The organism is Enterobacter cloacae complex sp. SHL022, from assembly GCF_049237785.1.
Classification (GTDB): Bacteria; Pseudomonadota; Gammaproteobacteria; order Enterobacterales; family Enterobacteriaceae; genus Enterobacter; species Enterobacter hormaechei_C.
This window is the reverse complement of sequence record NZ_JBMKJH010000007.1, coordinates 1-227815: the sequence shown is the minus strand read 5'-3', so window position 1 is coordinate 227815 and position 227815 is coordinate 1. Positions and strand designations below refer to the sequence as shown.

217 protein-coding genes, 10 tRNA genes and 2 pseudogenes (1 of these 229 cut by a window edge) are annotated in these 227815 nt (G+C 55.5%); 130 read left to right on the top strand and 99 right to left on the bottom strand.

Annotation, left to right across the window (positions count from 1 at the left end; all coding sequences use genetic code 11):
- Together dsdA and dsdX are read right to left on the bottom strand one after the other, a co-directional pair.
- Nucleotides 1–968, bottom strand: the 5' portion of a protein-coding gene (gene dsdA, locus ACOTZD_RS16110) for a D-serine ammonia-lyase (protein WP_022650093.1). Its footprint begins 319 nt before the window's first position; the window shows 968 of its 1287 coding nt (coding positions 1–968); the start codon lies at nucleotides 966–968; the stop codon falls past the left edge of the window.
- A gap of 17 nt (nucleotides 969–985) precedes the next feature.
- Entirely contained in the window at nucleotides 986–2323 is a 1338-nt protein-coding gene (dsdX, locus tag ACOTZD_RS16105) for a D-serine transporter DsdX (RefSeq protein WP_174402161.1), read from the bottom strand.
- A 204-nt stretch (nucleotides 2324–2527) separates the two neighbouring features.
- Here dsdX and dsdC point away from each other — a divergent pair, with 204 nt between their 5' ends.
- Together dsdC and ACOTZD_RS16095 are read left to right on the top strand one after the other, a co-directional pair.
- Complete coding sequence (dsdC, locus tag ACOTZD_RS16100; protein WP_003861073.1) at nucleotides 2528–3454, top strand: DNA-binding transcriptional regulator DsdC; 927 nt, start codon at nucleotides 2528–2530, stop codon at nucleotides 3452–3454.
- Nucleotides 3455–3538: 84 nt separating this feature from the next.
- Nucleotides 3539–4624 (top strand): annotated as a pseudogene (locus ACOTZD_RS16095) (cellulase family glycosylhydrolase); the annotation flags it as partial.
- Here the strand turns inward: ACOTZD_RS16095 and emrD are convergent.
- The 4 genes from emrD to tisB all read right to left on the bottom strand — a co-directional run bounded on the left by emrD (nucleotide 4530) and on the right by tisB (nucleotide 7386).
- Complete coding sequence (emrD, locus tag ACOTZD_RS16090) at nucleotides 4530–5714, bottom strand: multidrug efflux MFS transporter EmrD (RefSeq protein WP_063159111.1); 1185 nt, start codon at nucleotides 5712–5714, stop codon at nucleotides 4530–4532. The pseudogene ACOTZD_RS16095 and the gene emrD overlap by 95 nt on opposite strands.
- A 175-nt stretch (nucleotides 5715–5889) precedes the next feature.
- Nucleotides 5890–6723 (bottom strand): DMT family transporter, encoded by an 834-nt coding sequence (locus tag ACOTZD_RS16085; RefSeq protein WP_023323922.1) that lies wholly within the window; start codon nucleotides 6721–6723, stop codon nucleotides 5890–5892.
- A 62-nt stretch (nucleotides 6724–6785) separates the two neighbouring features.
- Nucleotides 6786–7232 carry a GNAT family N-acetyltransferase gene (locus ACOTZD_RS16080; RefSeq protein ID WP_003861064.1) on the bottom strand — a complete coding sequence of 149 codons (447 nt, stop codon included), beginning with the start codon at nucleotides 7230–7232 and terminating at the stop codon, nucleotides 6786–6788.
- 64 nt (nucleotides 7233–7296) lie between these two features.
- Complete coding sequence (tisB, locus tag ACOTZD_RS16075; protein ID WP_022646551.1) at nucleotides 7297–7386, bottom strand: type I toxin-antitoxin system toxin TisB; 90 nt, start codon at nucleotides 7384–7386, stop codon at nucleotides 7297–7299.
- A gap of 485 nt (nucleotides 7387–7871) precedes the next feature.
- Between tisB and ACOTZD_RS16070 the strand changes: the two genes are divergently transcribed.
- The 10 genes from ACOTZD_RS16070 to ACOTZD_RS16025 all read left to right on the top strand — a co-directional run bounded on the left by ACOTZD_RS16070 (nucleotide 7872) and on the right by ACOTZD_RS16025 (nucleotide 17227).
- Complete coding sequence (locus ACOTZD_RS16070; RefSeq protein WP_023302825.1) at nucleotides 7872–8186, top strand: type II toxin-antitoxin system HigB family toxin; 315 nt, start codon at nucleotides 7872–7874, stop codon at nucleotides 8184–8186.
- Nucleotides 8183–8602, top strand: coding sequence for a helix-turn-helix domain-containing protein (locus ACOTZD_RS16065; RefSeq protein WP_023323924.1), 420 nt, complete (start codon nucleotides 8183–8185; stop codon nucleotides 8600–8602). Before ACOTZD_RS16070 ends, ACOTZD_RS16065 begins: the two co-directional genes overlap by 4 nt.
- A 146-nt stretch (nucleotides 8603–8748) precedes the next feature.
- A complete protein-coding gene (ivbL, locus tag ACOTZD_RS16060; RefSeq protein WP_057979964.1) occupies nucleotides 8749–8847 on the top strand; it encodes an ilvB operon leader peptide IvbL in 99 nt (32 codons plus the stop codon).
- 229 nt (nucleotides 8848–9076) lie between these two features.
- Nucleotides 9077–10765 (top strand): acetolactate synthase large subunit, encoded by a 1689-nt coding sequence (ilvB, locus tag ACOTZD_RS16055; protein ID WP_003861056.1) that lies wholly within the window; start codon nucleotides 9077–9079, stop codon nucleotides 10763–10765.
- 3 nt (nucleotides 10766–10768) lie between these two features.
- Nucleotides 10769–11056, top strand: a complete 288-nt coding sequence (gene ilvN / locus ACOTZD_RS16050; protein ID WP_003861055.1) for an acetolactate synthase small subunit — start codon at nucleotides 10769–10771, stop codon at nucleotides 11054–11056.
- An 82-nt stretch (nucleotides 11057–11138) separates the two neighbouring features.
- Entirely contained in the window at nucleotides 11139–11732 is a 594-nt protein-coding gene (gene uhpA, locus ACOTZD_RS16045; protein ID WP_003861054.1) for a transcriptional regulator UhpA, read from the top strand.
- Nucleotides 11729–13234 (top strand): signal transduction histidine-protein kinase/phosphatase UhpB, encoded by a 1506-nt coding sequence (gene uhpB, locus ACOTZD_RS16040; RefSeq protein ID WP_174402160.1) that lies wholly within the window; start codon nucleotides 11729–11731, stop codon nucleotides 13232–13234. Before uhpA ends, uhpB begins: the two co-directional genes overlap by 4 nt.
- A complete protein-coding gene (locus ACOTZD_RS16035) occupies nucleotides 13227–14537 on the top strand; it encodes an MFS transporter (RefSeq protein WP_003861050.1) in 1311 nt (436 codons plus the stop codon). The genes uhpB and ACOTZD_RS16035 overlap by 8 nt, the downstream gene beginning before the upstream one ends.
- 132 nt (nucleotides 14538–14669) lie before the next feature.
- Complete coding sequence (gene uhpT / locus ACOTZD_RS16030; protein ID WP_023315092.1) at nucleotides 14670–16061, top strand: hexose-6-phosphate:phosphate antiporter; 1392 nt, start codon at nucleotides 14670–14672, stop codon at nucleotides 16059–16061.
- Nucleotides 16062–16222: 161 nt separating this feature from the next.
- Nucleotides 16223–17227 (top strand): alpha/beta fold hydrolase, encoded by a 1005-nt coding sequence (locus ACOTZD_RS16025; RefSeq protein ID WP_023315093.1) that lies wholly within the window; start codon nucleotides 16223–16225, stop codon nucleotides 17225–17227.
- Here ACOTZD_RS16025 and ACOTZD_RS16020 read toward each other — a convergent pair.
- Nucleotides 17215–18117, bottom strand: a complete 903-nt coding sequence (locus ACOTZD_RS16020; protein WP_023323928.1) for a LysR family transcriptional regulator — start codon at nucleotides 18115–18117, stop codon at nucleotides 17215–17217. The two genes, ACOTZD_RS16025 and ACOTZD_RS16020, sit on opposite strands and share 13 nt — an antisense overlap.
- Before the next feature lie 99 nt (nucleotides 18118–18216).
- Here ACOTZD_RS16020 and ACOTZD_RS16015 point away from each other — a divergent pair, with 99 nt between their 5' ends.
- The 3 genes from ACOTZD_RS16015 (at nucleotide 18217) to nepI (ending at nucleotide 20550) form a co-directional block, all read left to right on the top strand.
- The gene (locus ACOTZD_RS16015; RefSeq protein ID WP_003861042.1) at nucleotides 18217–18669 is read left to right on the top strand and encodes a DUF1198 domain-containing protein; all 453 of its coding nucleotides are present in this window, start codon (nucleotides 18217–18219) and stop codon (nucleotides 18667–18669) included.
- 97 nt (nucleotides 18670–18766) lie between these two features.
- Nucleotides 18767–19294 (top strand): SRPBCC domain-containing protein, encoded by a 528-nt coding sequence (locus ACOTZD_RS16010; protein WP_003861040.1) that lies wholly within the window; start codon nucleotides 18767–18769, stop codon nucleotides 19292–19294.
- Nucleotides 19295–19359: 65 nt separating this feature from the next.
- On the top strand, nucleotides 19360–20550 hold the full coding sequence (gene nepI / locus ACOTZD_RS16005) for a purine ribonucleoside efflux pump NepI (RefSeq protein ID WP_032665654.1): 1191 nt from the start codon (nucleotides 19360–19362) through the stop codon (nucleotides 20548–20550).
- Nucleotides 20551–20598: 48 nt separating this feature from the next.
- Here the strand turns inward: nepI and ACOTZD_RS16000 are convergent, their stop codons facing one another.
- The 6 genes from ACOTZD_RS16000 to ACOTZD_RS15975 all read right to left on the bottom strand — a co-directional run bounded on the left by ACOTZD_RS16000 (nucleotide 20599) and on the right by ACOTZD_RS15975 (nucleotide 26523).
- Nucleotides 20599–21504, bottom strand: a complete 906-nt coding sequence (locus ACOTZD_RS16000) for an EamA family transporter (RefSeq protein ID WP_023315096.1) — start codon at nucleotides 21502–21504, stop codon at nucleotides 20599–20601.
- Between the two features lie 144 nt (nucleotides 21505–21648).
- Nucleotides 21649–23028: a carbohydrate porin gene (locus ACOTZD_RS15995; protein WP_022650103.1), complete on the bottom strand. Its 1380-nt coding sequence runs from the start codon at nucleotides 23026–23028 to the stop codon at nucleotides 21649–21651.
- A gap of 138 nt (nucleotides 23029–23166) precedes the next feature.
- On the bottom strand, nucleotides 23167–23469 hold the full coding sequence (locus ACOTZD_RS15990; RefSeq protein ID WP_014168006.1) for a PTS lactose/cellobiose transporter subunit IIA: 303 nt from the start codon (nucleotides 23467–23469) through the stop codon (nucleotides 23167–23169).
- 5 nt (nucleotides 23470–23474) lie between these two features.
- Nucleotides 23475–24851: a glycoside hydrolase family 1 protein gene (locus ACOTZD_RS15985; protein WP_171853998.1), complete on the bottom strand. Its 1377-nt coding sequence runs from the start codon at nucleotides 24849–24851 to the stop codon at nucleotides 23475–23477.
- Nucleotides 24852–24868: 17 nt separating this feature from the next.
- Nucleotides 24869–26197, bottom strand: coding sequence for a PTS sugar transporter subunit IIC (locus tag ACOTZD_RS15980; protein ID WP_023293713.1), 1329 nt, complete (start codon nucleotides 26195–26197; stop codon nucleotides 24869–24871).
- Between the two features lie 11 nt (nucleotides 26198–26208).
- Nucleotides 26209–26523, bottom strand: coding sequence for a PTS sugar transporter subunit IIB (locus tag ACOTZD_RS15975; protein WP_008500132.1), 315 nt, complete (start codon nucleotides 26521–26523; stop codon nucleotides 26209–26211).
- A 293-nt stretch (nucleotides 26524–26816) separates the two neighbouring features.
- On the opposite strand from ACOTZD_RS15975, the gene ACOTZD_RS15970 reads away from it, so the two are divergent.
- Nucleotides 26817–27767, top strand: coding sequence for a LacI family DNA-binding transcriptional regulator (locus ACOTZD_RS15970; protein ID WP_003861033.1), 951 nt, complete (start codon nucleotides 26817–26819; stop codon nucleotides 27765–27767).
- A 48-nt stretch (nucleotides 27768–27815) separates the two neighbouring features.
- On the opposite strand, the gene ACOTZD_RS15965 is transcribed toward ACOTZD_RS15970, so the two are convergent.
- The 6 genes from ACOTZD_RS15965 to ACOTZD_RS15940 all read right to left on the bottom strand — a co-directional run bounded on the left by ACOTZD_RS15965 (nucleotide 27816) and on the right by ACOTZD_RS15940 (nucleotide 35714).
- Nucleotides 27816–28112: a YicS family protein gene (locus ACOTZD_RS15965; RefSeq protein WP_003861030.1), complete on the bottom strand. Its 297-nt coding sequence runs from the start codon at nucleotides 28110–28112 to the stop codon at nucleotides 27816–27818.
- Between the two features lie 82 nt (nucleotides 28113–28194).
- Nucleotides 28195–29352 carry a multidrug effflux MFS transporter gene (locus tag ACOTZD_RS15960; protein WP_023315099.1) on the bottom strand — a complete coding sequence of 386 codons (1158 nt, stop codon included), beginning with the start codon at nucleotides 29350–29352 and terminating at the stop codon, nucleotides 28195–28197.
- A 49-nt stretch (nucleotides 29353–29401) separates the two neighbouring features.
- The gene (locus ACOTZD_RS15955; protein ID WP_023323933.1) at nucleotides 29402–30766 is read right to left on the bottom strand and encodes an efflux transporter outer membrane subunit; all 1365 of its coding nucleotides are present in this window, start codon (nucleotides 30764–30766) and stop codon (nucleotides 29402–29404) included.
- Nucleotides 30766–33876, bottom strand: coding sequence for an efflux RND transporter permease subunit (locus tag ACOTZD_RS15950; RefSeq protein ID WP_022650107.1), 3111 nt, complete (start codon nucleotides 33874–33876; stop codon nucleotides 30766–30768). The genes ACOTZD_RS15955 and ACOTZD_RS15950 overlap by 1 nt, the downstream gene beginning before the upstream one ends.
- Nucleotides 33876–34997 (bottom strand): efflux RND transporter periplasmic adaptor subunit, encoded by a 1122-nt coding sequence (locus tag ACOTZD_RS15945; RefSeq protein ID WP_023315101.1) that lies wholly within the window; start codon nucleotides 34995–34997, stop codon nucleotides 33876–33878. Before ACOTZD_RS15945 ends, ACOTZD_RS15950 begins: the two co-directional genes overlap by 1 nt.
- Before the next feature lie 147 nt (nucleotides 34998–35144).
- Nucleotides 35145–35714: a TetR/AcrR family transcriptional regulator gene (locus ACOTZD_RS15940; protein WP_022646570.1), complete on the bottom strand. Its 570-nt coding sequence runs from the start codon at nucleotides 35712–35714 to the stop codon at nucleotides 35145–35147.
- 185 nt (nucleotides 35715–35899) lie between these two features.
- Between ACOTZD_RS15940 and ACOTZD_RS15935 the strand changes: the two genes are divergently transcribed.
- The gene (locus ACOTZD_RS15935; RefSeq protein ID WP_174402159.1) at nucleotides 35900–36319 is read left to right on the top strand and encodes a GNAT family N-acetyltransferase; all 420 of its coding nucleotides are present in this window, start codon (nucleotides 35900–35902) and stop codon (nucleotides 36317–36319) included.
- On the opposite strand, the gene ACOTZD_RS15930 is transcribed toward ACOTZD_RS15935, so the two are convergent.
- The gene (locus ACOTZD_RS15930) at nucleotides 36316–36963 is read right to left on the bottom strand and encodes a TetR/AcrR family transcriptional regulator (RefSeq protein WP_003861018.1); all 648 of its coding nucleotides are present in this window, start codon (nucleotides 36961–36963) and stop codon (nucleotides 36316–36318) included. The genes ACOTZD_RS15935 and ACOTZD_RS15930 overlap by 4 nt on opposite strands.
- A 78-nt stretch (nucleotides 36964–37041) precedes the next feature.
- Between ACOTZD_RS15930 and ACOTZD_RS15925 the strand changes: the two genes are divergently transcribed.
- Together ACOTZD_RS15925 and nlpA are read left to right on the top strand one after the other, a co-directional pair.
- Nucleotides 37042–38541, top strand: a complete 1500-nt coding sequence (locus ACOTZD_RS15925) for an MDR family MFS transporter (RefSeq protein WP_032608159.1) — start codon at nucleotides 37042–37044, stop codon at nucleotides 38539–38541.
- Nucleotides 38542–38770: 229 nt separating this feature from the next.
- A complete protein-coding gene (gene nlpA, locus ACOTZD_RS15920; protein WP_174402158.1) occupies nucleotides 38771–39571 on the top strand; it encodes a lipoprotein NlpA in 801 nt (266 codons plus the stop codon).
- Nucleotides 39572–39604: 33 nt separating this feature from the next.
- Here the strand turns inward: nlpA and ACOTZD_RS15915 are convergent, their stop codons facing one another.
- On the bottom strand, nucleotides 39605–40285 hold the full coding sequence (locus ACOTZD_RS15915; protein WP_045342664.1) for an EAL domain-containing protein: 681 nt from the start codon (nucleotides 40283–40285) through the stop codon (nucleotides 39605–39607).
- 76 nt (nucleotides 40286–40361) lie between these two features.
- Nucleotides 40362–40982, bottom strand: a complete 621-nt coding sequence (locus ACOTZD_RS15910) for a LuxR C-terminal-related transcriptional regulator (RefSeq protein WP_015570093.1) — start codon at nucleotides 40980–40982, stop codon at nucleotides 40362–40364.
- Nucleotides 40983–41552: 570 nt separating this feature from the next.
- On the opposite strand from ACOTZD_RS15910, the gene ACOTZD_RS15905 reads away from it, so the two are divergent.
- The gene (locus ACOTZD_RS15905) at nucleotides 41553–42188 is read left to right on the top strand and encodes a LuxR C-terminal-related transcriptional regulator (protein ID WP_421636339.1); all 636 of its coding nucleotides are present in this window, start codon (nucleotides 41553–41555) and stop codon (nucleotides 42186–42188) included.
- Nucleotides 42189–42194: 6 nt separating this feature from the next.
- Here the strand turns inward: ACOTZD_RS15905 and ACOTZD_RS15900 are convergent, their stop codons facing one another.
- From ACOTZD_RS15900 to ACOTZD_RS15885, 4 genes are read right to left on the bottom strand one after another with little or no spacing between them, the layout of a single operon-like run.
- Nucleotides 42195–43259 (bottom strand): fimbrial protein, encoded by a 1065-nt coding sequence (locus ACOTZD_RS15900; protein ID WP_022650114.1) that lies wholly within the window; start codon nucleotides 43257–43259, stop codon nucleotides 42195–42197.
- A gap of 15 nt (nucleotides 43260–43274) precedes the next feature.
- Complete coding sequence (locus ACOTZD_RS15895; RefSeq protein WP_174402157.1) at nucleotides 43275–45767, bottom strand: fimbria/pilus outer membrane usher protein; 2493 nt, start codon at nucleotides 45765–45767, stop codon at nucleotides 43275–43277.
- A 15-nt stretch (nucleotides 45768–45782) separates the two neighbouring features.
- Nucleotides 45783–46475 (bottom strand): fimbrial biogenesis chaperone, encoded by a 693-nt coding sequence (locus tag ACOTZD_RS15890; protein ID WP_001223973.1) that lies wholly within the window; start codon nucleotides 46473–46475, stop codon nucleotides 45783–45785.
- 52 nt (nucleotides 46476–46527) lie between these two features.
- On the bottom strand, nucleotides 46528–47112 hold the full coding sequence (locus tag ACOTZD_RS15885) for a fimbrial protein (RefSeq protein ID WP_022646579.1): 585 nt from the start codon (nucleotides 47110–47112) through the stop codon (nucleotides 46528–46530).
- Between the two features lie 374 nt (nucleotides 47113–47486).
- Between ACOTZD_RS15885 and ACOTZD_RS15880 the strand changes: the two genes are divergently transcribed.
- The 15 genes from ACOTZD_RS15880 to ACOTZD_RS15810 all read left to right on the top strand — a co-directional run bounded on the left by ACOTZD_RS15880 (nucleotide 47487) and on the right by ACOTZD_RS15810 (nucleotide 62177).
- Nucleotides 47487–48299: a winged helix-turn-helix domain-containing protein gene (locus tag ACOTZD_RS15880; RefSeq protein ID WP_022646580.1), complete on the top strand. Its 813-nt coding sequence runs from the start codon at nucleotides 47487–47489 to the stop codon at nucleotides 48297–48299.
- Nucleotides 48300–48317: 18 nt separating this feature from the next.
- Nucleotides 48318–48788, top strand: coding sequence for a hypothetical protein (locus ACOTZD_RS15875; protein ID WP_003860998.1), 471 nt, complete (start codon nucleotides 48318–48320; stop codon nucleotides 48786–48788).
- Nucleotides 48789–49015: 227 nt separating this feature from the next.
- Entirely contained in the window at nucleotides 49016–49639 is a 624-nt protein-coding gene (locus tag ACOTZD_RS15870; protein ID WP_003860995.1) for a common pilus major fimbrillin subunit EcpA, read from the top strand.
- A 45-nt stretch (nucleotides 49640–49684) separates the two neighbouring features.
- The gene (locus ACOTZD_RS15865; RefSeq protein WP_022650117.1) at nucleotides 49685–50362 is read left to right on the top strand and encodes a hypothetical protein; all 678 of its coding nucleotides are present in this window, start codon (nucleotides 49685–49687) and stop codon (nucleotides 50360–50362) included.
- 6 nt (nucleotides 50363–50368) lie between these two features.
- Nucleotides 50369–52963, top strand: coding sequence for a CS1-pili formation C-terminal domain-containing protein (locus tag ACOTZD_RS15860; RefSeq protein ID WP_045350369.1), 2595 nt, complete (start codon nucleotides 50369–50371; stop codon nucleotides 52961–52963).
- Nucleotides 52941–54539 (top strand): receptor, encoded by a 1599-nt coding sequence (locus tag ACOTZD_RS15855; protein WP_174402156.1) that lies wholly within the window; start codon nucleotides 52941–52943, stop codon nucleotides 54537–54539. The genes ACOTZD_RS15860 and ACOTZD_RS15855 overlap by 23 nt, the downstream gene beginning before the upstream one ends.
- A 6-nt stretch (nucleotides 54540–54545) precedes the next feature.
- Entirely contained in the window at nucleotides 54546–55199 is a 654-nt protein-coding gene (locus tag ACOTZD_RS15850) for a hypothetical protein (RefSeq protein ID WP_006812468.1), read from the top strand.
- Nucleotides 55200–55272: 73 nt separating this feature from the next.
- The gene (locus ACOTZD_RS15845) at nucleotides 55273–55467 is read left to right on the top strand and encodes a hypothetical protein (protein ID WP_022646586.1); all 195 of its coding nucleotides are present in this window, start codon (nucleotides 55273–55275) and stop codon (nucleotides 55465–55467) included.
- Nucleotides 55468–55490: 23 nt separating this feature from the next.
- Complete coding sequence (locus ACOTZD_RS15840) at nucleotides 55491–55676, top strand: hypothetical protein (protein ID WP_001196016.1); 186 nt, start codon at nucleotides 55491–55493, stop codon at nucleotides 55674–55676.
- A gap of 67 nt (nucleotides 55677–55743) precedes the next feature.
- On the top strand, nucleotides 55744–57840 hold the full coding sequence (locus ACOTZD_RS15835) for a peptidase domain-containing ABC transporter (protein WP_032608168.1): 2097 nt from the start codon (nucleotides 55744–55746) through the stop codon (nucleotides 57838–57840).
- Nucleotides 57837–58586, top strand: coding sequence for a hypothetical protein (locus ACOTZD_RS15830; RefSeq protein WP_003860969.1), 750 nt, complete (start codon nucleotides 57837–57839; stop codon nucleotides 58584–58586). The genes ACOTZD_RS15835 and ACOTZD_RS15830 overlap by 4 nt, the downstream gene beginning before the upstream one ends.
- A 6-nt stretch (nucleotides 58587–58592) precedes the next feature.
- Entirely contained in the window at nucleotides 58593–59843 is a 1251-nt protein-coding gene (locus ACOTZD_RS15825; protein WP_022650120.1) for an HlyD family secretion protein, read from the top strand.
- A gap of 89 nt (nucleotides 59844–59932) precedes the next feature.
- Nucleotides 59933–60712 carry an MBL fold metallo-hydrolase gene (locus tag ACOTZD_RS15820; protein WP_022650121.1) on the top strand — a complete coding sequence of 260 codons (780 nt, stop codon included), beginning with the start codon at nucleotides 59933–59935 and terminating at the stop codon, nucleotides 60710–60712.
- Nucleotides 60713–60737: 25 nt separating this feature from the next.
- On the top strand, nucleotides 60738–61724 hold the full coding sequence (locus tag ACOTZD_RS15815; protein WP_022650122.1) for a GlxA family transcriptional regulator: 987 nt from the start codon (nucleotides 60738–60740) through the stop codon (nucleotides 61722–61724).
- Nucleotides 61725–61847: 123 nt separating this feature from the next.
- Nucleotides 61848–62177 (top strand): hypothetical protein, encoded by a 330-nt coding sequence (locus ACOTZD_RS15810; RefSeq protein ID WP_023315117.1) that lies wholly within the window; start codon nucleotides 61848–61850, stop codon nucleotides 62175–62177.
- Here ACOTZD_RS15810 and ACOTZD_RS15805 read toward each other — a convergent pair.
- The 5 genes from ACOTZD_RS15805 to ACOTZD_RS15785 form a co-directional block, all read right to left on the bottom strand.
- The gene (locus tag ACOTZD_RS15805) at nucleotides 62155–62958 is read right to left on the bottom strand and encodes a DUF4225 domain-containing protein (RefSeq protein ID WP_039268673.1); all 804 of its coding nucleotides are present in this window, start codon (nucleotides 62956–62958) and stop codon (nucleotides 62155–62157) included. The genes ACOTZD_RS15810 and ACOTZD_RS15805 overlap by 23 nt on opposite strands.
- A gap of 175 nt (nucleotides 62959–63133) precedes the next feature.
- Entirely contained in the window at nucleotides 63134–64222 is a 1089-nt protein-coding gene (locus ACOTZD_RS15800; protein WP_006812462.1) for an AAA family ATPase, read from the bottom strand.
- Between the two features lie 145 nt (nucleotides 64223–64367).
- A complete protein-coding gene (locus tag ACOTZD_RS15795; RefSeq protein WP_126296878.1) occupies nucleotides 64368–65327 on the bottom strand; it encodes a YbgA family protein in 960 nt (319 codons plus the stop codon).
- 102 nt (nucleotides 65328–65429) lie between these two features.
- Entirely contained in the window at nucleotides 65430–65840 is a 411-nt protein-coding gene (gene uraH, locus ACOTZD_RS15790) for a hydroxyisourate hydrolase (protein ID WP_022650126.1), read from the bottom strand.
- Between the two features lie 99 nt (nucleotides 65841–65939).
- Nucleotides 65940–66665, bottom strand: a complete 726-nt coding sequence (locus ACOTZD_RS15785; protein ID WP_023323942.1) for a MerR family transcriptional regulator — start codon at nucleotides 66663–66665, stop codon at nucleotides 65940–65942.
- Nucleotides 66666–66782: 117 nt separating this feature from the next.
- Between ACOTZD_RS15785 and ACOTZD_RS15780 the strand changes: the two genes are divergently transcribed.
- Nucleotides 66783–67307 carry a lipocalin family protein gene (locus ACOTZD_RS15780; protein WP_003860954.1) on the top strand — a complete coding sequence of 175 codons (525 nt, stop codon included), beginning with the start codon at nucleotides 66783–66785 and terminating at the stop codon, nucleotides 67305–67307.
- Nucleotide 67308: 1 nt separating this feature from the next.
- On the opposite strand, the gene ACOTZD_RS15775 is transcribed toward ACOTZD_RS15780, so the two are convergent.
- The 6 genes from ACOTZD_RS15775 to ACOTZD_RS15750 are packed head-to-tail and all read right to left on the bottom strand — an operon-like array spanning nucleotide 67309 to nucleotide 73344.
- On the bottom strand, nucleotides 67309–68316 hold the full coding sequence (locus ACOTZD_RS15775; RefSeq protein ID WP_023315120.1) for a fimbrial protein: 1008 nt from the start codon (nucleotides 68314–68316) through the stop codon (nucleotides 67309–67311).
- Nucleotides 68316–68834 carry a fimbrial protein gene (locus ACOTZD_RS15770; RefSeq protein ID WP_022650129.1) on the bottom strand — a complete coding sequence of 173 codons (519 nt, stop codon included), beginning with the start codon at nucleotides 68832–68834 and terminating at the stop codon, nucleotides 68316–68318. The genes ACOTZD_RS15775 and ACOTZD_RS15770 overlap by 1 nt, the downstream gene beginning before the upstream one ends.
- The gene (locus tag ACOTZD_RS15765) at nucleotides 68825–71350 is read right to left on the bottom strand and encodes a fimbria/pilus outer membrane usher protein (RefSeq protein ID WP_126296880.1); all 2526 of its coding nucleotides are present in this window, start codon (nucleotides 71348–71350) and stop codon (nucleotides 68825–68827) included. Before ACOTZD_RS15765 ends, ACOTZD_RS15770 begins: the two co-directional genes overlap by 10 nt.
- A gap of 23 nt (nucleotides 71351–71373) precedes the next feature.
- Nucleotides 71374–72051 (bottom strand): fimbrial biogenesis chaperone, encoded by a 678-nt coding sequence (locus ACOTZD_RS15760; RefSeq protein ID WP_061856879.1) that lies wholly within the window; start codon nucleotides 72049–72051, stop codon nucleotides 71374–71376.
- Between the two features lie 53 nt (nucleotides 72052–72104).
- Nucleotides 72105–72689, bottom strand: coding sequence for a fimbrial protein (locus tag ACOTZD_RS15755; RefSeq protein WP_003860947.1), 585 nt, complete (start codon nucleotides 72687–72689; stop codon nucleotides 72105–72107).
- Nucleotides 72690–72741: 52 nt separating this feature from the next.
- Entirely contained in the window at nucleotides 72742–73344 is a 603-nt protein-coding gene (locus tag ACOTZD_RS15750; protein WP_032608176.1) for a helix-turn-helix domain-containing protein, read from the bottom strand.
- Nucleotides 73345–74178: 834 nt separating this feature from the next.
- On the opposite strand from ACOTZD_RS15750, the gene ACOTZD_RS15745 reads away from it, so the two are divergent.
- From ACOTZD_RS15745 to ACOTZD_RS15730, 4 genes are all read left to right on the top strand, one after another.
- Nucleotides 74179–74967, top strand: a complete 789-nt coding sequence (locus ACOTZD_RS15745; RefSeq protein WP_022650133.1) for a winged helix-turn-helix domain-containing protein — start codon at nucleotides 74179–74181, stop codon at nucleotides 74965–74967.
- Nucleotide 74968: 1 nt separating this feature from the next.
- Nucleotides 74969–75448, top strand: a complete 480-nt coding sequence (locus ACOTZD_RS15740) for a hypothetical protein (RefSeq protein ID WP_017693981.1) — start codon at nucleotides 74969–74971, stop codon at nucleotides 75446–75448.
- A gap of 353 nt (nucleotides 75449–75801) precedes the next feature.
- Nucleotides 75802–76572, top strand: coding sequence for a GlxA family transcriptional regulator (locus tag ACOTZD_RS15735; protein ID WP_263740538.1), 771 nt, complete (start codon nucleotides 75802–75804; stop codon nucleotides 76570–76572).
- A 48-nt stretch (nucleotides 76573–76620) separates the two neighbouring features.
- Nucleotides 76621–77064 (top strand): GNAT family N-acetyltransferase, encoded by a 444-nt coding sequence (locus tag ACOTZD_RS15730; protein ID WP_017383639.1) that lies wholly within the window; start codon nucleotides 76621–76623, stop codon nucleotides 77062–77064.
- 32 nt (nucleotides 77065–77096) lie between these two features.
- Here ACOTZD_RS15730 and ACOTZD_RS15725 read toward each other — a convergent pair whose 3' ends face one another.
- The 5 genes and pseudogenes from ACOTZD_RS15725 to ACOTZD_RS15705 form a co-directional block, all read right to left on the bottom strand.
- The gene (locus ACOTZD_RS15725) at nucleotides 77097–77684 is read right to left on the bottom strand and encodes a hypothetical protein (RefSeq protein WP_223831759.1); all 588 of its coding nucleotides are present in this window, start codon (nucleotides 77682–77684) and stop codon (nucleotides 77097–77099) included.
- A complete protein-coding gene (locus tag ACOTZD_RS15720; protein WP_023323947.1) occupies nucleotides 77681–78046 on the bottom strand; it encodes a tlde1 domain-containing protein in 366 nt (121 codons plus the stop codon). The genes ACOTZD_RS15725 and ACOTZD_RS15720 overlap by 4 nt, the downstream gene beginning before the upstream one ends.
- 9 nt (nucleotides 78047–78055) lie before the next feature.
- Nucleotides 78056–78541, bottom strand: a complete 486-nt coding sequence (gene tssD / locus ACOTZD_RS15715) for a type VI secretion system tube protein TssD (RefSeq protein WP_032608181.1) — start codon at nucleotides 78539–78541, stop codon at nucleotides 78056–78058.
- Nucleotides 78542–78841: 300 nt separating this feature from the next.
- Nucleotides 78842–79144: pseudogene (locus ACOTZD_RS15710) on the bottom strand (hydroxyacid dehydrogenase); the annotation flags it as partial.
- A gap of 58 nt (nucleotides 79145–79202) precedes the next feature.
- A complete protein-coding gene (locus tag ACOTZD_RS15705) occupies nucleotides 79203–79544 on the bottom strand; it encodes a SymE family type I addiction module toxin (protein WP_045350361.1) in 342 nt (113 codons plus the stop codon).
- Nucleotides 79545–79680: 136 nt separating this feature from the next.
- On the opposite strand from ACOTZD_RS15705, the gene ACOTZD_RS15700 reads away from it, so the two are divergent.
- Nucleotides 79681–79860 (top strand): toxin-antitoxin system HicB family antitoxin, encoded by a 180-nt coding sequence (locus ACOTZD_RS15700; protein WP_071785192.1) that lies wholly within the window; start codon nucleotides 79681–79683, stop codon nucleotides 79858–79860.
- Here the strand turns inward: ACOTZD_RS15700 and ACOTZD_RS15695 are convergent, their stop codons facing one another.
- Both ACOTZD_RS15695 and ACOTZD_RS15690 read right to left on the bottom strand, forming a co-directional pair.
- Entirely contained in the window at nucleotides 79861–80700 is an 840-nt protein-coding gene (locus tag ACOTZD_RS15695; RefSeq protein ID WP_058659928.1) for a DUF2971 domain-containing protein, read from the bottom strand.
- Nucleotides 80701–80735: 35 nt separating this feature from the next.
- Nucleotides 80736–80830 (bottom strand) — tRNA-Sec (locus ACOTZD_RS15690).
- 288 nt (nucleotides 80831–81118) lie between these two features.
- Between ACOTZD_RS15690 and ACOTZD_RS15685 the strand changes: the two genes are divergently transcribed.
- A complete protein-coding gene (locus ACOTZD_RS15685; RefSeq protein ID WP_174402212.1) occupies nucleotides 81119–82510 on the top strand; it encodes a glycoside-pentoside-hexuronide family transporter in 1392 nt (463 codons plus the stop codon).
- Between the two features lie 12 nt (nucleotides 82511–82522).
- Nucleotides 82523–84841, top strand: coding sequence for an alpha-xylosidase (gene yicI, locus ACOTZD_RS15680; protein ID WP_421636336.1), 2319 nt, complete (start codon nucleotides 82523–82525; stop codon nucleotides 84839–84841).
- Nucleotides 84842–84925: 84 nt separating this feature from the next.
- Here yicI and ACOTZD_RS15675 read toward each other — a convergent pair whose 3' ends face one another.
- Together ACOTZD_RS15675 and xanP are read right to left on the bottom strand one after the other, a co-directional pair.
- Nucleotides 84926–86620 carry an AsmA family protein gene (locus ACOTZD_RS15675; RefSeq protein WP_048210834.1) on the bottom strand — a complete coding sequence of 565 codons (1695 nt, stop codon included), beginning with the start codon at nucleotides 86618–86620 and terminating at the stop codon, nucleotides 84926–84928.
- A 118-nt stretch (nucleotides 86621–86738) separates the two neighbouring features.
- On the bottom strand, nucleotides 86739–88130 hold the full coding sequence (gene xanP, locus ACOTZD_RS15670; protein WP_015570053.1) for a xanthine/proton symporter XanP: 1392 nt from the start codon (nucleotides 88128–88130) through the stop codon (nucleotides 86739–86741).
- A gap of 225 nt (nucleotides 88131–88355) precedes the next feature.
- Here xanP and gltS point away from each other — a divergent pair, with 225 nt between their 5' ends.
- Nucleotides 88356–89558, top strand: coding sequence for a sodium/glutamate symporter (gene gltS, locus ACOTZD_RS15665; protein WP_023315156.1), 1203 nt, complete (start codon nucleotides 88356–88358; stop codon nucleotides 89556–89558).
- Nucleotides 89559–89561: 3 nt separating this feature from the next.
- Here the strand turns inward: gltS and recG are convergent, their stop codons facing one another.
- From recG to gmk, 5 genes are read right to left on the bottom strand one after another with little or no spacing between them, the layout of a single operon-like run.
- Entirely contained in the window at nucleotides 89562–91643 is a 2082-nt protein-coding gene (gene recG, locus ACOTZD_RS15660; RefSeq protein WP_003860923.1) for an ATP-dependent DNA helicase RecG, read from the bottom strand.
- A gap of 3 nt (nucleotides 91644–91646) precedes the next feature.
- Nucleotides 91647–92336 carry a tRNA (guanosine(18)-2'-O)-methyltransferase TrmH gene (gene trmH / locus ACOTZD_RS15655; protein WP_003860922.1) on the bottom strand — a complete coding sequence of 230 codons (690 nt, stop codon included), beginning with the start codon at nucleotides 92334–92336 and terminating at the stop codon, nucleotides 91647–91649.
- A gap of 4 nt (nucleotides 92337–92340) precedes the next feature.
- The gene (spoT, locus tag ACOTZD_RS15650; RefSeq protein ID WP_003860921.1) at nucleotides 92341–94455 is read right to left on the bottom strand and encodes a bifunctional GTP diphosphokinase/guanosine-3',5'-bis pyrophosphate 3'-pyrophosphohydrolase; all 2115 of its coding nucleotides are present in this window, start codon (nucleotides 94453–94455) and stop codon (nucleotides 92341–92343) included.
- Nucleotides 94456–94474: 19 nt separating this feature from the next.
- Entirely contained in the window at nucleotides 94475–94750 is a 276-nt protein-coding gene (gene rpoZ / locus ACOTZD_RS15645) for a DNA-directed RNA polymerase subunit omega (protein ID WP_000135058.1), read from the bottom strand.
- Between the two features lie 54 nt (nucleotides 94751–94804).
- A complete protein-coding gene (gmk, locus tag ACOTZD_RS15640) occupies nucleotides 94805–95428 on the bottom strand; it encodes a guanylate kinase (protein ID WP_006177710.1) in 624 nt (207 codons plus the stop codon).
- Between the two features lie 250 nt (nucleotides 95429–95678).
- On the opposite strand from gmk, the gene ligB reads away from it, so the two are divergent.
- The 8 genes from ligB (at nucleotide 95679) to etk (ending at nucleotide 105749) form a co-directional block, all read left to right on the top strand.
- Nucleotides 95679–97349: an NAD-dependent DNA ligase LigB gene (gene ligB, locus ACOTZD_RS15635; protein WP_058659931.1), complete on the top strand. Its 1671-nt coding sequence runs from the start codon at nucleotides 95679–95681 to the stop codon at nucleotides 97347–97349.
- Nucleotides 97350–98057: 708 nt separating this feature from the next.
- A complete protein-coding gene (locus ACOTZD_RS15630; protein WP_022650140.1) occupies nucleotides 98058–98354 on the top strand; it encodes a hypothetical protein in 297 nt (98 codons plus the stop codon).
- 115 nt (nucleotides 98355–98469) lie between these two features.
- Nucleotides 98470–99114, top strand: a complete 645-nt coding sequence (locus tag ACOTZD_RS15625) for a YjbF family lipoprotein (RefSeq protein WP_045894629.1) — start codon at nucleotides 98470–98472, stop codon at nucleotides 99112–99114.
- Nucleotides 99111–99848: a capsule biosynthesis GfcC family protein gene (locus ACOTZD_RS15620; RefSeq protein ID WP_234903204.1), complete on the top strand. Its 738-nt coding sequence runs from the start codon at nucleotides 99111–99113 to the stop codon at nucleotides 99846–99848. Before ACOTZD_RS15625 ends, ACOTZD_RS15620 begins: the two co-directional genes overlap by 4 nt.
- Entirely contained in the window at nucleotides 99848–101941 is a 2094-nt protein-coding gene (locus tag ACOTZD_RS15615; RefSeq protein WP_058659933.1) for a YjbH domain-containing protein, read from the top strand. The genes ACOTZD_RS15620 and ACOTZD_RS15615 overlap by 1 nt, the downstream gene beginning before the upstream one ends.
- A gap of 43 nt (nucleotides 101942–101984) precedes the next feature.
- Entirely contained in the window at nucleotides 101985–103118 is a 1134-nt protein-coding gene (locus ACOTZD_RS15610) for a polysaccharide export protein (protein ID WP_003860914.1), read from the top strand.
- Nucleotides 103106–103549 (top strand): protein-tyrosine-phosphatase, encoded by a 444-nt coding sequence (locus ACOTZD_RS15605; RefSeq protein ID WP_003860912.1) that lies wholly within the window; start codon nucleotides 103106–103108, stop codon nucleotides 103547–103549. Before ACOTZD_RS15610 ends, ACOTZD_RS15605 begins: the two co-directional genes overlap by 13 nt.
- Nucleotides 103550–103571: 22 nt before the next feature.
- A complete protein-coding gene (etk, locus tag ACOTZD_RS15600; protein WP_045335974.1) occupies nucleotides 103572–105749 on the top strand; it encodes a tyrosine-protein kinase in 2178 nt (725 codons plus the stop codon).
- A gap of 26 nt (nucleotides 105750–105775) precedes the next feature.
- Here etk and ACOTZD_RS15595 read toward each other — a convergent pair whose 3' ends face one another.
- Both ACOTZD_RS15595 and ACOTZD_RS15590 read right to left on the bottom strand, forming a co-directional pair.
- Complete coding sequence (locus ACOTZD_RS15595) at nucleotides 105776–106393, bottom strand: trimeric intracellular cation channel family protein (protein ID WP_015570045.1); 618 nt, start codon at nucleotides 106391–106393, stop codon at nucleotides 105776–105778.
- A gap of 208 nt (nucleotides 106394–106601) precedes the next feature.
- Nucleotides 106602–107465 (bottom strand): YicC/YloC family endoribonuclease, encoded by an 864-nt coding sequence (locus ACOTZD_RS15590; RefSeq protein WP_003860907.1) that lies wholly within the window; start codon nucleotides 107463–107465, stop codon nucleotides 106602–106604.
- Between the two features lie 125 nt (nucleotides 107466–107590).
- On the opposite strand from ACOTZD_RS15590, the gene rph reads away from it, so the two are divergent.
- Together rph and pyrE are read left to right on the top strand one after the other, a co-directional pair.
- On the top strand, nucleotides 107591–108307 hold the full coding sequence (gene rph / locus ACOTZD_RS15585; protein ID WP_023315163.1) for a ribonuclease PH: 717 nt from the start codon (nucleotides 107591–107593) through the stop codon (nucleotides 108305–108307).
- A 66-nt stretch (nucleotides 108308–108373) separates the two neighbouring features.
- Nucleotides 108374–109015: an orotate phosphoribosyltransferase gene (gene pyrE / locus ACOTZD_RS15580; RefSeq protein WP_048243330.1), complete on the top strand. Its 642-nt coding sequence runs from the start codon at nucleotides 108374–108376 to the stop codon at nucleotides 109013–109015.
- Between the two features lie 82 nt (nucleotides 109016–109097).
- Here pyrE and slmA read toward each other — a convergent pair whose 3' ends face one another.
- The 3 genes from slmA to coaBC form a co-directional block, all read right to left on the bottom strand.
- Nucleotides 109098–109694, bottom strand: a complete 597-nt coding sequence (gene slmA / locus ACOTZD_RS15575; RefSeq protein ID WP_003860901.1) for a nucleoid occlusion factor SlmA — start codon at nucleotides 109692–109694, stop codon at nucleotides 109098–109100.
- Nucleotides 109695–109815: 121 nt separating this feature from the next.
- A complete protein-coding gene (gene dut, locus ACOTZD_RS15570; RefSeq protein ID WP_015570042.1) occupies nucleotides 109816–110274 on the bottom strand; it encodes a dUTP diphosphatase in 459 nt (152 codons plus the stop codon).
- A complete protein-coding gene (gene coaBC, locus ACOTZD_RS15565; RefSeq protein ID WP_174402215.1) occupies nucleotides 110252–111463 on the bottom strand; it encodes a bifunctional phosphopantothenoylcysteine decarboxylase/phosphopantothenate--cysteine ligase CoaBC in 1212 nt (403 codons plus the stop codon). The genes dut and coaBC overlap by 23 nt, the downstream gene beginning before the upstream one ends.
- A gap of 173 nt (nucleotides 111464–111636) precedes the next feature.
- On the opposite strand from coaBC, the gene radC reads away from it, so the two are divergent.
- The 4 genes from radC to mutM all read left to right on the top strand — a co-directional run bounded on the left by radC (nucleotide 111637) and on the right by mutM (nucleotide 113828).
- On the top strand, nucleotides 111637–112302 hold the full coding sequence (radC, locus tag ACOTZD_RS15560; RefSeq protein WP_006812419.1) for a RadC family protein: 666 nt from the start codon (nucleotides 111637–111639) through the stop codon (nucleotides 112300–112302).
- Nucleotides 112303–112519: 217 nt separating this feature from the next.
- Nucleotides 112520–112756 carry a 50S ribosomal protein L28 gene (gene rpmB / locus ACOTZD_RS15555; RefSeq protein WP_002436699.1) on the top strand — a complete coding sequence of 79 codons (237 nt, stop codon included), beginning with the start codon at nucleotides 112520–112522 and terminating at the stop codon, nucleotides 112754–112756.
- 22 nt (nucleotides 112757–112778) lie between these two features.
- The gene (gene rpmG, locus ACOTZD_RS15550; RefSeq protein ID WP_003024094.1) at nucleotides 112779–112946 is read left to right on the top strand and encodes a 50S ribosomal protein L33; all 168 of its coding nucleotides are present in this window, start codon (nucleotides 112779–112781) and stop codon (nucleotides 112944–112946) included.
- Between the two features lie 72 nt (nucleotides 112947–113018).
- Nucleotides 113019–113828, top strand: a complete 810-nt coding sequence (mutM, locus tag ACOTZD_RS15545; protein WP_003860879.1) for a bifunctional DNA-formamidopyrimidine glycosylase/DNA-(apurinic or apyrimidinic site) lyase — start codon at nucleotides 113019–113021, stop codon at nucleotides 113826–113828.
- Nucleotides 113829–113830: 2 nt separating this feature from the next.
- On the opposite strand, the gene coaD is transcribed toward mutM, so the two are convergent.
- From coaD to rfaQ, 7 genes are all read right to left on the bottom strand, one after another.
- Nucleotides 113831–114310 carry a pantetheine-phosphate adenylyltransferase gene (gene coaD / locus ACOTZD_RS15540; protein ID WP_015570040.1) on the bottom strand — a complete coding sequence of 160 codons (480 nt, stop codon included), beginning with the start codon at nucleotides 114308–114310 and terminating at the stop codon, nucleotides 113831–113833.
- Nucleotides 114311–114313: 3 nt separating this feature from the next.
- Nucleotides 114314–115084 (bottom strand): glycosyltransferase family 2 protein, encoded by a 771-nt coding sequence (locus ACOTZD_RS15535; RefSeq protein WP_003860875.1) that lies wholly within the window; start codon nucleotides 115082–115084, stop codon nucleotides 114314–114316.
- Complete coding sequence (gene waaA / locus ACOTZD_RS15530) at nucleotides 115084–116358, bottom strand: lipid IV(A) 3-deoxy-D-manno-octulosonic acid transferase (protein WP_003860874.1); 1275 nt, start codon at nucleotides 116356–116358, stop codon at nucleotides 115084–115086. The genes ACOTZD_RS15535 and waaA overlap by 1 nt, the downstream gene beginning before the upstream one ends.
- 65 nt (nucleotides 116359–116423) lie before the next feature.
- Complete coding sequence (locus ACOTZD_RS15525; RefSeq protein WP_045335972.1) at nucleotides 116424–117413, bottom strand: glycosyltransferase; 990 nt, start codon at nucleotides 117411–117413, stop codon at nucleotides 116424–116426.
- Nucleotides 117414–117424: 11 nt separating this feature from the next.
- The gene (locus ACOTZD_RS15520) at nucleotides 117425–118525 is read right to left on the bottom strand and encodes a glycosyltransferase (protein WP_022650148.1); all 1101 of its coding nucleotides are present in this window, start codon (nucleotides 118523–118525) and stop codon (nucleotides 117425–117427) included.
- A 2-nt stretch (nucleotides 118526–118527) separates the two neighbouring features.
- Nucleotides 118528–119655 carry a glycosyltransferase family 4 protein gene (locus ACOTZD_RS15515; RefSeq protein ID WP_023315168.1) on the bottom strand — a complete coding sequence of 376 codons (1128 nt, stop codon included), beginning with the start codon at nucleotides 119653–119655 and terminating at the stop codon, nucleotides 118528–118530.
- Nucleotides 119652–120722 (bottom strand): putative lipopolysaccharide heptosyltransferase III, encoded by a 1071-nt coding sequence (rfaQ, locus tag ACOTZD_RS15510; protein WP_003860870.1) that lies wholly within the window; start codon nucleotides 120720–120722, stop codon nucleotides 119652–119654. Before rfaQ ends, ACOTZD_RS15515 begins: the two co-directional genes overlap by 4 nt.
- Nucleotides 120723–120872: 150 nt before the next feature.
- Between rfaQ and ACOTZD_RS15505 the strand changes: the two genes are divergently transcribed.
- Nucleotides 120873–121826, top strand: coding sequence for a polysaccharide deacetylase family protein (locus ACOTZD_RS15505; RefSeq protein WP_022650150.1), 954 nt, complete (start codon nucleotides 120873–120875; stop codon nucleotides 121824–121826).
- 26 nt (nucleotides 121827–121852) lie between these two features.
- Here ACOTZD_RS15505 and ACOTZD_RS15500 read toward each other — a convergent pair whose 3' ends face one another.
- Genes ACOTZD_RS15500 through rfaD form a run of 6 tightly spaced genes read right to left on the bottom strand, consistent with a single transcriptional unit; the run spans nucleotide 121853 to nucleotide 128038 of the window.
- Entirely contained in the window at nucleotides 121853–123064 is a 1212-nt protein-coding gene (locus tag ACOTZD_RS15500) for an O-antigen ligase family protein (RefSeq protein WP_100154367.1), read from the bottom strand.
- Nucleotides 123052–123951 carry a glycosyltransferase family 2 protein gene (locus ACOTZD_RS15495; RefSeq protein ID WP_174402210.1) on the bottom strand — a complete coding sequence of 300 codons (900 nt, stop codon included), beginning with the start codon at nucleotides 123949–123951 and terminating at the stop codon, nucleotides 123052–123054. The genes ACOTZD_RS15500 and ACOTZD_RS15495 overlap by 13 nt, the downstream gene beginning before the upstream one ends.
- Nucleotides 123952–123956: 5 nt before the next feature.
- Nucleotides 123957–125066: a glycosyltransferase family 9 protein gene (locus tag ACOTZD_RS15490; protein ID WP_022650153.1), complete on the bottom strand. Its 1110-nt coding sequence runs from the start codon at nucleotides 125064–125066 to the stop codon at nucleotides 123957–123959.
- Between the two features lie 3 nt (nucleotides 125067–125069).
- Nucleotides 125070–126053, bottom strand: a complete 984-nt coding sequence (rfaC, locus tag ACOTZD_RS15485) for a lipopolysaccharide heptosyltransferase RfaC (RefSeq protein ID WP_032608202.1) — start codon at nucleotides 126051–126053, stop codon at nucleotides 125070–125072.
- Between the two features lie 3 nt (nucleotides 126054–126056).
- Complete coding sequence (gene rfaF, locus ACOTZD_RS15480) at nucleotides 126057–127103, bottom strand: ADP-heptose--LPS heptosyltransferase RfaF (protein WP_003860863.1); 1047 nt, start codon at nucleotides 127101–127103, stop codon at nucleotides 126057–126059.
- 2 nt (nucleotides 127104–127105) lie between these two features.
- Nucleotides 127106–128038 (bottom strand): ADP-glyceromanno-heptose 6-epimerase, encoded by a 933-nt coding sequence (rfaD, locus tag ACOTZD_RS15475; RefSeq protein WP_045332960.1) that lies wholly within the window; start codon nucleotides 128036–128038, stop codon nucleotides 127106–127108.
- A 213-nt stretch (nucleotides 128039–128251) separates the two neighbouring features.
- Here rfaD and kbl point away from each other — a divergent pair, with 213 nt between their 5' ends.
- Together kbl and tdh are read left to right on the top strand one after the other, a co-directional pair.
- Nucleotides 128252–129448: a glycine C-acetyltransferase gene (gene kbl, locus ACOTZD_RS15470; RefSeq protein WP_022650154.1), complete on the top strand. Its 1197-nt coding sequence runs from the start codon at nucleotides 128252–128254 to the stop codon at nucleotides 129446–129448.
- 9 nt (nucleotides 129449–129457) lie between these two features.
- On the top strand, nucleotides 129458–130486 hold the full coding sequence (gene tdh / locus ACOTZD_RS15465) for an L-threonine 3-dehydrogenase (protein WP_017383610.1): 1029 nt from the start codon (nucleotides 129458–129460) through the stop codon (nucleotides 130484–130486).
- 27 nt (nucleotides 130487–130513) lie between these two features.
- On the opposite strand, the gene ACOTZD_RS15460 is transcribed toward tdh, so the two are convergent.
- Nucleotides 130514–131428: a hypothetical protein gene (locus ACOTZD_RS15460; protein WP_045350347.1), complete on the bottom strand. Its 915-nt coding sequence runs from the start codon at nucleotides 131426–131428 to the stop codon at nucleotides 130514–130516.
- Between the two features lie 15 nt (nucleotides 131429–131443).
- Entirely contained in the window at nucleotides 131444–132649 is a 1206-nt protein-coding gene (locus ACOTZD_RS15455; protein WP_045350346.1) for a glycosyltransferase, read from the bottom strand.
- Nucleotides 132650–132854: 205 nt separating this feature from the next.
- On the opposite strand from ACOTZD_RS15455, the gene ACOTZD_RS15450 reads away from it, so the two are divergent.
- Entirely contained in the window at nucleotides 132855–133655 is an 801-nt protein-coding gene (locus tag ACOTZD_RS15450) for a glycosyltransferase family 2 protein (RefSeq protein ID WP_045894622.1), read from the top strand.
- 11 nt (nucleotides 133656–133666) lie between these two features.
- Here the strand turns inward: ACOTZD_RS15450 and ACOTZD_RS15445 are convergent, their stop codons facing one another.
- Genes ACOTZD_RS15445 through gpmM form a run of 3 tightly spaced genes read right to left on the bottom strand, consistent with a single transcriptional unit; the run spans nucleotide 133667 to nucleotide 137440 of the window.
- A complete protein-coding gene (locus ACOTZD_RS15445) occupies nucleotides 133667–134599 on the bottom strand; it encodes a divergent polysaccharide deacetylase family protein (protein WP_045346012.1) in 933 nt (310 codons plus the stop codon).
- A 3-nt stretch (nucleotides 134600–134602) separates the two neighbouring features.
- The gene (envC, locus tag ACOTZD_RS15440; protein WP_026094345.1) at nucleotides 134603–135862 is read right to left on the bottom strand and encodes a murein hydrolase activator EnvC; all 1260 of its coding nucleotides are present in this window, start codon (nucleotides 135860–135862) and stop codon (nucleotides 134603–134605) included.
- Nucleotides 135863–135895: 33 nt separating this feature from the next.
- Entirely contained in the window at nucleotides 135896–137440 is a 1545-nt protein-coding gene (gene gpmM / locus ACOTZD_RS15435; protein ID WP_023323979.1) for a 2,3-bisphosphoglycerate-independent phosphoglycerate mutase, read from the bottom strand.
- Between the two features lie 247 nt (nucleotides 137441–137687).
- Here gpmM and ACOTZD_RS15430 point away from each other — a divergent pair, with 247 nt between their 5' ends.
- The 5 genes from ACOTZD_RS15430 (at nucleotide 137688) to cysE (ending at nucleotide 140797) form a co-directional block, all read left to right on the top strand.
- Nucleotides 137688–138119, top strand: coding sequence for a rhodanese-like domain-containing protein (locus tag ACOTZD_RS15430; protein WP_003860840.1), 432 nt, complete (start codon nucleotides 137688–137690; stop codon nucleotides 138117–138119).
- A gap of 11 nt (nucleotides 138120–138130) precedes the next feature.
- Nucleotides 138131–138382: a glutaredoxin 3 gene (gene grxC, locus ACOTZD_RS15425; RefSeq protein ID WP_003860837.1), complete on the top strand. Its 252-nt coding sequence runs from the start codon at nucleotides 138131–138133 to the stop codon at nucleotides 138380–138382.
- A 31-nt stretch (nucleotides 138383–138413) separates the two neighbouring features.
- Complete coding sequence (gene secB / locus ACOTZD_RS15420) at nucleotides 138414–138881, top strand: protein-export chaperone SecB (RefSeq protein ID WP_003860835.1); 468 nt, start codon at nucleotides 138414–138416, stop codon at nucleotides 138879–138881.
- Nucleotides 138881–139900 carry an NAD(P)H-dependent glycerol-3-phosphate dehydrogenase gene (gpsA, locus tag ACOTZD_RS15415; RefSeq protein WP_006812398.1) on the top strand — a complete coding sequence of 340 codons (1020 nt, stop codon included), beginning with the start codon at nucleotides 138881–138883 and terminating at the stop codon, nucleotides 139898–139900. The genes secB and gpsA overlap by 1 nt, the downstream gene beginning before the upstream one ends.
- 75 nt (nucleotides 139901–139975) lie before the next feature.
- On the top strand, nucleotides 139976–140797 hold the full coding sequence (cysE, locus tag ACOTZD_RS15410) for a serine O-acetyltransferase (protein WP_022646641.1): 822 nt from the start codon (nucleotides 139976–139978) through the stop codon (nucleotides 140795–140797).
- A gap of 54 nt (nucleotides 140798–140851) precedes the next feature.
- Here the strand turns inward: cysE and ppiC are convergent, their stop codons facing one another.
- Nucleotides 140852–141133 carry a peptidylprolyl isomerase PpiC gene (ppiC, locus tag ACOTZD_RS15405; RefSeq protein ID WP_006812396.1) on the bottom strand — a complete coding sequence of 94 codons (282 nt, stop codon included), beginning with the start codon at nucleotides 141131–141133 and terminating at the stop codon, nucleotides 140852–140854.
- An 85-nt stretch (nucleotides 141134–141218) separates the two neighbouring features.
- On the opposite strand from ppiC, the gene rep reads away from it, so the two are divergent.
- Nucleotides 141219–143243, top strand: coding sequence for a DNA helicase Rep (rep, locus tag ACOTZD_RS15400; RefSeq protein WP_003860830.1), 2025 nt, complete (start codon nucleotides 141219–141221; stop codon nucleotides 143241–143243).
- Nucleotides 143244–143293: 50 nt separating this feature from the next.
- Here the strand turns inward: rep and gppA are convergent, their stop codons facing one another.
- Both gppA and rhlB read right to left on the bottom strand, forming a co-directional pair.
- The gene (gppA, locus tag ACOTZD_RS15395; RefSeq protein ID WP_032661064.1) at nucleotides 143294–144778 is read right to left on the bottom strand and encodes a guanosine-5'-triphosphate,3'-diphosphate diphosphatase; all 1485 of its coding nucleotides are present in this window, start codon (nucleotides 144776–144778) and stop codon (nucleotides 143294–143296) included.
- A gap of 6 nt (nucleotides 144779–144784) precedes the next feature.
- On the bottom strand, nucleotides 144785–146053 hold the full coding sequence (gene rhlB / locus ACOTZD_RS15390; RefSeq protein ID WP_003860827.1) for an ATP-dependent RNA helicase RhlB: 1269 nt from the start codon (nucleotides 146051–146053) through the stop codon (nucleotides 144785–144787).
- 144 nt (nucleotides 146054–146197) lie between these two features.
- On the opposite strand from rhlB, the gene trxA reads away from it, so the two are divergent.
- From trxA to ACOTZD_RS15305, 17 genes are all read left to right on the top strand, one after another.
- Nucleotides 146198–146527, top strand: a complete 330-nt coding sequence (gene trxA / locus ACOTZD_RS15385; RefSeq protein WP_006812392.1) for a thioredoxin TrxA — start codon at nucleotides 146198–146200, stop codon at nucleotides 146525–146527.
- Between the two features lie 341 nt (nucleotides 146528–146868).
- Nucleotides 146869–148128: a transcription termination factor Rho gene (rho, locus tag ACOTZD_RS15380; RefSeq protein WP_001054528.1), complete on the top strand. Its 1260-nt coding sequence runs from the start codon at nucleotides 146869–146871 to the stop codon at nucleotides 148126–148128.
- A 242-nt stretch (nucleotides 148129–148370) separates the two neighbouring features.
- Nucleotides 148371–149474 carry a UDP-N-acetylglucosamine--undecaprenyl-phosphate N-acetylglucosaminephosphotransferase gene (gene wecA / locus ACOTZD_RS15375; protein ID WP_001050933.1) on the top strand — a complete coding sequence of 368 codons (1104 nt, stop codon included), beginning with the start codon at nucleotides 148371–148373 and terminating at the stop codon, nucleotides 149472–149474.
- A gap of 13 nt (nucleotides 149475–149487) precedes the next feature.
- The gene (wzzE, locus tag ACOTZD_RS15370; protein WP_017383601.1) at nucleotides 149488–150534 is read left to right on the top strand and encodes an ECA polysaccharide chain length modulation protein; all 1047 of its coding nucleotides are present in this window, start codon (nucleotides 149488–149490) and stop codon (nucleotides 150532–150534) included.
- A 56-nt stretch (nucleotides 150535–150590) separates the two neighbouring features.
- On the top strand, nucleotides 150591–151721 hold the full coding sequence (gene wecB / locus ACOTZD_RS15365; RefSeq protein WP_174402208.1) for a non-hydrolyzing UDP-N-acetylglucosamine 2-epimerase: 1131 nt from the start codon (nucleotides 150591–150593) through the stop codon (nucleotides 151719–151721).
- Nucleotides 151718–152980 (top strand): UDP-N-acetyl-D-mannosamine dehydrogenase, encoded by a 1263-nt coding sequence (wecC, locus tag ACOTZD_RS15360; RefSeq protein ID WP_023323981.1) that lies wholly within the window; start codon nucleotides 151718–151720, stop codon nucleotides 152978–152980. Before wecB ends, wecC begins: the two co-directional genes overlap by 4 nt.
- Nucleotides 152977–153654, top strand: coding sequence for a dTDP-4-amino-4,6-dideoxy-D-galactose acyltransferase (gene rffC / locus ACOTZD_RS15355; RefSeq protein ID WP_022650165.1), 678 nt, complete (start codon nucleotides 152977–152979; stop codon nucleotides 153652–153654). The genes wecC and rffC overlap by 4 nt, the downstream gene beginning before the upstream one ends.
- Before the next feature lie 4 nt (nucleotides 153655–153658).
- A complete protein-coding gene (gene rffA / locus ACOTZD_RS15350) occupies nucleotides 153659–154789 on the top strand; it encodes a dTDP-4-amino-4,6-dideoxygalactose transaminase (RefSeq protein ID WP_032608214.1) in 1131 nt (376 codons plus the stop codon).
- 1 nt (nucleotide 154790) lies between these two features.
- The gene (gene wzxE / locus ACOTZD_RS15345) at nucleotides 154791–156041 is read left to right on the top strand and encodes a lipid III flippase WzxE (RefSeq protein WP_045341204.1); all 1251 of its coding nucleotides are present in this window, start codon (nucleotides 154791–154793) and stop codon (nucleotides 156039–156041) included.
- Nucleotides 156038–157117: a TDP-N-acetylfucosamine:lipid II N-acetylfucosaminyltransferase gene (locus tag ACOTZD_RS15340; protein ID WP_050871029.1), complete on the top strand. Its 1080-nt coding sequence runs from the start codon at nucleotides 156038–156040 to the stop codon at nucleotides 157115–157117. The genes wzxE and ACOTZD_RS15340 overlap by 4 nt, the downstream gene beginning before the upstream one ends.
- Nucleotides 157114–158466 (top strand): ECA oligosaccharide polymerase, encoded by a 1353-nt coding sequence (wzyE, locus tag ACOTZD_RS15335; protein WP_023323983.1) that lies wholly within the window; start codon nucleotides 157114–157116, stop codon nucleotides 158464–158466. The genes ACOTZD_RS15340 and wzyE overlap by 4 nt, the downstream gene beginning before the upstream one ends.
- Before the next feature lie 12 nt (nucleotides 158467–158478).
- Nucleotides 158479–159219, top strand: coding sequence for a lipopolysaccharide N-acetylmannosaminouronosyltransferase (wecG, locus tag ACOTZD_RS15330; RefSeq protein WP_022646653.1), 741 nt, complete (start codon nucleotides 158479–158481; stop codon nucleotides 159217–159219).
- A gap of 198 nt (nucleotides 159220–159417) precedes the next feature.
- The gene (gene thrP / locus ACOTZD_RS15325; protein ID WP_023315180.1) at nucleotides 159418–160803 is read left to right on the top strand and encodes a bifunctional threonine/serine APC transporter ThrP; all 1386 of its coding nucleotides are present in this window, start codon (nucleotides 159418–159420) and stop codon (nucleotides 160801–160803) included.
- A 102-nt stretch (nucleotides 160804–160905) separates the two neighbouring features.
- Nucleotides 160906–160982: transfer RNA gene (locus ACOTZD_RS15320), tRNA-Arg, on the top strand.
- A 67-nt stretch (nucleotides 160983–161049) separates the two neighbouring features.
- Nucleotides 161050–161125: transfer RNA gene (locus ACOTZD_RS15315), tRNA-His, on the top strand.
- A 21-nt stretch (nucleotides 161126–161146) separates the two neighbouring features.
- Nucleotides 161147–161233 (top strand) — tRNA-Leu (locus tag ACOTZD_RS15310).
- A gap of 44 nt (nucleotides 161234–161277) precedes the next feature.
- Nucleotides 161278–161354, top strand: a tRNA-Pro gene (locus ACOTZD_RS15305).
- 505 nt (nucleotides 161355–161859) lie between these two features.
- On the opposite strand, the gene ACOTZD_RS15300 is transcribed toward ACOTZD_RS15305, so the two are convergent.
- The 5 genes from ACOTZD_RS15300 to hemC form a co-directional block, all read right to left on the bottom strand.
- Nucleotides 161860–163071: a hypothetical protein gene (locus tag ACOTZD_RS15300; protein WP_045332950.1), complete on the bottom strand. Its 1212-nt coding sequence runs from the start codon at nucleotides 163069–163071 to the stop codon at nucleotides 161860–161862.
- 167 nt (nucleotides 163072–163238) lie between these two features.
- Nucleotides 163239–164438 carry a protoheme IX biogenesis protein HemY gene (hemY, locus tag ACOTZD_RS15295; protein ID WP_174402214.1) on the bottom strand — a complete coding sequence of 400 codons (1200 nt, stop codon included), beginning with the start codon at nucleotides 164436–164438 and terminating at the stop codon, nucleotides 163239–163241.
- Between the two features lie 2 nt (nucleotides 164439–164440).
- Nucleotides 164441–165634 (bottom strand): uroporphyrinogen-III C-methyltransferase, encoded by a 1194-nt coding sequence (gene hemX / locus ACOTZD_RS15290; RefSeq protein WP_174402207.1) that lies wholly within the window; start codon nucleotides 165632–165634, stop codon nucleotides 164441–164443.
- Between the two features lie 20 nt (nucleotides 165635–165654).
- Nucleotides 165655–166395 carry a uroporphyrinogen-III synthase gene (gene hemD, locus ACOTZD_RS15285; RefSeq protein ID WP_003860818.1) on the bottom strand — a complete coding sequence of 247 codons (741 nt, stop codon included), beginning with the start codon at nucleotides 166393–166395 and terminating at the stop codon, nucleotides 165655–165657.
- A complete protein-coding gene (gene hemC, locus ACOTZD_RS15280; RefSeq protein ID WP_032634371.1) occupies nucleotides 166392–167333 on the bottom strand; it encodes a hydroxymethylbilane synthase in 942 nt (313 codons plus the stop codon). Before hemC ends, hemD begins: the two co-directional genes overlap by 4 nt.
- A gap of 350 nt (nucleotides 167334–167683) precedes the next feature.
- On the opposite strand from hemC, the gene cyaA reads away from it, so the two are divergent.
- The gene (gene cyaA, locus ACOTZD_RS15275) at nucleotides 167684–170227 is read left to right on the top strand and encodes a class I adenylate cyclase (protein ID WP_045350340.1); all 2544 of its coding nucleotides are present in this window, start codon (nucleotides 167684–167686) and stop codon (nucleotides 170225–170227) included.
- A 91-nt stretch (nucleotides 170228–170318) separates the two neighbouring features.
- On the opposite strand, the gene cyaY is transcribed toward cyaA, so the two are convergent.
- Nucleotides 170319–170639, bottom strand: a complete 321-nt coding sequence (gene cyaY / locus ACOTZD_RS15270) for an iron donor protein CyaY (protein ID WP_003860816.1) — start codon at nucleotides 170637–170639, stop codon at nucleotides 170319–170321.
- Between the two features lie 135 nt (nucleotides 170640–170774).
- Between cyaY and lptM the strand changes: the two genes are divergently transcribed.
- The 8 genes from lptM to corA all read left to right on the top strand — a co-directional run bounded on the left by lptM (nucleotide 170775) and on the right by corA (nucleotide 177706).
- Nucleotides 170775–170978, top strand: coding sequence for an LPS translocon maturation chaperone LptM (gene lptM / locus ACOTZD_RS15265; RefSeq protein ID WP_003860815.1), 204 nt, complete (start codon nucleotides 170775–170777; stop codon nucleotides 170976–170978).
- 35 nt (nucleotides 170979–171013) lie between these two features.
- Complete coding sequence (dapF, locus tag ACOTZD_RS15260; RefSeq protein WP_022646661.1) at nucleotides 171014–171838, top strand: diaminopimelate epimerase; 825 nt, start codon at nucleotides 171014–171016, stop codon at nucleotides 171836–171838.
- The gene (locus tag ACOTZD_RS15255) at nucleotides 171835–172542 is read left to right on the top strand and encodes a DUF484 domain-containing protein (protein ID WP_003860814.1); all 708 of its coding nucleotides are present in this window, start codon (nucleotides 171835–171837) and stop codon (nucleotides 172540–172542) included. The genes dapF and ACOTZD_RS15255 overlap by 4 nt, the downstream gene beginning before the upstream one ends.
- Nucleotides 172539–173441: a tyrosine recombinase XerC gene (gene xerC / locus ACOTZD_RS15250; protein WP_023315186.1), complete on the top strand. Its 903-nt coding sequence runs from the start codon at nucleotides 172539–172541 to the stop codon at nucleotides 173439–173441. The genes ACOTZD_RS15255 and xerC overlap by 4 nt, the downstream gene beginning before the upstream one ends.
- Nucleotides 173441–174157 carry a 5-amino-6-(5-phospho-D-ribitylamino)uracil phosphatase YigB gene (gene yigB / locus ACOTZD_RS15245; protein WP_003860811.1) on the top strand — a complete coding sequence of 239 codons (717 nt, stop codon included), beginning with the start codon at nucleotides 173441–173443 and terminating at the stop codon, nucleotides 174155–174157. Before xerC ends, yigB begins: the two co-directional genes overlap by 1 nt.
- Before the next feature lie 79 nt (nucleotides 174158–174236).
- Nucleotides 174237–176399 carry a DNA helicase II gene (uvrD, locus tag ACOTZD_RS15240; protein ID WP_017383586.1) on the top strand — a complete coding sequence of 721 codons (2163 nt, stop codon included), beginning with the start codon at nucleotides 174237–174239 and terminating at the stop codon, nucleotides 176397–176399.
- A 149-nt stretch (nucleotides 176400–176548) separates the two neighbouring features.
- Nucleotides 176549–176605 carry a YsgD/CorL family protein gene (ysgD, locus tag ACOTZD_RS15235; RefSeq protein ID WP_212743980.1) on the top strand — a complete coding sequence of 19 codons (57 nt, stop codon included), beginning with the start codon at nucleotides 176549–176551 and terminating at the stop codon, nucleotides 176603–176605.
- Nucleotides 176606–176755: 150 nt separating this feature from the next.
- A complete protein-coding gene (gene corA / locus ACOTZD_RS15230; RefSeq protein WP_003860807.1) occupies nucleotides 176756–177706 on the top strand; it encodes a magnesium/cobalt transporter CorA in 951 nt (316 codons plus the stop codon).
- 83 nt (nucleotides 177707–177789) lie between these two features.
- On the opposite strand, the gene rarD is transcribed toward corA, so the two are convergent.
- Together rarD and yigI are read right to left on the bottom strand one after the other, a co-directional pair.
- The gene (rarD, locus tag ACOTZD_RS15225) at nucleotides 177790–178686 is read right to left on the bottom strand and encodes an EamA family transporter RarD (RefSeq protein WP_023315187.1); all 897 of its coding nucleotides are present in this window, start codon (nucleotides 178684–178686) and stop codon (nucleotides 177790–177792) included.
- Between the two features lie 51 nt (nucleotides 178687–178737).
- On the bottom strand, nucleotides 178738–179205 hold the full coding sequence (gene yigI / locus ACOTZD_RS15220) for an acyl-CoA thioesterase YigI (RefSeq protein WP_006812366.1): 468 nt from the start codon (nucleotides 179203–179205) through the stop codon (nucleotides 178738–178740).
- 160 nt (nucleotides 179206–179365) lie between these two features.
- On the opposite strand from yigI, the gene pldA reads away from it, so the two are divergent.
- From pldA to rhtC, 3 genes are all read left to right on the top strand, one after another.
- Nucleotides 179366–180235, top strand: coding sequence for a phospholipase A (gene pldA / locus ACOTZD_RS15215; RefSeq protein WP_058663483.1), 870 nt, complete (start codon nucleotides 179366–179368; stop codon nucleotides 180233–180235).
- Between the two features lie 90 nt (nucleotides 180236–180325).
- Nucleotides 180326–182155: an ATP-dependent DNA helicase RecQ gene (gene recQ, locus ACOTZD_RS15210; RefSeq protein ID WP_003860800.1), complete on the top strand. Its 1830-nt coding sequence runs from the start codon at nucleotides 180326–180328 to the stop codon at nucleotides 182153–182155.
- A 61-nt stretch (nucleotides 182156–182216) separates the two neighbouring features.
- Nucleotides 182217–182837 carry a threonine export protein RhtC gene (gene rhtC / locus ACOTZD_RS15205; protein WP_022650176.1) on the top strand — a complete coding sequence of 207 codons (621 nt, stop codon included), beginning with the start codon at nucleotides 182217–182219 and terminating at the stop codon, nucleotides 182835–182837.
- Here rhtC and rhtB read toward each other — a convergent pair.
- Nucleotides 182834–183454, bottom strand: coding sequence for a homoserine/homoserine lactone efflux protein (gene rhtB, locus ACOTZD_RS15200; protein ID WP_003860798.1), 621 nt, complete (start codon nucleotides 183452–183454; stop codon nucleotides 182834–182836). The genes rhtC and rhtB overlap by 4 nt on opposite strands.
- Before the next feature lie 111 nt (nucleotides 183455–183565).
- Here rhtB and pldB point away from each other — a divergent pair, with 111 nt between their 5' ends.
- The 3 genes from pldB (at nucleotide 183566) to ACOTZD_RS15185 (ending at nucleotide 186372) form a co-directional block, all read left to right on the top strand.
- Nucleotides 183566–184558, top strand: coding sequence for a lysophospholipase L2 (gene pldB / locus ACOTZD_RS15195; RefSeq protein WP_015570002.1), 993 nt, complete (start codon nucleotides 183566–183568; stop codon nucleotides 184556–184558).
- A gap of 31 nt (nucleotides 184559–184589) precedes the next feature.
- Entirely contained in the window at nucleotides 184590–185390 is an 801-nt protein-coding gene (gene yigL, locus ACOTZD_RS15190; RefSeq protein ID WP_023299050.1) for a sugar/pyridoxal phosphate phosphatase YigL, read from the top strand.
- An 82-nt stretch (nucleotides 185391–185472) separates the two neighbouring features.
- Complete coding sequence (locus ACOTZD_RS15185) at nucleotides 185473–186372, top strand: carboxylate/amino acid/amine transporter (protein WP_045342698.1); 900 nt, start codon at nucleotides 185473–185475, stop codon at nucleotides 186370–186372.
- Here ACOTZD_RS15185 and metR read toward each other — a convergent pair.
- Entirely contained in the window at nucleotides 186260–187213 is a 954-nt protein-coding gene (metR, locus tag ACOTZD_RS15180) for an HTH-type transcriptional regulator MetR (RefSeq protein ID WP_015570000.1), read from the bottom strand. The two genes, ACOTZD_RS15185 and metR, sit on opposite strands and share 113 nt — an antisense overlap.
- Before the next feature lie 116 nt (nucleotides 187214–187329).
- Here metR and metE point away from each other — a divergent pair, with 116 nt between their 5' ends.
- Nucleotides 187330–189591 carry a 5-methyltetrahydropteroyltriglutamate--homocysteine S-methyltransferase gene (gene metE, locus ACOTZD_RS15175; RefSeq protein WP_174402206.1) on the top strand — a complete coding sequence of 754 codons (2262 nt, stop codon included), beginning with the start codon at nucleotides 187330–187332 and terminating at the stop codon, nucleotides 189589–189591.
- A gap of 47 nt (nucleotides 189592–189638) precedes the next feature.
- Here the strand turns inward: metE and ACOTZD_RS15170 are convergent, their stop codons facing one another.
- Entirely contained in the window at nucleotides 189639–190445 is an 807-nt protein-coding gene (locus ACOTZD_RS15170) for a dienelactone hydrolase family protein (RefSeq protein WP_003860793.1), read from the bottom strand.
- A 259-nt stretch (nucleotides 190446–190704) separates the two neighbouring features.
- Between ACOTZD_RS15170 and udp the strand changes: the two genes are divergently transcribed.
- The 9 genes from udp (at nucleotide 190705) to tatD (ending at nucleotide 198615) form a co-directional block, all read left to right on the top strand.
- Complete coding sequence (udp, locus tag ACOTZD_RS15165; protein WP_003860792.1) at nucleotides 190705–191466, top strand: uridine phosphorylase; 762 nt, start codon at nucleotides 190705–190707, stop codon at nucleotides 191464–191466.
- Between the two features lie 139 nt (nucleotides 191467–191605).
- Complete coding sequence (rmuC, locus tag ACOTZD_RS15160) at nucleotides 191606–193063, top strand: DNA recombination protein RmuC (protein ID WP_174402205.1); 1458 nt, start codon at nucleotides 191606–191608, stop codon at nucleotides 193061–193063.
- 66 nt (nucleotides 193064–193129) lie between these two features.
- On the top strand, nucleotides 193130–193885 hold the full coding sequence (ubiE, locus tag ACOTZD_RS15155) for a bifunctional demethylmenaquinone methyltransferase/2-methoxy-6-polyprenyl-1,4-benzoquinol methylase UbiE (RefSeq protein WP_003860790.1): 756 nt from the start codon (nucleotides 193130–193132) through the stop codon (nucleotides 193883–193885).
- A 13-nt stretch (nucleotides 193886–193898) separates the two neighbouring features.
- On the top strand, nucleotides 193899–194504 hold the full coding sequence (ubiJ, locus tag ACOTZD_RS15150) for a ubiquinone biosynthesis protein UbiJ (RefSeq protein WP_003860788.1): 606 nt from the start codon (nucleotides 193899–193901) through the stop codon (nucleotides 194502–194504).
- The gene (gene ubiB, locus ACOTZD_RS15145) at nucleotides 194501–196141 is read left to right on the top strand and encodes a ubiquinone biosynthesis regulatory protein kinase UbiB (protein WP_022650180.1); all 1641 of its coding nucleotides are present in this window, start codon (nucleotides 194501–194503) and stop codon (nucleotides 196139–196141) included. Before ubiJ ends, ubiB begins: the two co-directional genes overlap by 4 nt.
- 76 nt (nucleotides 196142–196217) lie before the next feature.
- Nucleotides 196218–196472 carry a Sec-independent protein translocase subunit TatA gene (gene tatA, locus ACOTZD_RS15140; protein ID WP_003860787.1) on the top strand — a complete coding sequence of 85 codons (255 nt, stop codon included), beginning with the start codon at nucleotides 196218–196220 and terminating at the stop codon, nucleotides 196470–196472.
- A 3-nt stretch (nucleotides 196473–196475) separates the two neighbouring features.
- Nucleotides 196476–197018 (top strand): Sec-independent protein translocase protein TatB, encoded by a 543-nt coding sequence (tatB, locus tag ACOTZD_RS15135; RefSeq protein ID WP_003860783.1) that lies wholly within the window; start codon nucleotides 196476–196478, stop codon nucleotides 197016–197018.
- A 2-nt stretch (nucleotides 197019–197020) separates the two neighbouring features.
- Nucleotides 197021–197791 carry a Sec-independent protein translocase subunit TatC gene (tatC, locus tag ACOTZD_RS15130; protein ID WP_023315191.1) on the top strand — a complete coding sequence of 257 codons (771 nt, stop codon included), beginning with the start codon at nucleotides 197021–197023 and terminating at the stop codon, nucleotides 197789–197791.
- Nucleotides 197792–197832: 41 nt separating this feature from the next.
- The gene (gene tatD / locus ACOTZD_RS15125; RefSeq protein WP_174402204.1) at nucleotides 197833–198615 is read left to right on the top strand and encodes a 3'-5' ssDNA/RNA exonuclease TatD; all 783 of its coding nucleotides are present in this window, start codon (nucleotides 197833–197835) and stop codon (nucleotides 198613–198615) included.
- Here the strand turns inward: tatD and rfaH are convergent.
- Nucleotides 198612–199103, bottom strand: a complete 492-nt coding sequence (gene rfaH / locus ACOTZD_RS15120; protein WP_003860779.1) for a transcription/translation regulatory transformer protein RfaH — start codon at nucleotides 199101–199103, stop codon at nucleotides 198612–198614. The two genes, tatD and rfaH, sit on opposite strands and share 4 nt — an antisense overlap.
- A gap of 169 nt (nucleotides 199104–199272) precedes the next feature.
- Between rfaH and ubiD the strand changes: the two genes are divergently transcribed.
- The 3 genes from ubiD to ACOTZD_RS15105 all read left to right on the top strand — a co-directional run bounded on the left by ubiD (nucleotide 199273) and on the right by ACOTZD_RS15105 (nucleotide 203346).
- Entirely contained in the window at nucleotides 199273–200769 is a 1497-nt protein-coding gene (gene ubiD / locus ACOTZD_RS15115; RefSeq protein WP_022650184.1) for a 4-hydroxy-3-polyprenylbenzoate decarboxylase, read from the top strand.
- A gap of 39 nt (nucleotides 200770–200808) precedes the next feature.
- A complete protein-coding gene (fre, locus tag ACOTZD_RS15110) occupies nucleotides 200809–201510 on the top strand; it encodes an NAD(P)H-flavin reductase (protein ID WP_003860778.1) in 702 nt (233 codons plus the stop codon).
- A gap of 216 nt (nucleotides 201511–201726) precedes the next feature.
- Nucleotides 201727–203346: an ABC-F family ATP-binding cassette domain-containing protein gene (locus ACOTZD_RS15105; protein ID WP_061856852.1), complete on the top strand. Its 1620-nt coding sequence runs from the start codon at nucleotides 201727–201729 to the stop codon at nucleotides 203344–203346.
- A gap of 38 nt (nucleotides 203347–203384) precedes the next feature.
- Here the strand turns inward: ACOTZD_RS15105 and ACOTZD_RS15100 are convergent, their stop codons facing one another.
- Nucleotides 203385–203672, bottom strand: coding sequence for an HTH-type transcriptional regulator (locus tag ACOTZD_RS15100; RefSeq protein ID WP_003860776.1), 288 nt, complete (start codon nucleotides 203670–203672; stop codon nucleotides 203385–203387).
- Between the two features lie 330 nt (nucleotides 203673–204002).
- Here ACOTZD_RS15100 and ACOTZD_RS15095 point away from each other — a divergent pair, with 330 nt between their 5' ends.
- Nucleotides 204003–204713 (top strand): DUF3053 domain-containing protein, encoded by a 711-nt coding sequence (locus ACOTZD_RS15095; protein WP_017383576.1) that lies wholly within the window; start codon nucleotides 204003–204005, stop codon nucleotides 204711–204713.
- A gap of 243 nt (nucleotides 204714–204956) precedes the next feature.
- Nucleotides 204957–205169, top strand: a complete 213-nt coding sequence (gene cspE, locus ACOTZD_RS15090) for a transcription antiterminator/RNA stability regulator CspE (RefSeq protein WP_003860775.1) — start codon at nucleotides 204957–204959, stop codon at nucleotides 205167–205169.
- Between the two features lie 58 nt (nucleotides 205170–205227).
- Here cspE and ghrB read toward each other — a convergent pair whose 3' ends face one another.
- The 6 genes from ghrB to ACOTZD_RS15060 all read right to left on the bottom strand — a co-directional run bounded on the left by ghrB (nucleotide 205228) and on the right by ACOTZD_RS15060 (nucleotide 211258).
- Nucleotides 205228–206202 (bottom strand): glyoxylate/hydroxypyruvate reductase GhrB, encoded by a 975-nt coding sequence (ghrB, locus tag ACOTZD_RS15085; protein ID WP_023315194.1) that lies wholly within the window; start codon nucleotides 206200–206202, stop codon nucleotides 205228–205230.
- 27 nt (nucleotides 206203–206229) lie between these two features.
- Nucleotides 206230–207510, bottom strand: a complete 1281-nt coding sequence (locus tag ACOTZD_RS15080) for an MFS transporter (protein ID WP_017694735.1) — start codon at nucleotides 207508–207510, stop codon at nucleotides 206230–206232.
- Between the two features lie 117 nt (nucleotides 207511–207627).
- Nucleotides 207628–208566: a sugar kinase gene (locus tag ACOTZD_RS15075; protein ID WP_022650188.1), complete on the bottom strand. Its 939-nt coding sequence runs from the start codon at nucleotides 208564–208566 to the stop codon at nucleotides 207628–207630.
- A 3-nt stretch (nucleotides 208567–208569) separates the two neighbouring features.
- Nucleotides 208570–209319: a sugar phosphate isomerase/epimerase family protein gene (locus tag ACOTZD_RS15070; RefSeq protein WP_032608229.1), complete on the bottom strand. Its 750-nt coding sequence runs from the start codon at nucleotides 209317–209319 to the stop codon at nucleotides 208570–208572.
- A gap of 102 nt (nucleotides 209320–209421) precedes the next feature.
- A complete protein-coding gene (locus ACOTZD_RS15065; protein WP_015569988.1) occupies nucleotides 209422–210438 on the bottom strand; it encodes a LacI family DNA-binding transcriptional regulator in 1017 nt (338 codons plus the stop codon).
- 157 nt (nucleotides 210439–210595) lie between these two features.
- The gene (locus ACOTZD_RS15060) at nucleotides 210596–211258 is read right to left on the bottom strand and encodes an OmpA family lipoprotein (RefSeq protein ID WP_022650190.1); all 663 of its coding nucleotides are present in this window, start codon (nucleotides 211256–211258) and stop codon (nucleotides 210596–210598) included.
- Nucleotides 211259–211380: 122 nt separating this feature from the next.
- On the opposite strand from ACOTZD_RS15060, the gene ACOTZD_RS15055 reads away from it, so the two are divergent.
- Nucleotides 211381–213750, top strand: coding sequence for a molybdopterin guanine dinucleotide-containing S/N-oxide reductase (locus tag ACOTZD_RS15055; protein ID WP_174402203.1), 2370 nt, complete (start codon nucleotides 211381–211383; stop codon nucleotides 213748–213750).
- Here the strand turns inward: ACOTZD_RS15055 and ACOTZD_RS15050 are convergent.
- Together ACOTZD_RS15050 and tag are read right to left on the bottom strand one after the other, a co-directional pair.
- A complete protein-coding gene (locus ACOTZD_RS15050) occupies nucleotides 213719–214159 on the bottom strand; it encodes an N-acetyltransferase (RefSeq protein WP_022650192.1) in 441 nt (146 codons plus the stop codon). The two genes, ACOTZD_RS15055 and ACOTZD_RS15050, sit on opposite strands and share 32 nt — an antisense overlap.
- Nucleotides 214137–214718 carry a DNA-3-methyladenine glycosylase I gene (gene tag / locus ACOTZD_RS15045; RefSeq protein ID WP_022650193.1) on the bottom strand — a complete coding sequence of 194 codons (582 nt, stop codon included), beginning with the start codon at nucleotides 214716–214718 and terminating at the stop codon, nucleotides 214137–214139. The genes ACOTZD_RS15050 and tag overlap by 23 nt, the downstream gene beginning before the upstream one ends.
- A 160-nt stretch (nucleotides 214719–214878) precedes the next feature.
- Here tag and ACOTZD_RS15040 point away from each other — a divergent pair, with 160 nt between their 5' ends.
- The 9 genes from ACOTZD_RS15040 (at nucleotide 214879) to dppF (ending at nucleotide 225290) form a co-directional block, all read left to right on the top strand.
- Entirely contained in the window at nucleotides 214879–215421 is a 543-nt protein-coding gene (locus tag ACOTZD_RS15040) for a lipase (RefSeq protein WP_022650194.1), read from the top strand.
- A 238-nt stretch (nucleotides 215422–215659) separates the two neighbouring features.
- Nucleotides 215660–216862, top strand: coding sequence for an L-lactate MFS transporter (locus ACOTZD_RS15035; protein WP_174402202.1), 1203 nt, complete (start codon nucleotides 215660–215662; stop codon nucleotides 216860–216862).
- Nucleotides 216863–217101: 239 nt separating this feature from the next.
- Nucleotides 217102–218796 (top strand): kdo(2)-lipid A phosphoethanolamine 7''-transferase, encoded by a 1695-nt coding sequence (gene eptB, locus ACOTZD_RS15030; RefSeq protein ID WP_023323998.1) that lies wholly within the window; start codon nucleotides 217102–217104, stop codon nucleotides 218794–218796.
- Nucleotides 218797–218887: 91 nt separating this feature from the next.
- Nucleotides 218888–218964 (top strand) — tRNA-Pro (locus tag ACOTZD_RS15025).
- A 621-nt stretch (nucleotides 218965–219585) separates the two neighbouring features.
- The gene (gene dppA, locus ACOTZD_RS15020) at nucleotides 219586–221193 is read left to right on the top strand and encodes a dipeptide ABC transporter periplasmic-binding protein DppA (RefSeq protein WP_003860756.1); all 1608 of its coding nucleotides are present in this window, start codon (nucleotides 219586–219588) and stop codon (nucleotides 221191–221193) included.
- Between the two features lie 161 nt (nucleotides 221194–221354).
- Complete coding sequence (gene dppB / locus ACOTZD_RS15015) at nucleotides 221355–222374, top strand: dipeptide ABC transporter permease DppB (RefSeq protein WP_006810536.1); 1020 nt, start codon at nucleotides 221355–221357, stop codon at nucleotides 222372–222374.
- A gap of 9 nt (nucleotides 222375–222383) precedes the next feature.
- Nucleotides 222384–223286, top strand: coding sequence for a dipeptide ABC transporter permease DppC (gene dppC, locus ACOTZD_RS15010; RefSeq protein WP_003862349.1), 903 nt, complete (start codon nucleotides 222384–222386; stop codon nucleotides 223284–223286).
- Nucleotides 223287–223296: 10 nt separating this feature from the next.
- Nucleotides 223297–224280: a dipeptide ABC transporter ATP-binding protein gene (dppD, locus tag ACOTZD_RS15005; RefSeq protein WP_022650197.1), complete on the top strand. Its 984-nt coding sequence runs from the start codon at nucleotides 223297–223299 to the stop codon at nucleotides 224278–224280.
- Nucleotides 224277–225290, top strand: coding sequence for a dipeptide ABC transporter ATP-binding subunit DppF (gene dppF / locus ACOTZD_RS15000; protein WP_022650198.1), 1014 nt, complete (start codon nucleotides 224277–224279; stop codon nucleotides 225288–225290). Before dppD ends, dppF begins: the two co-directional genes overlap by 4 nt.
- Nucleotides 225291–225332: 42 nt before the next feature.
- Here dppF and coaA read toward each other — a convergent pair whose 3' ends face one another.
- Nucleotides 225333–226283, bottom strand: a complete 951-nt coding sequence (coaA, locus tag ACOTZD_RS14995) for a type I pantothenate kinase (protein ID WP_015569977.1) — start codon at nucleotides 226281–226283, stop codon at nucleotides 225333–225335.
- A gap of 317 nt (nucleotides 226284–226600) precedes the next feature.
- Here coaA and ACOTZD_RS14990 point away from each other — a divergent pair.
- From ACOTZD_RS14990 to ACOTZD_RS14970, 5 genes are all read left to right on the top strand, one after another.
- Nucleotides 226601–226676 (top strand) — tRNA-Thr (locus ACOTZD_RS14990).
- An 8-nt stretch (nucleotides 226677–226684) separates the two neighbouring features.
- Nucleotides 226685–226769 (top strand) — tRNA-Tyr (locus ACOTZD_RS14985).
- Between the two features lie 116 nt (nucleotides 226770–226885).
- Nucleotides 226886–226960 (top strand) — tRNA-Gly (locus ACOTZD_RS14980).
- Nucleotides 226961–226966: 6 nt separating this feature from the next.
- Nucleotides 226967–227042 (top strand) — tRNA-Thr (locus ACOTZD_RS14975).
- Nucleotides 227043–227160: 118 nt separating this feature from the next.
- A partial coding sequence (locus ACOTZD_RS14970; protein WP_072078376.1) for a GTP-binding protein occupies nucleotides 227161–227815 on the top strand: 655 nt, incomplete at its 3' end.

Here is a 227815-nt window from a genome sequence, read left to right as displayed (position 1 = left end):
TCATCGTGCAGCCCGGTATAAACGCCCAGCAGCATGCACGGTGAGTGCGTTGGCTCCGCAAAGAAGCAGTGGACGTTATCGCCAAAGGCCAGCTTCAGGCCAAAAGCCACGCCGCCGGGGCCGCCGCCGACGCCGCACGGCAGATAGACGTACAGAGGATGATCGGCATCCACCACGCGGCCCTGTTCGATAAACTGCGCCTTCAGGCGCTCGCCAGCAACCGCATAGCCCAGGAACAGCGTGCGTGAATTCTCATCGTCAATAAAGAAGCAGTTCGGATCGCTTTCCGCCGCTTTGCGTCCCTGCTCCACCGCCACGCCGTAATCCTGCTCATATTCAACGACGATCACGCCGTGGCTGCGCAGTTTGGCTTTCTTCCACTCGCGGGCGTCGGCGGACATATGCACGGTCACCTTAAAGCCAATGCGTGCGCTCATAATGCCGATGGACATCCCCAGGTTGCCGGTTGAGCCCACCGCGATGCTGTACTGGCTGAAGAAGTCCTTAAAGCGCGGCTCCAGCAGAACGCTGTAGTCGTCTTCAACGCTCAGCAACCCGGCTTCCAGCGCCAGTTTCTCCGCATGGGTCAGCACCTCATAGATGCCGCCGCGCGCTTTGATCGAGCCGGAAATCGGCAGATGGCTGTCTTTTTTCAGCAGCAGCGTGCCTGTAACAGGCTTCGCAGATTCTTTCTCCAGCCGCGCCTGCATCGCCGGGATCGCGACCAGGTCGGATTCGATAATCCCGCCTGTTGCCGCCGTTTCCGGGAACGCTTTCGCCAGATACGGCGCGAAGCGTTTCAGGCGCGCGTGCGCGTCGTCTACGTCGGCTTTCGTCAGCCCGACATACGGCAATCCTTCCGCCAGCGTCGTGGTGCGAGGGTTAAGCCAGGTGGTTTCTTTCAGGGCAATCAGATCCTCAACCAGAGGAAACTGTGCGGTTAAAGTAGTGATAGTTGCGTTTTCCATAATACGTCTCTTCGCGCTCAGATAATGAAAGAAAGCAGGAATGTGCCGCCAAGTGCAAGCACCGAGGCGATAAACGTCGCCGTCGTATAGTTTTTGAAGGTCTCATTCAGGGTCGCGCCGCAGTACTGCTTCACCAGCCAGAAGAGAGAGTCGGTCACGATCGTGCAGCCAATAGCGCCGGACCCGATGGCAATGGTGATGATCTCCGGGCTTACGTTCGGGTAGAGCGGCAGCATCGGCGCCACTATCGCCGTGGCACCCATCATCGCTACCGTTGCCGAACCCACGGCGGCGTGCAGCACCAGTGCCACCAGCCAGGCGAGAAGGATAGGGTGCATATGCAGGTTCGAGAGAATATGCGCCAGCGTCTCCGCCAGACCACTGATTTTAAGGATGGCGTTGAACGCCCCGCCCGCACCGATAATCAGCAAAATGTTGGCGATAGAGCCAAAGCCGTGCTCCGTATGGATCAGCATTGCGCCCATGCCCATGTGCTGGCGGATCCCCAGCAGGTAGTAGGCGACAAACACGGCGATAAACATCGCGGTGATGGGGTTGCCGATAAACTCCAGCAGGGTATACAGCGAGCCTTCTTTTGCCATGTTCAGCTCGGCAATGGTTTTCACCAGCATCAGGGCAATCGGCAGCAGCACGGTGAACAGCGTGGCGCCCAGCGACGGCAGAGTGTGCTCTTCCCGCACCTTCAGGTCTGAAAATTCCGCCGGAACCGGCTTATAGGGCAGACGGTTGCCGAGCAGCTTCAGGAACAGCGGGCCACCAACCAGAGACGCCATCAGGCCCACCACCAGACCGTAGACAATCACCGTCCCGACGTCCGCCCCTAATTTGTTGGTGACAAATAGTGCGGCCGGATGCGGAGGCACCACGCAGTGCACTGCCATTAGTGCGGTACAGAGCGGAATGGCCAGCTTGAGCAGCGACGTGTTGGTCTTTTTGGCGATGGAAAACGCCAGCGGGATCAGCAGTACCACGCCCACTTCAACAAACAGCGTAATGCCGCAGATCAGGCCGACCAGGACCATAATCACGTCCGCCGACAGCCAGCGGCAGCGCTGCAACGTAATCCCGATGCGCTCTGCCGCGCCGGAGACTTCCATCATTTTGCCGAGAATAGTGCCAAGACCGATAACCGCCGCCAGGAAGCCCAGCGTACCGCCAATCCCGCTCTCAATGGCGTTAACCATATCCAGCGGGCTCATCCCCATCATCGCGCCAACGAAAAAGCTTGCCAGCAGCAGCGCGAGGAACGGGTGAAACTTCAGTTTTACGATGGTTAAAACAATCAACACGATGCTGACAAGCAGCGTTGCCACAACCCAGACCTGAGATCCCATATCTCACCTCACCCTTATGTCATCTGGGGATATTGGACGAAAAAACGGCTTGGGCTGACAAACGATATAAATTGGCGTTCAGATGAGCCAGATTGGATCAACTGAGTGACTGGACTCTAAAAAGCGCACTTATTTTGCCGTTGGTTCACATAAATTCATTCTTGAGCGGTATGCTGAACGCAGAAATTACGTGTGGGAATTGTGATGACCGATGCGAATGAAGGCAGAAACCGGCTGTTAAACGGCTGGCAGCTGTCGAAAATGTACACCTTTGAAGTGGCTGCCCGGCATGAGTCCTTCGCCCTGGCGGCGGCGGAGCTGTCGCTCAGCCCCAGCGCGGTGAGCCACCGCATTAACCTGCTGGAAGAGGAGCTGGGCATTCAGCTGTTTGTCCGCTCACACCGTAAAGTGGAGCTGACGCAGGAAGGCAAGCGCGTTTACTGGACGCTGAAATCGTCCCTCGACACCCTGAATCAGGAGATCCTGGACATTAAAAACCAGGCGCTGTCAGGTACGCTAACGGTGTACTCCCGGCCCTCGATCGCCCAGTGCTGGCTGGTGCCGATGCTGGGGGATTTTACCCGCCGCTACCCGTCGATTTCACTTACTATTCTGACTGGTAATGATTACGTCAACATGCAGCGAACCGGCATCGATCTGGCGCTCTATTTCGACGATACGCCGCCAAACCACCTTTCTCATCACTTTTTGATGGATGAAGAGATTTTGCCCGTCTGCTCGCCAGCGTATGCCCGGGAGCATGAACTGCTGAAAAACCCCCATAACCTCAGCCACTGCACGTTACTGCACGACCGTCAGGCCTGGAGCAATGATTCCGGTACGGATGAGTGGCTGAGCTGGGCGCAGCATTTCGCGGTGAATATGCCGTTATCATCGGGTATTGGCTTCGATCGTTCTGATTTAGCCATTATCGCGGCCATGAGTAATGTCGGGGTGGCGATGGGGAGAAAGCGGCTGGTGCAAAAACGTCTCGAACGGGGGGAGTTGATCGCACCCTTTGATGGGGAAACCCTCAAGTGCCATCAGCATTATTACGTCTCAACGCTTCCCGGCCGTCAGTGGCCGAAAATTGACGCCTTTATCGGCTGGCTAAGAGAGCTGGCGGGTTGAAGAATTATTACGCTTTCGCTCTACACCAAATGTGAAAAAGCGTGCTAAATACAGGTAATGCTTTTGATTTTTCCAGGGTAAACCGTGTTAAAGCCTTTTATTGCCACTGCGATCTTACTCTCTTCCGGCTGGGCGACTGCCGCTGAGCCGCCGCTGACGGCTGCCCGTTATGCGCAGCAGCTGGGCGTCGGGATGGATGTGGACTGGGCACGCACCGAGCGCGGTATCCGCGAATTCGACCCGCTGGTGGTCCGTGATTTTCAGGCGAAAGGCATACACCATGTCCGTATTCGGGTGGCGGGCGAACCGACGGAAGCGCGGCTGATTCACCTGCGTAAGCTGGTGGAGGCCTGCGAGCAATACGGCGTCATCCCCATCATCGCTTATCAGGCCGATGAATATAAAAACGACCCGAAAGCGGATACCGAAAAAGAGGTGATTAACTGGTGGATTGCCGTGGCGCACTATTTTGGTCAGCGCTCGCCGTTGCTGGGCTTTGACCTGATCTACGAACCGGCGGACAAGCTCAACCACAACGTTGCTTCGCTCAACCGGGTGTATGAGAAAGCGATCAAAGACATTCACGCCATTGATGCCAGCCGCATGATTTTTATCGCCCCTCGTCTGCGCGCCGCGCCGGAGGATTTATCCACCCTGAAGCTGCCCGCGCACAGCCAGAATTACCTGCTGGCGGAGTGGCATATTTTCCCCTGGGGTCCGCTGAAAACGAACGGTAAATACCCGTGGACGTCCGGAACTGCGGCTGAGAAAGCGGCTATCCGTAACCGAATCAACGCCGCGCTGCACTGGCAACAAAAAACCGGGCATGTGAGCTGGGTTGGCGGCTGGGGGGTGGGCGAATCGAAAAGCCTGACGCCAACCGCCTCGCAGATGGCGTTTGCCACGTTTATGGCGTGCGAGCTGCAACATGCCAACATCCCGTATGCGATAAACGCCGATGTTCAGTTTTATGACGGGGAAGAGGGGGCGTGGCGGCCTGCCCCAGAGCGGCTATTGCAGGCGATGATTGCGCCCGTCTGTGAAAAGCCCGGCGAGAAGCCGGGCCATCATGCGGTTAAACCGGCTGTTCGTGATGCGAGACACGCGACGCCAGCGGCAGCCAGCACAGCAAAATCAGCAGCCCCATCAGGGTCATCAGCAAGCCTAAACTCGCCTGCCCGGTCTGCGGCATCATAGCCGAAAGCCAGGCCAGCGCGCCGGAACCGATGTTCTGCAAACCGCCCACCAGCGCGCCTGCCGTGCCTGCGAGGAACGGGAACGGCTCCATCGCGCCGCTGGTGGCGAGGGGAAACAGCATGCCCGCGCCGAAGAAGAACAGCGCTGCCGGGATGAGCAACGTCCAGACCGACATCACGTCAAACAGCCCCGGGATCCACATCATCAGCCCGGCCAGCAGACAGCTGATCACCGACTGCCACATCAGGGTGGAGAAACGCTTGTTCGGACGTCCGGCGAACCATGCGCCGAAGAACGCCGCCGGGATCGGCAGAATAAACAGAATACTCACCACCATACTGCTCAGGCCAAGGCCCGCGCCCAGCAGCACGCCGGAACAGGCTTCAAACACCGCAATGCCCGCCAGGCCGCCGATTAGCATCAACAGATAACAGGTAAAGGACCCATTACCGAACAGCGTTTTGTAGCTGGCGATGAGCTTCGTGCGCGGCGCGTCTTTTGGGCGGGTTTCCGGCATCCAGCGCCCCATGCTGAAGGTGACAATAATGCACAGCACCAGCAGGAAGGCATAACAGGCGCGCCAGGACCAGACGGTGTCCAGCAGACCCCCAATCAGCGGGGCCAGCAGCGGGCTGACCAGAATACCCATATTTAACAGACTGTTGGCGTGGCGAAGCTGTGTGCCCTGGTACATATCACGCGGCAGGGTACGCGCCATAACCCCGCCGACGCCGGTGCCCACACCCTGAAGGGCGCTGGCGGCAATCAGGACGGTGAGGCTGTGCGTGGTAATGGCAATCACCGTCGCTACCATGAAAATGCTCATGCCCACCAGAATGACCGGACGACGCCCTACGCGATCGGACAGGGGACCATAAACCAGCTGTGAAACGCCATAGGTTAGCAGATAGGCTGCCATCACGCTCTGTACTGCACCTTCGCGGACGCTTAGATCTTTTGCCATATCGGCAATCGCCGGAATGTAGATGGTTTGCGCCATCTGCCCGACGGCCACCAGTAACACCAGCATCAACAATAAGTTCACGTTCCGTTGCTTTTTCATATCGCTGAATACTTTTGCCAAAAGAGATAAATGAAGAATAAGTGACTATGCATTCCCATAAATGCGCGAGGAATCTACCACAGAGAGATGACAATTTAAGCATTACTGTGATGAATGACAGAAGACGTGAAGGCATGATTTGTAAACAAGATCGGCAACTAATGTTGCCAGCGGATTACGCCAGGCGCAGCAGGATCGCACCGGCAGCAATACCCAGTGCCGCCGCGATGCGCAGGCCGGCAACCTTCTCTTTTAAAAGCACAAATGCGATTAATGCGCCGAAGAGAATAGAGGTTTCACGCAGTGCGGCGACCACAGCCAGCGGTGCCTGGGTCATCGCCCAGAGTGCCAGACCGTAAGATCCCATCGTCCCGACGCCGCCGAGCAGCCCTTTTTTCCAGTGCAGGCGCAGGTAGCTGGACGCTTCGCGACGCCGCGCCACCATTGCCCAGCTCAGCAGACAGAAACCGTTCATGAAGAAGGTCCAGAGCGTGTAGCCCAGCGCAGTGTCCGAGAGTCGCACACCGGTGCCGTCCACCAGGGTATACCCGGCGATAAAACAGGCGTTCAGCAGCGCCAGCCAGATCCCCTTGCGTGACTGCATGCGGCCGTTCATCGCCATCGCCAGAATCGAAAGACAAATGACCCCGATGCCGGACCACGCAAGCCAGGAGAGATGATCCCCGAGCACCATTACGCTGATCAGCGCCACCAGCAGAGGGGCCGTCCCGCGCATAAGGGGGTAGGTCTGGCTCATGTCGGAGACCTGATAAGTTTTTGCCACCAGTACCGTATACACCACCTGTAACGCACAGGAGACGAACAAATATGGCCAGCTTGCGGCAGTTGGCTGAGGAGAGAAGGGCAGTAAAATCAGGGCAATAAGCGCGGCTGAACCGCTGACCCCGATCGCCGAGTAGAGTTTATCCGTTCCGGCTTTAACGATGGCGTTCCAGCTGGCATGTAGCAGTGCGGCGAACAGTAAAATGCAGAAAACGGTGATGGTCATGGCGTATCGGTTGGTGAAATGTCATCCAACTGTAACATTCACCCGTCGATGCTGCCAGCCGCTTACACTGCGCAAAAAAGGCGGTGCGTCACCCGGGGTTCGTCTGACACCAGCCTGAAGCCCGCCCGATGGTAAAATCCGTACGCGGTTTCCGGCGCATGGGTATTAAGAAAATCAAACCAGATGCTGGCATCCGCCATCACCACGGTCAAAAGTTGTTTGCCAATGCCCTGCCCACGGCACTTTTCGCTGACGTAGAGATGACGAATACGTCCGGCGCGCGGCTGCTGGCTGAACGGATCGCGGTTGAGGCCGCACACGCCCACCAGCCTGCCGTTAAGAAACGCCCCCAGCAGCTTTTCACCCGGCGCGTTAAAGCGGTTTTCACCCCGCTGCCAGTTCTCTTCCAGCCTGCGCAGCATATTGAAATTCAACGCGATACTCTCCGCCTTCAGGGCGATATAGCCCGGTTCATCAGGCGTAACAGGCTCAATTAACAGACGCGACATAGCATTCCCTCGTTATTAAAGAGGGGCGGTTGCCCGCCCCTCTCAGGTGCGACTTGAACCTGAATCACTTAACGTATTTCAGGACAGCATCAAGCAGTTGCAATACAGCAACAATGAGTTTGAGGACAAGTATGACCATATCCACGACGCTCATACGCGTCTCCTTTTGGTTAAAAGGAGCACGATGCTGGCGTACCTTTCCGCCGCCTGTGGCCAGCACCTGGATTGACGTAACACAGTGTGCTCACTTCAGGGGTTAAGGCACTGACGGCACCACCCGTTTCAGCCAGGACTTCGTTGCGCCGGTAAACTGCGGCCCCCTCGCTCACTGCGAACACCCTCAGTATAGATAAATACTGTATGTATGAACAGTATTTTATGGACAAATTTTGGAAGGCGATCCATACTCAAAAACGTCAAAATCCGTGCCGGAATTGCGCGTTCGTCTTCGATCGCGTATACTTTTCGCGTTGACGTAACACAGTGTGTTCTGCGGCAACCAACCGCAAAACCCTGATAAAAACCTCGCTTAGGCGGGGTTTTTTGTTTTCTGACGAAGTGAAATAGTACCCTTCGTTGACTTATTGGCAACAGGTGTTATCGTTGCCATAATGGCAATGGACGCGGCAGGCAAGCAGGATGCATTTAATCTCAATGAAGGCAATTTTGGATGCGGTAAGCCAGTTCCCGCAACACAGAGAAGAGCTTCTCTTTTTAGGACGAGTTATTGAAAAGAGCCACTGCCCGACGCCCGCTGCACTGAGAAAACTTTTCCCAACGCTGGATAACTTCAAGTATCTTGATAAGCATTATGTTATTGATATTGCAAATAACAATCTCAGAGTAGTGGCTCTCATCTTCTTTGAAAGCCAAAAGTTTTATGTGCGCCATGTTTTTACTCATAAGGAATATGACCGTTTTACGGAGAAACATCGCACTAAGGGGAAGAAATGATGATCGTCGCTGATGCAATGAAAGCTACGCACGCCCTTGTTGCGGCCGTTCCTTTACTGGGTGAACAGCCGAGCGAGAAAGATTATAAGGATGCGCTTGAGCTGGTTGAGTATCTCCTTATGAACGAGCCCAATAGCCCCTTGCTGGATATTGTGTGCGCCAGAATTAGCCGTTACGAAGCTAATCGGCCAGAGATAGTCGCATTACGCAAGGAGATGGAGTCCGTTCCCGTCGGAATTGCAGTTTTAAGAACCTTGATGGATCAATACAATCTGACGATATCGGATTTTAAGGATGAAATTGGTAGTAAATCGATGGTTTCACGGGTTCTGAATGGTCAGAGACAGCTTACCCTGAACCATATTAAAAAGCTGGCGGCCAGATTTGGGGTATCACCTGCGTTATTTATTGAGTGAGTAAAAACCCTTTATTGAGTGTCACCACCCAACAAACGAAACGTGATCCCTGACGCATTTTTGCGCAGATGAAAATATTTCCATTGTCACGCCCGAAAACCTGTGTTTGTATAAATTCAATCAATGATTCCAAACACAGGTCCCCAATGACTTCATCCATCTTCACTTCGACCCTACTAAAAACTGCGCAACCTGCCGCAGTGGTCGTCGTGCGTGTGGTGGTGGTCGTCGGCAATGCGCCGTAGGGACTGGATCAACACACGAATCCAAAACCCCGCCGGCGCAAACCGGGCGGGGTTTTTCGTTTAGGACCCCTCCCGGATACGCTAAGTAGTTCGGGTTGCAGGAAGGCGGCAAGTGAGCGAATCCCCAGGAGCGTACATAGGTACGTGACTGGGGTGAGGGAACGCAGCCAACGCATTTGCAACCTGAACTACGACGCGTAAAGCTGGCTCAGAAGAAAAGGACTGGAGCATGGCAAGTTCGGGCACAACATCCACCAAGACGCGTTTTACAGGCGCGCAGCTGATTGTTCATTTACTGGAACGACAGGGCATCACCACCGTTGCGGGCATCCCGGGTGGGACCGTACTGCCGCTGTATGATGCGTTAAGCCAAAGCACACAGATCCGCCACGTGCTGGCGCGCCACGAGCAGGGCGCAGGCTTTATCGCCCAGGGCATGGCGCGTACCCAGGGTAAACCAGCGGTCTGTATGGCCTGTAGCGGGCCGGGCGCCACTAACCTGGTGACCGCCATCGCCGACGCGCGTCTCGACTCCATTCCGCTGATCTGCATTACCGGCCAGGTGCCGTCCTCGATGATCGGCACCGATGCGTTCCAGGAAGTCGATACCTACGGCATCTCTATCCCCATCACCAAACATAACTATTTAGTTCGCGATATCAGCGAGCTGCCTCAGGTTATCAGCGATGCGTTCCGCATCGCGCAGTCTGGCCGCCCGGGCCCGGTGTGGATAGACATTCCTAAGGATGTCCAGACCGCAGAGATCGAGATCGACATTCTGCCGGAGCCGGGCGAGCGTGCCCCCGCGCCGGAGTTCAGCGCTGAGAGCGTGCGCGATGCGGCGGCAATGATCAACGCCGCCAAACGCCCGGTGCTGTATCTGGGCGGCGGGGCGATCAACGCCGCGGATGAAATCCGCCAGTTTGCGGAAAAAGCCAACCTGCCGACCACCATGACCCTGATGGCGCTGGGTATGCTGCCCAAAGCGCATCCATTGTCTTTAGGGATGCTGGGCATGCACGGCGCGCGCAGCACCAACTACATCCTGCAAGAGGCGGATTTGCTGATAGTTATGGGGGCGCGTTTTGATGACCGGGCGATTGGCAAAACCGAGCAGTTCTGCCCGAACGCCAAAATCATTCACGTGGATATCGACCGCGCCGAGCTGGGTAAAATCAAGCAGCCGCACGTGGCGATCCAGGGCGACGTGGCCGAGGTGCTGGCGCAGCTGATCCCGCAGACGGTGGCAACCGACCGCGCCGACTGGCGCCAGCTGGTGGCCGATCTGCAACGCGAGTTCCCGGGCGCTATCCCAACCGAGGGCGACCCGCTGAGCCACTATGGTCTTATCAACGCTGTTGCCGCCTGCGTGGATGACAGCGCGATTATCACCACCGACGTCGGCCAGCATCAGATGTGGACTGCCCAGGCGTATCCGCTGAACCGCCCGCGCCAGTGGCTGACCTCCGGCGGCCTTGGCACCATGGGCTTCGGCCTGCCCGCAGCGGTTGGCGCGGCGCTCGCCAACCCGGACCGTAAGGTGATCTGCTTCTCCGGTGACGGCAGCCTGATGATGAATATTCAGGAGATGGCGACGGCGGCCGAAAACCAGTTAGACGTCAAAATCATTCTGATGAACAACGAGGCGCTGGGTCTGGTACACCAGCAGCAGAGCCTGTTCTATAAGCAGGGCGTGTTTGCGGCGACCTATCCGGGGATGATCAACTTCATGCAGATTGCCGCTGGTTTTGGCCTGCACACCTGCGATCTGAACGCCGAAGAAGATGCCCACGCGGCGTTGCAGGATGCGATTTCTCGCCCTGGCCCGGCGTTGATCCACGTGCGTATCGACCCTGAACAAAAAGTGTATCCGATGGTGCCGCCGGGTGCGGCCAATACTGAGATGGTGGGGGAATAAGCCATGCAGAAACAACATGATAACGTCATTCTGGAACTCACCGTCCGCAACCACCCTGGCGTCATGACCCACGTCTGCGGGCTGTTTGCCCGCCGGGCATTTAACGTGGAAGGCATTCTCTGCCTGCCGATTCAGGGCAGCGAGCACAGCCGCATCTGGCTACTGGTCAACGACGACCAGCGTCTGGAGCAGATGATAGCGCAGATCGACAAGCTGGAAGACGTCACCAACGTGGCGCGCAACCAGTCCGATCCCACCATGTTTAACAAAATTGCGGTGTTTTTCGAGTAAATCGCTTAAGGTAAGCGTCTTTCGCTCTTGTAGGCCGGATAAGCGCAGCGTCATCCGGCTTTTTCAGACCGCAGGAACACACATGACCACCATCGCCCTTATCGACGACCACCTTATCGTCCGCTCCGGCTTTGCCCAGCTTCTCAACCTCGAACCGGATTTCCAGGTCGTGGCCGAGTTTGGCTCCGGTCGCGAGGCGCTGGCGGGCCTGCCGGGACGCGGGGTGCAGGTCTGTATCTGCGACATTTCGATGCCGGATCTCTCCGGGCTGGAGCTGTTAAGCCAGCTGCCGAAAGGAATGGCGACCATTATGCTCTCGGTCCACGACAGCCCGGCGCTGGTCGAGCAGGCGCTCAACGCGGGGGCGCGCGGGTTCCTCTCAAAACGCTGTAGCCCGGATGAGCTGATCGCCGCCGTGCGCACCGTCTCCACCGGCGGCTGCTACCTGACGCCGGATATCGCCATCAAGCTGGCGGCGGGACGGCAGGATCCACTCACCAGACGCGAGCGTCAGGTGGCAGAGAAACTTGCCCAGGGCATGTCGGTGAAAGAGATTGCCGTAGAGCTGGGGTTGTCGCCAAAGACCGTTCACGTTCATCGCGCCAACCTGATGGAAAAACTCAACGTCAGTAACGATGTCGAGCTGGCGCGCCGTATGTTTGACAGCTGGCAATGATCTCCCTTTTTTCGCGGCTGATCGCCGTTGTCGCCAGCTTTTTTATCTTCTCCGCCGCGTGGTTCTGCCTGTGGAGTATCAGCCTGCATCTGGTGGAACGCCCGGAGTTGGCGGTGCTGCTGTTCCCCTTTGGCCTGCGTCTGGGGCTGATGCTGCAATGCCCGCGCGGCTACTGGCCGGTGCTGCTGGGCGCAGAGTGGCTGATGCTGATCTGGCTGGCGCAGGAAGTGGCGCTGGCGCATCTGCCGTTATTGATGACCGGAAGCCTGCTCACGCTTATCCCGGTCGCCCTGATTTCCCGCTACCGTCACCAGCGCGACTGGCGCACGCTGCTGCGTCAGGGGGCGGCGCTAATTGCCGCCGCGCTGTTGCAGTCCCTGCCGTGGGTGGGTGAAAAGGAGGTGCTTAACGCCCTGCTGCTGACCCTTACCGGCGGCCTGACGCTGGCCCCGACCTGCCTTGTGATCTGGCATTATCTTACAAGCACTGTCTGGCAGCCGCTCGGCCCGGCGCTGGTCTCCCAGCCGGTGAACTGGCGCGCCCGGCATCTCATCTGGTATCTGCTGCTGTTTGTGGTGAGCCTGTGGCTCCAGCTTGGTCTCCCCGCTGAATTATCACGCTTCACGCCGTTTTGTCTGGCGCTGCCGATCATCGCCCTTGCCTGGCACTACGGCTGGCAGGGCGCATTGATCGCCACGCTGATGAACGCCATCGCGCTGATTGCCAGCCAGACCTGGCACGATCATCCGGTAGATTTACTGCTTTCCCTGCTGGCCCAGAGCCTGACCGGGCTGCTGCTCGGCGCGGGCATACAGCGCCTGCGCGAGCTGAACCAGTCCCTGCAAAACGAGCTGGCGCGCAACCGCCGTCTGGCGGAGCGTCTGCTGGAGACGGAAGAGAGCGTGCGGCAAGAGGTTGCCCGCGAGCTGCACGACGACATCGGCCAGACCATCACCGCCATCCGTACCCAGGCGGGCATTGTTCAGCGCCTGGCGGCAGAAAACGCGGGCGTGAAGCAGGGCGGGGCGCATATCGAACAGCTTTCGCTGGGCGTCTATGATTCCGTTCGTCGCCTGTTAGGGCGGCTGCGCCCGCGCCAGCTTGACGATCTCTCCCTGGAGCAGGCGGTACGCTCCCTGATGCGCGAGATGGAGCTGGAAAGCCGCGGCATTGTCAGCCATCTCGACTGGCGAATTAACGAATCTGCGCTGAGCGAAGGCCAGCGCGTAACCCTGTTCCGCGTCTGTCAGGAGGGGCTGAACAATATCGTCAAACATGCCAGTGCCAGCGCGGTCACGATCCAGGGCTGGCAGCAGGACGAGCGCCTGATGCTGGTAATTGAAGACGACGGCTGCGGCCTGCCGCCGGGCTCCGGCCAGCAGGGCTTTGGCCTGGCGGGCATGCGCGAGCGCGTAAAGGCGCTTGGCGGCACGCTGAGCCTCTCCTGCACCCACGGGACGCGCGTCAGCGTCAGTTTGCCGTTAAGGACGCATCATGTTTAAAACCCCCGCCAGCGCCGCCCCGCTAAGCAACAAAGCGGAAATCGACTCCCGCTACCGCTACTGGCGTCGCCATATCCTGATTACCATCTGGCTCGGCTACGCGCTGTTCTACTTTACCCGCAAAAGCTTCAACGCCGCCGCGCCGGAGATCCTCGCGAGCGGCGTGATGACCCGCACCGACATCGGCCTGCTGGCGACGCTGTTTTACATCACCTACGGCCTGTCGAAGTTCTTCTCCGGCATCGTCAGCGATCGCTCCAACGCGCGTTATTTTATGGGCGTCGGGCTGATCGCCACCGGCGTGGTGAATATTCTGTTTGGCTTCTCCACCTCGCTCTGGGCCTTCGCCCTGCTGTGGGCGCTGAACGCCTTTTTCCAGGGCTGGGGCGCGCCGGTCTGCGCCCGCCTGCTGACCGCCTGGTACTCACGCAACGAGCGCGGCGGCTGGTGGGCGATATGGAACACCGCGCATAACGTCGGCGGGGCGCTGATCCCGATGGTGGTGGGTGCCGCGGCGCTGCACTACGGCTGGCGCGCGGGGATGATGATTGCCGGTGGCCTGGCGATTGTCGCCGGGCTGTTCCTCTGCTGGCGCCTGCGCGACAGGCCGCAAACCGTCGGCCTTCCACCGGTGGGCGACTGGCGGCACGACGAGATGGAGATCGCCCAGCAGCAGGAAGGGGCCGGGCTGTCCCGCCAGGAGATCCTCACCAAATACGTGCTGAAAAACCCCTACATCTGGCTGCTGTCGCTCTGCTACGTGCTGGTCTACGTGGTGCGCGCGGCCATCAACGACTGGGGCAACCTGTACATGTCCGAGACGCTCGGCGTGGATCTGGTGACCGCCAACTCGGCGGTGACGATGTTCGAGCTGGGCGGGTTTATCGGCGCGCTGGTGGCGGGCTGGGGCTCGGACAAGCTGTTCAACGGTAACCGCGGCCCGATGAACCTGATTTTTGCCGCCGGGATCTTGCTCTCCGTCGGCTCACTATGGTTGATGCCGTTCGCCAGCTACGTGATGCAGGCGGCGTGCTTCTTCACCATCGGATTTTTCGTCTTTGGCCCGCAGATGCTGATCGGCATGGCGGCGGCGGAGTGCTCCCACAAAGAGGCGGCCGGCGCGGCGACGGGCTTTGTCGGGCTGTTTGCCTACCTTGGCGCATCGCTCTCCGGCTGGCCGCTGGCGCGGGTGATCGACATCTGGCACTGGAGCGGGTTCTTCGCGGTGATCGCCATCGCGGCGGGCATCTCCGCCCTGCTTTTACTGCCGTTTTTGCACGCGCAGGCGCCGCGCGAAGCGTGACGCGCCTCACCTTTTGCTGCCGAGACGCGCAAAACTAAGAAATTTTCCCGGTTTCACCTGGACGCTGTCTCAGGCATCTCTCCTGGCTGGTTTTTACAATGCTGCAAAAATCAGCTCAGGAGTAAACCAACCATGCTGGCCTTCTTAAACCAGGTGCGCAAGCCGACCCTGGATCTGCCGCTCGACGTGCGGCGCAAGATGTGGTTCAAACCGTTCATGCAGTCTTATCTGGTGGTCTTCATCGGCTACCTGACCATGTATCTGATCCGCAAAAACTTTAACATCGCGCAGAACGACATGATCTCGACCTACGGGCTGAGCATGACCCAACTGGGGATGATTGGCCTGGGCTTTTCCATCACCTACGGCGTGGGGAAAACGGTTGTGTCCTACTACGCGGACGGCAAAAACACCAAGCAGTTCCTGCCGTTTATGCTGATCCTCTCCGCTATCTGTATGCTCGGCTTCAGCGCCAGCATGGGCGCGGGCTCCGTCAGCCTGTTCCTGATGATCGCCTTCTACGCCCTGAGCGGTTTTTTCCAGAGTACCGGCGGGTCGTGCAGCTATTCCACCATTACCAAATGGACCCCACGCCGCAAGCGTGGTTCCTACCTCGGCATGTGGAACATCTCCCACAACCTCGGCGGAGCGGGCGCGGCTGGCGTGGCGCTGTTTGGCGCAAACTACCTGTTCGACGGCCATGTGATCGGCATGTTTATCTTCCCGTCGATTATCGCCCTGATCGTCGGCTTTATCGGCCTTCGCTACGGCAGCGACTCCCCGGAATCGTACGGCCTCGGCAAAGCCGAAGAGCTGTTCGGCGAGGAGATCAGCGAAGAGGACAAAGAGACCGAAGAGAACGAGATGACCAAATGGCAGATCTTTGTTGAGTACGTGCTGAAAAACAAAGTGATTTGGCTGCTGTGCTTCTCGAACATCTTCCTGTACGTGGTGCGTATCGGTATCGACCAGTGGTCCACCGTGTATGCCTTCCAGGAGTTGAAGCTCTCGAAAGAGGTGGCGATTCAGGGCTTTACCCTGTTTGAAGTGGGCGCGCTGGTCGGCACGCTGCTGTGGGGCTGGCTCTCCGACCTCGCCAACGGCCGTCGCGCGCTGGTGGCCTGCATCGCGCTGGCGTTGATTATCGCCACCCTCGGCGTCTACCAGCACGCCAGCAACCAGTACGTTTACCTCGCATCCCTGTTCGCGCTCGGCTTCCTGGTGTTCGGTCCGCAGCTGCTGATCGGCGTGGCGGCAGTGGGCTTCGTACCGAAAAAAGCGATCGGCGCCGCCGATGGGATTAAAGGCACCTTCGCCTACCTGATCGGCGACAGCTTCGCCAAGCTGGGCCTGGGGATGATCGCCGACGGCACGCCGATTTTCGGCCTCACCGGCTGGGCGGGCACCTTCGCGGCGCTGGATGCGGCAGCGATCGGCTGTATCGTCCTGATGGCGATGGTCGCGGTGCTGGAAGAACGTAAAATTCGCCGTGAGAATCGTGCGCAGAAATTAAAAGTAGCCTGAGTGTGCAGGTAACTTCTTTGCCCGGTGTGTGATGCCGGGCTTTTTTATTTGTACGCCACACCTTTACCCCGCTTTACACACTCACCCTTCTCCATGCTCTACAGTGTTTTTGCTGCCGCCTTTCGTGCAGCCTTAGCCCCTTTTGCTAACGGAGAGCTTGCATGTTAACCCGACGATTGTCCTGCCTGGCGCTGCTGATGGCGCTGGCCTCCCCCGCAATGGCCGCGAATGCACCTACCTACGGCGAGAAGCTGGAAGGTTTTGACTACGGCTGGCCGGTAAAACACTTTACCTTTACCTCGCAGAACCAGCCTCTGGATATGGCTTACCTGGACGTGAAGCCGGAAAAACCCAACGGCCGCACCGTGGTGCTGATGCACGGCAAAAACTTCTGCGCCGGTACCTGGGACGGCACGATCCGCGCGCTTTCAGCCAGCGGGTATCGCGTGATCGCACCCGACCAGATTGGCTTCTGCAAATCCACCAAGCCGGAGCATTATCAGTACACCTTCCAGCAGCTGGCGGATAACACCCACGCGCTGCTGAAAACGCTGGGCGTCGATCGCGTCACGGTTATCGGCCATTCGACCGGCGGCATGCTGGCGACCCGCTACGCGCTGATGTGGCCGCAGCAGGTGGAGCAGCTGGTGATGGTGAACCCAATAGGGCTTGAAGACTGGAAAGCGCGCGGCGTGCCGCATATTACGGTCGACCAGTGGTACCAGCGTGAGCTGAAGGTCAGCGCCGACGGCATTCGTCAGTACGAGAAAAATACCTACTATGCCGGAGAGTGGAAGCCGGAATACGAACGCTGGGTGACCATGCTCGCCGGGCTGAACAACGGGCCGGGAAAAGAACGTGTGGCCTGGAACTCGGCGCTGCTCTACGACATGATCTACACCCAGCCGGTGATCTACGAATTTAGCGAACTCAGCATGCCGGTATTATTGATGATCGGCACGAAGGACAACACCGCCATCGGGAAAGATCTCGCCCCGCCTGAGATCCGCAAAACGCTCGGCAACTATGCGGTGCTGGGAAAGGAGACGGCGAAGCGCATCCCGCACGCTACGCTGGTGGAATTTAACGACATGGGCCACGCGCCGCAGATGCAGGATCCTGAGCGCTTCCACGAGGCGCTGCTTAAGGGGCTTCAGGCCCGCTGACTGGTTTGCAGCAACAGCCCGCGCAGCCACGCCTGCGCGGGATTGCGGTGCGTTCTGCCGTGCCAGGCCATGCTCTTGGTAAAGCCTGGCACTGGAACTGGCGTCTCGCAGATGAACATCCCCGTCTGATTTTCCGCGATGCGTGACGGCACGACGGCAATCATATCGCTGAGGGCCAGCACGTCCGGCAGAACCAAAAAGTGGCTCACCGAGAGCCCCACGTGCCGCGTCCGGCCAATTTTCTCCAGCGCGCTATCGGTTACCCCGCGAAAGCCGTCTCCCTCGTAAGAGACCAGCACATGCTCAAGGGCGCAAAATCGGTCTAACGTCATTGGCTCTCCGGCGTTTGGATGATCGGCGCGCATCATGCATACGTACCGTTCATCATAAAGCGCACGGCTGTGAAGCTCATCGGGCGTGGTGTGGGGGGTGATAAGCGCTACGTCAATAGCGCCCTGCTCAAGCTGGCTGACAAGGCTACCGGGGGTAACGGGCACCACGCGCACGCGTATGCCAGGCGCCTGTGTTTTAAGGGCGGCGATAAACGGCACAACAACCGCCCGAAGTGCATAATCCGTAGCGGCAAGAGTGAAGGTGAGGCGAGCGGTATTTGGGTCAAAGGCAACGGGCTGAAGCAGCACGTCGATATCCGCGAGAATGCGCTTCACCGGAGCGGCCAGCGCTTCCGCGCGCGTGGTTGGCACCATGCCGTGCGGGGCGCGGATAAAGAGCGGATCGTCGAAGTAGTCCCGCAGGCGGTTGAGCATGCCGCTCACGGCGGGCTGGGTCAGAGCAAGACGCGCCGCCGCGCGGGTGACGCTGCGTTCATCCAGCAGAGCGTCAAGCGTTTTCAGCAGGTTTAGATCCAGCGTGCGCAGATCCGCTTTCATGATGTTTTGCTACCTCTTTTCCGTTCACTATTATGGCGCTGCCCGCTGTCGACGCGTTGCGTTTCCCGCTATGATGGGCGGCTAGTCTAAGGAGAACGCATGGTCTGGATAATGCTGGCAACGCTTGCCGTGGTGTTTGTAGTTGGGTTTCGTGTCCTGACCTCGGATTCCCGCCGCGCCATCAAACGCTTGAGCGAACGGCTGGGTATCACCCCGATGCCGGTAGAATCGATGATCGACCAGTTCGGTAAAACGCCGGGCAATGAGTTTATCCGCTACCTTGAGCGCCCAGACGAAGCGCACCTGCAAAACGCCGCCCAGGTCCTGCTTATCTGGCAGGTCTGCATCGTCGACGGGAGCGAAGAGAATCTGCATACCTGGCACCGCATGCTGCGTAAAGCCCGCCTGGCCGCACCGATTACCGATGCGCAAATCCGCCTCGCGCTCGGCTTCATGCGCGAGATAGAGCCCGATCCGCAGGAGCTTGACGCCTTCCAGCTGCGCTATAACCAGCTTTTCCTCCCGGAAGAGGGCGTGTTTTATCTGCACTGATATCACGAAACGTGATGAAGAGTATAAAGCATCGTCATTAGATTTATATCTGCCGCAGGCGCACCATCACTTCATCCACTCGCTGATGAGGTGAACCATGAAACAATCCGCCATTATCTGGCCAAACGACTACCTGCCAGGCACAACCGATAACTTTGCATCCAACGAAATCATCGTCGCCGGGCTGAGCGCAAAAGAGATTTGGGCGCAGCTTAACGACACTACCCTGTGGCCGAACTACTACAGCAACGCCGAAGATATTCGTTTTCACGACGGCAGCGGTCCGGAACTGAGCGCCAACGCCCGCTTCCGCTTTACGACCTTTGGCTTCCCGGTTGAGGCGCAGGTCACGGAGTATGTTCCGCCCGTTGACGGCGAAGCCGCACGGATCGCCTGGCACGGCTGGGTGGAGGGCGATGCCAGCTCGCGTCTGGATGTGATCCACGCCTGGCTGTTTGAAGACTTGCCGGGAAACCGCGTCCGTATTCTGACTCAGGAGTCGCAGAAAGGCGTTCCTGCACAGGAACTTGCTCGCACCGTGCCGAATCCGATGATCAACGGGCACCAGGAGTGGATCGTTGGGCTGGCGAATGCAGCGATGCAAGAAAAGTTGTCGAAACGTTAAATTCGTCACACTTTTGATGATAAACTGCGCGACTTTTCCGCACGTTTTTATCTTCAGGTGATGCCATGACAGAACATACCCAGCCCACGACCACACCGCAGCCCAAAGAGGTGTCGCGCCCCAACTGGTCGGCGGTTTTCTCCGTGGCGTTTTGCGTCGCCTGCCTGATCACCGTCGAGTTCCTGCCGGTGAGCCTGCTGACGCCGATGGCGCAGGATCTGGGCATTTCCGAGGGCGTGGCGGGGCAGTCCGTTACCGTCACCGCGTTTGTGGCGATGTTCGCCAGCCTGTTTATCACTCAGGCGATCGGCACCATCGACCGTCGCAAGGTGGTTATTCTGTTCAGCGTGCTGCTGACGCTCTCCTGCCTGCTGGTCTCTTTCGCTGAAAGCTTCACCCTGCTGCTGCTCGGCCGTGCCTGCCTGGGGCTGGGATTAGGCGGCTTCTGGGCGATGTCCGCCTCGCTGACCATGCGCCTGGTGCCCGCGCGGACGGTGCCAAAAGCGCTTTCCGTTATCTTCGGTGCGGTCTCTATCGCGCTGGTGATTGCCGCGCCGCTGGGCAGCTTCCTCGGCGGGATTATTGGCTGGCGTAACGTCTTTAACGCGGCGGCGGTGATGGGCGTGCTGTGCATTATCTGGGTGTGGAAGGCGCTGCCGTCCCTGCCGGGTGAGGCGGCGCACCACAAACAGAACATGTTCGCGCTGCTGAAACGTCCGGGCGTGCTGGCGGGGATGACCGCCATCTTCATGGCCTTTGCCGGGCAGTTTGCCTTCTTTACCTATATTCGCCCGGTGTATATGACCATGGCGGGCTTTGACGTGGACGGCCTGACGCTGGTGCTCCTGAGCTTCGGTATCGCCAGCTTTGTCGGCACCTCACTGTCGTCTCAGTTCCTGAAGCGCTCCCTGAAGGTGGCGCTGGCGGGTGCCCCGCTGGTGCTGGCGATCAGCGCCGCGGTGCTGGTGTTGTGGGGTAGCGATAAGTGGGTGGCTTCGGCGATCGCGATTATCTGGGGCTTTGCCTTTGCGCTGGTGCCGGTGGGCTGGTCGACGTGGATCACCCGCTCGCTTGCCGATCAGGCGGAAAAAGCCGGGTCGATTCAGGTAGCGGTGATCCAGCTGGCGAACACCTGCGGCGCGGCGGTGGGCGGCGTAGCGCTCGACCATCTGGGGCTGACGTCACCGCTGGTGATTTCCGGCACGCTGATGCTGCTGACGGCGCTGCTGGTGGCGGGGAAGGTTAAGGCGAAGTAGTGCTTTTCTCCCTCTCCCGTGGGAGAGGGTTGGGGTGAGGGCATCAGGCTACGCCGATGCCTTAACCCTTCTGCGTGAATCCATCGAAATCAACACCACCGACGACACAATCAACAGCGTCCCCAGCCAGTCCGGCAGGGTGAATGCCACCCCCAGCAACACCACCGACAGCAGCGCGCTGCTCAGCGGTTCGGCGCAGCTCAGAATGCTCGCTTTCGGCCCGCCGATCATCTGTGCGCCTTTCAGATACAGGCTGAACGTCAGCGCGGTGCCAATCACCACCAGGTAGAAAAACGCCAGCAGCAGGCCGCCGTCGATCACGAAGGTGGTGCCGCGTCCGGCGTAGAACGGCGTCAGCATTAATCCCGCAATCAACATACTCCAGCCGACAATCGGCAGCGTGCCGTAGCGGGCAATCAGCGTCGATGGATAGGTGGTGTAAAACGCCGCAGCAAACGCTGAGGCGATACCGAAGAACAGCGCGGCAGGCGAGATGGAGAGCGACGTCGGGTCGCCGTGGGTGACCAGCAGGAAGGTACCCACAAGCGACGTGAAAATCGCGGATAAGACAAATATGCCGGGACGCGTTTTCCGCGCCAGCGCAAACCATGCCACGATAATGGTCGGCGACAGAAACTGGAGCACGGTGGCCGTCGCAGCGTTGGATTTTTCAATCGTCAGCAGGAAGGTGAGCTGCACGGTGAGCGCGCCAACCAGCGAGAAAAACAGCAGGCTGAGGGCGTCTTTGCGGTTTTTGATGACCGAGAAAATCTTGTCGCCGTGAACGAAGGAGAGCGTCAACAGGATCACGCCGGTAAACAGCAGACGAACCATGGTCAGGTAAGGCGAAGAAATGTGGCTTTTCTCCATGATGTACTGCGCGCAAACCCCGGAACTGCCCCATAAAACGGCGGCGATCAGGACGTTGAGCATCCCTTTGCGTGTGGAACCCATGTTCTCCCCTGTTATGTTGTCGTTAATTCGGTCAACAGCATAGCATGGTTGTGTGCGGCCTGATGCCCTCACCCCGGCCCTCTCCCACGGGGAGAGGGAGCGAACACTAAAAACGGCAACTTTCGTTGCCGTTTTGCTTTTACTTTAGAACCACGCCTCCCACATCGCGCCGACGTTGAAGTCGTCCAGCGTCTCATCTTTGGTGTTGTTCACGCGCGCGGTGCGTTCGTTATCCACCTTGCCGCCGGTCACGTAGAAGCGCAGCATCGGGCGGAACTCCGGCCCCATGGCGATAGACATGTTCTGCGACAGGGTCAGCTTCCAGCCCTTGTTGTCGCCGCCGTTGTCGTAATCCACGTGCTGCCAGCCCGCTTCCAGCCAGGTGGAGTGAACGTCGTTCCACCAGTGCATCGGGCGCACGATGGCATTGTAGTTCTTGCGGTTGTCGGTCTTATCGCGGCTATTGTCGTAATCGTGGAAGGCGAGGATGTACTCCACCTGCGTCGCCTGGGTGAATTTGTACAGCCCTTCGAAGCTGGCGTAGACCGTGGTCAGGTCTTCGGTTTTATTGAACACGCTGTTGTCCGAATTATCGGAGTAGCGGGCGATCACCTTGTTCACGCCGCTGTCGTTTGTGTGGCTCAGCACCACGCCACCCTGCCAGGCGTTAAGACGCTCGTCGCTCTCTACCGCTTTTGAATCAAAGCCGTAGTTGGCGTACAGCTCCAGATCCAGCGGACCGAGCTTCATGCCGTGGATTTTAGAGGTGGCCGCGTAGTTACCTTTGTCGCCCGTGCCGGACCCGCCGGTACAGGTGATGCGTGACGGGTTCGCTTCGTCTTCCATCACTTCCGGGCTACAGGATTCCACTGCCGCCACGGCAGCGACGTCAAACTGCACGCCGCCGATATCGAAGTTCTTCACCCCGGCGCCCTGGCCGTCGTGGTTCATCCAGAAGTAATCGTTGATACCCTGCTGCGGACGCTGGTGGAAGTCGCGACCGGCCCAGAAATAGGCGTTCGGGTTGGAGGCCATAATGTTGGTCACCCCCGCGTAGGCCTTTTTCAGGTTAACTTCGTCGCCCCAGTGGTCGATCATCACGTTGATGTCCCAGATGGCGCCGTTTTCGCCCTTGAAAGCTTTGGAGAGCTGGAACTCGCCGCCGTTGCCTTCGTTACCCAGACGACCGATCGCGGACGCGCCGTTGTAGGAGCCATCGACAGCCACGTATTTCTGATCGGCAGCCTGGAAGTGCGCGCCGTAGCGGGCGTAGCCGGTAAATTTAACCCCGAACGGGATCGCCATATCCGGGGATTGCGCCGCGCTCTGCGGCTCGGTCACCACGTCCGCTTTTTTCGCGACCGCCGCATCCATTTTAGCCTGACGCTCGGCCAGGGCTTTATCCACCGCTTTCGCCACAATGGCGTCGATTTGCTCCTGAGTGAATTCCTGAGCGAGGACGGAAATTGGGCAAAGCGCGGCGATAACCGCCATGGTTAATGGAAGTTTTTTAATCGTATTCATGGTTATCTCAATATAGTTTAATTTTATTCAGACAATAACCATCCCGCTCCGATCTGACAGAATATGTCGCTATCATCAGAACAAGTGGATTTCTAGTTTTAGGTACAGAGGTATTACATTAAATTATTTCGCCATAGACTATCTCTGATATAAATGAATAATCTCTTCAGATAATTCACGCGCTAATAGCGAATTCATTAAATGATCCTGCGCGTGCACCATAATTAATGTCATCGGCTGGCGGGCTTCGCCCGCGTCCTGCTCAATCAGTTTGGTCTGCATCTTGTGCGCCTGGCGCGCGTAGCCGTCGGCTTCGCGCAGCAGGCTTTTGGCCTCGTCAAGGTTGCCCTGGCGCGCCGCGTGCAGGGCTTCAAAGCACAGGCTGCGGGACTGCCCGGCGTTGACGATAATTTCCATTACGGCTTCTTCTAGTGCGATCATTATCTTTACTCTTTATCAAAACTATTATTTAAGGCGGTGGCGGCAAACCACTCTCCGCTTTTTTTAATGGTGCGCTGCTGCGTCTCTACATCGAGCTGAATAAAACCGTAGCGGTTTTTATACGCATTACACCACGACCAGTTATCAATAAACGTCCACATATGGTAGCCAAGGCAATTGCAGCCTTCGCTAATACCTTTGTGCAGCCACGATAAATGCTCAGAAATAAAATCAATGCGGTATTGATCGTTAATCTGGCCATTTTCAATAAAACGTTGCTCGTTTTCGACGCCCATGCCGTTTTCAGAAATAAAGCAGCGGGGGTTGCCGTAATTGTCGCGCAGGTTAACCAGAATATCGTAAATACCCGGCTCGTAGATTTCCCAGCCGCGGTACGGGTTCATCTTGCGGCCCGGCATCTCGTAATTATCAAAGAACCACTCCGGCATAAACGGCGCCTGCGGGTTCACCGCGCTGTCGCGACACTTCACGCGACGCGGCTGATAGTAGTTAATGCCGAGCAGGTCGATTTTCCCTTCCGCAATCAGGAAACCGTCTTCCGGCTTGCAGGCGGGCAGCTGGTCGTAAGATTTCAGCAGCGCCACCAGATCGGCCGGGTATTCGCCGCGCAGGACCGGGTCGAGGAAGCTGCGGTTAAACATCAGATCCGCAACGTGCGCCGCCTTCACGTCTGCCGGGTTCTGCGAACGCGGATACGACGGCGTCAGGTTCAGCACGATGCCGATCTCCCCCGCGTAGTGCCCGGCGCGGTAGGCCTGAACCGCCTTCGCATGGGCCAGCACCGTGTGATACGCCACGGTGGCCGCCCGGCGGAAATCCACTACGTTGGGGTAGTGGAAGTCATACAGATAACCGCCTTCCACCGGCACGATCGGCTCGTTGAAGGTAAACCAGTGCAGCACGCGGTCGCCGAACAGCTCGAAGCATATCTGCGCATAGCGGGCGTAAGCGTCCACCACGTCGCGGTTTTCCCATCCGCCGATTTCCTGCATCGCCATCGGCATGTCGAAATGGAACAAGGTGATAAACGGCGTGATGCCCTGTTCATTCAGCTCATCAATAACCTGATTGTAAAAATCGACCGCGTCCGGGTTCACTTCACCGATACCGTCGGGGATCAGGCGCGCCCAGCTAATCGAGGTACGAAAGCTGTTGTGGTTCAGCTGTTTTAACAGCTGAATGTCCGTTTTCCAGTACTGATAAAACGTGGAGGTGTGCTGCGGCCCCACGCCGTTGTGAAAACGGTTCGGCTCGCGGGCAAACCAGTAGTCCCACGTGGTTTCACCCTCTCGTGTCCCTTCCGTCTGGAGAGCGGAGCTTGCGCTGCCCCACCAGAAGTTATCGGGAAATGCGTATTTCATGACCCTTCCTCTTTGACTTAATTGCTTGTGGCTTCAGCGGCACCCACGGTTGCAGCCTGGGCTTTCTGCTCTTCGTTTTTAATCAGCGTACGCTCATAGGCGCGCAGGAACGGCAGGTACATCAGCGCCGACATCACCATGCAGACGAGGCACATCACCACCGGGCTCAGCGCCCAGTTCGCCGCCCACGAGGCGCCAATCGGCGCGGGCGTGGTCCACGGGGTTAACGAAACCACCTGAGCCAGCCAGCCGAGTTTAGTTGCGCCGTACGCCAGGCAGGCGTTGACCAGCGGAACGAACACGAACGGGATAAACAGCATCGGGTTCATGATGATCGGCGCGCCGAACAGAATCGGTTCGTTGATGTTAAAGAAGCTTGGCACAACGCCCATTTTGCCGATGGTGCGCAGATGGGTAACGCGGCTACGCAGCAGGAGGAACGCCAGCGGCAGGGTCGAGCCTACGCCGCCAATCAGCAGGTAGTGATCCCAGAAACCTTGCAGATAAACGTGCGGCAGCGCCGCGCCCGCCGCCAGCGCCGCCTGGTTTGCAGAGAGGTTCGCCATCCAGAACGGGTTCATGATGCCGGTGACAATCAGCGAGCCGTGGATACCCGCGAACCAGAAGATCTGGCACAGCAGCACGGAGAGCAGAATCGCGGGCAGGGAGTCAGACGCCGACACCAGCGGCTCCAGCAGGTGCATGATCGCCTGCGGGATAATCATGCCGGTCTGCGCTTCAATGAACAGGTTCAGCGGGTGCAGCGTCCCGATCACCACCATCACCGGGATCAGGATCTCAAACGAACGCGCCACGCCGGTCGGCACCTCTTTCGGCAGGCGGATGGTGACGTTGTTCTGCTTCAGCCACGCGTACACGCGGGTGGAGTAGATCGCGGTGATAAGCGCAGTGAAGATCCCCTGGCCGGAGAGATACTGGGTCGAAATTTTGCCATCGGCATAGGGTGCTGCGACCAGCAGGAAGGCCATAAAGGCCAGCAGGCCGGACATCACCGGATCGAGGTTAAACTGACGCCCCAGGCTCGCCCCAATCCCCACCGAGATGAAGAAGGTCATCACGCCCATGCTGAGGTTAAACGGCAGCATCAGCTGTTCGCGGTAGGTCTGGGAGAAATCCAGCCAGCCGCGGGCGAAGCTGTTGGTGGTATCCGCCGAGAACGGCGGGAAGATGAACACCAGCATAAACGAGCCGATGATCATAAACGGTAGCGCGGCGGTAAAGCCGTCGCGGATGGCAATCACATACTTTTGCTGACCCAGCTTTGCGGCCAGCGGGGTAATTGATTGCTCAATCACCGCAACCATGGATTGATATAACGAACTCATGTGAACACCTTTTAGTGTGCCGCTTCGATGAGCGACAGAGCAAAGTCCAGTACTTTATCGCCACGCTGCATGCCGTAGTCCATCATGTCGATGGGCTGCACCGGAATGCCATGCGTCGCCGCCTTGTCTGAGAGTGTCTGTAACATGTATTTCACTTGCGGTCCGAGAAGTACCACCTGGTATTGCGGAAACTGCGTATCAAATTCGGAAACACCGTACGCATCAATCTTCACCGGCAAACCACGTTCTTTCGCGACATCGACCATTTTGCTGACCAACAGGCTGGTGGACATCCCGGCAGAGCAGCACAGCATAATCTTGAACATCGACAACCATCCTCTAAATGTAAAAAGTTATTGCGAGGATGATTGGACATTATACGGAAACCGGTTTCCATTCATAAAAGACAGAACTGTGACAACCATCAAGATCCAATACTTATGAGGCTAATTAACCGGATGTGGGTCACATAATTTGGCTGTTTTGGCATCAATTTGAGTGGAAACGGAAAATCGGTTTCCATGGAAAACGGAAACGGATATACTCCGTTCTGGCTATAATGTGAGCCGTAGCGGTGATGGAAATTACAGACGCCAGTTGCGTCTGACAGGGGAGAGAGATGTCTACAATCAACGATGTATCGCGTCTGGCCGGGGTGTCCAAAGCCACGGTATCACGGGTGTTGAGCGGGTCGCGTGGCGTTAAAGAAGCCAGCCGCCAGGCTGTTCTGAAAGCGGTGGACGAGCTGAACTATCGTCCCAACGTGATCGCCCAGTCGCTGCTCAGCCAGTCGACGGGCTGCATTGGGGTGATTTGCGCGCAGGAAAACATTAACCAGACCACCGGTTACCTGTACGCGCTGGAAAAACACCTCAGCCAGCATCAAAAACATCTGCTGCTGCGTTTCGCACACACGAAAACAGAAGTGATGAACGCCCTTGAAGAACTCTCCTGCGGCTTATGTGATGACATTCTGGTGATTGGCGCGCGTTTCCCGCTGGACGTGGACATGGACAACGTGATTCTGGTCGACTGTATGGAAGCCGATAACGCCAACAGCATTCAGTTCGATCACGCGTTCGCGGCTGAAACAGCCTGCAACTATCTCACCAGCCAGGGGCGTCGCCAGATAGCGCTCATCCACCCGCACGGCAGCGGCTTTGCCGATCAGGTGCTGCTGGGCTACAAACACGCGCTGGAGAAAAACTTCCTGCCCTTTAATCGCAACCTCGTGTTTATGGACGCAACTTCATCGTCCGTTGCGCTTCAGGAATTACTCAACAACGCGTCCACGCTGAACTTCAACGCGCTGCTGGTGGCGGATGAGCAGGAAGCCCAGCGGGTGATCCCGCAGTTACAGGCGTTTAATAAATCGGTACCGGAAGACATCATGGTCTTTAGCCTCGGCGGTTCGCTGCATCTGCCGGGTATTCCGGTGATCCCGGCCATTGAGTATTCCATGGACGCCATGGCGGCGCGCATCGTGAGCTGGCTGACAGAGAAAACGCAGATGCTCGGGTCCTACGTTCTGCGCGGGGATTTGATTATTCCGGATGTGCGGAAGCGTTAAACGTGTGATGTAGGCCGGGTAAGCGCGGCGCCACCCGGCGCTCAACCCTCAGTAATCTTCCATACAATCCACCTGACTGACTGCATCCCAGTAGGCGTCCAGGTTGTCACGCTTCACGGCGGTGATGGCGTTTTTGATCAGCAGCTGATTGGCCTCAGACGACAAAATCATCGCCTGCCAGGCCTTATCGCTCTGCTTTTTCTGCGGGGTACAGGTTTTCTTTACATCTTTCAGGACCTGCTGTTTTATCTGGGCCTCTTTCTCCGGAGCGCTCTTCTCCTGCGCGTGAACAAACGCAGCGAAAATCAGGCAAACGAGCAGGCAAACCAGGTGTGCAGATTTCATCGAAACCTCCTTTGAAAGTCACATGCTTCCCCTGAAATATATCGTTACATTCATCAACGCGATTCAAGCCAAAAGTATGAATTTACGCATTCTGCGTGCGGGATCCGATCGCCAGTGCAATGCCATAGCTTACTAACACCGCGAGACTCATTTTCAGCATCGTTTCTCCGCCGATACCCGCGAGAGGCGCTGCGATCCCGCCGAATAAAAACATCAGCATGCCCAGAATGGCTGACGCTGTGCCGGACTCCTTCGTGTCGACTGCGCTCATCGCTTCTGAACCCGCAATGGTGCTGATCCCGCTGTTAAATGCGACGGTGAAAAAGAGTGCAACCAGTGCCGGAACGGAAAGCTGCATCCACGCAAAGAGCAATGTCAGCCCCGCGCAGGACAACGCCAGAACGAGGCCTGTTCGCATCAATCTTTCCGCCAGATGGCGGCGTGCCAGACGGGAGAAAATCAGCGCTGAGACGATCAGGCCGATACCGTTCACACCGAACAGCAGGCTGAACTGCATGGCGCTCAGGCCATACTCGTTTTGCATCACAAAGGAGGATGCCCCGATATAGGCGAACAGCCCCGCCAGCATGAAGGCCTGGATCAGGCAGTAGCGCATAAAGCGACGATTTTTAAGTACCGTCCTGGCGGTTTGCGTCAGCGATCCCCTGCCCTGTTTCTCTGTGAGGGACTCGCGGATAAAAAGCTGGCTGGCGATCAGCAGCGCCAGACCCGCCCCTGCCATTACCCAGAACAGCATCCGCCAGTCGAAATGCGACGCGATATAGCCACCGAGTACCGGGGACACCACGGGCGCGATGCCGTTGACCGTCATCAGTAGGGCAAAAAACTGCGTTAGCATCGTGCCATGATAGTTATCGCGGGCGATGGAGCGGGCAAGTACGGAGCCGCCCGCCCCGGCAACGCCCTGCACAAATCGCCAGCCGATCAGGGCGTAAATATTCTGCGTGCTGGCGCAAAGCACTGAAGCCAGTACAAACAGCAAAAGTGAGAACAGCAGCGGCGTTTTACGTCCGATGCGATCGCTTAGCGGGCCGAAAAAGAGTTGTCCCAGCCCCAGGCCAATCAGCGCCGAGGTGAGAGAAAGCTGCGTCAGCGTTGTGGATGTGTTGAGCTGGGTGGCGATCTCCGGCAGCGCCGGAAGATAAAAATCGGAACACAGCGGCCCGATCGCCGTCAGCAGGCCAAGGATGGCCGCGAAAGAAAAAGAGAGTTTTGCCATAGGTATTTACTCTGATGGCCGGGCAACGTTGCGCCGCCCGGCAGTGATGTTACTGTATCCCGCCGCCCAGCGACTGCCACAGCGTGATGCGGTTTTCCAGGTCGGTTTGCTGCAAGGCAATCAGTGATTCCTGCGCCGACCACAGCGACCGCTGCGCGGTGAGCACCGTCAGATAATCGCCCGCGCCAGCCTTGTAACTGCGCGTCGCCACATCCAGCGTTTTTTGCTCCGCCGCCACGTATTCACGCTGGGCATCAAGCTGTTCACTCAACGTTTCGCGCCGGGCCAGCGCGTCGGCCACGTCCTTGAACGCGCTCTGGATGGTTTTCTCATAGGTCGCAATTAACCCTTTTTTCTCGGCTTCCGCATAGCGCAGCTGCGCCATATTGTTGCCGCCGCTGAACAGCGGCAGGGTGATGGAAGGTGCAAACGACCAGACCTTCATCCCGTGGCTGAACAGGGACGACAGCGAATCGCTGCCGACGCCCGCGCTGGCGGTGAGCGAGATGGTCGGGAAGAAGTTGGCGCGCGCCGCGCCGATGTTGGCGTTGGCGCTCAGCAGGTTGTGTTCCGCCTCCTGAATGTCCGGACGACGCAGCAGCGCGCTGGAGCTAACGCCCGCCGGGATCAGCGTGATGGCGTTGTCGCTCAGGCTCTCCAGCGTGCCGGGTAGCAGGTTCTCGGGCACCGTATCGCCCGCCAGCAGGTTGAGAGCGTTTTTGTCCTGCATCACCAGCGTCTGGTAGCTCGCCACGCTGGCGCGCGCCTGCTGGTAAACCGCCATCGCTTCACTGACGTCCGTTGCCGCTGCCACGCCTACTTCCTGCTGGCGCTTCACAATCTTGAGTGAGTTTGCGGCGCTCTCCAGGGTGGACTTCGCCAGCGCCAGATTGCTGTTATCCGCCGCCAGCGTCACCCAGGCCGTGGTCAGCTCGCTGACCATCGTCAGGCGCGTGTTCTGCGCGGTGAATTCGCTGGCAAGCCAGGTTTCACGCGCGGCACGCGACAGGCTCTGGTTGCGGCCAAACAGATCCAGTTCGAAGCTGGAGACCGCGCCGTTGGCTTCGTCACTTGTCGCGACACCGCTCGCCAGCGTGCGGCTGCGGGTGTGGCTCAGTTCCGCGTCCACCGTCGGGAACAGGGACGAGCGCGTTTCGCCATACTGGGCACGGGCGGCGTCGATATCCGCAATCGCTTTTTGCACGTCGCGGTTGCTGTTGAGCGCCATCGTCACCACGCTTTTCAACCGCGCATCATTCATCACCTGCTGCCACTGGCTCACCACGGCGTTGGCTTCGCCATGGGCGCCCGGCAACGTCGTCGGGACGGGGGCGTCCGGGCGCTGATACGTGGGATCTAATGACACACAGCCCGCGCTCAGCAGCGCTAACGTTAATACGGTTACACGAAACATTATGACCTCCGGTTTGCGTGCTTACCGGAGAACAGACGTTTCACCAGTACAAAGAATAAAGGAACAAAGAAGATGGCCAGCAGCGTCGCGGCCAGCGTCCCGCCGATAATACCGGTACCGATCGCCACGCGGCTGTTGGCCCCGGCGCCGGTGGCAATCGCCAGCGGCGTCACGCCTGCGATAAACGCCAGCGAGGTCATGATGATCGGACGCAGACGCGTCTGGGCGGCCCGCAGGGCGGCGCGCGTCAGGGAGTAGCCTTCGGCCACTTTGGCTTCGGCAAACTCGACAATCAGAATGGCGTTCTTCGACGACAGACCGATGGTGGTCAGCAGCGCCACCTGGAAATAGACGTCGTTGTTCAGGCCGCGCAGGGAGGCGGCAACCGCCGCGCCCAGCACCCCTAGCGGGATCACCATGATGACCGAAATCGGTACTGACCAGCTCTCATACAGCGCTGCCAGGCACAGGAACACCACCAGGATCGAGAGGGCATAAAGGCTCATCGCCTGGCCGCTCGCCAGTTTTTCCTGCAACGACAAACCGCTCCACGCCCATGTGCTGCCGGACGGCAGGCTGTTTGCCAACTGCTCCATTTTGCTCATCGCCGTGCCGGAGCTGGCGCCACTGGCGTTTTCGCCCTGAATCTCATACGCCGCCGAGCCGTTGTAGCGCACCAGGCTTTCCGGGCCGTACTCCCAGCGGGTGGTGGCGAAGGCGGAGAACGGTGTCATGGTGCTGTCGCTGCCGCGCACATACCACTTGTTGAGATCCGACGGCACGGCGCGATAGTCGCTGTCGCCCTGGATGTAGACCTTTTTCACGCGGCCGCGATCGATAAAGTCGTTCACGTAGGTCCCGCCCCAGGCGCTGGAGAGGGTGTCGGTGACGTCGCTCAGGGACAGCCCCAGCGACACGGCTTTGTTGTTATCGATATCCACCTGAAGCTGCGGCATCTGCGGCAGATCGTTGGCGCGCACGGCGTGCAGCGAGTTGTCCTGGTTGGCTTCGCCAATCAGCTGGTTACGCAGTTTCAGCAGCGCGTCGCGGTCGGTGCCGCCGCTGGCCATCAGCTCAAAGGTAAAGCCGTTGCTCTGGCCTAAACCATCCACCGCCGGGGGCGTCATGGCGAAAATTGTGGCATCCCGAATGGTGCTCAGCTCCTGCGTGGCGCGCAGGGCAATGGCCTGGGCGGTATTCTCATCGCCTTTGCGCTCTGACCAGTTTTTCAGGGAGACGAACGCCATCCCGGCGTTCTGGCCGCTGCCGCTGAAGCTGAAGCCTTCAATGGTGAAGATCACGTCGGTATTGGCTTTCTCTTTGGTGAGGAACCACTCGCGTACCTGGCGGCTTACCTCGGCGGTACGCACCGCGGTTGCGCCGGCAGGCAGGGTGTACTGCACCATGATTTCACCCTGGTCTTCGGTTGGCAGGAAGCTGCCCGGCAGTTTTAGCATGGCGAACCCCATCGCGCCGCAGAGCAGGGCGTAGATCACCAGCATGCCACCGGAACGGCGCAGGGCGCGCAGCACCTTGTTCTGATAGCTGTGCTCGGTCTTACTGTAGAAGCGGTTAAACGCGCCGAAGAAGCCCTTTTTGTGCGGAGCGGTGTGATTCAGGATCGAGCCGCACAGCGCGGGCGTCAGGGTCAGCGCCACCACCACGGAGAGGAACATCGCCGAAATAATGGTGACCGAGAACTGGCGGTAAATGACCCCGGTAGAGCCGCCGAAGAAGGCCATCGGCAGGAATACCGCAGAGAGCACCAGCGCAATGGCGATCAGCGCGCCGGAAATTTCGCCCATCGATTTTTCGGTCGCTTCCCGGGCGGGCAGCCCTTCGTCGCGCATAATACGCTCGACGTTTTCCACCACCACGATGGCGTCATCCACCAAAAGCCCTATCGCCAGCACCATCGCAAATAGCGTCAGGGTGTTGATGGAGTAACCGAACAGCGCCAGCACGCCGAAGGTGCCCAGCAGCACCACCGGCACCGCCAGCGCCGGGATCAGCGTCGCACGGATGTTTTGCAGGAACAGGTACATCACCACCACCACGAGGATAATGGCTTCGAACAGGGTCTGAATCACGTCCTCAACGGAGATCTTGATGAACTCGGTGCTGTCTTTCGGGTAGGCCACGTCGTAGCCTTCCGGCATCGACTTTTTGAACTCGGCGATCTTATCTTTTACCGCCGTGGCGGTGTTAAGCGCGTTGGCGCCCGGTGAGAGCATCACCGCCATACCCGCCGCCGGGTGGCCGTTCAGCTTCGCGGTGGCGGTGTAATCTTCGCTGCCCATCTCCACGCGCGCGACGTCGCTGATGCGCACCACCGCACCGTTGGACTGGCTCTTGACGATGATCTTTTTGAACTCATCGACCGTTTGCAGACGCGACTGAGCGCGGACGGTGGCGGTCAGCTGTTGGGCGTTCGACGAGGGCAGCGCGCCGATTTTACCGGCGGAAACCTGCACGTTCTGCGCTTCAATCGCGCTCTGCACGTCGGAGGGCATCAGCGAGTACGACGCCAGCTTCGCCGGGTCGAGCCAGATGCGCATCGCGTATTCTGCACCGAACACCTGTAGGCTACCGACGCCATCCACGCGCGCCAGCGGATCCTGCATATTACTCACCAGCCAGTCGGCGATATCCGAGCTGCTGGCGGTGTCGGTTTTGTCATATACGCCCATGATCAGCAGGAAGTTGCTCTGGGATTTTTCGACGGTGATCCCGGACTGCTGCACCTCGGTCGGCAGGCGCGATTCTGCCTGCTGGACTTTATTCTGCACCTGTACCTGAGCGGTGTCCGGATCGGTTCCCTGTTCAAACGTGACGTTAATGCTCACCGACCCGTCCGAGCTGCTGGTGGAGGTGAAGTAGAGCAGGTTATCCAGCCCGGTGAGCTGCTGCTCGATCACCTGCGTCACGCTGTTCTCCAGCGTTTGTGCGGAGGCGCCGGTGTAGGTGGCGGATATTTTGATCGACGGCGGGGCAACGTCCGGGTACTGCGCAACGGGCAGCGTGCGGATCGCCAGTATCCCGGCGAGCATGATGAGAATGGCGATAACCCAGGCAAAGACCGGGCGACGCACGAAGAAACGGGAAAACATCAGGCGTTTCCTCCGTTGGTTTTCATCTCTTCAGCTTTCACTTCCTGCCCGGCGGTGACTTTGTCGGTGCCTTCCACAATCAGCTTATCGCCAGCCTTCAAACCGCTCAGCACCAGCCATTTGTCGCCGTAAGTGTCACCCGTCTCCAGCTGACGCTGTTCGACCTTGTTGCTGGCGTTCACCACCAGCGCGGTGGCGGTGCCTTTGGCGTCGCGAGTGATGCCCTGCTGCGGGGCGAGGATCGCGTCATTCATGATGCCTTCATCCACTCTGGCGCGGACGAACATGCCCGGCAGAAGCTGATGCTGCGGGTTCGGGAAGACGGCGCGCAGGGTAACTGAGCCGGTAGACTCATCCACCGCCACTTCGGTTAACGCCAGATGGCCTTTTTCGCTGTAGCTGCTGCCGTCTTCGAGGATCAACGACACGTTCAGCGTATCGCTGTTGCTGGCGAGGGTTTGCTTGCGTAAACGCAGCAGATCGGCGCTGGAACGGGTTAAATCGACGTACATACTGTCCAGCCCGCGAATGGTGGCCAGCGCGGTATCCTGCTGGGCGGTCACCAGCGCGCCGGGGGTCACAGAGGAGATGCCGATACGTCCGGCAATCGGCGCGGTGACGGTGGTCCAGTTGAGGTTAATGCGGGCGCTTTCCAGCGCGGCTTTCTTTGACTCGACGCTGGCCTTGTCCTGCGCGCAGGTGGACTTCGCGTCTTCCGCATCCTGACGTGATACGCCGTCGTCCTTCACCAGCTGCGCATAGCGTCGGGCTTTCTGGCAGTCGGCCTGCACCAGCGCCTGCGCCTGTTTCAGTGCGGCGGCAGCTTCATTATAAGCGGCGCGGTAGCTGGAAGGATCGATCTGATACAGCGCCTGCCCGGCCTTGACCGTATCGCCTTCGGTGAACAGGCGCTTCTGGATAATGCCACCTACCTGGGGGCGCACTTCGGCGCTCATTGCGGCGGCGGTGCGGCCGGTCAGCTCGCTGACGACGGACACCGGCTGGCTCATGAGTGTGACAATCCCCACTTCCGGAAGAGGACGTTGAGGAGCAGATGTTTGCGCATTATCGCACCCTGTCAGGAGGAGTAATGCTGCGATGGAGGTTGTTATGGTTTTCATAATCTTTTTCCAGGGTGAACGAAGCCTGCCCTGTTAATCGCTTAACAGGGAGGAGGGCTAATTAAAAGCACAGCGATCCCGCATCTCTGGCAGAGCCAGAAATGAAAAAAGGGAAATTAATTATTTCCGCTAATTATTCACATGCGATTACTTCGCAGAGAAAAGCATATTTAAAATATTCTGGTATATGGGCTCTAATTGTTCTGACGGTACTTTTAAAGGCGTGAGTCGACGGTAAATCGTGCCTTCGATCATCACAGCGGTAATCTCCACGCAGCAGCGAATATGCTCATCGCTCAGGTGGGGGAACTGCTTTTTAAGGTGCTCACAAGCGTTGGCGAACATGCGGGCTTCGGCTTCGATCAGCATGTTTGCCACCAGCGGATTGCGCGTGGCCTCTGCGGACATTTCGAGCATTAGCGCGTCATCATCTTCGTTAAGCGTCTGGCGCCAGGCAAGCGCCTGCGGCATCCCTTCAACCAGGGTTTTGCCCTGCATCTCCTCAATACGTGAGTCGATAATGCGCCGGATCATCTCTTCAATGATCGCGTCTTTGTTACTGAAATAGCGATAGATTTGTCCGACGCTGAGCCTGGCTTCGCTGGCGATCTGCGACATGCTGGCAGCGTGAAATCCACTGGCGCGAAAGCAGCGGCGCGCGGCGGTGATGATTTCGTCCTGCCGTAGTTTTTGTCGTTCTTCCAGCTTTGTGCTCATCGTCGGCTACCGTAAAAAGTGAGAATGATCGTTCTCATTATACGTTTTCGGAGCCTATTGGAAAGGTTTTTTTTATTTACATATTGAATGAATATTTCCTTGTTTAAACAATGGAGGAAATAAGGAGTTTTTATGAAGGTTAAGCTGTGAGATATTCAGATTGCGCTGAAAATAAGGAGAGATTTATGCACCTGAGCATTACAGATAAAGTCACGGCTGAAGAAAAAGAAGAATTATTAACGGGGCTAAGAGCCTATAACGCGCAGTATTTAGATCTGGTGACGTTTAGTGGCGATATTGGCGTATATATGCGAGACGACAATGGCGTCATGCTGGGCGGGTTAATCGGCGTACGGAAAGGCGACTGGCTGAACATCGACTATCTGTGGGTCAGCGACAGCGTGCGGGGAACGGGCGTGGGAAGCCAGCTTATCAAAACGGCTGAAGAGGAGGCCCGTCGCAAAGGCTGTCGTCACGCGCTGGTGGATACGGTCAGCTTCCAGGCGCGTCCGTTCTATGAAAAACAGGGTTATCAGGTGCAGATGTCCTTGCAGGATTACCCTTATCAGGGAATGCAGAGACACTATCTGTCCAAAAATCTTTAACCGCCGATCCCGGTGCCTATCACGGCTAACACGTGGCGCACCACGATCTCCGGCGAGAGGGCGCTAAGCCTCTCGTCATTGCGCATGCGGGAGAACGGCACCAGCACCAGGCTCAGCAGCGTAGTGAACAGCAGTTCGGGGGCCAGCGCCGGATTCAGCTTTCCTTCCTGCTGCCAGCCTTTGATGGTTGCCAGCGTGGTGTGATATTTCTCATCGCCAAAGCGTGCCTGCAAATGGGTGCGCAGTACCGGCATCTCGCCAATCACCTCCTGCATCCACAGCGGGGCAAACCAGCGATACTTTTCAGCCAGTTCGGCCAGCACCCTGACCATTTCCGTCAGGGCATCCACCGGCGAATCCCGGTTGTCGGCGAAAATCGCCCCGATCCGCTCGCGTAACGGCAGGAAGCGCTCCTCAATCATCGCATCCAGCAACTGTTCTCTGGAGTTGAAGTAGTAGTGCAGCATGGCGGGCGTCACGCCTGCTTCGCGGGCAATAGCGTTCAACGACGTATTGGCGATCCCCTGGCGGGAAAAGAGATTCAGGGCGATATCCAGCAGCTGTTCACGGCTGGCGGTAACGCGCTTGCCGCCGCGTGGCCGACCGGGGCGGCGGGGTTCAGAATTGTCCTTTTGTGCTGACATGGTCACCGTATCTCTTGATCTTATTCATCACTTCCACAAATATTAATTATACGATTAATTAATTTCAAGTGATGTCTTATGGAGTCCGACGTAATGACTCAACCTGCGAAAAAGGCGCCGTCGATTAAGCTGCTGTTCAGCGCACTCCTGCTGGTGATGCTGCTCTCGGCGCTGGATCAAACCATTGTTTCCACCGCGCTGCCGACTATCGTGGGTGAGCTGGGCGGGCTGGATAAACTCTCGTGGGTGGTAACGGCCTATATCCTCAGTTCGACCATCGTGGTGCCGCTGTACGGCAAATTCGGCGATCTGTTTGGCCGAAAAATCGTTCTGCAAATCGCGATTGTGCTGTTCCTTGTGGGGTCCGCGCTGTGCGGTCTGGCGCAGAACATGACCCAGCTGGTGCTGATGCGCGCCCTGCAAGGGCTGGGGGGCGGGGGGCTGATGGTGATCAGCATGGCTGCCGTGGCGGACGTGATCCCGCCTGCCGATCGGGGTCGCTATCAGGGGCTGTTTGGCGGCGTGTTTGGCCTGGCGACGGTGATAGGGCCGCTGATCGGCGGGTTTATCGTTCAGCACGCATCCTGGCGCTGGATTTTCTACATCAACCTGCCGCTGGGGCTGTTTGCGCTGCTGGTGATTGGCGCGGTTTTCCACGGCAGCGCGCGGCGCAGCAAGCATGAGATTGATTACCTGGGGGCGATTTACCTCAGCATGGCGTTGCTGTGCATCATTCTGTTTACCACCGAGGGGGGGACGATCCGCCAATGGAGCGACCCGCAGCTGTGGTGCATTCTGGCCTTCGGCCTGACGGGGATCGCCGGGTTTATCTACGAAGAGCGGCTGGCGTGGGAGCCGATTATCCCGCTGTCGCTCTTCCGCGACCGCAGCTTCCTGCTCTGTAGCCTGATCGGTTTTATTATCGGCATGTCGCTGTTTGGCTCCGTCACTTTCCTGCCGCTCTATTTACAGGTGGTAAAAGACGCCACGCCGACGCAGGCCGGTTTGCAGCTCATCCCCCTGATGGGGGGGCTGTTGCTCACCTCCATCATCAGCGGGCGCATCATCAGCCGTACCGGGAAATATCGTCTGTTCCCGATCCTCGGCACGCTGCTCGGCGTGGTGGGGATGATGTTACTGACGCGCATTTCAATCACCTCTCCAACCTGGCAGCTTTACCTGTTTACCGGCGTGCTGGGCATGGGGCTGGGACTGGTGATGCAGGTGCTGGTGCTGGCGGTGCAAAACAGCGTGTCAGCCGATCAATACGGCGTCGCGACGTCTGGGGTGACGCTGTTCCGCTCCATTGGCGGGGCGATTGGCGTCGCGCTGTTTGGCGCGGTGTTCACCCATATTCTGCAATCAGGTCTGATCGACAGGCTGCCGGAAGGGGCGGAACTGCCGCGCGAACTTAATCCCGTTGCCATACACCATCTGCCTGATGCCCTGCGTCTGGACTATCTGGATGCGTTCGGCTCGGCGATCCATGCGGTGTTCATGCTGGCGGCGGGGATTATGGTGCTGGCGTTTGTGTTGTCGTGGTTTTTGCGCGAAGCGCCGCTGCGTCGGCAGGCGTGAGGTTAGCGGTTCTGCTTGCGCCTGGACTACCGTAGCCTGATGCCCATCGCCCGGTGGCGCTACGCTTACCGGGCCTACACTTCCCCCGTCACGTAGGCCGGGTAAGCGCAGCGCCACCCGGCAACAGGCCGCATATAACTTAACCGTCTTACTGATTCCTTTTCGTTTTTTAGCCTGCCGTCTCGTTGTCGATATAGTCTTCAAAACGTCTTTCAAAAGGAACTGTCTCGTGAAACTTCGAATGGGTGTGCTTCTCCTGACTGGCCTGCTGCTCGCGGGCTGTGACCAGGGCGGCAATGATGCCAGACACATTAAAGTCGGCGTAATTAATGGCGCTGAGCAGGACGTGGCGGAAGTCGCCAAAAAGGTGGCAAAGGAGAAATACGGTCTGGATGTTGAGCTGGTGGGCTTTAGCGGCTCGCTGCTACCCAACGATGCCACCAACCAGGGCGAACTGGACGCCAACGTCTTCCAGCATCGCCCTTTCCTTGCAGAAGATAACAAGGCGCACAATTACAATCTGGTCGCCGTGGCCAATACCTTCGTCTTCCCGATGGCGGGTTACTCCCGAAAGATTAAATCGGTGTCTGAGCTGAAGGACGGCGCAACCATTGCGATTCCAAACGATCCCACCAACCTTGGTCGCGCGCTGTTGCTGCTGCAAAAAGAGAAGCTGATTACCCTTAAACCGGATGTTGACCTGCTGCCAACGGCGCTGGATATTACCGCGAACCCGAAAAACTTACAGATTATGGAGCTGGAAGGGGCGCAGCTGCCGCGCGTGCTGGACGATCCGAAAGTGGATGTGGCCATCATCAGTACCACCTATCTCCAGCAAACGGGGCTGTCTCCGGTACACGACAGCGTCTTTATTGAAGACAAAAACTCACCTTATGTGAATATTGTGGTCACGCGTGAAGACAACAAAGACGCTGAAAACGTGAAGGAATTTATCCAGTCCTATCAGTCGCCGGAGGTGGCGAAAGCGGCAGAGACCCTTTTTAACGGTGGCGCGGTGCCGGGCTGGTAAGCCCCGGTAAAAAGGCCAGCGCTCCGCTGGCCGTCAAAGCGTTACGCGGGCATCGGTTCGGCTTTCGGGCCACAGAAAACCCTGGCCAGACTGTGCGCCGGACGTGCGGGCGCGCGCCAGATCCCGCGAGTTTTCGATGCCTTCGATAAGAATTGATTGCGCGATACCTGTCCTGACCTCCTGCACAAACGGGGCAAGCGGCGCGCGCTCGCGCAGTGCTGAACGGTCAATTTTTACCCCATCCAGCGGTAGCGCAAGCCGCGCGAACGCCTCAGCCAACTCCCGGGTTAAATCGTCCAGCCAGATTTGCCATCCCGCCTCTTTTAACCGAACAAGCGTGGCATGAAAACGACGTTGCTCAGCCTCGCTCAGCCGTGTGATGGTGAGGGGATCCTGAATTTCAATCGTTAACCGCTGCTGATGGCGTAACGCCAGCAACAACCGGATAGCGCGTTCGTCAAGAAGGTGTTCTGCCGGAAGGTTTAGCCAGTAAGCGTCCCGGGCGGGTATCTGTAACAGGGTGTTGGCCTGCCAGAAGAAGATTTGCAGCGCGCTGCGCGAGGGCAGCGAGGCAAACAGCACCTCAAGATTGACGTTATGGATCTCCACGAGAACTTCATGCGCGAACACCTGGCCCGAATGAAGATCGACAAGCGGCTGGAAGCGCAGCCCTGAGATACGTTGCAACAGGGGAGAGGGAAGAACGGTATACATGGAACAGCCTTCAGAAAATGAAAAAAAGGTTCCCGCGGACACGGGAACAAAAGGCAAACGACACACGGTCAAATTCTTAATTCAGGATCCAGCGAATGCTCTGGTAAAACGAGGGGCCACGCACGGCTTTAAGCTTGTTCATGGCGTTGTTCTTATAAAAGTAAACCAGCCTGACGTTACACCCCAGCTGACGGGCGATTTGCTTGGTTTTGAGATTACAGGAATAGCCGCGCAATACGCTGGCCTCCTCGCTGGACAGCCTCGCCGGGGTGCGTAAGCGGGTCGTCATGCCTACATTGTAACGGCCAGACTCTTGCGGCGTCTGGCTCATCAGTATTTGCCACAGCGCTTTGATATCCCCCAGGGAGACTCTTTTGCTGATGACTCCATCAACATGTTTGAATTTCAAATAGCCGGCGGATAACGAATAGATATAGATCTTCGCCGTCACTTGTTTCTGTTTAATGCAGAGAATGTCGTCATTTGTCGTCACCCGGAAATGACGCGTATTCAACGGATCATAAATGATGATATCAAAGAGTTGTTCACTCATAGCAAGTTCTTCGATATGGGTAAACCCATGGAAAATAACGTCGTGTTTTTCATCAGGCTCACGCTTTCCAAGCGATTGCAGGCCAATCATCGTGAATTCGCAGCTGTCAACAACGGCAACGTGAATTGTTTTTTTATTTTGCATTGGCATTCTCCTTTCGCTGAGTAAACAGTCCATATAAGAGAAAATGGCGGTTCGCACTCTCTTATTAAAAGAATAGCGAGCACTTATTTAAATAACGCGATGCGATGGCATCAATGTAAGCCAATACAAACCGGCGAGTAAAGCTGATGCCAATTATTAGAAGAAGATAAAATTGAAAAATGGTTTTAATGGTATATGTAATTGTTTTAATCTTCTTATAATATTCATGACAGGTTTTTATTCTGTAAAGGAGTGGATATTAAGTGTCAGGTAGTTGATTAATGGAGTTGATACACTGTTTTATCAGTGGGTTATTGCTGTTTCTGTGAGAAAAGTTGTGATCGTGGCAGGATTATCGACAGGGCTTAATCTGCGAGAGGAAACGGCGTGCAGAATAAAATAGAATTTTTTCTATAAATTTAATGTCCTTGTTCAGATTTTTAGGCCTGAGAAGGATAAAATCCTGGCGCGAAGAGGTTGTGAGTGGTGAGTACATAAACTATTATCATTTTCCTCCGGTCACGAGAATTTAGAAAAGACATGAATAATACTGAACGTATCGTAAGGGTAATGGTGTTTTATAAAATAAATATATTTAAAGAGATAATATTCCGGGCGCTCCAGGATCTTTTACCCGATTACATACTGAACATTACTCAGGTCGATTCCACAGAACAGGCGCTGGCGGCGGTGGCGGATAATAGCGTGGATGTTTTCTTCACTGAATTTAATTATCTGCTTAATCATAAAGAGTGGAGTGCGGAGGTCAGCAGCCGTTTTACATCTTTATGTAAAACCCATCACGTCAGGCGTGTTCTGTTGGTGCCCGAGCTGCCTTACGGGCTGTTAAAAAAAGTTCTGGAGATGAAATTTGAATTAACCATCAGTCAGCAGGATGAATTGACTGAACTGAAAAAGGAAATACCCGCGTTGCTCATGGCGGACGGGCAAAAACCGTCGATCTCTTCGTGGCTCAGGCGGGTAATGCGGTCCGGCTCCCGGGCGCGCTCCATCCTCTCGGCCAGAGAGTGGGAGGTGCTTCATCTTATCGTGGAAGGATTTTCAACGACGGAGATTGCCCGTCATCGAAACCGTTCGGTCAGTACCATTGCGACACAGAAACACAATGCAATGAAAAAGCTGAATCTTTCCAACCACAGCGAACTGATTAAGTATGTGCAAGCGGTTGGAAAGATGGAGGAATAGTTCACATCAGGGATAGATAATATTCAGCGTAGCCGATGTATTGATCTTACCCTGGCTCACCTGGGCGGGCGCCCACACGTAATAGTACGCCGCCATCGGAAGGGTGAAATGTTCGTCCAGCGCCGCGCCAGCCGCCACGCTGAAAATCATCGTGGCGTTGCCACGGCTGGTGGTTGAGGTAGAGAAGGTCACCGGCGTTTGCGGGGCGTCACGTTTTATCAGGCGGAGCCCCACGCCCTGCGCCGCGCTACTGCTGCTGTCGATCAGCACCGAGCTGTCGGTTGAGAGCAGCTGCGTGCTGGACAGAAACATCTCAATTGCCCGATCGGAATTGCCATTAACCCCGACGTTCTGACAGCTCATGTTCAGTGAAAAAGGCGTCAGCCCCGGCTGTGAGGATGCACTGAGCTGGGGAATGCCGAGCGTCGGCAGCGCCACGGTCAGCCCCGCATTATCAAAGGAACAGGTAGTCAGTTTTGGCGCGTATTTGATGATCATCGGCTGACCAAACATATCGCGGTTGTCGTAAGGCCACTTGAACCCGCTGAATAACCACTGCGCTATCTTGATGACCTGATTGATTGGCCAGGTGATGATTTCCCAGATAGATAACCCGCTCATGTCGCTGACGAACAGAACGTCGCTCATGTTCGCCGTATCCCCCGTCAGGGTGGTGCCGCTCTGGTTAACGAGGGTGAAGCGAACCGTAAACGGTGTATTCAGCTCAGACGCCGTATGGCTACCGCTGGCAGACAGGGTTTTATTGGCCGGGGGATTGGTGATCTCCGCCCGCACCATATACTTGTTGTTGCTGAATCCGAGGATGGTGGCGTATTTGCTGTCGGTCGAGAGGATCGGCGTGTAAGAAAATTCGCTATTACCCGTCGTACAGTTGAACGAGCCGCTGTACTGGGTGGTGAAGCTGCCGGTCCATGTGGGCGTGGCCGGGCTCAGCTTATCCGATAAATCAATGGTAATCGGTGTGCCATAAACGATGCTGCTGCCGGAGCAGGTGGCATAGCTCATCCCGCTAACGCTGGTGAGGAGCAGGAACATGAATGATCGTAACATTTTGATAATCCGTAATTAATGGCAAACCGATGAGGGGCTGTTCAGCCCCCAGGCCGGGGAGGAGATTTCGCACTTTCCGCCGCGGAGATGCACGTTGAGCGCGCGTGGCGGCCGTTCAGCACGGATATACAGTACGCTGGCCTGTCCGACATACCCGACAGATTCACCATGTTCATCCAGCACTTCGGTGCCAAAGGGCAGCGGTTTGCCGTCGGCGCGCGTCGCATGAAGTACCCATGACTGGCGCTTGTCGGTTTCAAAGCGGATATAGCTCACCGCCCCGTCGTAAGGAGCCACGTTAGCCATATTGCCGATCACTTCCGCGCCAGCGCTGTTTTCAGTTTCAGTTAACGTAATGGCGTTTTTGCGATACGGGGTGGCGTAAGGCACCAGCGCCACGCCATCGCGGTTCGTCATAATGCTTTCATCGCCGTTCACCATCAGCCCCTCCGCCTTTGGCGCATCGACGATAGTCATGGTTGTGCCGGTTTCGTTTGAGGCGAGAACGTGCCACGGGTAGGCCACCAGGCTGCCGCGTCCGCTGAGCCCGGTCTGGCGGTAGTCGGAGGATTCGCTGTAAGAGCCGCCGAGTGTTGCGAAGTTCGAACGGTACGCGGCGTTAACGCTTGCCGCATTTTTACCCCCCCGCGCATTACTGCCGGAGAGGGTATAGCTCAGGCGGTTCGACGCCAGCGCGTTCCCGCTCATGCTGATATTGCTCTGCTCATAATGCGAATCGCTGGCCGTCAGGCTGGAGGTGATCCACGCATTATTATCAAACAGCGAGAACGGCAGGCTGAGGGAGAGGTAAAGGCGCGTCTCTTCTTCACTGTCCCTGTTCCGTACCCGGCTGGCCGACAGGGTATAGCTGGCGCGGCCGATGGCGTTGGAATAGCCCATCTGGTATTCGCGCGTGGTTTGCTGTGAGTTCCAGTAATCGCGCTGTGTGCCGGAGACAAACACCGTGCCCCAGTTATTGAGCAGGCGCTGATTAAGGTTAAGCGTAAAGGTATTCTTGGGCTGCGCCGCGCGCAGGGCGTCCCAGGTGCTTAGCGACATGTCGGGCGCAACGCCAAACCGATCTTCATAGTCGTCGTACTGCGCTCTCAGGCGCTGATACCCTTCGCGCGAATAGAGCGCATCGCTGAAGCTGTAATAGCCTTTAGTGGAATAGCGATAGGCCGCCAGGGTGAAGTTGGTGGCGGTGGTATCGATAAATTTGCTGTACGACACGCGATAACTCTGACCGCTGCTGGTGCGATCCTGTAGGGTGGTTTTGGCGTGGGTGACATCAAACGAGACCGCGCCAAAGGGAAGGTTCCACCCGGTACCGACAAGCCCGGCCTGGTAGTTATCGCTAATAATCGTCCCGGTATACCCGGTGATGAGGTTATTAAACCCGTAGCGCAGCGTGGCCTGCATGAATGCGGGTTCGGCATCGAGCGTGTTCTGATGCACTTTACCCGCCACCACGCTGTACTGACTCACCCCTTCTTTTAGCATCCCGGGTACGGCGGAAAACGGCACCGTGAAGGACTGCTGTGAACCGTCCGCTTCACGCACCACCACCAGCAAATCGCCCGCGGAGCCGGTAGGCTGAATGCTGTCGAGGGTAAACTGGCCCGGCGGCACATTCTCCTGATAAATCACGTTGCCATTCTGGATAACTTTCACCAGGGCGTTCGTCCGTGCCACGCCGTGAACCACCGGTGAAAAACCCTGCTGTGAATTTGGGCGCATCTTCATGTCCGACGCCAGCGACACGCCGCGCACGCGCAGGGAATCAAACAGATCGCCAGGAATATAAAAGTCACCCAGCGTCAGGTTGGATTTCAGCGAGGCCAGGGGACGGCGCAGGTAGCGGGTATTATTCTGCCAGCTACTCTCTCCGCTGGCCGTTTTCCGCCAGGCGCTGCTGTCGCGAAACTGCCAGCCGAACAGGTTGGCGCCGGAATCCAGCCCGGCATAAAAATCATCATTTGTGGCTTTCGCAGCGCCTTTCGCGCGGGTATTGTACCAGGTCGTGTTCCACGAGAGCATCAGCGCCGGTATCCCCTCGTCCCAGAACTGGGGGGCAATGTAACCTTCTTCAGTACGCAGCACGGCCGCCTGCGGAACGGTAAGCGCCAGACTCAGGGTGCTGGTATCGGTTTTGACTTCACCGCCCTGAACCAGATCGCGCAGCTGAACCTGCCCGTGCGCAATGGCGGGCGCAGGCACGGACGTGGTGTTGATGCCAAGCGACCGGGCATCTTTCCAGGCAATGCGGATGTCGTCACGCTGCTCGCCGTAGATGACGGTATAACGTCCCTTCCAGCTGCCGTTTACGTAGATATCCATCTCCTGACTGCCGGCAGGCATGGCGTTGTTTTCGGAAAAGCGAGACAGATCGGACTCACCGGATGCGCCAGCAAGCAGGGAGGGATCAAACGAGACGGCCCCTGATTTATGCGAAAGCAGAAGCGTGCAGACTGCCAGCAGACAGAGTCTGTTTTGTTTCATTTTCATGGTGAGTCTTTCCGATCACTGACTGGTGAAAGTCCGGGTTTTATACGCGCCAAGATCGTCCACATACATCAGCTGGAAGGTCTGTCCGCGCTTAACCGTATTTTTTGCGGCGACCGTCAGCTGCCCAAACGGGGAAACCATAGGGGACTCCTGGAGCAATTTCGTTTTACCCAGCGAAATATTGGCGACCGTAATATGGAACGGACTGTTATTTGTAATGCGAAAGCGATCGCCTTCGGCGGCGAGCGTCAGTTTCGCCACCGCGTCATCCAGCGTGCCTTTCAGCGCAGCGGGCCGGTAAAAAAGTTTGATACGGGATTTAATCGCCAGCTGAACGGTATTCTGATTTTGCAGATTTTCAGGTCTGGGCGGAATGTCGAGAACATTCAGGAAAAAGACGGATTCGCGATCCGCAGGCAAGCTGGACGGCAGCTTTTTAATACGAAGCTGTTGGCCATTATGTTCGTTAACCTTTATTACTGGCGGCGACAGCAAAAACGGCACATTGGCTGTTTCCGGCGTGGAATTAATATCACCGTCATCTATCCAGGATTGCACCAGAGCGGGCGCATCGCCCGTATTCATTAACTGGACGATCACCTCTTTGTTATTTTCAGGATAAAGGACACGGGTGCCATTAATGACAATATTGGCCCATGAGTGACCGGTGCTTAGCAGTAAGCCTGCCAGCAAAATTGCCTTGCGCATGATTGCAACCTTAAATACAGGCTCTGCGAAAACAGAGCCTGAATAATCATTATTACAGGTAGGAAATGGTATACGTTACGTTGGAGCTTAACTCGCCCACGGTGGCGGCAGCGGCGTTCGTTTTATAATAATAAACATCCAGCGTCAGCGTCTCGGAATCTGGCGCGGTCGCTGTACCCATAATATCCGTGGTGTAAGGCTGGTTCAGGGTAATTGGCGTAGACGAACCTGGCTCCACTAGCGCAAAACCGACATTACGTGCCACGCTGGCATCGCTTTCGTTCACGCTGTTATTGAGCAGGTATTTACCGTCAGTGGAAATATTATCCGCGCTGGAGAAATACACTTTCAGCGGGGTGCCGGTCGTTCCGGCTGCTGGTGAACAACCTGAGAAAGTCAGCGCAATAGATTTTTTATTCTTAGTGATCAGGCCAACCGTGGTGCCTGCATCTTTTACCGAAATAGGGGAAAGCGCAACGGTAAAGTCTGCGCTTTTACCGCCGTTAATGGTACAGGTTGTATCGGTAATAGCGCCGGTAAAGTTAATGATACCACCCGCTGAATTGTCTGCGGCCACTGCGCTGGTAGAGGCAATAGCAGCGGCCAGCAGTGATACGGTCATGATCGATTTGAACATGATAAACTCCATGAAGATTTGTGTTATTTAAAATGAATGTTAATCGGCTACACATGTCCCTGATGTACCGGCTAGACGCATGGCGACTCGGGAGAATGCTTTGACGATATTATGTTGCACTAAAAAAGTACATAACAAAACATTATTCCAACAATTTCTAAAGTTTAAGATTATAATCTTGTGTGTTAGTTTTTTTTAATGTTTTAACCTAAATGCGTTGGTTCAAATATTTTTATTAATGATTTAATAATTGTTAATTAATGAAGCTTTATGAATTCATCTCTCAATTAATATCACGCGACTTGACCACACAAACTTTAGACTTATTATTGCCTGGCAAATGCACATAATTTTAACAATGGCGTAATAATAATATGAAGTATCTCATTGATCTTACAATGCTTTATGAAGTCGACACCGGTATGATCATGATTAATGGAGAGGAAGAGTCATCCATTAAGTTATCTAACCAGGCGGGTCGTCTGCTTTATGAACTTATCATCAATAATGGTAAAACTCTCGACAGAGACGACCTGATAAAGAAGGTCTGGGAGGATCATGGTTTCTCTGGTTCTTCGGTGAGTCTGAATGTTGCCATAAGTGAAATCAGAAAAGCATTTCGTACATTAGGATGCGACCCTTTACTGATAAAAACGATACGTGGCAAGGGATTTAGCCTTGCCGCGCATATTGAACACCACACGGTCAGGCCGCCGGTTGTTTCAACGCTTAGTGAACAATCTGCCTCTGAAGCATTCGATACGCTAGCGCATAAGAAAGATGCCGATCCGCCTAAACAATTAATATCGCTGCACAGACTCTTTATTTCTCTCTGCACCTTATTACTGATTACCGTTATCGGCACCGCTGTTTTACTGTTGCACCAAAGGGATTCCTATGCCGAGAGCCTGAAAGATTCTGATATGCATCTGCTCGGTAAAGTGGACCGGTGTACGGTATACCTGATCGATAAGAATATGTATCAGCCGCGACAGCACTACTTTAATCACGTAAAAGAGGTCATCGCCAGTCAACATATCGACTGTCAACATCAGGTTGCAGATGCTTACTATTCCAGGTTTAAAAAGTCGCAGATAGAAAATTATTTCCTGGCCATCTGTTATCAGCAGGACAGTATCGACGATTATAAGAACTGCATTTCTTACAGAAGCCTGACCGGGAGTTAAAATATGTCAAGGACTAAAATGAGTGTACTGTTCAGTATCGTACTGGCGCTGTCTGTCATCGCGTTGTTATGGATCTATTTTACCAGAACGCAGGATGAGGGGTTTGGCTGCCAGTCAGATACCATTTCCTGGAAAACCTATTCCACGGGTGAGTCAACCGATATGTCGCTAACCACGCTTTTCCTGTTTAACAACAAAGATGTTGTGACGGTTATTCATAAAGGCGTGCTCAAGAAAGAGGGCAAAAGCTACCTGATTGACCGAAATTACACGCTCAGCGTGGAAAAAGTCGATGGAAGCAATATCTTTTATATTAAGGATAAAAAGCTGAATAAGTCTGAAGATGATGCGGCGCCGGATGGCGTTGTAAACGAAATGTTACTTGATAATATCAACTTCTTCTATATTACCAGCGTAAAAAAACATGCGTGGTTAATTAAGGGGCTGGTGTTGCCTGTAATGATGTGTGTGGCTGTCCCGACGTCCTGATATTTCTCTTTATTAAAAAATCGATATTTATCTATTACTCGGGAAAGTGAGTAATTTACTCAATACGTAACAATAAGATACGAGAAATTTATTTATATTTTTATTGTTGCTCTCCGTCGAGTGAATTTTTCTGTATTGCCTCGTTATTTTGCGGCTGTCTATACTCCGCCTCGAAAAAGGGGCTCCCCTTTTTATACACGTGGATTCTTTTTTGAAGGACTAAATAAATGAACAAACTGAACGCTATCGTTCTGGGCTCCCTGCTGTCTGTTTCTGCCCTGAGCGCAGTTAATGCAGCAGAAACGACGGCTTCTGCCACATGGCAGGCAACCGCGACCAAAGACAGTGAATCCGATCTGGTTGTTACGCCAACGCGTGCTCTGAACTTTGTTTACAGCGCCAACACCAAATCTTTCAACACCGACACCGGTCTGTTTGATGTGGCTATCCGTGGCGATCACTCTACGGCGACCAGCTTCAAACTCGAAGCTATCCTCGACGATTCAAACAACACGCTGTTCAGCGTGGGTGGTGAAGCGACCAAGCTGAAAGTGGGTGCGCGTTGGGGCGGTAACGACCTGGGCTCTATCGGTGGCACCGTGGGGGCGAAATCAACCGCATGGACCACGCTGGTTGATTCCTCTTCTAACACCGGCGTCTCTTCTGGCCTGTGGAACCTGACCACCAGCGCAGGCGCGGCGGCAGATACCGAAATTACCGGCCAGGACAAATTCGTCTTCTACGTTGACTCCGCTCAGGACAATGCCGGTACGGCGAAAGAGTTCAAAGACCTGACCAACAGCCTGTGGGAAGGGACCGTGTCTGTTGCGTTCCGCGCAACCTGGGGCTAAGGCCTGATCGATCCAGGGGCGCAAGCCCCTGTTTAGGGAAATAGCATGTTTAACCTCAAATCCGCCTTCTTATTTTTATTATTTATCTCTTCCTCCGCGCTGGCCATTAATGTGGGAAAAGTCACCACCATTATTTCTGCGGATGCTGACTCCACCGCCAAGGAAATAAAAAACGAAGCAGACAGCGTGCGCATTGTTTCTGTTCGCGCACAGCGGATCAGCAGCCCAATGGATGAAGGGATCGTCATTAATCCGGAGAAAGTGGACGAACTGTTGCTGACGCCCACGCGCATGGTGATGCCCGCCGGTACCAGCAATATCGTCAAATTTTACTATCACGGGAACGCCGATAACAAAGAGCGTTACTACCGCATTACCTTCACGGATGAAGGGGTAAGCGAAGAGGTGGACAGCGGTTCGCCAAAAAACGGCACCGGGATGACGCGCGCGGTGGTGAGCACCATTCTGGTGGTTCAGCCCCGGGATAAGAAGATTGATTTCGTCTATGTGGCGGGAAAAATAACCAATAAAGGGAACACCTCGTTTCGCGTCAATGCGACCGGGACCTGCCTGAAGCCGAATCCGGAATCCCCCGGCACGCCGTGTAGCAAAAACTTCTACCTGATGCCAGAGACCTCGCGCGCTATCGAGGATATCAACGTTACGGATAACCATTTTCATCTCGGAATATGGGACCTGAAACAGTTCATTCCTGTTAAGTAAGGATGCATGGTGAAAAATAAATTAGTGTTGCCGGTGATGATGGCTTGCGCATCCGGCACGCTGCCCGCGCTTGCGCATGCAGCCTCAAGCTCCGTGGTTATCGCTAATTACCGTTTTCCCGACTCGCTTTATGCACTGCTGGAGCAGGGGATCAAAATTCCCGTCTATCTGGTGAATACGCGTCCACACTCAGCACAACAAGGGAACCACGAAGGCACGGCGAGCGAATATGTTCGTATCGGTGACGTGACGCTCTTTGCAAAGGATCTGAAGCTGGGGCTGAGGGACGTTCAGGTCCAGGAGTCTGATAACGGCATTCGTCTGTCAAAAGAGATGAGAACGTTATTGCAGAGCATTAACGATAAGCAGTTTGATGACCAGATGCGCATTCCGGTAAGCACGGGGTCCGCGTTCGAGCTGGATCAGAAAAAAATGCGCCTGTTGCTGAATCTGTCGCAGAGCGACTACGGGGTGAATATTCGCCCGCGTGAGGTGGACATTGATGCGCCGGAGTCTGACGACCTGAGCGGCACGTTCTCCTACAACCTCGGGGCGTATCACACCGAGAGCGGCTACGGTGACAGCTGGTCGTCGGGCTATCTGAACGCGAGAAACTGGATCTCAATGGGCGTCGATCATGTGCTGATCGACGGCTCTGGCTACGTCAACGAGAGCAGCAGCGATACCCAGATGAATGCGGTTATGTGGGAGCGCGACTATCAGGGGATGCGCTACGCCGCAGGCATGCTGAACGGCTGGGCGATGCAGTCTCTGGCGAGCGTCAGCGGGATTTCCGGCGGTGAAGTCTACGGCGTTTCCATGGGCAACCAGGCCAACTCCCGCAAACGCGATAACACGCTCTCTCTGACGCCGGTGGTGGTCTATTTCCCCACGGCGGGCGAGGCCCGTATTCGTCGTGACGGGCAGCTTATCGGCATTCAGCGCTTTGACGTCGGCAACCATGAAATTGACACCAGCAGCCTGCCCTACGGGATCTACAGCATCGAAGTTGAGGTGGTGAGCGGAAGCCGCACCGTGTCGCGTAGCATGTACACCGTAAATAAGCCGTTCTCCAGCAACGTGTCGGAAACGCTGCGCTGGCAGATGTGGGGCGGGATGTATAGCCGCGATAAATCCGTCGTCAATTATAAAAAATACGCGAAACGCAAAAACGAGCAGGACAACACCTACTACTACGATTACGACACCAAACATAAAGACACCATGTCGCTGGTGGGAGCCTCGTTCAGCAAGCGCAGCGGGATGGTCGACTGGAACGCCTCCACCTACATGATGCGGGAACACATCGTCAGCGAGCTGTGGGCCTCCCTGAACCTGACGGGCTATTTCTCGGTGAATACCCAGACCATGGCCGCCTCCGACGGAACCTATCGCGCCAACTATGGGGCGAATCTCAGCCTGCCGTGGCAGATCGGCTCGGTGTGGTACTCCCATGAACAGCTCTCCAGTGGCAAGTTCCTCGATATCTATGAGAGCAAGGGCAATACCTGGGGCGCCTCCTTTAGCCTGCCGTCGTTCGGTCTGCCCTCGGCGGGCAACCTGAGCCTGATGCGCCAGGAGGACGACCTCTATCGCTATAAACGCTATCAGCTGGACTACTCCCAGGGGTTATACGCCGGTCGCTACGGTACGGCGCGCCTGCGGGTGGGAATGTCGCGCAACAAATACGACGGGTATTACGAAGAGAAAGATCGTTACGTGATGCTCGATTTCGCTATACCGCTCGGCAATACCGTGTCGGTTGGCGTTTCCCACAATCGCGATACCGGCACGGCGCTGAACGTCAGCGCCAGCCGCCAGTTTGAAGGCGATTACCTGAAATCGGCTACCGCCAACGTCTCGAAAGCCTTTAACAGCCGCCAGGATCGCAGCGTAAGCGGCGGCGGCAGCGTGAACTTCGACACGCCGTGGAACAGCAACATCCTCAGCGTCCAGAGCGGCATGAGTAAAGGCTGGAACTCCACGCTGACCAGTGACGGCAGCGTGGGCTGGTCCAAAGAGGCCATCGCCGCCGGGAAAGGCACCGAAAGCGCAGGGGTGATTGTCAGTACCGGTCTCAAATCTGATGAAGCGCTGACCCTGAAGCTTAACGGCCGGGCAGAACGCATCAAAGGGGATAAGACCTGGCTGTCGCTGCCGGCATACCAGGCTTATGACCTGGAAGTGATGAACAGTGAAACCGGTACGGAAAGCTATGAGATTGGCGCGAATGCGCGTCGCCATATCACGGTTTATCCGGGCAATACCGTGGTGATGAAGCCGCAGGTGAAGAAAATCGTCACTCTGTTTGGTCGTCTTGTGGATGCAAACGGGGCCCCGATTGGCGCCATGCAGATCAAAAACCACGTCGGGCTGACCCGGACGGAAAACGACGGACGCTTCGTGATCGACGTTGATAAGAACAACCCTGTCCTGAGTATCGCCACGCCGGACGACAGCGTCTGCGAAGTGCGCCTGGACATCGAGTCTAACCGCGGTGCGCTGTGGCTTGGGGACATCTCCTGCGACAAAGGCGATTTCGTCTGGCAGGAAGCAAAAGGAACGCAGGAACGTGACGATGAAAAAGATATTCGCTCTTAATTTACTGCTGATGAGCGCGGCGGCCCAGGCGCAGGAGCTGCCCTATTTCGCCATTAATAACCCGGACAATAACGGTACGGGAAACAGCGCGGGGCTGTTTAGTCTGAACAGCACGTCGACCGCGTTTTTACACGGTTCGCGCGAGTGGCCGACCCTGAGTGCGAAAACGAATAACGGTATCGCCACTTACATCCCGGACAACAGCTTCAACGGCCCGGCAGGCAGCGCGTTAACTATCGACTTTTCGGTGACCGGTTCCAGCGCTTCTCCGTTCTTTAAAGGGACGGCGTGTTCCTCGTCCTGCGGCAACACGGGGTACACCCCGACGACCAGCTATACCGACACGTCGATGGTGGTTAAGCCGCCGGTGATGGAGCCCGGCACGTCATACGGGCGCTGGGTACTGGGCGATCCGTTCTTTAACTATTTGCTCAACGCCGCGCCAGGGGATGAAGTGACCATCACCTCCACGCCGCAAATCAGCTCCATCAACAAAGTGACCACCACCAATACGCTTCACAAGGTGGGCACGCTGACCATGACCAACTCCAGAGCGCTTAACCTGGGTATTGACCCGATCAGCGGCGAGGTGACGATTGTCGATGGATCAACGGGGGCCACCTGCACCAAGTACACCCGTAACACGGTCTCTGGCGTCCTGTGCGACCTGCTCGAATACACATTTGTTGGGGAAGATATCTCCGGTTACAACGGAGGGCTGGCGCTCACCTCTTCCCGCGTCAACAGCGTGCTGCAATCGCACATGAGCGGCGGCACCGGGCTTGCCGCCGAGCTGACCTTCGATGAAAACACCTGGTACAGTATCTCCGGCGGTATCCTGAGCGATACGCGTGTCCTGGCGAACACCTTCCTTGCAGCGCCGCAGAAAAACGGCGGCAAAGCGTACCTTAAAATCTTTTTGCCGAAAGCGTTAATTCTGAGCGTGGCGCAGGCGGGGGACGGCAGCAACATTGGCAATATCGTCAGCCTGTGTCTGACGCCCGGCAACAGCTCGCTGGCGGCGGATTTCTGCTTCCAGCCGGGGGGCGGCCTGGTGATTAACCCTATCGAACCCGGGCTGGAAATTGTGCCAGACAACCCGGATTACACCCTCGATCCTGACGGTCTGGGCGGCTCAGGGAAAGGCATTATCGGCGAAGCGCCCATTGAGATCCCCTACACCATCACCTACAGCGGGGCGCAAAAAGATGCGGCGATTGCGGTCACGGTAAAAGTCACCGGGCCTACCCAAAGCCTGAATGGGGTGGACTACTGCGCCTTTAGCGGCAACGGCTTTACGGTTCCCATTCCGGGCAACGTGCTGGTGGGGAAAAGCCAGACGCTGATGGCGCACAACTGTAAAGGCGAAGTACTGTCGATCCCGGCGCCGGCCACCCATGCGGAAGAGTGGGACAAAATGAGTTCCGGCGTGATCGATATGTGGCTCTGGAAAACACCGCTGATCCTCCAGTTCGTTATGGATAATCCGGTATCGAAAACCACCTATGACGGAAATAGCTGGTTTGGTGAAGTGACCGCGCAGGGAAGAATAGATGTTAGCGCATCCTGGAATTAATCAACCATGACTGGAAAATTCCTGGCTATTTTTGCAATAAATTGCTTCATTTCCACAGGGGCAAATGCTTTAATTATCGAAAGTCTGAATATTGATTTTCTTCCCGAAAGAGAAGTTGTTTTTCAGCCGATAAAAAACGATACCAGCGAGCGTCAGAATTATACCGTGTCGCTTATTCAGGTAGACGTTCCTAAAGAGAAGGGAAAAGAAACCGAAATAAAAGACGGCGAAGTCATGTATTCGCCTAAGCAATTAACGCTGGGGAGCGGTGAACGCGCGGGTTTTAAATTTTATTATACCGGCCCGCATGACAACAAAGAGCGATACTATCGCGTAAAATTCACCGAGACGCCGCTCCAGGCAAAGGTTATCACGCGCAAAGGCCAGCGCATCCAGTCGGATGTGGTGGTCTCGCTTGAGGCTATTTTGATTGTCCGACCATGGACACGACATTTTGATTATGCGTTTAGCAACGGGGTGGTGAGTAATACCGGGAATACCTATTTTAAATATGTTTCCTCGGTCGGGTGCAGTACGCAATACAACAATTCAAAATATATTCCACCGGGGCAACGGCTGGAAATAGATAATGCCGGGCAGGCTGCAAGGCGGATGATTATTTATGGCAATAAAATCATTCCGCTGACCACCTGCCCGTAGCAACCGCTTTCCTTCATAAAAGGAAATTAGCCTTTAGCATCATGCTAAAGATCCATCACTACAGGAGATAAAAATGAAAGCGATTTCATTCGTAGAAGCGAAAGACATTATTGGCGGCGCGTTAAACCCGTTCGCTGGTCTGGTTAAAGGTGCACAGCTGGGTTACGACACCGGCGCCAGCATCATGGGCATGGTTGGCGGTGTGGTTGGCGGAGTTCTGGGTGGCGCAATGGGCTTCCTGGGCGCGCTGGTTGGTAGCTACAACTAATTCACGTTAACAGGAAAAGTATCATGCAAGTTATCGATTTCAAAAAAGCACAGGCCATCATCGGTGGTTGGGATCCGTTTGCTGCCGCTATTCAGGGCGCAAGCGCGGGCTATAACGCGGGCAGCCAGATGCTAGGCGCGCTGGGCGGCACCATCGGCGGCGTATTCGGCCTGGTGGGCGGCTTCATCGGCGGTTTCTTCAGCGCCTAAGCGAGAAGCACGTTGTACGCATGGCCCGCATTGCCGGGCCATTTTTTTATTTCAGCCACGGATCATTATGTTTTCGCTCTTTCAGTATAAAAAACAGGGTAAGACCCCTGTTATTCGCCAGCATGAATTTACCGAATGTGGACTGGCCTGCCTGGCGATGGTGTTGGGGCACTACGACCACCATGTCTCCGTCAGCCAGCTGCGCCGGGAGATTTCCGTTTCCGCCGATGCGGGAACCTCAATGGCGGAATTGATGACCCTTGCCAGCGATAAAAATATGTCTGGCCGGGTGCTTAAAGGCGAAATCACTGAAATAGAAACGTCTGAGCTGCCGCTCATCGCCTTCTGGCGCGGCAACCATTTCGTGGTCATCGTGAAGATCGACAGCCGCAGCGTGACCGTTCACGACCCGGCCAGCGGCGTGCGTCGTTACCGTCTGAAAGAGGCGGAAAAACTCTTTTCCGGCTATGTGCTTGAGCTTAAGCCCACGCCGTGCTTCGAAAAGAAATCCCCGGATGAAAAGCTCACGCTTGGCCGTTTAGCCAATAAATCTCCGAGCCTGTTCCAGCGCCAGCTGCTGCTGTTTGTGCTCTGTATTTTTACTCTCATCACCATGCTGGCAAGCCCCACCTACGTGCAGCTGATTATGGATGAGGCCATTTCCCGCAGCGACAGCGATCTGGTGATCCTGCTCACCGCGATCTTCGCTATCGTCTTTATCTTTGAAGTCATCGGTAAATTCCTCAAGCAGCTGCTTGAGATCCTGATGCGTAACATTGCCTATGACGATTTAAGCCAGTCCGTGCGCCACTACATGCTGCGCACCCAGACCAGCTGGTTCCGCTCGCGCCCGCCGGGCATCGTGCTGGCTATTGAGAAATCGCTCCACGCCTGCGCGGAGTTCATCAGCAATGGTTACGTGCAAATTCTCTTTTCCAGCCTGATCGCCGTCACCAGCCTGCTGTTTATGCTGCTGTATAACGTCAAAATTGCGCTGCTGACAATGCTGCTGATGGGCGTGTTTTTCCTGATCCGCTTTTCGCTGATCGGCCCCTATCAACGCGCGGTGGATGACTCCATCGAGCGCACCGCCCAGTATGAGTCCCTGCTAGTGGAGACGCAGAAAGGGATCATAACGCTCAAAGCGAACAACATGGAGCAGGCCCGGGATGCGGTGATGGACAAATCCCAGCGCGAACACATCGCCGGGCTGATGCGTAAAGAGCGGCTACTGGCCCGCTTTGACGTGGCTTCGCTGCTGGTGATCAATGCCGAGCAGCTGCTGGTGGTCTGCTTTGGCGCGTGGCTGATCCTGGAAGGGCAGATGAGCATCGGGATGCTTTACGCCTATATCAGCTATAAGCGCTATTTTTCCGATGCCATGGTGCAGGTGGCGCAGAAGCTGCTGGACAAAAATGCCCTCAAGGGGCCGCTGGATCGCGTGGGCGACCTGCTGTTTGCCCCCTCTGAAACCAGCCAGTTTGGGAAGCGGATTGTCACCTCGCCGGTCTGTCTGCAATTTGAGGATGTCTCATTTGCCTATCCTGGCCGGGAGGCCACGCTACAGCATATCAACATGACCCTGAAGCAGGGCGAAGAAGCGGTGATTGTGGGCCAGAGTGGGTCGGGAAAAACCACGCTGCTGCGTCTGATCTCCGGCATGCTGCTGGCATCGTCTGGCACGCTGCGGATCAATAAGATCCCCATTGACGAGTGCGATCTTTCCTCGCTGCGTCAGCACATCCGCATCGTCCATGCGGACGATATTCTCTTCACCGGCTCGATTCTGGACAACATCGCCTGCTTTGACAGCGCACCGGATAAAGAGCAGGTCATTGCCGCGTGTCGGCTGGCGGAGGTGGATCACGTCGTCGCCCGGCTGCCGCACGGCTACGAAACGGAGATGCTGCCGGGGAACACCTTTTTCTCTGCCGGGGAGATGCAGCGTCTGGTTCTGGCGCGCGCCCTGTACAGCCAGCCTAAGCTTCTGCTCTGTGACGAAGTGACGGCGAATCTGGATAAAACGACCGCGCAGAAAGTGCTGGCGAACCTGCGTAGCCTGGGGATTGGCCTGGTGTTTGTCACCCACTCGCCGGACGTGGTGGGCTGTCAGGGGCGTCTCTATACCATGGAAAACGGCACCCTGCGGGAGAGTGAGCAATGATGCTTTTGCCGCGTCTCTATGCGCGACTCTGCGCGCGCCAGGCCGGGCGCACGCTGCTGGCAAACCGGATCACGCAAAACTACAGCCAGTTTATGCGTTGCCCGGAGGCCGATGTTCCGGCTGATTTTCTGCATCAGAATGCGCATGAGCTGAGCGGGTTTAACTTCGTGGAGCAGATCTTCCCGCCCGCGCTTTGGGCGCGCAACGTTAGTTTTGATCTGCACGGGTACGTGGCGCAGTGGACGCGGGAGCAGGCATTTTACAGTTCATCTCGCACCCTGCTACTGGGCATGCGCTGGGCGGGCTTTGGTCTGATCGTGGATGCGCTGCTCGCCACCGCGCCAGCCGATGTGCGCTTTCAGTTTATTACCCGTCACCCTGCGCTGCATAAGCTGATGGCCGCGCACGAAGGCCGACGCGCCAGCTCGTTTTTCGCCCCTCACCGCCTGGTGACGGTGCTGCTGATGGACGAACGCCTGCCGGATGCGCCGCTGTTCTCCACCCAGGCAGGGGATCAAAAGGCGTGGTTAACGGACGTCTCAACGCGGTTTTTATCGCGCTATGGCTACAGCGTCCGAACGCTGCTGCCGATCTGTTCGCTGCACGCGGCGGAGTTTGGGCTGGAGAGTCAGGCGTATGCGCCGGAGGATTACCGTCAGGCCGCCGCCGACACGCTGAACGCGCTGCGCAAAACCCCCACGCTCTGGAGTGCATGGGATGATCTTTCAGTGATTTATCATGGATGACATATCGTGAAATTAAAAAACCGAAGCGGACAGCGGCGGGCTCTGATCCCGCATCACTTCTCAAAAAGCTATCACATCAACGCGCCACGGCTGAAAGCCGTGCTGACCTTGTTCATCGCCTTTTTTCTCTGCCTGCTGGTCTTTGCGATTGTCTTTAATTTTTCGGAAACCACGCTGGCACGCGGGGTGTTGATCCCGGCGCAGGGCGATGTGGAAGTCCGCGCCAGAGAGTCCGGTACCCTTGTCGATTTTGCCGTCCGGCCCGGTCAGTACGTGAAGGAAAACGATCCGCTGTTCACCGTGTCGCAGGACTATGGCGGCAAGCAGGGCTCGGTGGTGCAGTTTGACCGCCAGCAGATGGAAGCGGAGAAGAAGCGCAGCGAGCAGCGCATTCAGGCCATTGAGGACTCGATTGCGTCGTATCGCAAAAATCTGGCGCAGCAGCTGGCTCTCACCGACAAGCAGATCGCCGTTTCCCGCGATAAGGTGAAGAAGCTGCGCGCGCTGTTAAAAAACAGCACCGACACCTACGAGGCGTGGAAATCCGTCTCCGGGAAGGGCTATGTCTCCAGAGTGGATCTCGATAAAAGCCACAATGATGTGCTCAATGCGCAGCTCAACCTGACGCTGGAGGAGAGCACTATTCTTGAGCTTGAGGCACGCAAAACCAGCCTGACCGACAGCACCCAGTCGCAAATTGACTCTCTGAGCGAAGAGCAGCTGTATGTGAAAAACCGCATCAGCGAAATCGATCGCAACCTGTCCAGCCGGGGAAGTTCCACCATGGCGATGCTGGCCCCTTCCGATGGTTACGTGGTGGCGATTAACTTCCCGCCTGGCCGGGCCATTACGCAAAATAGCGAGGTGGTGGTGGTGATCCGTAAAAATACCGCGGCGACGATGGAGGGGTACCTGTATGTTCCGGCAACGGGGGTGGGGCGCGTGGCGAAAGGCGATAAGGTTAAGCTGCGCTTCGACTCCTGGCCCGTGGACAAATACGGTTCGGTGGAGGCGACGCTGTCCGATTTCTATGAGGTAAACATTGATGCCCATTCGGCGCTGATCCCGCTCCAGGAAGGGCAGAACTACTACCTGGCTAAAGTGCGCGTCCCCTCCTGGTTTACCGACCCGGACAAGAAAAAGCGCATGCTGATGGGCGGGATGACGGTGAACGCCGATATCGTTATCGATCGTAAGCCGCTTATCAATCTGCTGATTGCCCCGCTGGAAAGGGTGCGCAAGCGGTTTATCGATTGACCCGATTTCATCGATCATCGCCCTTTGGCCCACATTCTTAACGGCACCCTGGGGCTATTCTCCTTCTCATACCAACCGGAGGATAGCCCATGAACATTACGCAAATTCGCAATGCCACCCAACTGATCACTTACGCGGGAAAACGCTTTTTAATCGACCCAATGCTGGCGCCAAAAGGCACTTATCCGGGTTTTCCCGGCACGGCGCGGGCTGATATTCGCAACCCGATGGTCGAGCTTCCCGTTGACGTTCAAACGCTTCTGGATGCTGACGCGGTGATCGTCACCCATACCCATGCCGATCACTGGGATCAGTACGCCGTTGAGCTGATCGCCAAAGGCAAGCCGATCTACGTGCAAAATGATAGCGATGCCGCGCTGCTGCGCAGCCAGGGATTTACCAACCTGACGATCATGACCGGGGAAACAACATACGGCGATATCCGGATAGTGAAAACCCACGGCGGCCAGCACGGTACTGACCGCGCTTACGCCGTGCCGGAGCTGGCAGAGTTTCTGGGGGAAGCCTGCGGCGTGGTGTTCCGTCATCCCGATGAGAAGACGCTTTATATCGCAGGGGATACCATCTGGCGCGATGCGGTGGCGGCCGATCTGCAAAAGCACCAGCCGGATATCGTCGTGCTCAACGCCGGTTACGCTCATGTCATTGGGTTTGGGCCGATTATCATGGGGGAAGAAGATCTGCTTAACGTGCATTTCCTGCTGCCGCAGGCGAAAATCGTGGCGACCCATATGGAAGCTATCAACCACTGCCTGCTGACCCGCCGCGCGCTGCGCGAGTATGTTGACGCCAACGAGATAAGTGACGCGGTGAGCATTCCTCAGGACGGCGAAACCGTTATATTCTGAGTGTTAAAGGGGAAAGGAGAGACAGATGCCGCTTGTTAACGTTGCTATTGTCGCGGTGGACGGGTTTAGCCCGTTCCACTACTCCGTCCCCTGCATTCTGTTTGGCGATACGGTATCCGGGGAAAAGCGCTTTAACGTTACGATCTGCGCTGAAAAACCGGGATTCCTGACCTCGAAAGACGGTTTTGCCCTGCATGCGACGCAGGATTTTTCTGCAATCGCATCGGCTGAAATTGTGGTTGTACCCTACTGGCAGCACGTGCTGGAGCGCCCGCCTCAGACGCTGCTCGACAGCCTGGTTCAGGCCAGAGACAACGGGGCGGAAATTGTTGGGCTGTGTCTGGGCTCGTTTGTACTGGGCTATGCGGGCATACTCAGCGGCAAACGGGCCGCCACCCACTGGGAGTTTGAACACCAGTTTCAGACGCTGTTTCCGGACGTTCGACTGGACATCAACGCGCTCTACGTGGACGACGGCAATGTGATCACCTCGGCAGGTACCGCCGCCGCGCTCGACTGCTGTTTGTATATCATCCGCCAGCGCTTTGGCAGCGTTGTCGCCAATCAGATTGCCCGCCGGATGATCGTCCCGCCGCACCGCGAGGGCGGGCAGGCGCAGTTTATTGCGCAACCTGTGCCGAAAGATACCCGCGACGGGCGGATTAACTGTCTCATTGACTACCTTCAGCAGCACATTTCCGAACCGCATAACCTGGATTCGCTGGCGGACGTGGTGTCGATGAGCCGACGCACGCTGACCCGCCATTTTATCAAGGCGACGGGCATGAGCGTTGCCGACTGGCTTACCGCCGAGCGCCTGCGGCGCAGCCAGATCCTGCTGGAGTCCGGCAGTCTGCCAATCGAAAGCGTCGCTGAGCAGGTGGGGTTTTTATCAGCGGTGACGTATCGGCAGCAGTTTAAGGCGCGCTTTGGTGTCAGTCCGGCGGAGTGGCGTAAGACGTTTCGCGTTAAGCCGTATGCAGCGAAAAATAATGCTGGCGCGATGGAATAAAAAGACGTGGGCGGCTTCTTTGCCTTTAAAGCTGGCGGCAATGGATATGCATCAGACGGGTTACAAGCACTTCTCTTCCGGTTAAGATAATCCACGTTACTTTCCAGAAGAAAAGGTAGTGGCATGAACAATATTGAAACGCAGTTACTTGAATCAGGTTTCACCGTAAAAGAATTAGCGTATCTGAACCGAAACATTAGCCGTTATGGTTCATCCCTGCTCGAGGTAGTGCTTGAGTTAGGTAAGCGATTTATCATGGTTCTGTGTATTACTGCGACTGTGGCCCTGATTTTCCTGGCGCTTCTTTTTTTCGCTGAACATTATAATATTGTTTCCGGTGGCATTTCTCTTTTCATCGTATTGATTATTGCCTGGTTTTTTCAACCCCCGATCATTACCTACAAAGCCTGGCGCTTCAGAAAGAAATACATTAGTTCTGTCCAGACGCATTAGAAATTAAATCAAACGAGACTTTTGCAGAGACACCCCAGCCGACAATTTTCATAGTGAGCGCTGCGCGATTCATTCCGTCGACTTTGCGGTAGAAATCCAGCGGGAGATAACGAAACAGACGCCATGATTCGGGTTTCCGGATGGCGCCAAATACCGTATAGACGCTTGCTGCCAGGCTTACGCTATTGAATACCCCAAGTGCTGATTCACGTTTAAATCCCATAAACTGAGCGATATCCATGACGCCATCTGCCAGCATACCTTCGGAGTTTGGTTGATGTTGAAGCGTTCTGTTAATTTCTTTTGAAATGGCATTTGCACCATCCATAACCAGAATCGCTCCTGCAAGCGCACCCACTGGATTCATTGTCATCATTGCACCAACACCTGCAACAATCTGTAACCCTGAAAGCACAACCTTAATCGATGAGATAACGTAACCGACGACTTTGTTATTTTCTTTAACCAGTTCAATCTGAGCAAAAAGCTGAGCTGTACGGGAGCGAAGCATTCTGCTTTGCTCAAGAAGACTTTCGTTCTCAGCCCGGATGTTTTTCAGGCATTCCATGCACTCCTCATCACTTCTGGCTGCCCGGGTAGCACTAAATTGTTGCATCACAAACTGCCGAATATCATCCATAAATTTAATCCGTGCGAGTCCGTCGCTGAGATGTTGCCCTCCGACAATATTCGCAGTATTGATGAGCTTGCGGGCTTCAAGATTTATCATTGTTTCAGCCCATGCGCGGGCGTTCTGACCAGGGAAAATTACAATATCCATTTTAATTTTCTCATCTGATAACCAACGTTTACAGATTATCCTGACATCAGAAACTGGCAACAATAAATTGGATAATCTGTCGCGAGCGCAGAATTCGCCGAAGGTATATACCGACGGAAATCATCTTCGTCGTTGATGGCGACCTTGAAAGTGGTGACAGCATAAAAGAAGTGCATTACCCCAGCCGCTCCATCCGTGTCTCCCCCTCCGCCATCGACAGCTGATACAGCGAAAACGATCGGTGCTTCTCAATCAAATGCGCCAGCTCCGGCGAGTGGCTGGTGAGCCAGATCTGCGAATAGCGGCTGGCCTCGGCAATGAGGCTTGCCAGGGCGGGCAGCATCTGCGGATGCAGGCTGTTTTCCGGTTCGTTGAGGGCGATAAATGCGGGAGGGCGCGGGCTTAACAGCGCCACCGCCAGGCATAAAAAACGCAGCGTGCCGTCGGAGAACTCTGCCGGTTCCAGCGGTCTGCTCAGCCCCTCGCGCTGCATCATCATGCGGAAGCGCCCGCCGGTGTTGTCGCTGTAAAACACGCAGCCGGGGAAGGCCTGGTCGAGAATGCGCATCAGCAGCAGCTCGTCGCCAATTTCGACAATGGTCTGAAACGCGGCGGCCAGGTTCGCGCCGTCGCTGGCCAGCACCGGGGAGCGGAAACCCACCTGCGGCGCGCGGATCGCCGAGCCGGATGAAACGGAAAACTCATGATAAAAGCGCCAGTTACGCAGGGACTCACGCATCTGCGACACTTCGGGGTAGAGGTGCGGTTCACCGAGCTGACCGAACACTGACTCGTTCTCATACAGCGTACCGCTGTGGGTCACTTTTTCGTGATGTACGTTGTTCAGGAATACGGCCTGGTTCTTACGCTTCATCAGCTGTGACGACGGACGACGGTGCTGGCCGCTCAGCCAGATAGATTCCTCTTTGATCACCGGATCGAGCTGAAACTGTGAGGGGTAGGGCAGCTTTTCCACAAACCCGACCTGAAGCTCATATTCATAGGTTTCCGTTTCCACCGCCAGGTTCATGCGCCGCAGCTGGTCGCTGCGGGTTTTGCCCGCCCAGAACACTTTCAAAATGCCCCCCTCGTTTGCCAGCGCCTGGGAGAATTGCCCCTGCGCCGCGCTGTGCATCAGGTAAATCGCCTTATAAATATTGGATTTTCCGGTGCCGTTGGGGCCGAACACGATATTGAGCTGTTCCAGCTCAAGCGACATATCGCGAATTGAGCGGTAGTTTTGAATATGCAGATTTTTGATCATCGGGGTACTCCGCTGTGCACGCTTAACCTGTACAGAATTACAGTATTTTACGCTGGGTGCAAAAAAAGACGACAGTGAGGGTGTCGTCTAAACGGGGTACAGCTTTGGGCCTCTGTGGGTCAATGGGGCCTTCGCTTCTTTCTTATCAGGTAACGGCAAGACGCAGACCCAAATCATCAGGATAGGGATCAAAGTAGTTTTGCGTCATCAGATACCGGTCAGGGTATTCAGCCAGATAATGCTTAAGCAGCGTCAGCGGCGCGAGGATCGGCAGCAGTCCGTCCCGGTAATGCAGGATCACATCACGCAGTTCTCCGCGCTGGCGGCTGTTCAGCTGGTTACGGAAATAGCCCTGAATGTGCATCAGCACGTTAGTGTGATTCTTCCGCGAAGCAGGTTTTTTCAGGATGGTCATCAGTTTGTCGCGATAGGCCACGAAATACGCGTCCAGATCGTCCCACTCGTGCAGTGATGCCACGAACGGGCCAATTTCACGGTAGCCTGCCTGATGGTGCGCCAGAAGCTGAAGCTTATAGCGGCTGTGAAAGTCCAGCAGAGCACGGCGCGTCAGGCCATTTTTACGCATTACGTTCAGTTCGTGGAGGGCAAAAACGCGCTCAACAAAGTTTTCCCGCAGTACCGGATCGTGCAGGCGACCGTCTTCTTCGACGGGCAGCCAGGGGAAAGTTTCAAGGAGGGCGGCGGTGAACAGCCCGACACCCTCCTTGCGGCCCCGGTTGCCGTTTTCGTCGTACAGCCGCACGCGCTCCATGCCGCAGCTGGGGGATTTTGCACAGACGATAAACCCCGACAGATCGCCGATTTTCGGCAGATAATCTGCCGTAAATGCGGCCATCTTCTGCGTGACGTCATCGTGGGGCGCTTTGCTGAACCGCATTTCTGTCTCGCCGCCGGTGGTCATCACCAGGCGCAGCGCCGGACGAGGCGTGGGCAGGCCGATAGCCATTTCAGGGCATACCGGGCGGAAAGCGACCCACTGCGCCAGCTCATCCATCACAAAGCCCATACGCTTATGCCCGCCGTCAAAGCGAACGGCGGAACCGGTCAAACATCCGCTAATACCCAGCACAGGTTTTGTTGTCATGGTGTGCACCTCCCGATCTCATATCTAAAAGTTACACAACAATGCGAGTTTGTCCAAGTATTGGCGGGATTATTTTTTAATCGTCTTTAAAATCAAGAGCAATCAGCTGCCCTTGTAGGTTGAGTAACCGTACTGGCTGAGCAGAAGCGGGATGTGCAGTTTTTCATTGGTGCGGGTGACGGTGAACAGCACCGGCACTTCCGGGAAGAAGGAGTCCAGCTTTTTGCCGTGGAAGTAATCGGCGGTTTTGAAGGTCACTTTATACACGCCAGGTGCCATATCCTGATCCTGCGGATAAAGCGATTTAATGCGCCCGTCGTGGTCGGTTTTACCGCTGGCAATCGGGGTCCACTTGTCCTGCTCCTGCTTCTCCAGCGTAACGGTCACATCCGCTGGCGGCATACCGGTTTGCTGGTCCAGAACGTGGACGCTCAGGGTGCCTGCCGGGGCGCTGAATGCGGCAGGCGCGAAAGCCATTGCAGCCAGCATCATCAGAGGGAGTGTCTTTTTCATCGTGTTTTCCTGTTGAGTTGTCGGTGACAGGAAAACGTTAGCACTCGCTGCGCGAAAAAATATTCAACTTTTCGTGAAGATTGCCACAGCAGAAAATAATCAGAGGATAATTACCTCAAGGGAAACCTGCTGCTGCCACTGCGCAACCTGCTTTTTCCGCGCGGCGGTGAGTTTGCCGCTGGTGACCAGCAGCCATTTGCGATCCGGGAAAATTTCCGGGGCCAGCGCGGCAGGGGGAACCGGCAGGATGTCGATGCGGTGGCCCTGGCCGGTGCGCGTTAACGCTTCGAGCCAGATTTCACACGGGTCGTTGAGGTACCAGCCGCTGATGAGAACGTTATCGCCCGGCGCTTTTTTATCGCCCTCAAGGCAAAACGAGGTATAGGCGATGAGGATGCCGTCGAGGATCTCACGCAGCGTCATGGCGGCGGCGACGTTGGCCGATATCTGGCTGCGCAACGGACGCAGCACGTTAGTGACCAGCTCTGGCCTTGGGTATTCGCGTCCGGCGTCGTAAATCATCTGACGCAGGGATTCAATTTTCCCCTCCTGCAACTTTTGCATCATGGCCTGTTGCAGGGTTTGCCAGTTATTGGCGCGGCGCGGCACAGGGCGTTCCAGCAGTGATTTAACCTGACCGATAGGTACGCCTTTTTTTACCCAGTCGAGGATTTTCAGCGCCTGCTGAACGTCCTCATCGCTGTACAGGCGGTGACCGCCGTCCGTACGCTCGGGTTTGAGCAAGCCATAGCGTCGCTGCCACGCCCGCAGCGTGGTGGCGGTGATGCCGCTGAGTCTGGCGAATTCGCCGATGGAGTAAGCCATGTCTGCATCCGAAGAGAAGGAGTTGTCTCAATATACTACGAATATTCTCCGACGGGATGAAGCGCCGCACGGGTGCGCTACACTTAACTTCCAACCGCGTAAATGAAAGGAGTTCTCATGAGGCTATGGCCTGTAGTTACCGGTGTCGCCATTGCGCTGACTCTGGTTGCCTGTAAATCTCCCACGCCGCCGAAAGGCGTGCAGCCCATTACCGGCTTTGATGCCAGCCGCTATCTCGGCAAATGGTATGAAGTCGCCCGACTGGAAAACCGCTTTGAGCGCGGTCTGGAACAGGTCACCGCGACGTACGGCAAGCGCAGCGATGGCGGTATCAGCGTACTGAACCGCGGCTATGATCCGGTGAAGAACAAATGGAATGAGAGCGAAGGAAAGGCGTACTTTACCGGCGAACCGACTACGGCTGCGCTGAAGGTATCGTTCTTCGGCCCGTTCTACGGCGGATATAACGTGATCAAGCTGGACGATAAGTACCAGTACGCGCTGGTCAGCGGCCCGAACCGTGACTACCTGTGGATTTTATCGCGCACCCCGACCATTCCGGATGCGGTAAAACAGGACTACCTGAACACCGCACGCGGTCTGGGCTTCCGGGTCGATCAGCTGGTGTGGGTGAAGCACTAACCTACTGATACGAAAAGGTGATGCTTGCCAGGGCATTGGCCGAGCCGGGGACCAGGTCTCCGGTTCGGATGTACTGCGCCTGGAACGGCAGCGACAGCGTTTGTGCTGCGCTGGTGGTCTGGATGAAAAACTGTCCCGTCGTGCCTGCGGCCGAGCTGTCTGGCCCCATCATCAGCGGCCCGGTACCGTTATAGAAAAACTGCACGCCAATGCCGGAGGCCGTGGAGTCCCCGGTCAGCGTCACGACCGACGAGGTATTTGACGGTGTGGTCTGATCGGTCATCACTGCATTAACCGCCACGTTCTCATCGCAGGTCAGGCTGACGTTAAACTCCCCCGACGGCGAGGTGCTGCCTACGCTGGGCAGCGTGTGAACATCAATGGTGCCCAGGTCGACGTTGGCGCTTTTTGTGCCTACCGTGCAGCCGCTTGCCGTCACCGTGATGGTGGTGGGGTTGATGATCACCTGCGCGGTTTTCACTTCGTTGTTATAGGCCGTCAGGATCGCCGCGTTAATGGTCGGGGTCTGGTATACGCCGGATTTCAGCGGAACGCCGGTCTTGATAAACGTCACTTTTGCCGACCAGCCCAGTGCGGTGGCGTAACCGTTAGTCCCATCGGCCGGATAGCTCTGCGTAATGCCCGTCTGCATCGGCACATAGGTGGTGCCGTTATAATCTTTGAGCCCAAGAATGAAGCCGATGCCGGGCACGCCCGTTTCAAATACCATGTAATTTGCGCCATCAAGAATAACCGTGATGCCGGTGGCGGTTATACTGCTGCTCGGCTCCAGCGTCCCTTTGGAGCAGGTAAATACCAGGCCGCACCAGAACACTTCCGAGACGCTCGCAGAGGCGCTCCATTCAGAGCCGATCGTCTTTCCAGGCACGATGGAGTCTGCCGGGCCGGACCACGACATGGGCGTTGGCGAAAGGGTGATATCCGATGTCCAGGAGAGGGCAAGCGCCTGAGAGGACATGAAAAACAGGGCTAAAAACAGTAAACGCATTATTGATACTCCGTCGTCCAGGTCGCCACTGCCGAAACGTCTCCGGCATTGACCGGCGCACCCGTGGCGGCCAGTCGCGCATAGAAGGTCATTTTTACGCTGTCATCCCCCGCCGCGCCGTAAGCAGCGGTTTGGGTGTCCAGCGGGATAAGTACGCTGTCTTTATCCAGTATCTGCACTGCCACGCCGGTCGCGCCGCCGTCAGCGACTTTCAGAAGCTGCGGGTTTTCGTCATCCGGCGTACCGCTGAAGCGGATTTTCACGCCAGCAAAGGTGGGGCCGCACGCTTCAAGGGTGAGCGTGAAGGGCGTTTTGATATTGCTGACCGCCCCCGCCTCGCTAAATTGCTTCACGCCGAGGGTGCCCAGCGGCACGTTTTGCTCCTTCGAATCTTCCGAGACAATGCAGGTATTGCCGATCACGTTGCCGGTCACGGAAACCAGCACGTCATAGCCGCGCGCGGGGACGGTGATGACCATCAGCAGGATCAGGGGGAGGAAACGGACGGTTACTGACATATGGCCTCCTGGGAATAAAGCCCGGTGCGGGCGTGATAATTCTGCGGGTTCAACGCATAGCGGATCGTGCAGCGCTGGGCGCTGTCGCGTCCCCATACGGCATGCAAGGTTCCCTGCGCTGACAGGCCGGTCAGATACACGCTGCCGCCGTCGCCGACGATACCGCTGGCTTTGTCATCCTCTGACGAGACCAGCGTGCCGAAGGGGAGCACGTCTTTAGCGTGACGTACGATAAACATCGCTTTTGCTCCCTGACGCGTGGTGAGGGTGGCGCGAACCAGTGCCCCGTCGGTGGGAATTTTATTGGCGATGGCGTTCTCAAGTTCCACGTCATTGCCCACGGTGGTGACATCCAGCGCAACCTGATTAACGCGATACGGCGTGGCGTACGGGATCACCGCATAGCCCCGGCTGTCGGTTTTGATGCCCTTGTGGTTGAGCACGGCGACATGGCTGGCGCCCGGGGCTTTCACCAGAATATTGGTGTTCCCGAGCGGCTGGCTCAGCGTCAGACCATCCTCATGCAGCACCGCTCCGCCGCTCATCCCGTAGCTGAGGTTGCGGGAGTCACCGGCGTAGCTGTAGCCCAGGTTATAGTCTCCCCACGCGCCCTCGTATTGCAGCGCGGCATCGCCGCCGTAGTGCTGCTGCGCGCTGTAGCGCTGGTTGACGCTATAGAAAAGATTCTCCTGCCCCGGCAGATAACCACTGACACCGGTACTGGCGGTGGTGCCAGCGGGATCCGCATGGGTAGCGGTAAAACGGAGACGGGTCGACAGCGCCGGATTACCCAGCGGCACCGACAGGGACAACGCGAGGATATTGTCTTTCTTGTTGTCGTACAGGCCAGAGCTACGCTGGGCGCTGATGCCAAGCGACAGGTTACGAAACGTCGCGTTCCACGCGAACTGCAAACTTTGCGTGGTTTTTGACGTATTCCAGTAGGTTTGTTGATCCCAGGACAGCGACAGCGCGCCGTATTCGCCCATCGGCTGCGACAACAGCAGCTGATTTTTTGCCTTACGCGACATATGCAGGTTGTAAACCGTGTCGTAGTGAGTGGTGACGGTGCCATCGTCTTCCACGGTCTGTTCTGGCGCTCCGCCCGCCATGCCTTTGTAAGTGGTATCGCTGAGAGTATAAAACCCTGCCGTTGAGTAACGCAGCGAGAAGAAATTGACTCGCGTACCGATATCGTTCAGCAGCTTGCTGTACCGCAGGCGCACCGAATCACCGGTGTAGTGCTGGTTATCAGCCAGCTGGCTGCGGGCATGGGTGAGGTCGAGAGAGTAGGCGCCAAAGCGGCCGAGATTCTGCCCGATCCCGAAGGCCAGGCCGGTGTAGCGATCGGAAAACTGCGCCCCGCCATAAAACGTGAGGCCGTATCGCCAGCCCAGGAACAGCTCGCCCTGCGCGAAGGAGGGCGAGATCTGATTGCCCGCAGGGCGGTATTTCCCCGCACCCAGAGCATATTTGACCTGACCGTTACGCACCAGATTCGGCACGCTGGCAAAGGGCAGGGTGTATTGCGTCTGGCTACCGTCGCTCTCCTGAATGGTGACCGCGAGGTCGCCGCCGGAAGAGGTCGGATAGAGATCTTTCAGCACAAACGCCCCTGGCGGAACGGAGGTTTGATAGATGACGTTACCGTTCTGGCGAACCGTCACCGTGGCATTGCTGCGCGCGATGCCGCGCACTTCAGGCGCGTAACCGCTCAGGCTGGCGGGCAACATATTGTCATCGGTCTTCAGGGCAATCCCACGCAGGCCAACGGCGTCAAACACCTGCGAGGAGGTGAACGTTTCACCGGCATAAACCTGGGCACGCAGGGCGCGGATATCCCGCTGTAGCCAGGTCTGGACGTGGGTGAGCTCGTTACTCTCTTTGGTCCACGTGGTGAAATCACGCAGCCGCCATGCGCCCAGGTTGGCGCCGCTGTTCAGGCTCACAAACAGCTGTTGTTCCCGCGTGCGCGTCTCGCCCCGGTAGTCATTATTCGCGCCATTGACCACATAGTTCAGCCACGCGGCAGGGATGCCGGACTCCCAGCTCTCCGGGCTGACGTATCCGCGCGGCAGAGCGCGCATCGCGCTTTGCGGTACGGTGAAGTTGAGGGTAAGCGTCCTCTGGTCAAAATCAAACCGGGTATCGGCGAATGACTGGGTTAAAAAAATGCAGCGCTGCGCAGGCGGCAGCTCACCCCCTTTAGCCTGACGGCTGTCGATGCCAAGTGCGGCGAATTGTGCAGGCGTAAGGCACGGCAGGGCTTCACCGGCGGTGCTTTCAGCGACGCGAAACGTGACGTTACCTGTGAACGCGAACTGGGTATTGATATACACGTTAAGATTGTACTCGCCCGGCGGCAACGCGCTCCCGGCGTTGACCCAGGCGAGATCGGCGCTGTTGGCGCGCTCGCCGTTGAGAAACGCAAGATTAAATTGCAGCTCGCTTTCGGCAGCCACGGCTTGCCGAATCACCAGGGCGATCGCCGTGGCGCACAGGATTTTAATTTTCATGTGGTCACGCCTTACTGTTTTTATTATTGGGACAATGACGTGCGGGTGACGGGCGTCCAGGCCCCATAATCGTTAATCGTCTGGTAGCTCATGCTGCTCGCATGGCTGAAGGTGTCTGCCAGCGTCACGCTGGCTTTCGGCGGTACCATGACGGGCGATACCGGCCTGCCATCAATTTTCACGTTAATGGTGGTGAGGTAATACGGCGTTGGGTTGGTCAGCGTGACCTTGCCCGCGCGGTAGGCGCCGGCAAGGTTTTTCCATGCCTCCCCTGCACCTTCCCTGAGCCGCTCCGGGCGATAAAAGACCTTGATGCGGTTGGCAGAGGCGAATTGCAGCGAATTGCCGGAACCGTTTTTAACCTGCTGTGGGATAGCTTTGACCGTCATCCAGTACAGCGTCTCGCGATCGGCTGGCAGGGCGTTGCCGCTGAACATGATTTTCACCGCGCTTTCGCTGGCGGGCTTCATGACGTACAGCGGCGGCGTGATGACGAAGTCGTTGGTACGGCTCCCTTTCTCGTCTTCCATCCATGACTGGATCAGGAACGTGGCATCAGGGTGGGTATTTCTTACCTGCATCATCGTCTGCGTAGCCGCGCCGATGTAGACCAGCCGCGTTGCGCCTAACCCCACGCCGCCTGCATACACGGCGGATGAACATAACGTGCCAGCCAGACAAATCCATGTGTTTACGCGCATTGTGCGTCTCCTGAAAGCTGAGTCAGACCCGGCCAGCAGACCGGGCCTGAAGATTACGAATAGGTCACGGTGTAGGTGGCGACCGCGCTGGCATCACCCGCCGTGGCGTTGCCCAGTGGGGAGTAATATTTCGCGCTGAAGTTCAGGGTGTTCGCCCCCGCACGCAGGGGGATCGCTGCTGCCGGCTCACCCAGCCTGACGACGTTGCCCTGTTCGTCATAAAGACGGATAGCGACATGCTGCGCCGAGCCCGCGCCGCCGTTTACTCCCGCGGCCAGGCTATTCACATCGGTACTGTCCGGCGTACCGGTGAAGGTGATAGCCACGGTCGTTGCGGCGATGGGGTTATTTTCCGTGGACGCGGAGGTATCGGCGATTTCGCAATCCTCCAGGGTGATGGAGAAGGCTTTTGCGGTACTGGCTTCACTGCCTGCGGCAGCCAGCGTGGCGGTACGCACTTCCCCCATGTCGACGTCGATATTGGCGCTACCGGCGCTGATGGCACAGGCGGAGGTCACCACTTTACCGCTGAAGTTAACCGTGCCGCCGCTGGTGGCGGCGGCCAGTGCTGAGCCCGCTGGCAGCAGGGCGGCAATGCTTAATGCCAGCAGAGAATGGCAAGTAAGGCGTGCTTTCATTTCATAGTTCCTTGGTTTTTTTATTACGAGATTTGCTCTGAAAGCGGCAGGTCTAACTGGTTAAAAAGACCAGCAAATCTGTCTTATTCCTGAGCCCGAGTTTCCTTATCGCTGAGCTTTTTAAGGCGCTCACGCGGCGATAAGAAAGTTTCTCCAGTTCTGCGATGTAACGTATATCCAGTCCGTTCCTGAGTTCCTTTAATACCCTCCTTTCTCCAGGCGTCAGCGATAACGCCGCTGGCTGCTTTTGGGGCCGATAATGGCTATCGACCATTTTTGCTAGCTTTATCCGCCACTGATAAACCGTGTTCTGTAGCGAGATATAGGCATCAATATCTTCCCGGACCCATAACAGGGAATGGGCAGAGGTTGAGTACAGGCAGATCATCACTTCAGGCTGCGTGGCTTTGATTTTTTTTAAATATTTCAGTGAGTCATACCCTGTATGGTATTTCTCTGCGCCAGATATAAATAAGATATCGATACGAATCGACGACAGCGCCTTATCCAGTTCCTGATAACCTCCTTCGATGATAATGATGTGAAGGTCGTCGCGGATGCTGCTTAATAACGTTTTAATGCCGTTTCTTGCATAATGATCGCCGCCCATCAATGCAACAGTAATATGCTGTGTTATTTGGCTATTGTTCGTCATGTTATTCCTCGATTTATAATAGTAATCAGGCGAATTATTTATAAGGTTATCGCCAGTATTCTCGAAGCAATGACGTATTGCATAGTGTAGGCCTACTATACGTCGGCCAATAAAGAGGTAATCTGAATTAATCTAAAATTGTATTAATTACTAAGATCGAGACCGGTTACGACGCTTCCCTCTGATTGGTCTTATTCCGCTTCGCTTTCTGTAAATTATGATAGCCGCTATTTTTAATGAAAATTTAGCTTTGATAAAGGTTTTGTAAGGAGTTTGTCGTCTGGTGTCAGTGCGGGTGTGAAGTTGCTGACGGGGAATAACAATTTACGAATGTTATCATCGATAAAAACTGATAGAAAGGTGGCTGAAAAGCATACAAAAACCATATAAGTTATTGATATTGGTCAGGTTGAGAAAACTTAAGGCTTAAGGGTGCTGAATATTTCAGACACGCATGTCCGTGGCGTACAATGTTTTTTTATGTAGATATTTGTCAATGTCAAGAGGCGAGGAGTGCGCCAAAAGGTGAGGCTCTGATAAATGAGATGCTGCCGGTAGTCAGATACTTCTGTGGAGCGGAAATTCACTTCACAAAACATCATAATGAGGATGATCGCGGATGAAGTGGCTCTGCAAGCCGCATTCTACAAGGGTTGAGTTCTTATGCAGGTTCAGTGAAGCTTAAGGGATGAAATATAAATTAAGATTTTTCGCCAATGGCGAAGATATACAGCATGCCGTTAATCAGTCACATTAATCCCGACGTGAATGTCATCCCATACATGCGGTGACCCAGGTTCAACATCTGTTAACCGGAGAATTCATACTGCCCCTATGCATAAGCATTACATTATAAATAATATCGTCGAATTTCATCCTGCGGCCAGCACGTTACGTGATATCAACAATCCTGACCGTGTGGTTGTGTTAAATTCGCCAGCAGGCCGATGCCTGTTGTTATTAATCGACAGAGCGGGGTCGATTGTCACTCAGCAAGAGTTCCTTGATATTGTCTGGCAAAGCCGCGGCATGCTTGTCTCCTCCAATACCTATTACCAGAACATCTCCATCCTGCGCAAAGGGCTCAAAAAGATTGGTTTTGAAACTGACCCTATCGTTACCATTCCGCGGATTGGGTTGACGCTGGCAAGCGACACGCAAATAACCGTCAGAGAGTCTTCACCTGTCGCGCCTCAACCCGCAGAGGAACAATGTGTGGAGGCGCCAGCGATCGAGGAGGTCTCTGCATCCTCCGCGCCAGCAACGCCCGTTGCCAGGAAGCCCACGCGCTGGCTGGCTGTTGTCATGGGGCTATTGATCGTCCTGGCCGGGGCAGGCGTGACGGGATATATGAACGCCACAGAAAACCGTTTTGTTGAGGATTACCGTTTTGCGGCATCCGTCGGAGCCTGTCGCGTTTATCTTGCGAACGACATTCAGACTCACGCTGAACGCGCTTCCGCGCTGACCTATGTGGAACAATTCAAGGCTGAATGCGCGCAATATCCCTGGGTTTACATCAGCTGGTACGCTCTGCTTCCTCGTGCATCGGTTATTCGCTGCGACCGGCCAATGAAAGAACCGAACCGCTGTATATCTGATTATTTCCTGAAGGATAGCTAGCATGACTCGTTTTCGGCAGATGCTGTATATCATCGTGACGGGCCTCGTCACCGCAGGCGTGCTGACGGGCTATTACCTGTGGCACCGAACTTACGTTCAGCCTTTTTCATGCCAGGCTAATCTGGTCCAGCACCATCCGGATGAGACGCTGACGGTCTGGCTGAATTACACCTTCGACGGGAAATTCGGCACCCTGAGCATGAATGGCCGGGCAAAGAGCGATCCGGGTAAAACCATCGACAGGAAAATTTCCTTTCGGGTGGAGAGGCAAGATCATCTCTATTTGCTGACGTCAGAAAAAAATATGACGTTCCCGGACGATAATGTTGACGACAGCTGGCTGGAAAAATATGAACCGCAATTTTTTGTCTATCCGGGCAAGAGTATTTATATGCGGATCAATGAACAACATAATGGTAACTATATCTTTACCTTAGGAACATTACCGACATATGTGTGTCGTGGTTCAAAAAAAGAATGATATAAACGAGAAAAACATTATATTTTCCTCCCTTCTCATTTATGCTTGATTTAAAATATCAGGATTATCTTAGAAATATAAAGTGCGACAGATCATGTTGCGATAATGTAATTAATTTTAAATTTGGCAAGTAAATGAAAAGTGTATTTGACTCCTCCGATAGGGGGAAATCAGTACCGGAAAAGTGTCTGCATATTGGGTTGATATTATGGCCCCGTTATTCACTCCTGGCCGTCTCCGGATTGCTGGAGGCGCTGCGTTATGCAGCGAAAGCTCAGGATAAATTAGCATTTAAAATCAGCCTGATAAGTGAATTTCCTGATATCCCGATTATCAGCAATGCGGGGATTATCATGAGACCGGATTCCACCCATGCGCCGCCGGACAGTTTTAACTACCTTGCTGTTATCGGCGGTGAATTGCAGTATCTGGACTTAGGGTATCAGGGGGATAAAGCGTATCTGGCACATGCCCACCATGCCGGGGTTCCGCTCATTGGCATTGGCACCGGCAGTTTTGTCCTCGCACAGGAAGGATTGCTGAATGAACGACGAGCGTCCATCCATCCTTTCCACCTTGATGCATTTCGGCAGGCTTTCCCGCTGGTTTATGCTGAGCAAGGGTATGATTTCATCGACGATGGCGATGTGCTGACCTGCCCGGGCGGTATTTCCACCCTGACGCTGGCAACTGAGCTTATCCGCGCCCATGCCGGGGATGATATCGCCAGCACCACCTGTCAGCGTTTGTCGCTCGTTCCGCATGAAATTGCCACCCCACGTCCGGCGAATCTTGCGCTTATCCCTGACTCGCGGTTGCGCCGCGCCGTCATGCTGATTGAACAGTTCCTGACCCGGCCGCTCACCACCGCCGGGCTTGCGCGAGAAGTGGCATTGAGTGAACGCCAGCTCAACCGCCTGTTCCACGCAGAATTCGGCAAAACGGCCCGCGAATTTATCCGCAGCGCCAGGCTGCGCTATGCTTGCTGGCTGCTGAAGAACTCGCAGCAAAGCGTGACGGATATTGCGCAGCGGATGGGATTCAGCGACTGCGCGCACTTTATTCGTCATTTCCAGACGGAGTATGGTTGTACGCCTGGGGTGTGGCGCACGTCGCAGAGCTGAATATCATTACATTGCTGCCCTGAAACTTTACTCAACCGGAATATCACCATGAAAATAGAAGCCGCACACCCCTCGCAATTTGAACGCCTCGTCGCAGTCTGGGAGTCGTCCGTACGCGCCACGCACCGCTTTTTGCAGGAAAGCGATATCGCGGCGCTGCGTCCGTTATTGCTCAACGCATATTTGCCTAATCTCAGGGTTGTGATTGCCCGGGATGACGTGGGTATTATTCACGGCTTTTTGGGCGTGGATAAAAATCGCATTGAAATGCTGTTTGTGGATGATGCGAGCCGGGGGAAGGGTATCGGGAAAATGCTGCTGCAATATGCCATTGCAGAATTCGGCGTAAATGAAGTGGATGTGAACGAGCAGAATCCGCAGGGGGTGGCGTTTTATCGCCATATGGGGTTTGAGCAGGTCGGGCGTTCGGAACTGGACGGGCAGGGGAATCCGTTTCCGCTGTTGCATATGCGGTTGAGTGGACAGGCTTAACGCCCTCTTCTGTAAAAGAGGGAGCCTGCAAGCTAGTTACTGGTTATTTGCCCGATAATTACGCCGCGCAATTTTTCGCCATCAAAGTAATAAGAGACGGTATTGTTCTGAACAAATCCATCCTGTACAGGTGTCTCCTGATAAAGCAGGATCTTTTTTCTGTTGCCGATTGTTTTTTTGCCGAACAATTCAACTAAATCCCCGTGAGTGGCATTTAACAATGGAACGCCAGAGACTGAGACACTGACTCGTTCCGTTGTATTCACACACTCTTTATGGATGCCATCCCTGGATATGGCTAGCGCAGTTAACAGCCCTGCACCCATTTCGTTATCTGAAATGAACCAATAATTGGTGCCATCGTCGTCATGAAGGCAGATCCAGTGCGCGGAGCTGTCTTTCTCCACGTATGTACTGAAAATCTGAGACAGATGAGTAACTTCCATCTGAACCGTTTTCTTGCCGATCGTGATGGTCGGGGAAAGGGGCACTATGGTTGAAATTTCCGTCAGCGAGCCGTCTTCATCGTAATACTGTGTTGCGAAGCCGGTCATTTCAGATGCTGAGACGTGCGAACTGACTGCAACGAGTAATGGCAATGAACAAATTAAACGCTTCATTTGACAATCAACACCGTATCGTTGCTTTTCCAGATGCTTCTTCTCGCACTCAAAGGAGCAATAATGCAGCCGTCTGAAGAGTCATCAGGGTGCAAACTGCTTTTGCCATGAATTTTAAATGAGTCTCTGCCACACATATCATTTGTCGAGTAGGGCGTGAGGCTGAGGGTATATTTTCCTGTGTGGGCAGAATTATGAGGGGAACCAATTGTGTATTTCCCTCGAGGTAGAAGCCCACTGTTTTTTACACATTCTTGAGATGGATCGTTTTTGTAACCACTTGCTCCTGCATAATCTGCATCGAACTGATAAACACCATCAAGATAAAATTTGTGCTCTTTTACATTATATTCCCAGGACATACTTTCTCCTTAAGCGCGTTCCTTCCAGGTATCAGAATGAATGATGTTTCCATCTATGTAATGCCATGTTATTTTTTCATATGTTAGATCTACATATTCACAATGTGTATAGCGTTCGTTTTGCGGTAGTTTAATGTCAAACATGAGTGGTTCAATTTGAACTACTCTTGCATTTTCTAAAGTTGTCTTAAAGTAAGCCTCTTCGAGCCCGTTATAGTTGATCCTGTAAAATATAAATTCTGCTCTTGTTAGTGTTTGTCCAGTGCTCAAGGCCTTGTATAGATATGAGGATGAGGAATCAATCTCTTTCATGAATGCATAGGTGCTACAAATACGTTTTGAAGTGATTTTTCCGGAGAATTTCTCTATAGATTGTTCTATTGAATGCATAAATTCAATCACTTCTATTGAGCCTTCGCGATCCTTTATATCGACAGATCCATTAATCTTCCGGCCTGCATCGTCCTCAAGCCATAAGTAAACAGGTATAGCCATCTCAATCTCCTTTTAAAGACTGAGGGAAACTACGCTTCATTAATATCTTAAATTGTGACTTACCATTCAAAATGGGAATGCTGAAGAACTTTGCCTGCTTAAAAAGAAAGTTATCGTTGCGAGATATATGTGGTATGAATTGATATTAAAAAAGTATAAAGTTGATTTATGGTTGTTCTTCCATTTTAAGAACAATAATGACATAAAAAATGTATCAAGTATCAAAATGGTGAATATCGTTAAATAACGAACATGTACTGGAATTATCGCTTAGCCTGCTTTTCCCATTTTAATAAGCCGACGATAGCCGATGGTGAGAATAACGGGCAGGCTAAAATATTGAACGTTGTATACTTTACCATCGCTGGCAGTTGTTCGGTAAAACCGAACAACTGAATTTTCGACCAGTTCACCCTCATCAAAAATATTCTTGATATGCCCGCTGATCGTAGCTTTGGCTTTGCCGTATAACTCACAGATCGTGGCCTGTGAGAGCCACAACGTATCGCTTTCGAAGCGGCATTCAATGCGAACTTTTCCATCCTTGCTGGCAAACATGACAAACTCACCGGCTGGCGAATTTATTAATTCCTCATATGTCATGCTGCCTCCGCGTCATAAGGTTGATGCCTGTAAGCTCGTAGTATGACAGAAACAGCCGTTAAGCCAGATGGTTTGTATTTGATTTTGCGAGGCGCTTTCCAGCATGTGGAATTTGGATCGCTGCAAGCGCTTTCTCTATCTCAATAAGCTTTGCTTTCGTCCGTTTATAATCATCCTGCAACCTCTGCTCCTGCTCGTTATACGCCACCAGAACGATGCATCCTTTCATGACCTTTACCGTGACCTGCTGTCCGGTATCAAACCCCGCCGCGCGCAGCCACTTGCCGGAAAGGATGATTTTCGGCGTAGATTTGTCGAAAACATTCGGGCGGTATCCCACAATTAACGAACGCTCGGTTCCGGATTGGTCGGTGTCTGGGGTAGAATGCGAATCAGCCATAATCAACTCCTTGATAGTTGGTGTGGTTAGCTCTCGTCCGGTATTGCGAGTACCTGGCGAGGGCGTTTCAATTTGAGGTCTTCGTATGATAAGGTACGTACCTCAGTGAAGATATCTTGCTCTTGTAGGTACGTACATGTCAACAGCTAAACGCGACCCTAATCAGTCAAAATCCGGAAAAGCACCAACTTTTCAGATTCGTATTACGCCGGAGTTGAAGGCGCAGTTTGAGGCTGCGGCGAAGGCTGAAGGGATGAGTTTGGGGAATTGGTTAAAAAATTTAGGTCGAAATGAATTAAATAGATTAAAAAAGTAGTTATAACGGGTCTAATACAATCTCAAATCTTGAATTTGATTTTTTAGCCTGTATAAAACTGATATGTTCATAGTCGGTTCGTGAACTTATTAACCTGAACATTTTAGTTTTAAAATGTTCTGAGGTATTGCAACCAAAAATTATTGTTTTGATAGCATCGGATGGTAGTTCATAGAGATCAAACTCTTTTTCACATACATTAATTGTTTTACCAGAATTGGCCTGTGGTAACAACATTCGCCATTCATGTTCATATTCCCAGTCTTTGCTTTTTATTAGGAAATGATTTATTTGATCGCCTGAGAATGGATCCAAGAATGGATATTCTTTCTGATATATGACTTTTCGTAAATAACCAAATTCACCTTTTTGGCCGCGACGTTGTGAGAAAAATGGATGATTGATATCAAACTCAATAATAAACCCACTGTGGGCCTGTGCGTAGTGTCCCCACATCAAAATATTCGTAGGGGTTTCTGTTAATGATAGAATTCTCGTTATTCCTATCAACTTTGAGTTAAAACTTTGCATTGTAGTATCTGCTGCTCTTATTATATTTTCTTTTTCTTTTTTATACATTGAGAGCATTGCTTTTTTTGCATCTTTAAGTATATTGCTGACAATTTCTTTAGGCAGTTTTTCAATCTGATTTAATAATTCAGCTGGAAATTCTTTAAGAAGGTCTACAGTGCTTAACGAATCGTATAAATTGGATTCAAAGCTACTAAAGTTAAAAGAAGTATTGAATTCAAATGGGTCGTTAAAATTTAAAGGGTTATTAAAACATATTAAGTTATTTTCAAGTATATCGATTCTTTCTGAGGGAAGATATTTATACATGTTATTAACTCTGAAAGTAGATTTAGCTGTATTTTTGGCGGAAGATCACAGGAGTCGAACCTGCCCGGGAACGCTGGCGTCCCCAACTGGATTTGAAGTCCAGCCACCTCACCGGAGATGACGATCTTCCGCGCCTGCATTGCTACATGGAGGCGGGGCGCATTATAGCTACTTTCAGGCATTTACCACATACCCCACACCACTTTTTTCACCTCTCTTTTGACCTTAACCCCCCTGTTTCAGCTAATTCTTAAGAAAATCCTCAGGTTAGCATTTCGTGCTCATCAACTTTTATCCCGATCACAAAAAACAAGAAACGTAATCTCTTAACCAGAAAACGCAATACCCGCATCTGAAACAATGGTTTAAAACCAATGCAACCGGTCTCAGCGCCCCCTACAGCGTGAAGGATAAAAATATGAGCGAAGTACTGTCAGTAAAAGAGAAGATTGGCTACGGCATGGGAGACGCCGCCAGCCATATCATTTTTGATAACGTTATGCTTTATATGATGTTTTTCTACACCGATATTTTTGGTATTCCCGCCGGGTTTGTCGGCACCATGTTCCTGCTGGCCCGCGCGCTGGATGCGATCTCCGACCCGTGCATGGGGCTGATTGCCGACCGCACCCGCAGCCGCTGGGGCAAGTTCCGTCCATGGATTTTGTTTGGCGCTATCCCGTTCGGCATCGTCTGCGTGCTGGCGTATACCACGCCGGACCTGAGCCTCAACGGCAAAATGGTTTACGCCGCCGTTACCTACACCCTGCTGACCCTGCTCTATACCGTGGTCAACATCCCGTACTGCGCGCTGGGCGGCGTGATCACCAACGACCCGACGCAGCGTATCTCCCTCCAGTCCTGGCGCTTTGTGCTGGCGACGGCGGGCGGTATGCTCTCTACGGTGCTGATGATGCCGCTGGTGAACCTGATTGGCGGTGATGACAAAGCATTCGGCTTTCAGGGCGGGATCGCCGTGCTGTCGGTGGTCGCGTTCATGATGCTGGCGTTCTGCTTCTTCACCACCAAAGAGCGCATCCAGGTGCCGCCGAGCACCACCTCCATGCGTGAAGACATGCGTGATATCTGGCAAAACGACCAGTGGCGCATCGTCGGCGTGCTGACCATCCTCAACATCCTTGCCGTCTGCGTGCGCGGCGGGGCGATGATGTACTACTGCACCTGGATCATGGGCTCGCCGGAGGTGTTCGTCGCCTTCCTCACCACCTACTGCGTCGGTAACCTGATCGGCTCCGCGCTGGCGAAACCGCTCACCGACTGGAAGTGCAAGGTGAGCATCTTCTGGTGGACCAACGCCGCGCTGGCGGTGGTCAGCGTGGCGATGTTCTTCGTGCCGATGCATGCCACCGTGCTGATGTTCGGCTTCATCTTCGTTATCGGCGTGCTGCACCAGCTGGTGACGCCGATTCAGTGGGTAATGATGTCCGATACCGTCGACTACGGCGAATGGACCAACGGCAAACGCCTGACCGGCATCAGCTTTGCGGGCACGCTGTTCGTGCTGAAGCTCGGCCTGGCGCTGGGCGGGGCGATGATCGGCTGGATGCTGGCAGGCGGCGGCTACGACGCGGCGGCCAAAACCCAGAACAGCGCGACCATCAGTATCATTATCGGTCTGTTTACGCTGGCGCCAGCGATCTGCTACGTGCTGAGCGCCATCATCGCCAAACGCTACTACACGCTGAAAACCCCTTTCCTGACCAAAATCCTGCGCGAGCTGGCGCAGGGTGCGCGCCGCAATCAGCAGGAGTTTGAAAACCTGCCGGTCAGCAAAGAATTACAGAACTAAGAGGACGAGAGCATGAAAATCAGTGATGGAAACTGGCTTATTCAACCGGGCCTGAACGTGACGTATCCGGTTCAGGTGTTCGACGTGGAGCAGCAGGGCAATGACCTGGTGGTGTATGTGGCGCCGCGTGACGTGCGCGAACGCACCTGGCAGCTCGACACGTTGATGTTCACGGTGCGCCTGTTTGCCCCGCAGGAAGGGATTGTCGGGGTGCGCATTGAGCACTTCCAGGGCGCGCTGAATAAAGGCCCGCACTATCCGCTGAACGTTCTGAAAGACGTGAAGGTAGAGATTGAAAACAACGCCGAGTTTGCCGAGCTGAAAAGCGGCAGCGTCAGCGTGCGCGTCACCAAAGGCGAGTTCTGGGCGCTGGATTTCCTGCGCAACGGCCAGCGCATTACCGGCAGCCAGCTGAAAAACAACGGCTACGTACAGGACAACAATACCGATCGCAACTATGTGTTTGAACGTCTGGATCTGGGCGTGGGGGAAACGGTCTACGGCCTGGGCGAGCGCTTCACCGCCCTGGTGCGCAACGGTCAGACGGTCGAAACCTGGAACCGCGACGGGGGCACCAGCACCGAGCAGTCCTACAAAAATATCCCGTTCTACCTGACCAACCGCGGCTACGGCGTGCTGGTGAATCATCCGGAAAACGTCTCGTTTGAAGTCGGCTCCGAGAAAGTGTCCAAAGTGCAGTTCAGCGTGGAAGGGGAATATCTCGAGTACTTTGTGATCGACGGCCCGACGCCGAAAGAAGTGCTGAACCGCTATACCCGCTTCACTGGCCGCCCGGCGCTGCCGCCTGCGTGGTCGTTCGGCCTGTGGCTGACCACCTCCTTCACCACCAACTACGATGAAGCGACGGTGAACAGCTTTATCGACGGCATGGCCGAGCGCGACCTGCCGCTGCACGTCTTCCACTTCGACTGCTTCTGGATGAAGGCCTTCCAGTGGTGCGACTTCGAGTGGGACCCGGTGACCTTCCCCGATCCGGAAGGGATGATCCGCCGCCTGAAAGAGAAAGGGCTGAAGGTCTGCGTGTGGATTAACCCGTACATCGGCCAGAAATCCCCGATTTTCCGCGAGCTGAAAGAGAAGGGCTACCTGCTGAAGCGCCCGGACGGCTCCCTGTGGCAGTGGGACAAATGGCAGCCGGGGCTGGCGATCTACGACTTCACCAACCCGGACGTGTGCCGGTGGTACGCCGACAAGTTGAAAGGCCTGGTGGAGATCGGCGTCGACTGCTTCAAGACCGATTTCGGCGAGCGTATCCCGACGGACGTCCAGTGGTTTGACGGGTCCGATCCGCAGAAGATGCACAACCATTACGCCTACATCTACAACGAACTGGTGTGGAACGTGCTGAAAGAGACGGTGGGAGAAGAAGAGGCGGTGCTGTTTGCCCGCTCCGCGTCCGTGGGGGCGCAACAGTTCCCGGTACACTGGGGCGGCGACTGCTACGCCAACTATGAATCGATGGCCGAAAGCCTGCGCGGCGGGCTGTCGATTGGCCTGTCCGGCTTCGGGTTCTGGAGCCACGATATCGGCGGGTTCGAAAACACCGCTCCGGCGCACGTCTACAAACGCTGGTGCGCGTTCGGGCTGTTCTCCAGCCACAGCCGCCTGCACGGCAGCAAATCCTACCGCGTGCCGTGGGCGTACGATGACGAGTCCTGCGATGTGGTGCGCCACTTCACGCAGCTGAAATGCCAGCTGATGCCGTACCTGTATCGTCAGGCGGCTCTGGCGCGTGAGTTCGGCACGCCGATGCTGCGGGCGATGATGCTGGAGTTCCCGGACGATCCGGCGTGTGACTATCTTGACCGTCAGTACATGCTGGGGGATTCAATGATGGTGGCGCCGGTGTTCTCCGAGGCGGGCGATGTGCAGTTTTACCTGCCGGAAGGGCGCTGGACGCACCTGTGGCACAACGACGAAATCGAGGGTAGCCGCTGGCATAAGCAGCAGCACGATTTCATGAGCCTGCCGGTCTATGTGCGCGACAACACGCTGCTGGCGCTCGGCAATAATAACCAGAAGCCGGACTATGCGTGGCACGAGGGGACGGCCTTCCAGCTTTTCAACCTGAGCGATGGCGCAACGGCGGTGAGTGAAGTGCCTGCGGCGGACGGTTCCGTGTTGTTTACGCTGAAGGCGTCACGTCAGGGCGACGTCGTGACCTTTACCGGCACGGGAGATGCGCAAAACTGGTCGGTGTGCTTGCGCAACGTGCAGAAGGTCGGCGGCGTAAAAGGCGGTTCACATGCGGGCAGCGAGTGGGGTGTGGTGGTGAAAGCGGAGGGGGATGAGGTGGTGGTGCACCTCTGAGCTGGAAAAATGCCGGGTGGCGCTTCGCTTACCGGGCCTACATGAGATCGTAGGCCGGGTAAGGCGAAGCCGCCACCCGGCTATTTACTGTGCCGGAGCCACCGTCGACACCACACCACCCGTCATCGTCTGTTGCACCTGCTGTTTATCCATATTCACCGCGCTCAGCTTCCCGTTCACCGTCGGCTTCAGCGGCGCATTCGCCTGCACGCTTCCGCTGGCGGTGAGCTGAATATTGCCGTCGCCCGCAATCGGCAGCGCTGGCCAGCCCCACTGCTGCAAAACGTTGAGTGGTACACCGCGCCCGTTCAGGCTCACGGTGGTTTGTCGCTGTGGCAGCTGTGACACGGTGGCGGTCGCTTCCAGGATCCCTTTCTCGGTAAAGGCGCTCAGGTCGGTAATATTTACCGTCGCGGCGTTGGCATTCAGCGCCAGCGACGGGCGTCGCACGTCGACGCGGTTAAAGGTTGCTGCCGCCCCGTTGAGGGTTGCGTTACCGCCCCACACGCCCCACTTGTGATCCTGCGCCAGCCGCAAATTAGCGCCATAACCGTCGAGGGAGGTGATCTGCCACGGGAACGCCGGATCGATGTCGATCACCAGGTTGCGGCTCAGGCCGAATTTTTTCAGCGTCACGCTGTTCAGCCATGCCGGGAGCGGGTCCATCCACAGCGTTTTCCAGTTTTCCGGAAGCGTATATTCCAGCCCGGCAATCGCAACGTCGTCCAGCACCAGCGCCTGACCCTCGCGCAGCCAGTTGCCGGAGGTGCGCACCATGCCCCCTTCCCAGCGGGAGGTGAACTGACGCAGCGCAATGCCCTGCGGGGAGAATTCCGCGTTCAGGATAGGGTCAAACAGATGCAGCGAGCCGTAGATAAATTCGCTGGCGTTCATGGATAACCGTCCCTCCTGGCTTTGCCAGTCACCTTTACTCAGGGTGAGGTTACGCAGGCTGAGATCGAGGTCGGTTACTGCCCAGTCTGGCCCCTGTAGACGGGCATCGGTCACTTCCAGCCGCCCAATCTGTAACGAAGGCAGGGTGGAGAGAGGGGCGAAGAAATCCAGCAGCGATTTGTCGCTTTGCAGGCGGATCTCATTCAGACGCAGGGTGTTGATAACCCAGCCACCGTCGGCATTACGCAGAGCCGAGCCCGTAAGCGAGCCGCGCGCCATATCGGCACCGATGGTATTCAGCGCCACCTCTTTGCCGTTGAGTTGTCCCTGAATCAGCACGTTGTTGGCCGGTATGCCGTTGAGGGTGAGCGACCCGGCGCTCATCTGGATTTGCGCATTTTTCCCCAGTACGTTCCCCGCCTCGGGCTGCCACGGGCTGACGCCGCCGGTCACCTTTTGCGCACTGAGATCCCACTCCGTATTCGGGCTGTTAAAGGCCATGTTATTCAGTTGCAGACGGTCGGCCTGGAACGGCAGCGGCGCCGTCTGCGGCGATAAATTCAGCGTGCCATCGAACAGGGTGATGGCATCCATATGCAGCGGGTCGGTGATCTGGCGGCTGCTTAAGCCAATATCCACTTTTTTAGCGACCAGCGTGGCCGGTTTGCCATCTCGTCCGAAGGTAACGTTTTCCAGAAGGATGTGAGAAGGGGATGAAAAGCGGTGATCCATCAGGTCAAAGTTGAGCTCGTAATCGGTATTCACCGTGATCCAGCTGCTGACCTGCGATGCGCCCCAGCGGGTCTGGAGCAGAAAATAAAAGGCGAGCACTACAATGAGCAGGGCTACCAGAAGATAGATAAGCAGCTTTCCAATAAATTTCATGGTCTTCCTTCCCGCGAAACGCACATAAGGGTGTTATGCACGATTTATGCGCAATGCTCAAGGCGGGAATGGTGTAAAGAGATGTCACGGCAGGCATTGACAGCCTGCCGTGTGGGGATCAGTTCTTTTCAGGCGGGAAAATGAGATTCAGCACGATAGCGGTAATACCGCCCGCGGCGATGCCGGAAGAGAGCAGGTTTTTCACCCAGTCCGGGGCAAACTGCAAAATCATCGGCTGCTGGGAGACGCCAAGCCCTACGGCGAGAGACAGCGCAATAATCATGATTGCGCGGCGGTTCAGCGGCTCGCGGGAGACGATACGCACGCCGGAGGCCGCGATGGTACCGAACATGACCAGCGTCGCGCCGCCCAGCACCGGCTCGGGAATGTGCTGTACAAATCCGCTTACCGCCGGGAACAGGCCGAGGACCACGAGCATCAGCGCCACCACGAAGCCCACGTAGCGGCTGGCCACGCCGGTCAGCTGGATCACGCCGTTGTTCTGGCCGAAGCAGGAGTTCGGGAAGGTGTTGAACACCGCCGAGACAAACGAGTTCAGTCCGTTCGCCAGCACGCCACCTTTAAGACGTTTCATGTACAGCGGGCCGGAGACCGGCTGCTCGGACACGTCGGAGGTGGCGGTGATATCGCCAATGGTTTCCAGCGAGGTAATCATAAAGACCAGCATCAGCGGCAGGAGCAGACTCCAGTCAATGCCCAGGCCATAGTAGAGCGGCGTTGGCACGGTAATCAACGCGCTGTTGGTTGGGGTGGTGTTCTCCGGGAGCATACCCAGCGCCCACGCCAGCAGGTAACCGGCCGCCATGGCGATCACCAGCGATGCCACGCGCAGGTACGGGTTACGCTGACGGTTAAGCAGAATAATGATCGCCAGCACCACGCCTGCCAGCAGCAGGTTTTTCGGCGCGCCGAAGGTATGGTCGCTCATTGCCGCGTAGCCGCCCCCGATGGAGGTCAGACCCACCTGAATCAGCGACAGGCCGATAATCATCACCACCACGCCGGAGACCAGCGGGGTGATCACCCGGCGCGCCAGGTGCAGAACGCGGGAGATGATCATCTCTGTGCAGCTTGCCAGCATCAGGGTGCCGAAAAGCGCCGCCATCATCGTCGGGACATCTGCGCCGCCGGTTTTCAGTGCCGTACCGCCCATGATCAGCGGCGCCACAAAGTTAAAGCTGGTGCCCTGAATCGACAGTAAACCTGAACCCACCGGACCCCAGGCTTTAATTTGAATGATGGAGGCCACGCCGGAAGCGAACAGAGACATACTGATGATGTGTTGCGTATCCTGCGCCGGTAACCCTAGCGCCTGGCAAATCAGCAGAGCCGGCGTGATGACCGCAACGAACATCGCCAGCAGGTGCTGGCAGGCGGCAAACAGGGTTTGAGGCAGCGGGGGACGATCTTCAAGGCGGTAAATCAGTTCGCTGTTTTGCTTCTGCGCAATCGGTTGCGCATCAGCAGACTCCAGAGTGTTAACAGACATTGGCGGCAATCCCACGGTGGAAAAGCGGGCATTTTAGCTGACCACCTGGTAAAAGCAAACGATTGCCAGCAAAAAAAAGAGAGAAAATCTGCCGGTGTGAGCAGCTTTTCTACAACGAACAGCAAAAAAAAATTACACTTTTCGCGCCGGCGGCTCATGACGAGCATCACCCGGCCCAGGATAACGCCGCGTGTGTATGGAATACGCGCATAACAGGAGCCTTTTATGATTCATCTCGATACGTTGTCGACCCTTGTTGCCGCAACGCTGGTTCTTCTGCTTGGTCGCAAGCTGGTACACAGTGTTTCCTTTCTGAAAAAGTACACCATTCCTGAACCCGTCGCCGGTGGTTTGCTGGTGGCGCTGGCCCTGCTGATACTGAAAAAAAGCATGGGCTGGGAAATCGATTTTGATATGTCCCTGAAAGATCCGTTGATGCTGGCCTTCTTTGCCACTATCGGCCTGAACGCTAACCTCGCAAGCCTGCGTTCGGGTGGCAAGGTGCTGGGCGTGTTTCTGATTGTTGTGGTGGGCCTGCTTCTGATGCAAAACGCCATCGGCATCGGTATGGCGTCATTGCTGGGGCTGGATCCGCTGATGGGTCTGCTGGCGGGGTCGATTACCCTGTCAGGTGGCCACGGAACGGGCGCGGCGTGGAGCAAGCTGTTCATCGAACGCTATGGCTTTGAAAACGCAACGGAAGTGGCGATGGCCTGCGCGACCTTTGGCCTGGTGCTTGGCGGGCTGATTGGCGGCCCGGTGGCGCGCTATCTGGTGAAACACTCCACCACGCCGGAAGGCAGGCCAGACGATGAAATGGTGCCGACCGCGTTTGAAAAACCGGACGTTGGCCGCAGCATCACCTCGCTGGTGATGATTGAAACCATCGCCATGATTGCTATCTGCCTCACCGTGGGCAAAATCGTTGCGCAATGGCTGGCTGGAACGGCTTTCGAACTGCCAACCTTTGTCTGCGTGCTGTTTATCGGGGTGATCCTGAGCAACGGTCTGGCGCAGATGGGCTTCTACCGCGTCTTTGAGCGCGCAGTGTCCGTGCTGGGGAACGTCAGCCTGTCGCTGTTCCTGGCGATGGCGCTGATGAGCCTCAAGCTGTGGGAACTGGCCTCGCTGGCGCTGCCGATGGTGGCGATCCTGGCGGTACAGGCCGTGTTTATGGCGCTGTATGCCATCTTTGTTACCTGGCGCATGATGGGCAAAAACTATGATGCGGCGGTACTGGCAGCGGGTCACTGTGGGTTTGGACTGGGGGCAACGCCAACGGCCATCGCAAACATGCAGGCGATCACTGAACGGTTCGGTCCGTCGCACATGGCGTTTCTGGTGGTGCCGATGGTGGGGGCATTCTTCATTGATATCGTCAACGCGCTGGTCATTAAGCTCTACCTGATGCTGCCGATGTTTGGCTGATCGTCAGGCGTTGGAATACCGCTCGGTTTCCGGCATCCAGCGTTCAATTAACGCTGCCGCCTGTTCGGGGTAGCGTTCATGAATATGACGCGCAAGGCGTTGTACTTCGGGGATCATGGCCTGATCGCGCAACAAATCCGCCACTTTAAATTCGGCGTTACCCGTCTGACGCGTGCCCAGCAGTTCACCCGGGCCGCGGATCTCCAGATCTTTTTGCGCAATGACGAAGCCGTCATTGCTGTCGCGTAATACCTGCAAACGCATCTGCGCGGTTTTCGACAGCGGGGCTTTGTAGAGCAGCACGCAGTGAGAGGCGATCGCGCCACGGCCCACGCGGCCTCGTAGCTGGTGGAGCTGCGCCAGGCCCAGGCGCTCCGGGTTCTCAATAATCATCAGGCTGGAGTTCGGCACGTCCACGCCCACTTCGATAACCGTGGTCGCAACGAGTAAATGCAGTTCACCCTGTTTGAACGACTGCATCACCGCCTGCTTTTCGGCAGGCTTCATGCGCCCGTGAACCAGACCGACGTTCAGCTCCGGCAGGGCGAGCTTTAACTCTTCCCATGTGGCTTCGGCAGCCTGCGCTTCCAGCAGCTCAGACTCTTCAATCAGGGTACAGACCCAGTAAGCCTGACGTCCTTCGTGGGTGCAGGCGTTGCGCACGCGGTCAATGATGTCGCTGCGGCGCGTGTCCGGAATGGCGACCGTTGTCACCGGCGTACGACCCGGGGGGAGTTCGTCGATGGTGGAGGTATCCAGATCGGCATAGGCCGTCATCGCCAGGGTGCGCGGAATCGGCGTGGCGGTCATGATCAGCTGATGCGGGTGGAAGCCCTGTTGCAGACCTTTCTCCCACAACGCCAGACGCTGATGAACACCAAAGCGGTGCTGTTCGTCGATAATCACCAGCGCCAGGCCGTTAAACTGCACCTGTTCCTGGAAAATGGCGTGCGTGCCGACAATCATCTGCACCTGCCCGCTGGCTATCGCCTCCTGCTGCGCAAGGCGCGCTTTGCCCTTCTGCTTCCCGGCCAGCCAGCCCACTTCAATTCCCAGCGGGGCAAACCAGTTACGGAAATTGTTGGCGTGCTGCTCGGCCAGCAGTTCCGTCGGTGCCATCAGCGCCACCTGCTTGCCGTGGGCGATAGCGCGCAAAGCGGCCAGCGCGGCGACCAGCGTTTTACCGGAACCCACATCGCCCTGCACCAGGCGCATCATCGGCACATCCAGCGCCATATCGCGTTCGATCTCGGCGGTCACCCGCGCCTGGGCGCCGGTGGGTTTAAACGGCAGTGAGGCCAGCAGCTTATCTTTGAGCTCATCACGCTGGCTTAATGGCTGCGCGTGGAAACGCTGCGCACCTGCGCGCAGGGCCAGCATGCTCAGGTTGTGAGCCAGTAATTCCTCAAGGATAAGACGCCGTTGGGCGGGGTGTTTACCGCTCTCTAAATCAACAAGCTGAAGCGTTGGCGGTGGGCGGTGCAGGGTGCGCAACGCCTCTGGCAGGCTCATCATGCCCTGCGCCAGCTCCGGCGGCAGCAGCTCGTTAATGGCGCAGGTATCGAGCAGCTCCAGCGCCTGGTCGGTGAGCTTGCGCAGCGTAGCCTGCTTAATGCCTTCGGTGGTTGGATAGACCGGCGTGAGCGTCTCCTGTAGCTCAGGTGAGCTGAGATCGCCCTGCACGCGGTATTCCGGGTGGATCATCTCCGCGCCGTATTTGCCCCGTTTGGCTTCACCGTACGCAAGTACGCGTCGTCCAGTGGCAAGGCTGTTTTTCATTGCCGCATTGAAGTTGAAAAAGCGCAGGGTAAGAATACCGGTGCCGTCGCTGATCTGGCAGGTCATCATCCTGCGTCCGCCAAAGGTGATGTTGCAGTTCAGCACTTCCCCTTCAACGGTGGCGTAAATAGCGGGCAGCAGATCGCCAATTTTATAAAGCTGAGTACGGTCTTCGTAACGCAGGGGGAGGTGGAGCAGGAGATCCTGCACGGTGTGCAGGCCAATCTTCGCCAGTTTACTGCTTTGTGCCGCGCCCACGCCCGTCAGGCTGTTGAGCGGTATAGCGTCCAGCAGGCGGCCTTTCATGATTTATCCCGCGTACTGCATGGTGGACCACCACTCGGCATCGGCTTCAATTTCGCCCTGCGCGTTGACGTGGGGGTAAGGCAATTTCTTCTGCTTCGCAACGCGAGCCAGCACCGGATAGCCACCTTCAAACAGCAGGCGCTGCTGCTCCTCTTCCGGCAGCATGCTGTTGCTGCGCTCGTACATTCCGGCATTCTGACGCTGGCGCTGCGCTTCATACAGGATCAGCGCTGAGGCGACCGACACGTTGAGTGACTGGACCATGCCAATCATCGGAATGATGATGTCCCGATCGGCCAAATCCAGTGCTTCCTGCGTGATCCCCGTTTTCTCCTGGCCCATTAAAATACAGGTCGGACGGGTGTAGTCGATCTCACGGAAATCCACGGCTTTAGCAGAGAGGTTGGTTGCCAGAACCTGCATGCCACGCCCTTTCAGGTGCGAGACCGCTTCACCAATAGTCTGGTGAGTTTTCACGGATACCCAGCTGTTGCTGCCTGCGGCGGTGGAGGCCATGGTACGCATACGTGCGCCTGGCCAGACGGCGTGGACTTCATGCACGCCGACGGCATCTGCGGTGCGGACGATAGCAGAGACGTTATGAGGTTTATGGACCTGCTCCATGCAGACCGTCAGATCAGGCTGACGCCTGGCGAGCATTTCGCAGATTCGCTCGTAACGTTTTGAATTCATAATGCTAGTTTCGGTTACGGGTGACTTTTATGACATCCGGCATCACGCGGATCTTGCGCATAATATTTGCCAGATGCACGCGGTCACGGGCGGTCAGGCGAATAAAGGCGCTGTAAACGCGGCCATCTTTTTCTTCCGTATTCAGGCTTTGAATGTTGGACGAGGCCGTGTTAATCGCTGCCGTCAGGTTCGCCAGTGCACCCTGGTGGTTGAACATATCCACCTTGATTTCAGTGATAAATTCCTGCGCCGTCTCTTTATCCCACTCGACCGCCATGAACTTCTCAGGCTCTTTCTGATAGCCACGGATGTTACGGCAGGATTCGTGGTGGATCACCAGCCCTTTACCCGGGCTGACGTGCGCAATAATCGGGTCGCCCGGGATAGGACGGCAGCATTTGGCGAAGGTGATGAGCACACCGTCAGCGCCTTTGATCGGCAGGTGACCATGATTTTGCGTGGTGGCAGGAACGGCTGTCGTTTCGCCTTGTTGCAGATTCTTCGCCACGACCACGCTCATGGCGTTGCCGAGACCAATCTCTGCCAGCAGGTCATCCAGCGAGGCGAGCTTCATACGCTCCAGCTCATGCTGAATGTTTTCTGGCGGGATCTCTGCCAGTTTGCGGCTGCCACCCAGCGCGTGATTGAGCAGACGACGCCCCAGGCTAACGGAGTCGTCGCGCTTAAGGTTTTTCAGCAGCTGGCGGATTTTTGCGCGCGCTTTTGAGCTCACGACAAAGTTCAGCCAGGCGGCGTTAGGACGTGCCCCCGGCGCGGTAATGATCTCCACCGTCTGTCCGCTGAAAAGCGGCTGCGACAGCGGATAAGGCTGCCTGTCGACGCGGGCACCTACGCAGGCGTGGCCGATATCGGTATGCACGGCGTAAGCGAAGTCGACCGGTGTCGCGCCCGCAGGCAGTTCGACAATGCGCCCTTCCGGCGTGAAAACGTAAATCTCATCCGGGAAGAGATCGGATTTAACGCTCTCGATAAATTCAAACGAGCTACCTGCGCTCTGTTGCAGCTCCAGCAGGCTCTGCATCCAGCGCTGGGCGCGGATTTGCGCGGTGGTGCTGCTTTCGCCGCCGTGCTCTTTGTAAGCCCAGTGCGCCGCGACACCCATCTCCGCCATCTGATCCATATCTTCGGTACGAATCTGCACCTCAACAGGGACACCGTGCGGGCCAATCATGGAGGTGTGCAAAGACTGATATCCGTTCGCTTTTGGAATGGCGATGTAATCTTTGACGCGCCCCGGACGCGGCTTGTACAGGCTGTGCATCTGCCCCAGCACGCGATAACAGGTGTCTGAGTCGTGGACGATGACGCGGAACGCGTAGATATCCATGATCGAGTGAAAACGCTGCTCTTTGAGCACCATTTTGCAGTAGATAGAGTACAAATGCTTTTCGCGACCGCTCACGCGGCACGGAATGCCCGCTTCCTGCAAACGCCCTTCGATTTCAGAGAGGATCTTTTGAATCATCTCTTTACGGTTACCGCGAGCGGCTTTCACCACCTCTTTAATCACGCGATAGCGGTTCGGGTACAACGCCTCAAAACCCAACTCTTCCAGCTCGGTTTTAATGTGATGAATACCTAAACGGTGCGCCAGCGGACTGTAGATTTCGAGGGTTTCACGGGCGATGCGGCGACGTTTATCCGGGCGAAGTGAGCCCAGCGTGCGCATATTGTGGGTGCGGTCAGCGAGTTTGATGAGAATGACGCGGATATCCTGCACCATCGCCATGATCATCTTGCGGAAGTTTTCGGCCTGCGCCTCTTTCTTATCGCGGAATTTCAGCTTATCAAGCTTAGAGACCCCTTCCACCAGCTCGGCAACGCTTTTGCCAAACAGCTGTTCCATGTCCTGGTAGGTGGCAGGGGTATCTTCAATCACGTCATGCAGCAGGGCGGCCATCAGCGTTTCGTAGTCGAGTTTCATCTCGGCCAGAATACAGGCCACCGCTACCGGGTGCGTGATATAGGGTTCACCGCTTGAACGTGTCTGGCCCTCGTGAGCGTCACGTGCAACGAGATACGCCTGCTGAAGACGCTTAATCTGGTCTTCAGGCAGGTAGGTTTGAATCAGTTGATTCAGGCTTTCAAACAGATACAAGGGCGACCCGCAGGTTTAATTAACGACGACCTTCAGCAATAGCGGTAACAGCTTGTAATTCAGCGGCTTCCTGCTCTTGCTGCTCCTGGCGCTCACGCACGTCGAGGATCTGGTTGTTGATCAGACCTTCTTCGATTTCGCGAAGTGCAATAACGGTGGTTTTATCGTTTTCTTCCGGTACCAGCGGATCTTTACCGCCTACCTGCATCTGACGAGCGCGACGCGCGGCGACCAGCACCAGGTCAAAACGGTTACCAATTTTCTCTACAGCGTCCTGAACAGTTACGCGTGCCATACTTAAAATGCTCCACAGGTGAAGAAATGACTGGGCATGATACTGAAAGTGGGTTCAGTCTGCCAACAGTTTGGTGATTAATGCGTCATGTCGCTGCTTCTGGCGGCTCATACGCAGGCGTTCTGCGCGAAGGATAGTTTTGAGATCGCTCAGCGCGGCATCAAAATCATCATTCACAATAAGGTAATCATATTCCGCGTAATGGCTCATTTCTGCAACAGCCTGCGCCATACGCTTCGCGATAACTTCTTCGCTGTCCTGGCCGCGACCACGCAGGCGGCGATCCAGTTCATCTTTCGATGGCGGTAAAATAAAGATACTGCGCGAATCAGGCATTTTCTTACGAATTTGCTGCGCGCCCTGCCAGTCGATATCCAGGAACACGTTCACGCCGGTCGCCAGAACCTGCTCAATGGTTTCACGCGAAGTACCGTAGTAGTTACCGAATACTTCTGCGTGTTCAAGAAACGCGTCTCTGCCAATCATCGCTCTGAATTCGTCGTGATTCACAAAGAAATAGTGTTCACCGTGCACTTCACCCGGACGCGGTGCTCGCGTGGTGTGAGAAACAGAAACCTGCGTATCGTACAACGGTTGGGTTTTTAACAGTGCCTGAATAAGGCTGGATTTACCCGCGCCACTAGGGGCAGAAACAATATAAAGCGTGCCTTGAGCCATGAGAGTCTTTTGTATGTGTTAACGAAGAAGTCCTACATACGGGCTTATTATACACGTCGCCGCTGTGTGACGTAGCCTTTGTCACACTTTTTCCCCCGGATGATTAAATTTTGCGTGCCGTTTTCAGCTTTTACCTTCCTTTTGCTGCAACAAAAACAATGCGCTGAAGCGCGCTCGTAAAATGCATTTTTGCAGCTGGTCTGCGGCTCCCGGGCAGGGTATACCCTTCGCAAAACAGGGAGGGGTAATAATGGTGAAATGGATAAGCATACTGATGATCTTCTTAAGCAGCGGGGCGATGGCTATCTGCCCGGTCTGGTCACCGGCTAAAGCCGGGCAGGAGATCGCGGCCCTGAAGGCGCAGCTGACCCGCTGGAATGAAGATTACTGGAAGCAGGGCAGCAGCGAGGTAAGCGACGACGTTTACGACAGGCTTAACGCCCGCTTAAAACAGTGGCAGCGCTGTTTTCACGATGAGCCGCTGCATGACGATCCTCCTGCCGCCAGCGGGACGGTGAAGCATCCCTTCGCCCATACCGGCGTGCATAAGGTAGAAAGCAAGCAGGCGCTTAGCCGCTGGATGGCGACGCAGCAGGATCTCTGGGTACAGCCAAAGGTGGATGGTGTTGCGGTCACCCTGGTCTACAAAAACGGCAAGCTGGCGCAGGCGATCAGCCGGGGCGACGGCTTACAGGGGGAAGAGTGGACGGCACAGGCGCGAATGATCCCCGCTATTCCGCAAACGCTGGCCGGGCCGCTTGCCAACAGTGTGTTGCAGGGGGAACTTTTTCTGCTGCGCGAGGGGCATATCCAGCAGCGGATGGGGGGGATGAACGCGCGTGCGAAGGTAGCGGGGGCGATGATGCGCGCGACCGATCGCGCAGCGCTGAAGCAGACAGGCATTTTTATCTGGGCCTGGCCGAACGGCCCAAAAGTGATGAAAGCACGCCTTTCCGCGCTGGCGGAGGCTGGTTTTACCCTGACGGCGCGATATACCCTGCCGGTTAAAAACGCGGCTGACGTGGAAGCGCAGCGGACGGCCTGGTTTAAGGCTTCGTTGCCCTTCGCCACGGATGGCATCGTGGTCCGCGCCTCGGCAGAGCCGCCGGGCGAGGAGTGGCTGCCGGGGGAAGGAAGTTGGGTCGTCGCATGGAAATACCTTCCTGTGGCCCAGGTGACTGAAGTCAAAGCGATTCACTTTACCGTTGGCCGTACCGGGCGGATCACCGCGATTGCGCAGCTTGAGCCGCTGATGCTCGACGATAAACGCGTACAGCGCGTCAGCTTAGGGTCAGTTAACCGCTGGCAGAGGCTGGATATTGCCCCCGGCGATCAGGTGCTGGTAAGCCTGGCGGGACAAGGTATTCCCCGGCTGGATAACGTGGTGTGGCGCAATGTGGATCGCCGTAAACCACAGCCGCCCTCATCGCGCTATAACGGCTTAACCTGTTTCTATGCCTCCCCGGAGTGCATGGAGCAATTTTTTGCCCGGCTGACGTGGCTAAGTTCCAGGCAGGCGTTAGATATCGAAGGTATGGGCGAATCAGGATGGCGGACCCTCTATCAGGCGCATCGGTTTGAGCACCTCTTCTCCTGGCTACAGCTCACGCAGGCGCAGCTCACCGCGACGCCGGGGATATCGGCATCGCATGGCGCTGCGCTGTGGCATCAGTTTAACCTGGCGCGGGAGCGTCCTTTTATCCGCTGGATCACCGCGATGGGAATACCGCTGGCCCGGTCGACGCTCAAGGCGGCAGGGGATCGCACCTGGCAGGCGCTGATTCAGCGAAGCGAAGCGGAGTGGCGGATGCTACCGGGTGTCGGGCAGGAGAAAGCCCGCCAGATCGTAAACTGGCTGCATCAGCCTCAGATTGATGCCCTGGCAAAGTGGCTGGCCGCAGAGCACATCGGTGGATTTTAATCTGCGTGCGCTCCTGAACAGACTGGCGAGGGAGGAAAACATTTTCGCTGCCGTGAAATAGCGTATTTATGAGACGCGGTTTATATACGCAATAATTATGAATATAAATGAATTATTCATGATAAATATATTTTGAGGAAATATTATTCTCGATCCTGATTTCAGGGTTTACTCTGCTTGTGTTTTTATTTTTCTCGAGAGGTTGGTTTAATTGATCTCAATCATTATTAATCGAGAACACTAGCCGGTAATGAAGGCGGTATAGGTGATGTAGTCTGTGTGCTTGACGTGGTTTTGCTTTTAATTTCAGTTGGTTAAATGTTTAATTAATAATATATTGAGTTTTTTCTGGTTAACAATTGGTCATATTTATTCTGCCGGAAATCATTGCGTCAAATTATTATAAGAATTATCTTATCCAAAATTTTTAAGGTAGTTACCGCTGGGGTGCATTTTGCATCACTTCTGCGTTTTCCTTTCTTTTTGCACCCCGTGAGGGAGTTAACTATCTGAACTCCAATTGAAGCAATTAAGGGTACCGAAATATATCCTGGCGGTTTATATGCGCTGGTGTTCAGAGCCCAGGGCTTTTACATGGATGATTTTCCGTCCCTGTCGGGCCGGAATTCAGCCCCGGGCTTTATGCCCGTTAACCGGGACCTGGTTTCCAGGTGCTCATATTTTCCTTCATTTGAATGAGGACCAAAAATGAAAAGGACGCTTTGTACAGTGCTGACGGCACTCACGCTGGCGACTGCCTTGCCTGCTATAGGCGCTACCACCGAAGCAGGTAGCACCAGCGCAGCAACAACCGGAACAACAACCGGAGCAACGGTGGGAACTACCGCTGGCACTACGGGGGGACTGGCGGCAGGGGCGATTGGGACAACCGCTGTTGTCACCACCGCTGCGATTGCCGGCGTAGCGACGTTAGCCGTTGTCGCGGCAAGCGACAGTGGCGATGACTCAAGCAATGGTACTTCCACGACGACAGTTACCCGCTAAGGCTGGTGCGCAAGGCGATATAGCCTTGCGCTGAACAGCGCAACGACTTGACCCGGCGTCGATATCAAAGCCGGGTATTTAATTGATTTCAATGTTATTTAATCAAGGATTTCTGGTGAGACTGTTTATTCTGCTCATCATGACTCTGCTGATCCAGGGATGTACGCCGAGCCAGCAGAGCATTATTGAGACCTTTAACGCCAGTCTGGACGGGCGCCAGGATGTGACGGTAACGGACGGGCAGATTCAGGCGTTCCCATACTCAACCATGTACCTGCGACTGGATAATGGCCCGAGGATCCTGGTGGTTCTCGGATACATCGAACAGGGAAACAGTAAATGGTTATCGCAGGATAATGCGATGATCGTCACGCATAACGGTCGCCTTATCCACACGCTCAAGCTTCCTTATAACCTGCTTGAGGTAACCAATCTTGAGCACGATCCGCTGCGCCACACGCCGCAGCTCCGCGACGGCAGCCAGTGGTCGCGTGATGTGCGCTGGCAGGAAGAGGGGCGGTATCGCTCCGCACACCTGAACTCGCGCTTCTCCCTGAGCGGGACGGAAAACCTGACCCTTGCCGGAAACACGCTACGTTGTCAGGTCTGGCAGGAGGCGGTGCAGGCCGACGGCCTCGATCGTCGCTGGCATAACACCTTCTGGATTGATTCCGCTACCGGCCAGGTACGCCAGAGCGAACAGATGCTCGGCGCGGGCGTATTCCCTGTCGCCATGACGATGTTGAAGCCCGCCCCATGAACAGACTCAGAAAATGGTTACCTGGCGTAGGGCTATCTCTCTTCAGCCTGTCCGCCTTATGCGCAAGCGTCGTTACCGTGCATCAGCCGGGCAAAACGTGGTCTGCTGAACCGGCTGATACGCTCTCCCGGCTGGTCACCCAGCCGCAGCTGAACAACGTCTGGTGGCAGGGGGCTGTCATCGCAACCCCTTCCGCCACGCTGCGCGCGCAACAGACGCAACAGCAGGTGCTGGCGTCGCTTTCAGTCTGGCAGAATCGCGCCGATGACGAGCGGATCGCGACCATTCGCGCTGTCGCTGCACAGATCCGCTCGCTGCGGATCGTCGGGCGGCAGTTTGTCAGCCTCGACCCAGATGCCGTGCGTACCGACGCCCGCGGCGATCGCTTCCTTGAGGGCCGTTACGATCTGTGGCTCTCTCCTGCGCCCCGTACCGTCACGCTGATGGGGGCGGTCGTCACGCCGGGGAAACGGGCCTGGCGACCGGGCGCAAGCATCCGGGACTACTTACAGGGGCAGTTGCGGCTGGCCGGCGCCGACAGGAATAACGTAACCGTTATCGATCCTGACGGCAGTACGGTTGTTGCGCCGGTGGCGTACTGGAACGCACGCCATATTGAAGCAGAGCCGGGCGCTGTTCTGTGGGTGGGGTTTGATCCCCGGGCGGTACCGGACGATTTTACCGGTCTGAATGAGCAAATCGTTGCGCTCCTGACGCGGCGGATACCTGACTGATGAACAAACTTTTTTTACTGAGCGGCCTTGCTCTGGCGATCTCTTCTGCCTGCCACGCGGAGCTGCGTACCTGGCCCGATCCGACCGGACCGTCACAGTCCGATTTTGGCGGCACCGGCCTGATGCAAATGCCCGACGCGCGCTTTGGCCGGGAAGGGGAATTCAGCGTAAACTACCGCGATAACAACCAGTACCGTTTTTACTCCTCTTCGGTCGTGCTCTTCCCGTGGCTGGAAGGGACAATTCGCTATACCGACGTCCGCACCCGTAAATACAGCAGCAACGAGGATTTCAGCGGCGATCAAAGCTACAAGGATAAGTCGTTCGACTTTAAAGTTCGTCTGTGGGAAGAGGACTATAGCCTGCCGCAGGTGGCGCTCGGCAAGCGTGATATTGCAGGCACCGGCCTGTTCGATGGTGAATATCTGGTTGCCAGTAAAATGGCCGGACCGGTCGATTTTACCTTTGGAATAGCCTGGGGATATCCCGGTAATAGCGACAACGTGGGTAACCCGCTTTGCCATGACAACAATAAGTATTGCACCCGCGGCGAGTCGCATGATGCCGGAGATATCAGCTTTAGCGATATGTTTCGTGGTCCGGCGTCTCTGTTTGGCGGCCTCCAGTATCAGACGCCCTGGCAGCCCCTGCGCCTGAAGCTTGAGTATGACGGCAACAATTATGCCGATGATTTTGCCGGCTCCATTAAGCAGTCGAGCCATATTAACGTGGGGGCGGTCTATCGCGTTGCCGACTGGGCCGATCTCAACCTCAGCTACGAGCGCGGCAATACGCTGATGTTTGGCTTCACCCTGCGGACCAACTTTAACGACCTGCGCCCCGCGCTGCGTGATAACCCGAAACCGGCCTGGCAACCGGCACCGGCAGGCGAGACGCTGGACTATACCTCTGCGGCGAACCAGCTCACCGCGCTTAAGTACAACGCAGGCTTCGATGCGCCGGAGATCCTTCAGCACGGCAATACCTTATACATGACCGGCGAACAGTATCGCTATCGCGATCCGCGCGAAGCGGTGGATCGTGCCAACCGTATTCTGATCAATAACCTGCCCGACGGGGTCGACACGATCGCTATCACCCAGCAGCGTGATCATCTGCCGCTGGTCACGACGCAAACCGATGTCGCCAGCCTGCGCAAACAGTTGGCGGGGCAGCCGCTCGGCCAGGAGGAGGCGCTCAGGCAGCAGCGCGTCGAGCCTGTGGATACCACAGCATTCGGGCGTGGCTACCGTATTCGCGCCGATCGCTTCAGCTACAGCGTTAAACCGACGCTGGCGCAGTCGCTGGGCGGTCCGGAAGATTTCTATATGTTCCAGGTGGGGGTGATGGCCAGCGCCAGCTACTGGCTGACCGATCGTCTGCTGCTCGACGGCGGCGTGTTCGCCAACCTCTATAACAACTACGACAAGTTCAAATCCTCGCTACTTCCCGCTGACTCCAGCCTGCCGCGCGTCAGAACCCATATTCGCGATTATGTCAGCAATGACGTCTACATCAACAACTTACAAGCCAACTATGTCGATGCGCTGGGGAACGGCTTCTATGCCCAGATTTATGGCGGCTACCTCGAAACCATGTACGGCGGCGTGGGAGCAGAGGCGCTCTGGCGCCCGCTGGATAGCGACTGGGCGCTGGGCGTGGATGCGAATTACGTCAAGCAGCGCGACTGGGACGACATGATGCGCTTCACCGACTACAGCGTGCCAACCGGATTTATCACCGCCTACTGGAACCCGGCGAAGCTCAACAGTGTGCTAATGAAGCTGAGCGTCGGGCAGTACCTGGCGAAGGATAAAGGCGCCACCCTCGACGTCGCGAAGCGATTCGACAGCGGCGTGACGGTAGGCGTCTGGGCGGCGCTGACCAACGTCTCGAAAGAGGATTATGGCGAAGGTGGCTTTAGCAAAGGCTTCTACATCTCGATCCCGCTTGATCTGATGACGATCGGCCCAAATCGCAACCGGGCGGTAGTCTCGTGGACGCCTCTCACGCGTGATGGCGGCCAGATGTTAGGCCGTAAATATCAGCTCTATGACATGACGTCAGAACGCGAAACCCCGGTAGGGCAGTAGTACCGGATGAAACAGGCATTACTTAACCAGATGATTTTCCTGAATGAAAAACGTTAAATTTTCCGTGCTGGCGTTGGCTATGATGGCGTTAAGCGGTTGTACTATCGTACCGGGCCAGGGACTTAGCACCCAGGGCAAAGATATTATCGATCTGCCTGACAGCAATTACGATCTGAATAAGATGGTCAACGTCTATCCCCTCACGCCGGGGCTGGTGGAGCAGTTGCTGCCTGGCAAAGTCGACTCCCGCGCGAATCCTGAACTGGATCGCCAGCTTCAGAACTACCAATATTGCATCGGCGTCGGCGACGTGCTGATGGTTACCGTCTGGGACCACCCGGAGCTGACCACCCCTGCAGGTCAGTACCGCAGCGCCAGCGATACGGGCAACTGGGTGAATGCCGATGGCACGATCTTCTACCCCTATATCGGCAAAATCCGCGTCGTCGGCAAAACGCTGGCCCAGGTGCGCGATGAGATCGCCGCCCGGCTGGATTCGGTGATTGAGAGCCCGCAGGTGGATGTCAGCGTCGCGGCATTCCGCTCGCAAAAAGCCTACGTGACGGGCGAAGTGGCTAAGTCGGGCCAGCAGCCCATCACCAACATTCCGCTGACGATAATGGATGCGATCAATGCGGCTGGCGGCCTGACATCTGAGGCGGACTGGCGCCATGTGGTGCTGACCCACAACGGCCAGGACACGCACATTTCGCTCTACGCGCTGATGCAGCGCGGCGATCTCACCCAGAACAAACTCCTCTATCCGGGCGATATTCTCTTCATTCCCCGTAATGACGACCTGAAAGTGTTTGTCATGGGCGAGGTGGGTAAACAGAGCACCCTGAAGATGGACCGTAGCGGCATGACGCTGGCGGAAGCGCTGGGTAATGCACAGGGCGTGAATCAGGATATGGCCGACGCCACCGGAATCTTTGTGATTCGTCCGTTGCAGGGCAAGCAGAACGGCAAAATCGCCAACGTCTACCAGCTTAACGCCCGGGATGCCACCGCGATGGTGTTGAGCACCGAATTTCAGCTTGAGCCTTACGACATCGTCTATGTCACCACCGCGCCGCTGGTGCGCTGGAACCGCGTGATCTCTCAGCTTGTGCCGACCATTACCGGCGTACATGACCTGACTGAAACAGGGAGATATATCAGAACATGGCCAAACTAACGTTTAACGCCATCCTGGTGATCTGTACCGGCAATATCTGCCGCTCTCCCATTGGGGAACGGCTGCTGCGCCGGCTGCTTCCCGCTGCCCGGGTCGATTCAGCGGGAACGTGTGGCCTGGAAGGGCGCACCGCCGATTTACAGGCGACAGAGATCGCCGCCGAACGCGGCACTCTGCTTGAGGGCCACGTGGCGCGCAGGCTCACCCCCGCCATGGTGCGCGACTACGATCTGATTCTGGCGATGGAGCTGGAACATATCGAGCAGGTCACGGCTATCGCACCGGAGGCGCGCGGCAAAATGATGCTCTTTGGTCACTGGACGGGCAGAAAAGAGATCCCGGACCCCTACCGTAAAAACCGGGACGCATTTGAATATGTTTATGGGCTGCTGGAGCAGGCCAGTCTGGAATGGGCGAAACGGCTCAGTTAATCACACGGGATAGTTACGTTTTATGTCAACAAATAACCTTCACGCCCATGATGCGTCTGCCGCGAATAACGAGATCGATCTTGTGCGCCTGTTGGGTGAGCTGCTCGACCACCGAAAATTTATTCTCATCCTTACCGCGCTGTTCACGCTGGTGGCCCTGCTTTATGCGCTCTTTGCCACACCGGTTTATCAGGCCGATGCGCTGATACAGGTGGAACAGAAGCAGGGCAACGCGCTACTCAGTAACCTTAGCGAGTTCATCCCTGACTCCTCGCCGGAGTCGGCACCGGAGCTTCAGCTTCTCCAGTCGCGCATGATCCTCGGTAAAACGATTGATGACCTGAACCTGCGCACGCAGGTAAGTGAAAACTATTTTCCCTTTGTCGGACGCGGCTGGGCGCGGCTCACCGGCCAACAGCCTGGCATCGTCGATATCCGTATGCTCAATCTTCCCCCTGTTGCGGGCCGGGCGCAAAAGCTGACGCTGACCGTCGGCGAGAAGGGCCACTATCAGCTGGAAGGCGATAATGTGACGTTACAGGGCGTTGTGGGACAACCCCTGAGCGCGGCGAATATCGCCATTACCATTGCCGATATCCAGGCGAAGCCGGGTACGCAATTTACGATTACACAGCAGAGTGAGCTGGAGGCCATTGACGCGCTACAGCTGCGTTTTTCCGTGAGCGAGCGCAGCAAGGACAGCGGGATGCTTGGCCTGACCATCACGGGGGAAGACCCCGACGAGATGGCTCGCGTGCTTAACTGCATCGCCGACAACTATTTACAACAGAACGTGGCTCGCCAGGCGGCGCAGGATGCGAAAAGCCTGCAATTTTTGAAGCAGCAGCTTCCGCAGGTGCGCAGCGAGCTGGACCAGGCCGAGGAGAAGCTCAACCGCTATCGCCAGCAAAACGACTCCGTTGACCTGAACCTGGAGGCAAAAGCGGTGCTGGAGCAGATTGTGAATGCGGACAATCAGCTCAATGAACTGACCTTCCGGGAAGCGGAAATTTCGCAGCTCTACAAAAAAGATCACCCCACCTACCGGGCGCTGATTGAGAAACGCCAGACGCTGGAGCAGGAAAAAAACCGCCTGAATAAACGGGTATCGTCCATGCCGTCAACCCAGCAGGAGGTGTTGCGCCTGAGCCGTGATGTGGAGTCGGGACGCGTTATCTACCAGCAGCTGCTTAACCGCGAACAGGAGCTGAGCATCGCCCGGTCGAGCGCAATTGGTAACGTCCGCATTATCGATCCGGCCGTGACCCGGCCGCAGCCAGTCAAGCCGAAAAAAGCGCTGGTCGTCGTTCTGGGGGTTCTCCTGGGTCTGTTCGTCTCTGCGGGCTGGATCCTGGCGCGCAGTATGCTGCGTATGGGCATTGAAACGCCGGAGCAGCTGGAGGAGCACGGGATTAACGTCTATGCCACCGTACCGCTGTCAGAATGGCTGGCTAAAAAGATGCGTTTGCGTAAAAAAGACTTTATGTCCCCAGGGCTGCGCCATAAGACCAAACATATCCCCTTCCTGGCGGCGGATAATCCGGTCGATCTCTCCGTGGAGGCGATTCGCGGCCTGCGCACCAGCCTGCATTTCGCGATGATGGAGTCAGCGAACAATATACTGATGATCTCTGGCGCCACGCCTGATAGCGGTAAAACCTTTGTCAGCAGTACCCTGGCGGCCGTCGTGGCGCAGGCGGGCCAGAAAGTGCTCTATATTGATGCGGATATGCGTCGCGGGTATGCCCATGATCTGTTTAAGCTCGACAATACCTGCGGCTTGTCGGAGATATTGTCCGGTAAGGCGGAGTATACCCAGGGCGTTCAGACCTTCGATAAAGGCGGGTTCGATACCATCGTGCGCGGGCAGATCCCTCCTAATCCGGCGGAGCTTCTGATGCATACGCGTTTCCAGCAGCTGCTGGACTGGGCGAATGAACGCTACGATCTGGTGATTATCGATACGCCACCGATCCTGGCGGTCACCGACGCGGCGGTTGTCGGCCGTCGCGCAGGCACCACGCTGCTGGTCGCCCGCTTCGGGATGAACAGCGTGAAGGAGATGCTGGTCTGTGTACAGCGTCTGGAGCAGAGTGGCGTCAATACCAAAGGAGTGATTCTCAACGGCGTCGTTAAGCGGGCAAGCAACGCTTACGGCTACGGCTACCATCACTACGGTTACAACTATTCGAGTAACTGATTATCCGGCGCCTGCCCGTTCTGACATTAATGCGCATTGTGTTTGTAATGAAAAACGGGCAGGCCCAGCTTAAGGCGCAATGCCAGCATACGCGCGGTGAAGCCAAACAGCAGGGTGGAGATAACCACAACATCGTGGCTGGTGACATAGTGCTGCAAGGCGACATAAAGCACTGCCGCGGCAAAGGAGATGCCGGCATACAGTTCCTTCTGGAAAACCAGCGGGATACGTTTGCAGAACATATCCCGCAGCACCCCGCCAAACACGCCCGTGATCACGGCAGCAATGGTGGCGATAACCGGGCCTTCACCCATATCGAGAGCGATTTGTGCGCCAATGATGGAAAAAACAATCAGCCCAAGCGCATCCAGCACCAGGAACACGCGGCGCAGATGAGGCATCACCGGGGCCACAATCGTGGTTAGCACGGCTGCCGTTGCCACGATAATGACGTACTCAGGGTTTTTTACCCAGCCGAGCGGATAATGGCCAAGCAGGATATCGCGTACGGACCCGCCGCCGAGCGCGGTGGCTGTGGCAATGATAATCACGCCGAAGGTGTCCATACGGCGACGTCCGGCAGCGAGCGCGCCGGTCATGGCTTCTGCGGTAATGCCAATAAGATAAAGAATGTGAAGCAGCATAAACCCTCCGGAATGAAGAGAAGGAGATTAGCGATTTGTGCGGAAGATCACGATTGAGATTTTCTAAGGTGAGGGAGTTTGCCCTACAGAAAATTATCAACGCATGCCAGGCAGGCTTGATATAAGGCGGGATAGAAAGGAAGTAGGGCTAAGAAAGGATTAGAAAAAGTAATGGGTGGTATGCGAGGCAATACCACCCTGAAAGGAATTACTCGATATTCTGGATCTGCTCGCGCATCTGCTCAATCAGGACCTTCAGTTCAATCGCTGAATTGGTTACCTCTGCATTGATAGACTTAGACGCCAGCGTGTTCGACTCGCGATTGAACTCCTGCATCATAAAGTCGAGACGGCGGCCTACCGCTTCTTTCTTCTTCAGAATGTTGTAGGTCTCTTTAACGTGCGCTTCCAGACGATCCAGCTCTTCAGCCACGTCCACACGCTGCGCCATCAGCACCAGCTCTTGTTCCAGACGGTTGTTTTCCAGCTGGACTTCCGCCTCTTCCAGTTTGGCGACAAGACGCTCACGCTGCCATTGCAGCACTTCTGGCATATGAGCGCGCACTTTAGCGACTTCGGCGCTCACGCCCTCAAGGCGTTGCTCAATCATCGCTTTCAGCGCCTGGCCTTCGGTTTCGCGGGCAACGATAAAGTCGTCCAGCGTGCCGTCGAGTGCAGCCAGGATCTCAGCGGTAATCGCGTCCAGATCCTGCTCTCCGGCGGCCATCACGCCAGGCCAGCGCAGAATATCAACCGGGTTGATCTCGCCTTCATCGCTTTGCATTTTGACCCAGTTCGCCGCATTAACCAGCTGTTTTGCCAACTTTTCGTTCAGGATCAGTTCGCCCTGTGCACTGGCATCAGGCTCAAAACGCAGGTTACATTCCACTTTCCCGCGGGTCAGACGCGTACGGATACGCTCACGCACCACAGGCTCCAGGCTGCGGAACTGTTCCGGCATACGGAAATACGTTTCCAGATAGCGCTGGTTTACCGAGCGCATTTCCCAGGTAGCGCTACCCCAGCTACCCTTGATTTCACGCCGGGCGTAGGCGGTCATACTGCGGATCATAGACATTCCCGTTTTTAAAGGAGAGATGGGGGGATTATAGCTTTCAGGGGCTTCTCAGGATAGGAATAAGCGTCCTTTATCCGTATAATGCGCAGCCACATTCGTTTCAAGCCGGAGAATCCATCATGCGTCCAGCAGGTCGTAGCGCCAACCAGGTGCGTCCCGTCACCCTGACCCGTAACTATACAAAACACGCTGAAGGCTCCGTGCTGGTTGAGTTTGGTGACACCAAGGTGCTTTGCACCGCGTCCATTGAAGAGGGCGTGCCTCGCTTCCTGAAAGGTCAGGGCCAGGGGTGGATCACCGCCGAATACGGTATGTTGCCGCGCGCAACCCATACCCGTAATGCCCGTGAAGCGGCAAAAGGTAAGCAGGGCGGCCGTACTATGGAGATTCAGCGCCTGATCGCGCGTGCGCTCCGCGCCGCGGTTGACCTGAAAACGTTGGGTGAGTTCACCATCACGCTGGACTGCGACGTGATCCAGGCCGATGGTGGCACGCGTACGGCCTCTATTACCGGTGCCTGTGTGGCGCTGACAGACGCCCTGAACAAGCTGGTTGCCGCCGGTAAGCTGAAAACCAACCCAATGAAAGGGATGGTTGCTGCTGTCTCCGTTGGTATCGTTAACGGCGAAGCGCTTTGCGATCTGGAATACGTTGAAGATTCTGCCGCAGAAACCGACATGAACGTGGTGATGACCGAAGATGGTCGCATCATTGAAGTGCAGGGTACGGCAGAAGGCGAGCCATTCACCCACGAAGAACTGCTCACCTTGCTGGCGTTGGCCCGAGGGGGAATCGAATCTATTGTAGCGACGCAGAAAGCGGCGTTAGAAAATTGATTTTAAGGCGACCAATGAGTCGCCTTTTTTTTGCCTGTAAGACTGAAAAGACAAAGGAGCAAATCCATGAAATCGTATCAGCGCCAGTTTATTGAGTTTGCGCTTAACAAGCAGGTACTTAAGTTTGGCGAGTTCACGCTGAAATCCGGGCGTAAAAGCCCGTATTTCTTCAACGCCGGGCTGTTTAATACCGGGCGCGACCTGGCACTGTTAGGCCGCTTCTATGCCGAAGCGCTGGTGGATTCCGGGATTGATTTCGACCTGCTGTTTGGCCCCGCGTACAAAGGCATTCCAATCGCAACCACCACGGCGGTGGCGCTGGCGGAGCACCATGACCGCGACGTACCGTACTGCTTTAACCGTAAAGAAGCCAAAACCCACGGTGAAGGCGGCAACCTGGTAGGCAGCGCGTTGCAGGGCCGCGTGATGCTGGTGGATGACGTGATCACCGCAGGTACCGCGATCCGTGAATCGATGGAGATAATCCAGGCTAACGGTGCAACGCTTGCGGGCGTGCTGATTTCGCTCAATCGTCAGGAGCGTGGGCGCGGCGACATCTCTGCTATTCAGGAAGTGGAGCGCGACTACAACTGCAAAGTGACGTCGATTATTACCCTGAAAGATCTGATTGCGTATCTGGAAGAGAAGCCTGAGATGGCTGATCATCTGGCGGCGGTGCGTCAATACCGCGAAGAGTTTGGCGTTTAATTCAATTGCCCGGTGGCGCTGCGCTTACCGGGCCTACCCGTTCGTAGGCCGGATAAGGCGAAGCCGCCATCCGGCGATGGCGTTACTGTAACTGAGCAGCCACTAACGGCCAGCGGGCGTCAAAATCGTCCGTTGGTCGATATTTAAACTCGCTGCGCACAAACCGGGAGAGCATCCCTTCGCAAAATGCCAGGATCTGGCTTGCCAGCAGGGTTTCATCCGTATTATATCCCTCGCCTTCCCGCATTTTCTTCTCGCGCAGAACCTGACGTAGCTGGGCTTCGATACGCTCAAAAAGCTGGTTTATACGGCCTTGCAGACGATCCTGTTCAAACATCAGCGCGTGGCCGGTCAGAATACGGGTCAGACCCGGGTTACGTTCACCAAAGCCCAGAATCAGCAGCACAATCAGACGCAGACGCGTGCTGGTGTCTTTTTCATCCTTCAGAATCAGGTTGATGCGCGTGATCAGGCTGTCTTCGATAAACTCGATCAGGCTGTCAAACATCCGGGTTTTGCTCGGGAAATGACGATACAGCGCCGCCTCTGACACGCCCACAGAGGCCGCCAGTTTTGCGGTGGTGATGCGTTGACTGCCGTCGCTGGATTCAAGCATCAGAGCCAGAGATTGAAGTATTTCTTCGCGACGATTCCTTTTCGCGGTTTGTTTTTCTGCCATGTTACAAAATACCCCTGAAAATAAGCACTTGTCAGGCTGGCAACCACACAGCGACCCGCAAACTGACGTTTGCGGTTTGTTATTGCATTATGGCGCTGTGAGATGCGTGTTTGTCGGGCGGTTATTTGCGCCCGGAATGGCCGAAGCCGCCTTCGCCACGGTCGGTAGCGTCGAAGTCTGCCACCAGGTTAAATTCTGCCTGCACCACCGGTACAAACACCATCTGCGCGATACGCTCGCCCGGCTCAATGGTGAAGCTGTCCTGGCCACGGTTCCATACGGATACCATCAGCTGACCCTGATAGTCAGAGTCGATCAGGCCGACCAGGTTACCCAGCACGACGCCATGCTTATGGCCCAGGCCAGAGCGCGGCAGGATCACCGCTGCCAGTGACGGGTCAGCAATGTGAATCGCCAGCCCGGTCGGGATCAGGGTCGTTGCACCCGGCGCCAGTTCTACGGCGTCATCGAGACAGGCGCGCAGGTCAAGACCGGCAGAGCCGGAGGTGGCATACGTTGGCAGCGGAAATTGCTCGCCAACGCGCGGGTCCAGAATCTTAACGTCGATTTTTTTCATCATAACGGGTAACGATCTCGTCCAGTAAGTGTTGGCCCAGGAGTTCTTTGCGCTCAAGCGGTAAGACTTTATCTCCATCCTGCCAGAAAAGGTGCAATGCGTTGCTGTCGCTGTTAAATCCTTGCGTGGACAGCGATACGTCGTTCGCGCAAATTAAATCGAGGTTTTTGCGGGTACGTTTTTGCCGGGCATATTCTTCCACATTATTCGTTTCTGCGGCAAACCCAACAACGTAAGGACGATGAGTTTTCAGTGCGGCGACACCGGCAACGATATCCGGGTTCTTCACCATTTTTATTGTTAATTCATCGCCTTGCTTTTTAATTTTGGCGTCAGCAATAGTTTCGGCGCGGTAATCAGCGACGGCCGCACAGCCGATAAAAATATGCTGCTGTTGAGCATGCGCCAGTACGGCGGCGTTCATTTCCAGCGCGGTCGTCACATCAATACGCTGCACAAACGCTGGTGTGGTAAGCGACACCGGGCCGCTCACCAGCGTGACGTTCGCGCCGCGTTTGGCTGCCGCGGCAGCAATCGCAAAGCCCATTTTGCCGGAGCTGTGGTTGGTGATGTAACGCACCGGATCCAGCGGCTCGCGCGTGGGGCCCGCGGTAATCATGATGTTGAGATGTTGCAGATCGTTGACAGGCGAGAAATGGGCGGCGGCCATATCAACAATCGTTAATGGGTCGAGCATACGCCCTGGCCCCACGTCGCCGCAGGCCTGGCTGCCGCTGTCCGGTCCCCAAATCAGCAGGCCGCGCGAGGCCAGCGTGTCCAGATTGTGCTGGGTAGCGGCGTTGCGGTACATCTGCTGGTTCATTGCGGGCACAACCGCGACGGGCGCAGGCGTGGCGAGGCAAATGGTCGTTACCAGATCGTTCGCCATACCGGCTGCCAGGCGGGCAATTAAATCTGCCGTGGCGGGGGCAAGGATAACCAGATCGGCCCATTTCCCCAGCTCAATGTGGCCCATTGCGGCTTCGGCCGCCGGGTCGAGAAGGCTGTCGGATATCGGGTATCCCGAGACGGCTTGCAGGCTCAGTGGGGTGATAAAGGCTTTGCCGCCTTCGGTGATCGCGACCCGTACGTCGGCCCCGCGCTCGCGCAAACGGCGCACCAGGTCTGGCGTTTTATAGGCAGCAATACCGCCGCTGACGCCAAGAACGATTTTTTTACCGGCCAGGCTCATCATGATTCTTTCCTGTTGGGTTTCACCAGAGAGCGGGCATTTTATCACAATCCCTAAAACGGGGTGATGATGTCCTTAATTCACTTTGCGAGGCGTTACGCAAGAACGAAATGCCAGCATCGAACCCCGAATTTGCCTGTGGCAGCATAATGGCAAACAGAAGGAGGCCAGGCATGGAAGAGACTGAACTGCTGCTACCGCGTGAAAAAATGCTGCGTCATGGCGTCACGTTGTTAAAGGACGACGAGCTGCTGGCGCTCTTTTTACGCACAGGCACGCCGGGGAAAACGGTATTTACGCTGGCGAAAGAACTGATAGACCATTTCGGTTCACTGTATGGATTGCTGACCGCTGAGCTGGAGGCGTTTACGCACGTTGAGGGCATTGGCGTGGCGAAATATGCCCAGTTGCGGGGCATTGCCGAGCTGGCCCGGCGATTTTACAACGTGCGTATGGAGGAAGAAGACCCGATCCTCACCCCCGACATGACCCGCGAATTTCTGCAAAGCCAGCTCTCCGATCTGGAGCGGGAGATCTTTATGGTGATCTTTCTCGACAACAAAAACCGGGTACTGAAACATACCCGCCTTTTTTCGGGAACATTGAGCCATGTTGAGGTGCATCCGCGTGAAATTGTGCGGGAAGCGATAAAAGTGAATGCAGCCGGCGTGATCCTCGCGCATAATCACCCCTCTGGCTGTGCAGAACCAAGCAGAGCTGACAAAGCAATTACCGAACGTATTATCAAATGCTGTCAATTCATGGACATTCGTGTGCTGGACCATCTGATAATTGGCCGCGGAGAGTACATTTCTTTTGCCGAACGTGGCTGGATTTAGGCCTTTTCTCGCGATCCATCGGGATCTTTGTCTGTTCGGGACTTGAGCACACCGCCGAGTCAGCGTATACTACGCCACCTTTGAGAATCTCGGGTTTGGCATTTGGGCCTGGCAATCGAGAGTTCAATAGAACTATGCGATGACCGGGCTGTAAAGCCTGACGAGGCGCCGATACCCCATACGAAGCTCGAGCTAATTTGATTTTTGGAGAATAGACATGTCCCGAGTCTGCCAAGTTACTGGCAAGCGTCCGGTGACCGGTAACAACCGTTCCCACGCACTGAACGCGACTAAACGCCGTTTCCTGCCGAACCTGCACTCTCACCGTTTCTGGGTTGAGAGCGAGAAGCGTTTTGTCACCCTGCGCGTATCTGCTAAAGGTATGCGTGTAATCGATAAGAAAGGCATCGATACAGTTCTGTCCGAACTGCGTGCCCGTGGCGAAAAGTACTAAGTACTTAAAGAGGAAATAAATCATGGCTAAAGGTATTCGCGAGAAAATCAAGCTGGTTTCTTCTGCTGGTACAGGTCACTTCTACACCACCACGAAGAACAAACGTACTAAGCCGGAAAAACTGGAACTGAAAAAATTCGATCCAGTTGTACGCCAGCACGTACTGTACAAAGAAGCTAAAATCAAATAATTTTAGTCTCCTTGTATTGAAAAACCCCGCAACTGCGGGGTTTTTTGCATTCTGCATCTCAACGGAGGAACCATGCCTGAATTACCTGAGGTAGAGACCAGCCGCCGCGGCATTGAGCCCCATCTGGTTGGCGCGACTATTCTTCATGCTGTCGTTCGCAACGGGCGTCTGCGCTGGCCGGTGTCCGATGAGATCCACGCGTTAAGTGACAAACCCGTCCTGAGCGTGCAGCGCCGCGCGAAATACCTGCTGCTGGAGCTGCCTGACGGCTGGATCATTATCCATCTGGGCATGTCGGGAAGCCTGCGTATTCTTACCGAAGAGTTGCCTGCGGAAAAGCACGACCACGTTGATCTGGTGATGAGTAACGGCAAAGTGCTGCGTTACACCGACCCGCGTCGCTTTGGCGCATGGCTGTGGACCAAAGAGCTGGAAGGACACAACGTGCTGGCGCATCTCGGACCTGAGCCGCTCTCAGAGGCGTTTAACGCAGATTATCTTAAAGAGAAGTGCGCGAAAAAGAAAACCCCGATTAAACCCTGGCTGATGGATAACAAGCTGGTGGTGGGCGTGGGGAATATCTACGCCAGCGAATCGTTGTTTGCCGCCGGGATCCATCCCGATCGGCTGGCCTCCTCGCTGTCGGCGCAGGAGTGCGAGCTGCTGGTCAGAGTTATTAAAGCGGTACTGCTGCGCTCAATTGAGCAGGGCGGGACGACGCTGAAGGATTTCCTGCAAAGCGACGGGAAGCCGGGTTATTTTGCGCAGGAGTTGCAGGTTTATGGCCGTAAGGGTGAGCCGTGCAGAGCCTGCGGGACGCCGATTATTGCCACGAAGCACGCTCAGCGCGCCACGTTTTACTGCCGTCAGTGCCAGAAGTAGGGTTACTTTAGCTTTTCCATCAACGCCTGGTGGACGTTAACCGGCAGGAAGTGGGTAACGTCCCCGTGATGGCGCGCCACCTCTTTCACCAGCGAAGAAGAGATGAAGGACCACTCTTTGGAGGGCATCAGGAATACGCTCTCCAGCTCCGGCATCAGATGGCGGTTCATGTGTGCCAGCTGCATCTCATATTCGAAGTCTGCTACCGCGCGAAGACCGCGGATCAGGATATTGGCCTGCCGGTCACGGGCAAAGTTTGCCATCAAGTCGCTGAATCCGACGACCTCAACATTCGACAGATGCGAAATCGCATCGGTGGCAAGCTGCACGCGTTCGTTCAGGTCGAACATCGGCTTTTTGCTCGGGCTGGCGGCAATGGCCAGAATCACCTTGTCGAACATACACGCCGCTCGGGTGATGATATCAAGATGACCGTTAGTGATCGGATCGAAGGTACCCGGATAAATCGCTTTTGTGCTCATGGCTCACGTTTTCTCTGAGTAGCCGCGGTTCAGCGCCCACAGCTCGGTGTATTTGTTAAAAGTATACTGGGCATTCACTACGGCCAGTAACCAGCCCTGTTTGCCGTCCAGCACGCCGCCACGCAGCAGCAGCGTTTTCAGAAACGCGCCCAGCGTGTGGGTGAAGATGCCGGTCAGCGTGGCCTTCTTGCCGCGCGCATGCCGCTCCTGTGCCCAGGCGGTGGCATAGTTCAGCTGTTTACGCTGGAAGCTGGCGAAATCGCGGCAGGTCAGATGAAGCAGATCGCCCGTCAGGGGGATGACCTGAGCGTTATCGCAGGCCAGAGACTCATGGACCAGGTTATCGTTGTACTGATAACGCTCGCGGGCATAGAGGCGCATCACGCGGTCGGGGTACCAGCCGCTGTGGCGCATAAAGCGGCCCAGGAAATAGTTACGACGCGCGATACTGTAGACCGCGCCAGGCTGTGGCGCGGCAAGCACCGTTTGAATGGCCTGTCGGAGTTCCGGGGTGACGCGCTCATCGGTATCGATCATCAACACGTAATCGCCCGTGGCGTAACCCTGCGCACGCTGACGCTGAATACCGTAGCCCTGCCAGTCGGTGTCGGTAAAGACTTTTGCCCCGGCTGCACGGGCAACGTCCGCCGTATTGTCCGTACTTCCGGAGTCGAGAATGACGATTTCGTCAGCCCAGGCAACAGAGGCCAGGCAATCCGGAAGCAGGTCGGCGGCGTTTTTGGCGATCATCACGACCGACAGACGCGTTGACATTAGTGGCTCCGCTGCGGCAGATAAGGTTGCAGAAGTTGCAGCAGACGGGTCAGTGCGCCCTGGTTCTGATGCAGGACTTCAACGGCGTGACGACCGTACCACAGGCGGTAATCTTCGTCAGTCAGAAGGGTTGAGACCTCTTTGACCACCGAGTCCGCATCGGTCACGGTGATTAAGCCATCGGCTTGCTGCAATTTCGCGCAGATATCTTTGAAGTTAAACGTGTGTGGACCCATCAGCACGGGAATGGCGTGGGCTGCCGGCTCCAGCGGGTTATGACCACCGCGCTCCACCAGGCTACCTCCAACAAAGGCGAGGTCTGCAATGCCGTACAGCAGCATCAGTTCGCCCATCGTATCGCCAATCACCACCTGCGTGCTGCCAGAGGGGATTTCGCCGCTGCTGCGCAGGGTAAAGCTGAAACCGCCTTTTTGCACCATCTCGCGGGCATCTTTAAAACGCTCCGGATGGCGAGGAACCAGAATCAGCAGTAAATCAGGGAATTTTTCCAGCAGCTGGCGGTGAGCCTGAAGGATAATGGCTTCTTCGCCGTCATGGGTGCTGGTGGCAATCCAGACCTGGCGACGCGGCGCCCACTGACGACGCAGCGTTACCGCACGGGCGGCGAGTTCAGGGGTGACGGAAATATCGAACTTCAGGCTACCCGTGACCGCAAGCTGGTTGCGCTTCAGGCCTAGGGCGATAAAGCGCGCGGCATCTTCTTCGTTCTGCGCGGCGATCAGCGTGATTTTGCTGAGCAGGCGACGCATAAATTTACCCAGCTTGCCGTACCCTTTAGCCGAGCGTTCCGACAGACGCGCGTTGGCGATAACCAAAGGAATTTTACGGGCATGCAGGGCGGAAATCATATTCGGCCACAGTTCGGTTTCCATGACGATCACCAGTTTAGGGCGCACGGTATTCAGGAAACGGTTCATGGCGCAGGGGAGATCGTACGGCAGGTAGACGTGATGCACGTCTTTACCGAAGGCAGACATCACGCGCTCTGAGCCGGTTGGCGTCATCGTGGTGACGGTGATGGGCAGTGACGGATAACGGTGGCGCAGGGCACGCACCAGTGGAATGGCGGCCAGCGTTTCCCCGACTGACACGGAATGCAGCAGAATACCGTCCGGCGCCACTTTATTGCGGCAGTAGCCATAGCGTTCGGCCCAGCGTTTACGGTACGCAGGCGCTTTACGGCTACGAAGCAACAGTCGCAGCCACACCAGTGGCTGAATGATGTAGAGCAGGGCGGTATACAACAATTCCAAGCGATTATCCGTTTTTTAGTTTCGGCCGGGAAATTCTAAGCATTTAAGCGTGCTAAAGCTATCTCTTATGCCAGATACCGTTTTAAACGGAAGTAGCGTCGGCCCAGGCGCCAGCGCAAACGCGGGCTTTTGGCACTTTTCCAGATGAGCTTCCAGATCCCGGTGTCGAAGAACTCTTTGATTATCATTGCTTTCTTCGCCTCATCCTTCATGTTGTCGAAGGTATGAATAATTCCCAGACCCTCTTTGGCGATTTGCCAGTGGCAGGCCGGGATATTTTTCACTTTATCCGGGTAGCGCTGGTTAATGGCATCAAGCATCTTCAGTATCTTCATGTAATGGCGCGCAGAGCGAATCAGCGTGTCGTCATTATCCGGGGTGTGCGATACCGAGGCGGAGTGAATGTAGTAGTCGTAAAAGCGTTCGCTGGTGTACTGAACGCGTTCCGCGGCAAGCAGCACCTCAGTCGTCCACGGAATATCCTGATGGCGCAGGCCAGGCTCGAAACGGAAGCCGTGCTGACGAATAAAATCGTGACGATAGATATTCAGCCAGGTCACATGCAGGAACTTACGTGAATCCAGCGCCTTTTTTAACCATGCCGCACCATTCATGACGCCCGTTGAGGCGAGCTTATCTTCAGGGAAGATAGGGCGAGACGGTTTTTTGTTATTTTCCCAGACGTAGTTGCCATTGCAGGTGGCGACATCCAGGTTCTGCGTGACGGCCATATCCAGCAGACGCTGGTACATGCCGGGTTTGAAGACATCATCAATATCCGGGAAAGAGAGATACTGCCCGGTCGCAACCGCCAGGCCGGTATTACGCGCGATGGACACGCCCTGATTAGGTTGTTCAATAACCTGCATCTGTGGCAGCTTTTCGCGCCATTTTTCGACAATCTGCATCGAGCGGTCAGTGGAGCCGTCATTCACGATGATGACTTCCATACTGTCGATGTGTTGATTTACAAGGCAGGTAAAGAACTGATCGAGAAAAGCTTCACCGTTATAAACGGCAACCACCACGCTTAATAAAGGCGCTGAATTTTGCATATGAAACCTGATTATTTTTGGTTGTCGACCAAAGCAATGTATTGCTGGCAAATGGCGTTAATACCGAACGATGCGATCGTTTCGCGATCAACAACTGGCGGAGAGGCATACAATTCTGCCAGTGTTTTCGCCAGTGATTCGTCGGTTAACGCTGTCAGACCTCGCGCCAGGGGGCCAGTAAGGATCTCAGCAGGACCGCCAGGGCAGTTTGTACTCACCGGTGGGGTCTGACAGATAATGGACTCTACCAGTACATTACCAAAACCTTCGCAGTCGGAACTTAACACTAAAAGGCGTGCCCCTTTGATCCACGGGTAGGGGTTGGTTTCGAACGGGCGGAAGACGATCTTGTTTTCAATACCCAGCTTAGCGGCAAGCTGTTTGAGCTGGTTTATTTTCGCGTCAGAACCTTTGCCCATCAACACCAGCGATGCGTCGATCTTGCTCAGCGCAAACGCCCGCAGCAGCCGGTCGTGACGTTTGTGTTCATGAAAACGGCCAACGTGGATAATGTAATCCTGCCCCTGCATCTCAAAGGGCGCTTCCGCCAGACGCTGAATTTCAGGGATATCAAAGGGGTTATGGATAACCGCTTTGCGCCGCAGGGGGATCGCGAGTACTTCAGAGAGGTCGTGCAGCACGGCGCCGGAAACCGCCACCACGTTGCGGTTTTCATAGGTATGCCGAATTTTATAATGCTTAAACCAGCGAGAAAGCCCGCTGCGATGGCGCAAATAGGAGAAGGAGAACATCCCGTGAACGCAGAACCAGACCTTATCCCGATCCAGCACGCGGCTGTGCGCCACGATACGGTCGGTTTTATGCAGATGCGAGAACACGACGTCAAATTTACCGCTGCGTTCTGCCTTCTCGATGGCGCGATCCAGCAAACGGGCGCGACGCGGGATCTCGGTCAGCTTCCGCCAGGGTTTTTTACAGGTATCCTGCACAATCTGAAAATCGATGCCTTCCGGAATGGCGTAGTCGCACACCTTCCGTAAGGAGAAAAGGGTGACCTGATGCCCCAGTTCTGTCAGTCCGCTGGAGAGGGTGAGTACCGTTTTTTCGGCTCCTCCACCGGGTAAACCATCAATAATCATTAGGATGCGCATTATTAATCCAGTAATTTTTGATAAAGCGAAATAAGCTGACTTGATAGTTTTTCAGGGGTTGCTTCTCTGACGCGTTCACGCGCCGCAAGCCCCATATTATTATTTTTTTCCAGTGAAGGGATGGACATGACGGCCTCCTTCAATGTGTGGATATCAAGTGCATCACAGTAAAACCCGTTCTGGCCTTGCTCAATAAATTCTGAACCACCGCAACTCTCTGACGTAATGACGGGCAATCCACAGGCCATTGCTTCAAGTATGACGTTAGGGAAAGGATCATACAGCGTCGGCAGCAGTAAACCATCAGAAAGCTGATAAAATGGCAGCGTCTCTTTTTGCATCCCCAGGAAACGGATTTGCCCCTCACAGCCTAATGAACGGGCGAGGTCGCGATAACGGCTTTCCGCTTTATCCTGACCGACCACAACCAGCCATGCCGATGTTCCTGCTATAGCCCGAATAGCGCTTGCCAGCCCCTTGCGTTCAAACCCTGAACCCACGAAGCAGAAAATGACGGCATCAGCGGGTAAGCCAAATTGCTGACGCAGTACAGCGCGTTGTCTCTCTTCTGCCGGAACGAAGCGGCTGGAATCTATTGAATTATAAATCACATGTATCTTTTTTGCGTCAATATCAAAGTCTTCGACGATTTCGCGTTTGATCATCTCCGCATTACAGATAACGGCTTTCAACTCGGGAGCCTGGTACATTTCACGTTCTGCGTTCATCACGTAGCGGTGATAACGATCGTGCATAAGCAGCTTCGCACGCCAGGCGGGAAGAATACGCGTACGCTGTAGCAGCCAGCGTCGATGTACACCATCCCCGGCGCGGTAAATATCGCAGCCCGGAATACGTTCGTGGCTCTGGACAATATCAAACTGCTGTTGCTGCCACAGCGCGCGTGCGGCGTGTGCAAAGCCGCGCTCACGGCTGATGCGGCCCCACTTTCGTGGATCGCAAATATGAATATGCCAGTCGTCCTGCTTTTCGCCCTGCCACTCGCGGGTGATGACGTTGAGCTCAAGATTTTGATTGCTCAGCGCGGTAAGTGCCCTGGAGACAAAACGTTCTGCTCCTCCATCCGGACGATATTTTTGGCGCACAATGGCCAGACGATGAAGCTTCATTGCAGGTATCTCCTTGCGGCGGAGACGACAGCATCAACGGGGATGGCGTCGAGATAACGTTCCGTCGTTTTTGTATCAATGGCGTCAGGGTTGGGAAGCGGGCCGTAGTTACCTGCCCAGATGACCTCGCCGTTAACCTGCCATGGCGACCAGAACGTCAATTTTGACGGGCCAAACAGCGCCACGCAGGGCGTCTGAAGGGCGGCGGCCATGTGCATGGGTACGGAGTCAACGCCAATGAACAGGATCGCGTGATCGATTAGCGAGGCCAGCTGGCGCAGGGTTAACTGCCCTGCCAGCGATACAACACCCGTCTGCGGGGAGGCGGCAAGAATGCGGTCAATCATCGCCAGCTCTTTCTTATCCGGTCCCGCCGTAAGGACGATAGTGTGGCCGTCCTGCTGCAACGCGGCGATAGTTTGCGCCATTTTGCCTTCGTCCCAGCACTTAAAGAACCAGCGTGACGTGGGTTGAATAACGATGTAGCGGTCTCCCACGCCCTTTTGTGTCAGCTTTTGGTGAGCATGGCGCCAGTCATCCGCGCTGTAAGCCATGGTGACGGTAGGGTTGGCCATTACCGGCAGCGCTGACAGTATGGAGAGATTTTGTTCAACGGTGTGCAGCGACTGATGGCTGGCGACCGAGACCAGTTCACTGTGACAAAAACGCCAGAAGGCATTCTTGCGCTTGTTAAAAGCGAACCCGAGCCGAACCGGTGCGCCGGTGAAGCGGGTAACAATCGCGCTGCGCCACTGATCGGCAAGATTGATCACCAGATGATAATGCTGAGCGCGTAAAGCACGAAGCAACTGCCACTCTTTTTGCAGGTGCTTCAGCGTCCCCAGCTGCTTCCATTTACGATCGATACCATAGATCGTCCCGATTGCCGGATGCGCGGCGAGCATGTCTCGCGTCTCTTCATAGAGAAGCACGTCGATTTGGGCTTCAGGCCATTTCTGGCGTAATGAATTGATGACGGGGGTGGTGAGTAACATGTCGCCATGATGGCGAAGTTTGATCAGTAAAATGCGCAAATCAGGCGTGTCAGGTAAGTTATTCATCATCATCTTATCGGCGTTGTACTATTGGCAATTCTAATAGACCTGGTAACGACTTGCACTCTTTCTCCATAATGTCAGGAATTTCCCTGGAAGGGTTTACTCCTGCTTTCGGGCGTGCGTAACATAGCGCTAACTATTTTGTCTTGCGGACTTATTATGAAAAAACCAGCGTTTATCATCACGATCGATACCGAAGGGGATAATCTCTGGCAGAACCACCGGGTGATCAAAACGGAAAACGCGCGCTACCTGGCGCGGTTTCAGGCGCTTTGTGAACGCTTCGGCTTTAAGCCCGTCTGGCTGACCAACTACGAGATGGCCGTCGAACCGGTATTCATTGAGTTCGCGAAAGAGGTCATAGCCCGCGGCCAGGGTGAGGTGGGAATGCATCTCCATGCCTGGAATAGCCCTCCGGAGCACGATCTGACCGGTGATGACTGGCGCTGGCAGCCTTATCTGATTGAGTTTTCAGACGAGGTCATGCGTGAGAAAGTGCTGTTCATGACCCGCTTACTGGAAGAGACTTTCCAGACAAAAATGCTCAGCCATCGCGCCGGGCGCTGGGCATTCGACAGCCGTTACGCCCGGTTGCTGATTGAGCTGGGGTATCAGGTAGATTGTTCCGTTACGCCGCGCGTGAACTGGCGCAACGCGAAAGGTGCCCCGCAGGGTAATGGCGGAACGAATTACCAGCATTTTCCCGATCGCGCCTATTTTTTGGACGTAGACGACATTTCCCGGCCGGGAAACAGCCCTCTCCTCGAAGTGCCGATGAGTATCCAGTATAAACACCCGGCATGGCTGAATTCCCTGAAGCAGGGTTACGATCGTCTGCGCGGTAAATACCGTTCTCCGTCAGTTAACTGGTTACGCCCGTCCGGCGGTAACGCGCAGGAGATGATTAAGGTTGCGCAGCAGTGCCTGGCTCAGGGGAATGACTACGTAGAGTTCATGCTGCATTCGTCGGAATTTATGCCTGGCGGCAGCCCTACTTTTAAAGACCAGGCCGCGATTGAGGGACTGTATCAGGATCTGGAGCAGCTCTTTACCTGGTTATCAGATAAGACCGTGGGGATGACGCTTGCGGAGTTTTACCAGTACAAAAAATAGTTATGCCCGCCAGGCGGGCATATTTGTTATTGCTGCTTTGTTTGTGAGAAAGGTGTACTTAACGCAAACAAAATCATAAAGAAGATTAAGGCTTCTGAACTGAGCAGTATGACATCCGTCAGTCCATACAAAAGCAAAAGAAGCATTGACGTTAGCAGCAGCGCGTTTCTGTTTCGTAGGGCATACGCAATCATCGAAACGAAGAAAAAGAGCATTACCGCTACGCCGGGGATCCCCTGCAAAGAGTATTTCTCAATAAATTCATTATGCAGATGAACTTTGATGTATTCGAGTGCACTGCCAAGGTGCGGATGTCCGTCTTTAATATACTGCCGCGTCCACGCTTCACGCTGTTCCAGCGATTGCCCTAACGGATGCGCAAGACCATTCTCGATCCCGACAGTCCACATCGAAAAACGTGCGCCCAATGACGTGCGGTCAAAACCTTGTTGATAACGTTCAACCTCACGTTGGGTTTGTTTAATTTTCGGCGAAATCAATGGCTTGTAGCTAACGATTACAACGCCTGCAACAATGCATAGAAAGATGAGGGCGGATTTAAGATGAATCTTTCTGAAATGATAAAGCGTGAGCACAATTGCCAGAAGCAGATATAAACCCATCGCAGCACGGGTCCCCGTCAACAGTATGACGAAGTAAGAGATTAATATAGTGAAGCCCGCAACAACATACAGCTTCACGTTCTGTTGAAGGTAAAGACTGTATACGAAAGCCAGTGACAGGACAGAATAAACATAGGCTGAAACGGTGGCACGGTTAATTGCCATCTCAACGCGAGTCATACCTTGTGAGGCCTGCCACAAGCCATACCCTGTGGCGAGCACAAACCCTAAGGCCGTTGCGAAGAAGAAAAATTTCCTGAAGGTGTCCTTATCGATATAAAACTTAAAGCGGTCAATATAGAAAATCAGGACACTCGCTAAAATTAATTTTTTGCTGGCACCGAGATAGTCGCTGTAAAGGTTGAGTCCCTCGTTATGATACTCATAGAGTAAATACCAGCCGAGGTTAAGTAATCCAATCAGCAGAATGGGCAGCGCTATAGTAAAAGGTTGCAGAGTGATTTTTTTATATTCGAAAGCCAGGCCAATAATACTGACGTAAATAGCAATATAGAAAAACTCTCTTTGCTTCCCTGAACTGACTAAAGCCAGTATCAAAGAGATGAGGCTCAAAGCGATCGTCAGTTGATAGAGCCGTGGTTTTATTTTTTCCATAATGCCTCAATAACCCTTTTTTTATAGCTAAAACGAACATCGGTGGAGAGGAAAAAAGACAATGTATACATGGCCTTTACGCGTTGTTTCACGAGCTGCAATTGTTGGTCTGTAAGACAGGACCGATGGTTGCTGTAAATATCAAACCAGTGGCAATTGACGAGATGCTTGTAGCTTGACGGAAATGTTCTTTCCATCTGTAACGTGCATTCGACAAGCGTTGAAATTTTGCTGGCGTCCAGAGTGCTCGACAAACTGTCGCGACGCTTGATGTAATAATAATGCCCCTGGCGTTGATAGACTATTTTGTTCGATTGCATCAGCATTCCAGGGAAGACAGCGAAATCCTCATAACATAACATCGGAGGAATAGGGTTACTCTCGTACAGGCTACGATGAATAAACTGGCCAATGAGATGTGCCTGAAAGTCTTTATGGCGTAAGAAACGAGCGACTGCTTCATTTCGTGGCAATGGCACAGGATTAAATCCCTGCCAGTCTGAAGTCATTTTCCGGGGATCGCGAATCTCAAGCAAACGTGTCAGTAACATATCCGGACGTTGCGCTTTCAGGAAGGTCATTGCGTCCCTGAGGCTGCCCGGCTTTAAGCAATCGTCACTGTCGAGCATCGTAATATACTCTCCCGATGCCAGCGCGACAGCGCTGTTTCGTACCCGGCCTACGTTACGAAAGTTCACGGTGCGCGTGATGATCTGAGGAAATTTCGGCGACCACTCTTCAATTATTGCCTGCGTGGCATCCTCAGAACTGTCATTGAAAATAATGACTTCAGTGTCCTGACCGATTGCTGCCAGCAGGCTTGAAAGCGTGGCGTGCAGCGTAGCTTCAGCGTTATGCGCAGCAATAATGACGCTTAAAAAAGCCATAAAAATTAGTTTCCTTGAGCGTCGGTAGCGCTAGCCAGTGAGCGGGCTTTGGGTAATGTACGGACAAACTGCTGAAGATCGTGTAACGCGGAGTCAGTGACAGAGAATAGCGCTTCCCGTTCTTGCGGAAAGTAATAGCGCGTTTCAAACACATAAGAACAAATGTTGTCGTCATTCCCGATCAGCATCACATTGCCAAGCGGACGCTGTTCGTAATGACAACACGGTCCAAACAGCAGGACCACCGGCACGCCGACGGCGTCTGCGATATAGACATTCCCCGAGTCAGACGCGATATAGCAGTCCATCTTTGAAATGGCCCAGGGAAGCTCTTCTAGCGAAATTTTGCCAATAAGATTAATAAAATTAGGGATTTCACCGTAAAGGCGGGTGATATCATCCATCCACGACTGTTCGTTTGGCGCGCCGAAGACATAAAACTCGCAGGGTAAATCAGCGAGTTGATCAACAATCCGCTTCCAGATAACCGGAGGGACGGTTTTGGCTTTATTGCCTGCCGCAATACTGATGCCGATGCGGATAACGTCAGGTTTATCAAGAATAGCCGGCCAGGTCGTCGGCTTGAAGAGCGGCTTTGTGGCGTGCTTGGGAGAGTCTTGCCATGTGAGCGAGCGGTCGGCCAGTTTCAGGTAGTTCGTCACCGAAAGCGTTTTTTTGCCATGCTCAACGGTACCGTCGGCCGCGAGATAGAAAATCCCGTGATACCACCTGCGCGTGTAAATGCTTAAAAATTGTTTGTTTTTGGCATTGCAGACGGCGGCAAAAAAGAGGTTCACGCTGTTGGGCTGTAGCAGGTAGACGTTGTCGTAGCGGTTCATGATCCTGCACGCGAAGCACAGTTTACGCCACAGGTTGCGCTTATGCTGCTCAATAAAATAGATCTGCTCGATAGTCTCATCATGCTTCGCCAGCGCACCAACGCTGCGACTGATCAACACATCGCTTTTTTGCAGCCAGGCCAGAAGAGGCGTCGCATTAATAAAGTCACCGATTTTGGCTGTTTGAATGACAAGGTTCTTGCCCGTGTCCTTTCGAAACAGCTTCCGGATGAGTTTCACCGGAAAGAGTAAAATCAGCAGAAATACATAACTCATGGGTTAAATATCCCTGTTGGAAAGCCGATGGCTGCCCTGTAAAAATGAAAAAATAGCATCTGCGCTAATATCCTTCGTTTGTTGCGTAGGGCTGACCATCTGATGCTGGTTTTTACCATAACCCCCGATCAACCCCGGATCGGTCGGGCCGAAAATCGTGATATTAGGTCGATCCAGTGCGGCGGTTAAATGGCTTAACCCTGTATCCACAGAAACGACGGCGTTTGCGCCCGCCAGCTGTGCGGCAACTTGCGCCAGCGTGAGTTTGGGTAACACCTCGACATGGGAAAAACCGGCTGCCAGACGCTCCGCACGCTGACGCTCATGTTCAGCGCCCCACGGGAGTTTAATATGGATACCGCAAGGTTGCATTAGTTCAATCAGCCTTCGCCAGTGCGTTTCCGGCCAGTGCTTATCGTCGCGCGTTGTGGCATGCAGGAACACCAGATACGGCGCGGCATGCTCCTCCGTCTCGCGCAAAAAATGCTGTGCAATAGCGTAGTCACCCTGGGCTTCAGGTTTTGCATAGCCCAGGCTTTTCGCGAACAGCTCGCGGGTGCGCTCCACGGCGTGCTGTTGTTTCGCAATATGGTGTCGACGGTTATAGAACAGGCTCGCCAGCGGTTCGCGGGCGGTTTGCCAGTCCATGCCGTGCTTTACGCCATGCGCCAGACGCGTGACCAGCGCGGCGCTTTTCACCAGCCCCTGGGCGTCGACGATCGCGTCGTAACGCCGGGCCTGCACCGCTTCGCGGAAGGCTTTGCGTTCGGCTTTAATCGGTGCGGAGAACCACGCTTTGCGCCAGCGGCGAATGGCCACCGGGATCACGCGATCAACCGCTTCATGCCAGGTGGGGATCTGCGCGAAGCCTTCTTCCACCACCCAGTCAAAACGGATGCCGGGAATGGCCCGCATGGCGTCCGTCAGCGACGGCAGCGTATGCAGAACATCACCCATTGAGGAGGTTTTAACGATCAATACCCGCATCCGTTATCCTTCTTCGCTCAACAGCAATGCGTTGAGTTCTTCAAGGACGCGCTGCGGCGTGATGTCGATCAGGCTCTGATGATAGCCTTCTGCGGCATCGCCTTTACGCACCTTGTGGTAGCCGGTGATTAAACGGATCACGCGCGCCTTGTGCGACAGCGGCGGCGTGAAGTCCGGGCTGCTTGGGCCATACAGCGCAACCAGGGGACGATCCAGCGCGGCGGCGACGTGCATTAAACCGGAGTCGTTCGTCACCACGGCTTTACAGGCGGCAATCAAAATAACCGCCTGCTCGAGCTGCGTTTCCCCGGCCAGGTTTCGGCACCAGGCCTGTTGCTCGGTACTGAGCGTGGCGAGAATTTCATTGCCCGCCTCATGATCTTTCGCCGAGCCAAACAGCACAATCTGATAGCCTTCATCGATAAGCTGTTTCGCCAGCTCTGCATAGTGATAGTGCGGCCAGCGTTTTGCCGGACCAAACTCCGCGCCAGGGCAGAACCCAATCATCGGGCGTTCGGACGAAATGCCAAATGCGTTGCAGGTGTGGGATTTCTCCCCATCGCTTACCTGGAGCTGCGGCCACAGCAGCGGCTGCGGCAGATCTTTCGCGCTGCGCATCACGCCTTTGTCGTAGGCCAGCGCCACGTAGCGCTCGACCATCAGTGGCCAGGCCTCTTTATCCAGCACACGAGCATCGTTCAGCAGGCCGTAGCGCATTTCACCGCGCCAGCCGGTACGATGCGGGATGCCCGCAAAGAAGGGCACAAGGGCAGATTTGAAGGAGTTAGGTAGCACGTAGGCGCGGTCATAGCGTTTCTCGCGCAGGCTGTGGCCGAGTTTGCGGCGTTCACCGATTTCCAGCGCCCCGTGGCCGAGCGGCATCGGGATCGCCTCGTTCACTTCCGGCATACGCGATAACAGCGGACGGCACCATGCGGGTGCCATCACGTCGATTATCGCCTGGGGATAACGCGCCTTGAGCGTGCGATAGAGACTTTGCGACATCATCATGTCGCCCACCCATGACGGGCCGATCACCAGAATTTTCATACTTATGCGTCGCGGTTCAGCCAGGCCATATATTCCGTTACGCCTTCGGCAACGGTCTTGAACGGCTTGTCGTAGCCTGCGGCGCGCAGGTTAGTCAGGTCCGCCTGAGTGAATGCCTGGTAGCGGCCTTTCAGCTTATCCGGGAACGGAATGTACTCGATGCTGCCTTTCCTATGGTACGCCAGCGTCGCGTCTGCCACCGCCTGGAAGGATTCCGCGCGGCCGGTGCCCAGGTTGAAAATGCCGGACACGCCATTTTCCAGGAACCACAGGTTCACTGCCGCCACGTCGCCCACGTAGACGAAGTCACGCTTGAAGCCGTCGCTGCCTTCAAACAGTTTCGGGCTTTCGCCGTTATTTAACTGGGTGTTCAGGTGGAACGCCACGCTCGCCATGCTGCCTTTGTGGCCTTCGCGCGGCCCGTAGACGTTGAAGTAGCGGAAGCCGACAATTTGCGAGTTCGCTTCAGGCAGGATCTGACGCACGTACTCATCAAACAGGAATTTGGAGTAACCGTAGACGTTCAGCGGCTGCTCATATTCGCGGGATTCGATGAAATCTGAAGTGCGCCCACCGTAGGTTGCCGCGGAAGAGGCATACAGGAACGGAATTTCACGCTCCAGGCAGTAGTGCAGGAGCTCTTTGGAGTACTGATAGTTGTTATCCATCATGTACTTGCCGTCCCACTCGGTGGTGGAGGAGCATGCACCTTCGTGGAAGATGGCTTCGATCTCGCCGAACTCTTCACCCGCCATAATCTGGATAAGGAAGTCTTCTTTATCCATGTAGTCAGCGATGTTCAGATCCACCAGGTTCACGAACTTGGTGCCGTCTTTCAGGTTGTCCACTACCAGAATGTCGGTGATGCCTTTGTCATTGAGGGCCTTAACAATATTGCTGCCGATAAAGCCCGCGCCGCCAGTAACGATGATCATAACTGTAACCTTTGAAGTATGAGTCGGGGAATATCCCGAACGCTAATCTCTTTATCATATCATCACAATGCTCAGGCTTCAGCCATTCACCGATATGCAGCAGGGGTACGCGTGATTTATGCTGCAAAAACGAGAAGAGATACTGCGTCATCTCGTCATGAACTATTGGTTTGGGTAATATGTGCCAAAATTTGCCGAGTCTGGAGAATTGCAATGCGTGGTGATTTTTACAAACAGTTAAACAGCGACCTCGAGACCGCACGTGCGGAAGGGTTGTTCAAAGAAGAGCGTATTATCACGTCTGCCCAGCAGGCGGACATCACCGTTGCCGACGGCAGCCATGTGATCAACTTTTGCGCGAACAACTACTTAGGTCTTGCGAATCACCCTGAGCTGATTGCCGCGGCGAAAAACGGCATGGACACCCACGGTTTCGGTATGGCCTCCGTTCGCTTTATCTGCGGTACCCAGGACAGCCACAAGCAGCTTGAGCAAAAGCTGGCGAACTTCCTCGGAATGGAAGACGCGATTCTGTACTCATCCTGCTTCGACGCCAACGGCGGTCTGTTTGAAACCCTGCTCGGCGCAGAAGATGCGATTATCTCCGACGCCCTGAACCACGCCTCCATCATCGACGGTGTTCGCCTGTGTAAAGCGAAGCGTTTCCGCTACGCCAACAACGACATGGTTGAGCTGGAAGCCCGCCTGAAAGAGGCCCGTGAAGCCGGTGCCCGCCACGTGCTGATCGCCACCGACGGCGTGTTCTCCATGGATGGCGTGATCGCCAACCTGAAGGGCGTGTGCGATCTGGCGGATAAATACGACGCGCTGGTGATGGTGGATGACTCTCACGCGGTTGGCTTTGTCGGCGAAAACGGTCGCGGCTCCCACGAATACTGTGACGTAATGGGCCGCGTGGACATCATCACCGGTACGCTGGGCAAAGCGCTCGGCGGCGCGTCTGGCGGTTATACCGCTGCGCGTAAAGAGGTGGTTGAGTGGCTGCGTCAGCGCTCCCGCCCGTACCTGTTCTCCAACTCCCTGGCGCCGGCGATTGTGGCTGCCTCTATTAAAGTGCTGGAGATGGTGGAATCCGGCGCTGAGCTGCGCGACCGCCTGTGGGCTAACGCCCGCCTGTTCCGTGAAAAAATGAGTGCCGCAGGATTCACCCTGGCCGGTGCTGACCACGCGATCATTCCGGTGATGCTGGGCGACGCGGTTGTCGCGCAGCAATTTGCTCGTGAGCTTCAGAAAGAAGGGATTTACGTGACCGGGTTCTTCTTCCCGGTGGTACCAAAAGGTCAGGCGCGTATCCGCACCCAGATGTCTGCGGCGCACTCGCCTGAACAAATTGAACGTGCGGTGGAAGCCTTTACCCGCATCGGCAAACAGCTGGGCGTAATTGCCTGAGGACGTGTGATGAAAGCGTTATCCAAACTGAAAGCGGAAGAAGGGATTTGGATGACCGACGTACCGGAGCCGGAAGTCGGTCATAACGATCTGCTGATCAAAATTCGTAAAACCGCCATCTGCGGTACTGACGTTCACATCTACAACTGGGACCAGTGGTCGCAAAAAACTATTCCCGTGCCAATGGTAGTCGGCCACGAATATGTCGGCGAAGTAGTCGGCATCGGCCAGGAAGTGAAAGGCTTCAACATTGGCGACCGCGTCTCCGGTGAAGGCCACATTACCTGTGGTCACTGCCGCAACTGTCGCGGTGGGCGTACCCACCTGTGCCGCAACACCGTCGGCGTGGGCGTGAACCGTCCGGGCTGCTTCGCGGAATACCTGGTGATCCCGGCGTTTAACGCGTTCAAAATCCCGGACAATATCTCTGACGATCTGGCCTCCATCTTCGACCCGTTCGGCAACGCGGTACATACGGCGCTCTCCTTCGACCTGGTGGGGGAAGACGTGCTGGTCTCCGGCGCAGGCCCCATCGGTATTATGGCGGCAGCCGTGGCGAAGCATGTGGGTGCGCGCAACGTGGTGATCACCGACGTGAACGAATACCGCCTGTCGCTGGCGCGCAAAATGGGCGTCACCCGCGCGGTGGATGTCTCGAAAGAGAGCCTGACCGACGTGATGGAAGAGCTGGGCATGACCGAAGGCTTTGACGTGGGTCTGGAGATGTCCGGCGCGCCACCCGCGTTCCGCACCATGCTCGACACCATGAACCACGGTGGTCGTATCGCGATGCTGGGTATTCCGCCGTCAGATATGTCCATCGACTGGAACAAAGTCATCTTCAAGGGGCTATTCATTAAGGGCATCTATGGCCGCGAGATGTTTGAGACCTGGTACAAGATGGCCGCGCTGATCCAGTCTGGTCTGGATCTGTCCCCGATTATCACTCACCGTTTCTCCATCGATGAGTTCCAGCAGGGCTTTGACGCGATGCGTTCCGGCCAGTCAGGGAAAGTGATCCTGAGCTGGGATAAATAATGAAAAAGGGGCCAGCGGCCCCTTTTTTTACTGATTCTTTTTCTCTTCGTCCGTCAGGTAACGCACCTTGCGGGTGTAGTCCTGACCTTTGAACAGCAGTTTGTTATCCGGCGATTCCAGATACTTCTGCCACTCGGAAAGCGGGAAACCACCGTGCGCGCCAATCACTTCTTTCGGCACAACGGCTTCCTGACCGCCGATCTTCTTGGAGACCGGCCAGTTCATCCAGTCGCCCAGGTTAACCGTTTTTACATCCAGCATGTCCAGCAGCGCAGCGAGCGGCAGCTGATCGGTCGGCGGCTGCGTATCGTCCATCAGCTCCCAGGTATCCTGGAACAGCGTCAGCCACAGCGGGCAGATACGGCGCCAGGTCTTTTTGGTGGCCGCAAGAAACGCGCCGTTAACGTGATCGACCAGATACGGGCGCACCGTTTCTTTGTAATATGCCGGCACTTTCTCCGCTGGCGCACCGTCCAGCTTGGCAATCATTTTGCCCTGACGGAAGCTGGAGTAGATGTGCATATCCGCCATGTTGATCTCTGGCATTTTAAGCAGGTTGAGATCGGAGTCGATCATCAGCACCCCTTCACCGCGCGCCTGCAACGGAGCATTAAGCTTCACCAGACGACTGAGGTAGATTTGCTTATAGCGGTAGTCTTCTTCACGTTTTGGAAGCGTGAGGGTCACAACGCGGGTTTTTAGCGGCAGCTCGCCGAAAGCGGATTCAGGCTGATCGCTGACGATAACAATCTCGCTGACGTCGGTGGCGTAACGCTCTGCAAAGGTCGCTGATAATAACGCCTCTTCGACGAAATCCGCGCCCGTACACGGGATCACAATGGAATCAACCGCAACGAGATCGCGCGTGACCGGAAGGGAAGCGTAAGGAATGTTATGACGCCCGGTAATGTGGCGGTAGCGAGCATTCAGGAATTTAAACATGTTCTTCTCGTTTGGTTATTGCGCGCCAAGAACGGCCTCGACACCGTTAACATAGCTTTCAATGGCATACATGTTGCAGACATTCTGGTGTGCGGCAGCGGCGAGCCGGGCGCGCAGAGCAGGATCCTGCCAGATATTATCCAGATGTTGAGCAAGTTGCGACACGTCGCTCCAGGGAAACAGCAGGCCGGTCGACTCATGATCGATCAATTCTGCCGTGCCGGTCACCTTTGAACCAATCACGGGAATATTCAGCAGCATTGCCTCCAGCACGACGCGCGGCAGGCCTTCGCTCTTCGAGGCCAGAATAAATGCGTCAAAGGTGGCGAGATAGTCAAAAGGCGTGTTCTGGAAACCGGTAAAAATGACGTGCTCAGCAATACCCAGCGCGTCAGCCTGTGCCGCCAGTGCGCCGCGCTCCGCCCCTTCACCGACCAGCACCATCTTCCATTTTGCCTGCGGGTGCCTCTGGCTGAACTGTGCCAGCGCCTCCAGCGTATGGTGGTTGGCTTTGCGAGGGATTAGCGAGCCAATGCTGCCGAACACAAACGTGTCGTCATCAATGTTCAGGCGCTGGCGCATCGCGCGTCGGTCAGGCAAAGGCTGGTGGATGTCGATAGCATTGTTGACCGTGGTACACAGCGCTGGCCGGACGCCATGCTGAAGTAGCACACGTTCAACGCCGTGCGAGACGGCGATGATTTTTGTGGCATGGGCATTCACCAGCTTCACCAGCGGCGGGGTCAGCACCGGTTCAATCCGGCAGTGCTGGATTATCCGCGCATGCAGGTTTGCGCCCGCCAGATACCCTTCTTCGTTAGAGCCTGGCTGGTTGTTCATATACAGCGTATCGAAACCACCTTCCCTGAAAATGGTCTCGATCTTGCTGACGTTGGGGCGAATGCGCCACAGGGTATCGATATGTCGCGTAAATGCTTTGCGCGCCGAACGCGAGAAAAACAGCAGACCACGTCCCGCTTCTTTCAGGAGTTTTGCCCATGCCGGTTGCTTACGTTGAGGGATAACGAGTAGAGGTATCCCAATGCTATTGAGCACCTGGCCTATCGTTTCACCTTCAGCACGACTATAATCACTGTAAAAACAACAAGTAATGTCGAATTTTTCGCGGTTGATTCGCTTCAGAAGCTCAAGCATACTGTTGGTACCTCCCCCCCATTCTTTGCCCGTGTCCAGGAGGAGGATTTTACGTTTTTGCGGCATGTCTGAATCCGTATGCTACCCTTCATCTGACCGCATTATAAAGAATTTGTTGAAATAAAATAGATTTTTTGTATTTCTTTGTCTTTTTATAAGAAAACGTTTTAAACGCGCTTATTTTAAAAGTGTGATTTAAGACTTTAATCGCCTCTTCTCAATTAGATACTATTAGCGAAAGTATTTATGTTGTTATTGAGAGAGTGAGAAAATGTTTAAAATAACGGTCTGCTTATTAACGTTTAACTCCGAAAGAACGTTGCACGATGTTATTCCTCCTCTTTTAAAAATAGCGGATGAATTCGTTGTAGTTGATTCCGGAAGTACAGACGCAACGATATATATTTGCCAGAGTTATGGATTGTCGGCCATATTCAAAAAATATAGCTGGCACGGCGAGCAGATGAACCATGCCGTATCCCATGCACACAACGACTGGGTGCTGTGCATGGACAGCGACGAAATACTCGATCAAGAAACCGTTGATGCTATTTTAAAATTAAAAATGGGCGATGAACCCGAATCGGATATGGCGTGGCGGATATGTCGTCACTGGTTTGTTCTGGGAGAAAATGTCCGAACGATTTATCCCGTCTCATCACCGGATTATCCGGTGCGTCTTTTTAACCGTACGCAGTCGCGATTTAATAACCGGCCAGTAGACGATCAGGTCGAAGGTTTTCTCCATTCTGAACGTATTCCTGGCTATGTCAGACATGATACATTTTATTCACTGCATGAACTTTTCAATAAATTAAACGGATATACCACTCGCCTGGTTCAATATCAGACGATACGTCCCTCTCTTAGTCGCGGAGCGATCAGCGCTATCGGCGCATTTTTCAAATGGTATCTGTTTAGTGGTGCCTGGCGTCAGGGCAAAGTGGGTGTGGTGACAGGGTTTTATGCCACGGCGTACAGTTTTTTGAAGTATTTCAAGGCCTGGTATCAGAATCGGGAAAAGAAAGAGTCCGTTGCAAAAGAGCAGTCGGACTCTTATCTGGCAGAATAGGCGTTAGCCGATCAGGCTTTTTTTCCCCAACCCTGCCACTGTTGCTGGACGTATTTAACCAGCGTACTGCTGCTGATGCTTTCGCCAATCACCGTGAAGAAGCGGGTTGCATAGACCGGTTCAGGCGGCTGTTTCAGCGTGCAGTTCTTCACGCCGCGGAATGGATTACGCGGCTGCGTTGCGGGTGGTTGCGCGCTACCCGGACGAGAAGTATCCACCTGAGGTTCATTGAGCAGATCGCTCGGACGCACTAGCGTGATATCGGCGGGTAACCCCGGCAACATTTGCTGCAAAACGCGAACGGTAGATGGATGCGGATGCCCAATGGCAATCGCCGAACCGTTACGGCGCGCCAGCTGTACCGCGCGGTTGAACTGCATGCGGATATCCGCTTCGTTCTGGGAGTCATCCAGGAATACTTTGCGCTTGATGACTTTCACGCCCGTTCCCTGAGCGGCACGCATCGCCTGGCTGTTGCCGATGGTCATGCTGTCGAGGAAATAGAGGTTGTAACGCTCCAGCGCCTGCATCACTTTCAGCATACCGTACAGGCTGGAGGTCATCGCGCTGCCCATATGGTTATTCAGACCTACGGCATACGGCACTTTATTGTATGCATCGCGGATGATGCGATCGATCTCGTCGCTGCTCATGTCCGGGCGCAGGGTATCTTTTTCCAGCGGCTGCTTGCTGAGGGGGGCCATCGGCAGATGGATAAGGACCTGATGGCCGCCATTGTGAGCTTTGGTCGCCATTTCATGCGCGTGAGGCGCATTAGGCAGGACGGCGACAGAGATGGCTGACGGCATCGCCAGCACCTGATTTTCATAGTGTGGTCGATAACCGAAGTCATCAATCACAATCGCGAGTTTGCCTGCATAAACCGGTGCAGCCAGCGCCAGTGCGCTGACTACGGAAAAAACAATTCGACGAAATTGAAGCAAAACTTATCTTCCCAACCACGGCTGTGGATTGACCGCCTGACCCTGACGACGAATTTCGAAATAGAGTGACGGGCGGCCCTGACCGCCACTGCTGCCCACAAGGGCAATGGGTTGACCCGCGCGCACCTGAGTGCCAACGCTGACCAGCGCACTCTGGTTGTAGCCGTAAAGACTCATGTCGCCTTTACCGTGTTCAACCACCACCACGAGCCCATAACCCTGTAGCCAGTCGGCCAGGATCACGCGGCCATCGGCGATGGCTTTCACTTCGCTACCTTCAGACGCACCGATAACGATCCCCTTCCAACGTAGCTCACCCTGCAACTGTTCGCCATAGCGATGCAGGATCGTACCGCGAACGGGCCAGTAAGCCTGACCACGCGGGGAGCCGAGGCCGCCGGTACGGGACATCAGGGAACGTTCATTTTCAGTCGGTTTGTAGGTGGTGCCTTTGCGGGAGGCTTCCTGCTGCTTGTTACGCACCGCCTGCGCTTCGCGCGCTTCTTTTTCGGCGCGCGCTTTGGCCGCGGCTTCTGCCCGGGCAATGCTGTTACGCAGTCTCGATTCGTTGGCGCGCATTTCGCTCAGCTGGCTTTGTCCTGCCTGGATAGAGGACTCCAGCCCGGCGAGCGTCTTCTTACGCTCATTGCGCGCCTGCTCAAGCTTCTCCTGCTGCGCCTGCTGATCGTAGAGCAGCGTTTGCTGCTGGCTCTGCTTCTCTTCCAGCTCGGCTTTTTGCGTGGTGACTTCTTCGCGCGTCTGTTTCAGCTGCGCAATGGTCTCCTGACGCGCCTGGTTAAGATAGCCGAAATAGGCCTGTAAACGCTGACCTCGCTGGCTCTCTTCACCGCTGAGGATCAGCTGAAGACCTGTGTGTTCACCCTGACGGAAAGCAGCATCAAGCTGTGCAGCAAGGTTCCGCTCCTGGGCATCGCGCTGACGCTCCAGTTTCGCAATCGACGCGTTCATTTCATCGATTTGCTTATTGAGCTGGGCAAGGGTGTTTTGTGTTTCACGCAGCTTACGCGCGGCGGCGGAAATGGCCTCTTCCTGCTTTTTAAGCTGGGCGAGCAGGGTGGCGCGCTGCTGTTGCTGCTGACGTACCGCACGCTCTTTGGCGGCGATATCGGCCTGAATGGATTTAAGCTGATCGCGGTCATCCGCATGGGCGGATGCGGCGCACAGCAATACGCCAGCGCTGAGTGCGCTGGCGCAAAGCAGAGGTCTGACTGATAACCGAAGCGGCTTCACGACCCATGTGATTGAAAAAATCGCCTTTCCCCTCATGGGGAGCGATTATTCCACGATGAACAGCGGCTTGCCAGTCATCTCTTCAGGGATTTCCATACCCATCAGCGACAACATGGTTGGCGCGATGTCGGAAAGCTTGCCGCCTTCCACTGCTTTCACTGATTTATTACCCACATAAATCAGTGGAACAGGCAGGTTGGTATGGGCGGTATGTGCCTGACCGGTTGCCGGGTCACGCATCTGTTCTGCGTTACCGTGGTCAGCGGTAATCAGCAGTTGGCCGCCTACGGATTCAACCGCTTTCGCAACCTGCTCAACGCAGTGGTCCAGCGCTTCAACCGCTTTAACGGCTGCTTCCATCACGCCGGTGTGGCCCACCATATCGCCATTCGGATAGTTACAGATGATGGTGTCGTATTTACCGCTTTCGATCGCGGCCACCAGTTTTTCGGTCAGCTCCGCAGAGCTCATTTCTGGCTGGAGATCGTAAGTGGCGACTTTCGGTGAGTTAATCAGGATGCGGTCTTCGCCTTTAAACGGCTCTTCTACGCCGCCGTTAAAGAAGAATGTCACGTGCGCATACTTCTCAGTTTCGGAGATGCGCAGCTGCGTTTTGTCATTTTTCGCCATCCACTCGCCGAAGGTGTTTGCCAGCGAGGCGGGCGGATACGCGCATGGGGCTTTGATATCCGCTGCATATTCGGTCAACTGGATGAAATCAATCTTCGCCACTTTCTTACGGGCGAAACCGTCGAAATCGCTGTTGACGAAGGCGCGGGTGATTTCGCGCGCGCGATCGGCACGGAAGTTCATGAAGATCAGCGCATCGCCATCTTCCATGGCGGCATCGGCCTGGCCTTCAGCGCGGATCACGGTTGCCTTCACAAATTCGTCGTTTTCATCACGCGCGTAAGCCGCTTCCAGGCCTTCAACGGCGGTCGGGAACTGGAACTCGCCTTTTGCCAGGGTCAGCAGATCATAGGCTTGCTCAACGCGGTCCCAGCGGTTGTCGCGGTCCATGGCATAGTAACGACCAATGATGGACGCCACGCGGCCTTTGCCCAGTGCGGCAAATTTGTCTTCAAACGCTTCAAGAGAACCTTTTGCGCTGCGTGGTGGCGTATCGCGACCATCCAGGAAGGCGTGCAGATAGATTTTTTCCGCACCGCGCTCAGCGGCCAGTTCTACCATCGCCATGATGTGATCTTCGTGGCTGTGAACACCGCCCGCAGAGAGCAGACCCATAATGTGAACGGCCTTGCCTGCGGCAACGGCTTTATCAACCGCTCCGGTGAGCGTTGGGTTGGCAAAGAATGTACGTTCTTTGATTTCAACGTCCAGGCGTGTCAGGTCCTGATAAACGATACGGCCCGCACCCAGGTTAACGTGACCCACTTCTGAGTTTCCCATCTGACGATCCGGCAGACCCACTTCCAGGCCAGACGCATCAATCAGGGTGTGGGGACGTTTTGCCCATAGCGCATCCATAACCGGGGTTTTGGCGTTGAAAATGGCGTTATCCTGTTGATCTTCACGGTAGCCATAGCCATCCAGAATCACCAGTACCATAGGTTTTTTAGAAACCGACATTGCGACAACCTCATGCTCAAGAGACAAAAAATTTGCGTAATTTTACTACAGCTGAATCGATAAAATAGCCGCAGAAGATCAAAGAAAGCGCGGGGGCAAGGCTGTTCTCAGGCCATTTTGAGGCTTTTTTTACGTGGCATGCCGCAGAAAATAGATTAGCTTTATGTCGCTGGCTGTATTTGCCACAGCGCACAGGTATACTCCTGTCCTGGTTTTTTTAATCACTTAGTCGGGAGTTGTTACCCCCATGCAAGAAATTATGCAATTCGTTAGCCGCCACCCGGTTCTGAGCATCGCGTGGATTGGCCTGCTGGTCGCTGTACTGTTCACCACATTTAAAGGACTGACGTCTAAAATTAAGGTGATCACCCGCGGTGAAGCGACACGTCTGATCAACAAAGAGGACGCCGTGGTTGTCGATCTGCGTCAGCGCGACGATTTCCGCAAGGGCCATATTGCAGGTGCTATCAACCTGCTGCCAGCGGAAATTAAAGCGAACAACATTGGTGAGCTGGAGAAGCATAAAGCCCAGCCGATTATTGTTGTTGACGGCACTGGCATGCAGGCGCAGGAATCTGCCAACGCACTGCATAAAGCAGGCTTTGAAAACGTAACGGTGCTGAAAGAAGGCATCTCCGGCTGGAGCGGGGAGAATCTTCCTTTAGTGCGCGGTAAATAAGGAGTTAAGTGATGGCCAATATTGAGATCTACACCAAAGCAACGTGCCCGTTCTGCCACCGAGCGAAAGCGCTGCTGTCCAGCAAAGGCGTAACGTTCAAGGAACTGCCGATCGATGGTGACGCGATTAAACGCGAAGAGATGATCCAACGCAGTGGTCGCACAACGGTTCCACAGATTTTTATTGATGCGCAGCACATTGGCGGCTGTGATGACTTGTATGCGCTCGACGCCCGTGGTGGACTCGATCCGCTGCTGAGCTAGAGACTTTAGGACAATTAAAAAGGGTTTTTCCATGTCAGAACAAAATAACACCGAGATGACTTTCCAGATCCAGCGCATCTATACCAAGGATGTCTCTTTCGAAGCGCCAAATGCGCCGCACGTTTTCCAGAAAGACTGGCAGCCAGAGGTTAAACTTGATCTGGATACCGCATCCACCCAGCTGGCGGATGATGTGTATGAAGTCGTACTGCGTGTCACCGTGACCGCCTCTCTGGGCGAAGAAACTGCGTTCCTGTGCGAAGTTCAGCAGGGCGGTATCTTCTCCATCGGCGGCATCGAAGGTAACCAGATGGCGCATTGCCTGGGTGCATACTGCCCGAACATCCTGTTCCCGTATGCGCGTGAATGCATCACCAGCCTGGTTTCTCGCGGTACATTCCCGCAACTGAACCTCGCGCCAGTAAACTTTGATGCGCTGTTCATGAACTATCTACAGCAGCAGGCTGGCGAAGGTGCCGAACAACATCAGGATGCCTGATGAGCACTGTTAATGCGTCAATGACTGTGATCGGTGCCGGCTCTTACGGCACCGCTCTTGCCATCACGCTGGCAAGAAATGGTCACGACGTGGTCCTGTGGGGCCACGATCCAAAACATATCGCGACGTTGCAACACGACCGCTGCAACGTGGCGTTTCTCCCGGACGTTCCGTTCCCTGACTCTCTCTATCTGGAAAGCGACCTCGCGACTGCGCTGGCGGCCAGCCGCAATATTCTGATTGTGGTGCCAAGCCACGTGTTTGGCGAAGTCCTGCGTCAGATTAAGCCGCTGATGCGTGCGGATGCGCGTATTGTGTGGGCGACGAAGGGGCTGGAAGCGGAAACCGGACGTCTGTTGCAGGACGTTGCCCGCGAAGCGCTGGGAACAGCGATCCCGCTGGCGGTGATCTCGGGGCCGACCTTTGCCAAAGAGCTGGCTGCGGGCTTGCCGACGGCGATCTCGCTGGCGTCCACCGACCAGGCATTTTCCGACGATCTTCAGCAACTGCTGCACTGCGGCAAAAGCTTCCGCGTGTACAGCAACCCTGATTTTATCGGCGTACAGCTGGGCGGCGCGGTGAAGAACGTCATTGCCATCGGGGCCGGGATGTCTGACGGCATCGGTTTCGGCGCGAATGCGCGTACGGCGCTGATCACCCGTGGTCTGACCGAAATGTCCCGCCTGGGCGAAGCGCTGGGTGCCGATCCGGCCACTTTTATGGGAATGGCTGGGCTGGGCGACCTGGTGCTGACCTGCACCGATAACCAGTCGCGTAACCGCCGCTTTGGCATGATGCTCGGACAGGGCAGCGATGTAAAAAGCGCGCAGGAGAAGATTGGTCAGGTGGTTGAAGGCTATCGCAATACCAAAGAAGTTCGCGAATTGGCGCACCGTTTCGGTGTCGAAATGCCAATAACCGAGGAAATTTATCAGGTATTGTATTGCGGAAAAAATGCGCGCGAGGCAGCATTGACCTTATTAGGTCGTGCGCGCAAGGACGAGCGCAGCAGCAATTAGCCGGGAAGTATCGTCACCTGAATGACCCAGCCAGCGCAGAACTGGCTGGTCATTAACTATCGTCTGGAGCAAGCAATGCCGTGTGAAGAACTGGATATCGTCTGGAATAATATTAAAGCCGAAGCCCGAGCTTTGGCCGACTGTGAGCCCATGCTGGCCAGTTTCTATCACGCGACGCTACTTAAGCACGAAAATCTCGGCAGCGCCCTGAGCTATATGCTTGCCAATAAACTGGCTTCCCCTATCATGCCTGCTATTGCCATTCGCGAGGTGGTGGAAGAGGCCTACGCCGCAGATCCGGAGATGATTGCTTCTGCCGCCTGCGACATTCAGGCCGTGCGTACGCGTGACCCGGCGGTGGATAAATACTCCACGCCGCTACTGTATCTCAAAGGATTCCACGCTTTACAGGCGTACCGCATCGGCCACTGGTTATGGAATGAGGGACGCCGCGCGCTGGCCATCTTTCTTCAAAACCAGGTTTCCGTGACCTTCCAGGTCGATATTCATCCGGCGGCGAAAATTGGCCGTGGGATCATGCTCGACCACGCCACCGGCATTGTTGTCGGTGAAACGGCGGTGATCGAAGATGACGTGTCGATCCTGCAATCCGTTACGCTGGGCGGTACCGGTAAAACCAGCGGCGATCGCCATCCGAAAATTCGTGAAGGGGTGATGATTGGCGCGGGTGCTAAAATCCTCGGCAATATTGAAGTCGGACGCGGCGCGAAGATTGGCGCGGGGTCGGTTGTGCTCCAGCCTGTACCGCCGCACACCACCGCCGCTGGCGTCCCGGCGCGCATCGTCGGTAAGCCAGACAGCGATAAGCCGTCGATGGATATGGATCAGCACTTCAACGGTATTCACCACACCTTCGAATACGGCGACGGCATCTGAACGCCGGAACAGCCAAATAAAAAAGCCCGGTGAGTCAATGCACCGGGCTTTTGATTAGTTGCGGTATAACACTTTGATAATGTGATAGCCGAACTGCGTATGCAGTGGGCCGGTTGGCTCCAGCACCGGGCAGGAGAAAACCACTTTATCAAACGCCGGGACCATCTGGCCCTGGCGGAACTCGCCTAAGTCACCACCGCGTTTGCCTGACGGGCAAATCGAGTGTTTCTTCGCCAGTTTGCCGAAGTCGGCGCCGTTTTTAATCTGTTCGAGCAGATCCTGTGCCAGTTTCTCTTCTTTAACAAGGATATGCAGTGCTGCTGCTGTTTTTGCCATGATCGTGCCTTGAGTCGACTAGTTTACGGTCGGTATACTACCACGCGTTTTTCCTCCTCTCCCGACTTTCATTGAGTGATCATTTATGCGTTTAAACCCCGGACAACAACAAGCTGTCGAATTCGTCACCGGACCCTGCCTGGTGCTGGCGGGAGCGGGATCCGGTAAAACACGCGTGATCACCAACAAAATCGCCCATTTAATTCGGGGTTGTGGATACCAGGCGCGCCATATCGCGGCGGTCACCTTTACCAACAAAGCGGCGCGTGAGATGAAAGAGCGCGTCGGCCAGACGCTGGGCCGTAAAGAGGCGCGCGGGCTGATGATCTCCACCTTCCACACGCTGGGTCTGGATATTATCAAGCGCGAATACGCGGCGCTGGGCATGAAGTCCAACTTTTCTCTCTTTGATGACACCGACCAGGTGGCGCTGCTTAAAGAGCTAACGGAAGGGCTGATCGAAGATGACAAAGTGCTGTTGCAACAGCTGATCTCGACGATCTCGAACTGGAAAAACGATCTGATGACGCCGGCCCAGGCAGCGGCAAGCGCCAAAGGCGAGCGCGACCGCATCTTTGCCCACTGTTATGGCCTGTACGACGCGCATATGAAAGCCTGTAACGTCCTGGATTTCGACGATCTGATCCTGCTGCCGACGCTGCTGCTTCAGCGGAATGAAGAGGTGCGCGAGCGCTGGCAGAACAAAATTCGTTACCTGCTGGTGGATGAATACCAGGATACCAACACCAGCCAGTACGAGCTGGTAAAGCTGCTGGTAGGGCAGCGTGCGCGCTTTACCGTCGTAGGCGATGACGATCAGTCGATTTACTCCTGGCGTGGCGCACGTCCGCAGAACCTGGTGCTGCTGAGCAAAGACTTCCCGGCGTTGCAGGTGATTAAACTGGAGCAGAACTACCGTTCCTCCGGGCGTATCCTGAAGGCGGCGAACATCCTGATTGCCAATAACCCGCACGTCTTTGAGAAGCGCCTGTTCTCCGAACTGGGTTACGGCACCGAGCTGAAAGTCCTTAGCGCCAATAACGAAGAGCACGAAGCGGAGCGCGTAACCGGCGAGCTGATTGCCCATCACTTCGTCAACAAAACTGAATACAAGGATTACGCGATCCTCTATCGCGGTAACCACCAGTCGCGCGTCTTTGAAAAGATGCTGATGCAGAACCGCATCCCCTACAAAATCTCCGGCGGTACGTCGTTCTTTTCGCGTCCGGAAATCAAGGATCTGCTGGCCTATCTGCGCGTGCTGACCAACCCGGATGACGACAGCGCTTTCCTGCGCATTGTAAATACGCCGAAGCGCGAGATTGGCTCTGCGACGCTGCAAAAGCTGGGTGAATGGGCGATGACCCGCAACAAAAGCCTGTTCACCGCCAGCTTCGATATGGGGCTGAGCCAGACCCTGACCGGGCGCGGCTATGAGGCCTTAACCCGCTTTACCCACTGGCTGGGTGAGGTGCAGCGTCTGGCTGAGCGCGAGCCTGTGGCGGCAGTACGCGATCTGATCCACGGCATTGATTACGAATCCTGGTTGTATGAAACCTCCGCCAGCCCGAAAGCGGCAGAGATGCGCATGAAAAACGTTAACCAGCTCTTCAGCTGGATGACCGAAATGCTTGAAGGATCTGAGATTGACGAGCCCATGACCCTGACGCAGGTGGTCACCCGCTTCACGCTGCGCGATATGATGGAGCGCGGGGAAAGCGAAGAAGAGGCCGATCAGGTTCAGCTGATGACGTTACATGCCTCGAAAGGGCTGGAGTTCCCTTATGTCTATCTGGTGGGGATGGAAGAGGGCCTATTGCCGCACCAGAGCAGCATTGATGAAGATAACGTCGACGAAGAGCGCCGTCTGGCCTACGTTGGGATCACCCGTGCGCAGAAAGAGCTGACGTTTACGCTGTGCAAAGAGCGCCGTCAGTATGGTGAGCTGGTGCGCCCGGAGCCGAGCCGTTTTCTGCTGGAGTTGCCTCAGGACGATCTTATCTGGGAGCAGGAGCGTAAAGTCATTACCGCTGAAGAGCGTATGCATAAAGGGCAGGCAAACGTGGCAAACATTCGCGCGATGCTGGCAAAAGCCAAAGAGAAGGGATAACTATTTGTAGGCCGGGTAAGGCGAAGCCGCCACCCGGCACGCTTCAAGGGTCACTTCACATCAAGCGCCCAGTGCACATAGCTCTGCCACTGGTACTCCTGCTCAATCAGTTCCGCCCCAAGGGGATGATCCTCAAGCCAGTTTTCCGGTAGCGTCAGCGTCAGTTTCTCCTCGTCTGCCGCCAGCGTAATGGCTGGCAGCAAATCATCTCGACGCCGACTGGCAAACAGGATCGCCAGCCGAAGCAGACGACACAGATGCTCCGCCACGCGCGGCGGCACAGCGTTCTGCTGGTGAAGGGAAGAGAGATCGACGGCGTTAGTCTGATTCAGCAGCAGGGTGGCCAGCAGCTTCTTCTGGGCGGGCGTATAACCCGGCAAATCGAGATTACGCACCAGCCAGGCCGCGTGCAGCGGTGCCTGCTTGTACTCCACGCTGAGACCAATTTCATGTAGCGCACAGGCGCTTAGCAACAGATCGCGGCTTAACGGTTCAATATCCCAGCTTTTTTTCACCTGATCGGCAAACTGTGACGCCAGTTGACTCACTCTCTGCGCCTGGTCGGTATCCACAATAAAGCGGCGTTGAACGTTACGCAGCGTACGGCTACGGATGTCCTGATCGACCGACTGGTGCAGCATTCCGTAGACCAGACCTTCACGCAGCGCACCGCCTGCCAGGGTCATACACTGGATATTAAGCTCGGTGAAAATGGCAATCAGTATGGCGAGCCCACTGGGGAAAACCAGCGCGCGTTCAAGCGTCAGCCCTTCTATTTCAAGCTCTTCCAGACGACCACACTGGATGGCGCGCTGTTTAAGCTGCTGGAGTTTGGCAAGCGTGATCCGCTCGTCCATCCCCTGTGCCATCATGATTTCCTGCAACGCCTGCACGGTTCCGGACGCGCCGACACACACTTTCCAGCCGTGATAGCGCAGTTCGTCCATGACCGGGCGCAGGACCGCACGCGCCGCGTTTTCCGCCTCGTCAAAATTCTCTTTGGCAAGGTTTCGATCGGTAAAGTAGCGTTCCAGCCAGGTCACACAGCCCATTGACAGGCTGAAGAGCGACGTCGCCTGCGCGCCTGTGCCCGTGACCAGTTCGGTACTGGCGCCACCGATATCGACCACCAGACGACGATCGTCGCCGCCGGTCGTATGCGCCACACCCTGATAAATCAGACGCGCTTCTTCTTCACCGCTGATGACCTGCACCGGACAGCCCAGAATTTCCTGTGCTCTGGCAATGAAATCGCCAGCGTTAACCGCCAGACGAAGGGTCGCCGTGGCAACAACGCGAATTTGACTGAGCGGGATATCCTGTAAACGTTCTGCAAACAGACGCAGACACTGCCAGCCACGTTCCATGGCTTCCGGGGAGAGATGATTATCGCTGCTCAGGCCCGCCGCGAGGCGGACCTTGCGCTTAATGCGCGTCAGCGTTTGTATGCTTCCCGCCACCTCGCGCACAACCAGCATATGAAAACTATTCGAACCGAGATCAATTGCCGCATAAAGCGAGGTGGAGCTGAGCATATTTTCTTAACCTGAACGACGACGATTACGCGGTGCACCGCCGGAACGACGCGGGCCATTGCCGGAGCGTGGACGTGTAAGGCGCTTAGGTGGCGGCAACTCGCTTAACAGCGCTTCCGGATTGTATTTGCTCTGTGGAATAGAGTGACCGATGTAGGTCTCAATGGCCGGAAGGTTCAGCGCATACTCTTCACACGCAAGGCTGATGGAGTGACCGCTTGCGCCTGCACGACCAGTACGACCGATACGGTGTACATAGTCTTCACAGTCATCTGGCAGGTCATAGTTAAAGACGTGCGTCACGGCTGGAATGTGCAGGCCACGGGCCGCCACGTCGGTCGCGACCAGAATATCAAGGTCGCCACGAGTAAATTCGTCGAGAATGCGCAGGCGTTTTTTCTGCGCCACGTCGCCGGTCAGCAGACCCACACGGTGACCATCTGCCGCCAGGTGTCCCCAGATATCTTCACAGCGGTGTTTGGTGTTCGCGAAGATAATCGCGCGATCCGGCCACTCTTCTTCGATCAGGGTTTGCAACAGGCGCATTTTCTCTTCATTAGAAGGATAAAAAAGCTCTTCTTTAATGCGGTGCCCGGTTTTCTGCTCCGGTTCTACTTCCACATATTCCGCATTGTTCATCTGCTCGAATGCGAGTTCACGTACGCGGTATGACAGGGTTGCGGAAAACAGCATGTTCAGACGCTGGTTTGCCGCAGGCATACGGCGGAACAGCCAGCGGATGTCTTTAATGAAGCCCAGATCGTACATGCGGTCTGCTTCATCCAGCACCACGACCTGGATTGCGCCGAGGTTGATATGGTTCTGTTTGGCGTAGTCGATAAGACGGCCGGTGGTCCCAATCAGGATATCGACGCCGCTTTCCAGCACTTTCAGCTGTTTATCGTAGCCGTCGCCGCCGTAGGCCAGGCCAAGTTTCAGGCCGGTGGCTTGCGCCAGGGGCTCAGCGTCTGCGTGGATCTGTACCGCCAGTTCTCGCGTCGGGGCCATAATTAGCGCGCGCGGCTGGTTAACTTTGCGGTCTGCAATCGCTGGGTGAGAAAGTAAATAATGAAACGTTGACGTTAAAAACGCCATCGTTTTGCCAGTACCGGTTTGCGCCTGCCCTGCAACATCGCGACCGGCCAGCGTCAGCGGCAGGGCGAGAGCCTGAATGGGCGTGCAGTTATGAAACCCTTTAGTTTCAAGGGCTTCGATCACCTTTGGGTGCAGGGCGAAGTCGGAAAACTTCTGTTCTGTTAAATGTGTTTTGCTCATAGTGTGGTAGAATATCAGCTTACTATTGCTTTACGAAAGCGTATCCGGTGAAATAAAGTCAACCTTTAGTTGGTTAATGCGACATCAACACGTCGTTGGTGGAGACAAAACCAACGTACCAGGCTTATTCCTGTGGAGTTATATATGAGCGATAAAATTATTCACCTGACTGACGACAGTTTTGACACGGACGTACTTAAAGCTGACGGGCTGATCCTCGTTGATTTCTGGGCTGAATGGTGTGGTCCTTGCAAAATGATCGCTCCGATTCTGGATGAAATCGCTGACGAATATCAGGGCAAACTGACCGTTGCCAAGCTGAACATCGACCAGAACCCGGGCACCGCGCCAAAATACGGTATCCGTGGCATCCCGACCCTGCTGCTGTTCAAGAACGGTGACGTGGCAGCGACCAAAGTGGGCGCACTGTCCAAAGGTCAACTGAAAGAGTTCCTGGACGCTAACCTGGCGTAAGGTTTCTCAGCTGAGCGTCCAGAGCGCCTAATTAACGGCGAGATCTGGACGCCCGGCTTTAGTCGTGCTAAGTTAGCTATGACTACGTTTTAAACATATCTTGTTGTTTGAATCTTGTTTTACCCGATACTTCCCGTTGTTAACATAAACAGTGCGTGAAGTTGCTAGATTCCGGGCTTGTCACTCAATCCGTCTTGTCGTTTCAGTTCTGCGTTCTTTCCCTGTGACCAGACAGCGAACAGACATGAGGTGATGGCCGCTAAACAGGCATGGATGACCCTGCCATACCATTCACAACATTAAGTTCGAGAATCACCCCGAGTTTAAGAACCCACACCATTATGAATCTTACCGAATTAAAGAATACGCCGGTTTCTGAGCTGATCACTCTCGGCGAAAATATGGGACTGGAAAACCAGGCTCGTATGCGCAAGCAGGACATCATTTTCGCCATCCTGAAGCAGCACGCTAAGAGTGGCGAAGATATCTTTGGCGACGGTGTGCTGGAGATACTGCAAGACGGATTTGGTTTCCTCCGCTCCGCAGACAGCTCCTACCTCGCCGGCCCTGACGACATCTACGTATCCCCTAGCCAAATCCGCCGTTTCAACCTCCGCACTGGTGACACCATTTCAGGTAAGATTCGTCCTCCAAAAGAGGGTGAACGCTACTTTGCGCTGTTGAAGGTTAACGAAGTCAACTACGACAAACCGGAAAACTCCCGCAATAAGATCCTGTTCGAGAACTTAACGCCGCTGCACGCGAACTCTCGCCTGCGCATGGAGCGTGGTAACGGGTCTACTGAAGACTTAACCGCGCGTGTGCTGGATCTGGCATCGCCAATTGGTCGTGGCCAGCGTGGTCTGATTGTAGCGCCGCCAAAAGCCGGTAAAACCATGCTGCTGCAAAACATCGCGCAGAGCATTGCTTACAATCACCCAGACTGTGTGCTGATGGTGCTGCTGATTGACGAACGTCCGGAAGAAGTGACCGAGATGCAGCGTCTGGTGAAAGGGGAAGTGGTTGCGTCTACCTTCGACGAGCCTGCTTCCCGCCACGTTCAGGTTGCGGAAATGGTTATCGAGAAGGCGAAACGCCTGGTTGAGCACAAGAAAGATGTGATCATCCTGCTCGACTCCATCACCCGTCTGGCGCGTGCCTACAACACCGTGGTGCCGGCTTCCGGTAAAGTACTGACCGGTGGTGTGGATGCCAACGCCCTGCATCGTCCGAAGCGTTTCTTCGGTGCGGCGCGTAACGTGGAAGAGGGCGGTAGCCTGACCATTATCGCGACGGCGCTGATCGATACCGGCTCCAAAATGGACGAAGTTATCTACGAAGAGTTCAAAGGTACAGGCAACATGGAACTGCACCTTTCTCGTAAAATCGCAGAAAAACGCGTCTTCCCGGCGATCGACTACAACCGTTCCGGTACCCGTAAAGAAGAGCTGCTTACCACTCAGGAAGAGCTTCAGAAAATGTGGATCCTGCGCAAAATCATCCATCCAATGGGCGAAATCGACGCAATGGAATTCCTCATCAACAAACTGGCGATGACCAAAACGAACGACGATTTCTTCGACATGATGAAACGCTCGTAACGCAAATAATCCCAGTAAACGCCACGTTTTTACGTGGCGTTTTTTATTTATGGACTATACGCTATTACCACACACTCCCAATTTTGACCTGTCGGTGCGACAATAAGAATGTTTGCACAGTCAAAGAAATAATTGATTGAAAAACATACAAAGGGAGTTGTGAGAAGCCATCTTTAATCCTTCTGAGGCAGTGGCTTCATGGTTATACTTCCGGGACTAACATTTGTTGAGAGCAATCCATTGTGAATCTACTCACTGCAGTAACTGAGCTGATCAGTATTTTTTTATTCACAACCTGTTTTTTGTTCATTGCGCGCAAGGTAGCAAAAAGAATTGGGTTAGTGGACAAACCGAACTTCCGTAAACGTCATCAGGGGCTTATTCCGCTGGTGGGCGGCATTTCGGTATACGCAGGCATCTGTTTCACATTCGGGATCGCGGATTATTATATCCCCCATGCCGCACTCTATCTGGCATGTGCCGGTGTGCTGGTACTGGTCGGCGCCCTTGATGATCGTTTTGATATCAGCGTGAAGTTCCGCGCGACGGTACAGGCGGCCATTGGCATCATTATGATGGTGGTAGGCGGCCTCTATCTCAGAAGCCTGGGCTACGTGTTTGGTCCCTGGGAGCTGGTGCTTGGGCCATTCGGCTTCTTCCTGACGCTGTTTGCCGTGTGGGCGGCTATCAACGCCTTTAACATGGTTGACGGTATAGACGGTCTGCTTGGTGGGCTGTCCTCTGTTTCGTTTGGCGCGATCGGCATCATCTTATGGTTTGACGGCCAGTACAGCCTGTCAATGTGGTGCTTTGCTATGATTGCCGCCATCCTGCCATACATCTGCCTGAACCTGGGTGTGTTAGGGCGTCGCTATAAAGTCTTTATGGGCGATGCGGGCAGTACCCTGATTGGCTTTACGGTTATCTGGGTCCTGCTGGAAACCACGCAGGGTAAAACGCACCCTATCAGCCCGGTAACGGCTCTCTGGATTATCGCCATCCCGCTGATGGACATGGTCGCTATTATGTACCGCCGTCTGCGTAAAGGAATGAGCCCGTTTTCTCCCGATCGGCAGCATATTCACCACCTGATTATGCGCGCCGGCTTCACGTCTCGTCAGGCATTTGTGTTGATTACGCTTGCGGCTGCTATTCTGGCTGCGATTGGCGTTGCCGCAGAATACGCACATTTCATTCCTGAATGGGTAATGTTGGTATTATTCTTGCTAGCATTTTTCATGTACGGTTACTGCATCAAGCGTGCATGGAAAGTCGCGCGTTTTATTAAACGTTTAAAACGCAGGATGCGTCGGAACAGTGGCAAAAACACAACATTAACTAAGTAAAACCGGGACTATGATGACTCAACCGTTGGCGGGAGCGAAATCAGTGGGCACTGAGAACGAGCTGGATATTCGTGGTTTGTTTCGCGTGTTATGGCAGGGCAAACTGTGGATTGTAGGGATTGCCCTGGGGTTCGCGCTGTTAGCGCTTGCTTACACCTTCTTTGCAAAACAAGAGTGGAGCGCCACGGCGATCACAGACCGACCAACGGTGAATATGCTTGGAGGCTACTACTCCCAGCAGCAATTCCTGCGTAATCTTGATATCAAGGCCAATCTGGCGACCCCGGATCAGGCCTCGGTGATGGATGAATCCTACAAAGAGTTTGTGATGCAGCTGGCGTCGTGGGATACACGTCGCGATTTCTGGTCCCAGACGGACTACTACAAGCAGCGCATGGTCGGTAACAGCAAAGCGGATGCCGCGCTGCTGGATGATCTGATTAATAACATTCAGTTTATGCCTGGCGATGTGCTTCGTAACGTTAGCGACAGCGTGAAGCTGATTGCGGAAACGGCGCCGGACGCCAATAACCTGTTGCGTCAGTACGTTGCTTTTGCCAGCCAGCGCGCGGCCAGTCATTTGAATGACGAGCTGAAAGGCGCCTGGGCTGCGCGCACTATCCAGATGAAAGCGCAGGTCAAACGCCAGGAAGAGGTCGCTAAGGCCATCTTCGCCCGTCGCGTGCATAATCTTGAGCAGGCGCTGAAGATTGCGGAACAGCACAATATTTCCCGTAGCGAAACGGATGTTCCGGCGGACGAACTCCCGGATTCAGAAATGTTCCTTCTTGGTCGCCCAATGCTTCAGGCTCGTCTGGAAAATATCCAGGCCGTTGGCCCTGACTTTGACCTTGATTACGACCAAAACCGCGCCATGCTCAATACGCTCAACGTCGGTCCAACGCTGGACCCGCGTTTTCAGACCTATCGTTATTTAAGAACGCCTGAAGAGCCTGTAAAACGCGATAGTCCGCGTCGCGCATTCCTGATGATCATGTGGGGGATTGTGGGCGCACTGACTGGCGCTGGCGTAGCGTTATTGCGTCGCCGCACAAACTAAGAACGCCGTCTACGATGAAGGCTGCGGCCTTCATCGTCTAATCGAAGAGAATCGATGTGAAAGTACTAACCGTATTTGGCACCAGGCCGGAGGCCATCAAGATGGCGCCTCTGGTTCATGCGCTGGCCAGAGATCCTGATATTGAAGCGAAAGTGTGCGTGACTGCCCAGCACCGTGAGATGCTCGATCAGGTCTTAACCCTCTTTTCTATCGTCCCGGATTACGATCTCAATATAATGAAACCGGGACAGGGACTGACGGAAATCACCTGCCGTATTCTGCTAGAATTAAAGCCTATTCTGGAGTCGTTCAAGCCGGATGTAGTGCTGGTGCACGGCGACACCACCACTACCGTGGCAACCAGCCTGGCCGCGTTCTATCAGCGTATCCCCGTTGGTCATATTGAAGCGGGTCTGCGTACCGGCAATCTCTATTCCCCGTGGCCGGAAGAGGCCAACCGTACGCTCACCGGTCACCTGGCGATGTACCATTTTGCGCCAACCGAGAACTCACGCCAAAACCTGCTGCGCGAAAATATCAGCGACAGCAAGATCTTCGTCACCGGCAATACGGTCATTGATGCGCTGATTTGGGTGCGTGACCGCGTGCTGGCTAACAGCGAGCTTCAGGCAGAACTTGCTGCGCGCTATCCGTTCCTGAACAACGGCAAGAAAACGATTCTGGTGACGGGCCACCGCCGCGAAAGCTTTGGTCGTGGCTTTGAGCAAATCTGCCACGCGCTGGCTGAAATCGCCGCGCAGAACGAGGATGTGCAGATTGTCTATCCGGTGCACCTCAACCCGAACGTCAGCGAACCGGTCAACCGTATCCTGGGTCACGTGGAAAACGTGCTCCTGATCGAGCCGCAGGACTATCTGCCATTTGTCTGGCTGATGAACCACGCCTGGCTGATCCTGACCGATTCTGGCGGCATTCAGGAAGAGGCGCCTTCACTCGGTAAGCCGGTACTGGTGATGCGTGAAACCACCGAACGCCCGGAAGCGGTCACTGCTGGTACCGTACGTCTGGTGGGAACGGATCCGCGTCGTATTGTCGAAGAGGTCACGCGCTTACTGCATGACGATGAAGAGTATCAGGCGATGAGCCGGGCCCACAATCCGTACGGTGACGGGCAGGCTTGTGGTCGTATTTTGCACGCACTTAAACACAATCGGGTAACGCTATGAGTTTTACTACCATCTCTGTTGTTGGTCTTGGCTATATCGGGCTGCCTACTGCGGCGGCCTTTGCCTCTCGTCAAAAGCAGGTCGTTGGCGTAGATATCAACGCGCACGCGGTGGAAACCATCAACCGTGGCGAAATTCATATCGTGGAGCCCGATCTCGATCGCGTGGTGAAAAAGGCGGTGGACGGTGGCTTCCTGCGCGCCAGCACCACGCCGGTAGAAGCCGATGCGTACCTGATTGCGGTTCCAACGCCCTTTAAAGGCGATCATGAGCCTGACATGGTTTACGTCGAGGCGGCGGCAAAATCCATTGCGCCTGTGCTGAAGAAAGGGGCGCTGGTTATCCTTGAGTCCACTTCACCTGTTGGGGCAACCGAGCAGATGGCACAGTGGCTGGCCGAGGCGCGTCCCGATCTTAGCTTCCCCCAGCAAGTGGGCGACCAGGCCGATATCAATATCGCCTACTGCCCTGAGCGCGTACTGCCAGGCCAGGTGATGGTGGAACTGATTAAAAATGACCGCGTGATTGGCGGCATGACGCCAGTCTGCTCCGCGCGCGCCAGCGAGCTGTATAAAATTTTCCTTGAAGGCGAATGTGTGGTGACCAACTCCCGCACCGCCGAGATGTGCAAACTGACCGAAAACAGTTTCCGCGACGTTAACATCGCGTTTGCGAATGAACTGTCGTTGATTTGCGCCGATCAGGGGATTAACGTCTGGGAACTTATTCGCCTTGCCAACCGTCACCCCCGCGTGAACATCCTTCAGCCGGGGCCGGGCGTGGGTGGGCACTGCATCGCGGTCGATCCGTGGTTTATCGTGGCGCAGAACCCGGAACAGGCACGCCTGATTCGCACCGCACGCGAAGTAAACGACCACAAACCGCACTGGGTTATCAACCAGGTCAAAGCCACGGTCGCGGATTGCCTGGCCGACAGCGGCAAACGCGCCAGTGAGCTGAAAATTGCCTGCTTTGGTCTGGCATTCAAACCGAATATTGACGATCTGCGCGAAAGCCCGGCGATGGAAATTGCCGAAATGATCGCTGCCTGGCACAGCGGTGAAACGCTGGTGGTTGAGCCGAATATTCATGCGTTGCCGGCAAAACTTGCCGGTCACTGCACCCTTACCGCCCTGGATGACGCGCTGGCGACGGCGGATGTGCTGGTGCTGCTGGTGGATCACAATGCGTTTAAAACGGTCTCCGGTGATGCCGTACGTCAGCAGTATGTTGTTGATACCAAAGGCGTGTGGCGTTGAGTATCCTCAACGGCGTGCTGGAGTCCCTTGAGTGGGAAAGCGCATTTTTTGCGCGTCCCTCAGCGATAGTGCGTCTGCGCGACAATGCCCCTGCGTTGCAGGACGCAGACTTCAGCGCCTGGCAGCGCGTACAGGCTAAGATCCCGGCGGACCGCGCCGATCTGCTGGACGCCCTCCAGCAGCACGGATTCCGGCTGGTCGAGGGCGAGGTTGATCTCTCTGTTACCGTGGCTCGCTACGCCTCACCGGGCGCGGAAATTGCAACGGAGCAGGATATCCCCACGCTGCGCAAGATGGCGGCGCTGGCCTTCGCTCAGAGCCGTTTCCGGGCGCCCTGGTATGCGCCCGATGACAGCGGTCGCTTTTATGCCCAGTGGATAGAGAATGCGGTCAAAGGCACGTTTGACCACGTCTGTCTGGTGTTCCGTACTGACGGGGGACAGATTCAGGGTTTTGTTTCGCTTCGCAGGCTCACCGAGCACGAGGCGCGCATCGGATTGTTAGCCGGGCGCGGCATGGGCGAGAAACTCATGCAGGCGGCGCTGCACTGGGCGGAGCAACAACAGGTATCGACGCTGCGGGTCGCAACCCAGATGGGCAACACCGCTGCGCTTAAACGTTATATTGCGAGTGGTGCCAGCATCGACGCCACCGCCTACTGGTTATACAGGTGACAAGATGATTCCATTTAACGCGCCTCCCGTTGTGGGCACTGAACTTGATTACATGCAGTCGGCTATGGGCAGCGGCAAGCTCTGTGGCGACGGCGGTTTTACCCGCCGCTGCCAGCAGTGGATGGAGCAACGTTTTCACAGTGCCAAGGTGCTGCTGACGCCGTCCTGTACCGCATCGCTCGAGATGGCGGCGCTGCTGCTGGATATCCAGCCTGGCGATGAAGTGATCATGCCGAGCTACACCTTCGTCTCCACGGCGAACGCGTTTGTCCTGCGCGGGGCGAAAATCGTGTTTGTGGATATCCGTCCGGATACCATGAACATCGACGAAACGCTGATTGAAGCGGCGATCACTGACAAAACGCGGGCGATTGTGCCGGTGCATTACGCGGGCGTGGCCTGTGAGATGGACACCATCATGGCCATCGCCAAAAAGCACAACCTGTTTGTGGTGGAAGACGCCGCGCAGGGTGTGATGTCCACCTACAAAGGTCGCGCGCTGGGCACCATCGGTCATATCGGCTGCTTTAGCTTCCACGAAACCAAAAACTACACCGCAGGCGGCGAAGGCGGCGCGACGCTGATTAACGATCGTGCCCTGGTGGAGCGTGCGGAAGTGATCCGTGAAAAAGGGACCAACCGCAGCCAGTTCTTCCGCGGTCAGGTGGATAAGTACACCTGGCGCGATATCGGCTCAAGCTACCTGATGGCGGATTTGCAGGCCGCGTATCTCTGGGCGCAGCTGGAAGCGGCAGAGCGAATCAATCTGCAACGCCTCTCCCTGTGGCAAACCTACTACGACGCGCTGGAGCCGCTGGCAAAAGCCGGACGTATTGAACTGCCGACTATTCCGGCAGACTGTATCCACAACGCTCACATGTTCTACATCAAGCTGCGCGATAACGACGATCGCAGCAAGCTGATTGCCTGGCTGAAAGAGGCGGAAATTATGGCGGTATTCCACTATATTCCGCTGCACTCCAGCCCGGCTGGCGAAGCCTTCGGGATGTTTGCCGGTGAAGACCGCTACACCACCAAAGAGAGCGAACGTCTGCTCCGCCTGCCCCTGTTCTACAACCTCGCGCCGGTGAACCAGCGTACGGTGATCAATTCGCTTCTGAGTTATTTCGCCTGATATGTCTCTGGCAAAAGCGTCGGTGTGGACGGCAGCGTCCACGCTAGTAAAAATTGGCGCCGGGTTACTGGTCGTCAAGCTGCTGGCCGTCTCATTTGGTCCGTCAGGCGTTGGGCTGGCAGGGAACTTCCGCCAGCTGGTCACGGTGCTTGGCGTGCTGGCGGGAGCCGGGATATTCAATGGCGTCACCAAATACGTCGCGCAGCATCATGACGATGCCGAAAAGCTCCGCACGGTGGTGGGCACCTCCTCGGCTATGGTGCTGGGCTTCTCTACGTTGCTGGCCGTCGTCTTTTTGCTGGCGGCGGCACCCATCAGCCAGGGGCTGTTCGGACACACGCATTATCAGGGGCTGGTGCGCCTGGTGGCGCTCGTTCAGATGGGGATCGCCTGGGCAAACCTGCTGCTGGCGCTGATGAAAGGCTTCCGTGATGCCGCCGGGAATGCGCTGGCGCTGATCCTCGGCAGCATCATCGGCGTTATCGCCTACTACTTTTGCTATCGGCTGGGCGGCTATGAAGGCGCGCTGCTGGGGCTGGCGCTGGTGCCTGCGCTCGTTGTCATTCCGGCAGCGTTTATGCTGATGCGCAGAGGCAATGTCCCGCTGAGTTACCTGAAACCGCAGTGGGACAAGATGCTGGCGGGGCAGCTCGGTAAGTTTACCCTGATGGCGCTCATCACTTCGGTAACGCTTCCCGTTGCCTACGTGATGATGCGAAACCTGCTGGCAGCGCATTACAGCTGGGATGAAGTGGGGATCTGGCAGGGCGTGAGCAGCATTTCAGATGCTTACCTCCAATTTATTACGGCTTCCTTTAGCGTCTATTTACTGCCAACCTTATCGCGCCTGACTTCCAGGCAGGATATTACCCGCGAGATTTTTCGCTCCCTGCGTTTTGTATTGCCGGCGGTTGCGATCGCCAGCTTTACCGTCTGGTTACTGCGTGATTTCGCCATCTGGCTGCTGTTTTCGGCGAAGTTTACCGCCATGCGCGATCTGTTTGCCTGGCAACTGGTCGGCGATGTGCTGAAAGTGGGGGCATACGTTTTCGGCTATCTGGTGATTGCGAAGGCTTCGCTGCGGTTGTATATCCTGGCAGAGATCGGCCAGTTTGCGCTGCTGACGGCATTTTCTCACTGGCTGATCCCCACCCACGGTGCGCTGGGGGCGGCTCAGGCCTATATGGCAACTTATATCGTTTATTTCGCTGCCTGTTGCGGCGTATTTTTACTTTGGCGTAAACGCGCATGACTGCACTGATACACATACTGGGATCGGATATCCCGCATCACAACCAGACCGTTCTACGTTTCTTCAATGATGAACTGGCATCCGGCACGCCCGATGCGCGCGAGTTTATGGTCGTTGGACGCGATAACGGTCTGAGCGTGGCGTGTCCGGCATTGCACATCACCTTCTGGCCAGACAAAGCGGCGCTGACCAAAGCCGTTGTCGCGAAAGCTAAAGCGGACCGAAGCCAGCGTTTCTTCTTCCACGGACAGTTCAATACTGGCCTGTGGCTGGCGCTGTTAAGCGGCGGGATAAAACCTTCCCAGTTCAGCTGGCATATCTGGGGAGCGGATCTCTACGAAGTCTCCCGTGGCTGGAAATTCCGTCTTTTCTATCCGCTGCGTCGTCTGGCCCAGGCGCGCGTGGGCTGCGTTTTTGCTACCCGTGGCGATCTCAACTATTTTGCTAAACAGCACCCGAAGGTTCGCGGGGAGCTGCTCTATTTTCCGACCCGTATGGATCCGGCGCTGAACACCCTGGCGAATGACGCGATTCGTGAGGGCAAACTGACCATCCTGGTGGGAAATTCCGGCGATCGCAGTAACGAGCATGTCGCGGCGCTGCGGGCGGTACATCAGCAGTTTGGCGATACGGTGAACGTAGTGGTGCCGATGGGCTATCCCGCCAATAACGACGCCTACATCAATGACGTTCGCCAGCAGGGGCTTGCGCTGTTTAGCGCGGAAAATCTGCACATTCTCAACGATAAGCTGGAATTTGATGACTATCTCGCGCTCCTGCGAAAATGCGATCTGGGCTATTTCATCTTTGCCCGTCAGCAGGGGATTGGTACGCTGTGTCTGCTGATTCAGGCGGGCGTACCGTGCGTGCTCAACCGCGAAAATCCGTTCTGGCAGGACATGGCCGAACAGCATATTCCGGTGCTGTTTACCTCTGACACGCTTAATGTCGAGGTAGTACGGGAAGCGCAGCGTCAGCTCACGCTGGTGGATAAAAATAGCATCGACTTTTTCAGCCCGAACTACCTCACGCCGTGGCACCACGCGCTGCGTATTGCTTCAGGAGACAACGCATGAGCCAGTTGCAATTTAGCGGCTTGCTGGTGGTCTGGCTGCTGAGCACGCTGTTTATCGCCACGCTCACCTGGTTTGAGTTCCGGCGCGTACGTTTTAACTTCAACGTTTTCTTCTCGCTGCTGTTTTTGCTGACCTTTTTCTTTGGCTTCCCGCTGACCAGCATCCTCGTGTTCCGCTTTGATGTTGGCGTCGCTCCGCCGGAAATCTTGTTGCAGGCACTGCTCTCTGCGACCTGCTTCTACGCGGTGTATTACGTCACCTATAAAACGCGCCTGCGCGCGGCGAAAGACACCGCACCCCGTCGTCCGCTGTTTACCATGAACCGGGTAGAAACCCATCTGACGTGGGTTATGCTGATGACCATCGCCCTCGTCAGCGTGGCGATTTTCTTCATGCATAACGGCTTTTTACTGTTTAAGTTACAGTCCTATAGCCAGATTTTCTCCGCCGAAGTCTCTGGTGTCGCGCTCAAGCGTTTCTTCTATTTCTTCATTCCGGCGATGCTGGTGGTCTTTTTCCTGCGTCAGGACAGCAAAGCCTGGCTGTTCTTCCTGGTCAGCACCGTCGCATTTGGCATTCTGACCTACATGATCGTCGGCGGCACCCGCGCCAACATCATTATCGCCTTCGCGATTTTCCTGTTTATCGGCATTATTCGCGGCTGGATCTCGCTGTGGATGCTGGCGGCGGCAGGCGTCTTTGGCATTGTGGGGATGTTCTGGCTGGCGCTGAAGCGCTACGGACTGAACGTGGCGGGCGACGAAGCGTTTTATACCTTCCTGTATCTGACGCGCGACACCTTCTCGCCGTGGGAAAACCTGGCATTGCTGCTGCAAAACTACGACAAAATCGAATTCCAGGGGCTGGCGCCGATTGTTCGCGATTTCTATGTCTTTATACCGACGTGGCTGTGGCCTGACCGTCCCGGTATTGTCCTGAACACGGCGAACTACTTTACCTGGGAAGTGCTGAACAACCATTCGGGCCTGGCGATTTCCCCAACCCTGATTGGCTCGCTGGTAGTGATGGGCGGAACGTGGTTTATCCTGCCGGGCGCGATCGCGGTCGGGTTGATAATAAAATGGTTCGACTGGCTATATACGCTGGGTAACGAAGAGACCAACCGCTACAAAGCCGCTGTTTTGCACAGTTTCTGTTTCGGTGCCATTTTCAATATGATCGTTCTGGCGCGCGAGGGGCTGGATTCATTCGTCTCACGCGTGGTGTTCTTTATGGTCGTTTTCGGACTCTGTCTGCTGCTGGCAAAACTGCTGTACTGGTTGTTTGACAGTGCAGGGCTTGTGCACAGACGTGAGCCACAGGGCAGCACAACGCTGTCGCAAGTCTGAGTAGGGATTATCATGACGGATACAACTTCAGCCCCGCGTTATGCGCTGCGCGGGCTACAGCTGATTGGCTGGCGAGACATGCAGCACGCGCTGGATTTCCTGTTCGCGGACGGGCAGATGAAATCGGGCACGCTTGTGGCCATCAACGCAGAAAAAATGCTGGCGGTTGAAGATAATGCGGAAGTGAAAAGCCTGATTGAAGCCGCGGAGTTTAAATACGCAGACGGTATTAGCGTGGTGCGTTCAATTCGTAAAAAGTTTCCAGACGCTAATGTGTCTCGCGTGGCGGGAGCTGACCTTTGGGAGCGGCTTATGGAACGCGCAGGCGCTGAAGGCACACCGGTATTTTTGATCGGCGGCAAGCCAGAGGTGCTGGCGCAGACCGAACAAAAGCTGCGTAACCAGTGGAATGTTAACATCGTGGGCAGTCAGGATGGCTATTTCAGGCCGGAAGATCGCCAGGCGTTATATGAGCGCGTGCGCGACAGCGGGGCGAAAATTGTCACTGTCGCCATGGGGTCGCCGCGCCAGGAAATTCTAATGCGCGATTGCCGTCTGGTCAGCCCGGATGCGCTCTATATGGGCGTCGGCGGCACCTACGACGTCTTTACCGGCCACGTTAAGCGTGCGCCCAAAGTCTGGCAAAACCTGGGGCTGGAGTGGCTCTACCGCCTGCTTTCTCAACCGACACGAATCAAACGACAGATTCGTCTTCTGCGCTACCTCGCCTGGCACTACACCGGTAAAATGTAATCAATATGCAGCGCGATCTGCTGTTCGCGCTGCAACGCCCCCTGCAAAGCTGCTGAATTTCTGTGCAATGCATTCATTTTTTTAATGCATTGTTTGCCATTTGCCAGAATTTAAGAAACCATTCGCTCCGTATTTCAGTACCCCTCAAAAACAATACCCGGCAATAAGTCGGGAAACAGCAAACACAACCGAGGAATTATGGCAGAGAAAAAACCGGAGCTTCAGCGTGGGCTGGAAGCTCGACATATTGAATTGATCGCGCTGGGCGGGACTATCGGCGTTGGCCTGTTTATGGGCTCGGCAAGCACGCTGAAATGGGCGGGGCCTTCCGTCCTGCTGGCGTATATTATTGCCGGACTGTTCGTCTTCTTCATCATGCGCTCAATGGGCGAAATGCTGTTCCTGGAGCCGGTAACGGGCTCTTTCGCCGTTTACGCCCACCGGTATATGAGCCCGTTCTTTGGTTATCTCACGGCCTGGTCGTACTGGTTTATGTGGATGGCCGTCGGGATTTCGGAGATCACCGCCATCGGGGTCTACGTGCAGTTCTGGTTCCCGGAGATGGCCCAGTGGATACCTGCGCTTATTGCCGTAGGGCTAGTGGCGCTGGCGAACCTTGCCGCCGTTCGTCTTTACGGTGAAATCGAGTTCTGGTTTGCGATGATCAAAGTTACCACCATCATCGTGATGATTGTTGTGGGTCTGGGTGTCATCTTCTTTGGCTTCGGTAACGGCGGGCACGCTGTCGGTTTCGGTAACCTGACCGGGCACGGCGGCTTTTTTGCGGGTGGCTGGAAGGGCTTTCTGACGGCGCTCTGTATCGTTGTCGCCTCCTATCAGGGCGTTGAGCTGATCGGCATTACCGCCGGTGAGGCGAAAAACCCGCAGGTGACACTGCGTAGCGCGGTAGGCAAGGTGCTGTGGCGTATCCTGATTTTCTATGTGGGCGCGATCTTCGTTATCGTGACCATTTTCCCATGGAACGAGATCGGCACCACCGGCAGCCCGTTTGTCTTAACTTTCGCTAAGATTGGCATCACGGCGGCAGCCGCCATTATCAACTTTGTGGTACTGACGGCGGCGCTTTCCGGCTGTAACAGCGGAATGTACAGCTGTGGGCGTATGCTTTACGCGCTCTCGCAAAACAAACAGCTGCCGGCTGTGATGGGCAAAGTCTCCCGCGTAGGTGTACCGGTGGCGGGCGTAGCCGTGTCGATTGTGATTTTGCTGATTGGCTCTTGCCTGAACTACATCATCCCAAATCCGCAGCGCGTGTTTGTTTACGTCTATAGCGCCAGCGTGCTGCCGGGGATGGTACCGTGGTTTGTCATTTTGATTAGCCAGTTGCGTTTCCGGCAGGCGCACAAAAAAGCGATCGCCAGCCATCCGTTCCGCTCCATTCTGTTCCCGTATGCGAACTATTTGACGATGGCGTTCCTGATTTGCGTATTAATTGGAATGTACTTTAATGAAGATACCCGCATGTCGCTGTTTGTCGGGATGATCTTCCTGGCTGCCGTCACAGCTGCATATAAACTTTTTGGCCTGGGTCGCCGTGGCTCCGCCCATAAAGTGGAGGAATAAGCGGCAAAATGTGCAAACCATAACCAAACGCGCATTTTTTTCAAAAAAGCACTAGACAGCGGGGACGGAGGTACGTAATATCCAGCCCCGCAACGGCGCTAAGCGCCCGTAGCTCAGCTGGATAGAGCGCTGCCCTCCGGAGGCAGAGGTCTCAGGTTCGAATCCTGTCGGGCGCGCCATTTTAGTCCCGGCGCTAGAGCTGCGGTGGTCTGAGAAGTAGTCAGAACCGCGTGAAAGAATACAGTGGTGGCTATAGCTCAGTTGGTAGAGCCCTGGATTGTGATTCCAGTTGTCGTGGGTTCGAATCCCATTAGCCACCCCATTATTGAAAGAGTTGTGAATTGCGAAGGTGGCGGAATTGGTAGACGCGCTAGCTTCAGGTGTTAGTGTTCTTACGGACGTGGGGGTTCAAGTCCCCCCCCTCGCACCACGACTTTTAATGAGTTGAACTAAAAATTCAAAAAAGCAGTACATCGGCGAGTAGCGCAGCTTGGTAGCGCAACTGGTTTGGGACCAGTGGGTCGGAGGTTCGAATCCTCTCTCGCCGACCAATTTTGAACCCCGCTTCGGCGGGGTTTTTTGTTTTCTGCGTTTTTTTATCCTGTAGTCATTTCCCGACAACACCCCACATCCTTGTCGCGATTCAGCGACATATAAACCATTAATATTTAAGTATTTATTATTTTACCTCTTAACCTGTCTCCTTGTGGCGACAGATCACCGACTTTAGCGCGATGTTGTATGGCTTCAGGCGGTTCTTAACAGCATAATTTCCTTTTATCTTAAAATGTTGCGCGATGTAAAAGTTCTGCGTGTAAACCTGGCACATTACATGCAATAATATGCGTGTAGATGCTCATTCCATCTCTTATGTTCGCCTTAAGGCCTCATAAACTCAGGAATGATGCAGAGCCGTTTACGGTGCTTATCGTCCACTGACAGATGTCGCTTCGGCCTCATCAGACACCATGGACACAACGTTGAGTGAAGCACCAAATATGTTGTCTTACAGACCTGTTTTAACGCCTGCTTTTATAGCAGGCGTTTTTTTATGCCTTATTCACGATAATGGGCCAGGACCAGCGCCACCAACAGCAGTGCGATAGCAGAGACAGCATATAGCGTCTGAGCCGCTCCCAATATCGTCGCCGTCATTGCGGCGAGGCCCGTAAAAAGGGAAGCGCTCAACGTTTGCCAGCGCCAGGCCTTACCGCTGGCAGCGGATATCTGTATAGCCTGAAAATTACTCAGTACCCCAAACGTACCCGCCGCAAAAACGATATTCGACGCCAGATGCGCGATAAAGATCATCCCCAGCGCAAGCACGACCCATGCGGATAAAAACGGAAGCAACCCATAGGCTGCCAGAAAAAGAGCAAGACAGCTAAGTAGCAAAGGCGATCTTGCTGCAAAGCGCGTCAGACTCTCTTTTCTGAGCAGCAAGGGGCCACAAAGCTGTCCCAGGCTTCTGGCAAAAAGCAAGGGCAGCGCAAGCCCAGCGGCATTCTCGGGGTTGATCTGCTGCGCCAGTGCTGGCAGCAACGCCATTGCTGGCGAGCCTACGGCAGCAAGGGCAGGCAAAATCAGCAAACTGCGTTTTTGTCGAAGGGTCAGAGTTTGCCAGCGCAATGCCACAGGTTGAGGGTCCCCGACAGGCAACGATGCTGGACGCGCTACATACTGGCGTTCTGCGAGAAATAGCATGACCAGCGATCCCATAAAACTGGCGGCGTCGATGACCAGTAAGGCGAAGACCGGGATGCGCTGGAACAACACCACACCCAGCCCGGTTCCTAACAAAACCTGGGAGGCAAAAATCACATTTTCCAGACACGTTGCCGCAGGCAGTTCTGCCTCATGCAGTCCGCGTTTAAACAGAAGCGTTAACGCAGGCCAGCTCATCCCGCTCAGCAACGCTTCTGTGGATTGCACCGCAAGCAGCGCCGGTATGCTGTGGTAATGTGCGCCTGAAAGGGGAAAGAGCAGGGCGAGCAAGCCCAGCCATTCGGTCAGCATCAACAGGTAGAGAGGTGAAAACCGCTGGCACAGCTTTTCACCAATCAGGCTGCCGATAAAACCGGGCACCGTAGCAAAAAGGAAGGCGAGGGTTAACAGCGCTGACGGGGCTGACCACTGTAACAATAATCCGAAAACAACAACCTGAGTTAAGCCATTACCCAGGGAGCTGAAGATAAAGGCGCAGGCCAGCAGGCGGAGCCAGCGATGGCACCGCAGCGCTTCGAAAAGCGCATATAAAAGCGAGTTCATGACGATATCCTTTCAGAAACGGTTTATTCCACGCGGGTAAGCGCGTGTGCAAAAAAAAGTTAAGGAAAAGACATCGTTACATTGGCGGGTTCGTTTGCAGGTGAGTGTTAAAAGAATGTAGCAGGAGAAATGAGATAAAAAAAGGAGGCCATCTGGCCTCCTGTTAATTACTGCTGCGTTCCGTTATTTTGCAACGTCAATAACAGCCCATCACGGCGCATAGCTGCGGCCTCTTCCGGCTTGTGCTGCTTGTCCAGCGAATCAGCAAGCCAGGCGTAATCAAATGCGTCCGGGCGTTGCTTCAGCGCGGCGCGGAAGGCGAGACTCGCCTCCTGCCACTCGCCGTGTTTCATCAGAGACTGGCCCAGCGTACTCCACAGCAGCGGACGATCGCCCACGGTTTTGATCTGCTGGCGCAGTGCTTTTTCAATTTGTTCCGGATTGTTGGTTTTCAGACGCGGGATGACCATCACCAGGCGGTCATCATACTGTCGCTTGAGACCGTCGAGGAGGATCTCCTGCGCGGTGTCATGGTCGTCACACTCAATCAGATGTTCTGCCATCGCAACCTGAAGAGGAACCTGCTGGCGCGTTTTGCGGCTCTGGTTTTTCCACCAGGTTTTCAGGCCGTCGCTGCCGAGATCGGCGCGCGCCTGATCCATCAGGCCAATCCAGGCCAGACGCTGAAATTCATCACGATGTTCATCATCACCCACGTCGGCTTTCGCCATGGAAGGGATAATGTCCAGCAGCGAGCCCCATGCACCGGTCCGAATATATGCCTGCTCAGCAAGACGCAGCACTTCCGGATGACGAGGGGTAATTTCCAGCAGACGGTCAACGCCGTGACGTGCGGCATGGTTTTCATTGCGCGCCAGTTGCAGACGAACGCGGGTGATCTCAACCGGAATCGGATCCTTAGTAGAGAGCTCAGACGCGCGTTCAAGATGCTGATTGGCGCGGGCCTCATCGCCTCGCTGTTGCGCCGCCTCAGCGGCCAGCAGATAGTTAACAACCGGCTGTTCTGCATGGTCGGCATTTTTCGACATTAGCTTTTCAACCTGCTGATAGTCGCCTTCGGCCAGCTTCAGCAATGCCTGCTCGGTCTGCTTACGGGCGCGACGGCGCTTACGGCCAACGAACCAGCCGCGCGTATGTACGCCGGTACGGAAAATACGACGCAGGAGCCACTCCACTGCCAGCAGAACGACCACACCCAGGATCAGGATAATCACCAGCCCTGTTACGCTGGTTTCGATGTTGTAGTTATCGGTCTGGATCAATACGTAACCCTGGTGACCCGCAAGCATCGGCCCCAGTACAATCCCGGCGATCAGCAGGATGAAGAGTAAGAAAACTTTTAGCATCATTACTCTCCTTGCGGCGCGCTTTCAGGCGCTGGCGCGGCGGCAGGTGCTTCAGCCGGACGCTCTGCCGGAACGCCCGGCTGGGCCAGCAAGTTACGCACGCGCGTCTGCATGATCTTCTCCAGAATCGGCTGACTTTCCAGCTTGTCCGGTACGTTCATGGTGATGTTTTGCTGGCTCAGCTTGTCGATATCCTCAAGGAACGCGGTCGTGGTTGCATCATTGGTATCGTAGTAAGCACGTACCCAGGTTGAAACGTTATCCAGCGCCTGTTTGTAGGTCTCTTCCTGGTGACGCGGCACGGCCTGCGCCGCGACCAGCAGGCGGGAACGAATGTTTTCGCGTAGATAGACGTCCTGGTTCGGTGCCAGCAGCGGCACGGCAGTTTCATCGCGGCGGCGAATGGTAATAAATCTGTCCATAAAGTTCTGCCAGCTCTTTTGCAGGTTGATACGCCATTCGCTCAGGGAACTGGACAGCTCGGTACCGTCGGAATCCATCGGAGAGTCATCGTCGTTGTTATCGGCCAGCTGAAGGTTATCAATCTGGTTCGAGAGCTGATTCACCTTAAGGATGATACCGTCGTAGTCGACCTGAGAAACCGCGGACAGGCTGGCGATATCTTCCGTAATAGCGCGGCGTGCGTTGATGAGGCTCGGATCGTTCATATCAGCCAGGCTTGCGTCGGCGCTTTTCAGCAGCGCGGCGGCGGTGGTGACATCCTGATCGCTCCAGAGCTTGCGCCCGGCTAGTTTCACCAGAAAATCGGCCTGTGAAAGTAGCCAGGTTTTGGCATCGGTTCCCGAAATTGTGGCGACTTTTTCCTGCACTTCGCTCAGCTGTTTGGTCAACTCTTCACGTTTGCTGTTCGCGTCGGCGAGGGCGGCAGCCTGCTGTTTGATCACACCTTCCAGCTCAGCTTTTTGCGTCTCCTGCGCTTTCTGTAGGGCAGTGATTTGGTTAACCAGCGCGTCGCTGGTGGCCGTCTGGTTGGTGCCTTGTTTCTTCACCAGTCCGTAGAGACCCACGCCTGCGGCCAGCGCAATCGCGATGGCAATCACGCTCAGCGTGAGGCTGGTTTTATTGCTGCCGTTTTTCTTCTCAACGGTTTTGTCTGTCGTCTCTGGCTGTGACGTGGTGTCCACAGTCTCCCTGGTCTCTTCAACCACGGCGGAGGATTTTTCGTGTTCCGTCATTATGGCTTCCCATTTGAGAGTTATTGTAATGCGCGCAGCAGCGCATCGTTGTCGGCGTTTTCAGCGATCCGAATATCCTGCCAGCCCAGTTCCCGGGCGTGGTTCGCCAGACGCTCACTGACGACCAGAAGCCGACAGCGGAGTAACCAGTTTTCGCGATACCAAAGCGGAATCAGCGACCAAAGCTGTTGTAACATTTCACCGCTGGTGACCACCAGCGTATTAATACCGCGGGCGTGCCAGCGCATTGCTTCTTCCGCGCCATCATAGTGTTTTGCACAGCGCTGATAGCACTCCACAAACGTCACGTCTGCGCCGCGTTCGCGCAGCGTCTCGCCCAGCAGTTCGCGGCCACCGTTGCCGCGCAAAATAAGCGCGCGCTTTCCGGCAATGTTTTGTAATTCAGGTAATTGTAGCAAGACTTCGCTGATTTCCCGATCTAACGGGTAACGAACATCGATTCCGCTCGCGGTATGTAAGGCCAGCGCCGTAGTGCGCCCGATGGCGAAATAGCGGGGGGCGTGAGGCCAGCGAACGCCCTGTTGTTGCAGTTGCGCATGGGCAAACTCCACGGCATGCTGCGACAGCGCAAAGAGCAGATCGCCTTCCTGCAAGAGACGCATCTGGTCAGCGAGCTCAGGCAGCTCGCGACCGGGGGAGAATTCAATCAGCGGAAAACTCCAGGCCACCTGCCCCAGTGCGCGCAGACGGCTCACTAACTGCTCTCCTGCGGGAGAAGGGCGGGTGACAAGTATGCTCATGCAGGGGGCTCTCCGTTATAGACCTCGGCCAGAATTTCACGTGCGCCGTTATTCAGCAGCTCTTCCGCCAGCGATACGCCAAGCGCCTCGGCATCTTGCGGTTTGCCGCGACGTTCACCGCGAACCATATGCGAGCCGTCCGGCGCGCCAACCAGCGCACGCAGCCACAGTTCACCGTCAGTTAATTCAGCATAGCTGCCAATTGGCACCTGACAGCCTCCTTCGAGGCGTGTATTCATCGCGCGCTCGGCTTTTACGCGAACGGCGGTATCGTCATGATTCAGCGGCGCCAGCAGTGCCTGAGTGCGCACATCATCCAGACGACACTCAATGCCGACGGCGCCCTGGCCGACGGCGGGCAGCGACAGCTCCGGCGGCAACGCCACGCGAATGCGTTTTTCCAGCCCCAGGCGTTTCAGGCCCGCAACCGCAAGAATAATGGCATCGTAGTCGCCGTTATCCAGCTTGCCAAGGCGTGTGCCGACGTTCCCGCGCAGCGAACGGATCACCAGATCCGGGCGACGTTCAGCCAGCTGACACTGGCGGCGTAAACTTGACGTGCCGACCACGCTGCCTGCCGGCAACGCATCGAGCGAGTCATATCGATTAGAGACAAACGCATCGCGCGGATCCTCGCGCTCGCAGATGGTCACCAGCCCCAGCCCTTCCGGGAACTCAACGGGCACATCCTTCATCGAATGCACGGCGATATCGGCGCGGTTCTCAAGCAATGCCAGCTCCAGCTCTTTGACAAACAGACCTTTTCCGCCCACTTTGGCCAGCGGCGTATCCAGTATGACATCGCCACGCGTAACCATTGGCACCAGCTCAACGCGTAATCCGGTGTGGCAGGCTTCCAGGCGCTGCTTAACATAATGTGCCTGCCAGAGTGCAAGAGGACTTTGGCGTGTGGCAATTCTCAAAACATTGTCTAACATGCTTGTTACCGTCATTATCAATCGCTAACCATCCTAACATTGTTGACACTCGGATGGCAGTTTTACGGTTGATGAAGAGTGAGAGGGACAGGGCGGCGTATTCGTCAGCCATCGCCGTATTCAGGAATTTACACGTACAGAACGGTGCTACACTTGTATGTAGCGCATCTTTCTTTACGGTCAACCGGCAAGGTGTTAAATTGATCACGTTTTAGACCATTTTTTCGTCTGTACCACCAGAAAAGCAAAAGGCGAAAAAAGGGTAACGGTTATTTTTTGAAATACTGCGGGTCCGCTGCTTTTTCTGTTCTGACTGGCATGCGACACCCGGAAACATCAGGCGATACGTCTTGTACCTCTATATTGAGACTCTGAAACAGAGACTGGATGCCATCAATCAATTGCGCGTGGATCGCGCGCTTGCTGCCATGGGCCCTGCTTTCCAGCAGGTATACAGTCTTCTGCCGACATTGTTGCACTATCACCATCCGCTAATGCCGGGTTACCTCGATGGTAACGTTCCCCAGGGCATTTGCCTCTTCACGCCTGATGAAACCCAACAGCATTACCTGACTGAACTTGAACTCTACCGTGGTATGCCGCCGCAGGATTCGCCGAAAGGCGAGCTGCCGATTACCGGGGTTTACTCCATGGGCAGCACATCATCGGTTGGGCAAAGCTGCTCTTCTGACCTGGATATCTGGGTCTGCCATCAGTCCTGGCTCGACAATGAAGAGCGCCAGCTGTTGCAGCGTAAATGCAGCCTGCTGGAGAGCTGGGCGGCGTCGCTCGGCGTGGAAGTGAGCTTCTTCCTGATTGATGAAAACCGTTTCCGCCATAACGAAAGCGGCAGTCTGGGTGGTGAAGACTGCGGCTCGACTCAGCACATCCTGTTGCTGGATGAGTTTTACCGTACTGCCGTTCGCCTGGCCGGGAAACGTATTCTGTGGAATATGGTGCCGTGCGATGAAGAAGAGAATTATGACGACTACGTCATGTCGCTTTACTCGCAGGGCGTTCTGACGCCAAACGAGTGGCTGGATCTGGGCGGCCTGAGCTCCCTGTCCGCCGAAGAGTACTTTGGCGCAAGCCTCTGGCAGCTTTATAAGAGCATTGATTCACCGTACAAAGCGGTGCTGAAAACCCTGCTGCTGGAAGCTTACTCCTGGGAATACCCCACGCCGCGCCTGCTGGCGAAAGATATTAAACAGCGTCTGCACGACGGGGAGATCGTCTCCTACGGGCTTGATGCCTACTGCATGATGCTGGAACGCGTCACCGAATACCTGACAGCCATTGAGGACGCCACGCGTCTTGACCTGGTGCGTCGATGTTTCTATCTCAAAGTTTGTGAAAAACTGAGCCGCGAACGCGCCTGCGTGGGCTGGCGTCGTGAAGTCGTCAGCCAGTTAGTCAAAGAGTGGGGATGGGACGATGCGCGTCTCGCCATGCTGGACAACCGCGCCAACTGGAAGATCGATCAGGTGCGCGAGGCGCACAACGAGCTGCTTGATGCGATGATGCAGAGCTACCGCAACCTGATCCGCTTTGCCCGCCGTAACAACCTTAGCGTTTCTGCCAGCCCACAGGATATCGGGGTGCTGACCCGTAAACTGTACGCCGCGTTTGAAGCGTTGCCGGGCAAGGTTACGCTGGTTAACCCACAGATTTCGCCTGACCTGTCTGAGCCGAATCTGACCTTTATCTACGTGCCGCCGGGCCGCGCAAACCGCACCGGGTGGTATCTGTACAACCGTGCGCCAAGCATGGATTCGATCATCAGCCATCAGCCGCTGGAATATAACCGCTATCTGAACAAGCTGGTGGCCTGGGCCTGGTTTAACGGCCTTCTCACCTCACGCACCCGGTTGTTTATCAAGGGTAACGAGGTGGTCGATTTAGCCAAGTTGCAGGAGATGGTGGCGGATGTCTCGCACCACTTCCCACTGCGTCTGCCTGCGCCGACGCCAAAGGCGCTCTACAGCCCGTGTGAGATCCGCCATCTGGCGATCATCGTCAACCTGGAATACGACCCGACGGCGGCCTTCCGCAATCAGGTGGTTCACTTTGACTTCCGCAAGCTGGACGTCTTTAGCTTCGGCGAGCAGCAAAACTGCCTGGTGGGTAGCGTGGATCTGCTGTACCGCAACTCGTGGAACGAAGTGCGTACCTTACACTTTAACGGCGAGCAGGCGATGATCGAGGCGCTGAAAACGATCCTCGGCAAGATGCACCAGGATGCCGCACCCCCGGACAGCGTGGAGGTGTTCTGCTACAGCCAGCACCTGCGCGGCCTGATTCGTACCCGCGTGCAGCAGCTGGTGTCTGAGTGCATCGAACTGCGTCTCTCCAGCACCCGTCAGGAAACCGGGCGCTTTAAAGCGCTGCGCGTCTCCGGCCAGACCTGGGGCCTGTTCTTTGAGCGCCTGAACGTGTCGGTGCAGAAGCTGGAGAACGCCATTGAATTCTACGGCGCGATTTCACACAACAAACTGCATGGCCTGTCGGTTCAGGTGGAAACCAATCACGTTAAGCTGCCGCAGGTGGTGGATGGCTTTGCGAGTGAAGGGATTATTCAGTTCTTCTTCGAAGAGTCGGGCGATAATGCCGGGTTTAACATCTACATTCTGGATGAAACCAACCGTGCCGAGGTGTATCACCACTGTGAAGGCAGCAAAGAGGAGCTGGTGCGCGACGTCAGCCGCTTCTATTCGTCTTCGCACGATCGCTTTACCTACGGCTCAAGTTTTATCAACTTCAACCTGCCGCAGTTCTACCAGATTGTGAATGTGGATGGGCGAGCGCAGGTGATCCCGTTCCGTACGCAGGCGATTACCCCTGCGGCGCCCGCTAACCAGGAAACTGCGCCGCTGTTGCAGCAGTATTTTTCCTGAGGCTTTTCGCCGGGTGGCGCTATCGCTTACCCGGCCTACGGTTCGAGCCGCTGTAGGCCCGGTAAGGCGTAGCCGCCACCGGGCAACAAAACTACCTGAAACTCACGTCCTCACCCGCCTGCGCGGTCGCTGCCTGCTCCAGCAGATCCCAGAACGTTTCGCCGCTGCGGTCGCAGACCCACTCGTCACCTTTCAGATCAAAGTGATAGCCGCCCTGTTTCGCCGCCAGCCACACCTGGTGAAGCGGCTCCTGACGGTTAATAATAATCTTGCTGCCGTTTTCGAAGCTTAAGGTCAGGATCCCGCCGTTGATTTCACAATCGATATCGCTGTCGCCGTCCCAGTCGTCGATACGCTCTTCGATGGTCATCCACAGGGTATCGGCAAGGCGATGAAATTCACTGTCGTTCATGGTTTTATTCCTGTTTTTCGTGATGGCGGCAGTATAACGCTAAATAATTCCCGTTGCAGGAAAGCGGCAAACTCTTGCTTTTGTGTCTTCTCCTGCGATGATAGAAACAGATTTGAACTTACGGGCAACCTCTACATGAAAAACGTCTTCCGAACGCTTGTCGTTCTTGTCACTCTGTTTAGCCTGACCGGCTGTGGACTGAAGGGACCACTGTACTTCCCGCCAGAGGATAAAAACGCACCACCGCCGACAAAACCGGTGCAAAGTGGTATCGAGTCATCTACGCCGGATACCAACGATCGCGGCAATAACGGCGGCCCGACTCAGGTCAATCTCTGACAATTACGTTCTGTACCCGCGCAATGGAGCAAATGATGCAGTTCTCTAAAATGCATGGCCTTGGCAACGACTTTATGGTCGTCGACGCGGTAACGCAGAATGTCTTTTTCTCCCCGGAACTGATCCGTCGTCTGGCGGATCGACACGTGGGCGTGGGGTTTGACCAGCTGCTGGTGGTGGAGCCGCCTTACGATCCTGACCTGGACTTTCACTATCGCATTTTTAACGCCGACGGCAGCGAAGTTTCCCAGTGCGGCAACGGCGCGCGCTGTTTTGCCCGCTTTGTTCGGCTGAAAGGGCTGACCAACAAGCGCGATATCCGCGTCAGCACCGCCAATGGCCGGATGGTGCTCAGCGTCACCGACGACGAACTGGTGCGCGTGAACATGGGAGAGCCGAACTTCGAACCCTCTGCCGTGCCGTTTCGCGCCAACAAAGCGGAAAAGACCTATATCATGCGTGCCGCCGAGCAGACAGTATTGTGCGGCGTCGTCTCAATGGGTAACCCGCACTGCGTGATTCAGGTGGATGATGTGCAAACCGCGGCGGTTGAAACGCTCGGCCCGGTGCTGGAAAGCCACGAGCGCTTCCCGGAGCGGGCGAACATCGGTTTCATGCAAGTGGTGAAGCGTGAACATATTCGCCTGCGGGTTTACGAGCGCGGCGCGGGCGAAACCCAGGCCTGCGGAAGCGGTGCCTGTGCGGCGGTGGCCGTCGGTATCTCACAGGGGTTACTGGCAGAAGAGGTTCGCGTGGAATTACCAGGCGGTCGGCTTGATATCGCCTGGAAAGGAGCGGGTCATCCACTGTACATGACTGGCCCGGCGACACATGTTTATGACGGGTTTATCCATCTATGAAGCAACCAGGGGAAGAACTGCGGGAACCTGTAACAGAGCTGGACGACAGCACTGTTGTGGATTATCTGCTGCACAATCCTGAGTTTTTTATCCGCAATGCACGCGTCGTCGAACGGATGCGCGTGCCGCATCCGGTTCGCGAGACCGTGTCGCTGGTTGAATGGCACATGGCGCGCTCGCGCAACCACATCAATCAGCTCGAAGAGAACATGACGCTGCTGATGGAGCAGGCCAGCAATAACGAAAGCCTGTTCTACCGTCTTCTACACCTTCAGGCGCGTCTGGCTTCCGCACACAGTCTCGAAGAGTTCCTCAACCGCTTCCACCGCTGGGCGCGCGAGCTGGGGCTGGCAGGCGCGACGATCCGTCTCTTCCCTGACCGCTGGCGCATTGGCGCGCCGTCCGGGTTTACCCATCTGGCGCTGAGCCGTCAGGCGTTTGAGCCGCTGCGCATTCAGCGTCTGGGCCATGAGCACCATTATCTGGGGCCGCTCAACGGGCCAGAACTGCTGGTGGTGCTGCCGGAAGCCAAAGCTATCGGCTCGGTGGCGATGTCGCTGATGGGGCGCGATGGTGACCTGGGCGTGATGTTGTTTACCAGCCGCGACGCGCATCACTATGAACAGGGGCAGGGTACGCAACTGTTGCAGGAGATCGCCCTGATGTTGCCTGAGTTGCTGGAGCGCTGGATTGAGCGCGTATGACGGACGGACTGCTCGCCACTGACGTCATCCGCTTTCTGCGCTATCTGGGCGTAGAACGCCAGCTCAGCCCTATTACGCTGCTCAACTATCAGCGTCAGCTTGATGCCATCATGCAGATTGCCGATGAAATCGGCCTGAAAAGCTGGCAACAATGTGACGCCGCCACGGTACGCGGGTTCGTCGTGCGTAGCCGTAAAAAAAATCTCAGCCCGGCGAGCCTGGCGCTCCGGCTCTCTGCCCTGCGCAGTTTCTTCGACTGGCTGGTCAGTCAGGGCGGTCTGAAAGCCAACCCGGCAAAAGGGATCGCCACGCCGAAAGCCCCGCGTCATCTGCCGAAAAATATCGACGTCGACGACGTAAACCGCCTGCTGGATATCGATCTTAACGATCCGCTGGCCGTTCGCGACCGCGCAATGCTGGAGGTGATGTACGGCGCGGGCCTGCGTCTCTCTGAGCTGGTGAACCTCGACTTGAAGCACCTCGATCTGGAATCCGGCGAGGTGTGGGTGATGGGCAAGGGCAGCAAAGAGCGCCGCCTGCCGATCGGCCGCAATGCGGTCTCCTGGATTGAGCACTGGCTGGACCTTCGCGGGCTGTTTGGCGCCGACGAAGATGCGCTGTTCCTGTCGAAACTCGGCAAGCGGATCTCGGCGCGTAACGTGCAGAAGCGCTTTGCGGAGTGGGGCATTAAGCAGGGGCTGAACAGCCACGTTCACCCCCACAAGCTGCGCCACTCCTTTGCGACGCACATGCTGGAATCAAGCGGCGACCTGCGCGGCGTACAGGAGCTGCTTGGTCACGCGAATCTGTCGACCACCCAAATCTATACCCACTTAGACTTCCAACACCTTGCCTCGGTGTATGACGCGGCGCATCCACGCGCCAAACGGGGGAAATAATGCGTTTTTACCGCCCACTTGGTCAGATCTCAGCCCTGACGTTTGATCTTGATGACACCCTTTACGACAATCGTCCGGTGATCCTGCGTACCGAGCAGGAGTCGCTGGCGTTTGTGCAGAACTACCATCCTGCGCTGAAAACAATGCAGAACAAAGATTTCCAGAAGCTGCGTCAGTCCCTGCGGGAAACCGAGCCGGAAATTTATCATGACGTGACCGAATGGCGCCGCCGTGCGGTTGAGCAGGCGATGCTCAATGCCGGCCTGAGCGCGCAGGACGCGGCCACGGGTGCCGAAGCGGCCATGGAAAACTTCGCCAAATGGCGCAGTCGGATCGACGTGCCGCAGGAGACCCACGACACGCTGGCGAAGCTCGCCGAAAAGTGGCCGCTGGTGGCCATCACCAACGGCAACGCTCAGCCTGAACTGTTTGGTCTGGGGAACTATTTTCAGTTCGTGCTGCGCGCGGGCCCGCACGGACGCTCGAAGCCGTTCAACGATATGTATCATCTGGCAGCGGAAAAACTGGATTTGCCGCTCGGTGAGATCCTGCACGTGGGCGACGACCTGACCACGGACGTCGCCGGGGCGATCCGCTGCGGCATGCAGGCCTGCTGGATCAAGCCGGAAAATGCCGATCTGATGACTACGCCGGATAGCCGTCTTCTGCCGCACGTGGAAATTTCACGGTTGGCATCCCTCACGACGCTGATATAATCATCAATTGTTCTGTATAAATTAACAGGGTTTTGGCGAATGGAAACATTTGCCTGCCCGCCATGACGTGACGGTGCCAATGGACGTTTCTTACCTGCTCGACAGCCTTAATGATAAACAGCGTGACGCGGTTGCCGCCTCGCGTACAAACCTGCTGGTACTGGCTGGAGCGGGCAGTGGTAAGACGCGCGTGCTGGTTCACCGTATCGCCTGGCTACAGAGCGTGGAGAACTGTTCGCCGTACTCGATTATGGCCGTGACGTTCACCAACAAGGCGGCGGCGGAGATGCGCCACCGTATCGCACAGCTGATGGGCACCAGCCAGGGCGGCATGTGGGTTGGCACCTTCCACGGCCTGGCGCACCGTCTGCTGCGCGCGCACCATATGGACGCTAACCTGCCGCAGGATTTCCAGATCCTCGACAGCGAAGATCAGCTGCGCCTGCTGAAACGCCTGATCAAGGCGATGAATCTCGACGAGAAGCAGTGGCCGCCGCGTCAGGCGATGTGGTACATCAACGGTCAAAAAGACGAAGGGCTGCGTCCGCATCATATTCAGAGCTTCGGTAATCCGGTCGAGCAGACCTGGCAGAACGTCTACAAGGCCTATCAGGAAGCGTGCGATCGCGCCGGTCTGGTGGATTTCGCCGAGCTGCTGCTGCGCGCCCACGAGCTGTGGCTGAACAAACCGCATATCCTGCAACACTACCGTGAACGCTTTACCAACATCCTGGTGGACGAATTCCAGGATACCAACAACATCCAGTACGCCTGGATCCGCCTGCTGGCCGGGGATACCGGCAAGGTGATGATCGTAGGCGATGACGACCAGTCTATCTACGGCTGGCGCGGCGCGCAGGTGGAGAACATCCAGCGCTTCCTCAACGATTTCCCCGGCGCGCAAACCATCCGTCTGGAGCAGAACTACCGTTCTACCAGCAACATTCTGAGCGCGGCCAACGCCCTGATTGAGAACAACAACGGGCGCCTGGGTAAAAAGCTGTGGACCGATGGCGTAGACGGCGAACCGATTTCGATTTACTGCGCCTTCAACGAGCTCGACGAAGCCCGCTTCGTGGTGAACCGCATTAAAACCTGGCAGGAGAACGGCGGCGCGCTGGAGCAGTGTGCCATTCTCTATCGCAGCAACGCCCAGTCGCGCGTGCTGGAAGAGGCGCTGTTGCAGGTGAGCATGCCGTACCGCATTTATGGCGGTATGCGCTTCTTCGAACGTCAGGAGATCAAAGATGCGCTCTCGTATTTGCGTCTGATTGCCAACCGTAACGACGATGCGGCGTTTGAGCGCGTGGTGAACACGCCGACGCGCGGCATCGGCGATCGTACGCTGGACGTGGTGCGTCAGGCCTCGCGCGATCGTCAGCTCACGTTGTGGCAGGCGTGCCGCGAGCTGTTACAGGAAAAAGCCCTTGCCGGGCGCGCCGCCAGCGCATTGCAGCGCTTCCTGGAGTTAATCGACGCGCTGGCGCAGGAAACGGCCGACATGCCGCTGCACGTCCAGACCGACCGGGTGATTAAAGATTCCGGCTTGCGCACCATGTACGAGCAGGAAAAAGGCGAGAAGGGCCAGACCCGTATTGAGAACTTAGAGGAACTGGTGACGGCAACGCGCCAGTTCAGCTACAACGAAGAAGACGAAGACCTGATGCCGTTGCAGGCATTCCTCTCTCACGCCGCGCTGGAGGCGGGTGAAGGGCAGGCCGATACCTGGCAGGATGCGGTTCAGCTGATGACCCTGCACTCCGCGAAAGGTCTGGAGTTCCCGCAGGTGTTCATCGTCGGGATGGAAGAGGGGATGTTCCCGAGCCAGATGTCGCTGGATGAAGGCGGGCGTCTGGAAGAGGAGCGTCGTCTGGCCTACGTGGGCGTGACCCGTGCGATGCAGAAACTGACTCTGACCTACGCGGAAACCCGCCGCCTGTACGGGAAAGAGGTGTATCACCGTCCGTCGCGCTTTATCGGCGAACTGCCGGAAGAGTGTGTGGAAGAGGTGCGCCTGCGCGCCAGCATCAGCCGTCCGGTCAGCCATCAGCGTATGGGCTCGCCGATCTCTGAAACCGACACCGGTTACAAGCTGGGCCAGCGCGTGCGCCACTCGAAGTTTGGCGAAGGCACCATCGTCAACCTGGAAGGCAGCGGCGAGCACAGCCGTTTGCAGGTAGCGTTCCAGGGGCAGGGGATCAAATGGCTGGTGGCAGCCTATGCCAAGCTGGAAAGTGTGTAACTTTCAGAAAAATATCACTATTTTGTAATAATCTGCTAGCCTTATACGTTGAAGGTCAATTAATGCCCTTCAGCGTTCCGTTGCGTGTTGACGCCACAGTTATTGCTGGCGTAACATGCGCGCACGATTACGCTAAGAGGACATTCGCCTTGGACACACCCAGTAGATACTGGCTCAATTCCCTGTCATCCAGGAACAACTCCTAAGGCTATCTCCTCTTGCTGATGGCCTTAGTGGTTGTCAGCGACTGCATCATTCCCGTCGCGCTGAGTCAGGCTGTTTAATGGTCTGAAACCCAATTTGTTTCTGTGTGCCCACCGAACTGTCCGATATTTTTTGCATTGGGAGTCCCGGTCATGTTGAGCGCATTTCAACTCGAAAATAACCGACTGACTCGGCTTGAAGCCGAAGAGTCACAGCCCCTCATTGATGCCGTATGGGTGGATCTGGTCGAGCCGGACGACGATGAGCGCCTTCGCGTACAATCTGAACTGGGGCAAAGCCTGGCGACACGCCCGGAACTGGAAGACATCGAAGCATCCGCCCGTTTTTTTGAAGACGAAGACGGCCTGCACATTCACTCCTTCTTCTTTTTCGAGGATGCCGAAGACCACGCGGGGAACTCCACCGTGGCGTTTACCATCCGCGATGGCCGCCTGTTCACCCTGCGCGAGCGCGAACTGCCTGCGTTTCGTCTCTACCGTATGCGCGCCCGCAGCCAGGCGATGATGGACGGCAACGCTTATGAGCTGCTGCTGGATCTGTTCGAAACCAAAATCGAACAGCTGGCGGATGAAATCGAAAACATCTACAGCGACCTGGAAAAGCTGAGCCGCGTGATCATGGAAGGCCATCAGGGCGATGAGTACGACGAAGCGTTGTCCACGCTGGCTGAGCTGGAAGATATCGGCTGGAAGGTGCGTTTGTGTCTGATGGATACCCAGCGCGCGCTGAACTTCCTGGTGCGCAAGGCGCGTCTGCCGGGCGGTCAGCTGGAGCAGGCGCGTGAGATCTTACGCGATATCGAATCCCTGCTGCCGCACAACGAATCCCTGTTCCAGAAGGTCAACTTCCTGATGCAGGCGGCGATGGGCTTTATCAACATCGAGCAGAACCGCATCATCAAGATCTTCTCGGTGGTGTCCGTGGTGTTCCTGCCGCCGACGCTGGTGGCGTCCAGCTACGGGATGAACTTCGAGTTTATGCCGGAGCTGAAGTGGAGCTTTGGCTACCCGGGGGCGATTATCTTTATGATCCTCGCCGGGCTGGCGCCGTATCTGTACTTTAAGCGGAAGAACTGGCTGTAAAAATCTGGCGGGTGGCGCTGCGCTTACCCGCCCTACGATCGAATTCCCTCTCCCTGTGGGAGAGGGTTAGGGTGAGGGCAACATCACAGCCCTTTGCGCACCCTGCGCTGGGTATAAATCGCATCCGCAACAAAGATGGCCAGCGCCACCCAGATAAAGGCGAACGTCACCATCTTATCCGCACCCGGCACCTCGCCGTAAAACACCACCGCCAGCAGGAACATCAGCGTCGGGCCAATGTACTGGAAGAAGCCCAACGTGGAGAGGCGCAGACGCGTTGCCGCGCCGGTGAAGCACAGCAGGGGAATCGTCGTGACCACGCCCGCGGCTATCAGCATCAGGTTCAGCGACCATGGGTTGCTGCCCATGTGGCTGGTGGCGCTGTCGGCAATACCGAACAGGTAGATCGCGGCGACAGGCAGCAGCCACAGGGTTTCAAACAGCATTCCCGTCTGCGCTTCCACGGCGATTTTTTTACGCACCAGGCCGTAGAAGGCAAAGCTGAACGCCAGCCCCAGGGCGATAACCGGCAGTGAGCCGAAGGTCCACAGCTGTACCAGCACGCCGCAGAAGGCCAGAATCACTGCCACCCACTGCATCCGGCGAAAGCGCTCGCCGAGGAAAATCATCCCCAGCAAAATATTGACCAGCGGGTTAATAAAGTAGCCCAGGCTGGCTTCGAGCATGTGATGGTTATTCACCGCCCAGATAAACAGCAGCCAGTTTCCGCCAATCAGTACCGCAGAGAGGGCGAGCAGGAAGACCTTCTTCGGGGTTTTCAGCAGCGTTTTGACGCCTGACCACTGACGGCTGATACTCATCAGCGCAATCATGAAGAAAAACGACCAGATGACGCGGTGAGTGAGGATCTCGTCCGCCGGAACATAGGCAATAAGTTTGAAGTACGCCGGTGCTATACCCCAAATAAAATAAGCGGCAAGGGCGAGTAAAACGCCCTGCCGCGTCTGTTTAGCATCCATCGGGAAAATCCGTTACAAAAAAGTGAAGTAATTTTACCCGAATTTGCCGTCTCAACCCACCATATAAGTGGCGGTTGCGCTGGCGATATAAACCTGCTCCTCGTTATGCAGCTCAACGCGGGCGACGGCAACTTTATTCCCGGCGCGCAGCAGGCTGCTGGTACAGGTGAAGCGGTTTCCGCGTCCTGGGCGCAGGTAGTCGACGCGTAAATCGATGGTGCCCATGCGCGACAGGCGCTGGCGTAACTCATCTTCGTTGATGGTGTCGTGGCGCGTCAGCGTGCTGCCCACGCACACCAGACCGGCCGCCACGTCCAGCGCGGAGGCAATTACCCCGCCGTGCAAAATGCTTTGCGCCCAGTTACCGACCATCATTGGCTGATTATTGAAACTCAGCTGAGCGAAGTCTTTTTCGTATCGCTCCAGCTCAAGACCCAGTGCACGGTTGAACGGCATGTGGTACACAAAAATCTCGCCCACGAGCTTTAAGGTTTCTTCGGCGGTGAGTGTGGCTGACATCTGACGTGGCATCCTTGTTGTTAACAAAATGTTGATTTTATGCTTCAGGATAAAGGAATGCCACTTTAAGAAACGAGGAAGCGGAAGTTATCGCAGAAGTCTGTAGAATGCCCGGACAAAACTATTCATTAAATGTCACCATTTCAGGAGAACACCACCGATGCGGACGTATCTGGGTTGGTTACTGGCGGCGGTTGCGCTGCCCCTCACAGCATATGCGCAGGAAGCGACGATCAAAGAGGTGCATGATAAACCTGCCGTTAACGGCAGCATCATCGCCAATATGCTTCAGGAGCATGACAATCCGTTCACGCTGTACCCGTATGACACAAACTACGTGATCTACACCCAGACCAGCGATCTCAACAAAGAGGCGATAAGCTCCTATAACTGGTCTGATAATGCGCGTAAAGATGAGGTGAAGTTCCAGCTCAGCCTCGCCTTCCCGTTCTGGCGCGGCATCCTGGGGCCGAACTCGGTACTTGGCGCGTCCTACACGCAGAAGTCATGGTGGCAACTCTCCAACAGCGGGGAGTCATCACCGTTCCGCGAAACCAACTATGAACCGCAGCTGTTCCTCGGTTTCGCCACCGATTATGAGTTTGCAGGCTGGACGCTGCGAGACGTGGAGGTGGGCTATAACCACGATTCCAACGGTCGTTCCGACCCAACCTCACGCAGCTGGAACCGCATCTATACGCGTCTGATGGCGCAGAACGGCAATTTCATGGTGGAAGTGAAGCCGTGGTACGTAGTAGGCAGCACCGATGACAACCCGGATATCACCAAATACATGGGATACTATCAGCTTAAGGTGGGCTATCAGCTGGGTGACGCGGTGCTGAGCGCCAAAGGCCAGTACAACTGGAATACCGGCTACGGCGGTGCAGAGCTGGGCCTGAGCTACCCGGTAACGAAACACGTGCGTCTCTATACCCAGGTGTATAGCGGCTACGGCGAATCGCTGATCGACTACAACTTCAACCAGACCCGCGTCGGTGTGGGCGTCATGCTGAACGATATTTTCTAAGCTGCTCGAATGTTTTTGCGTTAAACGTTGAAGTTTCTCTCTCAGGCGCTGAAAATAGCGCCTGTTTCATTTCTGGCATATGGGGTTAACGTGGCGCAGGCGGAAGTATTGAATCAGGAATCGCTGGCTAAACAGGTTTTGCATGAAACCTTTGGCTACCAGCAGTTCCGTCCTGGCCAGGAAACCATCATTGAAACCGTGCTGGAAGGCCGCGATTGCCTGGTGGTCATGCCGACCGGCGGCGGTAAATCGCTCTGCTATCAGGTGCCCGCGCTGGTGCTTAATGGCCTGACGGTTGTGGTATCACCCCTTATTTCCCTGATGAAAGACCAGGTCGACCAGCTGCTCGCCAACGGCGTGGCGGCGGCCTGTCTTAACTCAACGCAAACTCGCGAGCAGCAGCAAGAGGTGATGGCCGGGTGCCGCACCGGACAGGTTCGCCTGCTGTATATCGCGCCAGAGCGCCTGATGCTGGACAACTTCCTCGACCACCTGGCGCACTGGAACCCGGTGCTGCTGGCGGTGGATGAAGCGCACTGTATCTCCCAGTGGGGGCACGATTTCCGCCCGGAATACGCCGCCCTCGGCCAGCTTCGTCAGCGCTTCCCCGAGCTGCCGTTTATGGCGCTTACCGCCACGGCGGACGACACCACGCGTCAGGACATCGTTCGCCTGCTGGGACTGAACGACCCGTATATTCAGGTCAGCAGCTTCGACCGCCCGAACATCCGCTATATGCTGATGGAAAAGTTCAAGCCGCTGGATCAGCTCCTGCGCTACGTGCAGGAGCAGCGCGGCAAGTCCGGCATCATCTACTGCAACAGCCGCGCAAAGGTGGAAGACACCGCTGCGCGTCTGCAAAATCGCGGCTTTAGCGCGGCGGCATACCATGCCGGGTTAGAGAACCACATCCGCGCCGATGTGCAGGAAAAATTCCAGCGCGACGACCTGCAAATCGTGGTCGCAACGGTGGCGTTCGGGATGGGGATCAACAAGCCCAACGTGCGCTTTGTGGTGCATTTCGACATTCCGCGCAATATCGAATCCTACTATCAGGAAACCGGCCGCGCCGGGCGTGATGGTCTGCCTGCGGAAGCGATGCTGTTTTACGACCCGGCGGATATGGCGTGGCTGCGCCGCTGTCTGGAAGAGAAACCGCAGGGGCAGTTGCAGGATATCGAACGCCACAAGCTTAACGCGATGGGGGCCTTCGCCGAAGCGCAAACCTGCCGCCGTCTGGTGTTACTCAACTACTTTGGTGAAGGGCGTCAGGCGCCGTGCGGCAACTGCGATATCTGCCTCGACCCGCCGAAGCAGTACGATGGCCTGATGGACGCGCGCAAAGCGCTCTCGACTATCGGACGCGTGAACCAGCGCTTTGGGATGGGCTACGTCGTTGAAGTGCTGCGCGGGGCTAACAACCAGCGTATCCGCGATATGGGTCACGACAAGCTGCCGGTTTACGGCATCGGGAAAGACCAGAGCCATGAGCACTGGGTGAGTATTATCCGCCAGTTGATCCACCTCGGCTTTGCCACGCAAAATATTGCCCAGCATTCTGCGCTTCAGCTGACCGAAGCGGCGCGACCTGTCCTGCGTGGCGAGGTTGAACTGAAGCTCGCCGTTCCGCGCGTCGTCGCCCTGAAGCCGCGCGTGATGCAAAAATCCTACGGCGGTAACTACGACCGCAAGCTGTTCGCCAAGCTGCGTAAGCTGCGTAAAGCTATTGCCGATGAAGAGAACATCCCGCCATACGTAGTGTTCAACGACGCGACGCTGATCGAGATGGCCGAGCAAATGCCGCTCAGCGCCAGCGAGATGCTCAGCGTCAACGGCGTCGGCACGCGCAAGCTGGAGCGCTTCGGTAAAGAGTTTATGGCGCTCATCCGTTCCCACGCTGATGGTGATGATGAGGAGTAGTCAGCCGGGCGAAAAAGTGCCAGGATGGTGACTCACTGTATTATTTCCCCGCGAGCTAATTATGTTAATGCTATTTCTCACCGTGGCGTTAGTGCACATCGTTGCGCTGATGAGCCCAGGCCCTGATTTTTTCTTCGTGTCGCAAACGGCCGTCAGCCGCTCCCGCAAAGAGGCGATGATGGGTGTGCTCGGTATTACCATGGGCGTCATGGTCTGGGCGGCGGTTGCGCTGCTCGGTCTGAACCTGATCCTGGCGAAAATGGCGTGGCTGCATAACATCATTATGGTTGGCGGCGGTCTGTACCTGTGCTGGATGGGCTACCAGATGCTGCGCGGAGCGCTGAAGAAAGAAGAGAGCAAGCCGGAAGAGCCAAAGGTTGAGCTGGCAACGGGCGGCCGTAGCTTTGTGAAAGGGCTGCTGACCAACCTGGCGAACCCGAAAGCAATTATTTACTTCGGCTCGGTATTCTCGCTGTTTGTGGGGGATAACGTCGGCGCGGGCGCGCGCTGGGGGATCTTCCTGCTGATCGTTGTGGAAACGTTCGCCTGGTTTACCGTTGTGGCAAGCCTGTTTGCCTTACCGGCGATGCGTCGCGGCTACCAGCGCATCGCGAAGTGGATCGACGGCTTCGCCGGCGCGTTGTTCGCCGGCTTCGGCATTCATCTCATCATTTCTCGCTAAGCATGACGCGCTGACGCAAGCAGCGCGCCAACCAGCATAAACAGCGAACCAAAAACTTTGTTCAGGGCCTTCATCTGCTTAGGCCCTTTGATCCACGCCGCAATTCGCTGCGCCAGCGTCGCGTAACCAATCATCACAATGATATCGACAATAATGGTGGTTGCGCCCAGCACCACGTACTGCATCACCTGTGGCTGATGCGGCACGATAAACTGCGGGAACAGGGCGGCGAGGAACACGATGCTTTTCGGGTTGGTCAGGTTAACGAACACCGCGCGTTTAAACAGGTGGCCGCGTGTTTGCGTCCGGGAGAGCGTATGCAGATCAATCGAGCCTGCGGCGCGCCACTGCTGAATACCCAGCCAGATAAGATACGCTGCGCCAGCCCATTTCAGCACCTCGAAGGCCAGCACCGAACGGGAGAACAGCGTGCCCAGACCAATCCCCACCAGCACAATATGAATGCCAAGCCCGGTCTGTAAACCGGCGATTGACGCCACCGCGCCGCGATAGCCGTGATTAATGGAGGTGGTCATGGTGTTGATTGCGCCCGAGCCAGGTGAAAGGCTGAGGATGATGGATGTCAGCAGGTAGGCGAACCACCACTCGAAGGTCATTTGAAACTCCCGGATCGTCTGTTTTTATGCCACAATACGCTATTGTTGAGTCATTTTGTGACCGGTGACGAAAAAAACGATATTCCCTGAATTACGGGGGGTGGAAACCCAATGTTTCAGCAGAAAAAGGACTGGGAAACACGAGAAAACGCATTTGCTGCTTTCTCCATGGGGCCGCTGACCGATTTCTGGCGCCAGCGTGAGGAAGATGAGTTTATGGGCGTCGGGGAAATCCCGGTACGCTTCGTTCGTTTCCGTGATGAAAAAAATGACCGGGTGATTGTGGTCTGCCCCGGGCGCATCGAAAGCTATATCAAATATGCCGAGCTGGCGTATGACCTGTTCCATCTGGGCTTTGATGTGTTAATTATCGACCATCGCGGGCAGGGGCTTTCCGGCCGGATGTTACCGGATACCCATCGCGGCCACGTGGATAACTTCAGCGATTACGTCGACGATCTGGCCGCGTTCTGGCAGCAGGAAGTGCAGCCCGGACCGTGGCGCAAGCGTTATATTCTTGCCCACTCCATGGGGGGCGCGATCTCGACGTTGTTTTTGCAGCGCCATAAGCACCAGTGCGACGCCATTGCGCTGACCGCGCCGATGTACGGCATTGTGATACGTTTTCCTGACTGGATGGTGCGCCATCTTCTCGACTGGGCTGAGGGCCATCAGCGCATTCGAGAAGGCTATGCCATCGGAACAGGACGCTGGCGGGCGTTACCGTTTGCCATCAACGTGTTAACCCACAGCCGGCAGCGTTATCGGCGCAACCTGCGTTTTTATGCCGATGAACCGCGTCTGCGGGTCGGCGGCCCCACCTGGCACTGGGTGCGGGAAGGTATTCATGCCGGTGAACAGGTGCTGGCAGGCGTAGGCGATGATGACACGCCGACGCTCCTGATCCAGGCGGAAGAAGAGCGTGTGGTGGATAACCGCATGCATGACCGCTATTGTGAACTTCGCGCCGCTGCGGGCCATCCCTGTGAAGGGGGTAAACCGCTGGTCATCAACGGTGCGTACCATGAGATCCTTTTTGAAAAGGACGCTATGCGCTCAGTCGCGCTCAACGCCATTGTTGAATTTTTCAACAGGCATAACTGATTATTGTTTTCCACCAGAGGTTGAAATCCCTATGTACCAGGTTGTTGCATCTGATTTAGATGGCACGCTGCTTTCCCCCGACCACACCCTGTCGCCTTATGCGAAAGAGACCCTAAAACTCCTGACTGCCCGTGGCGTGAACTTCGTGTTCGCCACCGGTCGCCACCACGTGGACGTGGGGCAGATCCGCGATAACCTGGAGATCAAGTCGTACATGATCACCTCTAACGGTGCGCGCGTACATGACACGGACGGCAACCTGATTTTTACCCATAATCTCGATCGTGACATCGCCACTGATTTGTTCGGCATTGTGCATAACAACCCGGATATCGTGACTAACGTTTACCGCGACGACGAGTGGTTTATGAACCGTCATCGCCCGGACGAAATGCGTTTCTTCAAGGAAGCCGTCTTCAACTACTCCCTGTATGAGCCGGGTTTGCTGGATCCTGAAGGGATCAGCAAGGTGTTCTTTACCTGCGAAAGTCACGAAGCGCTGCTTCCGCTGGAGCAGGCGATCAACGCCCGCTGGGGCGACCGCGTGAACGTGAGCTTCTCCACGCTGACCTGTCTGGAAGTGATGGCGGGCGGGGTGTCCAAAGGTCACGCGCTGGAAGCGGTCGCGAAGCGTCTGGGCTTTGATCTGAAAGACTGTATCGCCTTTGGCGATGGCATGAACGATGCCGAGATGCTCTCCATGGCGGGTAAAGGCTGCATCATGCAGAACGCGCATCAGCGCCTGAAAGATCTGCACCCGGAGCTGGAAGTGATTGGCACGAACGCAGACAACGCGGTACCTAAGTATTTGCGCAAACTGTTCCTTGAATAATCTTCATTTGATTGTTTATTGTTCAGATGTCAACTAAAGAGTTCGCTACAATGCCTCTCCTTCTTTCTGAGAGACAAGCATTGTGGCGCTACTCATTATCACGACTATCCTGTGGGCCTTCTCCTTTAGTCTGATTGGCGAATACCTTGCCGGATCGGTCGACAGCTACTTTTCGGTGCTGATGCGCGTGGGGCTGGCGGCGCTGGTGTTCCTGCCGTTCCTGCGTACCCGCGGGCAATCGCTAAAAACTATTCTGCTGTACATGCTGGTAGGCGCGATGCAGCTCGGCATCATGTACCTGTTCAGCTTCCGGGCCTACGTTTACCTGTCCGTCTCGGAATTTCTGCTCTTCACCGTGCTGACGCCGCTCTACATCACGCTGATTTATGACCTGCTCAGCAGGCGCCGCCTGCGCTGGGGATATCTGCTGAGCGCTGCGCTGGCAGTCATTGGCGCGGCGATTATTCGCTATGACAAGGTAAGCGATCACTTCTGGACCGGGCTGATGTTCGTCCAGCTCGCTAATATCAGCTTTGCCATCGGGATGGTGGGTTACAAACGCCTGATGGAGACCCGCCCGATGCCGCAGCATAACGCGTTTGCGTGGTTCTATATGGGCGCGGCGATTGTCGCGATTGCGGCATGGTTTATGCTCGGCAATCCGCAAAAGCTGCCGACAACCTCCGTGCAGTGGAGCGTTCTGGTCTGGCTGGGCGTGGTGGCGTCGGGGCTGGGCTATTTTATGTGGAACTACGGCGCTACGCAGGTAGACGCCGGAACGCTGGGGATCATGAACAACGTGCACGTGCCGGCGGGGCTACTGGTGAACCTCGCCATCTGGCAGGAGCAGCCGCACTGGCCGAGTTTCCTTATTGGGGGAACGGTGATCCTGGCTTCGCTGTGGGTACATCGCCGCTGGGTCGCTCCGCGCTCCGCACAAACGGAAGATGGTCGCACGCGTGGTTCCGCGCTGAGCGAATAAACGCTTCCGTAATTGGCTGACGTTGCTCGCCATCGCGCACGGCGGCGTACAGCCGGCTCCACAGTCCTTCACCCAGGGTTTTGGTAACCACCAGACCCTGGCGTTCAACCGTCTCGACCACCCAGTGCGGCAGCGCCGCAATCCCCATTCTGGCCGCCACCATCTGAATTAACAGCAGCGTGTTATCCACGCTTTTCAGCTGTGGGCTGATGCCCGCGGGTTGCAGGAAATGGCGCCAGATATCCAGACGACTGCGCTGTACCGGGTAAATCAGCAGCGTCTCCGTTGCCAGATCTTCCGGCGTGATACGCGTTTTGGCGGCCAGCGGATGGTCCGGGGCCAGCACCAGACGCACCTCAAAATCAAACATTGGCGAATAGTGCAGACCGCTGCGTGGCAGAATATCTGAGGTCATCACCAGATCCAGCTCACCCTGCTGAAGCGACGGCTGCGGATCAAACGTGACGCCGGATTTGAAGTCCATCTCCACCTGCGGCCACTTCTGGCGGAAGTTCTCAAGCGCGGGGGTCAGCCACTGAATACAGCTGTGACACTCAATGGCGATGCGCAGGGTGGTCTGCTGCGGCTCGTTGCAGGACTGCAACGCGCTGGCAATCTGCGGCAGCACCTGGTTCGCCAGCTGAAGCAAAATTTCGCCCTGCGGCGTAAAGCGCAAAGGCTGGCTCTTACGCACAAAAAGACGAAAGCCGAGGCGTTGTTCCAGATCGCTGAACTGGTGAGAAAGGGCAGACTGAGTCTGGTGCAGCGTGGCCGCTGCCGCCGCAAGAGAACCGCAGTTCCGCAACGCTTGTAGCGTTTTCAGGTGTTTAATCTCGATCATGAAAGTCCTTCACTTCGGCTTGAACATTTTGCGCTTGAGGAATATACAGTACCTGCCAATTATAGAAGTGTAAACATCTGGACGTCTAAATAACGAATTTCTACAAGGGGTATGCCATGACAATCCGCACTCACACTCTCGGTTTCCCTCGCGTTGGTCTGCGTCGCGAGCTGAAAAAAGCGCAAGAAAGCTACTGGGCGGGTAACGCCACCCGCGAAGAACTGCTGGCGGTGGGACGCGAGCTGCGCGCGCGTCACTGGGATCAGCAAAAACAGGCGGGCGTAGACCTGCTGCCGGTGGGCGATTTCGCCTGGTACGACCATGTTCTGACCACCAGCCTGCTGCTTGGCAACGTGCCGGCTCGTCATCAGAACAACGATGGATCGGTGGATATCGATACCCTGTTCCGCATCGGCCGTGGCCGCGCGCCAACGGGTGAGCCAGCGGCAGCGGCGGAAATGACCAAGTGGTTTAACACTAACTATCACTATATGGTGCCGGAGTTCGTTAAGGGCCAGCAGTTCAAACTGACCTGGACCCAGCTTCTGGATGAAGTGGACGAAGCGCTGGCGCTGGGTCACCAGGTGAAACCCGTGCTGCTGGGGCCGGTCACCTACCTGTGGCTGGGCAAAGTGAAAGGTGAGCAGTTCGACCGCCTCAGCCTGCTGAACGATATTCTGCAGGTTTATAAGCAGGTGCTGATTGAGCTGGGTAAGCGCGGTATTCAGTGGGTGCAAATCGATGAACCGGCGCTGGTGCTTGAGCTGCCGCAGGCGTGGCTGGATGCCTTCAAACCGGCGTATGACGCGCTCACGGGCCAGGTGAAGCTGCTGCTGACTACCTATTTCGAGGGCGTAACGCCTAACCTCGACACCATTACTGCGCTGCCGGTTCAGGGTCTGCATGTTGATCTCGTTCACGGCAAAGACGATGTGGCAGAGTTGCACAAGCGTCTACCTGCGGAGTGGCTGCTCTCTGCCGGTCTGGTGAATGGTCGTAACGTCTGGCGTGCCGATCTCACCGAGAAATATGCACAAATTAAGGACATTGTCGGTAAACGTGAATTGTGGATAGCCTCTTCCTGTTCCTTGCTGCACAGCCCGATCGACCTGAGCGTAGAGACCCGACTCGACGCTGAGGTGAAAAGCTGGTTTGCCTTTGCCCTGCAAAAGTGTGAGGAGCTGGCTCTACTGCGCGACGCGTTGAACAGCGGCGACACGGCTGCGATTACCCACTGGAGCGCTCCGATCCAGGCGCGCCGTCACTCGACGCGCGTGCATAACCCGGCGGTGGAAAAACGTCTGGCGGCCATCACTGCCCGGGACAGCCAGCGCCAGAGCCCGTATGAAGTGCGCGCCGAAGCCCAGCGTGCGCGCTTTAACCTGCCCGCGTGGCCGACCACAACCATCGGCTCCTTCCCGCAGACTACCGAGATCCGCGGCCTGCGCCTGGACTTCAAAAAGGGCAATCTGGATGCGAATCACTACCGCACCGGCATTGCGGAACACATCAAACAGGCGATCGTCGAGCAGGAACGTCTGGGTCTGGACGTGCTGGTGCACGGCGAGGCCGAGCGTAACGATATGGTGGAATACTTCGGTGAACACCTGGACGGCTTTGTCTTTACCCAGAACGGCTGGGTGCAAAGCTACGGCTCCCGCTGCGTGAAGCCGCCGGTGGTGATCGGCGACGTCAGCCGCCCGGAAGCGATCACCGTGGAGTGGGCGAAGTATGCCCAGTCTCTGACCGACAAACCGGTAAAAGGCATGCTGACGGGGCCGGTGACCATTCTCTGCTGGTCGTTCCCGCGTGAAGATGTATCCCGGGAAACCATCGCCAAACAGATCGCCCTGGCGCTGCGTGATGAAGTGGCGGATCTGGAAGCGGCGGGGATTGGCATCATTCAGATCGACGAACCGGCGCTGCGTGAAGGGTTGCCGCTGCGTCGCAGCGACTGGGATGCTTACTTACAGTGGGGCGTGGAGGCTTTCCGCCTCAACGCGGCCGTCGCGAAGGACGACACGCAGATCCACACCCACATGTGTTACTGCGAATTTAACGACATCATGGACTCCATTGCCGCGCTCGACGCCGATGTGATCACCATCGAGACCTCGCGTTCAGACATGGAGCTGCTGGAGTCGTTCGAAGAGTTCGACTACCCGAACGAAATCGGGCCGGGCGTGTATGACATTCACTCCCCTAACGTGCCAAGCGTGGAGTGGATTGAATCGCTGCTGCAAAAAGCGGCCCAGCGCATCCCGGCGGAACGTCTGTGGGTAAACCCGGACTGCGGCCTGAAAACTCGCGGCTGGCCTGAAACCCGCGCGGCGCTGGCGAACATGGTGCAGGCGGCACAGAATTTGCGTCAGGCGTAGTGGTGCTGGATTGCCCGGTTGGCGTAGCCGCCACCGGGCTTTTGGTATTACGCTTTCTTCCCGCCGTACTGGCTGAACCACGCCAGCATTCTCTGCCAGCCATCTTTCGCGGATTCCGCGTGATAGCTCGGACGATAATCGGCATTAAACGCGTGTCCCGCATCCGGGTACACCACGATTTCGGCCTTCGCGTTTGCCGCCCGCAGCGCGTGGCGCATGGTCTCGACGGTATCAAGCGGAATGCCGGTATCCTGACCGCCATACAGCCCTAGCACCGGGGCATTTAAATCGGTGGCGATATCAACCGGATGTTTCGGCGAGTTCAGCGTCTTTTCGCCCACCAGTTTGCCGTACCAGGCCACGGCCGCTTTCAACTGCGGATTGTGCGCGGCATACAGCCAGCTAATGCGTCCACCCCAGCAGAAGCCGGTCACCATCAGACGGTGCGGGTCGCCACCGTTGCGCGCCGCCCAGCTGGCAACGTGGTCGAGATCGGCCAGTACCTGCGCGTCCGGCACTTTGCTGACCAGGTTGCTGAACAGCGTCGGGATGTCGCTGTAATCATTCGGATCGCCCTGACGGAAATAGAGTTCCGGCGCAACGGCCAGGTAACCTTCCAGCGCCAGACGGCGGCAGAGGTCGCGAATATGTTCATGAACGCCAAATATTTCCTGCACCACGATCACGATGGGCAGCGGGCCATCGGCAGATTTTGGCCGCGCGTGGTACGCTGGCATGTTCTCTCCCTGGGAGGGAATGGAGGTCTCGCCTGCGGTAATGGCTTCTTCAGGGGTTGAGACGATGGTTGAAGCGTGCGGGGCCGCAGCAGGTGCAAAACCGGTTTTTTCAGTCATGGCATTCTCCGTACCAATGAATGGATTAGCGCAAAGATAAATATAGACACCAGGTTAACAACCCACAGTGCCTTATAGCGTCTATCTTTTGTGCAGCACCCGGCGATATAACTTGTTAATGTGATGTGAATCACTATTTTATGGAAATTAACTGCAATCATTTTCATTCATGGTGAGGTGTGTCACGAAATAATGCACATTGCTTCTGTAAAGTACCGTTTTACTTCTTCTGACAAACCGACCCACAGAGGAGTCACCTATGTCTAAGTCTGATGTTTTTCATCTCGGCCTCACTAAAAACGATTTACAAGGGGCTACGCTTGCTATCGTCCCTGGCGATCCAGAGCGTGTGGAAAAGATCGCCGCGCTGATGGATAAGCCGGTTAAGCTGGCAGCGCATCGCGAATTCACCACCTGGCGCGCAGAGCTGGACGGTAAAGCGGTGATCGTGTGCTCTACCGGTATTGGTGGCCCGTCTACCTCTATCGCCGTTGAAGAGCTGGCGCAGCTGGGCATTCGTACTTTCCTGCGCATCGGCACCACAGGCGCCATTCAGCCGCACATCAACGTGGGCGACGTGCTGGTTACCACCGCATCCGTGCGTCTGGACGGGGCAAGCCTGCACTTTGCACCGATGGAATTCCCGGCAGTGGCTGATTTCGAATGCACCACCGCGCTGGTTGAAGCCGCGAAATCCGTGGGCGCCACCACCCACGTGGGCGTAACTGCCTCTTCCGATACCTTCTACCCGGGCCAGGAGCGTTACGACACCTTCTCTGGTCGCGTGGTGAGCCGTTTCAAAGGCTCCATGGAAGAGTGGCAGTCGATGGGCGTCATGAACTACGAAATGGAATCTGCGACGCTGCTGACCATGTGCGCGAGCCAGGGTCTGCGTGCCGGTATGGTGGCGGGCGTTATCGTCAACCGTACCCAACAGGAGATCCCGAACGCTGAAACCATGAAGCAGACTGAAAGCCATGCGGTGAAAATCGTGGTTGAAGCGGCGCGCCGCCTGATCTAATTCTCTCTTCAGTGCTAAAAGGCCGACATGCTCGGCCTTTTCTTTTTGCGTAACGCCTCGCAGGAAAACCCTTTCAAACTGGACGTTCATACAGCACAATTCTATTTTGTGCGGGTTAGACGTGGATGCAGGGGGCATTGTGGATATCTCAATCCTGGTTTATGCGGTAGTTGCGCTGGTGAGCGTGGGGATTGGCTGGCTCATTTCCGGCTACCAGCATGCGCAGCAGAAAGCCGAACAGCTGGCAGAGCGCGAAGAGATCGTCGCCGAACTCAGCGCAACGAAACAACAGCTTGCGCTGAGTGACCACTGGCGCGACGAGTGCGAACTGCTCAATAACGAACTGCGCAATCTGCGTGATATCAATACCTCGCTGGAGGCCGATCTCCGTGAAGTGACCACCCGTCTTGAGTCCACCCAACTGCACGCCGAAGACAAAATCCGTCAGATGATCAACAGCGAGCAGCGTCTTAGCGAGCAGTTTGAGAACCTCGCGAACCGCATTTTTGAGCACAGCAATCGCCGCGTGGATGAGCAGAACCGTCAGAGCCTGAACAGCCTGCTGACGCCCCTGCGTGAGCAGTTGGACGGCTTTCGACGTCAGGTACAGGACAGCTTTGGTCAGGAGGCCCGCGAGCGCCACACGCTGGCGCATGAAATTCGTAATCTCCAGCAGCTGAATGCGCAGATGGCGCAGGAGGCGGTTAACCTGACGCGCGCACTGAAAGGTGATAACAAAGCGCAGGGAAACTGGGGCGAAGTGGTCATGACGCGCGTGCTGGAGGCCTCTGGCCTGCGCGAAGGATACGAATACGAAACGCAGGTCAGCATTGAAAACGATGCGCGCTCGCGGATGCAGCCGGATGTCATTGTTCGTCTGCCACAGGGCAAAGATGTGGTTATCGACGCCAAAATGTCGCTGGTGGCCTATGAGCGCTACTTCAACGCGGAAGATGACTACACCCGCGAAACAGCGTTGCAGGAGCACATCGCCTCCGTGCGTAACCATATCCGTCTGCTGGGCAGAAAAGATTATCAGCAGTTGCCGGGGCTGCGATCGCTGGATTATGTGCTGATGTTCATTCCGGTTGAGCCAGCCTTCCTGCTGGCGCTCGACAGACAGCCCGAACTGATCACCGAAGCGCTGAAAAATAACATTATGCTGGTCAGCCCCACCACGCTACTGGTGGCGTTACGTACCATTGCCAACCTGTGGCGCTATGAGCACCAAAGCCGTAACGCGCAGCAGATTGCCGATCGCGCCAGCAAGCTGTACGACAAAATGCGGCTGTTTGTGGACGATATGTCCTCGGTGGGGCAAAGCCTGGATCGCGCGCAGGATAACTACCGCCAGGCGATGAAAAAACTCTCCTCCGGGCGTGGCAATTTGCTGGCGCAGGCGGAGGCGTTTCGCAGCCTGGGGGTGGAAGTTAAACGCGAGATTAATCCGGAACTGGTGGAGCAGGCTACCGCTCAGGACGAAGAGTTTCGTCTGCGTGAAGGCGACGGTGAGCAAAATAGCCGCAATGAAGACAACGGTTTAGCGGCGAGTTTATCCCCCGAAGCGCAGCCGGCACGTTTCTTTCACGGTGGTTGAAACGTAGGGCAAATGCGCCCAATCTGTTACACTTCACGAACATTTGACTGATTAGCAGGCTCTGAGATGGTTGACGATTCACAAGACACAACGCACTTTGGCTTTCAGACTGTCGCCAAAGCGCAGAAAGCTGACATGGTGGCCCACGTATTTCATTCCGTGGCGGCGAAGTACGATGTGATGAATGATTTGATGTCATTCGGCATTCATCGCTTGTGGAAGCGCTTCACTATTGATTGCAGCGGCGTGCGCCGTGGACAAACGGTGCTGGATTTAGCCGGAGGCACAGGGGATCTGACCGCTAAATTCTCCCGTCTGGTTGGCGAAACCGGCCGCGTGGTGCTGGCGGATATCAACGACTCCATGCTGAAAATGGGACGCGAAAAGCTGCGTAACATCGGCGTGGTAGGCAACGTTGAATATGTTCAGGCCAACGCCGAAGCGCTGCCGTTCCCGGATAATACGTTCGACTGCATCACCATCTCTTTCGGTCTGCGTAACGTGACCGATAAAGATAAAGCGCTGCGCTCCATGTACCGCGTGCTGAAGCCGGGCGGCCGACTGCTGGTTCTCGAGTTTTCTAAACCGATTATCGACCCGCTGAGCAAAGCTTACGATGCCTATTCCTTCCACGTTTTGCCGCGCATCGGCGAGCTGGTGGCAAACGATGCAGAAAGTTACCGTTATCTGGCCGAATCCATCCGAATGCACCCGGATCAGGACACGCTGAAAGCGATGATGCAGGATGCCGAGTTTGAAAACGTGGAATACTTCAATATGACGGCGGGTGTCGTCGCGCTGCATCGTGGTTACAAGTTCTGAGTGGAGGTTTCCCGTGCCCATTAAACCCTTAGTCACCGCAGGCATCGAGAATGTACTGAATGCCTTTCTGTATCGCGCTCCGGCGCTGAAAACCGCACGTCAGCGGCTTAACGGAAAGGTGCTGCGCATCGTGTTAAAGGAGTTCTCGACGCCGCTTGTGCTGGTCTTCAGCGAACGTCAGCTTGACGTTCTGGGGGAGTGGGAAGGCGAAGCTGATTGCTCGGTAATTACGCACATGAGCGTCTTACCAAAACTGCGTGACCGTCAGCAGATGACGGCGCTTATTCGCAGCGGTGAGCTGGAGGTCGAAGGCGATATTCAGGTGGTACAGAACTTCGTTGCACTCAGCGATCAGGCTGAATTCGACCCGGCGGAACTGCTGGCGCCTTATATCGGCGACATCGCGGCTGAAGGGATAAGCAAAACGCTGCGCACGGGTTCCGCTTTCCTGCGTAAAGGTCTGCTCCGTCAACAGCGCTATGCTGCCGAGGTGCTGACCGAAGAGTGGCGTATGGCGCCGGGGCCTTTAGAAGTCGCCTGGTTTGCAGAAGAGACCGCGGCAGTTGAGCGCGCAGTTGATGCGTTAACCAAACGGCTGGAAAAACTGGAGGGCAAATGACGCCTGGTGAAATTCGGCGCCTCTATTTTATCGTTCGCACCTTTTTGAGCTACGGGCTCGACGAGCTTATCCCCAGAATGCGTATCACTCTGCCGCTTCGGCTTTGGCGTCGCACGCTGTTCTGGATGCCGAATCGCCATAAGGATCAGGAGCTGGGCGCACGCCTGCGTCTTGCGTTGCAGGAGCTGGGACCGGTCTGGATCAAGTTTGGGCAGATGCTCTCAACACGTCGCGACCTTTTTCCACCGCAGATTGCCGATCAGCTCGCACTATTGCAGGATCGCGTCGCTCCGTTTGACGGAGAGAGAGCGAAGAAACAAATCGAAGAAGCGATGGGCAATATCCCCATCGAGACCTGGTTTGATGATTTCGATATTCAGCCTCTGGCCTCTGCCTCTATTGCGCAGGTTCATACTGCGCGCCTGAAGGAAAATGGCAAAGAGGTGGTCATTAAAGTGATTCGTCCGGATATCCTGCCGGTTATCAAAGCAGACATGAAGCTGATTTATCGCCTGGCTCGCTGGGTGCCGCGTCTGTTGCCGGATGGCCGCCGTCTGCGTCCGCTGGAAGTGGTACGGGAATACGAAAAAACGCTGATTGATGAGCTTAACCTGCTGCGTGAATCGGCGAACGCCATTCAGCTGCGTCGAAACTTTGAAGACAGCCCGATGCTGTATGTTCCTGAAGTCTATTCTGACTATTGCAGTCAGAACATGATGGTGATGGAACGTATCTACGGTATTCCGGTCTCGGACGTGACGGCGCTGGAAAAACAGGGCACCAACATGAAGTTGCTGGCCGAACGTGGCGTGCAGGTCTTCTTTACTCAGGTTTTCCGCGACAGCTTCTTCCATGCTGACATGCATCCGGGCAACATTTTTGTCAGCTATGAGCACCCGGAAGATCCTAAATACATCGGCATCGACTGCGGTATTGTCGGCTCGCTGAATAAAGAGGATAAGCGTTATCTCGCCGAGAACTTTATCGCTTTCTTCAATCGCGACTACCGTAAGGTGGCCGAGCTGCACGTGGATTCAGGCTGGGTTCCGCCAGATACCAACGTGGAAGAGTTTGAATTTGCGATCCGCACCGTCTGTGAGCCGATTTTTGAAAAGCCGCTCTCGGAGATCTCTTTCGGACACGTCCTGCTCAACCTGTTCAACACCGCACGCCGTTTCAATATGGAAGTGCAGCCACAATTAGTTTTACTTCAGAAAACATTACTTTACGTTGAGGGCGTAGGCCGCCAGCTCTATCCTCAGTTAGACTTGTGGAAAACTGCGAAACCGTTCCTCGAATCCTGGATTAAGGATCAGGTCGGTATTCCAGCCCTGGTTCGCTCGCTTAAAGAGAAAGGCCCGTTCTGGATTGAAAAAATGCCTGAAATTCCTGAACTGGTTTACGACAGTTTGCGTCAGAGCAAGAACCTTCAGCACAGCATGGATAAAATCGCGCACGAGCTTCAATCCAGTCGCGTGCGTCAGGGGCAGTCCCGCTATCTCTTCGGAATTGGCGCGACGCTGCTGATAAGCGGCACGTTGCTGTTGATCAATCGTCCGGACTGGGAAATGATGCCAGCCTGGATTATGGCTGCCGGTGTGGTTGTCTGGCTTGCTGGCTGGCGAAAAACGCGCTGAATTAGCGTCGCTATCGAGAGATTGCATACGTATAATGCGATCTGACTAATTAATCATCTATCACTGGGGAACACGCATGGGTGGTATCAGTATCTGGCAGTTAGTGATCATTGCCGTCATCGTTGTGCTGCTGTTTGGCACGAAAAAACTCGGATCGATTGGTTCCGACCTGGGCGCGTCAATCAAAGGCTTCAAGAAAGCCATGAGCGATGATGAGAATAAGCAGGAAAAAACCAGTCAGGATGCTGATTTTACCGCTAAATCCATCGCCGATAAGCAGGACGAAGCCAAAAAGGAAGAGGCTAAACGTCACGATAAAGAGCAGGTGTAATTCGTGTTCGACATTGGTTTTGGTGAGTTACTGCTGGTCTTTGTGATTGGTCTGATTGTGTTGGGGCCGCAGCGTTTACCCGTTGCGGTGAAAACCGTCGTGGGCTGGGTGCGGGCACTTCGCTCGCTGGCAACTACCGTGCAGAACGAGCTGGCGCAGGAGCTGAAGCTTCAGGAATTTCAGGACAGCCTGAAAAAGGTTGAAAAGGCGAGCATGGATAACCTGACGCCGGAGCTGAAAGCATCAATGGATGAGTTACGCGAAGCGGCTGAATCCATGAAGCGCTCATACAGCATTAACGATCCTGAGAAGGCGAGCGATGAAGCAAACACCATCCATAATCCGGTGGTGAAGGGCAGCGAAGAGCAGCGCGAGGGTGTGACGCCTTCCAGCGCGGAGCATCAGGCCGCTTCGCCAGAGCAATCGCCGCAGGAGCCCGAAGTGAAAAAGCAGGTGCCGCCGGAAGAGCCCGTGGTCAAAACGGCTGAGGTAAAACCCGCCGCGCCTGTTTCCGAATCATCCCCCTCGTCGAGTGATAAAGCGTAAACATGGCAGTAGATGATACTCAACCGCTGATTGCGCACCTCATTGAGCTGCGTAAGCGCCTGTTAAACTGCATTATTGCGGTTTTCCTCATTTTTTTATGTCTGGTCTATTTTGCCAACGATATCTATCAGGTGGTTTCCGCACCGCTGATTAAACAGATGCCGCTGGGCGCGACGATGATTGCAACGGACGTTGCTTCACCGTTCTTTACCCCCATCAAGCTGACCTTCTGGGTATCGTTGATTGCCTCTGCGCCGGTCATTTTGTATCAGGTCTGGGCATTTGTGGCGCCCGCGCTGTACAGGCATGAACGCAAGCTGGTTATTCCGCTGCTGGTGTCCAGTTCGCTGCTGTTTTACATCGGCATGGCGTTCGCCTACTTCGTTGTCTTCCCGCTGGCCTTCGGCTTCCTGACGCATACCGCGCCGGAAGGGGTACAGGTTTCGACGGACATCGCCAGCTACCTCAGCTTCGTCATGGCGCTGTTTATGGCCTTTGGTGTCGCCTTCGAGGTGCCCGTAGCGATTGTCCTGCTCTGCTGGGTAGGGGTGACCACGCCTGACGATCTGCGTAAGAAGCGCCCGTACATCCTTGTGGGGGCATTTGTTGTAGGTATGCTGTTAACGCCACCGGACGTCTTCTCGCAAACCTTACTGGCGATACCGATGTACTGCCTGTTTGAAGTCGGCGTATTCTTCGCTCGTTTCTACGTCGGAAAGGGACGTACCCGGGACGAAGAAGACGAGCCGTCTGAAGAGACCACAAAAGAATAAAACCAACCGCCCGTCAGGGCGGTTGTCATATGGGGATACGTATGTTTGATATCGGGCTTAATCTGACCAGCGCCCAGTTTGCGAAAGACCACGATGAGGTGGTTGCGCGCGCCTTTACCGCCGGCGTGAGCGGGCTGTTACTGACGGGAACGAATCTGCATGAGAGTGAGCAGACACGGCAGATGGCGCAACGCTATCAACACTGCTGGTCCACCGCAGGCGTGCATCCTCATGACAGCAGCCAGTGGACGCATGAAAGCGCTGAGGCGCTTCATCGTCTGGCACAAACGCCAGAAGTGGTTGCCATTGGCGAATGCGGGCTTGATTTCAACCGTAACTTCTCGACGCCTGAAGAGCAGGAGAAGGCATTTACCGCCCAGCTCGCGCTGGCAGCAGAGCTGGAGATGCCGGTGTTTATGCACTGTCGCGATGCGCATGAACGTTTTATGGCGCTGCTGGAACCCTGGCTGGAGAAACTGCCGGGCGCGGTGTTGCACTGCTTTACGGGCTCCCGTCAGGAAGCGCTGGATTGCCTGAACCGCGGGCTTTATTTGGGTATCACGGGCTGGGTCTGCGATGAGCGTCGTGGGCTGGAACTGCGTGAGCTGTTACCCGTTATCCCGGCCGATCGTTTGCTGCTGGAAACGGATGCGCCGTATCTGTTGCCCCGAGATATGCAGCCCAAACCGCCATCACGACGTAATGAACCGGCCTACCTGGGGCATATTGCTGAGCGAGTGGCGCACTGGCGGGGAGAAGATGCGCAGTGGCTGGCAGCACAAACCGATGATAACGTGCGTCGTCTGTTCGGCGTGCAGTTCTAAACTTTGCGGAAATCGGTGTTTTTCACGCTCTGCAACACCTCTTTGTTCAGCAGGTTGAGCAGCAGCATGGAGCGCGCTTCACCGTCCGGCTCAGCGAAGATGGCCTGTAAGCCTTCAAAGGCGCCTTCGGTGATCACCACGCTGTCGCCAGCATAAGGGGTTTCCGGATCGGTAATATCTTCAGGCTGCTGGTAGACAGAAAGCTGATGAATAACCGATGACGGTACTCTTGCCGGATGGGCGCCAAAACGCACAAAATGGCTGACGCCGCGTGTGGCACTGATCGTCGTGGTGTGGATCACTTCGGGGTCGAATTCGACGAACAGGTAATTCGGGAACAGAGGCTCACTGACGGTCGTGCGTCTTCCACGCTGCATTTTTTCAAGCGTGATCACGGGTGTCAGGCAGTTCACAGACTGACGTTCAAGATGTTCCTGCGCGCGCTGAAGTTGCCCGCGTTTGCAATACAGTAAATACCAGGCCTGCATAATCACTCTTCCCATTGTTCGGGGCGCAAGCATACCAAAACCCTGGCGGGATCGCTAAGGTGATTATAATGGCGAAAAAGAGAGTAAGTCGTGGAAGTTCACGCTAATTTAACAAAATTACAGCATCACGCGGTCTTACGCCGTATAATGAAGCGCTTACAGAGAGGCCATGATTAACTGCATGAAATACCACGATCTACGCGACTTCCTGGCGCTGCTGGAAAAGCAGGGCGAACTCAAACGCATTACGCTTCCTGTTGATCCGTATCTGGAAATGACAGAAATCGCTGACCGCACCTTGCGCGCGGGCGGCCCGGCGTTGCTGTTTGAAAACCCAAAAGGCTACACCATGCCGGTGCTGTGCAACCTGTTTGGCACACCTCGCCGCGTGGCGCTGGGGATGGGGCAGGAAGATGTCACGGCGTTACGTGAAGTGGGCAAACTGCTGGCCTTTCTGAAAGAGCCGGAGCCGCCAAAAGGGTTCCGCGACCTGTTCGACAAGCTGCCGCAGTTTAAGCAGGTGCTGAACATGCCCACCAAACGCCTGCGCGGTGCGCCGTGCCAGCAAAAAGTGCTGGAAGGCGATGCGGTGGATCTGACCAAAATTCCCATCATGCAGTGCTGGCCTGAAGATGCCGCACCGCTGATCACCTGGGGCCTCACCGTGACGCGTGGGCCGCATAAAGAGCGTCAAAACCTCGGCATTTACCGCCAGCAGCTGATTGGCAAAAACAAGCTCATCATGCGCTGGTTGTCCCATCGCGGCGGGGCGCTGGATTTCCAGGAGTGGTGCGCGGCCCATCCGGGCGAACGCTTCCCGGTTTCCGTCGCGCTGGGTGCCGATCCGGCAACCATCCTGGGCGCGGTGACGCCTGTTCCTGATACGCTGTCTGAATATGCCTTTGCAGGACTGCTGCGCGGCACCAAAACCGAAGTGGTGAAGTGCATCTCCAATGACCTGGAAGTACCGGCCAGCGCAGAGATTGTGCTGGAAGGTTACATTGAACAGGGCGAGCTGGCACCCGAAGGGCCGTACGGCGACCACACCGGCTATTACAACGAAGTGGATAACTTTCCGGTGTTCACCGTCACGCACATTACCCAGCGTGAAGATGCCATTTATCATTCAACTTACACTGGCCGCCCACCGGATGAACCGGCGGTACTGGGGGTGGCGCTGAACGAAGTGTTCGTGCCGATCCTGCAAAAGCAGTTCCCGGAAATTGTTGATTTTTATCTGCCGCCGGAAGGGTGTTCGTATCGCCTGGCGGTGGTGACGATGAAGAAGCAGTATGCCGGTCACGCTAAGCGCGTGATGATGGGCGTATGGTCTTTCCTGCGCCAGTTTATGTATACCAAGTTTGTGATTGTCTGCGATGATGACGTCAATGCCCGCGACTGGAATGACGTTATCTGGGCCATCACCACGCGAATGGATCCAGCGCGTGATACGGTGTTAGTGGAAAACACGCCGATTGATTACCTGGATTTTGCCTCGCCGGTTTCCGGACTTGGCTCAAAAATGGGACTGGATGCCACGAACAAATGGCCTGGCGAAACCGACCGTGAATGGGGTCGCCCGATCGAAAAAGATCCTGCCGTGACCGCGCGAATTGACGCGATCTGGGACGAGCTGGCCATAATGAATAACGGTAAGGCAGAATAAGACCGTTTAGCCCTATAGACTTCCCGACAGAGAGAGCGAATGACAACCTTAAGCTGTAAAGTGACGTCGGTAGATGCTATTACCGACACCGTATATCGCGTCCGTTTGGTTCCTGAAGCGGCATTCTCATTCCGTGCCGGTCAGTACCTGATGGTCGTGATGGACGAGCGTGATAAGCGTCCTTTCTCTATGGCCTCAACGCCAGCAGAGAAGGAATTTATTGAGCTGCATATTGGTGCGTCTGAGCTTAACCTGTACGCGATGGCCGTGATGGACCGCATCCTGAAAGAGCGTGAAATCGTGGTTGATATTCCTCATGGCGAGGCCTGGCTGCGTGAAGACGAAGACCGTCCGCTGATCCTGATTGCCGGTGGCACGGGCTTCTCCTATGTCCGCTCTATTCTGCTGACGGCGCTGGCGCGTAATCCAAATCGCGATATCACCATCTACTGGGGCGGCCGTGAAGAGAAGCACCTTTACGATCTGTCTGAGCTGGAGGCGCTGAGCGTAAATCATCCAAACCTGCGCATTGAGCCGGTTGTCGAGCAGCCGGAAGAGGGCTGGCGCGGGCGCAGCGGTACGGTGCTGACTGCGGTATTGCAGGATCACGGGACGCTGGCCGGGCACGATATCTACATTGCCGGTCGCTTTGAAATGGCAAAAATTGCCCGCGACCTGTTCTGCAACGAGCGTGACGCGCGGGAAGATCGTCTGTTTGGCGATGCGTTTGCGTTTATCTGATTGAGAGACCCGCTTCGGCGGGTTTTTTATGCTCGGGCAATAGCCTGGTGAAAATTTAACCTTGAAATGGGCGGCGCATTGCCGTTATTCTTGTTCCCGTTAAATTTCGCCCTCAGGAGCGCCCCCCAAAAATGAACAAACACGACTGATGAATTTCGATCCTTGCTCAACGCATCGCGTCGGCAGGGGATGTTTTGATTTCATTCAGGAGTGCTTATGGCTCATTTTGCGCAGTCCCCCTCTTTTATTTTGCATCAGGTCACCTGTCAGTTTGCGACGGGCGATATCCTTTTTGGTCCACTGAATCTTTCTCTGGATGCGTCAGTGTGCGCGCTGGTTGGCCGCAACGGCAGCGGTAAAACACGGCTGCTGCGTATGCTGGCAGGGGTTGATGAACCCGCCAGCGGTCATATTGAGCGCTTTGGTACACACGTCTACATGGCGCAGCAGCAGAATATTTCTGCGGATACCACGCTTGCCGAACTGCTTGGTTACGACGCGATCTTTGCGGCGCGCACGCGCATCGACAGCGGTCATTATGAACCCGACGATCTCGACACGCTCGACGGTTACTGGGATCTGGCTGAACGGCTGAGCCAGGCTTTTATCGCTGCAAAACTTCCCCCTTTTGACCCGAGTAAACGCGCGGCAGAGTTGAGCGGCGGCGAGCGCATTCGTGCCTTGCTGTGCAGCGCATTCACCGCGGATGCTGACTACCTGCTGCTGGACGAACCGACCAACCACCTCGACAGGCAAGGCCGCAAGTGGTTCTACGAGCAGCTTTCCAGGTATCAGGGCGGGGTGCTGGTGGCCTCTCACGACCGTGAGTTGCTGGCCCAGGTACCGCGAATCCTTGAACTGAGCGCGTTGGGCTTGCGCAGCTACGGTGGGAATTATGCTGACTATCGAACCCAGCGTGATGCTGAACAGCTGGCTGCCCGCGCCGCGCTGGAGCATGCTGCCACCGAGCGCAAGCGTACCCGCGCCCGTATGCATAAAGAGCATGACGACAGCCTGCGGCGTTCAGCCAAAACGCTTCGCACGGTCGACAGCCTTAACATCGCCTCGTTTGAACGGGTCAAATACAAAGGGGCGGCGAAAGAGCGTATTGGTTCCTGGAAAAAACAGCATAGCGTTCAAAACCATGCTCTGAACGCTGCGGTCAACCAGGCACGCGAGCGGGTTGAAGAGGATAATGCGGTGATGTTTACCCTGCCGGGCAGTGAAATCCCGGAAGGGAAACAGGTGCTGGTGCTGGAAGAACTGGTGCTTCCGCACGTGCCTGTCCCACCGATAAACTGGCGAATGGATGGCCCGATGCGCGTGGCGCTACGCGGGCCGAACGGCTGTGGAAAATCCACGCTGTTGAAAGTGATGTTGGGCGAAACCGCCCCTGTTACGGGAATCTGTAAGGTCTCTGTCAGGTGTGCTTATCTCGATCAGCATCTTTCCCGGCTGGATCTGTCGCAGTCGGTGATGACTCACCTTAGCCTGGGCAATACGCCGCTCGAAGAGGGGGCGCTGCGTACCCGTTTAGCGCAGCTTCAGCTGGGCGCAGAGAAAGTGACACTACCACTGGCCGAACTGAGTGGCGGCGAGCGCCTGAAGGCCGCGCTGGCCTGCGTATTGTGGCGTGAAGCGGCAACGCAGCTGTTGCTTCTGGATGAGCCGACCAACCACCTCGATCTGGCCTCTGTTCAGGCCATTGAAGCGGCCTTAGCCGATTACCCCGGCGCGCTGCTGGTGGTGTCGCACGATGAAGCTTTTCTGGCAGGGCTGAAGCTGACGCATGAACTGGTGTGGGAAGAGACGGGATGGCGATGTGAAAGCCTGTAAACACAAGCCCCCGCAAGGGCGGGGGCAAACAAACTTTATCAGGCTAACTGCTTGCGAAGGTCAGGGTTTGCCTGGATCAGGCGCATAAGCTTTAGCTCGGCTGGGGTAGGTTTTTCACGTTTTGACTCCCACTCCAGCACCATTGCTACGCTGACACCCATCGCTCTTGCGAATTCATCTGTTTTCAGGCCCGATCCTTTGCGTAAACGCTCAAATTCACTAAAAGGATTGGACTTTTGATTCAGGGTAACCGTCGGCGGTACATCTTTAAAAATAATCTGTTCCAGGCTGCTCAGCAGCTCAAACTCAGGATCTTTTAATTCCATTGAGAACTCCTCATAAATCACACATCGGGATCATGAACATCAGAGAGCCTGTTAAGAATAGTCCCTAAACCAGACACAGGATCGTCACGGCTGTGATTAATTGTGCGATAACGATCGCTTTACACGTTTCAGCTATATGGATAGTTATGCTAATTACCTGATTAGTCATATGTAGGGATGCACAGGTATTTTTTTGTAAATAGTCAGTACAAAAACGGGAATACCCGTTTTGCATGAAAACTCTATCTTGCAAGGCTGACCTGGACTATCCTTGTCAGCGTTGGGCACGCGTGTGCCGGTGTGCGCTTTTTGGGTGAAAGGAGTAATAAAATGGCGACAGGAAAGTCCTGCTCTCGCTGGTTTGCGCCTATTGCGGCGTTATTGATGGTTGTTAGCCTGAGTGGGTGTTTCGATAAAGAAGGCGATCAGCGCAAAGCGTTTATCGATTTTCTACAGAATACAGTGATGCGTAGCGGCGAGCGTTTACCAACGCTGACTGCGGATCAGAAAAAACAGTTTGGCCCATTCGTGTCGGATTACGCCATTCTGTATGGCTATTCTCAGCAGGTAAGCCAGGCGATGGATTCCGGTATTCGCCCGGTAGTGGATAGCGTGAATGCCATCCGTGTTCCACAGGATTATATGACCCAGCGCGAACCGCTACGCCAGTCAAATGGCGCGCTTGGGGTACTGAGCCAGCAGCTGCAAAATGCCAAAATGCAGGCTGATGCGTCGCGTTCCGCGTTGAAGCAGGGCGAGGATCTTAAACCGGTCTATGACCAGGTGTATGAGAAAGTCGTGACCAAGCCGTCAAACGCTTTGCAACCGCTGATCCCGGCGGCGCAGGTCTTTACTCAGCAGTTGGTCCAGGTGGGTGACTTTATTAGTGAACAAGGTACGCAGGTGAGCTTTGTCTCTAACGGTATCCAGTTCCCGACCTCCCAGCAGGCGAGCCAGTATAACGCGCTGATCGGTCCGCTCGCGTCCCAGCATCAGGCCTTTAGCCAGGCCTGGAGCGCAGCGGTCGCTGCTACGGAATAAGAAAAACCCCCGCTTCGGCGGGGTTTTTTTATGCTTGATGAAAATAACGCTTGTCATTCATCTACCACATCGGTATAACTATGTTCGTCGGTTTGTTACACAGACCTAAAGCAGTTTAGTAAAGCAGTCCAGATTGTTATCCATAGATACCCTTCGTAGTGACCCTTCCTTCATCGCTTAAAAATCTGTAACGCAATCCATCAAGCCGGAAGGCACAATATATTTGTTAATAAGGTAATTTCTATGTCTGCTAAAATGACTGGTCTGGTAAAATGGTTCAACGCTGATAAAGGTTTCGGCTTCATCACTCCTGACGATGGCTCTAAAGACGTGTTCGTACACTTCTCTGCTATCCAGAACGATGGCTACAAATCTCTGGATGAAGGTCAGAAAGTTTCCTTCACCATCGAAAGCGGCGCTAAAGGCCCAGCAGCTGGTAACGTTGTAAGCCTGTAAGCTTCCAGCCCAGTAGCACTAAATTCAAAAACCCGCCTTCTGGCGGGTTTTTTCGTTTCTACTGTTGTATCTGCGGGTTAACGCAGTTCTTATCCACTTTACCGCCGAGCGCGGCAATCAGGTTATCCACGGCGGTCGCCGCCATGTTGTAGCGTGTTTCATGAGTTGCAGAGCCGATGTGAGGCAGGGCGACGACGTTCGGCATGGTCAGTAGCGGAGAATCCACCGGCAGCGGCTCTTGTTCAAACACGTCCAGACCAGCGGCGTGGATCTCACCGTTTTGCAGTGCCTCAATCAGCGCCTTCTCATCGACCACCGGACCACGACCCGCGTTGATGAAAATGGCCGATTTCTTCATCTTTTCAAACGCCGCTTTGCCGATGAGATGACGCGTTTCATCCGTCAGCGGCAGGATCAGGCAGACAAAGTCGGCTTCCCGCAACAGCGTATCAAGCTCGCAATAAAGGGCGTTGAAACGTTCTTCAGCTTCACTGTGGTGACGGCGCGCGTTATACAGAATGGGCATGTTGAAGCCAAAATGCGCGCGCTGTGCCAGCGCCAGACCGATACGGCCCATCCCAACAATCCCCAGCGTTTTGCCATGAACGTCCACGCCGAACCAGTCCGGGCCAATGCTTTTGGTCCATTCGCCCGCTTTCACGCGCTCGGCCACTTCCACTACACGACGGGCGGTGCTAAGCACCAGCGCCATCAGCGTGTCGGCGACGGTTTCCGTCAGGGCATGGGGCGTGTGCATCAGCAGGATGTTGCGCGCGTTTAGCGCATCCACGTCGAAATTGTCGTATCCCACCGAAACGGTTGAGGTAGCACGAAGCTTCGGCATTTTCTCCAGCAGCGCTGCATCCACCTTTTCGCTCGAACCCAGCAGGCCCTCGGCGCTGGCAAACGCGTCGGCGTGCTGTGCCACGGTTTCCGGGCTGAGGTTCTTTACCCGGGTAACGGTAAAGTGTTCCTCCAGGCGTTTTTGCAGATCTTCAGGCAGTGCTTTGTACAAAATGACGGACGGCTTCATGCTAATCTCCGTTGATTTTAAAAGGATTCAGGCGTGGCGTGCGCCGACGGGTAGCTGTTGATTATTAGCAGGCTTAACAATCAGAGTAAGCCATACCGAGGCAAAAAGCGCCACCCCCATAAAGATGTAAGAGGCCGACGGGCTGCCGGTGGCACCGTTAAGATAGCCCACAAACCACGAGCCAAAGAACGAACCCAGCGCACCCATACTGTTGATCAACGCCATCGCGCCCCCTGCGACGTTACGCGGCAGCATTTCCGGGATGATGGCAAAGAACGGACCATACGGGGCATACATGGCCGCACCCGCAATCACCAGCAGAGTGTACGAGACCCAGAAGTGGTTCGCGCCTACGGCCCAGGAGCCAATGAAGGCAAAAGCAGCGATCAGCAGCAGTGGCCAGACGAACAGCTTACGGTTTTGCAGCTTGTCCGATGCCCAAGAGACGATAATCATCGCGATGGTCGCAGCCAGGTAAGGCACCGATGACAGCCAGCCCACTTCCACCATGCCAAGGTTTTCACCGCCGCTGCGGATAATCGACGGCAGCCACAGCACAAAACCGTACACGCCAATACTCCAGGTAAAATACTGTGCACACAGCAGAATAACGTTCCGGGAGCGGAAGGCTTCGCCGTAGTTACGCACCGCTTTAAGCCCCTGCTGCTCTTTATCCAGCTGCGCCTGGAGTGCGGCTTTTTCGTCTTCAGAAAGCCATTTCGCCTGGGCTGGCTTATCTTTCACCAACACCCACCAGCAGAAGGCCCAGATAATCGCGGGAACCCCTTCGATGATGAACATCTCGCGCCAGCCGAAGGACTGGATCAGATAGCCGGAAACCACCGACATCCACAGCACGGTGACCGGGTTACCGAGTATCAGGAACGTATTAGCACGTGAACGCTCCGATTTTGTGAACCAGTTGCTGATGTAAATCAGCATTGCTGGCATGACGGCCGCCTCAACCACGCCGAGAATAAAGCGAATAGCCGCCAGAGCAGGAATGTTATTCACCACGCCAGTAAGCGACGCACAGGCACCCCATAAGATCAGGCAGATGAAAATGAGCTTTCGCACGCTGCGGCGTTCAGCGTAAATCGCGCCGGGGATCTGGAAGAAGAAATACCCCAGGAAGAAGAGGGCGCCCAGCAGGGACGAGACCCCTTTGGTGATCCCGAGGTCTTCGTTGATCCCGGCGGCGGATGCGAAACTGAAGTTGGCACGATCCAGGTACGCCAGGCTGTACGTGATAAACACGATTGGCATGATGTACCACCAGCGTTTTACTGCATTGGTCGAACTGTTCATAGGCTTGCCTCTGTTGTTGAGGTTGTTGCCGCCGTTGTCTGTAGGGTACACGGTGGCTTAATTATCTGGTGCGGATTGCTGCCCTCACCCTGGTCCTCTCTCACGGGGAGAGGGAATTTAGACGCCGAGCTCTGCTCGTGTTGGTAATCCTTCGCTGTCGCCCTGCACCTGAATCGCCAGCGAACCAATTTTGTTGCCTCGCGCCACGGCCTGCGACAGCGGTTTGCCCTCCAGCAGGGCGCTGATGACCCCGACGGCAAACCCATCGCCCGCGCCCACGGTATCGATCACGTTGTCGACTTTTACCGCAGCGACAGCGCCTTGCTCACCGTCGGCAGTTTTAAACCATGCGCCGTCGGCACCGGTTTTCAGCACCACGGCTTTTACCCCTCTGTTGAGGTAAAAATCAGCAATGCCTTCGGGCGTGCTTTCGCCAGTGAGGATCATTCCCTCTTTTATGCCCGGCAGAACCCAGTCCGCCTGAAACGCCAGTCGGTTGAGTTTCTCAGCCATCTCCGCTTCGCTTTTCCACAGCACCGGGCGCAGGTTCGGATCAAAGGAGATGGTTTTGCCCTGCGCTTTCATTGCCGAAGCCGCGTGATCGAGTAAATCGTACGAGCTGGCCGAGAGCGCCGCCGCCACGCCGCTCAGGTGCAGGTGGCGCGCGGAGGAGAAATACGCGGCGTGATAATCATCCACGGAGAGATGGCTTGCCGCTGAGCCTTTGCGGAAATACTCCACGATGGGATCGGTTCCATTTTCAACTTTAGATTTCAGCTGAAAGCCCGTCGGGAAGCGTCCATCGAGCGTGACGCCTGCGGCATCAATGCCCTCTTTTTTCAGCGAGTCGAGAACGAAATGGCCAAAGCTGTCATTGCCCACGCGGCTCACCCAGCCGACATTCAGCCCCAGCCGCGCAAGGCCGGTAGCGACATTCAATTCGGCGCCTGCCACGCGTTTGATAAAGTGCTCCACTGCGCTCAGCTCGCCCGTTTCGGTGGCGACAAACATCGCCATGGCCTCGCCGATAGTGATAACGTCCAGCGTCTTGTGCATGGTTTACTCCTCGCGCAGCAGGTTGACGTAATGGCGGGTGACGGCGGTGAGATCCGTCCCTTCGAGCGGAAATTCGATACCGCGCGGCGCGTCGGCAGGCAGTTGATTAAGCAGATCCCGCCAGCGAGAATCGGTCTGATCCGGCGCGACGGCGCGGAACTGCGCCTTATGCGGGACTGCGGCCTTCACATGAATATAGCTCACGGCGGGAGCCAGCTGTCGTGCAGCCTCTTCCGGGGAGTCGCCAACCCACAGCCAGTTGCCCATATCGAACGTCAGTGTGACCGGCAGCGCCATTACCCGGCAGGCGGCTTTGAAGCGCTGCATCGGCGCGAGCTGCCCGCAGTCGGTCTGGTCGTTTTCCACCACCAGTGTCATGCCGCTTTCATCCAGCAGTGCGCGCAGGGCTTCAAGCGGTTGTTTGTCGCTGAAATGACCCAGCGAGACTTTAAGCCACAGCGCGTTCAGTGCGCTGGCTTCGCTAAGGTAGCGCGGAAGATCCGGGTTGAGGGTTCCATCGGGCATAAACAGGGGGGCCGGGGCGGAGTAGCATGCCAGTAAACCCAGCAGTTCAATGGACTCGCCCAGCGCAGGCAGGGCCATTAACTCGTCGTGGCTGAAGAGCTCTCGGCGGATTTCAACGCCATCAGCCCCTGCGCCGGCAATAACGGGAAGCATTGCCCGTTGACCGCCTGCCTGTCGCACCTGATCCGCACCATACGCGGCGGTGACCACCATAATTTTCCTGCTCATTTCCTGACTCCAGAGCGTAATCGATAGTATTACGCTAGATGGAACCGGTTCCAAAGAAAAGATCGGGATGCTGAATTTATGATCGCTGTCACGAAGGGGAAATTAACGGGCAGTAGAGCCGCGAACGATCAGCTCGCCAGAAAAAACCTGCTCGCGTACGGCGTCGCGGGTACCTTCAATGCGGCGAACCACTTGTTCAACCGCGGCATAGCCGATCTGCCAGGTGGGTTGTTTGAGGGTGGTAATGCCTACGCCAGCAAGTTCAGCCCACTCCAGTTCATCAAAGCCGAGCAAGCCGATGTCGCTGCCCCAGTGCAGGCCAATGCGTTTAAGCGAGCGGGCAACCTGAAGCGTCAGCGCCCCGTTAGCGGAGATCACCGCCTTACGCATTCCCCGATGGCGGGTATGGAACTGGCGCAGGGTATTATCCAGCTGTCCGGCTTCATGGAGGGGGATTTCAGCATTTTCGGCGATCACACCGGGATAACGCGCCAGCGTGGCGCGAAATGCAGCCAGGCGGTCGCGGCGGGTGTTAACCATACCCAGCGGTTCGCTCAGGAACAGAATGGCTTCGAAACCCTGTTCAATCAGGTGCTCGGTGGCAGTGGTGGCCGCCTGGGTGTTATCCAGCCCGACCACATCGCAGGCAAATTCCGGGATTTTGCGGTCAATAAGCACCATCGGGAGAGACGATTGTTGCAGACGATTTAGCCCCTCTTCGCGCATCCCGACGGCATTGACCACGATCCCTTCCACCTGATAGCTGCGCAGCAGATCGAGGTAATGCAACTCCTGATCAACTTCGTTATTGGTGTTACAGACCAGCGGGGTAAAGCCTTTTTCCCGGCACGCCGCTTCGATGCCGCTGAGTACGTTAACGGAGTAGGGGTTAGTGATATCGGCGATGATAAGCCCAATCAGGCGGGTGCGACCCCGCTTGAGGCCGCGCGCCATCAGGCTGGGACGGTAGTCGAGATCGGCAATGGCTTGTTCGATTCGCGCCAGCAGCGCATCGGACAGCAGGTGTTTCTCGCCGTTGAGGTAGCGTGAAATGCTGGTTTTACCGGTTTTGGCGGCTTTCGCCACGTCGCTGATGGTGGCCCGGGTTGGTTTGATCATCGCTGATTTCCCTGAATTTAGTGAGAATACCTTAGCGGGAAAATCTGGCGAATCAAGCAATTTGCCGGGTGGCGGTCTGATGCCCTCACCCCAACCCTCTCCTACAGGAGAGGGCGCAAATACTAAAACGGCAACGGGGTTGCCGTTTTGCTTTTACCTACTGCACAGGACTCAACGTAATTTCAACGCGGCGGTTCTGCGCTTTGCCTTCCGCCGTGCTGTTGCTGGCGATCGGGTTAGCCGGACCCATGCCGCTGGTGCGGATGCGGTTCGCTTCTACGCCCTGGGTGATCAGCGAGCTGGCCACGGAATCGGCGCGCTGCTGCGACAGACGCATGTTCAGATCCTGGCTGCCGGTGCTGTCGGTGTAACCAATCACGTTCACGGCAGTTTTATTGTACTCTTTCAGCACTGCGGCCACGCCGGTCAGGGTGTTCGCGCCTGCGGGTTTCAGCGTCGCGCTGCTGCTGTCAAAGGTCACGTTGTTTGGCATGTTCAGGATGATGTTGTCACCGCTGCGCGTCACGCTTACGCCCGTACCTTTCATTTTGTCACGCAGTTTTGCTTCCTGCACGTCCATGTAATAACCCACGCCGCCGCCCAGGGCTGCGCCTGCCGCTGCGCCAATCAGCGCACCTTTGCCGCGATCTTTCTTGGAGGAGGAGAGTACGCCAACGCCAGCGCCTACCAGGGAACCAATACCCGCGCCAATGCCGGATTTGCCCGCTTCGCGTTCACCGGTGTAAGGGTTGGTTGTGCAGCCTGAAACAGCCAGTGCGCCGCTCACCAGAGCGGCAATAACGAGTACGCGTTTTTTCATCTTATTTCCTTAATCCTTTTTATTCTTTGCCACGACGGACGTGGCAGTGGATTATGACGTCCGGATACGGAGAAAATTCAGTGTATAACTCTGAAATTTGTCACAAACGATAAATTGCCTCAATGAAAGGCCGAAACACCTGCACGCAACCAGGAGCGCACGCTTTGAGCACCTCAACAAAAACCATTCTGACCGCCGCCCACTGGGGGCCGATGCTGGTCGAAACCGATGGCGACACTGTGCTGTCGTCTCGCGGGGCTTTGCCTTCGCGCCATCTCAACTCTTTACAGACCGTCGTTCGCGATCAGGTACACAGCAAGACCCGCGTCCGCTGGCCGATGGTGCGTAAAGGCTTTCTGGCGTCACCGGATAAACCGCAGGGTATTCGCGGGCAGGATGAGTTCGTGCGCGTGAGCTGGGACGATGCGCTGGCGCTGATCCATACGCAGCATAAACGCATCCGCGACAGCTATGGCCCGTCGTCCATTTTTGCCGGCTCCTATGGCTGGCGCTCAAACGGCGTGCTGCATAAGGCTGCAACCCTGCTGCAACGCTATATGAGCCTGGCCGGAGGATATACCGGCCATCTGGGTGATTACTCGACCGGCGCGGCGCAGGCGATCATGCCGTATGTCGTGGGCGGGAATGAGGTTTATCAACAGCAGACCAGCTGGCCGCTGGTGCTGGAGCATACAGAGGTGGTGGTGCTGTGGAGCGCCAACCCGCTCAATACCCTGAAAATTGCCTGGAATGCGTCCGACGAGCAGGGCGTTTCCTACTTCGATGCGCTGCGCAAAAGCGGCAAGCGCATCATCTGTATCGATCCGATGCGCTCTGAAACCCTGGATTTCTTCGGCGACAGCGCCGAGTGGATCGCGCCGCATATGGGCACCGACGTGGCGATGATGCTGGGCATCGCCCACACCCTGGTGGAGAACGGCTGGCACGACACGGAATTTCTGGCGCGTTGTACCACGGGGTTCGATAAATTTGCCGACTATCTGACGGGACAAAGCGACGGTATTGCCAAAACCGCAGAGTGGGCCGCGGCGATTTGCGGCGTTAATGCCGTTAAAATCCGCGAACTGGCGGCGTTATTCCATAGCCATGTCACGATGCTCATGTCCGGCTGGGGGATGCAGCGCCAGCAGTTTGGCGAGCAAAAGCACTGGATGCTGGTGACGCTCGCCGCGATGCTTGGGCAGATTGGCACACCCGGCGGCGGTTTTGGCCTTTCCTATCACTTTGCCAACGGCGGCAACCCGACGCGTAAAGCCGCGGTGCTGGCGTCCATGCAGGGCTCGGTGCAGGGTGGCGTGGACGCTGTGGATAAAATTCCGGTGGCACGCATTGTTGAAGCCCTGGAGAACCCCGGCGGGTTTTATCAGCACAACGGTCAGGATCGCTATTTCCCGGATATTAAGTTTATCTGGTGGGCGGGTGGGGCCAACTTCACCCATCACCAGGATACCAACCGCCTAATCCGCGCCTGGCAGAAACCGGAGCTGGTGGTGATCTCGGAGTGCTTCTGGACTGCGTCAGCGAAACATGCCGATATCGTTTTGCCTGCCACGACCTCGTTCGAGCGTAACGATCTCACCATGACGGGGGATTACAGCAACCAGCATATGGTGCCGATGAAGCGCGTCGTGGCTCCCCGGGATGAAGCGCGGGATGATTTCGACGTCTTTGCCGACCTGAGTGAAATGTGGGAAGCGGGCGGGCGGGAGCGTTTCACCGAGGGCAAAACGGATCTGCAATGGCTGGAAACATTTTACCAGATTGCCAGCCAGCGCGGGGCTGCGCAGGGCGTGTCCCTGCCGCCATTTGCTGAGTTCTGGGAGGCGAATCAACTCTTCGAAATGCCAGAAAGCGAGCAGAACGCGCGGTTTGTGCGCTTTGCTGACTTCCGTCGCGATCCGGAGAATCACCCGTTAAAAACCGAAAGCGGGAAGATTGTGATCTACAGCGAACGCATCGCCAGCTTTGGCTACGCGGACTGTCCGCCGCATCCGGCGTGGCTGGAGCCGGACGAATGGCATGGCAATGCGCAGCCGGGGCAGCTTCAGCTGCTGTCTGCCCATCCTGCCCATCGTCTGCACAGCCAGCTCAACTATTCGGCTCTGCGCGAGCAGTATGCGGTGGCGGGTCGTGAGCCGATCGCGCTGAATAGCGACGATGCAAAGGCGCGGGGGATTAACGACGGCGATCTCGTTCGGGTCTGGAACGCGCGCGGGCAGGTGCTGGCAGGCGCCGTGGTGAGTGACGGGATCCGCCCTGGCGTTTTCTGCATTCATCAGGGCGCATGGCCGGATCTGGCGCTGGACGAGGGCGGTATTTGTAAGAACGGCGCCGTAAACGTGCTGACCAAAGATCTCCCCAGCTCGAAGCTGGGGAATGGCTGCGCGGGGAATACGGCGCTGGCATGGGTGGAGAAATATGAGGGGCCGGCGCTTACCCTTACGGCGTTTGATCCGCCTGCCAGCTCATGATCCACGTCGGGTGTTGGGTATCATCCTGCCAGGCGCTGTCTTCGATGCGAAAACCCTGAGCATGATAGAAATTCACCGCCCGCACGTTTTTCTGGTACACCTCCAGGGTTAAATACGGGTAGTGCTGCTGAACGTGGTTCAGCAGCGCACGCCCAATCCCCTTTCCGATGAACGCCGGGGCGACAAACAGCGCCCCCACGAACTGGAACTGCATGACGCTGATAAAACCGCACAGGGTACCGTTTTCTTCCCAGACCCAGGTCTCGGCGGCGGGAAGGTATTCATCCCGCACTACCGCTTCATTCGCTTGCCAGTAACTTGCGTCGATAAACGGATGCGCCTCGGTGGTGCTCTCCAGCCACAGACTCAAAAGCGGCGCGGTGTTCTCACTTTGCCATTTGCGGATCATGGTGGCCCTCCGGATGGCAGAAGCAGCCCGTAATGTGGTCATTGACCAGCCCGCAGGCCTGCATAAAGGAGTAACAGATGGTGGTGCCCACAAACTTAAAGCCGCGTTTTTTCAGCGCTTTCGACAGGGCATCTGAGGCGGGGGTCGACGTTGGGATCTCTGCAAGCGTGGCGGCCTGCGTCACCTTCGGCTCGTTATCCACAAACGACCAGACAAATGCTGAAAAGGGTTCGCCATTTTGCTCCATCGCCAGATAAGCACGCGCGTTACCAATAATGGCCTGAATTTTACCGCGATGGCGGATGATACCGGTATCCAGAACCAGCTTTTGTACGTCGTCGTCGGTCATGGCGGCAACCGCAGCCGGATCGAACTGGTGGAAGGCTTTGCGATAGTTCTCACGCTTTTTCAGAACGGTGATCCACGACAGCCCGGCCTGCTGGCCTTCAAGGCAAATCATTTCAAATAGTTTTTTACCGTCGGTTTCCGGTACGCCCCATTCCTTGTCGTGATAATCGATATAAAGCTGATCCTGGCTTACCCAGCCGCAACGTTGCATAGGTCATCTCCCTTCCTGATACGGTAAACGCAAAAATTTCAATCTGCCCGGCTTGACGTGTCTGCTAAAGAGACAATAGTTAATACAGGGCTATACGCCCTAATACCTCTTCGAACAATGACATATATCGCCGAACTCGGCTCTTTCTGGAGTCGCTTTGATGATGATAAAAAAAATCAGTGGTCGCCATGCTGCTTCTGGCCTGGTGGGTGTTTCAGTCTGCCTGCTTTTTTGTCACACCGCTTTTGCGTGGCAACAGGAATATATCGTTTCAGATGCACAAAGTAATACGACGGAACGTTATACATGGGACGCCGATCACCAACCTCGTTATGAAGATATTCTCGCGGAGCGTATTAACCGCACGCAGAATGCTACGGGGTTTACCCTGAACGATCCCTCCGGTTCGGATGCGGAAACCGTTCTGAGCGTTGGCTGGAATTTTCCCGTGGCGGGACATTTCACCACCGGGCCCGTCATGGCGTGGCGCACTGATGGCGCTCCCCCTGTAACGGTGAATGCGTTTGAGGATACAACCACCACGCAGTCGCTTACCGATCCCCTCTGGCATGCCAGCGTGAACTCATTGGGTTGGCGTGTTGATACGCAGTATGGTGATTTACACCCCTGGGCGAAGATCAGCTATAACCAGCAAACTGAAGAAGAATATTTATATACGCTGGGATTGAGCGCCAAATTTTAAGGGTTGTTATTTTTTTAAACGATACGATAACATATTTAATACAATTATGACGGGGTCTGGAGCGATAGTGCCCACTAACAGAACAGCGCTTCATTCCCCGGCAAGGTCATTCATTCCAGATCCCAGGCATTTCATTCCTTCTCTCCTGCATTTCATTCCGTTTTTCCCCAACGCTATAAAGGTTTTGTTTATCGTTGTCCTCAGCGAATTTCCATAATTTATCTTGCAGGACACTGCCATGAACACATCAACTTATAACCGCACGCGTTGGCTGACGCTATTCGGCACCATCGTTACCCAGTTCGCACTGGGATCGGTCTATACCTGGAGCCTGTTTAACAGCGCCCTGTCCGATAAGCTCGGCGCGCCGATAAGCCAGGTGGCATTCTCCTTCGGCTTGCTGAGTCTTGGGTTAGCAATTTCCTCTTCCGTGGCGGGCAAACTTCAGGAACGTTTCGGCGTGAAGCGTGTAACCATGGCATCCGGGATCTTGCTGGGCTTGGGATTCTTCCTGACGGCATATTCTAACAACCTGATGATGCTGTGGCTGAGCGCCGGGGTGCTGGTGGGGCTGGCGGACGGCGCAGGTTATCTGCTGACGCTGTCTAACTGCGTGAAGTGGTTCCCGGAGCGTAAAGGGCTTATCTCCGCATTTGCCATTGGTTCATATGGCCTGGGCAGCCTCGGCTTCAAATTCATCGATGCGCATCTGCTGGCCTCGGTTGGGCTTGAGAAAACCTTTATGATCTGGGGCGTGATTGTGCTGGTAATGATCCTCTTCGGCGCCACGCTGATGAAAGATGCGCCGCAGCAGGAAGTGAAAACCGTTAACGGCGTGGTGGAGAACGATTTCACCCTCGCTCAGTCCATGCGTAAGCCGCAGTACTGGATGCTGGCGGTGATGTTCCTGACGGCCTGCATGAGCGGTCTGTATGTCATCGGTGTGGCGACAGATATCGCGCAGGGAATGGTAAAACTGGACGCGGCGACGGCGGCGAACGCCGTAACGGTCATCTCTATCGCTAACCTCTCGGGTCGTCTGGTACTGGGTATCTTGTCTGACAAAATCGCCCGGATCCGCGTGATTACGCTGGGGCAGGTGATCTCCCTGGTGGGTATGGCAGCACTGCTGTTCGCTCCGCTGAACGAGGCGACATTCTTTGCGGCGATAGCCTGCGTAGCCTTTAACTTTGGCGGCACTATTACCGTCTTCCCGTCGCTGGTGAGCGAGTTCTTCGGCCTGAACAACCTGGCGAAAAACTACGGCGTGATTTATCTCGGCTTCGGTATCGGCAGTATTTGCGGTTCACTGATTGCCTCGCTGTTTGGTGGCTTCTACGTGACATTCTGCGTGATATTTGCCTTGCTGATTATTTCGCTGGCGCTGTCCACCACGATTCGTCAGCCGCAGCGCGAGGTATATAAAGAAGCGCATGCATGATTCGATAAAAAGGGGCCGCAGGGCCTCTTTTATTTATTTCTAAATCGCTTCCGGACTTGCTATTTTGTAAAAATCTTCATCGATTCACATTCTCTGCTGCCACTTTTCTTTCCTGCTGTGGTCTACTTATCGCGCTTGTAGACGTTTCTGATAACGGTTTCTCTCGCATCTACTTACTCTGTCAGCTTTCTCACTGAGATTCGGCGGGTCTTTATACCCCTTCCCCCAGGGTTGTTTGCATGAAATATATTAGGTCTCTTACCCAGCAAAGATTGTGTCTGATGCTGGCTGTCTATATCGGTTTGTTTCTGAATGGCGCGGTGCTGTTCAGACGAGTGGAAGGTTATTTCGAACACCTCACTGTAAGAAATGGAATTTTTGCCGCGATTGAAGTGTTTGGCTCAATTCTGGCGACCTTCTTCCTGCTACGTCTGCTCTCGCTTTTTGGCAGACGTACATGGCAGGTTCTGGCCTCGCTGGTGGTGATTATCTCCGCCGCCGCAAGCTATTACATGACATTCATGAATGTGGTCATTGGCTACGGTATTGTGGCCTCGGTGATGACCACGGACATCGACCTCTCGAAAGAGGTGGTGGGTCAAGGGTTCATCCTGTGGACGATTCTGACCTGCCTGATCCCGCTCTTCTTTATCTGGAGTAACACCTGCCGCTACACCCTGTTACGCCAGCTGCGTACCCGGGGACAGCGCATCCGCAACGTCGCCGTCGTTCTTCTGGCGGGTCTGCTGGTGTGGGCGCCTATTCGCCTGATGGAAAAACAGCAAAAAAGGATCGAAAAAGCGACAGGCGTGGATATGCCAAGCTACGGCGGCGTGGTGGCTAACTCGTATCTGCCGTCTAACTGGCTGTCGGCGTTAGGTCTTTATGCCTGGGCTCAGGCGGACGAATCCAGCGATGTGAAATCGCTGATTAACCCAACCAAAAAGTTCACCTACCAGGCTCCGGCTGACGGGCTGGATGATACTTACGTGGTCTTCGTTATCGGCGAAACGACGCGCTGGGATCATATGGGTATCCTCGGTTATGACCGCGATACCACCCCGAAACTGGCGCAGGAAAAGAATCTTGTAGCTTACCGCGGCTACTCCTGCGATACCGCCACGAAGCTCTCGTTGCGCTGTATGTTTGTTCGTGAGGGCGGTGCGAGTGATAATCCTCAGCGCACTCTCAAAGAGCAAAACGTGTTTGCTGTTCTGAAGCAGCTTGGATTTAGCTCCGATCTGTTCGCCATGCAAAGTGAGATGTGGTTCTACACCAACACCATGGCGGATAACATCGCCTACCGCGAGCAGATTGGCGCCGAGCCGCGTAACCGCGGAAAGAACGTTGATGACATGCTGCTGCTCTCTGAGATGGAACAGTCACTGAAAAACCATCCGCAGGGTAAGCATCTTATTGTTCTGCATACCAAAGGGTCACACTACAGCTACTATCAGCGTTACACGCGCGATTTCGCCAAATGGACGCCTGAGTGCGTCGGCATTAACAAGAACTGTAGCAAGCAGGAGCTGATCAATGCCTATGATAACTCGATTCTGTATGTGGATACCTTCCTCAGTCGGGTGATCGACCAGCTTCGCGATAAGAAAGCGATTGTGATCTACGCGGCCGACCACGGCGAGTCCATCAACGAGAAAGAGCATTTACACGGTACGCCGCGTAAGCTGGCCCCGCCTGAGCAGTTCCGCGTGCCGATGATCATGTGGATGTCGGATAAGTACCTGGAAAATCCGGACAAAGCCAAAATGTTTGCCCATCTGAAACAGCAGGCAGAGATCAAGGTACCGCGCCGTCACGTTGAGCTGTACGACACCATTATGGGCTGTCTCGGCTATACCTCACCGAACGGTGGGATTAACGAAAACAACAACTGGTGTAAACTCCCTGATAACACCACAAAAGCCGCGCAGTAGCTGGTCTGGCGAGAATATCGCCAGTTGAATGGCTTTTTGAAAATAAGGGATTGACGGGGGCGCACCTCAGCAGTAAGATGCGCTCCGCATTCGGCGAGTAGCGCAGCTTGGTAGCGCAACTGGTTTGGGACCAGTGGGTCGGAGGTTCGAATCCTCTCTCGCCGACCACATTCTAAAAAGGGCTAACCGCAAGGTTAGCCCTTTTTGCATTAACGCGTTACCCCGCACGAGTCCTCAAAATACCCCTTAGCCCTGCTTCCCCCTGCCTGCTTGCGGTTTTGTGACATAATCCATTGTATTTTTTTATATATAGTTTGATCTTTTTTCGCGTTGCTTATGGATAACCTCAGCATTTTTCGCTGTGCGTTTTAACGTTCGCGGTATTTAGTGCTCAGATAATCACCATCCTGTAAGAAAATTTACCCATTCTGAATAAAACTTAATCACTGAGTGTTGCGAAATATGAAGATAATTGTGCTGCATCATGGCGAGTAGCATAAATTTCTCTGCTGAAAACTCACGGTCAGGGTTTTTTTAATCTTTGTTTGCGGTTTCTCACACTCCACGTAAATCCCCGCCACCTGTATTGACGTTTTCACATTCTGTTGACAGATTGTAGGGCACGAGGGGCATTTCAGGGAGGATCTGCGCTGCAACTCAAACGCTCTTCTGAAAGGATTCTCTATCCCTTTTAACGCCTTCGGGCATCACCGACCGGACCGGGTAAAAAATAAATAAAGGTCAGGCGGCGTAACACAACAAAGCAAAACATCACATTGGAGCACAATAATGAGTATTTCCTTGAAGAAGTCAGGGATGCTGAAGCTTGGTCTGAGCCTGGTGGCCATGACCGTTGCAGCAAGCGTACAGGCAAAAACCCTGGTTTACTGTTCTGAAGGCTCTCCGGAAGGCTTTAACCCACAGCTCTTTACCTCTGGTACGACTTACGACGCAAGCTCTGTACCGATCTATAACCGTCTGGTTGAATTTAAAACCGGCACCACGGAAGTGATTCCTGGCCTGGCTGAAAAGTGGGATATCAGCGAAGACGGTAAAACCTATACCTTCCACCTGCGTCAGGGCGTGAAGTGGCAGGACAGCAAAGAATTTAAACCTACGCGCGACTTTAACGCCGACGACGTTGTGTTCTCCTTCGACCGTCAGAAAAATGCCCAGAACCCGTACCATAAAGTGTCTGGCGGCAGCTATGAATACTTCGAAGGGATGGGTCTGCCAGACCTGATCGCTGAAGTGAAAAAAGTGGACGATAAAACCGTCCAGTTTGTGCTGACGCGTCCGGAAGCGCCATTCCTGGCTGACCTGGCGATGGACTTCGCCTCGATTCTCTCTAAAGAGTACGCTGACAACATGCTGAAAGCCGGCACTCCGGAAAAAGTGGACCTGAACCCAATCGGTACCGGCCCGTTCCAGCTGCTTCAGTACCAGAAAGATTCCCGTATTCTGTATAAAGCCTTCCCGGGCTACTGGGGCACCAAGCCGCAGATCGACCGTCTGGTCTTCTCCATCACGCCTGACGCATCCGTGCGTTACGCAAAATTGCAGAAAAACGAATGTCAGGTGATGCCGTATCCAAACCCGGCTGACATCGCGCGCATGAAGCAGGACAAAAATATCAACCTGCTGGAGCAGGCGGGCCTGAACGTGGGTTATCTCTCCTTCAACACCGAGAAGAAACCGTTCGATGACGTGAAAGTGCGTCAGGCGCTGACCTACGCGGTGAACAAAGAAGCGATCATCAAAGCCGTTTACCAGGGCGCAGGCGTTGCGGCCAAGAACCTGATCCCACCAACCATGTGGGGCTATAACGACGACATTAAGGACTACACCTACGATCCTGAGAAAGCGAAAGCGCTGCTGAAAGAAGCGGGCCAGGACAAAGGCTTTACCGTTGAGCTGTGGGCGATGCCGGTACAGCGTCCTTACAACCCGAACGCACGCCGTATGGCGGAAATGGTTCAGGCTGACTGGGCGAAGATTGGCGTACAGGCCAAGATTGTGACCTACGAGTGGGGCGAGTACCTGAAGCGCGCCAAAGCGGGTGAACACCAGGCGGTCATGATGGGCTGGACCGGTGACAACGGGGATCCGGACAACTTCTTCGCGACCCTGTTCAGCTGTGCGGCAGCGAAAGACGGTTCTAACTATTCTCGCTGGTGCTACAAGCCGTTTGAAGATCTGATCCAGCCGGCGCGTGCGACCGACGATCACAACAAACGTATCGAACTGTATAAGCAAGCGCAGGTTGTCATGCACGATCAGGCTCCGGCGCTGATTGTTGCTCACTCCACCGTGTACGAGCCAGTGCGTAAAGAAGTGAAGGGCTACGTGGTCGATCCACTGGGCAAACACCACTTCGAAAACGTGTCTGTTGAATAATAAGTAGGGTGTTCTCCCTCTCCCTGTGGGAGAGGGCAGGGGTGAGGGGCGTGCATGCACCCCCTCACCCTAACCCTCTCCCACAGGGAGAGGGAATTTACATTTGTGAGCAATACAGACGTCACGCCACTGAGTGTGCGTCATCAGAGAGAATCCGGGTTATGTTGCAGTTCATCCTCCGACGTCTGGGACTGGTTATCCCGACGTTTATCGGTATCACCCTTCTCACTTTTGCCTTCGTCCATATGATCCCGGGTGATCCGGTGATGATTATGGCGGGCGAGCGTGGTATCTCCCCTGAACGTCATGCGCAACTGCTGGCTGAACTCGGCCTTGATAAGCCGATGTGGCAGCAGTATCTCCACTATATCTGGGGCGTGTTGCACGGCGATTTAGGGATTTCACTGAAAAGCCGTCTTCCGGTGTGGGACGAGTTCGTACCTCGCTTTAAAGCGACGCTGGAACTCGGTATCTGCGCCATGATCTTCGCGACCGCGGTAGGGATCCCCGTTGGCGTACTGGCTGCCGTTAAACGTGGCTCTATTTTTGACCACACCGCTGTTGGCCTGGCACTGACCGGCTACTCCATGCCTATCTTCTGGTGGGGCATGATGCTGATCATGCTGGTCTCGGTGCAGTGGAACCTGACGCCGGTCTCCGGACGCGTCAGCGATATGGTTTTCCTTGACGACACCAATCCGTTAACCGGCTTTATGCTGATTGATACAGCGATCTGGGGCGAAGAGGGCAACTTCATTGATGCGGTTGCGCACATGATCCTGCCTGCAATGGTGTTGGGCACCATCCCTCTGGCGGTGATCGTGCGTATGACCCGTTCCTCCATGCTGGAAGTGCTGGGCGAGGATTATATTCGTACTGCCCGCGCTAAAGGCCTGACCCGTATGCGCGTCATCATCATTCATGCCCTGCGAAACGCTATGCTGCCGGTGGTAACCGTTATCGGTTTGCAGGTCGGTACGCTGCTGGCGGGGGCGATCCTGACCGAAACCATCTTCTCCTGGCCGGGTCTTGGACGCTGGCTGATTGATGCGCTGCAACGCCGTGACTATCCGGTTGTGCAGGGCGGTGTACTGCTGGTCGCGACGATGATTATTCTCGTCAACCTGCTGGTCGATTTGCTGTACGGCGTGGTGAACCCGCGTATTCGTCATAAGAAGTAAGGGGCCATCATGTCACAAGTTACTCAAAATAAAGTGGTCACCGCACCGGTGCCAATGACGCCGATGCAGGAATTCTGGCACTACTTCAAGCGCAACAAAGGCGCGGTCGTCGGGCTGGTGTATGTTTCCATCATGATCCTGATTGCGGTGTTTGCGAACGTCCTTGCGCCGTATAACCCGGCTGATCAGTTCCGCGATGCGCTGCTGGCACCTCCTGCATGGCAGGACGGCGGAAGCCTGGCGCACCTGCTGGGCACCGACGACGTGGGTCGCGATGTGCTTTCGCGCCTGATGTACGGCGCACGCCTGTCGCTGCTGGTTGGCTGCCTCGTTGTCGTACTGTCGCTGATCATGGGGATCGTACTCGGCCTGGTGGCAGGCTACTTCGGCGGCATTGTTGATAACATCATCATGCGCGTCGTCGACATTATGCTGGCATTACCAAGCCTGCTGCTGGCGCTGGTGCTGGTGGCGATCTTCGGTCCGTCGATTGGTAACGCCGCGCTTGCGCTGACGTTTGTTGCGCTACCGCACTATGTGCGTCTGACCCGTGCGGCGGTGCTGGTGGAAGTGAACCGCGACTACGTTACCGCCTCTCGCGTGGCGGGTGCCGGTGCGATGCGTCAGATGTTTATCAATATCTTCCCAAACTGCCTTGCGCCGCTGATTGTTCAGGCGTCGCTCGGTTTCTCTAACGCCATTCTTGATATGGCCGCTCTTGGCTTCCTTGGCATGGGTGCGCAGCCGCCAACACCGGAGTGGGGCACCATGCTCTCCGACGTGTTGCAGTTCGCGCAAAGCGCCTGGTGGGTCGTCACCTTCCCGGGTCTGGCGATTCTGCTGACGGTGCTGGCATTTAACCTGATGGGTGATGGTCTGCGTGATGCACTTGATCCCAAACTGAAGCAGTAAGAGGCACGAGATGGCGTTATTAAATGTAAATAAATTATCCGTGCACTTTGGCGACGAAGGCACACCGTTTCGCGCCGTGGACCGTATCAGCTACAGCGTTAATCAGGGCGAAGTGGTCGGGATTGTAGGAGAGTCGGGCTCCGGTAAGTCAGTGAGTTCGCTGGCGATTATGGGGCTGATTGACTACCCCGGCCGCGTGATGGCAGAAAATCTGGAGTTCAACGGTCAGGATCTGAAGCGTATTTCCGAAAAACAGCGCCGCCAGCTGGTGGGCGCGGAAGTGGCGATGATCTTCCAGGACCCCATGACCAGCCTGAACCCATGCTACACCGTGGGTTTCCAGATTATGGAAGCGATTAAGGTGCATCAGGGTGGGAATAAGAAAACCCGTCGCCAGCGTGCTATCGATCTGCTGAACCAGGTGGGGATACCTGACCCAGCATCGCGTCTGGACGTTTACCCGCATCAGCTTTCCGGCGGCATGAGTCAGCGCGTGATGATCGCCATGGCGATTGCCTGTCGACCAAAACTGCTGATTGCCGATGAACCAACTACCGCGCTGGACGTGACCATCCAGGCGCAAATCATCGAGCTGCTGCTGGAGTTGCAGCAGAAAGAGAATATGGCGCTGGTGCTGATTACGCACGACCTGGCGCTGGTGGCGGAAGCGGCACACAAAATCATCGTGATGTACGCGGGTCAGGTGGTGGAGACCGGAAGTTCGCACGATATCTTCCGCGCGCCGCGTCATCCGTATACGCAGGCGTTGCTGCGTGCGCTGCCGGAGTTTGCCCAGGACAAAGCGCGTCTGGCGTCACTGCCGGGTGTGGTTCCGGGTAAATATGACCGTCCGCAGGGCTGCCTGCTGAATCCGCGCTGCCCGTATGCGACAGATAAATGCCGCGCCGAGGAGCCAGAGCTGAATCTGCTGGCCGATGGTCGGCAGTCAAAATGCCACTACCCACTCGATGATGCCGGGAGGCCAACACTATGAGTACGCACCAGGCCACCACGCAACAGCCGCTGTTGCAGGCTATCGACCTGAAAAAACATTACCCGGTGAAGAAGGGGATTTTTGCCCCCGAGCGCCTGGTAAAAGCGCTGGACGGCGTCTCCTTCAGCCTTGAACGCGGTAAAACGCTGGCGGTCGTCGGGGAGTCGGGCTGTGGGAAATCCACGCTGGGCCGTCTGCTGACGATGATTGAAACGCCAACCGGCGGCGAGCTTTACTATCAGGGCCAGGATCTGCTCAAGCACGATCCGCAGGCGCAGAAGCTGCGTCGCCAGAAAATCCAGATTGTGTTCCAGAACCCGTACGGTTCTTTAAACCCGCGTAAAAAAGTGGGGCAGATTCTGGAAGAACCGCTGCTGATTAACAGCAATCTGAGCAAAGAGCAGCGTCGTGAAAAAGCGCTGGCGATGATGGCGAAGGTGGGGCTTAAAACCGAGCATTACGATCGCTACCCGCATATGTTCTCTGGTGGTCAGCGTCAGCGTATTGCCATCGCTCGTGGGCTGATGCTTGACCCGGACGTGGTGATTGCCGATGAGCCGGTCTCAGCGCTTGACGTGTCCGTTCGCGCGCAGGTGCTTAACCTGATGATGGATTTACAGCAGGATCTGGGACTGTCGTACGTCTTCATCTCCCATGACCTGTCCGTGGTCGAGCACATTGCCGATGAGGTGATGGTGATGTATCTGGGACGCTGCGTGGAGAAGGGGACGAAAGATCAGATCTTTACTAACCCGCGTCATCCGTATACCCAGGCACTGCTGTCTGCGACGCCGCGGCTGAACCCGGATGACCGCCGTGAGCGCATTAAGCTGACCGGTGAGTTGCCAAGCCCGCTTAACCCGCCGCCGGGATGTGCGTTTAACGCCCGCTGCCGTCGCCGCTTCGGTCCGTGTACGCAGTTGCAGCCACAGCTAAAGGATTATGGTGGACAGCTGGTGGCCTGCTTCGCGGTCGATCAGGATGAAAACGGCGAAAAGCCGCATGCATAAATAAAAAAACCGGCGATAAGCCGGTTTTTTTACGTCTGAGGTCTACTTCCGTAAACGAATCTGGTCGACGGCGTGTTTCTCACTCTTGGTGAGGATCAGGCTTGCGCGTTCGCGCGTCGGCAGGATGTTCTCTTTGAGGTTGACGTAGTTGATCTCATTCCACAGCCCGGTCGCCACGCTGATAGCCTCTTCTTCAGAGAGCTGGGCGTAGTTGTGGAAGTAGGAATCCGGGTCGGTGAACGCCCCTTCGCGGAACTTCAGGAAGCGGTTGATATACCAGCGTTGCAGCAAATCTTCCGGCGCATCGACATAGATTGAGAAATCGACAAAGTCAGAGACAAACACATGATGCGGATCGTGAGGGTAATCCATCCCGCTTTGCAGGACGTTTAAGCCTTCCAGAATCAGGATGTCGGGCTGCACAACCGTTTTGTCGCCATCCGGGATGCGGTCGTAGATCAGATGTGAGTAAACCGGCGCGGTAACGTGAGGTACGCCCGATTTTAGATCTGAAACAAACTTTACCAGGCGGTGCATATCATAAGAGAGCGGGAAGCCCTTCTTTTTCATCAGGCCGCGTTCTTTCAACACCTCGTTGGGATGCAGGAAGCCGTCGGTGGTGATCAGCTCCACGCTGCGGTGTTCCGGCCAGCGGCTCAGCAGCGCCTGAAGCACGCGCGCGGTGGTACTTTTACCCACTGCCACGCTGCCCGCAATACTGATGATATAAGGAATACGTTGACCGTTCGTGCCGAGGAACTGTTCCAGGACGGCCTGACGACGCAAATTGGAGCTGATATAGAAGTTAAGCAAGCGAGAGAGGGGGAGATAGATTTCTGCCACCTCTTCCAGGGAGAGATCTTCGTTTATCCCTTTTAGCCGTGCGATTTCACCTTCCGTCAGTGTCATAGGGACGGAGTCACGCAGGGCTGCCCACTGGCTACGGTTAAACTGAAGATAGGGCGTCATTAACGTTTGCTCTTTTTTGCTCATAAGCATGCTTCTGTGAACCATCACGAAACGGCGGGTGCGGGCTCATCACATAGTTAATTTTGGACAATGGGCAGGAGGTTAACACCAGATGAGAGGAATAATAAGAAAAAATATGGGAAAGCGATGCTTAACCGGGCAGGTATCACGTGGGGCTATAGCGTGCCGAAATCAGGCGTTCATGTTGAATTTTTAACCGTGAGCGGATGAATTTACAGCGGTTAGCCCTGGTTTCGAATAAAATGTGAGCGAAAGAACGTTTTATGCAATTTTTTAGTTGCATGACTGCGCAGGTCTCCATAGAATGCGCGCTACTTGATGCCGACTTAGCTCAGTAGGTAGAGCAACTGACTTGTAATCAGTAGGTCACCAGTTCGATTCCGGTAGTCGGCACCATCAAGTCCGGTGGGGTTCCCGAGCGGCCAAAGGGAGCAGACTGTAAATCTGCCGTCACAGACTTCGAAGGTTCGAATCCTTCCCCCACCACCACTTTCTGGCAGCGTCAACGCCGCCGGAGCTGGTTGGAAAAATTGACCAGCTCGAACAGAAAAGAGAGAAATCTCTTTTTTTGTTACAGAAAGAACTGGGTAGCCGAGTTTCAGGATGCGGGCATCGTATAATGGCTATTACCTCAGCCTTCCAAGCTGATGATGCGGGTTCGATTCCCGCTGCCCGCTCCAATACGTGCTGATATGGCTCAGTTGGTAGAGCGCACCCTTGGTAAGGGTGAGGTCCCCAGTTCGACTCTGGGTATCAGCACCACTTCACTTCTCCCTCCCTTTCTCTCTGTTTCAATGTAAATGTATTCAACAGTTCAGGCATTTTCGCCTGGTTGATGTGGTGATATCACCGATTTATCCGTGTCTTAGAGGGACAATCGATGTCTAAAGAAAAGTTTGAACGTACAAAACCGCACGTTAACGTCGGTACTATCGGCCACGTTGACCATGGTAAAACAACGCTGACCGCTGCAATCACTACCGTACTGGCTAAAACCTACGGCGGTGCTGCTCGTGCTTTCGACCAGATCGATAACGCACCAGAAGAAAAAGCTCGTGGTATCACCATCAACACTTCTCACGTTGAGTATGACACCCCGACTCGCCACTACGCACACGTAGACTGCCCAGGCCACGCCGACTATGTTAAAAACATGATCACCGGTGCTGCGCAGATGGACGGCGCGATCCTGGTTGTTGCTGCGACTGACGGCCCTATGCCTCAGACTCGTGAGCACATCCTGCTGGGTCGTCAGGTAGGCGTTCCTTACATCATCGTGTTCCTGAACAAGTGCGACATGGTTGATGACGAAGAGCTGCTGGAACTGGTAGAGATGGAAGTTCGTGAACTGCTGTCTCAGTACGATTTCCCAGGCGACGACACTCCAATCGTTCGTGGTTCCGCGCTGAAAGCGCTGGAAGGCGATGCAGAGTGGGAAGCGAAAATCATCGAACTGGCTGGCTTCCTGGATTCTTACATCCCAGAACCAGAGCGTGCGATTGACAAGCCATTCCTGCTGCCAATCGAAGACGTAT

Coding starts and splice junctions, on each gene's coding strand:
- dsdX (WP_174402161.1), bottom strand. CDS start 2,323: ATGGGATCTCAGGTCTGGGTTGTGGCAACGCTGCTTGTCAGCATCGTG.
- dsdC (WP_003861073.1), top strand. CDS start 2,528: ATGACCGATGCGAATGAAGGCAGAAACCGGCTGTTAAACGGCTGGCAG.
- emrD (WP_063159111.1), bottom strand. CDS start 5,714: ATGAAAAAGCAACGGAACGTGAACTTATTGTTGATGCTGGTGTTACTG.
- ACOTZD_RS16085 (WP_023323922.1), bottom strand. CDS start 6,723: ATGACCATCACCGTTTTCTGCATTTTACTGTTCGCCGCACTGCTACAT.
- ACOTZD_RS16080 (WP_003861064.1), bottom strand. CDS start 7,232: ATGTCGCGTCTGTTAATTGAGCCTGTTACGCCTGATGAACCGGGCTAT.
- tisB (WP_022646551.1), bottom strand. CDS start 7,386: ATGAGCGTCGTGGATATGGTCATACTTGTCCTCAAACTCATTGTTGCT.
- ACOTZD_RS16070 (WP_023302825.1), top strand. CDS start 7,872: ATGCATTTAATCTCAATGAAGGCAATTTTGGATGCGGTAAGCCAGTTC.
- ACOTZD_RS16065 (WP_023323924.1), top strand. CDS start 8,183: ATGATGATCGTCGCTGATGCAATGAAAGCTACGCACGCCCTTGTTGCG.
- ivbL (WP_057979964.1), top strand. CDS start 8,749: ATGACTTCATCCATCTTCACTTCGACCCTACTAAAAACTGCGCAACCT.
- ilvB (WP_003861056.1), top strand. CDS start 9,077: ATGGCAAGTTCGGGCACAACATCCACCAAGACGCGTTTTACAGGCGCG.
- ilvN (WP_003861055.1), top strand. CDS start 10,769: ATGCAGAAACAACATGATAACGTCATTCTGGAACTCACCGTCCGCAAC.
- uhpA (WP_003861054.1), top strand. CDS start 11,139: ATGACCACCATCGCCCTTATCGACGACCACCTTATCGTCCGCTCCGGC.
- uhpB (WP_174402160.1), top strand. CDS start 11,729: ATGATCTCCCTTTTTTCGCGGCTGATCGCCGTTGTCGCCAGCTTTTTT.
- ACOTZD_RS16035 (WP_003861050.1), top strand. CDS start 13,227: ATGTTTAAAACCCCCGCCAGCGCCGCCCCGCTAAGCAACAAAGCGGAA.
- uhpT (WP_023315092.1), top strand. CDS start 14,670: ATGCTGGCCTTCTTAAACCAGGTGCGCAAGCCGACCCTGGATCTGCCG.
- ACOTZD_RS16025 (WP_023315093.1), top strand. CDS start 16,223: ATGTTAACCCGACGATTGTCCTGCCTGGCGCTGCTGATGGCGCTGGCC.
- ACOTZD_RS16020 (WP_023323928.1), bottom strand. CDS start 18,117: ATGAAAGCGGATCTGCGCACGCTGGATCTAAACCTGCTGAAAACGCTT.
- ACOTZD_RS16015 (WP_003861042.1), top strand. CDS start 18,217: ATGGTCTGGATAATGCTGGCAACGCTTGCCGTGGTGTTTGTAGTTGGG.
- ACOTZD_RS16010 (WP_003861040.1), top strand. CDS start 18,767: ATGAAACAATCCGCCATTATCTGGCCAAACGACTACCTGCCAGGCACA.
- nepI (WP_032665654.1), top strand. CDS start 19,360: ATGACAGAACATACCCAGCCCACGACCACACCGCAGCCCAAAGAGGTG.
- ACOTZD_RS16000 (WP_023315096.1), bottom strand. CDS start 21,504: ATGGGTTCCACACGCAAAGGGATGCTCAACGTCCTGATCGCCGCCGTT.
- ACOTZD_RS15995 (WP_022650103.1), bottom strand. CDS start 23,028: ATGAATACGATTAAAAAACTTCCATTAACCATGGCGGTTATCGCCGCG.
- ACOTZD_RS15990 (WP_014168006.1), bottom strand. CDS start 23,469: ATGATCGCACTAGAAGAAGCCGTAATGGAAATTATCGTCAACGCCGGG.
- ACOTZD_RS15985 (WP_171853998.1), bottom strand. CDS start 24,851: ATGAAATACGCATTTCCCGATAACTTCTGGTGGGGCAGCGCAAGCTCC.
- ACOTZD_RS15980 (WP_023293713.1), bottom strand. CDS start 26,197: ATGAGTTCGTTATATCAATCCATGGTTGCGGTGATTGAGCAATCAATT.
- ACOTZD_RS15975 (WP_008500132.1), bottom strand. CDS start 26,523: ATGTTCAAGATTATGCTGTGCTGCTCTGCCGGGATGTCCACCAGCCTG.
- ACOTZD_RS15970 (WP_003861033.1), top strand. CDS start 26,817: ATGTCTACAATCAACGATGTATCGCGTCTGGCCGGGGTGTCCAAAGCC.
- ACOTZD_RS15965 (WP_003861030.1), bottom strand. CDS start 28,112: ATGAAATCTGCACACCTGGTTTGCCTGCTCGTTTGCCTGATTTTCGCT.
- ACOTZD_RS15960 (WP_023315099.1), bottom strand. CDS start 29,352: ATGGCAAAACTCTCTTTTTCTTTCGCGGCCATCCTTGGCCTGCTGACG.
- ACOTZD_RS15955 (WP_023323933.1), bottom strand. CDS start 30,766: ATGTTTCGTGTAACCGTATTAACGTTAGCGCTGCTGAGCGCGGGCTGT.
- ACOTZD_RS15950 (WP_022650107.1), bottom strand. CDS start 33,876: ATGTTTTCCCGTTTCTTCGTGCGTCGCCCGGTCTTTGCCTGGGTTATC.
- ACOTZD_RS15945 (WP_023315101.1), bottom strand. CDS start 34,997: ATGAAAACCATAACAACCTCCATCGCAGCATTACTCCTCCTGACAGGG.
- ACOTZD_RS15940 (WP_022646570.1), bottom strand. CDS start 35,714: ATGAGCACAAAGCTGGAAGAACGACAAAAACTACGGCAGGACGAAATC.
- ACOTZD_RS15935 (WP_174402159.1), top strand. CDS start 35,900: ATGCACCTGAGCATTACAGATAAAGTCACGGCTGAAGAAAAAGAAGAA.
- ACOTZD_RS15930 (WP_003861018.1), bottom strand. CDS start 36,963: ATGTCAGCACAAAAGGACAATTCTGAACCCCGCCGCCCCGGTCGGCCA.
- ACOTZD_RS15925 (WP_032608159.1), top strand. CDS start 37,042: ATGGAGTCCGACGTAATGACTCAACCTGCGAAAAAGGCGCCGTCGATT.
- ACOTZD_RS15915 (WP_045342664.1), bottom strand. CDS start 40,285: ATGTATACCGTTCTTCCCTCTCCCCTGTTGCAACGTATCTCAGGGCTG.
- ACOTZD_RS15910 (WP_015570093.1), bottom strand. CDS start 40,982: ATGCAAAATAAAAAAACAATTCACGTTGCCGTTGTTGACAGCTGCGAA.
- ACOTZD_RS15905 (WP_421636339.1), top strand. CDS start 41,553: ATGGTGTTTTATAAAATAAATATATTTAAAGAGATAATATTCCGGGCG.
- ACOTZD_RS15900 (WP_022650114.1), bottom strand. CDS start 43,259: ATGTTACGATCATTCATGTTCCTGCTCCTCACCAGCGTTAGCGGGATG.
- ACOTZD_RS15895 (WP_174402157.1), bottom strand. CDS start 45,767: ATGAAAATGAAACAAAACAGACTCTGTCTGCTGGCAGTCTGCACGCTT.
- ACOTZD_RS15890 (WP_001223973.1), bottom strand. CDS start 46,475: ATGCGCAAGGCAATTTTGCTGGCAGGCTTACTGCTAAGCACCGGTCAC.
- ACOTZD_RS15885 (WP_022646579.1), bottom strand. CDS start 47,112: ATGTTCAAATCGATCATGACCGTATCACTGCTGGCCGCTGCTATTGCC.
- ACOTZD_RS15880 (WP_022646580.1), top strand. CDS start 47,487: ATGAAGTATCTCATTGATCTTACAATGCTTTATGAAGTCGACACCGGT.
- ACOTZD_RS15875 (WP_003860998.1), top strand. CDS start 48,318: ATGAGTGTACTGTTCAGTATCGTACTGGCGCTGTCTGTCATCGCGTTG.
- ACOTZD_RS15870 (WP_003860995.1), top strand. CDS start 49,016: ATGAACAAACTGAACGCTATCGTTCTGGGCTCCCTGCTGTCTGTTTCT.
- ACOTZD_RS15865 (WP_022650117.1), top strand. CDS start 49,685: ATGTTTAACCTCAAATCCGCCTTCTTATTTTTATTATTTATCTCTTCC.
- ACOTZD_RS15860 (WP_045350369.1), top strand. CDS start 50,369: ATGGTGAAAAATAAATTAGTGTTGCCGGTGATGATGGCTTGCGCATCC.
- ACOTZD_RS15855 (WP_174402156.1), top strand. CDS start 52,941: ATGAAAAAGATATTCGCTCTTAATTTACTGCTGATGAGCGCGGCGGCC.
- ACOTZD_RS15850 (WP_006812468.1), top strand. CDS start 54,546: ATGACTGGAAAATTCCTGGCTATTTTTGCAATAAATTGCTTCATTTCC.
- ACOTZD_RS15845 (WP_022646586.1), top strand. CDS start 55,273: ATGAAAGCGATTTCATTCGTAGAAGCGAAAGACATTATTGGCGGCGCG.
- ACOTZD_RS15840 (WP_001196016.1), top strand. CDS start 55,491: ATGCAAGTTATCGATTTCAAAAAAGCACAGGCCATCATCGGTGGTTGG.
- ACOTZD_RS15835 (WP_032608168.1), top strand. CDS start 55,744: ATGTTTTCGCTCTTTCAGTATAAAAAACAGGGTAAGACCCCTGTTATT.
- ACOTZD_RS15830 (WP_003860969.1), top strand. CDS start 57,837: ATGATGCTTTTGCCGCGTCTCTATGCGCGACTCTGCGCGCGCCAGGCC.
- ACOTZD_RS15820 (WP_022650121.1), top strand. CDS start 59,933: ATGAACATTACGCAAATTCGCAATGCCACCCAACTGATCACTTACGCG.
- ACOTZD_RS15815 (WP_022650122.1), top strand. CDS start 60,738: ATGCCGCTTGTTAACGTTGCTATTGTCGCGGTGGACGGGTTTAGCCCG.
- ACOTZD_RS15810 (WP_023315117.1), top strand. CDS start 61,848: ATGAACAATATTGAAACGCAGTTACTTGAATCAGGTTTCACCGTAAAA.
- ACOTZD_RS15805 (WP_039268673.1), bottom strand. CDS start 62,958: ATGGATATTGTAATTTTCCCTGGTCAGAACGCCCGCGCATGGGCTGAA.
- ACOTZD_RS15800 (WP_006812462.1), bottom strand. CDS start 64,222: ATGATCAAAAATCTGCATATTCAAAACTACCGCTCAATTCGCGATATG.
- ACOTZD_RS15795 (WP_126296878.1), bottom strand. CDS start 65,327: ATGACAACAAAACCTGTGCTGGGTATTAGCGGATGTTTGACCGGTTCC.
- uraH (WP_022650126.1), bottom strand. CDS start 65,840: ATGAAAAAGACACTCCCTCTGATGATGCTGGCTGCAATGGCTTTCGCG.
- ACOTZD_RS15785 (WP_023323942.1), bottom strand. CDS start 66,665: ATGGCTTACTCCATCGGCGAATTCGCCAGACTCAGCGGCATCACCGCC.
- ACOTZD_RS15780 (WP_003860954.1), top strand. CDS start 66,783: ATGAGGCTATGGCCTGTAGTTACCGGTGTCGCCATTGCGCTGACTCTG.
- ACOTZD_RS15775 (WP_023315120.1), bottom strand. CDS start 68,316: ATGCGTTTACTGTTTTTAGCCCTGTTTTTCATGTCCTCTCAGGCGCTT.
- ACOTZD_RS15770 (WP_022650129.1), bottom strand. CDS start 68,834: ATGTCAGTAACCGTCCGTTTCCTCCCCCTGATCCTGCTGATGGTCATC.
- ACOTZD_RS15765 (WP_126296880.1), bottom strand. CDS start 71,350: ATGAAAATTAAAATCCTGTGCGCCACGGCGATCGCCCTGGTGATTCGG.
- ACOTZD_RS15760 (WP_061856879.1), bottom strand. CDS start 72,051: ATGCGCGTAAACACATGGATTTGTCTGGCTGGCACGTTATGTTCATCC.
- ACOTZD_RS15755 (WP_003860947.1), bottom strand. CDS start 72,689: ATGAAAGCACGCCTTACTTGCCATTCTCTGCTGGCATTAAGCATTGCC.
- ACOTZD_RS15750 (WP_032608176.1), bottom strand. CDS start 73,344: ATGACGAACAATAGCCAAATAACACAGCATATTACTGTTGCATTGATG.
- ACOTZD_RS15745 (WP_022650133.1), top strand. CDS start 74,179: ATGCATAAGCATTACATTATAAATAATATCGTCGAATTTCATCCTGCG.
- ACOTZD_RS15740 (WP_017693981.1), top strand. CDS start 74,969: ATGACTCGTTTTCGGCAGATGCTGTATATCATCGTGACGGGCCTCGTC.
- ACOTZD_RS15735 (WP_263740538.1), top strand. CDS start 75,802: ATGAGACCGGATTCCACCCATGCGCCGCCGGACAGTTTTAACTACCTT.
- ACOTZD_RS15730 (WP_017383639.1), top strand. CDS start 76,621: ATGAAAATAGAAGCCGCACACCCCTCGCAATTTGAACGCCTCGTCGCA.
- ACOTZD_RS15725 (WP_223831759.1), bottom strand. CDS start 77,684: ATGAAGCGTTTAATTTGTTCATTGCCATTACTCGTTGCAGTCAGTTCG.
- ACOTZD_RS15720 (WP_023323947.1), bottom strand. CDS start 78,046: ATGTCCTGGGAATATAATGTAAAAGAGCACAAATTTTATCTTGATGGT.
- tssD (WP_032608181.1), bottom strand. CDS start 78,541: ATGGCTATACCTGTTTACTTATGGCTTGAGGACGATGCAGGCCGGAAG.
- ACOTZD_RS15705 (WP_045350361.1), bottom strand. CDS start 79,544: ATGGCTGATTCGCATTCTACCCCAGACACCGACCAATCCGGAACCGAG.
- ACOTZD_RS15700 (WP_071785192.1), top strand. CDS start 79,681: ATGTCAACAGCTAAACGCGACCCTAATCAGTCAAAATCCGGAAAAGCA.
- ACOTZD_RS15695 (WP_058659928.1), bottom strand. CDS start 80,700: ATGTATAAATATCTTCCCTCAGAAAGAATCGATATACTTGAAAATAAC.
- ACOTZD_RS15685 (WP_174402212.1), top strand. CDS start 81,119: ATGAGCGAAGTACTGTCAGTAAAAGAGAAGATTGGCTACGGCATGGGA.
- yicI (WP_421636336.1), top strand. CDS start 82,523: ATGAAAATCAGTGATGGAAACTGGCTTATTCAACCGGGCCTGAACGTG.
- ACOTZD_RS15675 (WP_048210834.1), bottom strand. CDS start 86,620: ATGAAATTTATTGGAAAGCTGCTTATCTATCTTCTGGTAGCCCTGCTC.
- xanP (WP_015570053.1), bottom strand. CDS start 88,130: ATGTCTGTTAACACTCTGGAGTCTGCTGATGCGCAACCGATTGCGCAG.
- gltS (WP_023315156.1), top strand. CDS start 88,356: ATGATTCATCTCGATACGTTGTCGACCCTTGTTGCCGCAACGCTGGTT.
- recG (WP_003860923.1), bottom strand. CDS start 91,643: ATGAAAGGCCGCCTGCTGGACGCTATACCGCTCAACAGCCTGACGGGC.
- trmH (WP_003860922.1), bottom strand. CDS start 92,336: ATGAATTCAAAACGTTACGAGCGAATCTGCGAAATGCTCGCCAGGCGT.
- rpoZ (WP_000135058.1), bottom strand. CDS start 94,750: ATGGCACGCGTAACTGTTCAGGACGCTGTAGAGAAAATTGGTAACCGT.
- gmk (WP_006177710.1), bottom strand. CDS start 95,428: ATGGCTCAAGGCACGCTTTATATTGTTTCTGCCCCTAGTGGCGCGGGT.
- ligB (WP_058659931.1), top strand. CDS start 95,679: ATGGTGAAATGGATAAGCATACTGATGATCTTCTTAAGCAGCGGGGCG.
- ACOTZD_RS15630 (WP_022650140.1), top strand. CDS start 98,058: ATGAAAAGGACGCTTTGTACAGTGCTGACGGCACTCACGCTGGCGACT.
- ACOTZD_RS15620 (WP_234903204.1), top strand. CDS start 99,111: ATGAACAGACTCAGAAAATGGTTACCTGGCGTAGGGCTATCTCTCTTC.
- ACOTZD_RS15615 (WP_058659933.1), top strand. CDS start 99,848: ATGAACAAACTTTTTTTACTGAGCGGCCTTGCTCTGGCGATCTCTTCT.
- ACOTZD_RS15610 (WP_003860914.1), top strand. CDS start 101,985: ATGAAAAACGTTAAATTTTCCGTGCTGGCGTTGGCTATGATGGCGTTA.
- ACOTZD_RS15605 (WP_003860912.1), top strand. CDS start 103,106: ATGGCCAAACTAACGTTTAACGCCATCCTGGTGATCTGTACCGGCAAT.
- etk (WP_045335974.1), top strand. CDS start 103,572: ATGTCAACAAATAACCTTCACGCCCATGATGCGTCTGCCGCGAATAAC.
- ACOTZD_RS15595 (WP_015570045.1), bottom strand. CDS start 106,393: ATGCTGCTTCACATTCTTTATCTTATTGGCATTACCGCAGAAGCCATG.
- ACOTZD_RS15590 (WP_003860907.1), bottom strand. CDS start 107,465: ATGATCCGCAGTATGACCGCCTACGCCCGGCGTGAAATCAAGGGTAGC.
- rph (WP_023315163.1), top strand. CDS start 107,591: ATGCGTCCAGCAGGTCGTAGCGCCAACCAGGTGCGTCCCGTCACCCTG.
- pyrE (WP_048243330.1), top strand. CDS start 108,374: ATGAAATCGTATCAGCGCCAGTTTATTGAGTTTGCGCTTAACAAGCAG.
- slmA (WP_003860901.1), bottom strand. CDS start 109,694: ATGGCAGAAAAACAAACCGCGAAAAGGAATCGTCGCGAAGAAATACTT.
- dut (WP_015570042.1), bottom strand. CDS start 110,274: ATGATGAAAAAAATCGACGTTAAGATTCTGGACCCGCGCGTTGGCGAG.
- coaBC (WP_174402215.1), bottom strand. CDS start 111,463: ATGAGCCTGGCCGGTAAAAAAATCGTTCTTGGCGTCAGCGGCGGTATT.
- radC (WP_006812419.1), top strand. CDS start 111,637: ATGGAAGAGACTGAACTGCTGCTACCGCGTGAAAAAATGCTGCGTCAT.
- rpmB (WP_002436699.1), top strand. CDS start 112,520: ATGTCCCGAGTCTGCCAAGTTACTGGCAAGCGTCCGGTGACCGGTAAC.
- rpmG (WP_003024094.1), top strand. CDS start 112,779: ATGGCTAAAGGTATTCGCGAGAAAATCAAGCTGGTTTCTTCTGCTGGT.
- mutM (WP_003860879.1), top strand. CDS start 113,019: ATGCCTGAATTACCTGAGGTAGAGACCAGCCGCCGCGGCATTGAGCCC.
- coaD (WP_015570040.1), bottom strand. CDS start 114,310: ATGAGCACAAAAGCGATTTATCCGGGTACCTTCGATCCGATCACTAAC.
- ACOTZD_RS15535 (WP_003860875.1), bottom strand. CDS start 115,084: ATGTCAACGCGTCTGTCGGTCGTGATGATCGCCAAAAACGCCGCCGAC.
- ACOTZD_RS15525 (WP_045335972.1), bottom strand. CDS start 117,413: ATGCAAAATTCAGCGCCTTTATTAAGCGTGGTGGTTGCCGTTTATAAC.
- ACOTZD_RS15520 (WP_022650148.1), bottom strand. CDS start 118,525: ATGCGCATCCTAATGATTATTGATGGTTTACCCGGTGGAGGAGCCGAA.
- ACOTZD_RS15515 (WP_023315168.1), bottom strand. CDS start 119,655: ATGAAGCTTCATCGTCTGGCCATTGTGCGCCAAAAATATCGTCCGGAT.
- rfaQ (WP_003860870.1), bottom strand. CDS start 120,722: ATGATGATGAATAACTTACCTGACACGCCTGATTTGCGCATTTTACTG.
- ACOTZD_RS15505 (WP_022650150.1), top strand. CDS start 120,873: ATGAAAAAACCAGCGTTTATCATCACGATCGATACCGAAGGGGATAAT.
- ACOTZD_RS15500 (WP_100154367.1), bottom strand. CDS start 123,064: ATGGAAAAAATAAAACCACGGCTCTATCAACTGACGATCGCTTTGAGC.
- ACOTZD_RS15495 (WP_174402210.1), bottom strand. CDS start 123,951: ATGGCTTTTTTAAGCGTCATTATTGCTGCGCATAACGCTGAAGCTACG.
- ACOTZD_RS15490 (WP_022650153.1), bottom strand. CDS start 125,066: ATGAGTTATGTATTTCTGCTGATTTTACTCTTTCCGGTGAAACTCATC.
- rfaC (WP_032608202.1), bottom strand. CDS start 126,053: ATGCGGGTATTGATCGTTAAAACCTCCTCAATGGGTGATGTTCTGCAT.
- rfaF (WP_003860863.1), bottom strand. CDS start 127,103: ATGAAAATTCTGGTGATCGGCCCGTCATGGGTGGGCGACATGATGATG.
- rfaD (WP_045332960.1), bottom strand. CDS start 128,038: ATGATCATCGTTACTGGCGGCGCGGGCTTTATCGGCAGCAATATTGTT.
- kbl (WP_022650154.1), top strand. CDS start 128,252: ATGCGTGGTGATTTTTACAAACAGTTAAACAGCGACCTCGAGACCGCA.
- tdh (WP_017383610.1), top strand. CDS start 129,458: ATGAAAGCGTTATCCAAACTGAAAGCGGAAGAAGGGATTTGGATGACC.
- ACOTZD_RS15460 (WP_045350347.1), bottom strand. CDS start 131,428: ATGTTTAAATTCCTGAATGCTCGCTACCGCCACATTACCGGGCGTCAT.
- ACOTZD_RS15455 (WP_045350346.1), bottom strand. CDS start 132,649: ATGCCGCAAAAACGTAAAATCCTCCTCCTGGACACGGGCAAAGAATGG.
- ACOTZD_RS15450 (WP_045894622.1), top strand. CDS start 132,855: ATGTTTAAAATAACGGTCTGCTTATTAACGTTTAACTCCGAAAGAACG.
- gpmM (WP_023323979.1), bottom strand. CDS start 137,440: ATGTCGGTTTCTAAAAAACCTATGGTACTGGTGATTCTGGATGGCTAT.
- ACOTZD_RS15430 (WP_003860840.1), top strand. CDS start 137,688: ATGCAAGAAATTATGCAATTCGTTAGCCGCCACCCGGTTCTGAGCATC.
- grxC (WP_003860837.1), top strand. CDS start 138,131: ATGGCCAATATTGAGATCTACACCAAAGCAACGTGCCCGTTCTGCCAC.
- secB (WP_003860835.1), top strand. CDS start 138,414: ATGTCAGAACAAAATAACACCGAGATGACTTTCCAGATCCAGCGCATC.
- gpsA (WP_006812398.1), top strand. CDS start 138,881: ATGAGCACTGTTAATGCGTCAATGACTGTGATCGGTGCCGGCTCTTAC.
- cysE (WP_022646641.1), top strand. CDS start 139,976: ATGCCGTGTGAAGAACTGGATATCGTCTGGAATAATATTAAAGCCGAA.
- ppiC (WP_006812396.1), bottom strand. CDS start 141,133: ATGGCAAAAACAGCAGCAGCACTGCATATCCTTGTTAAAGAAGAGAAA.
- rep (WP_003860830.1), top strand. CDS start 141,219: ATGCGTTTAAACCCCGGACAACAACAAGCTGTCGAATTCGTCACCGGA.
- gppA (WP_032661064.1), bottom strand. CDS start 144,778: ATGCTCAGCTCCACCTCGCTTTATGCGGCAATTGATCTCGGTTCGAAT.
- rhlB (WP_003860827.1), bottom strand. CDS start 146,053: ATGAGCAAAACACATTTAACAGAACAGAAGTTTTCCGACTTCGCCCTG.
- trxA (WP_006812392.1), top strand. CDS start 146,198: ATGAGCGATAAAATTATTCACCTGACTGACGACAGTTTTGACACGGAC.
- rho (WP_001054528.1), top strand. CDS start 146,869: ATGAATCTTACCGAATTAAAGAATACGCCGGTTTCTGAGCTGATCACT.
- wzzE (WP_017383601.1), top strand. CDS start 149,488: ATGACTCAACCGTTGGCGGGAGCGAAATCAGTGGGCACTGAGAACGAG.
- wecC (WP_023323981.1), top strand. CDS start 151,718: ATGAGTTTTACTACCATCTCTGTTGTTGGTCTTGGCTATATCGGGCTG.
- rffA (WP_032608214.1), top strand. CDS start 153,659: ATGATTCCATTTAACGCGCCTCCCGTTGTGGGCACTGAACTTGATTAC.
- wzxE (WP_045341204.1), top strand. CDS start 154,791: ATGTCTCTGGCAAAAGCGTCGGTGTGGACGGCAGCGTCCACGCTAGTA.
- ACOTZD_RS15340 (WP_050871029.1), top strand. CDS start 156,038: ATGACTGCACTGATACACATACTGGGATCGGATATCCCGCATCACAAC.
- wzyE (WP_023323983.1), top strand. CDS start 157,114: ATGAGCCAGTTGCAATTTAGCGGCTTGCTGGTGGTCTGGCTGCTGAGC.
- wecG (WP_022646653.1), top strand. CDS start 158,479: ATGACGGATACAACTTCAGCCCCGCGTTATGCGCTGCGCGGGCTACAG.
- thrP (WP_023315180.1), top strand. CDS start 159,418: ATGGCAGAGAAAAAACCGGAGCTTCAGCGTGGGCTGGAAGCTCGACAT.
- ACOTZD_RS15300 (WP_045332950.1), bottom strand. CDS start 163,071: ATGAACTCGCTTTTATATGCGCTTTTCGAAGCGCTGCGGTGCCATCGC.
- hemY (WP_174402214.1), bottom strand. CDS start 164,438: ATGCTAAAAGTTTTCTTACTCTTCATCCTGCTGATCGCCGGGATTGTA.
- hemX (WP_174402207.1), bottom strand. CDS start 165,634: ATGACGGAACACGAAAAATCCTCCGCCGTGGTTGAAGAGACCAGGGAG.
- hemD (WP_003860818.1), bottom strand. CDS start 166,395: ATGAGCATACTTGTCACCCGCCCTTCTCCCGCAGGAGAGCAGTTAGTG.
- hemC (WP_032634371.1), bottom strand. CDS start 167,333: ATGTTAGACAATGTTTTGAGAATTGCCACACGCCAAAGTCCTCTTGCA.
- cyaY (WP_003860816.1), bottom strand. CDS start 170,639: ATGAACGACAGTGAATTTCATCGCCTTGCCGATACCCTGTGGATGACC.
- lptM (WP_003860815.1), top strand. CDS start 170,775: ATGAAAAACGTCTTCCGAACGCTTGTCGTTCTTGTCACTCTGTTTAGC.
- dapF (WP_022646661.1), top strand. CDS start 171,014: ATGCAGTTCTCTAAAATGCATGGCCTTGGCAACGACTTTATGGTCGTC.
- ACOTZD_RS15255 (WP_003860814.1), top strand. CDS start 171,835: ATGAAGCAACCAGGGGAAGAACTGCGGGAACCTGTAACAGAGCTGGAC.
- xerC (WP_023315186.1), top strand. CDS start 172,539: ATGACGGACGGACTGCTCGCCACTGACGTCATCCGCTTTCTGCGCTAT.
- yigB (WP_003860811.1), top strand. CDS start 173,441: ATGCGTTTTTACCGCCCACTTGGTCAGATCTCAGCCCTGACGTTTGAT.
- uvrD (WP_017383586.1), top strand. CDS start 174,237: ATGGACGTTTCTTACCTGCTCGACAGCCTTAATGATAAACAGCGTGAC.
- corA (WP_003860807.1), top strand. CDS start 176,756: ATGTTGAGCGCATTTCAACTCGAAAATAACCGACTGACTCGGCTTGAA.
- rarD (WP_023315187.1), bottom strand. CDS start 178,686: ATGGATGCTAAACAGACGCGGCAGGGCGTTTTACTCGCCCTTGCCGCT.
- yigI (WP_006812366.1), bottom strand. CDS start 179,205: ATGTCAGCCACACTCACCGCCGAAGAAACCTTAAAGCTCGTGGGCGAG.
- pldA (WP_058663483.1), top strand. CDS start 179,366: ATGCGGACGTATCTGGGTTGGTTACTGGCGGCGGTTGCGCTGCCCCTC.
- rhtC (WP_022650176.1), top strand. CDS start 182,217: ATGTTAATGCTATTTCTCACCGTGGCGTTAGTGCACATCGTTGCGCTG.
- rhtB (WP_003860798.1), bottom strand. CDS start 183,454: ATGACCTTCGAGTGGTGGTTCGCCTACCTGCTGACATCCATCATCCTC.
- pldB (WP_015570002.1), top strand. CDS start 183,566: ATGTTTCAGCAGAAAAAGGACTGGGAAACACGAGAAAACGCATTTGCT.
- yigL (WP_023299050.1), top strand. CDS start 184,590: ATGTACCAGGTTGTTGCATCTGATTTAGATGGCACGCTGCTTTCCCCC.
- metR (WP_015570000.1), bottom strand. CDS start 187,213: ATGATCGAGATTAAACACCTGAAAACGCTACAAGCGTTGCGGAACTGC.
- metE (WP_174402206.1), top strand. CDS start 187,330: ATGACAATCCGCACTCACACTCTCGGTTTCCCTCGCGTTGGTCTGCGT.
- ACOTZD_RS15170 (WP_003860793.1), bottom strand. CDS start 190,445: ATGACTGAAAAAACCGGTTTTGCACCTGCTGCGGCCCCGCACGCTTCA.
- udp (WP_003860792.1), top strand. CDS start 190,705: ATGTCTAAGTCTGATGTTTTTCATCTCGGCCTCACTAAAAACGATTTA.
- ubiE (WP_003860790.1), top strand. CDS start 193,130: ATGGTTGACGATTCACAAGACACAACGCACTTTGGCTTTCAGACTGTC.
- ubiB (WP_022650180.1), top strand. CDS start 194,501: ATGACGCCTGGTGAAATTCGGCGCCTCTATTTTATCGTTCGCACCTTT.
- tatA (WP_003860787.1), top strand. CDS start 196,218: ATGGGTGGTATCAGTATCTGGCAGTTAGTGATCATTGCCGTCATCGTT.
- tatC (WP_023315191.1), top strand. CDS start 197,021: ATGGCAGTAGATGATACTCAACCGCTGATTGCGCACCTCATTGAGCTG.
- tatD (WP_174402204.1), top strand. CDS start 197,833: ATGTTTGATATCGGGCTTAATCTGACCAGCGCCCAGTTTGCGAAAGAC.
- rfaH (WP_003860779.1), bottom strand. CDS start 199,103: ATGCAGGCCTGGTATTTACTGTATTGCAAACGCGGGCAACTTCAGCGC.
- ubiD (WP_022650184.1), top strand. CDS start 199,273: ATGATTAACTGCATGAAATACCACGATCTACGCGACTTCCTGGCGCTG.
- fre (WP_003860778.1), top strand. CDS start 200,809: ATGACAACCTTAAGCTGTAAAGTGACGTCGGTAGATGCTATTACCGAC.
- ACOTZD_RS15105 (WP_061856852.1), top strand. CDS start 201,727: ATGGCTCATTTTGCGCAGTCCCCCTCTTTTATTTTGCATCAGGTCACC.
- ACOTZD_RS15100 (WP_003860776.1), bottom strand. CDS start 203,672: ATGGAATTAAAAGATCCTGAGTTTGAGCTGCTGAGCAGCCTGGAACAG.
- ACOTZD_RS15095 (WP_017383576.1), top strand. CDS start 204,003: ATGGCGACAGGAAAGTCCTGCTCTCGCTGGTTTGCGCCTATTGCGGCG.
- cspE (WP_003860775.1), top strand. CDS start 204,957: ATGTCTGCTAAAATGACTGGTCTGGTAAAATGGTTCAACGCTGATAAA.
- ghrB (WP_023315194.1), bottom strand. CDS start 206,202: ATGAAGCCGTCCGTCATTTTGTACAAAGCACTGCCTGAAGATCTGCAA.
- ACOTZD_RS15080 (WP_017694735.1), bottom strand. CDS start 207,510: ATGAACAGTTCGACCAATGCAGTAAAACGCTGGTGGTACATCATGCCA.
- ACOTZD_RS15075 (WP_022650188.1), bottom strand. CDS start 208,566: ATGCACAAGACGCTGGACGTTATCACTATCGGCGAGGCCATGGCGATG.
- ACOTZD_RS15070 (WP_032608229.1), bottom strand. CDS start 209,319: ATGAGCAGGAAAATTATGGTGGTCACCGCCGCGTATGGTGCGGATCAG.
- ACOTZD_RS15065 (WP_015569988.1), bottom strand. CDS start 210,438: ATGATCAAACCAACCCGGGCCACCATCAGCGACGTGGCGAAAGCCGCC.
- ACOTZD_RS15060 (WP_022650190.1), bottom strand. CDS start 211,258: ATGAAAAAACGCGTACTCGTTATTGCCGCTCTGGTGAGCGGCGCACTG.
- ACOTZD_RS15055 (WP_174402203.1), top strand. CDS start 211,381: ATGAAAGGCCGAAACACCTGCACGCAACCAGGAGCGCACGCTTTGAGC.
- ACOTZD_RS15050 (WP_022650192.1), bottom strand. CDS start 214,159: ATGATCCGCAAATGGCAAAGTGAGAACACCGCGCCGCTTTTGAGTCTG.
- tag (WP_022650193.1), bottom strand. CDS start 214,718: ATGCAACGTTGCGGCTGGGTAAGCCAGGATCAGCTTTATATCGATTAT.
- ACOTZD_RS15040 (WP_022650194.1), top strand. CDS start 214,879: ATGATGATAAAAAAAATCAGTGGTCGCCATGCTGCTTCTGGCCTGGTG.
- ACOTZD_RS15035 (WP_174402202.1), top strand. CDS start 215,660: ATGAACACATCAACTTATAACCGCACGCGTTGGCTGACGCTATTCGGC.
- eptB (WP_023323998.1), top strand. CDS start 217,102: ATGAAATATATTAGGTCTCTTACCCAGCAAAGATTGTGTCTGATGCTG.
- dppA (WP_003860756.1), top strand. CDS start 219,586: ATGAGTATTTCCTTGAAGAAGTCAGGGATGCTGAAGCTTGGTCTGAGC.
- dppB (WP_006810536.1), top strand. CDS start 221,355: ATGTTGCAGTTCATCCTCCGACGTCTGGGACTGGTTATCCCGACGTTT.
- dppC (WP_003862349.1), top strand. CDS start 222,384: ATGTCACAAGTTACTCAAAATAAAGTGGTCACCGCACCGGTGCCAATG.
- dppD (WP_022650197.1), top strand. CDS start 223,297: ATGGCGTTATTAAATGTAAATAAATTATCCGTGCACTTTGGCGACGAA.
- dppF (WP_022650198.1), top strand. CDS start 224,277: ATGAGTACGCACCAGGCCACCACGCAACAGCCGCTGTTGCAGGCTATC.
- coaA (WP_015569977.1), bottom strand. CDS start 226,283: ATGAGCAAAAAAGAGCAAACGTTAATGACGCCCTATCTTCAGTTTAAC.